The sequence below is a fragment of the Streptomyces sp. NEAU-YJ-81 genome, from assembly GCF_017592595.1.
GTDB lineage: Bacteria > Actinomycetota > Actinomycetes > Streptomycetales > Streptomycetaceae > Streptomyces > Streptomyces hygroscopicus_B.
Genome location: NZ_JAGFNO010000006.1, coordinates 1 through 230,686, shown reverse-complemented (window position 1 = coordinate 230,686; position 230,686 = coordinate 1). Strand labels below are relative to the sequence as shown.

Annotated in this window: 194 protein-coding genes, 1 tRNA gene, 2 pseudogenes and 1 riboswitch; of the genes and pseudogenes, 80 read left to right on the top strand and 117 right to left on the bottom strand. The window is 70.7% G+C overall.

Translation table 11 applies throughout. The features are described 5' to 3' along the window. Positions 1 to 262: 262 nt before the first annotated feature. The 5 genes from ilvC to J5X86_RS17125 all read right to left on the bottom strand — a co-directional run bounded on the left by ilvC (position 263) and on the right by J5X86_RS17125 (position 8,221). Entirely contained in the window at positions 263 to 1,261 is a 999-nt protein-coding gene (gene ilvC / locus J5X86_RS17145) for a ketol-acid reductoisomerase (RefSeq protein ID WP_059144139.1), read from the bottom strand. A 131-nt stretch (positions 1,262 to 1,392) separates the two neighbouring features. Beyond that, complete coding sequence (gene ilvN / locus J5X86_RS17140; protein WP_208517668.1) at positions 1,393 to 1,917, bottom strand: acetolactate synthase small subunit; 525 nt, start codon at positions 1,915 to 1,917, stop codon at positions 1,393 to 1,395. 34 nt (positions 1,918 to 1,951) lie between these two features. After that, positions 1,952 to 3,802: an acetolactate synthase large subunit gene (locus J5X86_RS17135; protein WP_208517667.1), complete on the bottom strand. Its 1,851-nt coding sequence runs from the start codon at positions 3,800 to 3,802 to the stop codon at positions 1,952 to 1,954. A gap of 224 nt (positions 3,803 to 4,026) precedes the next feature. Continuing rightward, positions 4,027 to 6,948, bottom strand: coding sequence for a bifunctional diguanylate cyclase/phosphodiesterase (locus J5X86_RS17130; RefSeq protein WP_208517666.1), 2,922 nt, complete (start codon positions 6,946 to 6,948; stop codon positions 4,027 to 4,029). A gap of 346 nt (positions 6,949 to 7,294) precedes the next feature. After that, complete coding sequence (locus J5X86_RS17125; RefSeq protein ID WP_208517788.1) at positions 7,295 to 8,221, bottom strand: 2-hydroxyacid dehydrogenase; 927 nt, start codon at positions 8,219 to 8,221, stop codon at positions 7,295 to 7,297. A gap of 148 nt (positions 8,222 to 8,369) precedes the next feature. On the opposite strand from J5X86_RS17125, the gene J5X86_RS17120 reads away from it, so the two are divergent. The 3 genes from J5X86_RS17120 (at position 8,370) to J5X86_RS17110 (ending at position 10,983) form a co-directional block, all read left to right on the top strand. Next, positions 8,370 to 9,368 carry an aldo/keto reductase gene (locus J5X86_RS17120; protein ID WP_208517665.1) on the top strand — a complete coding sequence of 333 codons (999 nt, stop codon included), beginning with the start codon at positions 8,370 to 8,372 and terminating at the stop codon, positions 9,366 to 9,368. Between the two features lie 119 nt (positions 9,369 to 9,487). Beyond that, positions 9,488 to 10,681, top strand: coding sequence for a sorbosone dehydrogenase family protein (locus tag J5X86_RS17115; RefSeq protein ID WP_208517664.1), 1,194 nt, complete (start codon positions 9,488 to 9,490; stop codon positions 10,679 to 10,681). Positions 10,682 to 10,815: 134 nt separating this feature from the next. Next, on the top strand, positions 10,816 to 10,983 hold the full coding sequence (locus J5X86_RS17110; RefSeq protein WP_165449194.1) for a DUF6191 domain-containing protein: 168 nt from the start codon (positions 10,816 to 10,818) through the stop codon (positions 10,981 to 10,983). Between the two features lie 196 nt (positions 10,984 to 11,179). Here J5X86_RS17110 and J5X86_RS17105 read toward each other — a convergent pair whose 3' ends face one another. From J5X86_RS17105 to J5X86_RS17095, 3 genes are all read right to left on the bottom strand, one after another. Further along, positions 11,180 to 14,371, bottom strand: a complete 3,192-nt coding sequence (locus J5X86_RS17105; RefSeq protein ID WP_208517787.1) for an AAA family ATPase — start codon at positions 14,369 to 14,371, stop codon at positions 11,180 to 11,182. Between the two features lie 111 nt (positions 14,372 to 14,482). After that, positions 14,483 to 14,716 carry a hypothetical protein gene (locus J5X86_RS17100; protein WP_208517663.1) on the bottom strand — a complete coding sequence of 78 codons (234 nt, stop codon included), beginning with the start codon at positions 14,714 to 14,716 and terminating at the stop codon, positions 14,483 to 14,485. A gap of 164 nt (positions 14,717 to 14,880) precedes the next feature. Beyond that, complete coding sequence (locus tag J5X86_RS17095) at positions 14,881 to 17,163, bottom strand: MMPL family transporter (protein ID WP_208517662.1); 2,283 nt, start codon at positions 17,161 to 17,163, stop codon at positions 14,881 to 14,883. Positions 17,164 to 17,291: 128 nt separating this feature from the next. On the opposite strand from J5X86_RS17095, the gene J5X86_RS17090 reads away from it, so the two are divergent. Beyond that, complete coding sequence (locus J5X86_RS17090; protein WP_208517661.1) at positions 17,292 to 18,782, top strand: M81 family metallopeptidase; 1,491 nt, start codon at positions 17,292 to 17,294, stop codon at positions 18,780 to 18,782. A 234-nt stretch (positions 18,783 to 19,016) separates the two neighbouring features. Here J5X86_RS17090 and gatB read toward each other — a convergent pair whose 3' ends face one another. From gatB to J5X86_RS17040, 10 genes are all read right to left on the bottom strand, one after another. Continuing rightward, the gene (gene gatB / locus J5X86_RS17085) at positions 19,017 to 20,522 is read right to left on the bottom strand and encodes an Asp-tRNA(Asn)/Glu-tRNA(Gln) amidotransferase subunit GatB (protein WP_208517660.1); all 1,506 of its coding nucleotides are present in this window, start codon (positions 20,520 to 20,522) and stop codon (positions 19,017 to 19,019) included. A gap of 15 nt (positions 20,523 to 20,537) precedes the next feature. Beyond that, a complete protein-coding gene (locus tag J5X86_RS17080; RefSeq protein ID WP_014055101.1) occupies positions 20,538 to 20,777 on the bottom strand; it encodes a hypothetical protein in 240 nt (79 codons plus the stop codon). Then, positions 20,774 to 22,267: an Asp-tRNA(Asn)/Glu-tRNA(Gln) amidotransferase subunit GatA gene (gatA, locus tag J5X86_RS17075; protein ID WP_208517659.1), complete on the bottom strand. Its 1,494-nt coding sequence runs from the start codon at positions 22,265 to 22,267 to the stop codon at positions 20,774 to 20,776. The genes J5X86_RS17080 and gatA overlap by 4 nt, the downstream gene beginning before the upstream one ends. Positions 22,268 to 22,272: 5 nt before the next feature. Further along, positions 22,273 to 22,569 (bottom strand): Asp-tRNA(Asn)/Glu-tRNA(Gln) amidotransferase subunit GatC, encoded by a 297-nt coding sequence (gene gatC, locus J5X86_RS17070; RefSeq protein ID WP_014055099.1) that lies wholly within the window; start codon positions 22,567 to 22,569, stop codon positions 22,273 to 22,275. 203 nt (positions 22,570 to 22,772) lie between these two features. Then, positions 22,773 to 24,881 (bottom strand): bifunctional diguanylate cyclase/phosphodiesterase, encoded by a 2,109-nt coding sequence (locus J5X86_RS17065; protein WP_208517658.1) that lies wholly within the window; start codon positions 24,879 to 24,881, stop codon positions 22,773 to 22,775. A 291-nt stretch (positions 24,882 to 25,172) separates the two neighbouring features. After that, a complete protein-coding gene (gene ligA / locus J5X86_RS17060) occupies positions 25,173 to 27,371 on the bottom strand; it encodes an NAD-dependent DNA ligase LigA (protein WP_208517657.1) in 2,199 nt (732 codons plus the stop codon). Positions 27,372 to 27,386: 15 nt separating this feature from the next. Further along, complete coding sequence (locus J5X86_RS17055; protein ID WP_107439411.1) at positions 27,387 to 28,340, bottom strand: methionine synthase; 954 nt, start codon at positions 28,338 to 28,340, stop codon at positions 27,387 to 27,389. 330 nt (positions 28,341 to 28,670) lie between these two features. Continuing rightward, positions 28,671 to 29,360: an SDR family oxidoreductase gene (locus tag J5X86_RS17050; protein ID WP_208517656.1), complete on the bottom strand. Its 690-nt coding sequence runs from the start codon at positions 29,358 to 29,360 to the stop codon at positions 28,671 to 28,673. Between the two features lie 133 nt (positions 29,361 to 29,493). Continuing rightward, on the bottom strand, positions 29,494 to 30,021 hold the full coding sequence (locus J5X86_RS17045) for a TIGR00730 family Rossman fold protein (protein WP_208517655.1): 528 nt from the start codon (positions 30,019 to 30,021) through the stop codon (positions 29,494 to 29,496). A gap of 431 nt (positions 30,022 to 30,452) precedes the next feature. After that, a complete protein-coding gene (locus J5X86_RS17040) occupies positions 30,453 to 31,667 on the bottom strand; it encodes a glycosyltransferase (protein ID WP_208517654.1) in 1,215 nt (404 codons plus the stop codon). A 98-nt stretch (positions 31,668 to 31,765) separates the two neighbouring features. Here J5X86_RS17040 and J5X86_RS17035 point away from each other — a divergent pair, with 98 nt between their 5' ends. Beyond that, the gene (locus J5X86_RS17035; RefSeq protein WP_208517653.1) at positions 31,766 to 32,743 is read left to right on the top strand and encodes a MerR family transcriptional regulator; all 978 of its coding nucleotides are present in this window, start codon (positions 31,766 to 31,768) and stop codon (positions 32,741 to 32,743) included. A 57-nt stretch (positions 32,744 to 32,800) separates the two neighbouring features. On the opposite strand, the gene J5X86_RS17030 is transcribed toward J5X86_RS17035, so the two are convergent. The 3 genes from J5X86_RS17030 to J5X86_RS17020 all read right to left on the bottom strand — a co-directional run bounded on the left by J5X86_RS17030 (position 32,801) and on the right by J5X86_RS17020 (position 36,820). Continuing rightward, entirely contained in the window at positions 32,801 to 34,534 is a 1,734-nt protein-coding gene (locus J5X86_RS17030; protein WP_243980572.1) for a class I SAM-dependent methyltransferase, read from the bottom strand. Between the two features lie 152 nt (positions 34,535 to 34,686). Further along, positions 34,687 to 35,838, bottom strand: coding sequence for a tRNA 2-thiouridine(34) synthase MnmA (gene mnmA / locus J5X86_RS17025; RefSeq protein WP_208517652.1), 1,152 nt, complete (start codon positions 35,836 to 35,838; stop codon positions 34,687 to 34,689). A 70-nt stretch (positions 35,839 to 35,908) separates the two neighbouring features. Continuing rightward, positions 35,909 to 36,820: a TIGR03619 family F420-dependent LLM class oxidoreductase gene (locus J5X86_RS17020; RefSeq protein ID WP_208517651.1), complete on the bottom strand. Its 912-nt coding sequence runs from the start codon at positions 36,818 to 36,820 to the stop codon at positions 35,909 to 35,911. Between the two features lie 216 nt (positions 36,821 to 37,036). Here J5X86_RS17020 and J5X86_RS17015 point away from each other — a divergent pair, with 216 nt between their 5' ends. Beyond that, complete coding sequence (locus J5X86_RS17015; RefSeq protein WP_208517650.1) at positions 37,037 to 37,705, top strand: N-acetylmuramoyl-L-alanine amidase; 669 nt, start codon at positions 37,037 to 37,039, stop codon at positions 37,703 to 37,705. Between the two features lie 22 nt (positions 37,706 to 37,727). Here the strand turns inward: J5X86_RS17015 and J5X86_RS17010 are convergent, their stop codons facing one another. Then, on the bottom strand, positions 37,728 to 39,080 hold the full coding sequence (locus J5X86_RS17010; protein ID WP_208517649.1) for a PQQ-binding-like beta-propeller repeat protein: 1,353 nt from the start codon (positions 39,078 to 39,080) through the stop codon (positions 37,728 to 37,730). A gap of 192 nt (positions 39,081 to 39,272) precedes the next feature. After that, complete coding sequence (locus J5X86_RS17005) at positions 39,273 to 40,442, bottom strand: cysteine desulfurase family protein (RefSeq protein WP_208517648.1); 1,170 nt, start codon at positions 40,440 to 40,442, stop codon at positions 39,273 to 39,275. Positions 40,443 to 40,575: 133 nt separating this feature from the next. Here J5X86_RS17005 and J5X86_RS17000 point away from each other — a divergent pair, with 133 nt between their 5' ends. Then, positions 40,576 to 41,436 (top strand): alpha/beta fold hydrolase, encoded by an 861-nt coding sequence (locus tag J5X86_RS17000; protein WP_208517647.1) that lies wholly within the window; start codon positions 40,576 to 40,578, stop codon positions 41,434 to 41,436. A 33-nt stretch (positions 41,437 to 41,469) separates the two neighbouring features. Here the strand turns inward: J5X86_RS17000 and J5X86_RS16995 are convergent, their stop codons facing one another. The 11 genes from J5X86_RS16995 to J5X86_RS16945 all read right to left on the bottom strand — a co-directional run bounded on the left by J5X86_RS16995 (position 41,470) and on the right by J5X86_RS16945 (position 52,899). After that, positions 41,470 to 42,348 carry an SRPBCC family protein gene (locus J5X86_RS16995; RefSeq protein WP_208517646.1) on the bottom strand — a complete coding sequence of 293 codons (879 nt, stop codon included), beginning with the start codon at positions 42,346 to 42,348 and terminating at the stop codon, positions 41,470 to 41,472. After that, positions 42,345 to 42,719 (bottom strand): helix-turn-helix transcriptional regulator, encoded by a 375-nt coding sequence (locus J5X86_RS16990; RefSeq protein WP_208517645.1) that lies wholly within the window; start codon positions 42,717 to 42,719, stop codon positions 42,345 to 42,347. The genes J5X86_RS16995 and J5X86_RS16990 overlap by 4 nt, the downstream gene beginning before the upstream one ends. A gap of 73 nt (positions 42,720 to 42,792) precedes the next feature. Further along, the gene (locus tag J5X86_RS16985; protein WP_208517644.1) at positions 42,793 to 43,452 is read right to left on the bottom strand and encodes a trimeric intracellular cation channel family protein; all 660 of its coding nucleotides are present in this window, start codon (positions 43,450 to 43,452) and stop codon (positions 42,793 to 42,795) included. A 52-nt stretch (positions 43,453 to 43,504) separates the two neighbouring features. Then, positions 43,505 to 44,581 carry an ABC transporter ATP-binding protein gene (locus J5X86_RS16980; protein WP_208517643.1) on the bottom strand — a complete coding sequence of 359 codons (1,077 nt, stop codon included), beginning with the start codon at positions 44,579 to 44,581 and terminating at the stop codon, positions 43,505 to 43,507. A 20-nt stretch (positions 44,582 to 44,601) separates the two neighbouring features. Then, positions 44,602 to 45,744 (bottom strand): ABC transporter ATP-binding protein, encoded by a 1,143-nt coding sequence (locus tag J5X86_RS16975; RefSeq protein ID WP_243980568.1) that lies wholly within the window; start codon positions 45,742 to 45,744, stop codon positions 44,602 to 44,604. After that, positions 45,741 to 46,715, bottom strand: a complete 975-nt coding sequence (locus J5X86_RS16970) for an ABC transporter permease (RefSeq protein WP_078647687.1) — start codon at positions 46,713 to 46,715, stop codon at positions 45,741 to 45,743. Before J5X86_RS16970 ends, J5X86_RS16975 begins: the two co-directional genes overlap by 4 nt. A 160-nt stretch (positions 46,716 to 46,875) precedes the next feature. Beyond that, positions 46,876 to 48,636, bottom strand: coding sequence for an ABC transporter substrate-binding protein (locus tag J5X86_RS16965; RefSeq protein WP_208517642.1), 1,761 nt, complete (start codon positions 48,634 to 48,636; stop codon positions 46,876 to 46,878). Positions 48,637 to 48,770: 134 nt separating this feature from the next. After that, positions 48,771 to 49,775, bottom strand: coding sequence for an ABC transporter permease (locus tag J5X86_RS16960; protein WP_208517641.1), 1,005 nt, complete (start codon positions 49,773 to 49,775; stop codon positions 48,771 to 48,773). A gap of 443 nt (positions 49,776 to 50,218) precedes the next feature. Then, positions 50,219 to 51,013, bottom strand: a complete 795-nt coding sequence (locus J5X86_RS16955; protein WP_208517640.1) for an enhanced serine sensitivity protein SseB C-terminal domain-containing protein — start codon at positions 51,011 to 51,013, stop codon at positions 50,219 to 50,221. A gap of 112 nt (positions 51,014 to 51,125) precedes the next feature. Next, on the bottom strand, positions 51,126 to 51,932 hold the full coding sequence (locus J5X86_RS16950; protein WP_374229260.1) for an enhanced serine sensitivity protein SseB: 807 nt from the start codon (positions 51,930 to 51,932) through the stop codon (positions 51,126 to 51,128). Positions 51,933 to 52,200: 268 nt separating this feature from the next. After that, complete coding sequence (locus J5X86_RS16945) at positions 52,201 to 52,899, bottom strand: AAA family ATPase (RefSeq protein WP_208517639.1); 699 nt, start codon at positions 52,897 to 52,899, stop codon at positions 52,201 to 52,203. A 169-nt stretch (positions 52,900 to 53,068) separates the two neighbouring features. Then, a riboswitch (glycine riboswitch) is annotated at positions 53,069 to 53,179 on the top strand. A gap of 169 nt (positions 53,180 to 53,348) precedes the next feature. On the opposite strand from J5X86_RS16945, the gene gcvT reads away from it, so the two are divergent. The 6 genes from gcvT to J5X86_RS16915 all read left to right on the top strand — a co-directional run bounded on the left by gcvT (position 53,349) and on the right by J5X86_RS16915 (position 59,470). Next, complete coding sequence (gcvT, locus tag J5X86_RS16940) at positions 53,349 to 54,476, top strand: glycine cleavage system aminomethyltransferase GcvT (RefSeq protein ID WP_208517638.1); 1,128 nt, start codon at positions 53,349 to 53,351, stop codon at positions 54,474 to 54,476. Positions 54,477 to 54,759: 283 nt separating this feature from the next. Further along, positions 54,760 to 55,140, top strand: a complete 381-nt coding sequence (gcvH, locus tag J5X86_RS16935; RefSeq protein WP_014055066.1) for a glycine cleavage system protein GcvH — start codon at positions 54,760 to 54,762, stop codon at positions 55,138 to 55,140. A gap of 25 nt (positions 55,141 to 55,165) precedes the next feature. Continuing rightward, on the top strand, positions 55,166 to 56,431 hold the full coding sequence (gene glyA / locus J5X86_RS16930; RefSeq protein ID WP_208517637.1) for a serine hydroxymethyltransferase: 1,266 nt from the start codon (positions 55,166 to 55,168) through the stop codon (positions 56,429 to 56,431). A 99-nt stretch (positions 56,432 to 56,530) separates the two neighbouring features. Continuing rightward, on the top strand, positions 56,531 to 57,913 hold the full coding sequence (locus tag J5X86_RS16925) for an L-serine ammonia-lyase (protein ID WP_208517636.1): 1,383 nt from the start codon (positions 56,531 to 56,533) through the stop codon (positions 57,911 to 57,913). Positions 57,914 to 57,977: 64 nt separating this feature from the next. Continuing rightward, on the top strand, positions 57,978 to 58,616 hold the full coding sequence (locus J5X86_RS16920) for a carboxymuconolactone decarboxylase family protein (protein ID WP_308124589.1): 639 nt from the start codon (positions 57,978 to 57,980) through the stop codon (positions 58,614 to 58,616). Continuing rightward, positions 58,613 to 59,470: an RNA polymerase sigma-70 factor gene (locus J5X86_RS16915; RefSeq protein ID WP_208517635.1), complete on the top strand. Its 858-nt coding sequence runs from the start codon at positions 58,613 to 58,615 to the stop codon at positions 59,468 to 59,470. Before J5X86_RS16920 ends, J5X86_RS16915 begins: the two co-directional genes overlap by 4 nt. Here the strand turns inward: J5X86_RS16915 and mca are convergent. Continuing rightward, positions 59,427 to 60,320, bottom strand: coding sequence for a mycothiol conjugate amidase Mca (gene mca, locus J5X86_RS16910; protein ID WP_243980636.1), 894 nt, complete (start codon positions 60,318 to 60,320; stop codon positions 59,427 to 59,429). The genes J5X86_RS16915 and mca overlap by 44 nt on opposite strands. Positions 60,321 to 60,440: 120 nt before the next feature. On the opposite strand from mca, the gene J5X86_RS16905 reads away from it, so the two are divergent. Beyond that, on the top strand, positions 60,441 to 61,067 hold the full coding sequence (locus J5X86_RS16905; protein WP_208517633.1) for a TetR/AcrR family transcriptional regulator: 627 nt from the start codon (positions 60,441 to 60,443) through the stop codon (positions 61,065 to 61,067). Between the two features lie 4 nt (positions 61,068 to 61,071). Here J5X86_RS16905 and J5X86_RS16900 read toward each other — a convergent pair whose 3' ends face one another. The 3 genes from J5X86_RS16900 to J5X86_RS16890 all read right to left on the bottom strand — a co-directional run bounded on the left by J5X86_RS16900 (position 61,072) and on the right by J5X86_RS16890 (position 64,154). Next, entirely contained in the window at positions 61,072 to 61,638 is a 567-nt protein-coding gene (locus J5X86_RS16900; RefSeq protein WP_208517632.1) for a Uma2 family endonuclease, read from the bottom strand. Between the two features lie 126 nt (positions 61,639 to 61,764). Beyond that, complete coding sequence (locus J5X86_RS16895; RefSeq protein WP_208517631.1) at positions 61,765 to 62,100, bottom strand: hypothetical protein; 336 nt, start codon at positions 62,098 to 62,100, stop codon at positions 61,765 to 61,767. 26 nt (positions 62,101 to 62,126) lie between these two features. Further along, a complete protein-coding gene (locus tag J5X86_RS16890) occupies positions 62,127 to 64,154 on the bottom strand; it encodes a PrsW family glutamic-type intramembrane protease (protein ID WP_208517630.1) in 2,028 nt (675 codons plus the stop codon). 125 nt (positions 64,155 to 64,279) lie between these two features. Here J5X86_RS16890 and J5X86_RS16885 point away from each other — a divergent pair. From J5X86_RS16885 to J5X86_RS16875, 3 genes and pseudogenes are all read left to right on the top strand, one after another. Further along, positions 64,280 to 66,639: pseudogene (locus tag J5X86_RS16885) on the top strand (RHS repeat-associated core domain-containing protein); the annotation flags it as partial. A gap of 2 nt (positions 66,640 to 66,641) precedes the next feature. Next, positions 66,642 to 67,070, top strand: a complete 429-nt coding sequence (locus J5X86_RS16880) for a hypothetical protein (RefSeq protein ID WP_208517629.1) — start codon at positions 66,642 to 66,644, stop codon at positions 67,068 to 67,070. A gap of 92 nt (positions 67,071 to 67,162) precedes the next feature. Next, positions 67,163 to 67,489, top strand: coding sequence for a hypothetical protein (locus J5X86_RS16875; RefSeq protein WP_208517628.1), 327 nt, complete (start codon positions 67,163 to 67,165; stop codon positions 67,487 to 67,489). Between the two features lie 35 nt (positions 67,490 to 67,524). Here J5X86_RS16875 and J5X86_RS16870 read toward each other — a convergent pair whose 3' ends face one another. Both J5X86_RS16870 and J5X86_RS16865 read right to left on the bottom strand, forming a co-directional pair. Further along, positions 67,525 to 67,749: a DUF397 domain-containing protein gene (locus J5X86_RS16870; RefSeq protein WP_208517627.1), complete on the bottom strand. Its 225-nt coding sequence runs from the start codon at positions 67,747 to 67,749 to the stop codon at positions 67,525 to 67,527. Further along, complete coding sequence (locus tag J5X86_RS16865) at positions 67,746 to 68,570, bottom strand: helix-turn-helix transcriptional regulator (protein ID WP_308124587.1); 825 nt, start codon at positions 68,568 to 68,570, stop codon at positions 67,746 to 67,748. Before J5X86_RS16865 ends, J5X86_RS16870 begins: the two co-directional genes overlap by 4 nt. A 405-nt stretch (positions 68,571 to 68,975) precedes the next feature. On the opposite strand from J5X86_RS16865, the gene J5X86_RS16860 reads away from it, so the two are divergent. Next, complete coding sequence (locus J5X86_RS16860; protein ID WP_208517625.1) at positions 68,976 to 69,137, top strand: hypothetical protein; 162 nt, start codon at positions 68,976 to 68,978, stop codon at positions 69,135 to 69,137. Next, positions 69,134 to 69,448: a hypothetical protein gene (locus tag J5X86_RS16855; RefSeq protein ID WP_208517624.1), complete on the top strand. Its 315-nt coding sequence runs from the start codon at positions 69,134 to 69,136 to the stop codon at positions 69,446 to 69,448. Before J5X86_RS16860 ends, J5X86_RS16855 begins: the two co-directional genes overlap by 4 nt. On the opposite strand, the gene J5X86_RS16850 is transcribed toward J5X86_RS16855, so the two are convergent. Then, a complete protein-coding gene (locus J5X86_RS16850; protein ID WP_208517623.1) occupies positions 69,436 to 69,954 on the bottom strand; it encodes a hypothetical protein in 519 nt (172 codons plus the stop codon). The two genes, J5X86_RS16855 and J5X86_RS16850, sit on opposite strands and share 13 nt — an antisense overlap. Before the next feature lie 168 nt (positions 69,955 to 70,122). Here J5X86_RS16850 and J5X86_RS16845 point away from each other — a divergent pair, with 168 nt between their 5' ends. The 3 genes from J5X86_RS16845 (at position 70,123) to J5X86_RS16835 (ending at position 72,517) form a co-directional block, all read left to right on the top strand. Beyond that, on the top strand, positions 70,123 to 70,854 hold the full coding sequence (locus J5X86_RS16845; RefSeq protein ID WP_208517622.1) for a hypothetical protein: 732 nt from the start codon (positions 70,123 to 70,125) through the stop codon (positions 70,852 to 70,854). Between the two features lie 639 nt (positions 70,855 to 71,493). Beyond that, positions 71,494 to 72,162: a glycoside hydrolase family 25 protein gene (locus J5X86_RS16840; RefSeq protein ID WP_208517621.1), complete on the top strand. Its 669-nt coding sequence runs from the start codon at positions 71,494 to 71,496 to the stop codon at positions 72,160 to 72,162. 46 nt (positions 72,163 to 72,208) lie between these two features. Next, positions 72,209 to 72,517, top strand: coding sequence for a hypothetical protein (locus J5X86_RS16835; RefSeq protein ID WP_078643828.1), 309 nt, complete (start codon positions 72,209 to 72,211; stop codon positions 72,515 to 72,517). A gap of 67 nt (positions 72,518 to 72,584) precedes the next feature. Here J5X86_RS16835 and J5X86_RS16830 read toward each other — a convergent pair whose 3' ends face one another. From J5X86_RS16830 to J5X86_RS16810, 5 genes are all read right to left on the bottom strand, one after another. Continuing rightward, positions 72,585 to 72,815: an EF-hand domain-containing protein gene (locus J5X86_RS16830; protein WP_014055044.1), complete on the bottom strand. Its 231-nt coding sequence runs from the start codon at positions 72,813 to 72,815 to the stop codon at positions 72,585 to 72,587. A gap of 122 nt (positions 72,816 to 72,937) precedes the next feature. Continuing rightward, positions 72,938 to 73,588 (bottom strand): N-acetylmuramoyl-L-alanine amidase, encoded by a 651-nt coding sequence (locus tag J5X86_RS16825; protein ID WP_208517620.1) that lies wholly within the window; start codon positions 73,586 to 73,588, stop codon positions 72,938 to 72,940. 443 nt (positions 73,589 to 74,031) lie between these two features. Continuing rightward, the gene (locus tag J5X86_RS16820) at positions 74,032 to 74,535 is read right to left on the bottom strand and encodes an ATP-binding protein (protein WP_203348534.1); all 504 of its coding nucleotides are present in this window, start codon (positions 74,533 to 74,535) and stop codon (positions 74,032 to 74,034) included. Positions 74,536 to 74,812: 277 nt separating this feature from the next. Beyond that, on the bottom strand, positions 74,813 to 75,580 hold the full coding sequence (locus J5X86_RS16815; protein ID WP_078643825.1) for an enoyl-CoA hydratase/isomerase family protein: 768 nt from the start codon (positions 75,578 to 75,580) through the stop codon (positions 74,813 to 74,815). Between the two features lie 154 nt (positions 75,581 to 75,734). Further along, a complete protein-coding gene (locus tag J5X86_RS16810; protein ID WP_208517782.1) occupies positions 75,735 to 76,955 on the bottom strand; it encodes an Ig-like domain-containing protein in 1,221 nt (406 codons plus the stop codon). 350 nt (positions 76,956 to 77,305) lie between these two features. On the opposite strand from J5X86_RS16810, the gene glgX reads away from it, so the two are divergent. From glgX to J5X86_RS16795, 3 genes are read left to right on the top strand one after another with little or no spacing between them, the layout of a single operon-like run. Continuing rightward, positions 77,306 to 79,633, top strand: coding sequence for a glycogen debranching protein GlgX (gene glgX, locus J5X86_RS16805; protein WP_208517619.1), 2,328 nt, complete (start codon positions 77,306 to 77,308; stop codon positions 79,631 to 79,633). A 34-nt stretch (positions 79,634 to 79,667) separates the two neighbouring features. After that, positions 79,668 to 81,530 carry an ABC transporter ATP-binding protein gene (locus J5X86_RS16800; protein ID WP_208517618.1) on the top strand — a complete coding sequence of 621 codons (1,863 nt, stop codon included), beginning with the start codon at positions 79,668 to 79,670 and terminating at the stop codon, positions 81,528 to 81,530. After that, positions 81,527 to 83,398, top strand: a complete 1,872-nt coding sequence (locus tag J5X86_RS16795; protein WP_208517617.1) for an ABC transporter ATP-binding protein — start codon at positions 81,527 to 81,529, stop codon at positions 83,396 to 83,398. Before J5X86_RS16800 ends, J5X86_RS16795 begins: the two co-directional genes overlap by 4 nt. A 308-nt stretch (positions 83,399 to 83,706) precedes the next feature. Here the strand turns inward: J5X86_RS16795 and J5X86_RS16790 are convergent, their stop codons facing one another. The 4 genes from J5X86_RS16790 to J5X86_RS16775 form a co-directional block, all read right to left on the bottom strand. Beyond that, positions 83,707 to 84,405 (bottom strand): aspartate/glutamate racemase family protein, encoded by a 699-nt coding sequence (locus J5X86_RS16790; RefSeq protein WP_308124585.1) that lies wholly within the window; start codon positions 84,403 to 84,405, stop codon positions 83,707 to 83,709. Positions 84,406 to 84,856: 451 nt separating this feature from the next. Then, positions 84,857 to 85,636, bottom strand: a complete 780-nt coding sequence (locus J5X86_RS16785) for an AroM family protein (protein WP_308124584.1) — start codon at positions 85,634 to 85,636, stop codon at positions 84,857 to 84,859. A gap of 25 nt (positions 85,637 to 85,661) precedes the next feature. Then, a complete protein-coding gene (locus J5X86_RS16780) occupies positions 85,662 to 87,359 on the bottom strand; it encodes an OPT family oligopeptide transporter (RefSeq protein ID WP_208517616.1) in 1,698 nt (565 codons plus the stop codon). 61 nt (positions 87,360 to 87,420) lie between these two features. Continuing rightward, entirely contained in the window at positions 87,421 to 88,383 is a 963-nt protein-coding gene (locus J5X86_RS16775; protein WP_078643814.1) for a DUF1177 domain-containing protein, read from the bottom strand. A 302-nt stretch (positions 88,384 to 88,685) separates the two neighbouring features. Between J5X86_RS16775 and J5X86_RS16770 the strand changes: the two genes are divergently transcribed. Together J5X86_RS16770 and pepE are read left to right on the top strand one after the other, a co-directional pair. Beyond that, a complete protein-coding gene (locus tag J5X86_RS16770; protein ID WP_078643812.1) occupies positions 88,686 to 89,489 on the top strand; it encodes an IclR family transcriptional regulator in 804 nt (267 codons plus the stop codon). 120 nt (positions 89,490 to 89,609) lie between these two features. Continuing rightward, entirely contained in the window at positions 89,610 to 90,347 is a 738-nt protein-coding gene (gene pepE / locus J5X86_RS16765; protein WP_208517615.1) for a dipeptidase PepE, read from the top strand. A 17-nt stretch (positions 90,348 to 90,364) separates the two neighbouring features. On the opposite strand, the gene J5X86_RS16760 is transcribed toward pepE, so the two are convergent. Then, positions 90,365 to 90,889: a DinB family protein gene (locus tag J5X86_RS16760; protein ID WP_243980564.1), complete on the bottom strand. Its 525-nt coding sequence runs from the start codon at positions 90,887 to 90,889 to the stop codon at positions 90,365 to 90,367. A gap of 420 nt (positions 90,890 to 91,309) precedes the next feature. On the opposite strand from J5X86_RS16760, the gene J5X86_RS16755 reads away from it, so the two are divergent. The 3 genes from J5X86_RS16755 (at position 91,310) to J5X86_RS16745 (ending at position 97,400) form a co-directional block, all read left to right on the top strand. Further along, complete coding sequence (locus J5X86_RS16755; protein WP_208517779.1) at positions 91,310 to 93,538, top strand: M4 family metallopeptidase; 2,229 nt, start codon at positions 91,310 to 91,312, stop codon at positions 93,536 to 93,538. A 366-nt stretch (positions 93,539 to 93,904) separates the two neighbouring features. Continuing rightward, on the top strand, positions 93,905 to 95,554 hold the full coding sequence (locus J5X86_RS16750; protein ID WP_374229259.1) for a M4 family metallopeptidase: 1,650 nt from the start codon (positions 93,905 to 93,907) through the stop codon (positions 95,552 to 95,554). Positions 95,555 to 95,699: 145 nt separating this feature from the next. Then, positions 95,700 to 97,400 (top strand): M4 family metallopeptidase, encoded by a 1,701-nt coding sequence (locus J5X86_RS16745; RefSeq protein WP_208517613.1) that lies wholly within the window; start codon positions 95,700 to 95,702, stop codon positions 97,398 to 97,400. A gap of 86 nt (positions 97,401 to 97,486) precedes the next feature. On the opposite strand, the gene J5X86_RS16740 is transcribed toward J5X86_RS16745, so the two are convergent. The 4 genes from J5X86_RS16740 to J5X86_RS50690 all read right to left on the bottom strand — a co-directional run bounded on the left by J5X86_RS16740 (position 97,487) and on the right by J5X86_RS50690 (position 100,645). Then, the gene (locus J5X86_RS16740) at positions 97,487 to 99,040 is read right to left on the bottom strand and encodes a phosphate ABC transporter substrate-binding protein (protein WP_208517612.1); all 1,554 of its coding nucleotides are present in this window, start codon (positions 99,038 to 99,040) and stop codon (positions 97,487 to 97,489) included. Positions 99,041 to 99,145: 105 nt separating this feature from the next. Continuing rightward, complete coding sequence (locus J5X86_RS16735; RefSeq protein ID WP_243980562.1) at positions 99,146 to 100,030, bottom strand: hypothetical protein; 885 nt, start codon at positions 100,028 to 100,030, stop codon at positions 99,146 to 99,148. 84 nt (positions 100,031 to 100,114) lie between these two features. Then, on the bottom strand, positions 100,115 to 100,312 hold the full coding sequence (locus tag J5X86_RS16730) for a hypothetical protein (RefSeq protein ID WP_243980618.1): 198 nt from the start codon (positions 100,310 to 100,312) through the stop codon (positions 100,115 to 100,117). Between the two features lie 114 nt (positions 100,313 to 100,426). Then, complete coding sequence (locus tag J5X86_RS50690) at positions 100,427 to 100,645, bottom strand: hypothetical protein (protein WP_243980560.1); 219 nt, start codon at positions 100,643 to 100,645, stop codon at positions 100,427 to 100,429. Positions 100,646 to 101,556: 911 nt separating this feature from the next. On the opposite strand from J5X86_RS50690, the gene J5X86_RS16720 reads away from it, so the two are divergent. Next, positions 101,557 to 101,739, top strand: a complete 183-nt coding sequence (locus tag J5X86_RS16720) for a hypothetical protein (RefSeq protein WP_208517609.1) — start codon at positions 101,557 to 101,559, stop codon at positions 101,737 to 101,739. 50 nt (positions 101,740 to 101,789) lie between these two features. Next, positions 101,790 to 102,299, top strand: a pseudogene (locus J5X86_RS16715) (DUF5753 domain-containing protein); the annotation flags it as partial. Between the two features lie 81 nt (positions 102,300 to 102,380). Here J5X86_RS16715 and J5X86_RS16710 read toward each other — a convergent pair. Together J5X86_RS16710 and glgP are read right to left on the bottom strand one after the other, a co-directional pair. After that, the gene (locus J5X86_RS16710; RefSeq protein ID WP_203348531.1) at positions 102,381 to 102,536 is read right to left on the bottom strand and encodes a hypothetical protein; all 156 of its coding nucleotides are present in this window, start codon (positions 102,534 to 102,536) and stop codon (positions 102,381 to 102,383) included. Positions 102,537 to 102,803: 267 nt separating this feature from the next. Then, complete coding sequence (glgP, locus tag J5X86_RS16705; protein WP_208517608.1) at positions 102,804 to 105,512, bottom strand: alpha-glucan family phosphorylase; 2,709 nt, start codon at positions 105,510 to 105,512, stop codon at positions 102,804 to 102,806. A gap of 196 nt (positions 105,513 to 105,708) precedes the next feature. Between glgP and J5X86_RS16700 the strand changes: the two genes are divergently transcribed. The 8 genes from J5X86_RS16700 (at position 105,709) to glgB (ending at position 119,713) form a co-directional block, all read left to right on the top strand. Then, a complete protein-coding gene (locus J5X86_RS16700; RefSeq protein ID WP_243980556.1) occupies positions 105,709 to 107,574 on the top strand; it encodes a rhamnogalacturonan lyase in 1,866 nt (621 codons plus the stop codon). A 46-nt stretch (positions 107,575 to 107,620) separates the two neighbouring features. Next, positions 107,621 to 108,415 (top strand): pectate lyase, encoded by a 795-nt coding sequence (locus J5X86_RS16695; RefSeq protein ID WP_078643789.1) that lies wholly within the window; start codon positions 107,621 to 107,623, stop codon positions 108,413 to 108,415. Between the two features lie 95 nt (positions 108,416 to 108,510). Beyond that, positions 108,511 to 109,374 (top strand): helix-turn-helix domain-containing protein, encoded by an 864-nt coding sequence (locus tag J5X86_RS16690; protein WP_208517607.1) that lies wholly within the window; start codon positions 108,511 to 108,513, stop codon positions 109,372 to 109,374. A gap of 233 nt (positions 109,375 to 109,607) precedes the next feature. After that, complete coding sequence (locus J5X86_RS16685; protein WP_208517606.1) at positions 109,608 to 110,840, top strand: S8 family peptidase; 1,233 nt, start codon at positions 109,608 to 109,610, stop codon at positions 110,838 to 110,840. A 279-nt stretch (positions 110,841 to 111,119) separates the two neighbouring features. Next, the gene (locus tag J5X86_RS16680; RefSeq protein ID WP_208517605.1) at positions 111,120 to 113,114 is read left to right on the top strand and encodes an alpha-1,4-glucan--maltose-1-phosphate maltosyltransferase; all 1,995 of its coding nucleotides are present in this window, start codon (positions 111,120 to 111,122) and stop codon (positions 113,112 to 113,114) included. After that, positions 113,111 to 114,847, top strand: coding sequence for a maltose alpha-D-glucosyltransferase (treS, locus tag J5X86_RS16675; protein WP_208517604.1), 1,737 nt, complete (start codon positions 113,111 to 113,113; stop codon positions 114,845 to 114,847). Before J5X86_RS16680 ends, treS begins: the two co-directional genes overlap by 4 nt. A gap of 319 nt (positions 114,848 to 115,166) precedes the next feature. Next, complete coding sequence (locus J5X86_RS16670) at positions 115,167 to 116,708, top strand: phosphotransferase (protein WP_208517603.1); 1,542 nt, start codon at positions 115,167 to 115,169, stop codon at positions 116,706 to 116,708. Positions 116,709 to 116,842: 134 nt separating this feature from the next. Further along, positions 116,843 to 119,713: a 1,4-alpha-glucan branching enzyme gene (glgB, locus tag J5X86_RS16665; RefSeq protein WP_374229258.1), complete on the top strand. Its 2,871-nt coding sequence runs from the start codon at positions 116,843 to 116,845 to the stop codon at positions 119,711 to 119,713. 27 nt (positions 119,714 to 119,740) lie between these two features. Here glgB and J5X86_RS16660 read toward each other — a convergent pair whose 3' ends face one another. Next, positions 119,741 to 122,911 carry a BTAD domain-containing putative transcriptional regulator gene (locus J5X86_RS16660; RefSeq protein ID WP_208517602.1) on the bottom strand — a complete coding sequence of 1,057 codons (3,171 nt, stop codon included), beginning with the start codon at positions 122,909 to 122,911 and terminating at the stop codon, positions 119,741 to 119,743. A gap of 250 nt (positions 122,912 to 123,161) precedes the next feature. On the opposite strand from J5X86_RS16660, the gene J5X86_RS16655 reads away from it, so the two are divergent. After that, on the top strand, positions 123,162 to 123,356 hold the full coding sequence (locus tag J5X86_RS16655) for a hypothetical protein (RefSeq protein ID WP_059148544.1): 195 nt from the start codon (positions 123,162 to 123,164) through the stop codon (positions 123,354 to 123,356). Positions 123,357 to 123,542: 186 nt separating this feature from the next. Here J5X86_RS16655 and J5X86_RS16650 read toward each other — a convergent pair whose 3' ends face one another. Next, positions 123,543 to 124,982, bottom strand: a complete 1,440-nt coding sequence (locus J5X86_RS16650; protein WP_208517601.1) for a cation:dicarboxylate symporter family transporter — start codon at positions 124,980 to 124,982, stop codon at positions 123,543 to 123,545. 164 nt (positions 124,983 to 125,146) lie between these two features. On the opposite strand from J5X86_RS16650, the gene J5X86_RS16645 reads away from it, so the two are divergent. Next, on the top strand, positions 125,147 to 126,769 hold the full coding sequence (locus J5X86_RS16645; RefSeq protein WP_208517600.1) for a sensor histidine kinase: 1,623 nt from the start codon (positions 125,147 to 125,149) through the stop codon (positions 126,767 to 126,769). Positions 126,770 to 127,392: 623 nt separating this feature from the next. Further along, positions 127,393 to 128,100: a response regulator gene (locus J5X86_RS16640; RefSeq protein WP_208517599.1), complete on the top strand. Its 708-nt coding sequence runs from the start codon at positions 127,393 to 127,395 to the stop codon at positions 128,098 to 128,100. On the opposite strand, the gene J5X86_RS16635 is transcribed toward J5X86_RS16640, so the two are convergent. Continuing rightward, positions 128,087 to 128,602 (bottom strand): helix-turn-helix domain-containing protein, encoded by a 516-nt coding sequence (locus J5X86_RS16635; RefSeq protein ID WP_208517598.1) that lies wholly within the window; start codon positions 128,600 to 128,602, stop codon positions 128,087 to 128,089. The genes J5X86_RS16640 and J5X86_RS16635 overlap by 14 nt on opposite strands. 120 nt (positions 128,603 to 128,722) lie before the next feature. On the opposite strand from J5X86_RS16635, the gene J5X86_RS16630 reads away from it, so the two are divergent. Continuing rightward, positions 128,723 to 129,367 carry a dihydrofolate reductase family protein gene (locus J5X86_RS16630; protein ID WP_208517597.1) on the top strand — a complete coding sequence of 215 codons (645 nt, stop codon included), beginning with the start codon at positions 128,723 to 128,725 and terminating at the stop codon, positions 129,365 to 129,367. 17 nt (positions 129,368 to 129,384) lie between these two features. Here the strand turns inward: J5X86_RS16630 and J5X86_RS16625 are convergent, their stop codons facing one another. Then, complete coding sequence (locus tag J5X86_RS16625; RefSeq protein WP_208517596.1) at positions 129,385 to 130,224, bottom strand: class I SAM-dependent methyltransferase; 840 nt, start codon at positions 130,222 to 130,224, stop codon at positions 129,385 to 129,387. A 191-nt stretch (positions 130,225 to 130,415) separates the two neighbouring features. On the opposite strand from J5X86_RS16625, the gene J5X86_RS16620 reads away from it, so the two are divergent. The 4 genes from J5X86_RS16620 to J5X86_RS16605 all read left to right on the top strand — a co-directional run bounded on the left by J5X86_RS16620 (position 130,416) and on the right by J5X86_RS16605 (position 135,023). Then, positions 130,416 to 131,000, top strand: coding sequence for a TetR/AcrR family transcriptional regulator (locus J5X86_RS16620; protein WP_208517595.1), 585 nt, complete (start codon positions 130,416 to 130,418; stop codon positions 130,998 to 131,000). Between the two features lie 552 nt (positions 131,001 to 131,552). After that, the gene (locus J5X86_RS16615) at positions 131,553 to 132,554 is read left to right on the top strand and encodes a chitinase (RefSeq protein WP_208517594.1); all 1,002 of its coding nucleotides are present in this window, start codon (positions 131,553 to 131,555) and stop codon (positions 132,552 to 132,554) included. Between the two features lie 162 nt (positions 132,555 to 132,716). Continuing rightward, on the top strand, positions 132,717 to 134,093 hold the full coding sequence (locus tag J5X86_RS16610) for an ABC transporter substrate-binding protein (protein WP_119991531.1): 1,377 nt from the start codon (positions 132,717 to 132,719) through the stop codon (positions 134,091 to 134,093). 12 nt (positions 134,094 to 134,105) lie between these two features. After that, on the top strand, positions 134,106 to 135,023 hold the full coding sequence (locus J5X86_RS16605; protein ID WP_208517593.1) for a carbohydrate ABC transporter permease: 918 nt from the start codon (positions 134,106 to 134,108) through the stop codon (positions 135,021 to 135,023). A 284-nt stretch (positions 135,024 to 135,307) separates the two neighbouring features. Here the strand turns inward: J5X86_RS16605 and J5X86_RS16600 are convergent, their stop codons facing one another. The 4 genes from J5X86_RS16600 to J5X86_RS16585 are packed head-to-tail and all read right to left on the bottom strand — an operon-like array spanning position 135,308 to position 138,151. Beyond that, complete coding sequence (locus J5X86_RS16600) at positions 135,308 to 136,381, bottom strand: CU044_5270 family protein (RefSeq protein WP_208517592.1); 1,074 nt, start codon at positions 136,379 to 136,381, stop codon at positions 135,308 to 135,310. Beyond that, a complete protein-coding gene (locus tag J5X86_RS16595; protein WP_308124583.1) occupies positions 136,378 to 137,022 on the bottom strand; it encodes an RNA polymerase sigma factor in 645 nt (214 codons plus the stop codon). Before J5X86_RS16595 ends, J5X86_RS16600 begins: the two co-directional genes overlap by 4 nt. A gap of 45 nt (positions 137,023 to 137,067) precedes the next feature. Next, positions 137,068 to 137,265, bottom strand: coding sequence for a DUF397 domain-containing protein (locus tag J5X86_RS16590; RefSeq protein WP_208517591.1), 198 nt, complete (start codon positions 137,263 to 137,265; stop codon positions 137,068 to 137,070). Positions 137,266 to 137,269: 4 nt separating this feature from the next. Continuing rightward, complete coding sequence (locus J5X86_RS16585) at positions 137,270 to 138,151, bottom strand: helix-turn-helix transcriptional regulator (RefSeq protein WP_308124582.1); 882 nt, start codon at positions 138,149 to 138,151, stop codon at positions 137,270 to 137,272. Positions 138,152 to 138,322: 171 nt separating this feature from the next. On the opposite strand from J5X86_RS16585, the gene J5X86_RS16580 reads away from it, so the two are divergent. From J5X86_RS16580 to J5X86_RS16570, 3 genes are read left to right on the top strand one after another with little or no spacing between them, the layout of a single operon-like run. Further along, entirely contained in the window at positions 138,323 to 138,781 is a 459-nt protein-coding gene (locus J5X86_RS16580; protein ID WP_208517590.1) for an ATP-binding protein, read from the top strand. A gap of 57 nt (positions 138,782 to 138,838) precedes the next feature. Further along, positions 138,839 to 139,447 (top strand): TetR family transcriptional regulator, encoded by a 609-nt coding sequence (locus J5X86_RS16575; RefSeq protein WP_208517589.1) that lies wholly within the window; start codon positions 138,839 to 138,841, stop codon positions 139,445 to 139,447. A 34-nt stretch (positions 139,448 to 139,481) separates the two neighbouring features. Beyond that, a complete protein-coding gene (locus J5X86_RS16570) occupies positions 139,482 to 140,936 on the top strand; it encodes an FAD-dependent monooxygenase (RefSeq protein WP_208517588.1) in 1,455 nt (484 codons plus the stop codon). A 30-nt stretch (positions 140,937 to 140,966) separates the two neighbouring features. Here the strand turns inward: J5X86_RS16570 and J5X86_RS16565 are convergent, their stop codons facing one another. Together J5X86_RS16565 and J5X86_RS16560 are read right to left on the bottom strand one after the other, a co-directional pair. Beyond that, on the bottom strand, positions 140,967 to 141,860 hold the full coding sequence (locus J5X86_RS16565) for an LLM class F420-dependent oxidoreductase (protein ID WP_243980553.1): 894 nt from the start codon (positions 141,858 to 141,860) through the stop codon (positions 140,967 to 140,969). A gap of 279 nt (positions 141,861 to 142,139) precedes the next feature. Continuing rightward, a complete protein-coding gene (locus tag J5X86_RS16560; protein WP_208517587.1) occupies positions 142,140 to 142,925 on the bottom strand; it encodes a methyltransferase domain-containing protein in 786 nt (261 codons plus the stop codon). A 157-nt stretch (positions 142,926 to 143,082) separates the two neighbouring features. Between J5X86_RS16560 and J5X86_RS16555 the strand changes: the two genes are divergently transcribed. The 3 genes from J5X86_RS16555 to J5X86_RS16545 all read left to right on the top strand — a co-directional run bounded on the left by J5X86_RS16555 (position 143,083) and on the right by J5X86_RS16545 (position 147,730). Further along, positions 143,083 to 145,215, top strand: coding sequence for a bifunctional polysaccharide deacetylase/glycosyltransferase family 2 protein (locus J5X86_RS16555; RefSeq protein WP_208517586.1), 2,133 nt, complete (start codon positions 143,083 to 143,085; stop codon positions 145,213 to 145,215). 170 nt (positions 145,216 to 145,385) lie between these two features. Beyond that, on the top strand, positions 145,386 to 146,681 hold the full coding sequence (locus J5X86_RS16550; RefSeq protein WP_208517585.1) for an LCP family protein: 1,296 nt from the start codon (positions 145,386 to 145,388) through the stop codon (positions 146,679 to 146,681). A gap of 155 nt (positions 146,682 to 146,836) precedes the next feature. After that, the gene (locus J5X86_RS16545) at positions 146,837 to 147,730 is read left to right on the top strand and encodes a carbohydrate ABC transporter permease (RefSeq protein ID WP_374229257.1); all 894 of its coding nucleotides are present in this window, start codon (positions 146,837 to 146,839) and stop codon (positions 147,728 to 147,730) included. Positions 147,731 to 147,776: 46 nt separating this feature from the next. Here J5X86_RS16545 and J5X86_RS16540 read toward each other — a convergent pair whose 3' ends face one another. From J5X86_RS16540 to J5X86_RS16525, 4 genes are all read right to left on the bottom strand, one after another. Then, positions 147,777 to 148,928: a hypothetical protein gene (locus J5X86_RS16540; RefSeq protein ID WP_208517584.1), complete on the bottom strand. Its 1,152-nt coding sequence runs from the start codon at positions 148,926 to 148,928 to the stop codon at positions 147,777 to 147,779. Further along, complete coding sequence (locus J5X86_RS16535) at positions 148,919 to 150,295, bottom strand: hypothetical protein (RefSeq protein ID WP_208517583.1); 1,377 nt, start codon at positions 150,293 to 150,295, stop codon at positions 148,919 to 148,921. Before J5X86_RS16535 ends, J5X86_RS16540 begins: the two co-directional genes overlap by 10 nt. Positions 150,296 to 150,385: 90 nt before the next feature. Continuing rightward, the gene (locus J5X86_RS16530; RefSeq protein WP_208517582.1) at positions 150,386 to 151,501 is read right to left on the bottom strand and encodes an XRE family transcriptional regulator; all 1,116 of its coding nucleotides are present in this window, start codon (positions 151,499 to 151,501) and stop codon (positions 150,386 to 150,388) included. 320 nt (positions 151,502 to 151,821) lie between these two features. Then, positions 151,822 to 152,847 (bottom strand): ATP-dependent 6-phosphofructokinase, encoded by a 1,026-nt coding sequence (locus J5X86_RS16525; RefSeq protein ID WP_208517581.1) that lies wholly within the window; start codon positions 152,845 to 152,847, stop codon positions 151,822 to 151,824. 209 nt (positions 152,848 to 153,056) lie between these two features. Between J5X86_RS16525 and pta the strand changes: the two genes are divergently transcribed. The 3 genes from pta (at position 153,057) to pyk (ending at position 157,834) form a co-directional block, all read left to right on the top strand. Further along, on the top strand, positions 153,057 to 155,192 hold the full coding sequence (gene pta, locus J5X86_RS16520) for a phosphate acetyltransferase (protein WP_208517580.1): 2,136 nt from the start codon (positions 153,057 to 153,059) through the stop codon (positions 155,190 to 155,192). Then, positions 155,189 to 156,334: an acetate kinase gene (locus J5X86_RS16515; RefSeq protein WP_093464744.1), complete on the top strand. Its 1,146-nt coding sequence runs from the start codon at positions 155,189 to 155,191 to the stop codon at positions 156,332 to 156,334. The genes pta and J5X86_RS16515 overlap by 4 nt, the downstream gene beginning before the upstream one ends. A 72-nt stretch (positions 156,335 to 156,406) precedes the next feature. Continuing rightward, a complete protein-coding gene (gene pyk / locus J5X86_RS16510) occupies positions 156,407 to 157,834 on the top strand; it encodes a pyruvate kinase (RefSeq protein ID WP_078643731.1) in 1,428 nt (475 codons plus the stop codon). 111 nt (positions 157,835 to 157,945) lie between these two features. On the opposite strand, the gene J5X86_RS16505 is transcribed toward pyk, so the two are convergent. From J5X86_RS16505 to J5X86_RS16490, 4 genes are all read right to left on the bottom strand, one after another. Further along, a complete protein-coding gene (locus tag J5X86_RS16505) occupies positions 157,946 to 159,301 on the bottom strand; it encodes a hydrogenase expression protein HypF (protein ID WP_208517579.1) in 1,356 nt (451 codons plus the stop codon). Further along, complete coding sequence (locus tag J5X86_RS16500) at positions 159,279 to 159,809, bottom strand: DUF6114 domain-containing protein (RefSeq protein ID WP_208517578.1); 531 nt, start codon at positions 159,807 to 159,809, stop codon at positions 159,279 to 159,281. Before J5X86_RS16500 ends, J5X86_RS16505 begins: the two co-directional genes overlap by 23 nt. Before the next feature lie 136 nt (positions 159,810 to 159,945). After that, the gene (locus tag J5X86_RS16495; protein ID WP_078643726.1) at positions 159,946 to 160,563 is read right to left on the bottom strand and encodes a DUF6230 family protein; all 618 of its coding nucleotides are present in this window, start codon (positions 160,561 to 160,563) and stop codon (positions 159,946 to 159,948) included. Positions 160,564 to 161,125: 562 nt separating this feature from the next. Beyond that, a complete protein-coding gene (locus J5X86_RS16490) occupies positions 161,126 to 162,097 on the bottom strand; it encodes a tetratricopeptide repeat protein (RefSeq protein ID WP_208517577.1) in 972 nt (323 codons plus the stop codon). 138 nt (positions 162,098 to 162,235) lie between these two features. Here J5X86_RS16490 and J5X86_RS16485 point away from each other — a divergent pair, with 138 nt between their 5' ends. Continuing rightward, positions 162,236 to 162,910 (top strand): TetR/AcrR family transcriptional regulator, encoded by a 675-nt coding sequence (locus J5X86_RS16485; RefSeq protein WP_208517576.1) that lies wholly within the window; start codon positions 162,236 to 162,238, stop codon positions 162,908 to 162,910. On the opposite strand, the gene J5X86_RS16480 is transcribed toward J5X86_RS16485, so the two are convergent. The 4 genes from J5X86_RS16480 to J5X86_RS16465 form a co-directional block, all read right to left on the bottom strand. Then, on the bottom strand, positions 162,886 to 164,622 hold the full coding sequence (locus J5X86_RS16480) for a methylmalonyl-CoA mutase (RefSeq protein WP_208517575.1): 1,737 nt from the start codon (positions 164,620 to 164,622) through the stop codon (positions 162,886 to 162,888). The two genes, J5X86_RS16485 and J5X86_RS16480, sit on opposite strands and share 25 nt — an antisense overlap. A gap of 138 nt (positions 164,623 to 164,760) precedes the next feature. Then, positions 164,761 to 165,093, bottom strand: coding sequence for a DUF3817 domain-containing protein (locus J5X86_RS16475; RefSeq protein ID WP_208517574.1), 333 nt, complete (start codon positions 165,091 to 165,093; stop codon positions 164,761 to 164,763). A 54-nt stretch (positions 165,094 to 165,147) separates the two neighbouring features. After that, positions 165,148 to 165,657 (bottom strand): MarR family winged helix-turn-helix transcriptional regulator, encoded by a 510-nt coding sequence (locus tag J5X86_RS16470; protein ID WP_208517573.1) that lies wholly within the window; start codon positions 165,655 to 165,657, stop codon positions 165,148 to 165,150. A 43-nt stretch (positions 165,658 to 165,700) separates the two neighbouring features. Further along, a complete protein-coding gene (locus J5X86_RS16465) occupies positions 165,701 to 167,056 on the bottom strand; it encodes an MFS transporter (RefSeq protein ID WP_208517572.1) in 1,356 nt (451 codons plus the stop codon). Between the two features lie 80 nt (positions 167,057 to 167,136). On the opposite strand from J5X86_RS16465, the gene J5X86_RS16460 reads away from it, so the two are divergent. Then, positions 167,137 to 168,126 carry a DUF5937 family protein gene (locus J5X86_RS16460; protein ID WP_208517571.1) on the top strand — a complete coding sequence of 330 codons (990 nt, stop codon included), beginning with the start codon at positions 167,137 to 167,139 and terminating at the stop codon, positions 168,124 to 168,126. Between the two features lie 15 nt (positions 168,127 to 168,141). Here the strand turns inward: J5X86_RS16460 and J5X86_RS16455 are convergent, their stop codons facing one another. Then, positions 168,142 to 168,435 (bottom strand): MTH1187 family thiamine-binding protein, encoded by a 294-nt coding sequence (locus J5X86_RS16455; protein WP_020868372.1) that lies wholly within the window; start codon positions 168,433 to 168,435, stop codon positions 168,142 to 168,144. Beyond that, complete coding sequence (locus J5X86_RS16450; RefSeq protein WP_208517570.1) at positions 168,432 to 168,776, bottom strand: DUF3817 domain-containing protein; 345 nt, start codon at positions 168,774 to 168,776, stop codon at positions 168,432 to 168,434. Before J5X86_RS16450 ends, J5X86_RS16455 begins: the two co-directional genes overlap by 4 nt. Positions 168,777 to 168,945: 169 nt before the next feature. Between J5X86_RS16450 and J5X86_RS16445 the strand changes: the two genes are divergently transcribed. The 4 genes from J5X86_RS16445 (at position 168,946) to J5X86_RS16430 (ending at position 171,482) form a co-directional block, all read left to right on the top strand. Beyond that, positions 168,946 to 169,584: an AIM24 family protein gene (locus J5X86_RS16445; RefSeq protein ID WP_308124580.1), complete on the top strand. Its 639-nt coding sequence runs from the start codon at positions 168,946 to 168,948 to the stop codon at positions 169,582 to 169,584. Then, complete coding sequence (locus J5X86_RS16440) at positions 169,584 to 170,234, top strand: AIM24 family protein (RefSeq protein WP_208517568.1); 651 nt, start codon at positions 169,584 to 169,586, stop codon at positions 170,232 to 170,234. Before J5X86_RS16445 ends, J5X86_RS16440 begins: the two co-directional genes overlap by 1 nt. Beyond that, on the top strand, positions 170,231 to 170,911 hold the full coding sequence (locus J5X86_RS16435; protein ID WP_208517567.1) for an AIM24 family protein: 681 nt from the start codon (positions 170,231 to 170,233) through the stop codon (positions 170,909 to 170,911). Before J5X86_RS16440 ends, J5X86_RS16435 begins: the two co-directional genes overlap by 4 nt. Positions 170,912 to 171,005: 94 nt before the next feature. Beyond that, entirely contained in the window at positions 171,006 to 171,482 is a 477-nt protein-coding gene (locus J5X86_RS16430) for a MarR family winged helix-turn-helix transcriptional regulator (RefSeq protein ID WP_014054954.1), read from the top strand. Here the strand turns inward: J5X86_RS16430 and J5X86_RS16425 are convergent. Continuing rightward, a complete protein-coding gene (locus tag J5X86_RS16425; protein ID WP_208517566.1) occupies positions 171,479 to 172,867 on the bottom strand; it encodes a cell wall metabolism sensor histidine kinase WalK in 1,389 nt (462 codons plus the stop codon). The genes J5X86_RS16430 and J5X86_RS16425 overlap by 4 nt on opposite strands. Next, positions 172,860 to 173,516 (bottom strand): response regulator transcription factor, encoded by a 657-nt coding sequence (locus J5X86_RS16420; RefSeq protein WP_208517565.1) that lies wholly within the window; start codon positions 173,514 to 173,516, stop codon positions 172,860 to 172,862. Before J5X86_RS16420 ends, J5X86_RS16425 begins: the two co-directional genes overlap by 8 nt. Positions 173,517 to 173,629: 113 nt before the next feature. On the opposite strand from J5X86_RS16420, the gene J5X86_RS16415 reads away from it, so the two are divergent. Further along, on the top strand, positions 173,630 to 174,244 hold the full coding sequence (locus tag J5X86_RS16415) for a PepSY domain-containing protein (protein ID WP_208517564.1): 615 nt from the start codon (positions 173,630 to 173,632) through the stop codon (positions 174,242 to 174,244). Positions 174,245 to 175,040: 796 nt separating this feature from the next. Here the strand turns inward: J5X86_RS16415 and meaB are convergent. Continuing rightward, positions 175,041 to 176,000: a methylmalonyl Co-A mutase-associated GTPase MeaB gene (meaB, locus tag J5X86_RS16410; protein ID WP_208517563.1), complete on the bottom strand. Its 960-nt coding sequence runs from the start codon at positions 175,998 to 176,000 to the stop codon at positions 175,041 to 175,043. A 127-nt stretch (positions 176,001 to 176,127) separates the two neighbouring features. Continuing rightward, positions 176,128 to 177,306, bottom strand: a complete 1,179-nt coding sequence (locus J5X86_RS16405) for an acetyl-CoA C-acetyltransferase (RefSeq protein ID WP_078643692.1) — start codon at positions 177,304 to 177,306, stop codon at positions 176,128 to 176,130. Between the two features lie 157 nt (positions 177,307 to 177,463). Here J5X86_RS16405 and mce point away from each other — a divergent pair, with 157 nt between their 5' ends. The 6 genes from mce to J5X86_RS16375 all read left to right on the top strand — a co-directional run bounded on the left by mce (position 177,464) and on the right by J5X86_RS16375 (position 187,151). Next, positions 177,464 to 177,916, top strand: coding sequence for a methylmalonyl-CoA epimerase (gene mce, locus J5X86_RS16400; RefSeq protein WP_208517562.1), 453 nt, complete (start codon positions 177,464 to 177,466; stop codon positions 177,914 to 177,916). A gap of 277 nt (positions 177,917 to 178,193) precedes the next feature. After that, the gene (scy, locus tag J5X86_RS16395) at positions 178,194 to 182,192 is read left to right on the top strand and encodes a polarized growth protein Scy (protein ID WP_208517561.1); all 3,999 of its coding nucleotides are present in this window, start codon (positions 178,194 to 178,196) and stop codon (positions 182,190 to 182,192) included. 240 nt (positions 182,193 to 182,432) lie between these two features. Beyond that, positions 182,433 to 183,371 carry a cellulose-binding protein gene (locus J5X86_RS16390; protein WP_078643689.1) on the top strand — a complete coding sequence of 313 codons (939 nt, stop codon included), beginning with the start codon at positions 182,433 to 182,435 and terminating at the stop codon, positions 183,369 to 183,371. 441 nt (positions 183,372 to 183,812) lie between these two features. Beyond that, positions 183,813 to 184,757: a hypothetical protein gene (locus J5X86_RS16385; protein WP_208517560.1), complete on the top strand. Its 945-nt coding sequence runs from the start codon at positions 183,813 to 183,815 to the stop codon at positions 184,755 to 184,757. An 82-nt stretch (positions 184,758 to 184,839) separates the two neighbouring features. Beyond that, positions 184,840 to 186,090 (top strand): ATP-binding cassette domain-containing protein, encoded by a 1,251-nt coding sequence (locus tag J5X86_RS16380; RefSeq protein ID WP_208517559.1) that lies wholly within the window; start codon positions 184,840 to 184,842, stop codon positions 186,088 to 186,090. Continuing rightward, on the top strand, positions 186,087 to 187,151 hold the full coding sequence (locus J5X86_RS16375; RefSeq protein ID WP_208517558.1) for an ABC transporter permease subunit: 1,065 nt from the start codon (positions 186,087 to 186,089) through the stop codon (positions 187,149 to 187,151). The genes J5X86_RS16380 and J5X86_RS16375 overlap by 4 nt, the downstream gene beginning before the upstream one ends. 48 nt (positions 187,152 to 187,199) lie before the next feature. Here the strand turns inward: J5X86_RS16375 and J5X86_RS16370 are convergent, their stop codons facing one another. After that, entirely contained in the window at positions 187,200 to 187,517 is a 318-nt protein-coding gene (locus J5X86_RS16370; RefSeq protein WP_208517557.1) for an ATP/GTP-binding protein, read from the bottom strand. Positions 187,518 to 187,725: 208 nt separating this feature from the next. Between J5X86_RS16370 and J5X86_RS16365 the strand changes: the two genes are divergently transcribed. After that, positions 187,726 to 188,766: an LLM class flavin-dependent oxidoreductase gene (locus J5X86_RS16365; RefSeq protein ID WP_208517556.1), complete on the top strand. Its 1,041-nt coding sequence runs from the start codon at positions 187,726 to 187,728 to the stop codon at positions 188,764 to 188,766. Positions 188,767 to 188,803: 37 nt separating this feature from the next. On the opposite strand, the gene J5X86_RS16360 is transcribed toward J5X86_RS16365, so the two are convergent. Further along, complete coding sequence (locus J5X86_RS16360; protein ID WP_208517555.1) at positions 188,804 to 189,196, bottom strand: SCO5389 family protein; 393 nt, start codon at positions 189,194 to 189,196, stop codon at positions 188,804 to 188,806. Between the two features lie 211 nt (positions 189,197 to 189,407). Between J5X86_RS16360 and nucS the strand changes: the two genes are divergently transcribed. After that, a complete protein-coding gene (gene nucS, locus J5X86_RS16355) occupies positions 189,408 to 190,070 on the top strand; it encodes an endonuclease NucS (RefSeq protein WP_203348529.1) in 663 nt (220 codons plus the stop codon). A 165-nt stretch (positions 190,071 to 190,235) separates the two neighbouring features. Here the strand turns inward: nucS and J5X86_RS16350 are convergent, their stop codons facing one another. The 4 genes from J5X86_RS16350 to J5X86_RS16335 form a co-directional block, all read right to left on the bottom strand. Then, the gene (locus J5X86_RS16350; protein WP_208517554.1) at positions 190,236 to 192,869 is read right to left on the bottom strand and encodes an ATP-binding protein; all 2,634 of its coding nucleotides are present in this window, start codon (positions 192,867 to 192,869) and stop codon (positions 190,236 to 190,238) included. Positions 192,870 to 193,079: 210 nt separating this feature from the next. Beyond that, on the bottom strand, positions 193,080 to 193,403 hold the full coding sequence (locus tag J5X86_RS16345) for an STAS domain-containing protein (protein WP_014054940.1): 324 nt from the start codon (positions 193,401 to 193,403) through the stop codon (positions 193,080 to 193,082). A gap of 155 nt (positions 193,404 to 193,558) precedes the next feature. Next, positions 193,559 to 194,407, bottom strand: a complete 849-nt coding sequence (locus tag J5X86_RS16340; RefSeq protein WP_208517553.1) for a 3-hydroxyacyl-CoA dehydrogenase family protein — start codon at positions 194,405 to 194,407, stop codon at positions 193,559 to 193,561. Between the two features lie 97 nt (positions 194,408 to 194,504). Beyond that, complete coding sequence (locus tag J5X86_RS16335; protein WP_208517552.1) at positions 194,505 to 195,146, bottom strand: TetR/AcrR family transcriptional regulator; 642 nt, start codon at positions 195,144 to 195,146, stop codon at positions 194,505 to 194,507. An 80-nt stretch (positions 195,147 to 195,226) separates the two neighbouring features. On the opposite strand from J5X86_RS16335, the gene J5X86_RS16330 reads away from it, so the two are divergent. The 3 genes from J5X86_RS16330 to J5X86_RS16320 are packed head-to-tail and all read left to right on the top strand — an operon-like array spanning position 195,227 to position 197,416. Continuing rightward, the gene (locus J5X86_RS16330; RefSeq protein ID WP_208517551.1) at positions 195,227 to 196,009 is read left to right on the top strand and encodes an ABC transporter ATP-binding protein; all 783 of its coding nucleotides are present in this window, start codon (positions 195,227 to 195,229) and stop codon (positions 196,007 to 196,009) included. Positions 196,010 to 196,064: 55 nt separating this feature from the next. Continuing rightward, complete coding sequence (locus tag J5X86_RS16325; protein ID WP_208517550.1) at positions 196,065 to 196,820, top strand: ABC transporter permease; 756 nt, start codon at positions 196,065 to 196,067, stop codon at positions 196,818 to 196,820. 23 nt (positions 196,821 to 196,843) lie between these two features. Continuing rightward, positions 196,844 to 197,416 carry a cob(I)yrinic acid a,c-diamide adenosyltransferase gene (locus J5X86_RS16320; protein ID WP_208517549.1) on the top strand — a complete coding sequence of 191 codons (573 nt, stop codon included), beginning with the start codon at positions 196,844 to 196,846 and terminating at the stop codon, positions 197,414 to 197,416. A gap of 93 nt (positions 197,417 to 197,509) precedes the next feature. Here the strand turns inward: J5X86_RS16320 and J5X86_RS16315 are convergent, their stop codons facing one another. Beyond that, the gene (locus J5X86_RS16315; RefSeq protein WP_208517548.1) at positions 197,510 to 198,061 is read right to left on the bottom strand and encodes a hypothetical protein; all 552 of its coding nucleotides are present in this window, start codon (positions 198,059 to 198,061) and stop codon (positions 197,510 to 197,512) included. A 171-nt stretch (positions 198,062 to 198,232) separates the two neighbouring features. Between J5X86_RS16315 and J5X86_RS16310 the strand changes: the two genes are divergently transcribed. Beyond that, complete coding sequence (locus J5X86_RS16310) at positions 198,233 to 199,447, top strand: sensor histidine kinase (protein WP_208517547.1); 1,215 nt, start codon at positions 198,233 to 198,235, stop codon at positions 199,445 to 199,447. A gap of 23 nt (positions 199,448 to 199,470) precedes the next feature. Further along, positions 199,471 to 200,160: a response regulator transcription factor gene (locus J5X86_RS16305; RefSeq protein ID WP_208517546.1), complete on the top strand. Its 690-nt coding sequence runs from the start codon at positions 199,471 to 199,473 to the stop codon at positions 200,158 to 200,160. Between the two features lie 38 nt (positions 200,161 to 200,198). On the opposite strand, the gene J5X86_RS16300 is transcribed toward J5X86_RS16305, so the two are convergent. From J5X86_RS16300 to J5X86_RS16180, 25 genes are all read right to left on the bottom strand, one after another. Next, complete coding sequence (locus tag J5X86_RS16300) at positions 200,199 to 200,648, bottom strand: DUF2550 domain-containing protein (RefSeq protein ID WP_078643668.1); 450 nt, start codon at positions 200,646 to 200,648, stop codon at positions 200,199 to 200,201. Between the two features lie 118 nt (positions 200,649 to 200,766). Beyond that, positions 200,767 to 201,144 (bottom strand): F0F1 ATP synthase subunit epsilon, encoded by a 378-nt coding sequence (locus J5X86_RS16295; protein WP_014054930.1) that lies wholly within the window; start codon positions 201,142 to 201,144, stop codon positions 200,767 to 200,769. 111 nt (positions 201,145 to 201,255) lie between these two features. Beyond that, positions 201,256 to 202,701, bottom strand: coding sequence for a F0F1 ATP synthase subunit beta (gene atpD, locus J5X86_RS16290; protein ID WP_208517545.1), 1,446 nt, complete (start codon positions 202,699 to 202,701; stop codon positions 201,256 to 201,258). Positions 202,702 to 202,705: 4 nt separating this feature from the next. Then, positions 202,706 to 203,620, bottom strand: a complete 915-nt coding sequence (locus tag J5X86_RS16285) for a F0F1 ATP synthase subunit gamma (RefSeq protein ID WP_208517544.1) — start codon at positions 203,618 to 203,620, stop codon at positions 202,706 to 202,708. Between the two features lie 2 nt (positions 203,621 to 203,622). Further along, positions 203,623 to 205,194, bottom strand: coding sequence for a F0F1 ATP synthase subunit alpha (gene atpA, locus J5X86_RS16280; RefSeq protein ID WP_208517543.1), 1,572 nt, complete (start codon positions 205,192 to 205,194; stop codon positions 203,623 to 203,625). An 89-nt stretch (positions 205,195 to 205,283) separates the two neighbouring features. Then, a complete protein-coding gene (locus J5X86_RS16275; protein ID WP_208517542.1) occupies positions 205,284 to 206,099 on the bottom strand; it encodes a F0F1 ATP synthase subunit delta in 816 nt (271 codons plus the stop codon). Further along, positions 206,096 to 206,659 carry a F0F1 ATP synthase subunit B gene (locus J5X86_RS16270; RefSeq protein WP_014054925.1) on the bottom strand — a complete coding sequence of 188 codons (564 nt, stop codon included), beginning with the start codon at positions 206,657 to 206,659 and terminating at the stop codon, positions 206,096 to 206,098. Before J5X86_RS16270 ends, J5X86_RS16275 begins: the two co-directional genes overlap by 4 nt. A gap of 38 nt (positions 206,660 to 206,697) precedes the next feature. Beyond that, complete coding sequence (gene atpE / locus J5X86_RS16265; RefSeq protein ID WP_020868408.1) at positions 206,698 to 206,940, bottom strand: ATP synthase F0 subunit C; 243 nt, start codon at positions 206,938 to 206,940, stop codon at positions 206,698 to 206,700. Between the two features lie 77 nt (positions 206,941 to 207,017). After that, positions 207,018 to 207,827, bottom strand: coding sequence for a F0F1 ATP synthase subunit A (gene atpB / locus J5X86_RS16260; RefSeq protein WP_078643659.1), 810 nt, complete (start codon positions 207,825 to 207,827; stop codon positions 207,018 to 207,020). A 265-nt stretch (positions 207,828 to 208,092) separates the two neighbouring features. Next, positions 208,093 to 208,548 carry a hypothetical protein gene (locus J5X86_RS16255; RefSeq protein WP_208517541.1) on the bottom strand — a complete coding sequence of 152 codons (456 nt, stop codon included), beginning with the start codon at positions 208,546 to 208,548 and terminating at the stop codon, positions 208,093 to 208,095. A 292-nt stretch (positions 208,549 to 208,840) separates the two neighbouring features. Then, complete coding sequence (locus J5X86_RS16250; protein ID WP_208517770.1) at positions 208,841 to 210,274, bottom strand: MraY family glycosyltransferase; 1,434 nt, start codon at positions 210,272 to 210,274, stop codon at positions 208,841 to 208,843. Between the two features lie 63 nt (positions 210,275 to 210,337). Further along, positions 210,338 to 211,627, bottom strand: a complete 1,290-nt coding sequence (gene glyA / locus J5X86_RS16245; RefSeq protein WP_208517540.1) for a serine hydroxymethyltransferase — start codon at positions 211,625 to 211,627, stop codon at positions 210,338 to 210,340. Positions 211,628 to 211,763: 136 nt separating this feature from the next. Beyond that, positions 211,764 to 212,423 carry a protein-tyrosine-phosphatase gene (locus J5X86_RS16240; RefSeq protein WP_078643655.1) on the bottom strand — a complete coding sequence of 220 codons (660 nt, stop codon included), beginning with the start codon at positions 212,421 to 212,423 and terminating at the stop codon, positions 211,764 to 211,766. Next, entirely contained in the window at positions 212,420 to 213,067 is a 648-nt protein-coding gene (locus J5X86_RS16235) for an L-threonylcarbamoyladenylate synthase (protein ID WP_014054918.1), read from the bottom strand. Before J5X86_RS16235 ends, J5X86_RS16240 begins: the two co-directional genes overlap by 4 nt. Positions 213,068 to 213,116: 49 nt before the next feature. Beyond that, positions 213,117 to 213,962 carry a peptide chain release factor N(5)-glutamine methyltransferase gene (prmC, locus tag J5X86_RS16230; protein ID WP_059147679.1) on the bottom strand — a complete coding sequence of 282 codons (846 nt, stop codon included), beginning with the start codon at positions 213,960 to 213,962 and terminating at the stop codon, positions 213,117 to 213,119. A 54-nt stretch (positions 213,963 to 214,016) separates the two neighbouring features. Further along, a complete protein-coding gene (prfA, locus tag J5X86_RS16225; protein ID WP_208517539.1) occupies positions 214,017 to 215,096 on the bottom strand; it encodes a peptide chain release factor 1 in 1,080 nt (359 codons plus the stop codon). 129 nt (positions 215,097 to 215,225) lie between these two features. Continuing rightward, positions 215,226 to 215,450: a 50S ribosomal protein L31 gene (gene rpmE / locus J5X86_RS16220; RefSeq protein WP_030823398.1), complete on the bottom strand. Its 225-nt coding sequence runs from the start codon at positions 215,448 to 215,450 to the stop codon at positions 215,226 to 215,228. 146 nt (positions 215,451 to 215,596) lie between these two features. Beyond that, positions 215,597 to 216,721 carry an LCP family protein gene (locus J5X86_RS16215; protein ID WP_208517538.1) on the bottom strand — a complete coding sequence of 375 codons (1,125 nt, stop codon included), beginning with the start codon at positions 216,719 to 216,721 and terminating at the stop codon, positions 215,597 to 215,599. A 357-nt stretch (positions 216,722 to 217,078) separates the two neighbouring features. Beyond that, positions 217,079 to 219,226 carry a transcription termination factor Rho gene (rho, locus tag J5X86_RS16210; protein WP_208517537.1) on the bottom strand — a complete coding sequence of 716 codons (2,148 nt, stop codon included), beginning with the start codon at positions 219,224 to 219,226 and terminating at the stop codon, positions 217,079 to 217,081. Between the two features lie 402 nt (positions 219,227 to 219,628). After that, positions 219,629 to 220,543, bottom strand: a complete 915-nt coding sequence (gene thrB / locus J5X86_RS16205) for a homoserine kinase (RefSeq protein ID WP_014054912.1) — start codon at positions 220,541 to 220,543, stop codon at positions 219,629 to 219,631. 401 nt (positions 220,544 to 220,944) lie between these two features. After that, positions 220,945 to 222,033 (bottom strand): threonine synthase, encoded by a 1,089-nt coding sequence (gene thrC / locus J5X86_RS16200; protein ID WP_208517769.1) that lies wholly within the window; start codon positions 222,031 to 222,033, stop codon positions 220,945 to 220,947. A gap of 89 nt (positions 222,034 to 222,122) precedes the next feature. After that, entirely contained in the window at positions 222,123 to 223,415 is a 1,293-nt protein-coding gene (locus tag J5X86_RS16195; RefSeq protein ID WP_078643647.1) for a homoserine dehydrogenase, read from the bottom strand. Between the two features lie 111 nt (positions 223,416 to 223,526). After that, positions 223,527 to 224,918: a diaminopimelate decarboxylase gene (gene lysA, locus J5X86_RS16190; protein WP_208517536.1), complete on the bottom strand. Its 1,392-nt coding sequence runs from the start codon at positions 224,916 to 224,918 to the stop codon at positions 223,527 to 223,529. Between the two features lie 27 nt (positions 224,919 to 224,945). After that, on the bottom strand, positions 224,946 to 226,037 hold the full coding sequence (gene nrtL / locus J5X86_RS16185) for an ArgS-related anticodon-binding protein NrtL (RefSeq protein ID WP_208517535.1): 1,092 nt from the start codon (positions 226,035 to 226,037) through the stop codon (positions 224,946 to 224,948). Between the two features lie 331 nt (positions 226,038 to 226,368). Beyond that, complete coding sequence (locus tag J5X86_RS16180; protein ID WP_374229256.1) at positions 226,369 to 226,800, bottom strand: response regulator; 432 nt, start codon at positions 226,798 to 226,800, stop codon at positions 226,369 to 226,371. Positions 226,801 to 227,014: 214 nt separating this feature from the next. Here J5X86_RS16180 and J5X86_RS16175 point away from each other — a divergent pair. From J5X86_RS16175 to J5X86_RS52870, 3 genes are all read left to right on the top strand, one after another. Beyond that, positions 227,015 to 227,086 (top strand) — tRNA-Arg (locus J5X86_RS16175). Positions 227,087 to 228,217: 1,131 nt separating this feature from the next. Further along, positions 228,218 to 230,407: a tetratricopeptide repeat protein gene (locus J5X86_RS16170; protein ID WP_208517534.1), complete on the top strand. Its 2,190-nt coding sequence runs from the start codon at positions 228,218 to 228,220 to the stop codon at positions 230,405 to 230,407. Between the two features lie 27 nt (positions 230,408 to 230,434). Beyond that, positions 230,435 to 230,686: transposase (locus J5X86_RS52870; protein WP_208517767.1), on the top strand; the 252-nt coding region annotated here is incomplete at its 3' end.

Here is a 230,686-nt window from a genome sequence, read left to right as displayed (position 1 = left end):
GTCCTCACTAGTCCTCAGCGGACGGCCGTCCCGACGGCCGCTGGCGGTGAAGGGGTCAGCCGCGTGGAAGACGCACGACGCTGTGAGCCTGACGCGCTTGCTGTTGTTGAGTGTAGTGGCGGTCGGGCCTACGTCATGTGCCGTTGCGGCAGGATCACCCGCACGTGGTGGTGCGCGGTGGACAAAGCGCGAACCGGGTGCGGCGGGGGTTCGCTGAACCCCCGCCGCACCCGGGGCACGGCCGCCGCGCCACCAGGCGCGGTTACGCCTCCTCGTCCACCCAGCTCATGAGCTTGCGCAGCTCCTTGCCGGTGGTCTCCAGCAGGTGGTTCTCGTCGGCCTTCTTCAGCTCGTTGTACTTCGGCAGACCGGCGTTGTACTCCGCCATCCAGTTCTTGGCGAAGGTGCCGTCCTGGATCTCACCGAGGAGCTTCTTCATCTCGGCCTTGGTGGAGTCGTTGATGATCCGCGGACCGGAGACGTAGTCACCCCACTCGGCGGTCTCGGAGATCGACCAGCGCATCTTCTCCAGGCCGCCCTCGTACATGAGGTCCACGATCAGCTTGAGCTCGTGGAGGCACTCGAAGTACGCGATCTCCGGCTGGTAGCCGGCCTCGACCAGGGTCTCGAACCCGGCCTTGACCAGCGCCGAGGTGCCACCGCACAGGACCGCCTGCTCACCGAAGAGGTCGGTCTCGGTCTCCTCGGTGAAGGTGGTCTTGATGACGCCGGCGCGGGTGCCGCCGATGCCCTTGGCGTACGACAGGGCCAGCTCGAAGCCGTTTCCGGTGGCGTCCTGCTCGACGGCCGCGATACACGGCACGCCGCGGCCCTCCTCGTACTGGCGGCGGACCAGGTGCCCCGGGCCCTTGGGGGCGACCATGCAGACGTCCACATTGGCCGGGGGCTTGATGAAGTCGAAGCGGATGTTGAGACCGTGCCCGAAGAACAGCGCGTCGCCGTCCTTCAGGTTGTCCTTCACGGACTCCTCGTAGACCTTCGCCTGGATCGGGTCCGGGACCAGGATCATGATCACGTCGGCCTCGGCGGACGCCTCGGCGGGGGTGACCACGCGCAGGCCCTGCTCCTCGGCCTTCGCCTTGGACTTGGAGCCCTCGTGCAGACCGACCCGGACATCGACGCCCGAGTCGCGCAGCGACAGCGCGTGGGCGTGCCCCTGGCTGCCGTAGCCGAGGATTGCGACCTTACGGCCCTGGATGATGGACAGGTCGGCGTCGTCGTCGTAGAACAGCTCGGCCACTTCGGGAATCTCCTAGCGTGTGGGTTGTGCTTCCCACCGTATGACGGGCGGGCGGGTGAAGGTTTCGGGGTCTCGCCATACGGTCCGGCGCGCGGTGGGCGCCGGACCATCGTCCCCGCTGGTGGGGCGGGTCAGGCGGACCGGTCGAGCGCGCGCAGGCTCCGGTCGGTGATGGAGCGGGCGCCACGCCCTATGGCGATGGTGCCGGACTGGACCAGCTCCTTGATGCCGTACGGTTCCAGCATCCTGAGCATGGCCTCGAGCTTGTCGCTGCTGCCGGTGGCCTCGATGGTGACGGCCTCCGGGGAGACGTCCACGGTCTTGGCGCGGAACAGCTGGACGATCTCGACGATCTGGGAGCGGGTCTCGTTGTCGGCGCGGACCTTCACCAGGACGAGCTCCCGCTGAATCGCGTGGCCGTCCTCCAGCTCGACGATCTTCAGCACATTGACCAGCTTGTTGAGCTGCTTGGTGACCTGCTCCAGCGGCAGCTCCTCGACATTGACCACGATGGTGATCCGGGAGATGTCGGGGTGCTCGGTGACGCCGACGGCCAGCGAGTCGATGTTGAAGCCGCGGCGGGAGAACAGGGCGGCGATCCGGGCGAGGATGCCGGGGGTGTTCTCCACCAGGACGGAGAGCGTGTGCTTGGACATGGGCTCGGTCTCTCTTCTTCTCTCGGTCCTGGTCTCAGTCGTCTGCGCCGTCGCCGAAGTCCGGGCGGGTGTCGCGCGCCGCCAGGATCTCGTCGTTGGAGGTGCCGGCCGCGACCATCGGCCAGACCATGGCGTCCTCGTGGACGATGAAGTCCACGACCACCGGGCGGTCGTTGATCGCGTTGGCCTTCTCGATCACGGCGTCGAGGTCGGCCGGGTCCTCGCAGCGCAGCCCGACGCAGCCCATGGCCTCGGAGAGCTTCACGAAGTCGGGGACGCGGGTGCCCGCGTTCTGCTGGGCGGGGCTGTCGGGGCCCGAATGCAGGACCGTGTTGGAGTAGCGCTGGTTGTAGAAGAGGGTCTGCCACTGGCGGACCATGCCCAGCGCGCCGTTGTTGATGATCGCGACCTTGATCGGGATGTTGTTCAGCGCGCAGGTGACCAGCTCCTGGTTGGTCATCTGGAAGCAGCCGTCACCGTCGATCGCCCAGACCGTACGGCCCTCGGCACCGGCCTTGGCGCCCATGGCGGCCGGGACGGCGTAGCCCATGGTGCCGGCGCCGCCCGAGTTCAGCCAGGTGGCGGGGGTGTCGTAGTCGATGAAGTGGGCGGCCCACATCTGGTGCTGGCCGACGCCCGCGGCGAAGATCGTGCCCTCCGGAGCGAGCTGCCCGATCCGCTGGATGACCTGCTGCGGGGAGAGGCTGCCGTCGGCGGGCTGGTCGTAGCCGAGCGGGTAGGTCTCCCGCCACCGGTTCAGGTCCTCCCACCAGCCGGTGTAGTCACCGGCGCGGCCCGCGTCGTGCTCGGCCTGGACGGCGACGACCAGGTCCGCGATGACCTCGCGGGCGTCTCCGACGATGGGCACGTCGGCGACGCGGTTCTTACCGATCTCGGCCGGGTCGATGTCCGCGTGGACGATCTTGGCGTAGGGGGCGAAGGAGTCCAGCTTGCCCGTGACGCGGTCGTCGAAGCGGGCGCCGAGCGCCACGATCAGATCGGCCTTCTGGAGGGCGGTCACGGCGGCGACGGTGCCGTGCATGCCCGGCATGCCCAGGTGGAGGTGGTGGCTGTCGGGGAAGGAGCCCAGCGCCATCAGGGTGGTGGTGACCGGCGCGCCGGTCAGCTCGGCCAGCACCTTCAGCTCGGCGGTGGCCCCGGCCTTGATCACGCCGCCGCCGACGTACAGCACCGGGCGCTCGGCCTGGGTGATCAGGCGGGCGGCCTCGCGGATCTGCTTGGCGTGCGGCTTGGTGACCGGGCGGTAACCGGGCAGATCGGTCTGCGCCGGCCAGGAGAAGGTGGTCTGCGCCTGCAGCGCGTCCTTGGCGATGTCGACCAGGACCGGGCCGGGGCGGCCGGTGGAGGCGATGTGGAACGCCTCGGCGATCGTGCGCGGGATGTCCTCGGCCTTGGTGACCAGGAAGTTGTGCTTGGTGATCGGCATGGTGATGCCGCAGATGTCCGCCTCCTGGAAGGCGTCCGTGCCGATGGCCTTGGAGGCCACCTGGCCGGTGATCGCGACGATCGGGACCGAGTCCATGTGCGCGTCGGCGATGGGGGTGACCAGGTTGGTGGCGCCGGGGCCCGAGGTCGCCATGCAGACGCCGACCTTGCCGGTGGCCTGGGCGTAGCCGGTGGCGGCGTGGCCCGCGCCCTGCTCGTGGCGGACGAGCACGTGCCGCACCTTCGAGGAGTCCATCATCGGGTCGTAGGCGGGGAGGATCGCGCCACCGGGAATGCCGAAGACGGTGTCGGCACCCACTTCCTCGAGGGAACGGATGAGGGACTGCGCGCCCGTGACGTGCTCGACGGGGGCGGACTGCGGTCCGCCGCTACGGGGCCGAGGCTGGGGGTGATGGGACCCGGGGGCCTGCTCGGTCATCGGCATTCTCTTCTCGAAGATGAGGTTCGGTGCGGGAGGGTGAAGGCGGGCGGTGCACCGGGTGCCGGTGCAACAAAAAACCCCTCGTGCCGTAAGGCAAGCGAGGGGAGCGCGCCGGTGAGGGTCCGCAGGGCTTCAACCAGCCCTGCTCAGCCGACGCGCTGTCCAAGTACGAGAATTCGGGTGCGCATGGCTCCGACCCTCCCCCCGGCGCACATCGAGTGTCAAGTGGGTGGGACGGGCGTCTCAGCATTTGAGCGGGTCGGCGGGTGGGTGTGCGGCTCCGTACGGCGCGGCCCATGGGAGCCGCCATGCCCGGTGTGACCGCCGTGCCGGATCGGCAGGGCGCCGCCGACGAGCAGCGGCGGCTCCGAGCGCGGGACGGGATAGCCGCCGCGCAGCAGGGCCCGGCGCAGCCGGTGCTCGTCCAGCGGTCCGCTGAAGGCCGCCCCTTGGGCGTGGGTGCATCCCATACCGCGCAGGGTGACGATCTGCTCGGGCAACTCCACCCCCTCTGCGATGGACTGCATTCCGAGGTCTCCGGCGATCCTCAGCAGCCCAGCGGTGATCTTGTGGAGCCGTGAGGACTCGACCACTCCCTCGACCAGCCCGGGGTCCAGTTTCAGCACATCGATGGGGAGCCTGCGCAGCGCCCTGATCGCGGCATAGCCGCTGCCGAAGCCGTCGAGGGCGATCCGCACCCCCAGGCGGCGCAGCGCGCCGAGGCGGTGCTCGAGCTCGTCGAGCGGCACCCGTGGATCGCTGTCGGTCAGCTCCAGGATCAGCGCGCCGGACGGCAGCCCATGGCGGGCCAGCAGGGTCTCCACGGCCTTGGGTGGCAACGACTTGTCCACCAGCCGGCTCGCGGGGAGCCGTACGCAGACCGGGACCGGATGGCCGTCCCGGCGCCGCTGGGCGGCCTGCTCGACGGCCGCCTCCAGCATCCAGCGGGACAGCTCGGCGGTGCGGGCCGTGTCCTCACCGCCCCCACGGCCGTTGTCGGCCACCCGGAGGAACTCGGCGGGGGTGAACAGGATTCCCTGCGCCGAGCGCCAGCGGGCCTGCGCCGCGACCGCGGTGATCCGGCCGCTGGTCAGCTCGACGACGGGCTGGTGCAGCAGCACGAACTCCCCGTCGTGCAGGGCGGCGCGGAGTCTGGTGGCGACCTCGGCGCGACGCGCCACCTCGGCCTGCATCTGCGGTGCGTACAGCTCGACGCGGTTCTTGCCCGCGGCCTTGGCGCGGTACATCGCCAGGTCGGCGTTGCGCATCAGGGCGCCGGGGCTGGTACCGGGCTCGGCGAAGGCGACGCCGATGCTGGCGGCCACGCGGACCTCGGTGCCGCCCTCGACCCGGTAGGGCTGGGAGAGCCGGACCCGCAGCCGGTCGGCGATCTCCATGATGCGCTGCTCGCGGGCGCCCGCGTCCCCAGCGCCGTCGCCGTCGCCGATGATGAGGGCGGCGAACTCGTCGCCCCCGAGCCGGGCCGCGCAGTCGCCGGACCCGGACCGCACGGACTCCTGGAGCCGGCGGGCGGCCTGGACCAGCAGCTCGTCACCGGCGTGGTGGCCGACGGTGTCGTTGACCGCCTTGAAGCCGTCGAGGTCGATGAAGAACACGGCGGTGCCGGCGTCCGTACGGCGGCGGCCGCCGACGGCGTGCCGGACCCGGCGGGTGAAGAGGGCGCGGTTGGGCAGATCGGTGAGCGGGTCGTGCTCGGCGTTGTGCTGCAGCTGGGCCTGGAGCCGGACCCGCTCGGTGACATCGCGGCTGTTGAAGATCAGCCCGCCGTGGTGGCGGTTGATCGTGGACTCCACGTTGAGCCAGTCGCCGGAGCCGGAGCGGAAGCGGCACTCGATGCGCGTCGTGGGCTCCTCGCCCGGTGCGGCGGCCAGGAACCGGCGGACCTCGTGGACCACCGATCCGAGGTCCTCGGGGTGGATCAGGGAGGCCAGCTCGGAGCCGACCATCTCGTCCGCGTCGCGGCCGTAGACCCCGGTGGCGGCCGGGCTGACATAGCGCAGGATTCCGGTGGGTGCGGCGATCATGATCACATCGCTGGAGCTCTGCACCAGGGAGCGGAAGTGGTTCTCCTTCTCGGCGAGCTCCTGAGTGAGCCTGATGTTGTCCATCAGCATGATCGCTTGTCGGACGACGAGCGCGAGCACGACCGCGCAGGCGGTGGAGAGCACCACCCCGTCGATCGGCCGGCCGTCCATCACGTTGAACAGGACCCCCAGGGTGCAGACGGCGGCGGCGAGATACGGCGCGAGTGCGGCGAGCGAGCCCGCGATGGGGGCGCTCTGCTGCGGGGTGCGGCGCGCCGACGGCGGGTCCTGGGCGGCTTCGCGGCGGGCCACCCACGGGGCGTAGGCCAGCAGCGCGGAGCCGGCGAACCACCCGGCGTCGAGTATCTGCCCGGAGCGGTAGTGCTCGCGCAGCAGCGGTGAGGTGAACAGCGCGTCGCACAGCACGGTGAGTGCGAAGGCGGCGATCGCGGTGTTGACCGCGGAGCGGTTGCCCGTCGAGCGCCGGAAGTGGAGCACGATCACCATGCTGACGAGCACGATGTCCAGCAGCGGATAGGCGAGCGCCAGGGCCCCGCGGGCCACGGAGGCGCCGTCCCCGCCGAACTGCCCGGTGTGGGCGAGCGCGAGGCTCCAGGAGAGGGTCACCAGCGATCCGGCGATCAGCCAGGCGTCCAGCCCCAGGCAGATCCACCGGGCCCGGCTCGTGGGGCGCTTGGCGAGCACCAGCATCCCGACGATGGCGGGCGGGGCGAAGAGCAGGAAGCAGAAGTCGGCGGCCGAGGGGGTCGGCACGGGATGGCCGAGCACCACCTCGTACCAGCCCCATACGCCGTTACCCAGCGCGGCCATGGCCGAGGAGGCGGCGAACAGCAGCCAGGCCGGGCGCAGCCGCCCGGCGTGCCGGCGGCCGTGCCACAGACAGGACACCGCGGCGGCGAGCGCTGCCGCGCTCAGTCCGAAGTCACCCATGACGAGGGCGAGTTGGGACGATCCCCAGCCGAGGACCGCACCCGCCGCGTAACTGCCGCAGACCAGGGCGAGGACCACTTGCGGTAACAGCCCGGCACCGCCGCCGGAGACCGACGGCCGGGCGAGCACCGCTCCCGGGGCGCTCACTGGACTGCCATCCACTGCGTGGCGGACCACTGGCGCCGCGGGGACCCCGGCAGCGGTATCCCCGCGGGCCTCGCCGAGTTGGAGATCCGCGCGGCTGCGCGGAAGTGTCGCGGTCGACGCCTGAGCTGCGTCGGGTTGTCGGTCCATCGGCCATACATCGCCCGTCGCCCCCCTCGAGTTCCGGTCCATCGCTGACGCCGTCAGGTCAGTGGCGCAGCCCCCGCTCGGGACGATACACCAGACTGGTCACTCAGGGACATAGGCCATCTACGGTCCGTAACCGACTACGGCGTTGTATATACGCAGTGGAGTCAATCGGTGCCTGTATGTGGTGCCAGAGGCATGTCTACCCCGTCGTGGCGACGAGATGTGCCAGCGACTCGCCGTGTGCGAAGCGGTTCAGCTGATCCCTCAACAGCCGCTTGGCGCGCGGGAGAAAGGCCGACGTGGGGCCGCCCACATGCGGGGAGATGAGCACCCCTGGAGCGTGCCACAGCGGATGCCCGGCGGGCAGTGGTTCGGGGTCGGTCACATCGAGCGCGGCCCGCAGCCGGCCCGACTCCACCTCGGTGAGCAGGGCCTTGGTGTCCACGACCCCACCACGGGAGACGTTCACCAGCAGCGCCCCGTCCTTCATCCGCGAGAGGAACTCCGCCCCGGCCAGGCCGCGGGTGGCCTCGGTGAGCGGGGTCACCAGCACCACCACATCGGCTTCCGGAAGCAATTGGGGCAGTTCGTCGATCGGATGCACCGGGCCGCGCTCGGTCGTGCGCGGGGAGCGCGCGACGCGCGCCACCCGCTCGCACTCAAAGGGCACAAGCCGGTCCTCGATCGCGCTGCCGATGGCCCCGTAGCCGACGATCAGTACGGACTTGTCGGCGAGCGCGGGGCGGAAGCCGGAGCGCCACTCCTCGGCGTCCTGGCCCCGGACGAAGTCGGGGATACCGCGCAGCGAGGCCAGGATGAGTGTGAGGGCGAGCTCGGCGGTGCTCGCGTCGTGCACCCCGCGTGCGTTGCACAGCCGTACCCCGGGGGCGAGGTCCGCCAGCGCGGGCTTGATGTGGTCTATTCCGGCGGTGAGGGTCTGCACCACCCGCAGGTTGGTCATGGCGGACAGCGGGCGGGTGCACACCTGCGGCGGCTTCATGTACGGGACGCAGTAGAACGCGCAGCGCGCCGGGTCGGTGGGGAAGTCGGGGCCGCCGTCCCAGTGGGCGTATTCGAGGGTGTCGGGCAGGCCGTCGATCTCCTCGGGCGGGATGGGCAGCCACACCAGGTCGCGCGCTTCGGATGAACCCTGAGTCGCATCGTGCTGGCGGAACGTATCGCTGTGATCTGCACTCATGCCAGGAGGCTATGCGATCACCGGCAGCCTGCAGAGGTTAGTTTGGGGTCCGAGGGAACGGGAGGGGTCAGGCGAGGTGAAGCGCAGGAGAATCGGAGCGGCGGCGCTCGAAGTGGGTGCGATCGGCCTGGGGTGCATGCCGATGAGCTGGGCATACACCGCTTCGCAGCGCAGTGGCGAGACTTCGGTGCGCGCCGTGCACACCGCGCTCGACTCGGGCACGAGCCTGCTGGACACCGCCGACATGTACGGCCCCTTCACCAATGAGCTGCTGGTGGGGCGGGTACTCAAGGAGCGGCGGGCGGACGCCTTCGTGTCCACCAAATGCGGACTGCTGGTGGGCGAGCAGCACATCGTGGCCAACGGGCGGCCCGGCTATGTGAAACGGGCCTGCGACGCCTCGCTGCGCCGGCTGCAGACCGATGTGATCGACCTCTACCAGCTGCACCGGGCCGACCCGGAGGTGCCCATAGAGGAGACCTGGGGCGCGATGGCGGAGCTGGTCGCGGCCGGGAAGGTGCGGGCGCTGGGGCTGTGCGCCGTGGGTGCGCGGGCGCAGCGGAGGGCGGGCGCGCGGATGCACGACGCCACGGTGCGCCAGCTGGAGCGGGTCCAGCAGGTCTTTCCGGTCAGCTGTGTACAGGCGGAGCTGTCGGTGTGGTCGCCCGATGCCCTGGAGGCGCTGGTGCCCTGGTGCGCCTCGCGCGGGGTGGGCTTCCTGGCGGCGATGCCGCTCGGCAACGGCTTCCTGAGCGGGACGCTGACTCCGGGGCAGGGCTTCGAGCCGGACGACATGCGGGCCCGGCATCCGCGGTTCACGGCGGAGATGATGGCCGCGAACCAGCCGATAGTGGCCGGTCTGCGACGGGTCGCCCAGCGGCACGGGGACGAGGTGACCCCGGCGCAGGTGGCCCTGGCCTGGCTGCTGGCGCAGGGGCCGCAGGTGGTGCCGGTGCCGGGGACGAAGCGGGAACGGTGGGCGGCGGAGAACTGCGCGGCGGCCGATGTGCCGCTCTCGCGCGAGGACCTCGCGGAGATCGCGGAGCTGCCGCCGGCGCGCGGGTCGTGGGACTGAGGCGCCGCGTGCGGGCTCTGGTCCGGGCCTGGCTCTGGTCCGGGCCTGGTTCGGGGATGGGAACCCGGCGCGGGGCAGCGGTGTATAAGAATCAGTGCCGTGCCGCGGCACACGTGCCCATGGAGAGGAATCCGACCGTGCGACGCCCTCGCGTGACCTCTGTACTCGCCGCCGCTGCCGCCGTGTTGCTCGTGGCGGGCTGCTCGTCCGACGGCGACAGCATCACCAGACCGGGCGGCCGCTCGTCCGCGCCCTCGAAGCCGGGCGGCGGGGGCTCCTCCTCTGGCGCGCCCTCGCCGACGGAGTCCGCGGCGCCCGCGAAGGGCTCGGTGAAGGTGGTGCGCACGCTCACCACGAAGCTGGACTCCCCCTGGGGGCTCGCGCCGCTGCCCGGCGGGGATCTGCTGGTCTCCTCGCGGGACACCGGGAAGATCTTCAAGGTCTCGGCGGACACCGGGAAGAAGACCGAGGTGGGGTCCGTCCCGGGCGTCTCCGCCGCCGGTGAGGGCGGGCTGCTGGGGCTGGCGGTCTCCTCCGACTTCGGCGCGGACCACATGGTCTACGCGTACTTCACCACCGACTCGGACAACCGCATCGTCCGCATGGTGTACGACGACAAGCGCCCCGCGGGCGATCAGCTGGGCGCCCCGGACACGATCTTCAAGGGCATCCCCAAGGGCGCGATCCACAACGGCGGCCGTATCGCCTTCGGCCCGGACAAGATGCTCTACGCGGGCACGGGAGAGAGCGGTGACCGCGGGCTCGCCCAGGATATGGACTCCTTCGGCGGCAAGATCCTGCGGATGACCCCGGACGGCGAGCCGGCGCCCCGCAATCCGGACGCCCAGTCGGTCGTCTACACCTGGGGTCACCGCAATGTGCAGGGCCTGGCCTGGGATGCGGACAAGCGGCTGTGGGCCTCCGAGTTCGGCCAGGACACCTGGGACGAGCTCAATCCGGTCGAGCCGGGCAAGAACTACGGCTGGCCGGAGGTCGAGGGCAAGGCCGGCAAGAAGGGCTTTGTCGATCCGATCGAGCAGTGGAAGCCCAAGGACGCCTCGCCGAGCGGGATCGCCTTCGCCAAGGGCTCGATCTGGATGGCGGGGCTGCGCGGTGAGCGGCTGTGGCGCATTCCGCTGAAGGGCGACAAGCCGGTGGCGAAGCCGCAGTCGTTCCTGGACGGGAAGTACGGACGGCTGCGCAGCGTGGTGGCGGCGGACGACGGGGGGCTGTGGCTGACGACGAGCAATACCGATGGGCGTGGCAAGCCGGGTGAGCAGGACGACCGGATCCTGCGGCTGGAGGTCCGCTGAGCGGAGAGGGAGTCCGCTGAGGGGAGGGTGAACCGGCCGATCATGGCACCGAGTTCGGCGGACATGTCGCGGCGTGCCCGTTCTGTGAGCGGTCTGCCTACACTGGCAGCAGCCGCACGCCTACGGGGGTCGTCATGTTCAACCTCATCGAGGAGCTCTTCGCACCCGGCCGCAAGCACACCGAGGAAGAGCGCAACCGGCTGGAGTACACGCTCGACGAGACGGGCAGCAGTGACCCGGGGAAGGGCCCTGTGGACCTTGACTCCGGCCGGGTGGTGATCCGGCCCCGCGAAGAGGGCTGACCCGGCGGACGGTCAGCGCACAGCGCGGGTTGTGAGCGCCGCGCGTCCGGTCAGCACCCAGTGCGTCCCGTCAGCGCGCGCATCCCGTCAGCGCCTCCGTGCATCCGGTCAGCGCCCCGCGAACCCCGTCAGGGCGCGCCCGCGTCCCCCCGGCCCGCGCGTCGGGTCACAGCACCCCGCGCGTCCCGTCACGTGCTCAGCGCGCCGCCGCGCCGTCGGTCAGGCCGTCCACCAGCCGCAGCCGATGGGCCACGGCGGCCGCCTCGCCCCGGCCCGAGACGCCCAGCTTGGCCAGGATGTTGGAGACATGAACGCTCGCCGTCTTGGGCGAGATGAAGAGCTCCTCGGCGATCTGGCGATTGCTGCGCCCCGCGGCGACCAGCCGCAGCACATCCCGCTCCCGGGGTGTCAGCCCCAGTTCCCCGGCCGGATCGGCGGGCTCGGCGGCAGGGACCGGAGAGCCCGGGGCCTGGGAGCCGGGGGCCTGGGAGCCGGGGGCCTGGGAGCCCGGCCCCGGGGAACCCGGAGTCCGGGAGCCCGGGGCCGGGGGCAGCGCGGGGGTGCGGGGCAGGGACGCGTCGAGCGCGGGGCGGGTCGCGGCGGACGCCAGGGGCAGCCGGGCGCGCCGGGCCAGCAGCTCGATCTCCTCGCGCAGCGGGCGGGCGCCCAGCCACTCGGCCACGGCATGTGCCTGGACGAGCAGTTCGGCGGCGTGCTCGCGATCGGCCTGGGCCGGGGCACCCTGGCCGGGGGTGAGCAGCGCCTCCGCCCAACGGTGGCGGGCGCGGGCCAGCGGATACGGGCGGTCCAGCGCGGCGAAGGCGTCCGTGGCCTCGGCCCAGAGGTCGGGCCGGTCCCGGCCCTCGGCGCGCTCCCGTTCGGCCTGGAGCATCGCCGCGTAGGCCCGCCATACCGGCACGGGCTGGGCCACCCGCTTCGCGGCGGCCCGGAGGCGGGCCAGCGCCTCGCCCCGGCCCGGCTCGGCCGTGGGCAGTCCGCGTGCGGCCGACTCGGCCGCGGCGGCCGTGTACAGCAGCGGCCAGGCGTAGCGCTGATTCCCGGGCGGGAAACCGGCCTCCACGACCTGGTCCAGCGCGGCCCGGACCTCCAGGATCCGGCCGCGCGCCGCCGCGAGTTCGATGACCCGGCCCGCGACCTGGAGGGTGTACTGCGGTTCGGTGTTGTGAGCGCCGTAGTGCTCCCGGGCGGCGGCCAGCTCGCGCTCCGCCGTGTCCCACTCGCCGCGCGCCAGCGCCAGTTGGGCGAGCCGGTTGGCGGCGGTGCCGCGCGGCTTGGTGCCGAGGGCGAGCCGCCGGGTCTTCAGGGCCGCCGCCTCCGCCTCGTCCCAGCGGCCCAGGGAGAACAGCGACTCGGCCAGATTCCCGTACAGCCAGGCCCGGGAGTCCACCAGGCCGACGCGGTCCAGGATCCGGGCGCCCTCCTCGGCGGTCTCGACCGCCTCGGCCGACCGGCCGACCCCCTCCAGCGCCGAGGCGAGATTGACATAGCACCGCCCCAGGACGCTGATGTCGCCGAGGGCCACGGCCCGCCTGCAGACCTCGCGCATCTCGGCCAGCCCGCGCTCGGTGTCGCCGGAGTCACCGGTGAAGTAGCCCAGCGTCAGCCGGGCGTTCAGCTCCGTGCTCTCGGCGCCGACCATCCGGGCCAGCTCCACCGCCCGTTCGGCGGCCGCCAGGCCCTCCGGCCCGGGCCGGTGGGTCATCGTCCAGCCCGCCACCTGCGCCATGACGTCGGCGTGCACAGGGGACGGCGGCAGCCCGCGCACCAGCTCCTGGGCACGGCTCAGCTCCGCCCAGCCGTCCCCGCGTGCCAGGCCCTCCATCAGCTTGGACTGCTGGGTCCAGAACCAGGCGGCCCGCAAAGGGTCATGACCGCTTCCGTCCAGCGCCCGCAGTGCCCGCTTGGCGACGGCCAGCGCCCGCTCCCGCTGCCCGGACATATGCGCGGCCACCACCACCTCGGCGAGCAGATCGAGCTGGCGCAGCGCCTGGTCCTCGCAGCCGCAGGCGGGGTACACCTCGGCGTAGTCCACGGGCCGCTGCGCCTCCCGTATCTCCTCGGGGGCGTCCTCCCACAGCTCCATGGCCCGCTCCAGCAGCCGCAGCTGCTCCGCGTGGGCGTACCGCCGCCGGGCCTCGACGGACGCCTGGAGCACGGCGGGCAGGGCCTTGGCGGGGTCGTGTGCGTGGTACCAGTAGCTGGCCAGCCGGGCGGCCCGCTCATCGGCCCGCACCAGCGCGGGCTCGGCCTCCAGGGCCTGTGCGAAGCGCCGGTTGAGCCGGGAGCGCTCCCCGGGCAGCAGATCGTCGACGACGGCCTCGCGCACCAGCGCATGCCGGAAGCGGTAGCCGCTGTCGTCGGCCGTGGGGCGCAGGATGTGCGCCCCGACCGCGGCCCGTAGCGCGTCGATCAGCTCGTCCTCGCCCAGCCGGGCGACCGCGCGCAGCAGTTCGTACTCCACGGAGGAGCCGCCCTCGGCGAGGATCCGCACCACCCCCTGGGCCTCCTCGGGCAGCGCCTCGACCCGCACCAGCAGCAGATCGCGCAGGGATTCGCTGAGCCCGGTGCTGCAGCCCTCGTTGAGGGAGCGGGCGATCTCTTCCACGAAGAAGGCGTTGCCGTCGCTGCGCTTGAAGATCCGGTCGACCAGGTCGCGCTCCGGCTCGGCCCCGTTGATCCCGGTGAGCTGGGCGTGCACCTCGCCCCGGGTGAAGCGGGACACCTCGATGCGCCGCACCTCGCGCATCCGGTCCACCTCGGCGAGGAAGGGACGCAGCGGATGGCGACGGTGGATGTCGTCGGAGCGGTAGGTGGCCACGACCAGCAGCCGGGCGCTGAGCAGCGAGCGGAAGAGATAGCCGAGCAGTTCGCGGGTGGAGCGGTCGGCCCAGTGCAGATCCTCGATGGCGACGACGAGGGTGCGCTCCGCGGCCAGCCGCTCCAGCAGCCGGACGGTGAGCTCGAAGAGCCGGGCCCGGCCGTCCCCGTCGTGGGACGCGCGGGCGGTCTCGCCCAACTCGGGCAGCAGCCGGGCCAGTTCGCCCTCCTGTCCGGCGGCGGCCCCGTCCAGCTCGGTGCCCAGTTTGCGGCGCAGTGAGCGCAGCACGGTGGACACGGGGGCGAACGGCAGCCCGTCGGCGCCGATTTCCACACAGCCGCCGACCGCCGCGACGGCCCCCGCGGCCACGGCCGAGGCCAGGAACTCGTCGATGAGCCGGGTCTTGCCGACCCCCGCCTCCCCACCGACCAGCAGCACCTGCGGCTCGCCCGCGGTGGCGCGGGCGAGCGCGTCCTCGAGGGTGGCCAGCTCCTGGGCGCGGCCCACGAACACCGGGCTGACAGACGTGGTGTGCACGTCGTCGAGCATCGCATAGGGCTCTGACACCGCGGCACCGGCTTTTCCGGCCCCCGCCGCCCCGGCGCCCGCTGCCTCAGCCCCCGCCCCGTCCCCATGACGAGCCGCACGGCCCGGCCTCCCTCAGGCCGCCGTGCCGTACGACCGTGGTGAGCGATGGCCGCGCCACCGCCGGACCGGCCTCACCCGCCCTCCGGACTCACGCTCCGCCGACCGGCCACCGGACTCCTCCACCGCCTCCCGGACCAACCGGTGAGCGGCGGCCTCCCGCAGCAGCTCGGCCTCGCGGATCCGGTGCAACTCGTGGTGCAGCATGGTGTTCTCCCTGGTGACGAGCGTTTCGTGGAATGCGTCCACTCTCGTCGCCAGGAGGGTCCGGCACATCGGGAAGCTGCCTGATCTTCGCTCGGCCCAGGGCCTTAGGCCCCCTGCCCGCACGGCTGAGGAAACCTGAGGAAGGTCCTTAGGGCAGAGGAAGGTCCTTAGGGCAGAGAAGGGTCCTCAGGGGCAGAGGACGCTTCTCAGGGAACCGGCGACCGCGCCGTACCGGCCCGCGCCGCGCCGCTCCCCGACTGTCCCGGCAGCGACACCGGCACCGGCCGGGACGCCCGGCCCTCGCCGCCACCTTCCGTATCCCCCGCCGCGTCGCCCTCCGCCTCGATGCTGATCTTCGGCAGCAGCCGCTCCAGCCAGCCCGGCAGCCACCAGTTGGCGCCCCCGAGCAGATGCATCAGCGCGGGCACCAGGAGCGTACGGAGGACGAAGGCGTCCAGGGCGACCGCGGCCGCCAGCCCGATGCCGAACATGGCGATGATCCGGTCGCCGCTGAGCACGAACGCCGAGAAGACCGCGATCATGATGACGGCCGCGGAGTTGATGACCCGGCTGGTCTCGGCGAGCCCCACCCGGACCGCCGTGCGGTTGTCGCGGGTGCGCCGCCACTCCTCGTACATCCGGCTGACCAGGAAGACCTGGTAGTCCATGGAGAGCCCGAAGAGCACCGACACCATGATCACCGGCAGGAAGGGCTCGATCGGGCCCGCCCTGCCCAGCCCCAGCAGTTCGCTCCCCCAGCCCCATTGGAAGATCGCGACCACCACGCCGAAGGACGACGCGACGGCGGCCACATTCATGACCGCCGCCTTGATCGGGATGCCGATGCTGCGGAACGCGAGCAGCAGCAGCACACATCCCAGCGCCACCACCACCCCCACGAACAGCGGCAGCTTGCTGATGATCACCGCGGCGAAGTCGTCGTAGCCGGCGGTCAGCCCGCCGACGTACACCCGCAGCGAGCTGCCCTCCTCGGCCCGGGGCAGCACCTCGGCGCGCAGCCGTCCGACGAGGTCGGAGGTGGCCCGCGACTGGGGTGCCGTCTTGGGAACGACCGTGATGACGCCGGTGTCGCCGCCCCCGTCCAGGTCCGCGGCGCTCACCGAGGCGACCCCGTCGATGGTGCGCAGGACCTTGGGCAGTTGGGTGAAGGCCATACGGTCGTCGGCCCCGTCGATGCTGCCCATCAGCGTCAACGGCCCGTTGAAACCTGGCCCGAACCCATCGGCCAGCAGGTCGTACGCCCGTCTGGTGGTCGAGGCCGAGGGGCCGTTGCCCTGATCCGAGGTGCCCAGGTGGAGGGAGAAGGTGGGGAGTGCGAGCAGCGCGATGAGGACGGCCGCGGCCGCGCCCAGCAGCTTGGGGCGGCGTTCGACGCAGACCGCCCAGCGGGCGCACAGCCCCTTGGTCGCCGTGGCTTCCGGCCCCCGCTCGGCCAGCCGTCTGCGCTCCCGCCGGCTCAGGGCCCGTACGCCGATCAGCCCGAGCAGGGCGGGCAGCAGGGTGAGCGAGGCGGCGACCGTAAGGGCGACGGTGAGCGCCGCCGCGACCGCCACCCCGTTGAGGAAGGACAGCCGTAGGACCAGCATGCCGAGGAGCGCGAGACAGACGGTCGCCCCCGCGAAGACCACCGCGCGCCCCGAGGTGACCACGGCGCGCTGTGCGGCCTGTTCGACCGACAGCCCGCGCCGCAGCCCCCTGCGGTGCCGGGTGACGATGAACAGCGCGTAGTCGATCCCCACGCCGAGGCCGATCAGCATGCCGAGCATGGGCGCGAAATCGGCGATGGTCATGGCGTGGCCGAGCAGCCCGATGGCCGCGTACGCGGTGCCGACGCCGATGAGCGCGGTGGCGATCGGCAGCAGCGTCGCCGCGAGCGAGCCGAAGGCGAGGAAGAGGACCACGGCGGCCACGCCGACCCCGATGGCCTCGCTCAGATGGGCGGGTCCGGTCCGCTCGGTGAGCCCGGCGCCCGCACCGCCCATCTCGACCTCCAGGCCCCGAACCCCGGAGGCGGCGGAGCGCACCGTGTCCAGCACCCGGCGCACCTCCGCCTCGCCCAGGTCGGCGGCGGGTTTGCGGAAGGCCACGGTGGCGTAGGCGGTGTGCTGGTCGGCGCTGATCCGGCTGGTGTCATCGGTGCCGTAGGGGCCGGTCACGGAAGCGACGCCCGGCAGGTCCCCGACCTGCCGCAGCGCCGCCGACATCCGCCGCTCGACCCCCGGCGCGCGTACCGTGCCCGCACCGTCCTTGGTGTGCCAGACGACGGTGTCGCTGTCCCCCGCCCGGTCGGGCAGCCGCCGCTCCAGCAGGGCGGTGACCTTGGAGGAGTCGGTGCCGGGGATGTCGTAGTCGTTCGAGTACGCGGACCCGGTCACGGCCGCCGCCGCGGCGACCCCCGCGAAGGCGGCCAGCCACAGCGCGATGACGATGGCGCGGCGCCTGAGACACCAGCGGGCGAGTGCGGCCATGGCTGCCTTCCGGTTCCGGCGCCAGGGGCGGCGTGATGTGGTTGTGACCTGAGCACTCTGTCAGGCGGATAAGATCCTTTGCCCCCTTTGTGGGCTTCACCACATGAATGAGCGGGAAGTCGGAGAGCATGAGTCCTGCCGCTTCCCGAGGCCGCCGCCCGCGTATCGGCATCGGCGGTATGCACATCGAGTCCAGCACCTTCAGCCCGCACCGCGCCGCCTACGACGACTTCCGCGTCACCCGCGACGCGGAGCTGCTGGACCGCTACGCCTGGACCCGGCCGGACGGCGATCTGGCCGGGCGCGCCGAGTGGGTGCCTCTCCTCCACGCCGTCGCGCTCCCCGGCGGCCCGGTCGAGCGCGAGACCTACGACCGGATCAAGGGCGAGCTGATCGAGCGGCTGCGCCGGGCCGGTCCGCTCGACGGGCTGGTGTACGACATCCACGGCGCGATGAGCGTGGTGGGCCTGGAGGACGCCGAGGGCGATCTCACCGAGGCCGTACGGGAAGCGATCGGGCCCGACGCGCTGATCTCCGCCGCCATGGACCCGCACGGCAATGTCTCCCGCCGCTTCGCCGGCCGCCTCGATCTGGTCACCGCCCACCGTCTCGCCCCGCACGAGGACGCCTGGGAGACCCGCGAGCGCGCCGCCCGCAAGCTGGTGGAGCGCCTCGACTCCGGCCGGGGCCGCCCGCATCTCGCCTGGGTGCAGATCCCGGTGCTGCTGCCCGGTGAGCGCACCAGCACCCGTCTGGAGCCCGCCAAATCGCTGTACGGACGGCTGGCCGCCGTGGAGTCGATGGACGGCGTCGTGGACGCGGCGATCTGGGTGGGCTACGCCTGGGCGGACGAGCCGCGCTGCCGGGCGGCCGTGGTGGTGACCGGCGACGACCCCGTGCTCGCGGTCGAGCAGACCCGCTCCCTGGCCCGCGAGTACTGGGATATGCGCCGCGACTTCGCCTTCGTCGGCCCCACCGGAGGCGCCGACGCGTGCATCGCCGAGGCCGTCGCCTCCTCCGCCCGCCCCTTCCTGATCAGCGACTCCGGCGACAATCCCACGGCCGGAGGCGCCGGGGACCTCGCCTATATGCTCGGCCGACTGCTGGCCAACGAGGATCTGGCCGCCGGCCGCGCCACCGCCCTGCACCCCGGGATCACCGATCCGGCGGCGGTCGCGGAGTGCTTCGCCGCCGGGCCGGGCACGACGGTCCGGCTCCGCGTCGGCGGCGGGATCAGCCGGGGGACGGCGGACCACGCCGAGCCCTGCGAGCTGACCGGCGAGGTGGTCGCCCTGCGCCGGGACGACCCCGTCGGCGGGGATCTCGCGGCGGTGCGGCACGGGGGCGTCACGGTGATCCTGGTCAGCCGCCGCAAACCGTTCCACACCCTGGCCGACTTCGGCGAGCTGGACCCGCGCGACCACGACCTCGTCGTCGTCAAGATCGGCTGTCTGGAGCCCGAGCTGTACGACCTGGCGGCGGACTGGCGGCTCGCGCTCACCCCCGGCGGGGTCGACCAGGATCTGGCGCGCCTGGGCCACCGGCGTCTCGCGCGGCCGCTGTATCCGTTCGACGACGAGGGGTTCGAGGTCCCGCATCTGGAGCCGCTGCTGCTCTGAGCTCCGCCGGACGTGCGACGAGATGCCGTCGATCGTCCGCGGCACCGTCGTGGTCGGCCACGCCCACGCGGCCACGCCCACGCTGCGGAGCCGCACATCGACACAGCCCCGCGCCCCTTCAGGGCGCCTTCCGAACCGCGGCCGACTTCCGCGTATCCGGTGGGGGGCAATTTGTCGGGGGGGGGGGGGGGCCCGCGCGCACCCCGCCGCCGCCATGGACACAACGGACGAACGTCAGCCCTCGACGCCCAGCCTCTCCAGGATCAGCTCACGCACCCGCGCCGCGTCCGCCTGGCCGCGCGTGGCCTTCATGACCGCGCCGACCAGCGCACCCGCCGCCGCGACCTTGCCGCCGCGGATCTTGTCGGCGATGGCCGCGTTGGCCGCGATCGCCTCGTCCACGGCGGTGCCGAGCGCACCCTCGTCCGAGACGACCTTCAGCCCGCGCTTGGTGACGACCTCGTCCGGGCCGCCCTCGCCCGCGAGGACGCCCTCGATCGTCTGGCGGGCCAGCTTGTCGTTGAGCGAACCCTCCTTGACCAGCGCGCACACCCGGGCGACCTGCGACGGAGTGATCGGCAGGGCCGCGAGCTCCACCCCGTCCTCGTTGGCGCGGCGGGCCAGCTCGCCCATCCACCACTTACGAGCCTGATCGGCCGGGGCGCCCTCGTCGATGGTGGCGGTGATCAGGTCGATCGCGCCCGCGTTGAGCACCGACTGCATCTCGTGCCGGGACAGGCCCCACTCCTCGCGCAGCCGGTTGCGGTACACCCGCGGCAGCTCGGGAAGCCCGCCGCGCAGCTCCTGCACCCACGCACGGGACGGGGCGACCGGCACCAGGTCGGGCTCGGGGAAGTAGCGGTAGTCCTCGGCCTCCTCCTTGACCCGGCCGGAGGTCGTGGAGCCGTCCTCCTCGTGGAAGTGACGGGTCTCCTGGATGATCGTGCCACCGTCGCCCAGCACCGCGGCATGGCGCTGTACCTCGAAGCGCACGGCCCGCTCGACCGACCGCAGCGAGTTGACGTTCTTGGTCTCGGAGCGGGTGCCGAACTTCTCGACACCGTGCGGGCGCAGCGACAGGTTCACATCGCAGCGCATCTGGCCCATTTCCATCCGCGCCTCGGAGACCCCGAGCGACTTGATGAGCTCGCGCAGCTCGGTCACATACGCCTTGGCGACCTCCGGGGCCTTCTCCCCGGCGCCGACGATCGGCTTGGTGACGATCTCGATCAGCGGGATACCGGCCCGGTTGTAGTCGAGCAGGGAGTGCTGGGCGCCGTGGATACGGCCGGTCGCGCCACCCACATGGGTGGACTTGCCGGTGTCCTCCTCCATATGGGCGCGCTCGATCTCGACGCGGAAGACCTCCCCGTCGACGTCGACGTCCAGATAGCCGTTGAAGGCGATCGGCTCGTCGTACTGCGAGGTCTGGAAGTTCTTCGGCATGTCCGGATAGAAGTAGTTCTTCCGGGCGAAGCGGCACCATTCGGCGATCTCGCAGTTGAGCGCGAGCCCGATCTTGATGGCGGACTCGACACCGGTCGCGTTGACCACCGGGAGCGAGCCGGGCATGCCGAGGCAGGTGGGGCAGGTCTGCGTGTTGGGCTCGGCGCCCAGCGCCGTGGAGCACCCGCAGAACATCTTGGTCTTGGTGCCGAGCTCGACATGCACCTCGAGCCCCATCACGGGGTCGTAGGCGGCCAGGGCGTCCTCGTACGACACCAGTTCAGTGACGGTCACGGAAAAACTAACCTCTCAGTCCGCGAGGACGTCGTCGTCGCCCATGCGCTTGAGCTCGCGGACGAGCAGGGCGACGCCGGTGACGATGGCGGCGGCCGAGACCACCGCGTCGGCCAGCTGCAGCTTGTCGTTCTCGAAGCGGGCCTTCTTGACCTGCTTCGCCACGCTGACCGCGCCGAACAGCGAGCCCGCGATGGACAGGTAGGTGCCGGGCCGGGACTTCTTGAAGCCCTTGGCCTTCTTGATCGCACTCATAGTGACGGTGCCTCCTCGAGCAGCGGGTGGCCCCACTTGTCGGCGAGCGCGGCCTCGACCGCTGCGCCGACCTTGTAGAGCCGGTCGTCGGCCATGGCGGGGGCGATGATCTGCAGTCCGACCGGCAGACCGTCCTCCGGCGCCAGACCGCAGGGCAGTGACATGGCCGCGTTCCCCGCGAGGTTGGTGGGAATCGTGCAGAGGTCGGCCAGATACATCGCCATCGGGTCGTCGGCGCGCTCGCCGATCGGGAAGGCGGTGGTCGGGGTGGTCGGCGAGATCAGCACGTCGACCCGCTCGAACGCCTTCTCGAAGTCACGCTTGATCAGCGTACGGACCTTTTGCGCGGAGCCGTAGTACGCGTCGTAGTAGCCGGAGCTGAGCGCGTAGGTGCCGAGCATGATCCGGCGCTTGACCTCCGCGCCGAAGCCCTCCGCGCGGGTGAGCGCGGTGACCTCCTCCGCGGAGTTCGTACCGTCGTCGCCCACCCGCAGGCCGTAGCGCATGGCGTCGAAGCGGGCCAGGTTGGACGAGCACTCGGACGGCGCGATCAGGTAGTACGCGGCCAGCGCCTTGTCGAAGGACGGGCAGGAGATCTCCTCGATCTCGGCGCCCAGCTCGCGCAGCAGCTCCACCGACTCGTTGAAGCGCTGCATGACGCCGGCCTGGTAGCCCTCGCCCGCGAACTCCTTGACGACGCCGATGCGCATGCCCCGCACGCTTCCGTTGCGCGCGGCCTCGACGAGGGCCGGGACCGGCTCGTCGATGGAGGTCGAGTCCATCGGGTCGTGCCCGGCGATGACCTCGTGCAGCAGCGCCGCGTCCAGCACGGTGCGGGCGCAGGGGCCGCCCTGGTCGAGCGAGGACGAGAAGGCCACCATGCCGTAGCGGGAGACCCCGCCGTACGTCGGCTTGACCCCGACCGTGCCGGTGACGGCGGCCGGCTGGCGGATCGAGCCGCCGGTGTCGGTGCCGATGGCGAGCGGGGCCTGGAAGGAGGCCAGCGAGGCGGAGGAGCCGCCGCCGGAGCCGCCGGGGATACGGGTGAGGTCCCAGGGGTTGCCGGTGGGGCCGAAGGCGCTGTTCTCGGTCGAGGACCCCATGGCGAACTCGTCCATGTTGGTCTTGCCGAGGATGATCACGTCCGCGTCCCGCAGCCGCTGGGTCACCGTCGCGTCGTACGGCGGGATCCACCCTTCGAGGATCTTGGAACCGACCGTGGTCGGGATCCCCTTGGTGGTGAAGATGTCCTTGAGCGCGAGCGGAACACCGGCCAGCGGGCCCAGCTCCTCACCGCGCTCCCGCTTCTCGTCGACGGCGCGCGCCTGGGCGAGCGCCCCCTCACGGTCCACGTGCAGGAAGGCGTGCACCTTCTCGTCTACGGCCTCGATACGGGCCAGATGCGCCTCGGTCACCTCGACGGCGGTGACCTCGCCGGAGGCGATCCTGGCGGCGAGCTCGGCCGCGGTGAGCCTGGTCAGGTCGGTCACGGTGGTCACTCCTCCCCCAGGATCTGCGGCACCTTGAAACGCTGCTGCTCCTGGGCCGGGGCGCAGGCCAGTGCCTGCTGCGGGGTCAGGGACGGACGGACCTCGTCCGCGCGCATGACGTTGGTCAGCGGCAGCGGGTGAGAGGTCGGCGGTACGTCTTGGTCGGCGACCTCGGAGACGCGGGCGACCGCGCCGATGATGTCGTCCAGCTGTCCGGCGAAGTGGTCGAGCTCTTCGGCCTTCAGCTCCAGACGCGCCAGCCGGGCGAGGTGGGCGACCTCCTCGCGCGTGATGCCAGGCATGCAGCGATCCTCAAAGTGAGTGTGGAGTGTTTCGGCCCCAATCCTATGGCTCTCCACACACGGCGCGCGAAAGGCTTTGGTGCACCCGCGTCATGGCTCCCTCCGCGAGGGGGCACCTCCCAGCGGTAGCTGGGGGAGGAACGGGTGGGCACAACGCACCCACCGGCCCGCGGCCGACGACGAAACGCCAGGGGGCGGCACCCTCACGTCACGGGCTGATCCGCGTCTTCCTCGGCGGAAGCCTGCGCCTGGTCCGACGGCTCCGCCGTCTCGCGGTGCCAGCCGCCCTCGCCCCGCGCCCGCAGCCACGCCGTCGTCTCCTCCGGCGGCATCGCGGCGGCCACCAGCCAGCCCTGCACCGCGTCGCAGCCCAGATCCCGCAGCCGCTCCCAGGTCTCGTCGTCCTCGACGCCCTCGGCCACCACGAGCAGGCCCAGCGAGTGGGCGAGGTCGACCGTACAGCGGACGATCTCGGCGTCCTCGTTGTCCACGGCCAGCCGGGCCACGAAGGAACGGTCGATCTTGAGCTCGCTCACCGGCAGCCGCCGCAGATGGACCAGCGAGGAATAGCCCGTCCCGAAGTCGTCGAGCGACATCTTCACGCCATGGCCGGTGAGCCCGGCCAGTGTGTCGGCGGCCCGCTGCGGGTCCTCCAGCAGCACATGCTCGGTTATCTCCAGCTGCAGGGCGCCCGCCGGGACGCCGTGCCGGGCCAGCCGCCCGGCGACCGCACCGGCGAAACCGGGGGTATGGACATCGCGCGGGGAGACGTTGACCGCGACCGGCACCTCGAGGCCGTCGGCGCGCCAGCGCGCGACCTGGCCCAGCGCGGTCTCCAGGACGTACTCGGTCAGCCGGGGCATCAGCCCGGAGCTCTCGGCCATGGAGATGAACTCGTCCGGCGGCACCCTGCCCCGGTCCGGGTGGACCCAGCGCACCAGCGCCTCCAGGCCCGCCACATGCCCGTCGAAGCCGACCTTGGGCTGGTAGTGCAGGTCGACTTCGCCCGCGTCCAGGGCGCGCCGCAGATCGCCGAGCAGACCGAGCCGGTCGGGGGTATTGCCGTCCCGCCGGGCCTCGTACAGCTCGACTCCGCTGCGGTCCCGCTTGGCCTGGTACATCGCGACGTCGGCGCGGCGCAGCAGCCCCTCGGCGTCCAGTGCGTGGTCGGGGTAGACGGCGACCCCGGCGCTGGCCTCCAGCACCAGGGTCAGTCCGTCCAGGTCGAGGGGGGAGCCGAGGTCGCCGACGAGGACGCGGGCGCTGCGCTGGGCGCTGGTGAGCGAGTCGGTGGTGGGCAGCAGCACCGCGAACTCGTCGCCGCCGAGCCTGGCCACCTCCGCCCCGCGGGGCAGGGCGAGCCGCAGCCGCTCGGCGATCTGCAGCAGCAGCCGGTCACCGGCCAGATGGCCCAGGGTGTCGTTGACCGAACGGAAGCGGTCGAGGTCCAGCAGGACCAGCGCGGTGCGGGTGCCGGCCCGCTCGGACTCGTCCAGCGCGGTCCAGGTGCGCTCCAGCAGCCACTGGCGGTTGGGCAGCCCGGTGAGCGGGTCGCGCAACTGCTCCTCGGCACGGACCCGGGCGATCCACAGCGTGGAGTCCAGGGCGACCAGCGGCACCGCGAACAGCGGGAGCAGCAGCGGGGTGTCCCCGGCGACGACCACGATGAGGGGGGCGATGCCGAGCAGCGCGATGCCGACGAGGGCCTGCCGGAAGAGGGCGGTGCGGGCGACGGTGGGCAGTCCGGCGCCGGGCGGGGCGAGGGAGCACCACAGCAGGGCGCGGGTCACCGCGAGATAGACGAAGGCGGCCAGGGCCGTCTGGGGGATGGCCGAGACGTCCCAGGTGTCGGTGCGCCAGGGATGTTCGACCGAGGGGGTGGTGCCGAAGGCGGCGAGGGTGAGGGCGGCCGCGCCGACCCCGAGAATGTCGACCGCGCCGTGCAGGGCGGCCTGCCGCCATCGGTGCCGGCGGGCGGCGCCGACCAGGACGACCACGGCGAGGCTGACCAGTACGGCCGGAATCCAGCCGTAGAGCAGCAGCGCGGCCAGGGTTAACGCGGCCCCGGAGCCGGTGCCGCCCCACCAGCGGTCGCGCCCGAGGGCGACCAGATGGCCGACGATGATTCCGGTGAGCACGGCGAGCGACCAGCCCACGGTGCCGTCGGGAAAGAGCGCATTACCCGCGTCGAGCACTCGGAATACCCCGATGCCGAGTGCGAAAGCCGCCATGGCGACCGCCGCGGCCGGCAGCGCGGGCAGCACGGCCCGGCGCAGCCGCGACGCCGGGGCGGCGCTTTCGGTCGGTTTCATACCCGTCCCTCTCACAGCCGGCGGTGCCAGCGCCACGGCGGGCGCACACCTCAACAGTAGGCGGCAGAAGGGGAAGACGGGCGGCGATCGGCGACGGTTCCCCGAATGCCGCCCGACGATCCATGACCTTCTGCTATGCGCTGTAAGGGTGATGCCCGCCGGCTGTACCCGGGAAGTGCTCCCAGTCGTAATCCGGCCAGCTTTGCACCCATCGGGCGGACAAGATGGCCGGACCACTGCGCCGGATGGGTGGAGCGGCTACTCCAACCGCCGCTCCACGGGCCGTCCGTGCTACTCCGCGGACTCTTCCGGAGGCGTCATCGCGACCTCTCTCGCCGCGTCCGGTCCCTGTTCGAGGAGGACGCCAAATCCGTCCTCATCGAGCACGGGAACCTTCACCTGCATGGCTTTGTCGTACTTCGAGCCCGGATTGTCGCCGACTACCACGAAATCAGTCTTTTTCGAAACCGATCCGGTGACTTTGGCACCACGGCTCTGCAGCGCCTCTTTGGCCCCATCTCGCGTGTACGACTGGAGCGTTCCGGTGACGACGACGGTGAGGCTCTCCAGCGGACGGGGGCCCTCGTCCTCGCCGCCCTCCTCCTCCAGCCGGACCCCGGCCCGCCGCCATTTCTCGAGGATCTCGCGGTGCCAGTCGACCGCGAACCACTCCTTGACCGAGGCGGCGATGGTCGGCCCGACCCCCTCCACGGCCGCCAGCTCCTCCTCGTCCGCCTCGGCGATCCGGTCCAGCGAGCGGAATTCACGGGCCAGTGCGGTGGCGGCGACGGGGCCGACATGACGGATCGAAAGGCCGGTGATGATCCGGGCCAGCGGGCGCTCCTTGGCCGCCTCGATATTGGCCAGCATCGCCAGGGCGTTCTTCTTCGCCTCGCCCTTCTGGGTGGCGAAGAAGGTGACGACCTTCTCCTCACCGGTCTCCGGATCGCGCTTGGGCAGTCCGCTGTCCGGGTCCAGTACATACGACCGAATGGGCAGCAATTGTTCGATCTTCAAGTCGAACAGATCACCCTCGTCTTTCACCGGCGGCTCGGTCGGTTCCAGCGGCTGAGTGAGGGCGGCGGCGGCGACATAGCCGAGGTTCTCGATGTCCAGGGATTTCCGCCCGGCGAGATAGAAAATCCGCTCGCGCAGCTGCGCCGGGCAGGACCGGCTGTTGGGACACCGCAGATCGACATCGCCCTCCTTGGCGGGCTGCAGCGGCGTATCGCACTCGGGGCAGGTGGCCGGCATCACGAATTCCCGCTCGCTGCCGTCCCGCAGATCGACGACCGGGCCCAGGATTTCCGGAATGACGTCGCCCGCTTTGCGCAGCACCACGGTGTCACCGATCAGCACACCTTTGGCCTTGACGACATCCTGGTTGTGCAGCGTCGCGAATTCGACCTCCGAACCCGCGACCGTAATCGGCTCGACCACCGCATAAGGCGTCACCCGCCCCGTGCGCCCCACGCCCACCCGGATGTCGACCAGCTTGGTGTTGACCTCCTCGGGCGGGAACTTCCAGGCGATCGCCCAGCGCGGCGCCCGCGAGGTGGAGCCCAGCCGCCCCTGCAGCGGGATCTCGTCCAGCTTGACGACCGCGCCGTCGATCTCGTGCTCCACCGAGTGCCGGTGCTCGCTGTCCCCGTAGTACGCGATGTACTCGCGCACGGCCTCGATCGTGTCCACCACTTTGAAGTGGGCGGCGGTGGGCAGCCCCCACTCGTGCAGCAGCTCGTACGCCTGCGACAGCCGGTCGATGTCGAAGCCGTCGCGCGCGCCGATGCCGTGCACCACCATGTCCAGCGGCCGGGACGCGGTGACCTTCGGGTCCTTCTGGCGCAGCGAACCCGCCGCCGCGTTCCGGGGGTTGGCGAACGGCGGCTTGCCGGCCTCCACCAGCCCGGCGTTCAGCTCCTCGAACCGCTCGCGGGCCAGGAAGACCTCGCCGCGCACCTCCACCAGCGCCGGGACGCGGTCGCCCGTCAGCCGGTTGGGGATCTTGGCGATCGTGCGCACATTGGGGGTGATGTCCTCGCCGGTGCGGCCGTCGCCACGGGTCGCGGCGCGGGTCAGCCGCCCGTGCTCATAGGTGAGGTTGACCGCGAGGCCGTCCACCTTCAGCTCGCACAGGAAGTGGTACGAGCCGCTGCCCAGCTCCTTGGCGATGCGGTCCGCCCAGGTGGCCAGCTCCTCGTCGTCGAACGCGTTGTCCAGGCTGAGCATCCGCTCGCGGTGCGCGACCTCGGTGAACTCCGTTTCGTACGCCCTCGCGACCTTCTGGGTCGGCGAGTCGGGCGTACGGAGCGCGGGGGTCTCCGCCTCCAGTGCCTCCAGCTCGCGCATGAGCTTGTCGAACTCCGCGTCGCTGACGACGGGCGCGTCCTTCACGTAGTACCGGAAGCGGTGCTCCTCGATCTGCTCAGCGAGCCTGGCGTGCCTCTCCCGCACCTCGGCGGGGACCTTCGACTGCTGTTCGCCGGCCACCGTGTCGTCCTCCCGTTACTCAGGGTTGTCCGCGAGCGATCTCGCCGCCTGGACGCAGTGGGCCAGCGCGGCGCGGGCGTACCCGGGCGAGGCGCCCGCGAGCCCGCACGACGGGGTGATCACCACGGATTCCGCGAGAGTCTCCGGTGACAGCCCCAGCCTGCGCCACAACGTCCTGACACCACTGACGCTACCGGCAGGGTCCGACAATGGGCTGTCGGTGCCGGGTACCGCGCCGATGAGCAGCGCCGTACCGCCTTCCACGGCCTCCCCGATCGCCTCCTCCTCACTCTCCGTGAGCAGCGACAGAGGAAAGGAGATCCCCTCGACGCCCGCGCGCCGCAGCAGCCCGAACGGCACGGCGGGCGCGCACGAGTGCACCACCACCGGCCCGCCTGCCGCCTCCACCAGAGTCCGCAGCGCGCCCTCGACCACGCCCCGGTCCACGGCGGCGTGGGTGCGGTAGCCGCTGGCGCTGCGGACGCTCCCGCGCAGCACCGACGTCAGCGACGGCTCGTCGAGCTGCAGCACCACCTCGGCGCCCGGCACCCGGCGGCGCACCTCCGCGAGATGGGCGCGGCACCCTTCGGCGAGCGAGGCCGTCAGATCGCGGCAGGCGCCCGGGTCGCTCAGCGCGACCTCACCGCCGCGCAGTTCGAGGGAGGCGGCCAGGGTCCAGGGCCCCACGGCCGACACCTTGAGCGCCCCCTGGTACCCCTGGGTGAACTCCTCCAGCGCGTCGAGGTCCTCGCCCATCCAGGCGCGGGCCCGCCTGGTGTCCCGGCCCGGCCGGTCGCTGATCCGCCAGCCGCTCGGCTCCACATGCGCGTACATCTCGACCAGCATCCCGGCGGTGCGCCCGATCATGTCCGCGCCGGGCCCCCGCGCGGGCAGCTCCGGAAGATACGGCAGGGCCTCCAGCGACCCGGTGACGGTCTTCACTGCCTCCCGCGCGTCGCCGCCCGGCATCGACCCGACGCCGCTCGCGGCCCCCGGGCCCCAGTGGTGCGTATTGGTGCTCTTCTCGCTCACCCGGGAAGCCTAAGCGCTCCGCTGGGAGTGCCCCGAAGTGGCGTCGTTCGTCTGCGGCGCCGTGATGGCTGGGCGCGCCCACGCGGCGGAGCCGCATATCGACACAGCCCCGCGCCCCTCTGGCTCACCCGGGAAGCCTAAGCGCTCCGCTGGACGTGCCGAGGCGCCGTCGTTCGTCTGCGGCGCCGTGGCGGCTGGGCGCGCCCACGCGGCGGAGCCGCATATCGACACAGCCCCGCGCCCCTTCAGGGCGCCGCCGGGAAGGGCTCAGCCGCGCGGGCGCACCTGGAGGTCGGTGATCTCGGCGTCGCGCGGCAGATCGAGCGCGGTCAGGATGGTCGTCGCCACGGTCCCGGGCTCCATCCAGCGCTCCGCGTCGTACTCCTTGCCCTCCTGCTGGTGCACCTTCACCTGCATCGGAGTGGCCGTGCGCCCCGGGTAGACCGTGGTCACCCGGAGGCCGTTGCCGCTCTCCTCCCAGCGCAGCGCGTCGGCCAGCGCCTTGAGCCCGTGCTTGCTGGCGGCGTACGCGGCCCACTGGGCGTTGGCGCGCAGCCCGGCCCCGGAGTTGACGAAGATGACATGCCCCTGGGCCAGCCGCAGTTGTGGCAGCAGCAGGCGGGTCAGCTCGGCGGGCGCGACCAGGTTGGCGGCGAGCTGGCGGGTCCACGCCTTCGGGGTCAGCTCCGCGACCTCGCCCAGGTCGACCACCCCGGCGATGTGCAGCAGCGAGTCGAGCCGGTCGGGCAGCGTCTGGTGGCCCAGCGCCCAGGAGAGCCGGTCCGGATCCGTCAGGTCGCCGACGACCGTCCGCACCCCCGGGAACCGCTCCGTCAGCTCCTTCGCCCGCCCGGCGTCCCGCGCGAGCAGCCACAGGTCCTCGCCGCGCTCGGCCAGCCGCTCGGTGACCGCCGCGCCGATGCCCGAACCTGCCCCAGTGATCAGATGCGTTCCCATGCTCCCCAGCTTGCCTCACCGATGGACGCGCCCCGCCGACGGTCCCGGCTTGGCGCGATCCCATGCCCGAAACCCGGGCGGACTTCCCGCCGAGCGCTCCCATCCTGTAACGGGTCCGGTAACGGACCACGGCTCAGACGGACTCCAGATACGTCATGACCTCGGCCCCGCTCTCCGCGAAGAAGACGAGCTCGCTGAGCGGAATCGGCAGGAACCGCTCCTCCTCCATCCGCTGGAACTGCTGCTTCAGCCCGTCGTAGAACCCCGCCGCGTTGAGCAGCACCACCGGCTTGATGTGCAGCCCGTGCTTCTTCAGCTCCAGGATCTCGGTCGCCTCGTCCAGCGTCCCGGTGCCACCGACCATGACCACGACCGCGTCGGCGCGGGCGAGCAACTGCGCCTTGCGCTCGGCGAGGTCCTTGGCGATCACCATCTCGTCGGCGCCCTCCCGGGCCTGGGCGGCGAGGAACTCGACCGAGATCCCGACCAGCCGTCCCCCGTGCTCCTGCACTCCGTCCGCCATCACCTTCATCAGCCCGACATCGGACCCACCCCAGACCAGCGTGTGCCCGCCCTTGCCGATCAGCTCGGCGAATTCGCGGGCGGGGGCGGTATAGCGGTCGTCGAGGTCGGCGGCGGAGCAGAAGACACAGATATTCATGCCCGTCACTCTACGAGCCGGGTCGGACACCCCCACCGCCCCGCGCGGAGCGCGCTGAGCGCGCCGTGCGGCGCCTTGGTTTCGGCCGCCGTCAGACGGGGGCAGCGGGCGGCGAGGCGACCGCGTTCTACGGGGTGTCCCGCGGACCACGCGGCGGCGCCGCATATCGATGCTTTCCCCTCCCCGCCCCTTCCCGTAACCAGGGGCTCCGCCCCTGGACCCCGGTCCGGGGGCGGAGCCACGCCACGCGGCGGCGCCGCATATCGATGCCGTGGGAAGGGGAGGGAGGGGAGCAGCCCGCCGCAGGCGGCACGATCCGTCGGACGCCCCTGGTGCGGTGGCGGCCGCGCAGGCGACAGCGCAGCCGCCACCGGCCATGGGTACGGGCCCAGGAGGAGCCGGGGCCGCCGAGGAAGAGTGCGCTGTCGGTCTCACCCCTCGCGCACGGCGCCGACGTGGGCGAGTACCGTCGCGGCGCCGTCCTCCGCGGCGAGGTCGTGTGCGAGTTCGGCCGCCCGGCGCCGGAGGGCGGGTTCGGTCAGGCAGGTCGTGATCGCCGCGCCGAGGGATTCGGCGGTCAGCGCGTCGAGTGGCAGCGGCCGGGGGGCGACTCCGAGCCGGTGCAGCCGCGCTGCCCAGAACGGCTGGTCGGCCATGGCGGGCACCGGCACCGCGGGTACCCCGGCGCGCAGTCCGGCCGCGGTGGTGCCCGCTCCGGCGTGGTGGACGACGGCGGCCGTGCGCGGGAACAGCCAGTCGTGCGGAAGGTCGTCAACCGTAAGGACGTCATCGCCGGCCGCGCTCAGCCCGGCCCACCCCGCCTGCACCACCGCGCGCACTCCCGCCCGGGCCACCGCCGCCGTCACCAGCTCGCCGAGCCGCTCCCCCTCGCCCGGCGCCATGCTGCCGAACCCGATGAACACCGGCGGCGGACCGGCCCGCAGGAAGTCGACCAGCTCGGCCGGGGGCCGCCAGTCGCGCGGCCGGGCGGGCCACCAGTAGCCGGCCACCTCGACCTGGGGCGGCCAGTCCGCCGGGCGCGGTACGACCAGCGGGCTGAAGCCGTGGAAGACCGGCCGGATGTCCGCTCCCGTCGGCTGCGAGGTGGCGGTCGGCAGCCCGAGCCGGGTGCGCAGCCCCGCCATGGCCCCCGCCTGGAGCGCTCCGGCATCGGCCAGCAGCCTCCGGCCCGCCGCCAGGTTGCCGTCCGGGCCCAGGTCGTCGCCGCCCGGCGCGCCGGCCAGCGGGAACTCCCGCGTGGCACAGGCCGGTGCGAGATAGGTGCCGATGACGGGGATGCCGTACGCCTCACCGGCCGCCCGGCTGAGCGCCGCCGGGCCGAACGCGGTGAGCACCAGGTCGGCCCCGCCCGCCGCCGCCACCACCCCGTCGGCGAGCCGGTCCAGGAACGCCGCCATCGCCGCCCGCGTCTCCTCCCACGACGCGGCCCGGGCCCTGGTGCGGATCAGCTCCCGCGGATCGCCCGGCAGCGGCCGGTGGTCCAGGCCGCATCCGCCGATGAGCCCGGCGAAGGGCGGATGGGCGGCCACGGCCACCTCGTGACCGGCCGCCAGCAGACGCCGCCCCAGGCCCGTGTACGGGGCGACGTCCCCTCGCGAACCGGCGGTCACGATCAGAATCCGCATGGATGATCCTCCTCGGCGAGTGCCGCCCGGCGCATACTCGGACGACGGCGTTCGCGACGGACGCTAAGGGCTCCTGCGCGGGGGAGGTTCAAGCGGCGGTGACGCGCGGCACGCAGGGCGGGAACACGGGCGGCACGCAGGGCGGGAACACGGTGGGCATCGGCGAGTTGGCCGCGCGCACCGGACTGCCGGTGAAGACCATCCGCTACTACTCGGACATCGGGCTGCTGCCCGAGAGCGGACGCACCCCGGGCGGCCACCGCAGATACGCCGCGGACGCGCTGCCCAGGCTCCGGTTGATCCAGCGCCTCCGTGCACTCGGCACGCCCATCGCCGCGATCTCCGCGGTCATGGCGGGGGAACGCTCGCTGGGCGAACTCGTCAGCCGCGAACTGGACGCGGTCCAGGAACAGTTGCGTGAGGCGACATGGCGCCGGGAGGTGCTCCGCGCGCTGGACGACTGCCCCGCGCCGGAACGGCTGCGCCGCCTCACCCTGCTCGCCGGGGTGGGCAGCCGGGACGACGCCCACGATCGGCTGGTGCGGTACTGGCACTGGGCGCTCCCGGCCGGTCTGCCGCGCAGCCTGGCCCAGGCCGTGATCGAGGGCGCGGTGCCCGCGCCACCGGTCGCCCCGACCGCCGCGACCGTCCTCGCCTACGCCGAACTCCACGCCGTGGCCACCGCGGACGACCGGGGCCGGCAACCGCAGCCCCACCAGGTGGGCGACGTCGCGTCGTTCTACGCCGGTCTCCTGGACGCCTGCGCACTGGCCGGCGAGGCCCTGGTCTCCGGCTGTCCGGAGCGGCGCGCCGAGGCGCTCGGCCACTTCGTGCGCACCTACGCCCGCGTCGGCGGCCACGACGACACACCGGCGTTCCGCGCGCATCTGCGCACCCTGTTCCGCCGCGGCAGGCGCGCCGGTTCGTTCTCGCTGCGCTACTGGCGACAGGCCCTCGCCGTCACCGGCGAGACCCCGTCACCGTCCGCGGCCTCCGGCCAGGGACACCTCGCGGCACCGCTCGCCGCCCTGCACGAGCAGGTCGCGGGCCTCCCGCTGACCGCGAACACCCGGTGAGCGCCCGGGGGTGGCCGGTGGCGGGACGGGCCCGCCACACCGGCCACCCGGCGGGGATCAGCGGGTGAAGTGGAAGATGCCCCAGGTCACATGGCGGTTTGTGCCGCCGTCGACCCAATTGCTGAGGCCGTTCTTCATATGGGTGAGGTAGTCGGCGCTGACGTGTTCCGTCAGGCCGTCGGCCTCCTGGCGGCGGGTTTCTTCCAGCACCCGGGCGTAGTGGGTGATCAGTTGCTCGCGGTGCTCCTGGAAGCCGCCGCCGACCGCGGTGAAGCCGAGCCGCGCCAGTTCATGGCGGTAGAACTCGGGCGACCCCATGGTCTCCAGATGGATGCGGTCCAGGATGGGGCGGAGGGTTTCGGCGGGGCAGCCGTCGGCCGCCATGGGGTCGGTGAAGATGAGGTGACCGCCGGGGCGCAGGACGCGGGCCGCCTCCTCCAGGGGGCGGGCGCGGTTGCCGCTGTGCAGGAACGCGTCCTGGGACCAGACGACGTCGACGCTGTTGTCCGGCAGCGGGATCCGCTCGAAGGAGCCGTCCAGCACCTCGATGGCCTCGGTCAGCCCCCGCTCGGCGTTGAGCGCGCGATGGCGCTCGTTCTCCACCTCGCTGAGGTTGAGCGCGACGACACGGCAGCCGTACGTCTCCGCCAGATAGCGTGCGGAGCCGCCGAAGCCCGCCCCGAGGTCGAGGACGACGGATGACTCGGTGAGATCGAGCTTCCCGGCCATCCGGGCCACGGTGCGCCTGCTGGCCTCGGCGATCGGCTCGTCGGGCCGGTCGTAGATGCCGATGTGGATGTCCTCGCCGCCCCAGACATGCCAGTAGAAGGCGTCGGCGTCCGAGGAGTTGTAGTAGTCGCGGGCGGTGCCGACGGCTCCCGCGTACTCCCCGTCGCCGGTGGCCGGAGCGGCCGGTCCGGCCGGCTCGTCCGCCGCGATGTATTCCTTCTCCGCGACGTGGATGAAGAAGTCTGGGCGCTCCGTCCGGTAGGTGTGCTGGAAGTCGCCGTACGTCTCGATCCGCTGGAAGCCGACCTCCTGCATCAGCCTGCGCGTGTAGTCCTTGCGCAGCGGAAACATGTTGAGGTGGTAGACGGATTCGTCGGGGAAGCTGTAGCGCATGCGCACCAGCCCCTCGTCCACGTACTCCGGTTCGACGGCGACGTCTTCTCCGCAGTAGTAGTACACGTGCTTGCTGCTGTACCCGCGATCGAGGATCGCGTCGTAGTTGCGCTGGTCCAGGACCAGGATTCCGTCGTGCTTGAGCATGGCGTAGAACTCCGCGAGCGCCTTGCGCCGGTCACGCTCGGAGAACAGATGCGTGAAGGAGTTCCCGAGGCAGACGATGGCGTCGTACTCGCCGTGGGCGTCGCGGTTGAGCCAGCGCCAGTCGGCCTGGACGACGCGGAGAATGTGGTCACCGTGCTTGAGCCCGTTGGCGAACGCCTGGGCGAGCATCTCGCCGCTGCCGTCGGCGCTCACGGTCTCGAATCCGGCCTCGAGCAGCCGGACGGAATGGAAGCCGGTCCCCGTGGCCACGTCGAGGACCTTCTTGACGCCGCGCTCGCGCAGCAGGTCGATGAAGAACGTACCCTCGCTCTCCGACCTTCGGTCCCAGTCGATCAGCGAGTCCCACTTTTCTACGAAGCTGGGTACGTACTCCTCTGTGTAGTGATCAGTGTCCCTGACATCAACTGGATTGTTGCCAAATTTCTGTACAGGTTGCGCAGAAATAACGGAACCTCCGGTGCTGAGACAGCGGACCACGGCACCCGTGTCCGCGTGGCGCATTCCCAGATTCAACGGACGCATGCCACCGGAATGGCCGGACGCACGTTAATTTCAGAGAAACTGATCGCGCCAAACGGAGATAATCCACCCCATCCTGACTTTCGGCTTCTTTCTGGCCAAAAGCGGATATCCCCCGGGGCCCGGCGGCCCGTCTACGAGGCGACCACCTGGGCGCGCTCGGTCGTGGCGATGGTGGCGGAGCCCACGACCCGGGTGCCGTCGTAGAGCACGATCGCCTGCCCCGGGGCCACGCCCCGCACCGGCTCGGCGAAGGTCACCCGCAACCCGGATACCCCGATCGGCTCGGCCGTCACCTCGGTCTCGCCGCCATGGGCGCGAAGCTGGGCGGTGTAGCTGCCGGGGCCCACCGGAGGGGCTCCGCACCAGCGCGGCTTGATGGCGGTCAGGGCGGCGACGTCCAGGGCCTCGACCGGGCCGACCGTGACCGTGTTGTCCACCGGGGAGATGTCCAGGACATAGCGCGGCTTGCCGTCGGGCGCCGGGTGACCGATGCGCAGCCCCCGGCGCTGGCCGATGGTGAAGCCGTACGCGCCCTCGTGGGTGCCCAGCTTGTGCCCGCCCTCGTCGACGATGTCGCCCTCGGCCGTACCGAGATGACCGGCCAGGAAGCCCTGGGTGTCGCCGTCGGCGATGAAGCAGATGTCATGGCTGTCGGGCTTCTTGGCGACGGCCAGACCCCGCCGCTCGGCCTCCGCGCGGATCTCGTCCTTGGTCGTCAGGGTGTCGCCGAGGGGGAACATCGCGTGGGCGAGCTGGCGCTCGTCGAGCACGCCGAGCACATAGGACTGGTCCTTGGCCATGTCGCTGGCGCGGTGCAGCTCACGCGCGCCGTCCGCGTGCTCCACGATCGTGGCGTAGTGCCCGGTGCAGACGGCGTCGAAGCCGAGGGCGAGCGCCTTGTCCAGCAGCGCGGCGAACTTGATCTTCTCGTTGCAGCGCAGACACGGATTGGGGGTGCGGCCCGCCTCGTACTCGGCGATGAAGTCCTCGACCACGTCCTCACGGAAGCGCTCGGCGAGGTCCCACACGTAGAAGGGGATGCCGATCACATCGGCGGCGCGCCGGGCGTCCCGCGAGTCCTCGATGGTGCAACAGCCGCGGGCGCCGGTGCGGAACGACTGCGGGTTGGCGGAGAGCGCGAGATGGACGCCGGTCACATCGTGGCCCGCCTCGGCCGCCCGCGCGGCGGCGACCGCGGAGTCCACACCGCCGGACATGGCGGCGAGGACGCGCAGCCGACGGCCGTCGCGGGGACCTGTGGGCGCACCGGGGAAGTCAGTCATAACCCGACCAGCATAGGTCGCTCCATATGCAACGACTAAATGGGTAAGTGGCGACCGGCCACCGCCCGGCTCAGCTCGCGCGGGCCCCCTCCAGCACCCGCTGGACGAGGTCCAGGGTCTGGTCGGCGTCCTTCCCGAGATAGATCAGATCGACGAAGGCGTGCTGGATGCCCGCCTCCCGCTCGGCCCGGACGAGGGCCGTCGCGATGTCGTCCACGGAGGCGCCGGCGCTGGGGTTGACGCGCAGGATCGCGTCGAACGCCGCCGGGTCCCGGCCCTCCCGCTCGACCGCTTCCCGCACCCCGCCCAGCCCCTCGGCCAGGGTGGCGATGGGGTCGGGGGCGCCGGGCGCGGCCGGGACGACCGCGATGGGCAGCCAGCCGTCGGCGCGCCGGGCCACCCGGCGCATGGCCGCGGGCGCGAAGGCGGCGAGGTAGACGGGCGGATGGGGGCGGGAGGCCGGTTTGAGGTCGACGTGGGAGGCGGGCACGGTCCAGTGGTCCCCGTGGTACTCCACCGGGTTCCGGGTCCACCAGGCGTCCAGGGCGTCGAGGCATTCGTCGAGGCGCCGGCCGCGCTCGGCCATGGGGATGTCGACCGCCTCGTACTCCTCGGGGGACCAGCCGGTGCCGAGGCCGACCAGCAGCCGGCCCGCGCTCAGCAGATCGACGGTGGTCAGGGTGCGGGCGAGCACCGCGGGCGGGTACCAGGGGGCGTTGATGACATCGGTGCCGAGCTGGACCCGCTCGGTGACCGCGGCGGCGGTGGCCAGCACGGTGAAGGGATCCAGCGCGGCGCGGAATTCCGGCGGGATCACATCGGTGCCCGCGTAGCCGACGATCGGGTCCACCGGGGCGAGCAGGCGGTCCCCGACCCACAGGCTGTCCGCGCCGAGCTCCTCGGCCCGGCGCGCGAACCGCGCGATGTCCTCGGGGTGGTGGGCCAGCGGGCCGAACTGGGGAAGGGCGAATCCGATGCGCATACCGTCAGCTCCTCGTCGAGCGGATGGACACATTCCGGGTGAATACATTCCGCTGGATACATTCCGAGGTACGGAGCCCCGGACACAGCGGTAGCTCAGAGACAGTTCAACGTTCATCTACCCGGACGGCCAGAGGGCCGTCGCCCGGAACGAAGGCTTCTGGCCATGATCCCATCGGCTGGAACCGGATGCCCGCCCTCGCGCGTTGAGCGTTCCGTGAGCGAGACCACGACCGGCGGTGGACGCCGCGTCAGCAGGCGCACCCTCCTGATCGGAGGCTCGGCGGCCGGGCTCGGCGCGGCCGGGGTCGCGGGCTATGCCGCGCGGGACGAGCTGTCCCGGATGTGGTGGCGGCTGCCCGGGATCGAGAAGCCGCGCAAGGCGGGCGCGGTCGACCAGCCGGGCGTGGAGTGGATCGCGGCCTCGGGGGCGAACTGGCGGTGGGCCGACCGGCCGGACGACTACACCATCGACCGGGTGGTGATCCATGTGGTCCAGGGCAGCTACGACGACGCGGTGCGGGTCTTCCGGGACCCCGGACACCGCGCCGCGGCGCACTATGTGGTGCGCCGCGACGGGCATATCGCCCAGATGGTGCGGGAGTTGGATGTGGCCTTCCACGCGGGCAACCGTTCGTACAACGAGCGCAGCATCGGCATCGAGCACGAGGGGTTCGTGAGCCGTCCCGGCGACTTCACGGACGCCATGTACCGGTCCTCGGCCCGGCTGACCGCCGCGATCTGCGAGCGCTACGGGATGGAGCGGGACCGCGATCACATCGTGGCCCACTCGGAGGTGCCGGGCACCGACCACACCGACCCCGGCCGCCACTGGGACTGGGACCGCTATCTGGAGCTGGTGCGGGCGGTGCGGATCGCGAAGTGAGCCGCCGCTCAGGCGGTGCGGCTTACGCGGTACCGAAGACGACCGCGAGCGGACGGCCCTTGCTGTCGCTGGAGGGCCTCGCGGCCGTGTCGTCACCGATGTAAAGCTTCCCGTCGGTGAAGAACATCCTGGCGTCGCCGTAGGTTTCCAGGTCCGACTCCACGTCCTTCATGGAGTCGGGGTTCCGCTGGATCTCCTTGATCTCGAAGGACTTGGGGTCGATGCGCACGACCCCGCCCGCCTCGCTGTACATGCTGCCCTGGTAGGCGAGCAGCGAGCCGTCCTTCTCGGTGCTGATGGGGGTGAGCGACCTGCTCTCGGCCATCTTCGTCCGGCCGGTCTGCTTGCCGGTCCTGAAGTTCACGCCGGTGATCTTCTCTCCGGGGCCGCCGTCGTCCACGTCCACCTCGGAGGAGAGGTAGACCGTGCTGCTCTTCTTGTCGAGGGCCAGGTCCTTGCAGCCCTCCACATTGACCGCGGGGCAGTCGGGCTGGAAGCCCTTGGCCAGGACGTCGATCGAGTTGATCAGCTTGCCCTGCTTGCCGCTGTCGTCGATGGTCAGGATGTCGGTGACCCCCGAGCCGCCGTCGGAGTCGCCGGTATCGACGGCCACGACGAGGGGTGCGGTGGACAGGACGTGGGCGCGCTCGAACTCTCCGTCGAGCTTGTAGGACGACAGCACCTTCCGCGTGGCCGGATCCACGGTCTGGAGCTCCAGCTTGTCGGTGCTGGAGTCCGCGCTGCTGCAGCCGTGCAGCGCGATGAGCTTGCCGTCGCCGCCCGCGTAGCCGTCGTCGTCGCACTCCGCGATGTACTCCGGCTTCCACAACGGCTTGCCGTCGAGCGACCAGGCGCCGCCGCCGCTGGTGCCTCCGGCGGCGACGGTGTTCCCGCTGATCGTGACCTCGTCGAAGTCGACGCCGTCGTTGCCCTCGGTGTCCGTCCCCTCCTTCTGCCAGACCAGTTCACCCTTGTTCAGATCGACCAGGCCGACCTGGGTGCATTGCGCGTCGCTGCCCTTGCCGTCCTTGAACAGCACCGCGGTGAGTCCGTCCTTGGTGGTGTGCGGCGAGGCCCAGCAGATTTCCCCGTCGAGGTCTATCGTCCACTGGGCCTTGGCACCGTCCGGGGAATAGCCGACGAGCTTGTTGATGTCACCCTTCACGAAATTCTTACCGGTCACCCACATGCCCATGGCATTGGTGTCCTTGGTGACTTTCGGCATGCTGACCTTGCCCAGGGTCTTCGCCTCGGCGGCCTGAGAGGACGACCCCCCGTCCTTCCCGCCGTCCTCGCTGTCCCCGCATCCGGAAAGGAATACCAAACCGCCCGCCACCAGGGACGCCATGGCCAGTCGGCCCGAACGCTGCGACATCAATATCTCCGTTTTCCCCGCAAAAGCGGCCCGCGCGCTTTTACGCGCATGCCGGGCCTGCTGACGGGGTAGATCCTTGCCGAACGCTCTTCGCGATTTCAAGCGGAGATTGATGTTCCGTGGGTTATCTGAAATGGCCGGGAGAACACCGGGAATTCTTCGGTTACTATTCGGTCAGCCCAGTCCCGTCAGTCAGCTCAGCCCCGCCCCGCGCGCCCGCTCCACCGCCGGGCCGATCGCCTCCGCGACGGCCTCGACATCGGCCTTGGTCGAGGTGTGGCCGAGCGAGAAGCGCAGGGTGCCGCGGGCCAGGTCGGAGTCGCTGCCGGTGGCCAGGACCACATGGCTGGGCTGGGCGACACCGGCCGTGCAGGCCGAGCCCGTCGAGCATTCGATGCCCTGCGCGTCCAGCAGCAGAAGCAGCGAATCGCCCTCGCAGCCGGGAAAGGAGAAGTGGGCATTGGCGGGGAGCCGGCCCGCCGGATCGGGGTCGCCGCCGAGAACCACGTCGGGCACGGCCGTACGGACGGCGGTGATCAGCGCGTCGCGCAGCGCGCCGATCTCGCGGCCGAATTCCTCGCGGTGCTCGGTGGCATACGCACCCGCGACGGCGAAGGCGGCGATGGCCGGGGTGTCGAGGGTCCCGGAGCGCACCTGGCGCTCCTGGCCGCCGCCGTGCAGCACCGGCACGGGCGTGTGCTCACGGCCGAGCAGCAGCGCGCCGATGCCGTAGGGGCCGCCTATCTTGTGGCCGCTGACGGTCATCGCGGCCAGCCCCGAGGCGGCGAAGTCGACCTCGATCTGGCCGAACGCCTGGACCGCGTCGGCATGCAGCGGGATGCCGAATTCGGCGGCGACGTCGGCGAGTTCGCGGACCGGCTGGATGGTGCCGATCTCGTTGTTGGCCCACATGACGGTGGCCAGGGCGACGTCCGAGGGGTCGCGGGCGATCGCCTCGCGCAGCGCGTCGGGGTGGACCCGCCCGAGGGAGTCGACCGGCAGCCATTCGACCCGGGCGCCCTCGTGGTCCGCGAGCCAGTCGACCGCGTCGAGCACGGCGTGGTGCTCCACGGGGCTGGCGAGCACCCGGACGCGGGCCGGATCGGCGTCCCTGCGGGACCAGTAGAGCCCCTTGACCGCGAGGTTGTCGGCCTCGGTGCCTCCGGCGGTGAAGACGACCTCGCTCGGGCGGGCGCCCAGCGAGGCGGCCAGGGATTCACGCGACTCCTCGACGGTACGGCGGGCACGCCGGCCGGCGGCGTGCAGCGAGGAGGCGTTGCCCGTGACGGCGAGCTGGGCGGTCATCGCCTGCACCGCCTCCGGGAGCATCGGGGTGGTGGCGGCGTGGTCGAGATAAACCATGGTGGCCTCGATTCTACGAGGCGTTGTGGGGTGCGTAGCGGGTGCGCGTACGCACAGTCTTCCCGCCGCCCCTTTCGCACCCCCTCGCGAGGGCCCTCGACAGCGGCCGTAAGGAGCGTCTAGGTTTTTACTCATGACAGACGCTGAGTGGAAGACCGAGTGGACGCTGGACCGCACCTACCGCAGCTCCTCCGGCGAGGTCCGCTGGGCCGCGTTCGGCGCACCGGACGCGCCGCCGGTCGTGCTGCTGCACGGCACGCCGTTCTCGTCGTACGTATGGCGGGGCGTCGCCCATGCCCTGGCCGACCGGCACCGGGTGTTCGTCTGGGACATGCCGGGCTACGGGGCCTCCGAGAAGCGGGCGGACCAGGACGTCTCGCTGGCCGCCCAGGGCCGGGTCTTCGGCGAGCTGCTCGACGCGTGGGGGCTGACCGGGGCCGGGGCGGAACCGGCCGTCGTCGCCCATGACTTCGGCGGGTGTGTCGCGCTACGTGCGCATCTGCTGCACGGTGCGCGGTATCGCAGGCTGGCGCTGGTGGACGTGGTCGCGTTGGCGCCCTGGGGTTCCCCCACGTACCGGCTGCTCGGCGCGCACGACAAGGTTTTCGAGCAGTTGCCGACGGCGCTGCATCGGGCGCTGGTGCGGGAGTACGTCGGCTCCGCGAGCGCGGTGGGGTTGCGGGACGGGGTGCTGGAGCGGCTGCTGGAGCCGTGGTGCGGGGAGGTGGGGCAGCCCGCGTTCTATCGGCAGATCGCGCAGAACGATCAGCGGTTCACGGATGAGGTCGAGGGGTTGTACGGGGGAATGTCGCTCCCCGTGCTGGTGTGCTGGGGGTCGGGTGACACGTGGATTCCGGTGGAGCGGGGGCGGGAGCTTGCCTCTCGCATTCCGGGCGCCCGGTTCCGGCTGATCGAGGGTGCGGGACACCTGGTGCAGGAGGATGCGCCTGCCGAGCTGGCGGTTGCACTGAGCGGTTTCCTCGGCGACGGCTGAGGTTGCTCCTCAAACGCCGGACGGGCTGGGTTTTCAGCCGCTCACCCGGAGAAGTTTGGCGGCCAGGAGGCCGATGTGGTGGCGCCATGCCTGCTGGGCTTGGGTGCGTTCCGTTTCCGCGTCCGCCGGGCCCGTCTGGGTCAGGATGAGGCGGGCGCCGTGGCCGGTGCCCTGGGTCAGCTCCCAGCGGACCGTCCCGGCGGGGCGGCCGTCGCGCTCCCAGGCGTAGGCGAGCACCCGGGGCGGATGCGCCTCGGCGATCGGGCCCGCCGGGACCGCGTCCGTACGGAAGCCGAAGGGGACCGGCGCCCCGGCGGCCGGCTCGGGGGTGTCGGCGGCCGGGCCGGTCAGCGCCCGCCAGGCCGTCTCGGCGGGGCGGACCAGCTGGCGCTCGAAGCGCAGCCGCCAGCCGCCGTCCTCGGTGGTCTCCACCGCTCCCTCGGCCAAGCCGAACGCCTCGACGTACTTCTCGTGCAGCTCGGCCATGTCGCCGTGGGCGATCTCCTCGCCGCCGAGCAGGGCCGCCAGCCCGGTGATGCACGCGTGCCAGCCGGAGGCGAAGCTGGCCGCGCCGAAGCGGTCGCCGAAGGTGTGGGTGAGGGTCAGCACACAGCCGTCGTCCTCGGGGCGCAGCTCCCAGCGGAGCTCGTCCTCGCCCCAGGTGAAGGCGAAGACATGGGGCGGGTCGAGCTCGGTGACGACGCCGTCCATGTCCGGGGCCTCGCGCCCGGGGAAGACGAAGCCCATCCGGCCGCCGATCTTGAGCTCGACCTGGACCTCGGAGGGGAACCAGTGGACGAGCTGGGCGGGGTCGGTCAGCGCTCGCCAGACCTTCTCCGGGGGATGGGCGAGCCGGCGTTCGAGGCGCAGGGCCGAGCGGCCGCCGCCGGTCTGGGCAAGGGTGTCTTTCATGGCGCTTCTCCGTCGGGTACGTCGAGTACTTCGGGTACGTCGGGTTCGCCGGTCGCGTCGAGGGACTCCGGCATCGTGTCCAGGTGTCGTTCGAGCGCGCCGAGACGGTCGGTCCACAGCCGACGGTACGGCGCGAGCCAGGCGTCCACCTCGGCGAGCGGCTCCGGGCAGAGCTCGTACCAGCGGCGCTGGGCGTCCCGGCGGACCCGCACCAGACCGGCCTCGCGCAGCACCCGGAGGTGCTTGGAGGTGCCCGGCTGGGTGAGCCCCAGATGCTCGGTCAGCTCACCGACCAGGCGGGGCCGCTCCAGCAGGAGGTCCAGGATCTGCCGACGACTCGGCTCCGCGAGCACATCGAACGGTATGACCATGCCCCCAACATAACGACGCGGCTATATAACCGCAAGGGCATTCACGCCGCGTGCAGCCCACGCCCCGAGCGCCTCAGGTCTCCTCCGTCGCCGTACTGCGCCGGTTCCACGCCCGCGGCGCCCGCCAGCCGTACCGCATCGCCAGCAGCCGCACCACAAAGGCCACGGCGGCCGCGAGCACGCTCGTGGCCGCCGTAAGGGCGTGGAAGTGGAGCAGCAGCGCCGCTATCGAGGAGCCGAGGATGGCCGGGACGGCGTACAGGTCCCGGTCCCAGCGCAGCAGCGAGGGCACCTCATGGGCGAGCAGGTCGCGGATCACACCGCCGCCGACCGCCGTGGCCATGCCCAGGGTGACCGACGCGGTGACGCCGAGCCCGAAGTCATGCGCCTTCATCGTGCCCTCGACGCAGAACAGCCCGAGGCCCGCCGCGTCGAAGACCCCCACCGCCGCCGTGATCCGCTCGACCTCGGGGTGGAGGAAGAAGACGATGCCGGTGGCCACGAGCGGGGTGAGGAAATAGCCGAGGTCGGTGAAGGCGATGGGCGGCACCGCGCCGATCACCAGATCGCGGAAGATACCGCCGCCCAGCGCGGTGGCCTCGGCGAGCACCGCCATGCCGAAGACATCGAAGTTCTTCCGCACGGCGAGCAGCGCGCCGGACATCGCGAAGACGAAGATCCCGGCGACTTCGAGCGCGTGCTGGACGGACGGGGTGAACAGTTCGATGAGCACCCGACATTGTTATCCGCGGATGCCCCCGGTCCCGTCCGGACCCCGTCCCGTCTCAGCTTTCGGTCTTCTTCGTCACCTTCTGTGCCGCCTCGGCCCCGGGCTTCTCCTGCGGCGCCTGGTCCGTAGCGTTCTCCGGGTGGTGGCAGGCCACCTGGTGGCCGGTGGCCAGCGTCACCAGCGGCGGCTCCTGGCTCTTGCACACCTCGGTCGCCTTCCAGCACCGGGTGTGGAAGCGGCAGCCGGACGGCGGGGAGATCGGCGAGGGCACGTCGCCCTTGAGCAGGATCCGCTCCCGCTTGGCGCGCCGCTTGGGGTCCGGCACCGGCACCGCGGACAGCAGGGCCTTGGTGTACGGGTGCATGGGACGCTCGTAGAGGTCCTTGCGGTCCGCCAGCTCGACGATCTTCCCGAGGTACATCACCGCGATCCGGTCCGAGACATGGCGGATGACCGACAGATCGTGCGCGATGATCACATACGTCAGGCCCAGCTCGTCCTGGAGGTCGTCCAGCAGGTTGACTACCTGCGCCTGGATCGACACGTCCAGCGCCGAGACCGGTTCGTCGGCGACGACCAGCTTGGGTTTGAGGGCCAGCGCCCGGGCGATGCCGATGCGCTGCCGCTGACCGCCGGAGAACTCGTGCGGATAGCGGTTGTAGTGCTCGGGGTTGAGCCCGACCAGCGCCAGCAGCCGCTGGACCTCCGCCTTGACACCGCCCTCCGGGGTGACGCCCTGGAGCCGGAAGGGCGCGCTGACGATCGCGCCGACGGTGTGCCGGGGGTTCAGCGAGGAGTACGGGTCCTGGAAGATCATCTGGACGTCACGGCGCATCGGCCGCATCTGAGCGGTGTTCAGATGCGTGATGTCCTTGCCCTCGAACTCGATCTTGCCTGAGGTGGGTTCGAGCAGCCGGGTGACCAGCCGCCCCATGGTGGACTTGCCGCAGCCCGACTCGCCCACCACACCCAGGGTCTCCCCCGGCCGGACGTCGAAGTCGAGCCCGTCGACCGCCTGCACCGCACCGGCCTGCCGCTGCAGCAGCCCCTTCTTGATGGGGAAGTGCTTGACCAGACCCGACACCTTGAGCAGGGGCTCGGGCGACGTCGTCGCCTTCTCCGGGACCGTCATCTTCGGATCCTTCGTGTCGGTCACAGCTTCGGCGCAATCTCTTCGGTCCAGATCCGGGTGCGCTCCTCCTGCGCCATATGGCACGCGGAGAAGTGCCCGCCGCCCCCGGCCTCGCTGAGCTCCGGCCGCTCGGTGCGCGTGAGGTTGTCCTTCGGCACATCGGCGTACGGGCAGCGCGGGTGGAAGGCGCAGCCGGACGGCACATTGATGAGGCTGGGCGGGGAGCCCTTGACCGGGATGAGCCGCTCGGTCTGGTCGCGGTCGATACGGGGCATCGAGCCCAGCAGCCCCCAGGTGTACGGGTGCTGGGGCTCGTAGAAGACCTTCTCGGCCGGACCGCGCTCGACACAGCGGCCGCCGTACATCACCAGCAGATCATCCGCGAGCTCGGCGACCACGCCCAGGTCATGGGTGATGACGATGACCGCGGAGCCGAACTCCTTCTGCAGATCCCGGATGAGGTCGAGGATCTGCGCCTGGACGGTCACGTCCAGGGCGGTGGTCGGCTCGTCGGCGATCAAGAGCTCGGGGTTGTTGACCAGCGCCATCGCGATCATGGCGCGCTGGCGCATGCCGCCGGAGAACTCATGCGGATAGCTGTCCGCGCGCTTGTCGGGCTGCGGGATGCCGACGCGGTCCAGCAGCTCGATCGCGCGCTTGCGGGCCACGTCCTTGGTGACGTCGTGGTGCACCCGGTACGCCTCGATGATCTGGCGGCCGATGGTGTAGTACGGGTGCAGCGCGGACAGCGGATCCTGGAAGATCATCGACATCTCGCGGCCGCGCAGCTTGCGCACCTCGTCGGGGTCGGCGCCCAGCAGCTCCTGGCCGTTGAGCCAGATCTCACCGGAGATCCGCGCCTTGCGGCGGCCGTACTGCCCGGCGGTGTGCAGCCCCATGATGCCGAGCGAGGTGACGGACTTGCCGGAGCCGGACTCGCCGACGATGCCGAGGGTCTTGCCCTTCTCCAGCCGGAAGCTGAGCCCGTCCACGGACTTCACCAGACCGTCGTCGGTCGGGAAGTGGACGTGCAGATCGCGCACCTCGAGGAAGGCGCTGGGGGCGGGCGAGCCCGCCGCGGCCACCTCGCCCACGGCGGCGGTGCCGGTGGCCGGCAGCTCGCCGTTCCCGGGCTGTCCGGAGGACTTGGTCAGGTCGGTCATCCGAGCCTCACTCGCGGGTCGATGACGGCGTACAGGAGGTCCACGACGAGGTTGGCGACCACGATGAAGATGGCCGCGATCAGGGTGACGCCGAGGATGACCGGCAGGTCCTTCTCAGTGATCGCGTTCACCGCGAGCCGCCCGAGGCCGGGCAGGTTGTAGGTGGTCTCGGTGAGGACCGCGCCGCCCAGCAGCGCGCCCAGGTCGAGGCCGAGCAGGGTGAGCACCGGCGTCCAGGTCGAGCGCATCGCGTGCCGGCCGATGACCACCCGTTCTCGCAGGCCCTTGGCGCGGGCGGTGCGGATGTAGTCCTCGCCCATGATCTCCAGCATGGTGGCCCGGGTGAGCCGGGCGTACATCGCCGCGTAGAGGAAGGCGAGCGTGATCCACGGGAGGATCAGGCTCTCGAACCACATCGCCGGATCGTCACCGAGCGCCTTGTAGTCCACGTTGACCCACTTCAGCGAGTAGCTGAAGATCGCCAGCGAGAGCAGACCGGTGAAGTAGATCGGCAGTGAGACACCGGCCAGCGCGACCGTCATCGCCGAGCGGTCCCACAGGGTGCCCCGGCGCAGCGCGGAGACGACACCGGTGGTGATGCCGCCGACCAGCCACAGCAGACAGGCGCCCGCGGCGAGCGAGAGGGTGACCGGCATGGCGTCGGTGAGCTGCGGCCACACCGCCTGCTCGGTGCGGAAGGAGTAGCCGAAGCAGGGCGCCGGACAGTGGGTGACGTCCGTGCCGTTGGCGTAGTCCCGGCCGGCGAAGAGGCCCTGGACGAAGTGCCAGAACTGGACCAGAACCGGATCACCGAGGCTGAGCTTCTGCCGGATGCCCTCGATGGCCGCGGGGTCGGCCTGCTTGCCGACGAACAGCAGCGCGGGATCGGCACCGGCCCACTTCGGGATCACGAAGAAGATGGCGAAGGTCGTAAGGGTGACGACCAACAGCATCACGACGACGGCGAACAAGCGCCGGATGAGATAAGCAAGCACTGTGCGCGGCCCGGGCGGTGGCCCGTGATACCCCGGTTGAGAGGGATCACGGGCCACCACCCGCGGCCATCACCTGCCCTTCGGGCCTATCGGGTGCGGCGATGGGGGGTTGTGCGGCGGGTCAGGTGACCTGCCGTCACTTGACGACGCCCAGCTGGGAGTAGTCGTAGCGGCCGTTGTAGGCCGCCGACGAGAAGGCGTTCGTCAGCCGCGAGCTGCGCCAGGTGATGTTCTTCTCGTAGATGAACGGCATCTGCACGGCCAGGTCGCTGACCTTGTGGTTCATCTTCTGGTAGATGCCGCCGGCCTTGTTGGGGTCGGTCTCCTTGAGCGCGTCGTCGAAGTACTGGTTGATCGCCGGGTCGTTGGTCTCGGAGACGTTGTAGTTACCCGTCTGCTCGATGAAACGGCCGTCGATCAGCGGCTGGGAGAAGCCCTGGCCGGTGGGGAAGTCCGGGCCCCAGCCGGTCATGGACAGGCCGTAGCCGCGCTTCTTCATCACCGACGGCGAACCGGTGATGCTGGCGGAGGTGCTGCCCTGGATCGGCTCCACGTTGAGGCTGATGCCGACCTTCTTCAGCGACGCCTGCAGCGCCTCGGCGGCGTCGACCTCGGCGGGCTGGTCGTTGCGGGCCACGATGGTGGTGGAGAAGCCACCCGGCTTGCCGCACTGCTTGAGCTCGTCCTTGGCCTTGGCCGGGTCGGCCTTGCCGCCGCGCTTCAGGACGCCGTACGGGTCGTAATCGTCCGCGCCCTTGACGCTCTTGGGGAGCATGTTGGTGGCGAGGTCACCACCGGCCTGCGGGCCACCGCGGGTGGTCTGAAGCGACTTGTAGTCGGTGCCGTAGACGACCGCCTTGCGGCAGTGGATGTTGTCGAACGGCTTGACCTTGGTGGTGAAGTCGACGTACCGGACGAAGCTGGTGGTGATGTTGTCGACGTTGCCCTTGTGCTGCTTGAGGGCGTCATTACGGCCCGAGGGGGTCATACCGGTGGCGCTGAGGAAGACGTCGTAGTCGCCCTTGATCAGCAGCCGGTCTATCGCCTCGAGGTTGGAGTTGAAGGTGACCGAGATCTTGTCCGGCAGGGCCGGGCGGATCGGGTCGGACGCCTTCTTCCAGCTCGTGTTGCGCACCAGGGACAGGCTCTTGCCCGGGCTGTACGACTGGACCTTGTACGGACCGGAGGAGAACGGCCGGTTGGTGTACTTGGCGCCGGTGTCCTTGTCCGCCTTCACCGGGGAGCCGGTCGGCATCGCGAGCATCTGCTCGAAGTCACCGTTGGGCTTGGCGAGGTTGAAGACGACGGTCTTGTCGTCCGGCGTCTGGATCCCCTTCAGGCCCAGCTTGTCCTTGGCCTTGTCCTTGTACGGGCCCTTGTACTCGCCCTTGGGGTCCAGGACCTGGCGCAGATAGCCGGGGCCGCCGGAGACGACGTCCTTGGCCCAGATGCGCTCGATGCCGTACTTCACGTCCTTGGACGTGATCGGGGAGCCGTCCTCCCAGGTGATCCCGTCGCGCAGGGTGTAGGTGTAGGTCTTGCCGCCGTTGGTGATCTTGGCGGTGGAGGTGGCGAGGTCCGGGACCAGCTCGTTCGCGGCGTTGCCCGGCTTCGGCGCGTAGGAGATCAGTTGGCGCGCGTAGAAGCGGGAGAAGTCCCAGGCGAACCCGTAGTACTGGCGCTGCGGGTCGAGGGAGTCGAACTCCTGCTTGTTGATGAACTTGAGCGTGCCGCCCTTCTTGGCGGACTTGGCGGCGACGCCCTTCACCGCGGCGTTGAACCCGGCGCCCGAGCCCTCGTCGTCGGAACCGCCGCCACCGCAGCCGGCGGTGGCCAGGAGGGCGCCGACGACAGCCGCCGCTCCGGCGATCCGCCTGCTTCTCGAGAGCTGTTTCATAGCTGTTGCAACCTCCGGGGTAGCGGTCCTAGGCATGGCGCCGCGGAATTCTTCGGGGAGCCGACTGCCGGATACGGCAGCGGCTGATGCGTTCGGGTACGACCGGTCCGCAGGGCGTGTCGTGCGCCGCGCCGTCATCGGGTGCCCTTCGGATCGAGCGCGTCGCGGACGCCGTCGCCGAAGAGGTTGAAGGCCAGCACCGTGATGAAGATCGCCACACCCGGGATGATCATGAACATCGGGTCGTCCTCGTAGGTGCCGACCGCCTTGGAGAGCATCTGCCCCCAGGAGGCGGTGGGCGGCTTCACGCCCGCGCCGAGGAAGCTGAGCGCGGCCTCGGTGAGGATGTTGGTGGGGATCATCAGCGTCGCGTAGACGGTGATCGGCGCCACCAGGTTGGGCAGCAGCTCACGGAAGAGGATGTAGCGCCGGCCGGCGCCCAGGCTCCGCGCGGCCTCGATGTACTCCTTCTCGCGCAGCGACAGCGTCTGACCGCGCACGATGCGGCCGACGTACGGCCAGCCGAAGAAGCCGATGACCGAGACCAGGATGGCGATGCGCACCCCGCTGCCGGTCAGTCCCAGCAGGTCGTTGGGGAGCACCGAGACCAGGGAGATGATGAAGAGCAGCTGCGGGAAGGCCAGCAGCATGTCCATCACCCGGCTGATCACCGAGTCGACCCAGCCGCCGAAGTACCCGGCGATGATGCCGAAGATGGTGCCGAGGACCACCGCGACCACCGCCGCGAGGAAGGCCACCAGCAGCGAGATCCGGGCGCCGTAGACGACGCGGCTGAAGACGTCGCGGCCGTTGGACGGCTCCACGCCGAAGAGGAAGTCCGAGCTGATACCGCCCATGGACCCCTTCGGGGTGCCGAACAGCGGGTCGATCTCCTCCTGGTGGAACTCATTGGGCGGATGCCCGAGCAGGCTCACGATCAGTGGAGCGAAGATCGCCACCAGGACCAGGAAGACGACAACGATGCCACCCGCCAGCGCGAGCTTGTCCCGCTTCAGGCGTGTCCAGGCGATCTGCCGCAGCGATCTGCCTTCGACGGACGCTTTGACCACATCCGCCGCTACATCGGCAGTCGCGACCGGATCGCTGTCCGTGCTCGTGCCGTGCAATGGTGCCGTCATCGTGGTGGAGACCCCTCTCGGCCGGTGGTGACCGGCCCACGACTCGCCGCTGTAGCGGCTTTGTTCACAACCCGGGTGAAAGTCGCGTTCTGGTACGGAACCTTTCAGGAAGGGGTCGTACGCAGGAACCGCACCCCTTGGAGCGGGAGTCTTCAACGCGTTTGTGATCACCCGCCAGTACTCCCGGACAATGGATGCCTAACCGTGATGTGGGGAGTACCGCTCCGCTATACGGACGGTCGCGACACGAGAACGCAGCAGTAACCTCGCGCCCGCTATGCGATGTTCGGCCCCAAAGGCCCGGAACGCCGGGTGGGCAATCCCGTCAATCGGTGCGCGGACCAGCGGGCCAGTGGCGGATCGGCGGATCGGCGGGTTGACGGATGGCCGGGTCGGCGGGGCAGCGAGTCGGCGGATCGGTACCGGCTCGGCGAGGCGGCGGATCAGTAGGCGGGACGCGGCGGCGGGTAGCCGTAGCCGTGGGACGGCGCGGCGGGGGCGGCGCCATAGGCGTCGCGGTCGAAGAAGGGCCGGGCGTTGGCCCGCATCCACAGGGCGACGGGGTCGTACTCGTCGGAGAGCGCGACCGTGGAGACCGGCAGCCCGTCCGGCACGGCGGTGATCGACTGCTCCATCATCACCCGCACCGACTGCACCGCCGGTGGGCCGCTGTCGTAGAGATCCAGCCCGATGGCCAGATACGGGGCGCCCAGCGCGGGCTGCACCCAGGCGCGGCGCAGCGACCGCACCGCAGTCGTGCGATGCGCGTTCTGCCCCAACAGGGCGTAGAACTGCGGGATGTCGATGGCGGGTTCGCTCAGCCGCAGCGGCCCGGCGGGCAGCCGGTCCAGACCGCCCGCGATCCGGCGCAGATCCGGCCATGGGATGCCCACTCCGCCGCCGCGGGCGTGGGGGTTGAGCCAGAGGCCGTAGCGGTCGCGGTAGAGCGAGTCGGCGATGAGGCGTCCGTCGACCACCTCATGCGCACGGTTCCAGCCACTTGCGGCCAGTTCCTGTGCGGAGGTCACGCACGGGGCGTAACCGAGGCCCTCCACATCCATGTTCCCGTACTGGGCCTCGGGCGTGCCGGGCGCACCGTGCCACAGCAGCATCCAGACCTGGCCCTCGCCGATGGCCTGCAGCAGCGCCTCATAGGCGTCGTACCGGCCGGGAGCGACCTGCTGCAACGCTCGCTCAACCTGGCCGGCCGCCGCCCCCCAATCCGCGCCCGCGCTCACCTGGGTCCGCCCCTTCTCTCGCCCTTGTCCCGCACCTCACCGGGGAGCGTGCTCGCACCCCTCCTGGTCATCAAACCAGCTTACGGGCCCCCGTAGCGGACCCTGGGGTGAGTCAGAGGTCACGGTCGTAGAACGGCCGTACGCGCCCCATCATCCAGTCGACCACCGGATCCCCCTGCGCCACATCCAGCAGCACGAGCTGGACTTTCCACCGCACGGGCACCACGCCGAGGGCGCGGCCCAGCGCGTCCACCGCGCGCGCCTGGCCCTCGGGGCCGGGGGCATCGAGCTGCACACCGACGAAGAGCGCCGGCTCGTCGCCCTCGACGCTGGCCAGCGCGCGCCGGGCGGTCCGCACCCCGCTGTCCTTGGCGAACTCGATCCCGGCGGCGGCCAGGAAGTCCACCGGCTCGTCCTGCCAGTCCGGTTCGAAGAGCCGCACCCTGCCCCCGGTGGCCGGGCCGTCGAGCTCACTACGCCCGGCACGGCACAGCTCCCGGACGGCGGGCGGAGGCAGCGGTACGACCACCGCACCACCGGGGTTCACCGCGATGCCGAGCTGGGGCGGCAGCCCGCGGGCGAACTCCACGGCCGGGGCGATGGCGAAGGACATATGGGAGCCGACGAGTTGCAGGAACTGCTGCTCGGAGCTGAACACCGGGACATACGCGGCGCCCTCGATCTCCATCGTGGGCAGATCGAGGCTCGGGCTGCCCGGGCCCCCGCCGCCCGGCAGCGGAACCCAGACATGGCTGCGGGAGAGCGTCTCGACGATGCGCGCTCCGGCCCCGGGAACGTCGATCGAGGCGGCCATCACCTCTTCGAGCTCATTGCCGGGAAACGCCGGATACGCGGTCTGCGCGCCGTCGGGGAATCCTCCGTGAGCCGGGGCCATGCCGTACTGCTCCGGGAAGCTCATCTTCGTCCAACCGCCATCTCGTCCTACCTGCCCAAAGCACCCTAGCGGCTGGGCGGCCCAGGGCCAGCGGGGGCGGCGTCATCTCCACAGCACTTCCCCACCTCGCCCCGCCCCACGCCACCGTCACACTGGGTGATGCCCCGGTGGCCGATTTTCGGCCAAGGTCACCCGGCGTCTTCCTTCCTCCCCGGGGAACGGGGACCGCTCATCCGCCCTGGAGCGGGATCCCCCGTCCCCTCCCATGCGGGGCTCACTTCTGGTGCGGGGCTCACTCGAAGGAGATGCAGCGCAGCTCGCTCGCGGTCGAGCGGTCCAGCAGCACCGCCGAGGCGCACCCCTCCGGCGGCCGTCCCTCCTCCATCTCCGCGATCAGCCGCCGCATCGCGCGCCGATGCCGGCCGAAGGCATAGCCGGAGACCCCGCGGCCACGGGCGGCCTGGCCCTCCAGCGCCATCGTGGCGTCCACGTCCAGCAGCACCATGTGGAGACTGCGGCCCCGGCGCCGCGCGTCCCGGGCCAGCCAGCGGCGGACCCACGGCAGCGCGCCGCAGTCGTGCACCACGACGCTCACATCCGAGCGCAGCGCCCGGCGCAGCCCGGCGTAGTGGGCGTACCGCACCAGTGGGCGGTAGAGCGCGTACGGCAGCCAGCCGGGCATTCGGCGCTCCCACGCCTCCCGGGTGTTCTGCGAGTCCACCCGGATGACGACCGTGCCCGTCCCGTCCAGGAGGGGCACCGTCCGGTTGATCAGCGTGCTCTTGCCGGCGCCCGGCAGCCCGGAGGCGACCAGCACGTCCCCCACCGGAAAGCGCAGCTCACGCGGGTCCGCGCCGCCGCCTGGCGGCTGGCCGCGCAGGTCGTGCACCGCGATGCGCCTGCCGGGGATGGCCGTCGACCCGGAGGGGATGCGGCCACGCCGTGCCGGCAGGAGCCTTTGCGCGGTCTCGTATGTTCCCTGCCCATGCACCGTGATCGTCCTCCCAGGTCGGTCAACGCTGCTCGTACCCGCAGAGTGTCAAGAAAAGGTAATGTCCATCAAGGCTGCCTCTGCCCGATCCGGCCGGAGCCGCCCCGATCGGGGCTTCCTTTCTCGGCCACACATGCGATGATGTGCGCGCAACTCCATACCGGCCGCTTGAATCCGCGCGGGAGAGTCCTTGGTCACCGGCAGTCGTGCCGGGTGCCCAGGGCGCCGAAGGAGCAAGTCCTCCCTTGAATCTCTCAGGCCCCGATACCGCGTGGACGAGGCAGATCTGAAAAGCGAGCCGCGGGCGCGGCTCCACCCAAGGTGCAAGCCGGGCCCCTTACGGGCGTCGCGGCGAACCTCTCAGGTTCCGATGACAGATGGGGAGGACGCACGCGTCCTTGTCGTACGTCCTCGCCGTCGCGCGACCCCGATCTCCTGGAGCCTGAATCGTGACCGACGCCCCGCCCACCCCACGCCGCACCGCGCTGGACGCACGGCACCGTGCGCTCGGCGCCACCATGACCGACTTCGCCGGCTGGGACATGCCGCTGCGCTACGGCAGCGAGCGCGACGAGCACACCGCGGTGCGCACCCGCGCCGGGCTTTTCGATCTCTCCCATATGGGTGAGATCTCTCTCATCGGTTCGCAGGCCGGAGCGGCCCTGGATCACGCACTGGTCGGCCGGCTGTCGGCGCTCGCCGTGGGCCGCGCCCGCTACACCATGATCTGCGACGCCGAGGGCGGCATCCTGGACGACCTGATCGTCTACCGCCTCGGGGACGAGGAGTTCCTGGTCGTGGCCAACGCCTCCAACGCCCAGGTGGTGCTGGACGCGCTGACCGAGCGGGCCGCCGGTTTCGAGACGACCGTAAGGGACGACCGCGACGCCTATGCGCTGATCGCCGTCCAGGGACCCGAGTCCCCCGGGATCCTGGGGAGCCTGACCGACGCCGACCTGGAGGGGCTCAAGTACTACGCCGGGCTGCCGGGCACCGTCGCGGGCGTCCCCGCCATGATCGCCCGCACCGGCTACACGGGCGAGGACGGCTTCGAGCTGTTCCTGGCGCCGGACGACGCCGAGCGGGTCTGGGAGGCGCTGACCGAGGCGGGGGCCCCGGTGGGCCTGGTGCCCTGCGGTCTGTCCTGCCGGGACACCCTGCGTCTCGAGGCGGGCATGCCGCTGTACGGGAATGAGCTGACCACCGACACCACCCCCTTCGACGCGGGGCTCGGCCGGGTGGTGAAGCTCGACAAGCCGGGCGACTTCATCGGCCGCCAGGCCCTGGAGGCCGCGTCCCGCGAGGCGGACACCGTCAGCCCCCGCACCCTGGTCGGCCTGGTCGCCGAGGGCCGCCGGGTCCCGCGCGCCGGATACGCCGTGGTGACCGCCGACGGCTCACAGATCGGCCAGGTCACCTCGGGAGCGCCCTCGCCGACGCTGGGCAAGCCGATCGCGATGGCGTACGTGGACCCGGAGTACGCGAAGCCCGGCACCGAGGGAGTCTCGGTGGACATCCGGGGCACCCGGGAGCCGTACGAGGTCGTGGCGCTCCCCTTCTACCGGCGCGAGCGCTGAGCGGTCCCGCCGCAACGCGTCGCGCCCCACCGGCGTCATCACATGGACCGGCACGGCGTCCACCGTCGCCGCATCCACCGGCGTCACATGGCGCCGGCACCGCATCCACCGGCGTCACATGGCGCCGGCACCGCATCCACCGGCGTCACACCCCGCTGGCGCCGCACCCACCGGCGTCACACCCCGCTGGCAACGCACCCACGGCACCGCACCCACCGGTGTCGCGTCCCACCAGCTAAGACCCGTTTCCCAAGCACTCCCCCGTATCCAGGAGAATCGGACCATGAGCAACCCCCAGCAGCTGCGCTACAGCAAGGAGCACGAGTGGCTGTCGGCCGCCGACGAGGACGGCGTGTCGACGATCGGCATCACCGAATTCGCGGCCAACGCGCTCGGCGATGTCGTCTATGTCCAGCTCCCGGACGTCGGCTCCGCCGTCACCGCCGGTGAAACCTGCGGTGAGCTGGAGTCCACCAAGTCGGTCAGCGACCTGTACTCGCCGGTCTCCGGTGAGGTCACCGAGATCAACGAGGACGTGGTGAACGATCCGGCGCTGGTGAATTCCGCCCCCTTCGAGGGCGGCTGGCTGTTCAAGGTGCGGGTGACCGGCGAGCCGGAGGAGCTGCTCTCCGCCGACGCGTACACCGCCTTCGCCGAAAACTGACCCTCCTCTTCCGATCGGGACCCTGATGTCGCTTCTCAACAGCTCCCTGCACGAGCTCGACCCGGATGTCGCCGCCGCCGTCGACGCCGAACTCCACCGCCAGCAGTCCACCCTGGAGATGATCGCCTCGGAGAACTTCGCTCCGGCGGCGGTCATGGAGGCCCAGGGCTCGGTCCTGACCAACAAGTACGCCGAGGGCTACCCCGGCCGCCGCTACTACGGCGGCTGTGAGCACGTCGATGTGGTCGAGCAGATCGCCATCGACCGGGTGAAGGAGCTCTTCGGCGCCGAGGCGGCGAACGTCCAGCCGCATTCGGGCGCCCAGGCCAACGCGGCCGCGATGTTCGCCCTGCTCTCCCCCGGCGACACCATCCTGGGGCTGAACCTGGCGCACGGCGGCCATCTGACCCACGGCATGAAGATCAACTTCTCCGGCAAGCTCTACAACGTGGTGCCCTACCACGTGGATGCCGAGACCGGTCTGGTCGACATGGACGAGGTCGAGCGGCTGGCCAAGGAGCACCGCCCCAAGCTGGTGATCGCGGGCTGGTCGGCCTACCCCCGCCAGCTGGACTTCGCGGCCTTCCGCCGGATCGCGGACGAGGTCGGCGCGTACCTGATGGTCGACATGGCCCACTTCGCGGGTCTGGTGGCGGCCGGGCTGCACCCCTCGCCCGTACCGCACGCCCATGTGGTGACCACCACCACCCACAAGACCCTGGGCGGTCCGCGCGGTGGCGTGATCCTCTCCACCGCCGATCTGGCCAAGAAGATCAACTCGGCGGTCTTCCCGGGTCAGCAGGGCGGCCCGCTGGAGCACGTCATCGCGGCCAAGGCGGTCTCCTTCAAGGTCGCCGCGGGTTCGGCGTTCAAGGAGCGCCAGGAGCGCACGCTGGAGGGCGCCAGGATCCTCGCCGAGCGCCTGACCCAGCCCGATGTGCGGGAAGCGGGCGTCGCCGTCCTGTCCGGCGGCACCGACGTCCATCTGGTCCTGGTCGACCTGCGCGACTCGGAGCTGGACGGACGGCAGGCCGAGGACCGGCTCCACGAGGTCGGCATCACGGTCAACCGCAACGCGATCCCGAACGACCCGCGGCCCCCGATGGTCACCTCGGGTCTGCGGATCGGCACCCCGGCGCTGGCCACGCGCGGCTTCACCGCGGAGGACTTCCACGAGGTCGCCGACGTCATCGCGCAGACGCTCAAGCCGTCCTACGACGCGGAGGCGCTGAAGGCCCGGGTCACCGCCCTGGCCGACAAGCACCCGCTGTACGCCCATCTGTCCGAGTAACCCTGGACACGGGGGCGCGCCCGCCCTGGCGCGCCCCCGCCGCACCACCCCCGCACGGCCCGCACGCCTCCCCCCGCGTGCAGACGAAGGAGTCCCCCGGTGGCCATCTCCGTATTCGACCTCTTCTCGATCGGCATCGGCCCGTCCAGCTCGCACACTGTCGGCCCGATGCGGGCCGCGCGGATGTTCGTCCGCCGGCTGAAGAACGAGGGCCTGCTGGCCCACACCGCCTCCGTGCGCGCCGAGCTCTTCGGCTCGCTGGGCGCCACCGGTCATGGCCATGGCACCCCGAAGGCCGTGCTGCTGGGCCTGGAGGGCCACTCCCCGCGCACCGTCGACGTAGAGGCCGCCGACGGCGAGGTGGAGCGCATCCGCACCACCAAGCGGCTGCGGCTGCTCGGCACCGAGATCGGCCCCGGCCAGGAGATCGACTTCGACGCGTCGACCCAGCTCATCCTGCACCGCCGCCGCTCCCTGCCGTACCACGCCAACGGCATGACGCTGCTCGCGTACGACGCCGAGGGCCATCCGCTGCTGGAGAAGACGTACTACTCGGTCGGCGGCGGCTTCGTGGTGGACGAGGACGCGGTCGGCGAGGAGCGCATCAAGCTCGACGACACCGTCCTCACCCACCCCTTCCGCACCGGCGACGAACTGCTGCGGCTCTCCCACGAGACCGGCCTGTCCATCTCGGCGCTGATGCTGGAGAACGAGAAGGCGTGGCGCACGGAGAAGGAGATCCGGGACGGCCTCCTGGAGATCTGGCACGTCATGGAGGCGTGCGTGGCCCGCGGCATGTCCCAGGAGGGCATCCTCCCCGGCGGCCTCAAGGTCCGCCGCCGCGCCGCCACCGCCGCCCGCGCGCTGCGCTCCGAGGGCGACGCGGCCGCCCGCGCCATGGAGTGGATCACCCTCTACGCCATGGCGGTCAACGAGGAGAACGCGGCGGGCGGACGCGTGGTCACCGCCCCCACCAACGGCGCGGCGGGCATCATCCCCGCCGTCCTGCACTACTACACGCGCTTCGTCCCGGGCGCCGACGAGGACGGCGTCATCCGCTTCCTCCTCGCCGCGGGCGCCATCGGCATGCTCTTCAAGGAGAACGCCTCGATCTCCGGCGCCGAGGTCGGCTGCCAGGGCGAGGTCGGCTCCGCCTGCTCCATGGCCGCCGGCGGCCTCGCCGAGGTCCTCGGCGGCTCCCCCGAACAGGTGGAGAACGCCGCCGAGATCGGCATGGAACACAACCTCGGCCTCACCTGCGACCCCGTGGGCGGCCTGGTCCAGATCCCCTGCATCGAGCGCAACGGCATGGCCTCGGTCAAGGCGGTCACCGCCGCGCGGATGGCCCTGCGCGGCGACGGCCGCCACCATGTCTCGCTCGACAAGGTCATCAAGACGATGAAGGAGACGGGCGCCGATATGAAGGTCAAGTACAAGGAGACGGCGCGGGGCGGGCTCGCGGTGAACGTCATCGAGTGCTGAGGGTGCTGAGGGTGCTGAGGGCGGCCGGGTCCGGCCGGATCCGTCGGGGAGGAGTGGTGGCCGCATGTCACACTCCGGCGGCCTGCTCTGTCGCACCTGCGGAAGGTCTTACGACCCCAGCCGCGACACGATGGAGAAACCCGCCATGGCCCGTATCTCGCTCACTCCGCCCAGCACGCTGCTCAACCGCATAGGCGCCTGGTACTCCCGGCGCACCTACGGCAAGGTGCTCGACCCCGGCCTGGCCATCGGCCACAACGGGCGGGTGCTCCTCACCTACGTCCGGCAGGAGCGCGGTGCCGCCAAGTGGAACCGCCTCGACCGGGGCCTCAAGCACCTCGCCGTCATGGCCGCGGCGGCCAGGATCAACTGCTCGTGGTGCATGGACTTCGGCCACTGGGAGGCCGACGCCCTCGGCCTCCCGATGGACAAGATCTCCAAGGTCCCGCGGTGGCGCGACCACCAGGACGCCTTCACTGGGCTGGAACTGCTCGTCCTGGACTACGCCGAAGCGATGACCGAAACCGAACCCCGCGTCACCGACGAGCTCGCGGCCACCCTGATCGAGCGGCTGGGTGAAGCCGCCTTCGTCGAACTCACCGCCATGGTCGCCCTGGAGAACTACCGCTCGCGCATCAACAGCGCCTTCGGCCTGACCAGCCAGGGCTTCTCGGACACCTGCGCGGTACCGTCACGGACGTGATCGACGCGACCACCTTCGAGCGCCACCGGCGCATGCTGTTCGGCATCGCCTACCGCATGCTCGGCAGCGTCGCCGATGCCGAGGACATGGTGCAGGACACCTGGCTGCGCTGCAGTCAGGTGACCACCCCGGTGGACAACCCGGCGGGCTATCTGGCCCGTACGGTCACCAACCTCTCGCTCAACCGGCTCACTTCCGCCGCCGCCACCCGCGAGCAGTACGTCGGCCCCTGGCTGCCCGAGCCGCTGGTCACTCAGCCCGACGCGGGCGAGGAGGTGGAGCTGGCCGAGTCGGTCTCGCTCGCCCTGCTCGTCGTACTCGAAACTCTCTCGCCGCTGGAGCGAGCGGTCTTCGTGCTCAAGGAGGTCTTCGGCTTCTCGTTCAGGGAGATCGCCGGAATGCTGGACCGCGGCGAGGCGTCCGTACGGCAGGTGGGCCACCGGGCCAGATCACACGTCCAGGCCCGCCGACCGCGCTACGACACACCGGCCGAGGTGCGGCGCCAGGTCACCGATGAGTTCCTGGCCGCCTGCCTCGGCGGCGACCTCAACCGGATGATGGAGCTGCTCGCCCCCGACGTCACGGCGTGGAGCGACGGCGGCGGCAAGGTCAAAGCCGCCCTCCGCCCCCAGCACGGCGCCGAAAAGGTCGCCCGCTTCCTCGCCGCCGTCCTCACCCAGCCGATGGACGACCCCCGGGTCCACACGGTCGACGTCAACGGCCGCCCAGGCTTGCTCCTCACCGTCGCGGGCCGCCCGGACACGGTCGCCTGCGCGGAGGTCGAGGACGCGCGGATCACCGAGATCCGCATCATCCGCAACCCGGAGAAGCTGCGGCACCTGCCGCCGCCGTAGGCCGCTGGGGGCACCGCACACCGGCGAACAGATCGTCCTCGGGAGTCGCGACGTCGACGTGGGACCGGGCCAGGAGATAGTCCTCAGTGGGCCAGACCTCGCGCTCAACGTCACGATCATGAAGCATGAATCCGGCGTTCGGGTCGATCTGCGTGGCATGGGCGAGCAGCGCCCGGTCCCTGGTCGCGAAGTACTCCGCGCACGGCACCCGCGTGGTGATCTCCAACCCGGACCCGAACCCGGCCGCGGGTAGTTCGGCCAGCACCTCCCGCATGCCCGAGTCCATGCCGCGCGCGGTCATCGCGTCGTGCATGGCCTGGAACCACGGCCGCGACAAACCGCCCTGGTAGTACAGCTTCAACGGCCGCCAGGGCGCGCCCGCCTCGGGATGCCGGCCCGCCTCCCCCGCCGCATCGAAGGCGGCGACCGTCACCTGATGGGTCCTGATGTGGTCCGGGTGCGGATAGCCGCCGGTCTCGTCGTATGTGACGACCACATGCGGGCGGAAGCTCCGGGTCAGCTTCACCAGGCGCCCGGCCGCCTCCTCCAGCGGCGCCAACGCGAAGCAGCCCTCCGGCAGCGGCTCGCCCGGCCCCGGGAGCCCCGAGTCGACGAACCCCAGGAAGTGCTGCCGCACCCCCAGGATCCGACGGGCCTCGGCCATCTCGTCCCGCCGGATCGCGGCGAGGTTCTCCCGCACACCGGCCCGGTCCATGGCGGGGTTGAGCACCTCGCCACGCTCCCCTCCGGTGCAGGTGACCACCAGCACCTCCACCCCCTCGGCCGCGTACTTGGCCAGCGTGGCCGCGCCTTTGCTGGACTCGTCGTCGGGGTGGGCGTGCACGCTCATCAGACGCAGGTTCAAGCGCACTCCTCGGGATGGTTCGTGGTGACGGACAAACAGAAAATTAGTCCGAACACAAATTTAGGTCAACCACAATCTTAGGACCACCCATGCGAGGATGGGGCCATGACAGCAGGACTGCGTGAGCTGAAGAAGCGGCAGACGCGCCAGATGATCTCCGACACCGCGACCCGGCTCTTCATGGAGCGCGGCTTCGAGGCAGTGACGATCGCCGAGATCGCGACGGCCGCCCAGGTGGCCAAGATGACGGTCACGAACTACTTCCCGCGCAAGGAAGACCTGGCCCTCGACTACCACGAGACCATCACCACCGCCCTGGCCCGGACGGTCGCGGGCCGCCCGACCGGCGAATCGGCCCTGACGGCACTACGCCGCGCATACCTGGCCGCGGTCGAACGTCACGACCCCGTCGTGGGCTTCTCCAGCCCGGAGTTCGCCCGCATGCTCGCCGACAGCCCCACCCTGACCGCGAGACTCCGCGAGCTCCACGACCAACGCGAAGAAGCCCTCGCGGACGTACTCACCACCGACACCGCGGCCACCCCCGAAGACCTCACCCCCCGAGCCGTGGCCTCCCTCCTCACCAGCGCCCACCGCACCCTGTTCCACCACGTCCAGGTCCTCACCCGCGCGGGCCGCCCCAACGACGAAATCGCCACGGCGGCAACCCGCTCAGCCGAGAAGGTCTTCGACCTGCTGGAGCCATCCTTGGGCGACTACGCCGTGCGCTGATCCGTCAGAGCTGACCGAGATCGACCCGCACCGGAAACGGAGCCGCGACCTTCACCACACCGGTGAACACCTCGCCCTCCCGGTAGGTCTTGGTCGCGGGGTCGAGGACGTAGGTGTAGACGAGCGGGACACCGGTGGCCGCCTGCTCGATCCGCCAGTAGAAGGCGATCCCGGCCTTGGCGTACTGGTCCACCTTCACAATGCGGTCGGTGGTCTCCGAACCGGGCGACACGACCTCGGCGACCAGCAGCACATGCTCGGGCCGGGTGGGCGTGACGTCGATCGTTTCCGCTCGATACACGACCACGTCCGGACGACGATTGGTGAGCGGCACATCCTGGAGCCGGACGTCGAAGTCCGTATCGGCGTTCCAGTCAGGGCCTGCGGCATCTTCCAGGGCATTGGCAAGGATCCGAGCCAGGCGATTGTGCCGCTTCGACGCGCTGGGGCTCACCACGACCATCCCGTCCACGATCTCAATGCCCGCGCACTGCTCCTCGGACCAGGAGTCGTACTGCTCAGCCGTGATCTGCTCGTGCATCCACTCGGGAGCGACCATCTCGGCGGTCATGACTCACCTCCCTGAACCTGTGCGATGGGGCTGGTGCTGCTGGCCTCAGCGTACCGGGGCAGGCGCCCCCTGCTCCGGACTCACGGCCCCAGCGCAGGGATCCGCTGGCCTGCGTCCTCTGTCTCGTCACGGTTCACGGGTGAAGATCTCCACGTCTTCGAGTGCGTCGGCGGCAGCGCCCGCGAGGGACTCGTCGCCCCGAAGCCTCCCCACCGCCTCGACAGCATCGGGTGACACCTGCCGGTGAAGCCGGGCAAGGTGGCCCAGCGCAAGCGCGGCGGCCCTGCGTACGTCGGAATCGGGGTGCGAGGTGAAGTGGATCAGCCATCGCTCCACCCACTCTCGGTCCTGAAGGTTCAGAGAGGCTGCGATCAGCGTCTCGGAGATTTCTCGCGGCTGCCCGGAACCGAAGATTTCCGCAGCTTTCTCTGCGGTAACCTGCTCAGGCTTTTGGTACTCCATAGGAAAAGAAACTCCTAGCCAGGCGACTACTTGATCTTACCCTTGGCCGTCACTAGGCCCACTTTCCGTAGTGCACTCTGCATCTGCTGACTCAGCTCATTCCACTTCCGGACGTGACCGTGATAGATGCCGGTACCGTTGTGCGTTTCGTCGAATACGGCGAACTCTCCGGCCTCTTTGTCCACTCCCACCCGTCGCGTCGTATTGGGGTTGCGGTTAATCGAACTCTCCAAGGTGCTCTGAGGGTTTGATGGCTCGGGGGCAGCGTTTCCCCTCTGGGTCTGTCCGTGCTTGGGCGAGGGCTGGAAGGTCAGGTTCTGCTGGTCTTCATCAGCGGACTTCGATGCCTCCTCATTCTGCCGGTCGGGCGAACCGTCAGCCCCAGTGCCACCGCTCGCGGCCATCAAGACGACGCCCAACGCCCCGTACGCAGCCGCGTGGATCGCGGCCTCCCGGGTGAGGACCGTCACGCCCACTCGGGCGCCGGCCAGGGCGAGCCCGACGCCGCCGCCAGGTGAGATGAGGGCCAGGAGGGACAGCAGGAGGAGGGCGAAGCCGAGGTAGGTCAGGAAGTTGTTCAGCGCCTCCAGGAGGTGGAGGTTGCGGATGACGGGGGCGTCCGGGGCCGCGCCGTCCGCGAGTCTGAGGAGCAACAGCGTGCCGACGAGGCAGCCGCCGAGTGCGATCCAGATCCGGAATCGGATGGTGGCCAGCGCCTCGCCGTGCGGCAGGGCGAGCGTCGCCCGCCAGGTGCGCAGCAGGCGCACGAGCAGCCAGCCCGTCCACAGCAGGCCCGCGATCCCGAAGCCGACCAGCACATACAGGCCGGTGCCCGACGCGAAGCGCTGTTGAAGATCGGCCGCGGACGGGAAAGAGCCGACCGCCAGGAGGAGCAGCGCCGGGATGGTCAGGGCGACGGATATGAGTACGTACCACTTCCGGCGCCGGTCCCGCAGCCTACCGGCCGCCCTTGCCACCGCCCGTACGTCGACGCCCCGCCAGGCGTGTTCGCGGTCGGAAGCGTCGATCTGGGCGGCGGACCAGGCGACCGTACCGTGCAGGGCCTCGGCGCCGGGGTACAGTCCCGGGCCGGCCGCCCCGTAGAGCAGGGACCGCCGCAGCCGGGCGAAGCGCAACGCGATCAACGTGGACCAGGGCACGCACCAGGCCCCATAGGACGCCAGCGCGCTCAGGCCGGTCCTGCCCGCACGCTCCGCCTGCAGCAGGACACCCGGCATGGTCGCCTTCCCCCGCCACAACTGCCGCAGGTCGGCGGCCATGGCGACCGCCAGGCACACCAGCGGCACCGCCCACAGCGTCCCCTCAAACGTGTCGACCCAGTCCGCCGCGTCGCGATCCATCGGGTGCGCGGCAGCGTAGTTGGTGAGCATGTGGAGCGCGGAGGTGGCGGCGAGCGGCAGGACGCCGAGCGCACGCGCCCAGCCCCGACCGCGCAGCAGGACACCGACCCCGAACGCCGCCAGAGCCGTGTACACCAGATGGGGGCTGGTGACAGCAGCCGGGGTGCGGTCGCCGAGTTCCAAAACCCCCTGTGGGGCGGGGAACCAGGCCGAGAAGACCTGCTCGACACCCGGGATGTACGGCGCGCGGAGGCTGTCGGGAATGGCCCAGCCGCCGGCCGGGTGCGGAATCGCCCGGTCCGCGTCCAGCCCGTACCCTGCCACGGCCTCCAAGAGCCCGAACCCGGCCCCCAGCGCAGCGCCGAGCACCACGTAATCCGTCAGCCCCCACTGCCGCCGGACCCTGACGTTCCACGCCACGAGCAGCAGAGGCGCCAGTTTCATCAGCTCTTCGATGACCGGGTCGACCGCATAGCTCGCGGTCTTCACGACGTCGGCCAGCGACTCCCCGGTGGCCTCGGCGACCCCACGCGTATAGGCCAACTCCAACAGCGCCGCCGCGACCCCGGCCCCATAGACGCCGACCGCGGTGATCAGCAACGTCGTGGAAATGCGTACCGACCGGGTCGGCCAGGACAACACCAGAAGCTGCGCCACGCCGTACACGCTCGCGGCCACCATGAGTAACGCCACGCCCAGTCCCCCCGACTGTTCGGCTCAGGTGGCGAGGCTATTGCCCAGATCGTGGTCGCGACAACGGGACTTCCGCCTGCCGTGGACGGGGCGGTGCCGGCGTCCGCGCCGCCGGCGGGCGTCGGACACGCGGACACGCACAGAGCGCGGGTCCGCTCGGCGGGCTGGACGGCAGCGAGATCAGTGCCGCGCTCGACGCACAGGGCAACCCTCCGCGGATCACCGACCCGGGCGGCGCGGAGTGGCGGCAGACCTTCGACGCGGCGGGCAACCACACCACCCTCACCGACCCGCTCTCCGCCACCACCCGCTACCTCTACGACGCGCGCGGAGGTCTGCTCGCCGTCACCGACCCGCTGGGCGCGACGACCCGGGTGCGCTGCGACGGGGCCGGGCTCCCGACCGAAATCACCGACCCGCTGGGAGCCACCACCCACTACCAACGGGACGCGTTCGGCCGCGTCGTGGCCGAGACCGACCCCCTGGGCGCGGTGACCCGCTACACATGGAGCCCGGAGGGCAAACTCCTGCGCCGCACCGGGCCGGATGGCTCGGCGGAGTCCTGGACGTACGACGGCGAGGGCAACCGCACCACCCACACCGACCCCGTCGGCGGCACGACCGTGTACGAGTACACCCACTTCGACCTGCTGTCCGCCCGTACCGGCCCGGACGGCGTCCGCTACGAGTTCGAGCACGACGCGGCGCTGCGGCTGACGAAGGTCACCAATCCGCAGGGTCTGACATGGAGTTATGAACACGACCTGACGGGCCGCCTGATAGCGGAGACGGATTTCGACGACCGTCATGTGCGATACGCGTACGACGCGGCGGGCCAGCTCACCGCCCGGACCACTCCGCTGGGCCGGACCGTCGCCTACGAGCACGACGTACTCGGCCGACTGATCCGCAAAGCGTCCGACGACCGCACCACAACCTTCACCTACGCCCCCGCCGGGCTCCTGACCTCAGCTGCCGGTCCGGACGCGGAGGTCGTCTACCAACGCGACCGCCTGGGCCGGGTGACGTCCGAGATGGTGAACGGCCGCGTCCTGACGCACACCTACGACCCCCTGGGCCACCGCACCCGCCGCACCACACCCACGGGTGCGATCACGACCTACGCCTATGACGTGGCGGGCAACCGCACCACCCTGACCACCGGGGACCGCGTCCTCGCCTCGGCACACGACGCGGCGGGCCGCGAAACCACGCGCCGCATCGGCGACACCCTCACCCTCACCAGCACCTGGGACCCGCTCGGCCGCCTGACCGCGCAATCGCTGACCGGCGCACCCGGCGACATCCATCACCGGGCGTACAACTATCGAGCCGACGGCCACCTCATCTCGGTGGACGACCACCTGTCGGGCCGACACACCTTCGATCTGGACGCAACCGGCCGGGTGACGACCGTCCACGCCGACGGCTGGACCGAGACCTACGCCTACGACGAGGCGGGCAACCAAACACACGCGGCCTGGCCGAGCACGCAACGCGCCCAGGAGTCGACGGGCCCCCGCACCTACACCGGCACGCGCATCACCGGTGCGGGCTCGGTCCGGTACGAACACGACGAGGCTGGCCGCCCCACTCTCCGTCAGAAGACCCGCCTGTCCCGCAAGCCGGATACCTGGCGCTACACCTGGGACGCCGAAGACCGCCTGGTATCGGTCACCACCCCCGACGGCACGGTCTGGCGCTACCTCTACGACCCCTTCGGCCGCCGCACCGCCAAACAACGCCTCGCGGCCGACGGCGAAAGCGTCCTGGAGCAAACGGATTTCACCTGGGACGGCCCCCCGAACTCGTCGACGAATCAGGCACCATCGCGTGGCACACCCGCTCCACCCTCTGGGGCACCACCACCTGGGCCGCCGACAGCACGGCCTATACACCCCTCCGCTTCCCCGGCCAATACTTCGACCCCGAGACCGGCCTCCACTACAACCACCACCGCTACTACGACCCCCATACCGCCCGCTACCTCACCCCCGACCCCCTGGGCCTCACCCCAGCCCCCAACCCGGCGACTTATGTCCACAACCCCCACACCTGGACCGACCCCCTCGGCCTCGCCCCCTGCCGTGAGTTCCACACAGTGCAAGGTCCTGAAGACGCCACGCGGCTACGAAGTGACGGCACCCCGTGGCCTGCAGAAGAGAACCGGGGGCAATACGGAGAAGGTGTCTACTCGTGGGGGAGCAGGGCGGATGCCGAGCGCTATCTGGAACGTCGACAGAGCCGAGGGTATGACGTAGAGATACTGACCTTCAGAGTCTCCGGAGACGACTTTGCAACCCTACGCAAGGCCGATATGATCGAAATGAGCCCTAGCGAAGCGGAATTTTTCATGGATCGCCATAGTCGACTGTACGGAGATGGAATGCCACACGGCTACGACTACATACGAGGTAGAACCGGAATGGGTGAAGAGCACTTCTTCAGCAAATCCGTATTCCACCTGTTGAAATTCCTGGAATAGAAATGACAGTCGTTCGAACCTTCAAATTCCGCAAGCGCTTCCCCAGTGGGGGCCTTGCCGCCGACCTGTCCGCCTCGAGCATCGCGAACGGCAGACCACACAAACAGCATATCCAAATCCACCGAAAGATTTATCTATCCCCTCCACCGGGCATTAACTGGAAAGATCTGGCGTGGCTCTGCGTCGGCGTATCACTTCACTCGGAGAACCTCTCCTCACTCCATCCTGAGGGCATAGAAATCGCAGTCCATCGACTCACGTTTCCACTCAGCGACTACCGTTCGGAAGTCGCCGCCCTCGCCATCGACGGATGGCTGCGAGAAGAATTCCATCTTCCCGACACGGGAGCGCGAGTAGATTATTCTCCCGAAACAGGCTCGCATGCATTCTATTGGGGAGATGCACAAGATCCGTTCGCGGATAACTTCTAGGCATCGACCCAGCTGGCGCACCAGTCACACACCATCAATGGCGAGATAATCGATATGTTCTCCACTGCCGCAGGCATCGGAATGGCGGGCTCTTGAGCGCCCGCCGACCGATCATCGCCGCCTGGGCGGGGCTGTGCCTGGCCGGCATCGCCGCCACCTCCGCCCTCAACGCCGAGCCGTACACGGACAAGCCGGGGTCCCCCGCCGAGGAGCCGACGCCGACGGGCACGTACGCCGTCGACTGCCAGGAGATCGCCGACGACATCGAACAAGCCCGTGCCGAGGCCAAGCGCGAGCAGCCGGAAGCACTCAACCCGTCCGCGACCCCCCTGCACCAGGGCACAGTCACCTTCGAGGCCGTGGCGGTGCCGGAGGAGTGCGCTGACGAACTCGAAGACCGCGGTCTGAAGACACGCTGAGGATGGCGCTTCCCGCGCCCGTGTGTCCTGTCGCCTCAGACGGTGGGGAACCGTCCGCTCCGCACGGCGGCCGTGAACGAGTCCCACGCCTCCACGGGGAAGACGAGGGCGGGGCCTGCCGGGTGCTTGCTGTCCCGGACCGGGACGACACCGGCAGTGGCGGCTATGCCGGGGGCAAACTCCACGCACTCACCTTCATTGCCGTTGCTGTAGCTGGACTTGACCCATTCAGCACCGGACAGGTCGAGGGCGGTCTTCATCGGGCGTATTCCTCCATCACACTGCAGATCATGGACAGGGACTGTTCGGGATGCAGAGCGGCAGCCCGCAGTCGGTCGTAGGTGGCTGTCGCATTTGCCACCGCTTCCGGTGAATCGACGAGTTGGCCTGCCATCGCCGTGTCCGCGTAGGCGACATTGTGCCCTTCATCGAACGTCAGAAGCGTGAAGCTCTCTGCCGCCGGGGATGCCCCCACCTCGAACGGTAGTACCTGAAGAGTGATGTGCGGAGACTCCGCCTCCTTCAGAAGGTGGGCGAGCTGTGCGGCCATGACCTCCAGGCCACCCACCGCAGTCCGTAGGCAAGCCTCGTTCAGGACGCACCAGAGCAGTGGAGGGGTGTCCTTCTCCACCACCTCGTGCCTCCGCAGTCGTCGCTCGATCTTCGCGTCGATTTCGTTGACGCTCGCCCGGGGATGCACGGCCTGGAAGACTTCCCGCGCATACTCGGGCGTCTGCAGCATGCCCATGACGAGCGCTGCCGAGTAGTTCGAGATACCCGTCGCCTGCCGCTCCAACTGCACGTACGGCACGAACCAGTCCGGATAGCCATGCTGACTGGCCCGCTTCCGCAGGCGCGCGAACATGCCTGGCGTCCCGAAGACCCGATCGCACGCGTCGGCGAACTCGGGGCTGGCCAAGCGCTCGCCTGCTTCCACCTTGGCGACATATTGCTGCCCGTAGTTGGCCTGCAAGCCCAACTCCCGCTGGCTCAGCTCCCGATGTGTCCGCCAGGTCCGTACCTCGGCTCCGAGGAACGCCGCCCCGCTGGACGGCTCCTGGCCTTGCTTGGCCTCACTCACCTGTGGTTCTCCCCTCACCCCAAGCCTCTTGGTGTGCCCCGATCCCTGTTGCGCGAGGCCCCGCAGGGCAACGCTGGGAGTACACAGAGTGATTAAAGCTCGCAAGACACATCCAGGTCAGGAAGAACCCCCCATGGTGTTTCCCCCCGAACACATCACCGAATCCACACGGCCTCTCGTCGCGGACCGGGTCACCCGCGAGATGCGGGAAGTGGCACGCCGACGTGGCTGGGTTTCGGTGAACCCGGCCGAGCCATCGGCGGGAGGGACTCCGTACGCCCTCTTCTGCGGGGCGCTCCCCGAAGACCTGGCACGGCGCCAACAGCCGCCCTGCCTCCACCCACACCTGCACCCGCACCCGCACCCGCACCCGCACCCGCACCCGCACCCACCGGAGAGTGACCGTTGAACGACACCTGCCCCACCTGCCGCCACTACGCGGCACTGCGCGAACAGGCCAAACAAGCCGGGGACTACAGCAAGGCCACCGACTACGAGGTACTGCGCCGACGCCACCCCGCCCACACCGTCCGCATCCCCCGGCAGCCCGAAGGACGAGCCGTATGAACCACCAGCTCCATCAGTCACAGCCCAACCGTCCAGTGCCAGCCCCCGGCCAGATGGCGTACGACCCGGTCAGTGACCGCACCGGCGTGGTACAGGCGGTCCACAGCGCCGCCGAATTGCGCTTCGATCACCGGATGACCGGCGACCGGGTCGCCTTCCTCCGTCCGGAGCGCGGCGGGATCGAGTGGACGGCCGACGCCGCAGCCCTGCGTTTCCCGGCAGATGGAGAGCGGATGGAGAAGGGACCGTGTGATGCCGTCGAGTCCGCCGAGGCGCTCGCGGAGCGCCTTGGCGTTCCTCAGGAGCAGTAGTCCTGGCGCAGCAGCGCGTTGATGCGTTTGCCGTTGGCCACGGTCACCTTGTGCTGTGCGGTGCTGAAGCGTCGTGCCGCTTTCTCGTCCGGGTTCGCGGCGTTCCGTCGGAGGTCGTAACACTGCTCTCCGGCCTTGTCGACGTCTTCGGCGGCCCCGAGAGCCGGGTCGATATTACGCAGGGCGCTTTGGAGTTCAAGGCTCTTGAAGGCCAGGAAGTCCTCCTTGGCCTGGTCGCCGGCGTCCGACGGCACTTGCGCGGGGAGTCTGTGGTCGGTGGGCGGAGTCGAAGGGGTGCCGGGGCTCGGATGACTCTCGGCGCTGGGGGTCGGATGAGTCTCGGCGCTGGGGGTCGCCGACGTCCTGGCCGTGCTCGGTTTGTCCGAGGACGCCGTGTGCCGCGTGTCATCGGTGCCGCATCCCGCGAGCAGCAGCACGGCGGCCGCGCCGAAGGCGGCGGAGGCGGCGAGCGCGCCGCGTCGTCGGGTGGAGGGTTTCCCGCACATGGCTTGGCTCCCGTGGGTGGACCTGAGGGCCTTCCTCAGCGGGATCAAGCTGGCACACCGTGTCCGGGACCGGTCCCGGATCGCCCGGCCGGTGGCGGGGGGCGCCGGGGCCCGGGCGCCTCGAATATCGTTCGAGAGCGGCGCTCGCGCCCTGCTAGCGTCCTTCGCGTGGCGAAACTCAATCAGATCATCGCAGTGGAGAAGGGCGTCAAGTCCAAGACGCAAGCCGACCTGACGGCGTCCCAGCGCCGTTTGGACAAGCCGGCGCTGCTGGCGGGGATTTCGCGTACGTATCAGCCGAAGGACGAGGAGGGCGAGCAGTTGCCGCCCGAGTCGACGCGGGTGCAGGTGAAGGCGGAGGACGTCCTTCGGGATACCGCGACGACGCTGACCCGGCTGTTCGATGTGACCGCCACCAAGGACTGGACGAACTGCGAGGCCCGCGCGGATATCGAGGTCGAGGGGCGCACGCTGCTGCGTGATGTGCCGGTCTCGTATCTGCTGTTCCTGGAGAAGCAGTTGACGGATCTCGCCACCTTCATCCGCAGGCTGCCGACCCTGGACGCCGCCGAGTCGTGGTCGCTCGACCCGTCGACGGACAGCTGGAAGACCGAGGCCGTGCGGACCGTCCGTACGAAGAAGGTGCCCAGGAACCACGTGAAGGCGGAGGCCACGGAGAAGCACCCGGCGCAGGTCGAGGTGTATTACGAGGACATCCCCGTCGGCTACTGGACGACGGTGAAGTTCTCCGGGGCCCTCCCGGCGCGGCGGGTCAATGAGCTGCTCGACCGGGTGGAGAAGCTCCAGCAGGCGGTCAAGTACGCCCGCGAGGAGGCCAATGGCGTGGACGTCGCCGATCAGCGCATGGGCGACGTGGTCTTCGGCTACCTGTTCGGGTAGCGTCATGGACTCCCCGGCCGCCGGGTCAAGCGGTGGTGCGGGGTGCGCGAGGAGCGCAAGCTGAAACTGAAGCTCGTCGTGATGCACGTGGTTGCGCTGGGAGGTATTGACAACCTCTCCGAGCACTTGGTCACGAGAGGGGACGGTCCGCCTCAGGAGGTAGCCGGGATTAGCCCCCGGTCTTCGAGCGGGCCGTGCGCCCGTGGCACGCGTTCAATCTCAGATTCTTGCTCCAGCCTCAGCATTCGCCGCCGATCGCCTTACCGACCGGGCACGGGCTTGGTCGTCGGATGCCGGTTCGAATCCGGCCCGCCCCGCTTCGTGGAGCGGTAGTTCAACGGAAGAACACGACGACATCAGATTGACCCGTTCTCATCCGGGGGGCGTGCGCAGTTGGGCGGCATCACAGGGCCCGGGGGATGGCCAAACCCTCGGGTCCGCTTCTCTTTGTGGCCGTTCGGTCGGCCTGCCCCGTTGCTCCGGCGTGCCCGTTCCCTCGGCGTGCCGCTCCCCGGCGTCCCGCTCCCCCGGCGTGGGCCCGAACGCCTGCGGACCGCGATCTCGTCCCAGTAGGGTCCTCCGTACGAGAGGGGGAATAACACCCGTGTGTTCACTCGTTCTTGACCCGAGGTAGGCGCCATGCTGCACGGCATCGACGTGAGTTCGTACCAGTCCACCTTCGACCCGGACGGGCTGGCCTTCGTCTTCATCAAGGCCACCGAAGGACGGTCGTACATCAACCCGAAGCAGACCTCGCAGGCGTCCCGGGCGCGGAAGGCGGGATGCGTCGTCGGTTTCTACCACTTCCTGTGGCCGGGCAACATCACGGCGCAGGCGCAGTACTTCGTCGAGAAGTGCGCGTCCCAGAAGCACGATCTGCTCGCCGTGGACTGGGAGACCACCGGTTCCGGCACCCGCGCGAGCAACGCCGAGAAGGACCGGTTCATCCGCGAGGTCAAGAAGCTGCGTCCCACCCACCGCGTGATGCTCTACTGCAACCGGAGCTTCTGGCTCAACTACGACACCACGTCCTACGCCGGGGACGGCCTGTGGATAGCGGACTATGTGACGGCGGGCAAGCCGCGCATCAAGGCGAAGTGGCGGATCCACCAGTACACCGACCGCCCACTGGACAAGGACGTGGCGAACTTCTCCAGTAAGGCCGCGCTGCAGGCGTGGGCCGATCCCAGCCGGGCGGCGCTCACCACGGAGGAGACGGAGGACGCCGAGGACGTCCACCTGGCGGAGGGTGCGGACGACGCGGGCGCGGGAGAGAGTGGCGAGGAGGCGCGGGAGGGCGGGGCCTGACCGGGCCCTCGGGGCGTTGTCGGTGGGTGCGCCTACGCTGCCCGGTATGAGTTACGCAGACCTGCGCGAACTCCGCAGCGCGCTCACCACCGCGTCGGACATCGCCTTCTCGCTGGACGCCGCGCCCTCCGGGCCGGAGACCGAGCTGCTCACCGACGCCCTGCGCCGGGCGCTCGCCGCCGCGGGGTCGCTGACCGCCGAGCGCGGTGCCACGGGCTGTCCCGAGCATCCGCGCGGGGCCGTCGATCCGCTGTACGGGGATCCGGAGGATCCGCTGCCGCCCGGCTACGGCCGCTGTCTGCTGTGCAACGACCGCAGACGGCGGGCGAGCGCACAGCGGCGCGGCTGGCGCTGACGCGCCGGCCGTGCCGCCATGTTCGGCTCGTTGCCGCCGTGCGGCCCGTTGCCGCCGTGCGGCCCGTTCAGCCGGTCTTGCTGCCGTCCTTGTTCTGGGCCGCCCAGAACTCGTCGAAGGTGAGCAGCCCGTCACCGTTGGCGTCGTGGGCGTTGATGACGGCCTGGGCGACGGGCTCCGTGACATACGGGTCCCCCAGCTGCGCCATCACGCTCTTGTACTCGGCCGCGGTGATCTGGCCGTCACCGTTGAGGTCATACCGCTCGAACGCCTTGCGCGCCGCCTCGATATCCGCCACCTGTTCCGCCCCTTCCGTGCGTGTGCTTGACCCGCACAGATTAGCGGTCGGTGGCGGTCAGGCCGTCGGCCGCGTCGCGATGTACACGACATAAGCGGCGCACGCGGCGTTCGCTACTTTCGCTACGTTCGCCAGGTTCGCGGCGCGTAGCCTTTGTTGACCAGGGACATGTAGCGGTCCCAGTCCCACAGCGGGCCGGGGTCGGTGTGATCGGCTCCGGGGACCTCCACATGGCCGATGATGTGGTCGCGGGTCTTGGGGATGCCGAAGCGGTCGCAGACGGCCGCGGTCAGGGCGGCGGACGAGGCGTACATCTCGTCCGTGAACCACTTGGGGTCGTCCACCCAGCCCTCGTGCTCGATGCCGATGCTGCGGTTGTTGTAGTCCTTGTTGCCGGCGTGCCAGGCGACGTCCTTTTCCCGGACGAACTGCCCGATATAGCCGTCGGCCGAGGCGACCATGTAGTGGGTGGAGACCTGCTTGGCCGGGTCCTGGAAGATCTTCATCGCGTCCGGGAAGGTCTCCTGCGTCACATGGATGACGATGAAGTCGATCGGATACGAGGTCGGGCGGCTGGATACGCGGTAGTTGGAGGTGGAGGCGGGGATCCAGTGGGTGGGGGGATAGGCGGCCGCGCGGCGGCGGCGTCTGTCGTCGGCGTGGGCGGTGGTGGCGGTAGCCGCGGCGGCGGTGAGTCCGGTGGCGGCGGTGGCGAGATAGGCGCCCGAGCGGAGCAGGGCGCGCCGGGTGGAGGTGCGGCCGTGCGCTTCCATGGGGGGTCTCCCGAATGGCGTAGCCGGGACAAAGGGGGGTGATACGTGGGGGGTGTGACGCGCGTAGCGCAGTTCCATGGTGAGTGCTGGGCAGGGCCATGCCAAGAACCGACGGGCAAAGAAAGATTTCGTGTCACGGTCTGGACCACTGGAGATTCATCAGAAAGAAGTCGACAACAAAGGAAAATCGCCCCCCTACCCGCCATTAGCAAGGCAAGTGTTACAGCTCACCTTGGATTGGCTTGGAAGTGATCTACCGTCTCTGCGATAGTCGGGGCCGCGACCCCATTGACCCGAGCGAGGTCGCTTCCCCCGAATGCCATGACGAACACCCCTTTCGTGCCATGGCCGGGGACGAAGAGAGGTCCCCGTGTCGTCGCCGCACGACGACGCGGGGACCCTTTTCACGCTCCGCGCCGATGCCCGCACCGGCGCTCGCGCGGTCAGTTTTCGGCCACGCGCATCTCGAACCAGGTCGTCTTGCCGCACGGCAGCAGATCGACCCCCCACCGCTGGGAGAGCTGGTCGACCAGCGTCAGCCCGCGCCCGCTGGTGTCGAGCTCCCCCACCGGCAGCAGGCACGGCAGCCCTCGGGAGGGGTCACGGACCTCGACCCGGATCCAGCCACGCCGCCGCAGCATCCGCAGCCCGAAGGTGCGGGCGCCGGTGTGCCGTACGGCGTTGCCCACCAGCTCGGAGACGAGCAGCACGGTGTGCTCGGCGAGCTGAAGGCCCAGCCCCCAGTCGCGCGCCACCACGAATTCGGCCAGCCGGCGGGCGGTCGCCGCGGACTCGGGACGGGAGGGCAGCCGCACCTCCTCGGCCGCGGGGTTTCCAAAGAGGTCAAGCGCCCTGCGGGCCCGCTCGTCCTCGACGGACGGCACCCCCCGCACCGCAGCCGTACCAGTGCGCTGCTGCGGCTGCTCCATTCCCTCCAAGCCCGCCATGCCCCCCATCATGGCCGCCCAAAAGGCCATCCGGGGCGGAACCATGGGATCCCGAACACCGGAGCCCCAGGCTCCACAAACCCGATCCGACATATGCCAAAGGCAGTTGGGGCACCACAACACCCCGGCTGACCAGCGATGTCACCGCGCATACGCGTGATCACCCAGCGTACCGGACCGGGTCATCCACGGGTCGACCGTTGGCGAAGAAAATTCGCTCGCACGGGGCATACCCGGCTCCGTGACCCGGGTCGAGTCGATCGGAACCGATCAGGTATCAGCGGAACGTGGCCTTACCCGGCCCGTCCTCGACAAAGCTGCGCATCCCGATCTCCCGGTCCTCGGTGGCGAACAGCCCGGCGAACCAGGTCCGTTCGATGGCGAGGCCGCTGTCGAGGTCCGTCTCCAGCCCCCGGTCCACCGACTCCTTGGCCGCACGCAGCGCGATCGCCGGGCCCCGGGCCAGCCTCGCCGCCCAGGCGTGGGCCTGCTCGTAGACCTCCTCGGCCGGTACGACCCGGTCCACCAGGCCGATGGTGAGCGCCTCGTCGGCCTTGACCTGACGGCCCGTGAAGATGAGGTCCTTGGCCTTGGCCGGGCCGACCAGCCGGGCCAGCCGCTGGGTGCCGCCCGCGCCCGGGATCAGGCCGAGCAGGATCTCGGGCTGGCCCAGCTTGGCGTTCTCCGCGGCGATCCGGAAGTCCGCGCACAGCGCCAGCTCGCAGCCGCCGCCGAGGGCGTAGCCGGTGACGGCGGCGACCACGGGCTTGGGGATCCGGGCCACGGCGGTGAAGGAATCCTGCAGATCACCGGAGCGGGCCACCATCGCGGCGTGGTCCATCTCCCGCATCTCCTTGATGTCCGCGCCGGCCGCGAACACCTTCTCGCCGCCCCAGATGACCACGGCGCGCACATCGTCGCGGCGGGTCACCTCGGCGGCGAGCTCCCGCAGCCGGTCCTGGGTGGCGGTGTCGAGCGCGTTCATCGGGGGGCGGTCAAGGCGGAAGGTGGCAACGCCGTCGGCAACCTCGAGATTCACAGTCATGAGCGCAGGTTAGCGCCCGCTAACACGGGAGCGGTGGGCCGGGGCGGTGCCATAACGCGGGGACGCGAAGACGCGGGGACGCGAAGACGCGGGGCCGCCGGGGACGCCGAGGGCCGGAGCCGGGGCACCAGGGCGCCCCGCCTCCGGCGCGGGGTCATGCCTTCCACTTCTCCCAGGACATGTTCCAGCCGTTGAGCCCGTTGTCCGGCTGGACGGTCTCGTCATGCGAGTTCTTCACGATGACCACATCGCCGATGATCGATTTGCGGAAGAACCAGGACGCCGGGGTGGCGGAGTCCCCGCCGCCGCGCTGGTCGAACAGGCCCACACAGCCGTGGCTGACATTGGACGAGCCGAACGTGGCCTGGCCCGCCCAGTAGTTGCCATGGATAAAGGTGCCGGAGGTCGACAGGCGCATCGCATGCGGCACGTCCTTGATGTCGTACTCCCCGTCGAAGCCGACCGTGGCGCCGTCCATCCGCGTCACCGGATGCTTCTCGCTGATCACCATTTTGCCGTTGTAGGTCTCGTGGCCGGGCGCGCCCGAGGTGATGGGGATGGTCTTGATGGTCTTGCCGTCCCGCTTGACCGTCATCTTCTTGGACTTGGCGTCGACGACCGAGATCTGGCTGCGGCCGATGGTGAACGTCACGGACTTCCGCTGCTCGCCGTACACCCCCGGCCTGCCCTCGATCCCGTCCAGATCCAGACTGAGCGTCACCTTGGTGCCGGGCTTCCAGTACTTCTCCGGACGGAAGTCCAGCCGGTCGTTGCCGAACCAGTGGCTCGCGAGCGGCACCGACGGCGAGGCGCTGACCTTTATCCCCTTCTCCACGGCCGCCGGGTGGGTGATACCGCGGTTGAAGTGGAGCGAGACGGGCATGCCGACGCCGACCGTCGAGCCGTCCTCCGGGGTGTAGATGCCCACGAAGGTCTTCTTGGGACGCAGGGTGGTGAAGGTCGCGTGCCGGGTCGTGGTCAGGCCGTCGGTGTCCTTGGCGACCGCGTCCACGGTGTAGGTGGTGTCCGAGCGGAGATGGGCGGCGGGCAGCCAGCTCTTCCCGTCCTCGCCGACCTTCCCCTCGACCGCGGCGCCCTTGGCGTCCTTGACCTTGACCGAGGACAGGGTGCCCTTCGCCGAGGTGACCTTCAGCGCACCGCTGGTGTCCACGCCCTTCGCGCCGTCCTTGGGCGCGATCGTCACCACGGCCCGCGAGGTCTTCGGCCGGCCGTCGCCCTCGCCGTCCTTGCCCTTCTTACCTTCGCCGGAGCCACCGCCCCCGCCGCACGCGGCCACTGCCATCAGCAACGCCCCGAGCAGCAGCGCGAGAAGCCCCTTGCGGCCGGCGCCCGCCGCCCTCGGTATCCACCGCATCGTCACAACAGCTCTCCCTCCCCCGGAGCCGCGCCCCCGCGGCAAGCCCGATCACGCGCAGGCGCGCCTGGCGATAGGTAATCACACGCCACCGACAGTGGACTTCCCCTCGTTGGTCACGGTTCAGTCGCAGGCGGGAGCGGGTCACGGGACGATCGGCCCATGCCGGGCGGCGGTGGGGCACCGGGAAACGTGCGAGTCGGCGGGATTGCGGGCAGAACAGGTGGGAGAGCGTGGGCCAGGGTCCGTGCGGTACGGGACACCGCGGGGCCCGCCGGCCCGCCATGAGGTGCTGCCCGCCTTCCCTCCGTCGGGGCGGAGGCGGTTGGCCGCGAGCCGCGGAGGCCGATGTGTCCAGTGCAGCCGGGCAGGAGACACGCGACGGCGTCCCCGGACGCCCCTCGGCGGCGGCGATGGGCCGACTCGTCGGCCATCGCCCCACAGCGCTCGCCCCGCGGCGCGACCGGAGCACCGCCCCGGCGGCGGGCCCCGCCGTGCGGCCGGGCAGCCCGGAGCCGCTCGGCGCCCGCCCCTGCCGGGGGCCGGACGGAGTGTGGGGCACCAACTTCGCGCTGTGGGCGGGCGGTGCGGAGGCCGTCGACCTGTGCCTGTTCGACGACGACGGCCACGAACTGCGCTGCCCGCTCACCGAGCTCACCCACGAGGTCTGGCACGGCTTCGTCCCCGGTGTGCTGCCCGGCCGGCGGTACGGCTACCGCGTGCACGGCCGCTGGGACCCCTGGATCGGCGCCCGCTGGAATCCGGCGAAGCTGCTGCTGGATCCGTATGCCCGCGCCGTGGACGGGGACTTCGCGCTGCCCGCCGAGGTCTACGGACATATGCGGGACTGGCCGCAGCAGCATGTGGCGGACACCGTCCGGGATGACCGCGACTCCGCCCCGTACGTCCCCAAGGGCGTGGTCGTCGGCGACGACACGGCGGACGGCGCGCCCGACGAGTGGACGGCGGACCGGCGGCCCAAGACGCCCTGGGCCGAGTCGGTGATCTACGAACTCCATGTGCGCGGCTTCACCATGCGCCACCCCGGGGTGCCGCCCGAACTGCGCGGCACCTACGCGGGGCTGGCGCATCCGGCGGCGATCGAGCATCTGACCCGGCTCGGGGTCACGGCGGTGGAGCTGCTGCCGGTGCATCAGTTCGCCCATGAGGACCATCTGCTGCGGCGGGGCTTACGCAACTACTGGGGCTACAACTCCATCGGCTACTTCGCGCCGCACGCCGGATACGCGGCCGGCGGCACGCGGGGCCAGCAGGTCGGGGAGTTCCGGCGGATGGTGCGCGCCCTGCACGCCGCCGGGATCGAGGTGATCCTCGACGTCGTCTACAACCACACCGCCGAGGCCAATGAGCTGGGCCCCACCCTCTCGCTGCGCGGTATCGACAACCGCGGCTACTACCGCCTCCAGCAGGACCCGCGCCGCTACGCCGACTTCACCGGCTGCGGCAACACCCTGCACGTCCTGCAGCCGCAGGTGCTGCGGCTGGTCACCGACTCGCTGCGCTACTGGGTCACCGAGATGGGGGTGGACGGCTTCCGCTTCGACCTGGCCAGTGCGCTCGCCCGCGCCGCGCACGGCGTGGACATGCTCTCGCCCTTCCTCGCCGTGATCGCGCAGGATCCCGTACTGCGCCGGGTCAAGCTGATCGCGGAGCCGTGGGACGTGGGCTCCGGCGGCTATCAGGTGGGCGCCTTCCCGCCGCTGTGGGCGGAGTGGAACGACCGCTACCGCGATGCGGTGCGGGACTTCTGGCGCGGGGCGCTGCCCGACGTCCGCGATCTGGGCTACCGGCTCTCGGGCTCCAGCGATCTGTACGCGTGGAGCGGCCGCCGCCCGTACGCCTCGGTCAACTTCATCACCGCGCACGACGGTTTCACCCTGCGCGACCTGGTCTCCTACGAGCGCAAGCACAACGAGGCCAACGGGGAGGGCAATCGCGACGGCACCCCCGACAACCGCGCCTGGAACTGCGGCGCCGAGGGCGAGACCGACGACCCGGAGATCCGCGCGCTGCGCCGCCGCCAGCTCCGCAATCTGCTGGCCACCCTGCTGCTGTCCACCGGGGTGCCGATGCTGGTCGCGGGCGATGAGCTGGGCCGCACCCAGGGCGGCAACAACAACGCGTACTGTCAGGACAACGAGACCGGCTGGCTCGACTGGTCGCTGCTCGACGACCCCGGCTGGCGCGGCCTTACCGAGCTCACCGCCCGGCTGATACGGCTGCGCCGGGCCCATCCGGTGCTGCGCCGCCCGGCCTTCTTCTCCGGCCTGGCCCGGCCCCCGGAGGGGCTGCGCGATCTGGCGTGGTTCACTCCGCGTGGCACCGAGATGACCGAATCCGACTGGTACGCGCCGACGACCGCCCTCGGGGCCTATCTGTCGGGCCGCGATCTGCCCCAGCGCGATCCGCACGGCGCCCCGGTCACGGACGACAGTTTCCTGGCGCTGCTGCACGCGGGCCCGCTGCCGCTCTCCTTCACCCTGCCCGGACCGCCCTGGGCCCGGGGGTACGAGCTCCTCCTGGACACGGCCCGTGAGGACCAGGAGGCGCCCCCGGGCACACGGCTCGCGGCGGGCGCCCCCATCGAGCTTCCAGCGCGCTCGGTCCTGCTGCTGCGCGCCCTCGACGCCACGGACCTACGCCAAAAAACCGAGTGAGCGCTGTCAGCGGCGGACCGTAGTCTCCCCACTAATGGCTGTGACGAGTGAACCCCGCGCCCAGGAAGGCGGTGCCGCCCCGCGGCACCGCTCCGCCACGCGTTCGCTCCTGCGGCTGCGGCCATATGTGCGCCCGGTGCGGGTGCGGCTGTTCGGCGCGGCCGGGGTGGCGGTCGTGGCCTCCTGTATGGGGCTGGTCATCCCGCTGGTCCTCAAGTGGATGGTGGACGGGCCGGTGGCCCACCGGGACCCGGGCGGGGTCTGGCTGGGCGGTGCGCTGCTGCTCGCCCTCGGCACGGCCGAGGCCGCGCTCTTCGGGCTGCGGCGCTGGCTGGTGGGGCGGCCCCTGGCCTCCGTCGAGGCCGCGATGCGCGCCGATCTCTACCGCCATCTGCAGCGGCTGCCGGTCTCCTTCCACGACCGCTGGGCGTCGGGCCAGCTGCTGTCGCGGGCCACGACCGATCTGATGCTGCTGCGGATGTTCCTGGCCTTCCCGCTCACCTTCCTGGTGGTCAACGGGGTCACCATCCTGGCCGGATTCGCCATTTTGCTGTCGCAGGAGTGGACGCTGGGCCTGGTCCTGGTGGTCCCGGCGGTGCCGCTGGTGATCCTCTGCTCGCTGTTCGAGAAGCGGTACGCGACGGTGGCCCGCGCCGTGCAGGACCAGACCGGCGATCTGACGACGGTCGTCGAGGAGGGCGTGCTGGGCGTCCGCATCGTCAAGGGCTTCGGCCGCCACCGCAGCCAGGCCCGCGCCTTCCGCACGCTGTCCCAGCAGGTCCGCTCCACCGAGCTGCACAAGGCACGGCTGCTGGCCACGCTCTGGGCGCTGATCATGACCCTGCCGGAGCTGGCGATCGGCGCGGCGCTGGTGCTCGGCACGATGCGGGTCGCCGACGGGGATCTGTCGGCGGGCACGCTGGTCGCCTTCCTCTCCACCGCCCTGACGCTGCGCTGGCCCGTGGAGTCCCTGGGCTTCCTCCTCGCGATGAGCCAGGACGCGGCGACGGCCACCGACCGCTATTTCGACGTCATGGACGCGGAGCCGGCCACCGCGGCCGACCGGCCCCGGCCCGCGCGGCCGCTGCGGCGCGGCGAGAACGGCGAGGAGGGCGAAGGCGGCGAGGACAGCGGGGGCGGCGAGGGCGGGCTCCGGTTCGAGGGGGTGGAGTTCGCCTACGCGGACTCGCCGCCGGAGGAGCCGCCCGTGCTGCGCGGGGTCGATCTCCACATCCGGCCCGGCGAGACCATGGCGCTGGTCGGGGCGACCGGATCCGGAAAAACCACCCTTACCGCTCTCGTCCCCCGGCTCCAGGAGATCACACGCGGGCGGATCACCCTCGACGGCCGGGACATCACCGCCCTCCCCCGGGAGGAGCTGCGCGCCCTGGTGGCCGTCGCGTTCGAGGAGCCCACGCTGTTCTCCGCCACCGCCGGGGAGAACGTCCTCATGGGCGCCACCGATGCGGGCCGGGAGGAGCTGCTGCGAGCCCTGAAGGTGGCGCAGGCCGATTTCGTGCACGCCCTGCCGGAGGGCACCGGCACCGAGGTCGGCGAGCAGGGGCTCAGCCTGTCCGGCGGTCAGCGGCAGCGGCTCGCGCTGGCGCGGGCCGTCGTGGGCGGCCCCCGGTTCCTGGTGCTCGACGATCCGCTGTCCGCCCTCGATGTGCACACCGAGGCGCTGGTGGAGGCGGCACTGCGGCAGGTGCTGGCGGCCACGACCGCGCTGGTCGTCGCGCACCGGCCGTCCACCGTGCTGCTCGCCGACCGGGTCGCGCTGCTGTCGGAGGGCCGGATCACCGCCGTCGGCACCCATCAGCGGCTGCTGCGCGAGAGCGCGGAGTACCGGTCGCTGATGTCCGGGCAGGAACGCGAGGAGGGGGAGAGCAGCCCATGACGACGGTCGAGGAGGAGCGGGAGAGCACGGACGACGGGGGCAGGGGCGAGGACAGGGACGAGGGCCGGGCGCCGTCGTCCGACCCGTTCGACCGCGATGTCCTGCCGGTGCCCAAGGGCGCGTCGCCGGCCCTGCTGCGTTCGCTGCTCTCGCCGCGCCGGCGGCGGGTCTGGCTGGCGGCCGTCCTGCTGCTGCTCCAGCAGGCCGCCGTCCAGGCCGGTCCGCTGCTCGTCGCGTACGCCATCGACCAAGCCGTGCCCGCCCTCCGCGACGGCGCCCACGGCCCGTTGATCGCCGTCGGCGCGATCTATCTGGGCTGTGCGCTCGCCTCCGGGGCGCTGCAGTACGCGTTCATCCGCGTCTCCGCCCTGATCAGCCAGGACGTGCTGCTGGATCTGCGCGGCCGGATCTTCCGCCATGCCCAGGCGCTGAGCGTGGACTTCCACGAGCGCTACACCTCCGGCCGGCTGATCTCCCGGGCCACGACGGACGTCGAGTCGCTCCGCGAGCTGCTCAGCGAGGGGCTGGAGGAGCTGCTCGGGGTCGCGCTGTCGGTGGTCTACATCTCCATCACGCTGCTGTATCTCGACTGGGGGCTGGGCGGGGCGGCGGTGCTCTCCTTCTGGCCGCTGTATCTGCTGATCCGCTCCTTCCAGCGGCGCTCCATGCGGGTGTACCGCAAGCGGTCGACGGCCATCGCGGCGGTGATCGTGACGTTCACCGAGACCATGAACGGCATCCGCCCCGTGCAGGCGTTCCGCCGCGAGCGCGCCAACGACGCGCGCTTCCGCGAGCTGAACCACCGCCATGAGCGCGCCAACGGGGACGCGATCCTGGAGATGGCCCGCTATGTGGTCAGCTCCCGGCTGGTCGCCAACGCGGTGGTGGCCGCCATCGTGCTCTGGGGTGCCTACCGGGTGGCCTCCGGGTCGCTCGCGCTCGGGGTGCTCGCCGCGGCCGCGCTGTATCTGCGCAGGCTGTACGACCCGATCGACCGCCTGGGGATGTTCCTCAACTCCTACCAGTCGGCGGCCGCCTCACTGGAGAAGATCGCGGGCCTGCTCGCCCAGCGCCCCTCCGTCCCCGAGCCCGCCGACCCCAAGCCGCTGCCGCCGCGCCCGACGAAGGCACCCGGCCGAGAGGTGGTCTTCGACGGGGTGCGCTTCGCCTATCGCACCGGCGGCGAGGTGCTGCCCCGCTTCGACCTCACGCTGCCCGCCGGGCAGACGCTCGCGGTGGTCGGGGCGACCGGCGCGGGCAAGTCCACCCTCGCCAAGCTGCTGGCCCGCTTCTACGACCCCAGCGACGGCCGGGTGCTGCTCGACGGGGTGGATCTACGCGATCTGGCCATGCCCGAACTGCGGCGCGGTGTGGTCATGGTGACGCAGGAGGCGTTCCTGTTCTCCGGCACGATCGCCGAGAACATCGCCATCGGCCGCCCCGACGCCACTCGCGCCGAGATCGAGCAGGCGGCCAAGGCGATCGGCGCACACGACTTCGTCGCCGCCCTGCCCGACGGCTACGACACGGATGTACGCAAGCGCGGCGGCCGGATCTCTGCAGGTCAGCGCCAACTGGTCGCGTTCGCCCGGGCGTTGCTCGCCGATCCGTCGGTCCTCATCCTCGACGAGGCCACCTCCTCCCTCGACATCCCGGGCGAGCGGGCGGTGCAGCGCGCCATGGACACGGTGCTGCGCGGCCGTACAGCGGTCGTCATCGCCCACCGGCTGTCGACCGTCGAGACGGCCGACCGGGTGCTGGTCATGGCCGACGGCCGGATCGTCGAGGACGGCCCGCCGGACCGACTGATCGCGGGCGAGGGCCGCTTCGCGGCGCTGCATCAGGCGTGGCGGGACAGCCTGGTGTGACGCGCCGGGCTCGGCCCGGCCCGGCAAAGCCCGGCCCGGCGAGGGGTCCCTTACGGGCGCTCGGCCGCCGGGCGAATGCCTTACGGTCGCCCGGTTGGCACGCGGGCCCTTACGGCCCGATCGGCGACCGCGCCGGATCCCTTACGGCCGCTCAGTTGGCGTACGGATGCCTTACGGCCGCTCGGTCGCCACGAGGATCCCTTACGGCCCGATCAGCGACCGCGCGGAGTCCTTACGGCCGATCAGTTGGCGCACGGATGCCTTACGGGCCGCTCGGTCGCCATCGCCACGCGGCTCCTTACGGCTGCTCAGTCGCCGTACGCGTAGGAGGCCAGCAGTCCGGCGGCGAGCACCGGGTCCACGACCGGGACGCCCAGCCGCTCCTCCAGCAGGGGGCGGATTCCGATGGTGTTGAGGCCGGTGCAGGCGAGGAGCAGGGTGTCCGCACCCGACGCGACGAGCCCGGCCGCGGCCTCCAGCACCGCCGCGGGCCCTTCCGGGGCGAGCAGGTCGGTGGTGCGGTGGACGCCATCGGGGCGGGCAGAGGCGGCGAAGTGGTCGCCGAGCACGGCGCGCACGGCGGGCGGTGCCTCGTCCCGGATGCCCAGCACGCCGATCCGGCTGCCGAGGCCCAGCGCGACGGCGGCAGCCGCCGAGCCCGCGCCGATGACCGGGATGCCGACGGCCTGGCGGGTCTTCTGGAGCGCCGGATCGGCGGCACAGCTGATGATCAGCGTCCGCGCCCCGGCATCGGCCAGTTCCCTGGCGAGGTCCACGATCTTGGGTTCGGCGCGGGCCTCGGAGTCGTCGTCATGGATGCCGTGGGGCTGGCCGGGGATGCACCGCGAGACGGTCGGCAGTCCGTAGCGCTCCTCGATGGCCTTGCCGTGGGTGGCGACGGCGGCGGGGTCCTCGCTGGTGAGGACGCGGATCACCCCGATGGGCCGGGCGGGGGCGTCCGACGAGGACACGGGTACGGGTACGGACACGGACGAGGGCACGGACACGGTGGACCTCCGGTGGATGGGGCGCTGCGGGGCGGGCGGAGGGTGCGGGTGGGTGTGGGAAGCCTTACGGGGTGGGCGGATGCGCGGAAGCCTTACGGGGGGGGCGGGTACGCGGAGGCGATACGGGGCAGGTGGGTGCGCCGAGGCGTTACGGGACGGCAGGGTCTGGGGGGGACGCGCGGAGGCGTTACGGGGCGGGCGGGTGCACGGAAGCCTTACGGGGCCGGTGGATACGCGGAGGCGATACGGAGTCGGCAGGGTGCGAGCGAGTGCGCGGAGCCGTTACGGGGTGGCAAAGTGCGGGCGGGTACGCCGAGGCGTTACGGGGCGAGCGGGTACGCCGAGGCATTACAGGGCGGCTGGGTACGCGGAAGCCTTACGGGCCGCGGATGGCCGGAGGCGTTAGGGGGCGACAGCGTGTGGCCGGGTGCGCCGCGGCGCCGCGCGGGCGTCACGCCGAGGCCGCCACCACCTCTGCCGCCATCCGGACGGCGATGGCGCGGGCCAGTAGCACGGGGCGGCCCGCGGCCCGCAGGGCGGCGGTGCGCATCTGCTCCGTGTAGCCGATGCAGTCCAGGACGAGCCAGGAACTGCCGCGATCGACGAGGGTGCGCGCGGCGGCGGCGATGTCGTCCAGGACGCGCTCGGCGGGGCCGTACGGGTCGGCTGTCGCGGCCTGGACCCGGCCGGGCAGCAGCTCCGCCCAGCGCTGGGAGACGTCCTCGGCCTGGTCGGGGTGCGGGCAGACGATGCCCACGGGGTCGGTGCCCACGGTCGCGGCGACGGCCTGCTGCACCAGCGGTTCGGCGAACAGCAGGGGCCGCCGGGCCCGCACCGCCGGGAAGCGGCCGGTGCACAGCAGCAGGGTCGCGGCGGCGCCGTCGCGCTCCGCGCGGGCGACCGCGTCCGTGATGCGCGGGACGATCGCCCCGTGCCCGAGGAGTACCGAACGGCCGTCGCGCAGCCGGGAGACCAGCGGTGCCTCACCGTCCTCGGGGGCCAGCAGCCGACGGGTCGCGGCCTCGGCGGCGCCGTCGAACCGTTCGGCGTCGAGCGCGCCGTGCTCGACCAGGCGCACCCCGGGCAGCAGCGGTTCGGCATCCGGGCGGAGGTCGGCGCGCGGGGCCTGGCCGATGGTGACGAGGCCGAGGGCCGGGGCGCCCGCCGGGTGTTCGGGGTCCACGGTCTCCGTGGTGTCCATGTCGTCCACAGCGTGCACGTCCTTTCTCACGGGGCCTTCCCTCACAGAACCTTCCTCACAGGGTCTTGGTGAGCTGGCCTACATCGTTGAGGGAGCTTCCGGCGACGAGCCCTGCGCCGACCAGCGACAGGTCGTTCTCGGCCTGCTCGTCGGACTCCTTGCGCGCCTCCGCGTCGGTGATCCCGCGCCGCCGCCACAGGGTGTAGAGCTGGCGGACGACCAGGGCGCCGAGGACCATCCATCCGGCCTGGGGCGTGGCCACCAGAAGTCCGGTGGCCAGCAGGACGCCCATCTGCCGGGAGGGTCCGCCGAGGAGCTGGACCAGCGCGCCGGGGATCGCCCACAGCAGCATGGTGGTCATGGTGCCCGGTTCGAGGCCGGTCTTGATGGTGGTGACGTAGACCTCGGCGACCGGCGGCACCTTGCCCTCGGAGAAGAAGGTCTTCCAGGCGACGGCGACGACGACCAGCGCGACACCGAAGCCGACGAGCTGGGCGAGGTACTGCTGGCGCCGCCCCTCGATCTCGAAGGGCCGCCAGGGCGCGGCGTCCCGGCGCAGCAGCCAGCCCGCCTTGAAGTCGTAGCCGAGGTCGGCGAAGGCGGGGCCGGTGGAGGCCGTGTAGCCGACCAGCAGGGCGAGCGGCACGGTCGGGATGTGCAGCACCAGACCGATGATCAGGAAGATCAGGGTGACGGCGAAGGCCGGGAACCAGCCGGAGTGCATCGCCGCCAGCCCCACGATGAGCTGGTGGACGATGGCGGCGACACCGGCCAGCAGCACCCAGCCGACCAGGGCGGGCAGGGAGAGCTTGCCGACCACACCGCCCGCGATGGCGACCACGATCGCGCCGCAGACGAAGAGGCCCATGCCCTCCAGCAGTCCCCTGCGCAGCTGGGGGGCCTGGACCGTAAGACCGCCGTCGACATCCGGACCGTGGGCCGCCGGACCCTCGGCGGCCGGACCGTCGGCGGCCCCCTTCGCCCCGCCCTTCCGCGTCCGCATCAGCAGCAGCGCTTGGGTCAGGGCGACGAGCCCCGCGCCGATCATCAGCCCGTGCGGCACATGGCGCGCGCCCAGGTCGAACCCGAACTCGGGGGCGTACTGCCCCACGGTCAGCCCGACGCCGAACATGGCGAGCGCCCAGACGTTGCCCAGGAACCCCACACCCGCGGCGCTGGTCGGCAGCTTGAACAGCGCGCCGACGAAGCCGATCACCGCACCCGCGCCCAGGATCGCGGCCTTGCGCCCGCCGGTGTCCCCGGCCTTGATCGTCTCGGCCGCCGCGATCCCGGCCGGCCAGGAGCCGGTGGCGGGCAGCAGCTTGGAGTCGAACACCCGGTACAGCACCCAGCTGTCGACGGCCAGGCCGATGACGGCCCCGCCGAGCATGGGCCACACCAGGTCGTTACGCCCCAGGGCGAACGGCACCGCGATCGGGGTGAGCAGCGAGTTGGCCGCGGCGAAGGTGGAACCGGAGATCGCCGACTGCACCAGGTTCTGCCGGTGCTTGGAGCGCATCCGGGTCAGCACGCCGACCGGGATCCGGCCGATGAGCATCGCCACCAGGGCGCCGATCACGGCAGTGTTGGGCGACACCCCGAGCGAGGTGATCAGCACGATGCCGATCAGGGCGCCGAGGACCGACAGCACGATGGTGAGGACGAGGGTGACCGGCTCGAAGGCTCTGGGGTGCGACCGCGGTGGGGCGTCCGCGGCCGCGGCGTCGGCGCCGGCCTGGGGGTTCGGGTTCATGGGGACTCCTGCGGGGTCCGGTGGGGACGGGTCGGTCACCCGTCCGGTGGGGACGGGTCGGTCACCCCGCCGGGGTGAGGGCCTGGAGGTGGGTCATGGGTCCGTACAGCTCGACCAAGCGCGCGAACTCCTCGGGGTCCAGGAAGCGGGCGACGCCGCGTCCGAACTCCTTCGCGGTCTCGACCGCGAACCGGGCCGCGACCGCGATGTCGGTCTCGTGGCTGGCGCCGGTGGCGCATCCGGCCACCGCCGAGCTCGCCGTGATCGCGAGGCCGACGACGGGGGCGGTGGTGGCGACGGCGGGCTGGAGGATGGAGTTGAGGTGGTGCACTCCGTTGCCGTACGGGGTGATGTCCTGCGTGGTGATCGGCAGGATGCGCGCCGACTCGCCGGTCACGCTCTCCAGGACGGCCACCAGGTCCTCGCTGACCCGCAGGATCCAGCCCTGGCAGACGGTCGGCGACAGGGCGACGCCGCGGTGGTTGAGCAGCCGGTTGCCCTTGGTGGTGTCGATGGAGACGACCGCGTCCATCGCGGGCGAGATCTCCTCGCGGTTGCACACCAGGGTGTCCACCGGGGAGTCCATGAAGGGCACGGGGTCGTGCGGCTGGGTGGGGGCCCAGCCGGAGACGTGGGTGGAGAGCGTGACATCGCCGTCCAGGACGTCGCCGCGGGCGTGCATGTCCAGCAGCTTGGCCGCGGCGGACAGCGCCGCCACCGCCCCGTCGGCGTCCGAGACCAGCCCGATCCGCTCCGGGCGGGCCCCGACTCCGCCGAGCCGGCCGAGGATGCCCAGGGTCGGGGCGTCGCCGCCGCCCAGCTTGCCGCGGCGGCCGGGGACGGTGACGGAGACGAAGTCCGTGCTGCCCTTGTCGCCCTCGACGGTGCGTACCTCGACCTCGGGCGCCGTCTGCGGGTCGGCTCCGGCCGCGGCCTGGACCGCGCGCAGATGGTCGGCGAGAAGGGCGCCGCTGGTCTGCGGACGGTCGAGGAGTTCGATGATGTCAAGGACGTGTTTGAGCACGGCTGGCCTCTCACGGCGGGGTGATGCGGTTGGTGATGTGGTCGGTAAGGCGGTCAGGGACGCCGTCGGCGATGTGATCGGCAGATGCGATCGGTAAGGCCGTCGGCGATGGCGTCGGTGAGGCGATCGGTGACGTCGATGGCCCGACCGGAGGAGCGGGGGAAGCGGCGCGCGGGGCGGGCACTGCCACCGGGCGTCGGCCTGGCCGGGGGTCCACCCGGCCGTCGGCTCCGCCAGGGTCCGCCCGGCGTCGCGCTGTGCGCAATGTTTTCTCGATATCCGAGAATGTTTACTCTTTCGTCATGCCTGAACAGAAGCCCGTAACCGGCGCCCCGCCCCTCCAGACCGCGGACCGCGTGCTGAACGTGCTGCTCGCCTTCGACCGCGAGCGCCCCGAGTGGGGCGTCACCGAGATCGCCGAGGAGTTCGGGCTGGACAAGTCGGTGGCCCAGCGGCTGCTGGCCGCGCTGGCCTACCGGGGCTTCCTGGTGTCCGACAAGCGCTCACGCCGCTACCGGCTCGGCCCGGCGGTGTGGCATCTGTCCTGGGTGTGGGAGCGTGGCGGCGGCATGGCCAGCCTGGCCCGGCCGATCCTGGAGACGCTGGCCGGGACGGTCGGGGTGAACACGCTGTTCGCGGTCCCGGACGGGGTGCACATGCGCTGCGTCGCGGCGGTGGACGGGGCCACCGGCCCGCTGCGCTACTACGTGCTGGCGGGCGAGCTGTACCCGGCGCACGCCGGCGCCACCTCCCGCGCCTACTTCGGTATGCTCCCGCCCGGTGACCGGGCCGTGCTGCTGTACGGCCGCCCGATGGCGCGCTTCAGCGAGCACACGCCGACCGATCCGGTGCGGCTCGAGGAGCGCTTCTCCGAGGTGCGGCGCGACGGCTACGCCTACTCCGAGGGCGAGTACGATCCGGACAGCGCGGCGCTCGCGGCGCCGGTTCTGGTGGGCAGACGTCCGGTGGGCACCCTGACTCTGGCCGCCACCCCCGAGGTGCTGCGCCCCCGCCGGGAGCAGCTGATCGCGCCGCTGCTGCAGGGCGCCGCCGATCTGGGCAGGCTGCTGACGCCGACCCGGCCGCGGCGCGCCCCGCGCCGCTGAGTGGCGCGGCCTACCACCGCTCCCGCCAATTCCCCCCAAATCCCCCCACTTCTCATTCGCCGCCCCAGCCCTTCGTTCCGCCGTTCCACCGTTCCGCCGTTCCGCCAGAAAGGCCCCCTCATGCAGTTGCTGCTGCTGTCGAACTCCGCCGCGCCCGGCCGCGGCTATCTGGACCACGCACGCGAGGAGATCGCCTCGGTGCTGGACGGCGCGCGCCGGCTCGTCTTCGTGCCGTACGCGCTGGCCGACCACGACGGCTACACCGCCAAGGTGGCCACGGCCCTGGAGCCGCTGGGCGTGGAGGTCACCGGCGCGCACACCGCCGACGACCCGGCCGAGCTGGTACGCGGCGCGCAGGCGGTGTTCGTCGGCGGCGGCAACAGCTTCCGGCTGCTCAAGGCGTTGCACGAGCGCGATCTGATCCGGGCGATATGGGAACGGGTGGCCGCGGGCGCGGTCTACATGGGCTCCAGCGCGGGCACCAACATGGCCTGCCCGACTCTGCGCACCTCCAACGACATGCCCATCGTCCAGCCGCCCACGTTCGAGGCGCTGGGGCTGCTGCCGTTCCAGATCAACCCGCACTACCTCGACGCCGAGCCGGACACCGCCCATATGGGCGAGAGCCGGGCCCTGCGGCTCGAGCAGTTCCTGGAGGAGAACGACGTCCCCGTGGTCGGGCTGCGCGAGGGCACCTGGCTGCGCCGGGACGCGGACCGGCTGACGCTGGGCGGCATCGACGCCGGGGCGATCCTCTTCCGCAGGGGCGAGGACCCGGCGGAGCTGCGTCCCGGCGCCGATCTGAGCGCGCTGCTGCGGGAGGAGCCGCGCTTCGACTCCGCCGCGCACTCGTCCTGACCGCGGGGCCGGGCGTCTCACTCACCGACCGAGCCGTCGGCCAACTCCCGTACGACATCGAGCTGTCCGGCGTGGCGGGCGTACTCCTGGAGCAGGTGGAAGAGGATCCAGCCGAGCGTCGGGGCCTCGGCCTCGGTGGCGAACCGCCCGCCGATGGCCGCCCGACGCTCCAGCGGTACGCCCGCGACGGTCGCCCGCGACCAGGCGCACTGCTCCTCGTACCGCGCCCGCACCTCGGCGGACGACATGCCCTCGGGGACCCGCCATCGGCCGTCGGGACCGCGGTCGCCCCAGGGCTCGTCCACCTCCTCACCCAGGAATCCCCAGCGCAGCCAGCGCCGTTCGACATGGGTCAGATGGTGGAGCAGCTCCAACGGGGTCCAGCCGGACGGCAGTCGGCTGGTGCGCAGCTCGTGCTCCGAGAGGCCGTCGAGCTTGCTGGGCACGACGGAGCGGAAGTAGTCGAGATAGGCGCCGAGCATGTGGTGAGGCTCGGTCAGCGAATGCGGAGGCTCGTCTATCGGATTCACGAGGTCGGACATGGGGGTGATGCTACGGAACGCCACCGACATCGGGCATTGCCGAATTTGACCGTAAATCACCGTCATACGAACACGGCATAGCTGTCAACGGACGCTTTCCGGACAAGTTCTTGTCGCGATCCTGACAGGTCGAGTCCAGTGGTGCCACTCTTCCCTCGGCCGGGGGCGCAGCACATTCCCACAGCGTGACGCCGCTCTCCCCGCCGTACCCCACACCTGCACCCGCTCTGCCCTGCCCTGCCCTGCCCGGACGGCGACCCAGCCGCCCGGTCGTCCCGGCCGTGCCACCGTGCGGCCAGCGCAGAAGGAGTCAGCGTGAGATCCCTCCCCCAACGGCACCTCAGACCCAGCACCCGCGGATCCGGTCGCACCCCAGGCCATCGAGCCGTCGCGACCGGCGCGCTGGTCGTCGCGGCGGCGATGATCGGCGTCGGCTTCCAGAGCGGCACCGCCGCCGCCCGCCAGGACGGCGCCGCGGACCGCCCCGCCGCCCGCACGATATCCGGCGCCCCCGACCCCGGCGCCCTCCCCGCCAAGCTGTCCCCCGCCCAGCGCGCCGAGCTGATCCGGAAGGCCGACGCCGCCAAGGGCGAGGCCGCCAAGGGCCTCAAGCTCGGCGCCAAGGAGAAGCTGGTCGTCAAGGACGTCATCAAGGACGCCGACGGCACCACCCACACCCGTTATGAGCGCACCTACGCCGGACTTCCCGTCCTCGGCGGCGATCTGGTCGTCGACCGGGCGAAGAGCGGTGCGCAACTCACCGTCGCCAAGGCGACCAAGGCCCGGCTGACCGTGCCGACCACCGCCGCCGCCGTCGCGCCCGCCACCGCCGAGAAGGCGGCCGTGAAGGCGGCGAACGCGCAGGGTTCGCGGAAGACCGAGGCCGAGCGGGCGCCCCGCAAGGTGATCTGGGCCGCGAAGGGCACCCCGACCCTCGCCTATGAGACGGTCGTCGGCGGCCTCCAGGAGGACGGCGCCCCGAACGAGCTGCACGTCATCACCGACGCGGCCACCGGCGCGAAGCTGTTCGAGTTCCAGGGTGTCAAGGAGGCGACCGGGAACAGCCAGTACAGCGGCCAGGTGACCCTCGGCACCTCGGGCAGCGCGGGCTCGTACAACCTCACCGACTCCGGCCGCGGCAACCACAAGACGTACAACCTCAACCGCGGCACCTCGGGCACCGGCACACTCTTCACCGACGCTGACGACGTCTGGGGCAGCGGCAACACCTCCGACGCCGCGACCGCCGGTGTGGACGCGCACTACGGCGCCGCCGAGACCTGGGACTACTACAAGAACGTCCACGGCCGCACCGGCATCAGGGGCGACGGCGTCGGGGCGTACTCCCGGGTCCACTACAGCAGCGGCTATGTCAACGCCTTCTGGCAGGACTCCTGCTTCTGCATGACCTACGGCGACGGCTCGGGCAATGCCAAGCCGCTGACCTCCATCGATGTCGCCGCGCACGAGATGAGCCACGGGGTCACCGCGGCCACCGCCAACCTCACCTACAGCGGTGAGTCCGGCGGGCTCAACGAGGGCACCTCCGACATCTTCGCCGCCGCCGTCGAGTTCTACGCGAACAACGCGAGCGACCCCGGGGACTACCTCGTCGGCGAGAAGATCGACATCAATGGCAACGGCACCCCGCTGCGCTACATGGACAAGCCCAGCAAGGACGGGGCCTCCAAGGACAGCTGGTACTCCGGTGTCGGCAATGTGGACGTCCACTACTCGTCCGGCATCGCCAACCACTTCTTCTACCTGCTCTCCGAGGGCAGCGGCACCAAGGTCATCAACGGCGTCAGCTACGACAGCCCGACCTACGACAACCTCCCGGTCACCGGCATCGGACGGGACAACGCGGAGAAGATCTGGTTCAAGGCGCTGAGCCAGCGGATGACCTCCAACACCAACTACGCGGGCGCCCGTGACGCCACGCTGTGGGCGGCGGGCGAGCTCTTCGGCCAGGGCAGCGCGCAGTACAACGCGGTGGCGAACGCCTGGGCCGGGGTCAACGTCGGCACCCGGATCGCCGACGGGGTCACCGTCACCCCGCCCGGCGCCCAGACCAGCATCGTCAACCAGGCCACCAGCCTGCAGATCGCCGCGACCAGCTCCAACCCGGGCGCGCTCGGCTACGCGGCCGACGGGCTGCCCGCGAGCCTGTCGATCAACTCCTCGACCGGCCTGATCTCCGGGACCCCGACCACCGTCGGGTCGAGCCAGGTGACGGTCACGGTGACCGACTCGGCCGGCAAGACCGGCACGGCCTCCTTCGCCTGGACCGTGAACACCAGTGGCGGCAATGTCTTCGAGAACACCGCGGACATCGCCATCCCGGACGCGGGTGAGCCGATCACCTCGCCGATCGCGGTGAGCCGGGCCGGGAACGCGCCGGCCAGCCTCCAGGTGGGCGTGGACATCGTGCACAGCTACCGCGGTGACCTGGTGATCGACCTGATCGCCCCGGACGGTACGGCCTACCCGCTCAAGAGCGCCAGCCTCTTCGACTCGGCGGACGACGTGCGGACCACGTACACCGTGAACGCGTCCTCCGAGACCGCGGTCGGCACCTGGAAGCTGCGGGTCCAGGACATGTACGCGCAGGACACCGGCTACATCAACAGCTGGAAGCTGACCTTCTGACGGAGCCGTGAGGCTCACTCAGGACAGGCGCCGCCAGGGGTCGACCCGACTCCCCCTGGCGGCGCCTCTTCATGCCCTGCCCTGGTCCCGGCTTCATGCCCTGACCTGGCCCCGGCTTCATGCCCCTGACCTGGTCCTGGCCCTGCGCTGCGGTAGCCGCCGACGCTTACGCCGAGCTGTCCGGAATCCGAAGGTTGATCAGCATTCAACGAACATTTTCCCTTCGACCTGTCGTGAAACCCGTGACATGTCCGGGACTTGTATGACAGTCTGCCGAACGCATTACGCATCAGTACCTCTTGTTCAGTACCGGGCCGCACTTCCCCGCAGCCCGGCGCTGACCCCCCACAGCAACGAGGAGATCGCGTGCGCAAGACCTTCAGCATGCCCATATCCGGTGCCGGCAAGCGGCGTTCGGTGATCGCGGCCGGTACCGTGGTCGCCGCGGCGGCCCTGCTCGCCTCGGGAATGACCACCGGCACCGCGGGTGCCGCCCCGGCCAAGTCCGGAGGCCAGCCCACGGCGCTCACCGCCTCGGCTCGCGCCGAGCTGCTCCGCGAGGCCAACGCGACCAAGGCGGACACCGCCTCGTCGCTCGGCCTCGGCGCCAAGGAGAAGCTGGTCGTCAAGGACGTCATCAAGGACGCCGACGGCACCACCCACACCCGCTACGACCGCACCTACGACGGTCTGCCCGTCCTGGGCGGCGACCTGATCGTCCACCAGGCCAAGGGCGGTGACGTCAAGAGCGTCACCAAGGCCACCAAGGCCACCGTCAAGGTCGCCTCCACCACGGCCGGGATCGCTGCGACCACCGCGGCCAAGGCCGCCGTCAAGCTGGCCAAGGCCGACGACACCACCAAGGCGGCGGCCGACCAGGCTCCGCGCAAGGTGATCTGGGCCGCCACCGGCAAGCCCGTGCTCGCCTACGAGACCGTCGTCGGCGGGGTGCAGAAGGACGGCACCCCGAACCAGCTCCACGTCATCACCGACGCCGCCACCGGCAAGAAGCTCTACGAGTACCAGGGCATCGAGACCGGCAAGGGCGAGAGCGAGTACAGCGGCTCGGTCGAGCTCGGCACCAGCAAGGAAGGCAGCGGTTTCACCCTGACCGACGCCGACCGCGGCGGCCACAAGACCACCAACCTGGAGAACGGCGAGGAGGGCGAGGGCAAGGCGTTCACCGACGACGACGACAGCTGGGGCACCGGCAAGCCGGACGACCCCCAGACCGCCGCCGTCGACGCCCACTACGGCGCCGCCGCCACCTGGGACTACTACAAGAACGTGCACGGCCGCGACGGCATCGCCGGCGACGGCAAGGGCGCCTACTCCCGCGTGCACTACGGCGACAGCTACGTCAACGCCTTCTGGGACGACAGCTGCTTCTGCATGACCTACGGCGACGGCCAGGACAACAAGGCCCCGCTGACCGCGCTCGACGTCGCGGGCCACGAGATGAGCCACGGCGTCACCTCCAAGACCGCGGGTCTGGAGTACAGCGGCGAGTCGGGCGGCCTCAACGAGGCCACCTCCGACATCTTCGGCACCTCGGTGGAGTTCAACGTCAAGAACACCACCGACGTCGGTGACTACCTCATCGGCGAGGCCATCGACATCAACGGCGACGGCACCCCGCTGCGCTACATGGACAAGCCCAGCAAGGACGGGCAGTCCGCGGACGAGTGGTCCGACGGCGTGGGTGACACGGATGTGCACTACTCCTCCGGTGTCGCCAACCACTTCTTCTACTTGCTGTCCGAGGGCAGCGGCGCGAAGGAGATCAACGGTGTGAAGTACGACAGCCCCACCTCCGACGGCTCCAAGGTCGAGGGCATCGGGCGGGACAAGGCCGAGAAGGTCTGGTACAAGGCCCTGACCACGTACATGACCTCCAACACCGACTACCACGCCGCCCGTGAGGCCACGCTGAAGGCCGCCACGGACCTCTTCGGCGCCGACAGCGCCGAGTACAAGGGCGTGGACGCCGCCTGGGCCGGGGTCAACGTCAAGTAAAACCAGCTCAGTTACCGCACGACACTCTGCCGGTGCCCGGGGCCTGAGGCCCCGGGCACCGGTATGTTTTATCCACGGCAAAGCGGCATCTTTGTCGCGTTGGGCGGAACATTCGTCCAACTCCCCATCACAACTGGAGATACGCGTGGATTCACGTTCGACGTCAGCGATATCCGGCATATCACGTCTCAGACGTTCGCGTACCGCCCTCGCCGCCGGAGCGGCGACCCTGGCCGCCTCCCTGCTCGCCGCCGGCGCCACCGCCGGCTCCGCGAACGCGGCCGCCCCCTCGGCCTCTTCGGCCTCTTCGGCCTCTTCCGACTCCCGGGCCGACGCCTCCACCGTCTCGCTCTCCCCCTCGGTCCGCGCCGAGCTGCTGCGCGAGGCGGGGTCGACCGCGGTCTCCACCGCGAGGTCGCTGGGGCTCGGGGCCAAGGAGAAGCTGGTCGTCAAGGACGTCATCAAGGACGCCGACGGCACCACCCACACCCGCTACGAGCGCACCTACGCCGGACTGCCCGTCCTCGGCGGCGATCTGATCGCCCATGAGTCCGCGAGCGGCGCCTCCCAGGGTGTCGACAAGGCGACCGACGCCGACATCAAGGTCGCCGACACCAGCGCCGCCGTCGCCCCCTCCGGCGCCGAGCGGTCCGCCCTGAGCGCCGCGCAGGCCGCGGGCGACAAGGAGACCGGCGCCAAGGCCGCCCCGCGCAAGGTGATCTGGGCCGCCACCGGCAAGCCCACGCTCGCCTACGAGACGGTCGTCAGCGGGGTCCAGAAGGACGGTACGCCCAGCAAGCTGCACGTCATCACCGACGCCGACACCGGAAAGAAGCTGTACGAGTTCCAGGCCGTCGAGAACGGCACCGGCACCGGTCAGCACAACGGCAAGGTCACCGTCGGCAGCGTCAAGAGCGGCAGCCAGTGGCTGCTGAAGGACACCGCGCGCGGCGGCCATATGACGTACAACCTCAAGCACGCGTGGGAAGACACCAAGAAGGGGTCGGCGTTCTACGACGCCGACAACATCTGGGGCAACGGCAAGCCCACCATCGCGCAGACCGCCGCCGTGGACGTCCACTACGGCGCCGCCATGACCTGGGACTACTACAAGAAGGTCCTCGGCCGTAACGGCATCAAGGGCAACGGCAAGGCCGCGTACTCCCGCGTCCACTACGGCGACGCGTACGAGAACGCCTTCTGGGACGACGACTGCTTCTGCATGACCTACGGCGACGGCGCGGGCAACAAGAAGCCCCTCACCGCGCTCGACGTCGCGGGCCACGAGATGAGCCACGGGCTCACCTCGGCCACCGCCAACCTGGAGTACAGCGGCGAGTCCGGCGGGCTCAACGAGGCCACCTCCGACATCTTCGGCACCGCCGTGGAGTTCTACGCCAAGAACGCCAAGGACCCCGGTGACTACCTCATCGGCGAGAAGATCGACATCAACGGCGACGGCACCCCGCTGCGCTACATGGACAAGCCCAGCAAGGACGGTCTGTCCTACGACTACTGGAAGAGCGGTGTGGGCAACGACGACCCGCACTTCACCTCCGGTATCGCCAACCACTTCTTCTACCTGCTGGCCGAGGGCAGCGGCCGTAAGGTCATCGGCGGGGTGACCTACAACAGCCCGACCAAGGACGGCCGCACCGTCAAGGGCATCGGCCGGGCCAAGGCCGAGAAGATCTGGTACAAGGCCCTGTCCTCGTACATGACCTCGACCACCAACTACGCCAAGGCCCGCACCGCGACCCTCAAGGCCGCGAAGGCCCTGTACGGCGCGAGCAGCGCCGAGTACAAGGCGGTCGACAACGCCTGGGGCGGCGTCAACGTGAAGTAACGCTCTCCGGTCGGCCGGGCGGGCGGCTCCGTGTCCGCCCGGCCGACCGGTGGCACCCGCGGGCGGGACCCCGCCGGTGGCACCCCCTACCGCCCGCCGACCGCCAGCTGACAGGCCCGCTGGTTCTCCGCCGCCGAGCAGGGCAGATGGCCGTGCTTCTCGACGAGGTTCCGCCCGGTGTCGCCCGCAAGATAGTCGAGGAACTTCGAGGTCAGGGAGTTCGGGGGCGGCGCGGTGTAGGTGTAGGCGTACTCCGGCTCCCAGAAGGAGTACGTCCGCTCCCGCACCGCGTCGATGGACGGCTCGCGTCCCTCCAGGGCCACCAGATGGAGTGCCCCCTTGCGGGCGCTCTCCTCGGCGGAATGCAGCTCGGCGTATCCGATCGCGCCGGGTGTGCCGGCCACCGCCTTCAACACCTCACCCGTGCTGTCGAGTTCACAGCGGATGACGTGGTCCCTGGCGAATTTCGGGGTCCGGCAGTTGTCCGACGTCCGGGAGATCTCGTTGCCGCCCAGCACCCGGTTCTCGAACACGCCACGCGTTCCGGATTTCGCGTCCCGGCTCACCAGCCGCACCGGCAGATCGGGGCCGTCGGGCAGTTGATTCCAGTTGGTGATCCGGCCGGAGTAGAGCCCGCGGACATCCTCGAGGGAGAGATCCGATACCCGGATGTCCTTGTTCACCACCACGCTGAAGACGGACAGCGCCACCAGATGCTCCTTGAGCTGGGGGTTCCCGTCTCCGTCCGGGCCATCAGAGAAGGCCAGATACGCCGGGAAGCCGCCCTTCGCCGCCTCCCCGGCATCGATCAGCGTCTTCGTACCGCGCCCGCTGCCCTGCGCCTCCACGGTGACCTCGGCACCACGGCAGTCCCCCTGATACGCCGCGCCCACATCCTGGGTCACCGGCTTGAACGCGGTCGAGCCGACGATCGTCAGATTCCCCTCGGCACATCCGCGCGGCAGCGGATCGTCCCGCAACAACTGCGTGCCGAACGGCTGGAGGATCAGCAGCGCCAGCAGACTGCCGATCAGCCCGAGCACCCGGTTGCTGGGCCGCCGGAACTTCTCGTTGTTGCGGATCCTGCCTTCCTTGATCCGCCCGCCCACATGCGGCGGCTTATCCGTCCCCGCGCCCGTCAGCAGCACCAGCAGCTTGAAGTGATCCCCCTTGTTCAGCGGCACTCGCGGCAGGGAGATCTCATTGCCCGCACAGACCAGCCCGGGGTTCTCAGGGGTCCCGTGCTGCGGAAGGTGGCGCAGCAGATCCGGATGGCTGGGCTCGGTGACCGCCACATCCCGCACGATCCGATTGGGAAAGGTCGCGGTGAGCCCGCGGTGGTTCGTCGCCGGTGCGGTGATGTAGTCGTCGACGTCAAGGCTGCGGAATCCGTCGTTCTCGATCCGCAGCAGGACGAGTGAGGCGCCGGCCAGATCCGGGGTGTTCTCCAGCATCCGCAGCCGCTGATGAACCGGCCCGTCCTGAGTGCTGTCGTCTATCAACGTGTCCATCTGCACGCGATAGCCGATACGCTTCCGCCCGGGAATCAGCCGCTCGTACGAGAGCCCCCCGAGCGTGACGATCACACCGAGAAGCGCCAGCAGATTCTCGGGCGCCGTCAACTGTTCCAGCCACTTCACGATGTCCCCCCGTGCATGCCATGGCTTCAGGGGGGGCGAATGTACGCGCCAAGAACGCTTACGGGGCCGATGTGGCCCACCTCTCATGCAATGTTCGTCCCGCGTTCAACGACCGCCGTCGTGGCCCTGGGCGGAGGCTCCAACCCGGGTGAGGGCGGCGACCGTTTCACGCGGGTCGTCCGCGTGAAACCGCAGCGTACGGGCGAAGCCCGGCCCGCCGAGCGGTCGCACGAACTCCACCGGTTCCGTCAGCTCCACCGTCACGGTGGTCTGGCTGCCCACCGCGAGGTCGAGCACCCCGTCCGCGCTCACCCGCACCAGCCGCCCGTCGGGGTAGCGCCGGTCGACCCGGGCGGTGGCGATGGTGGCGGCCGGAACCCGCAGGTCGAACAGCGCGCCGTACCGTACGCGCAGCGAGCCGTCGGGCCCCACCACATGCGGCCGGACCACGCACGACGCGTGCAGGGCGAGGATCAGCACCACCCCGTACACATCGACGACGAGCAGGACCGCGTGCACGACCGGCCAGGGGATCACCAGCGCCAGCCCGACCGTTTCGACGACCGAGACGAAGAACAGCCCGTACATCATGGCCGTCTGGGGCCCGGTGTACGCGGCGGCCAGCGCACCCTCGGGGACCTGGTGGCGGCGGCGCAACACCCACAGCCCGAGGCTGTACAGGGCCCGGATCTCATGCGCGATGAGCCTGCGCGCGACCACCGGGACCAGAGTGCGCAGCGCGCCTCGCACGGCGTCCCGCCGCCCGGCCCCGGCCCGTCGCCGGAGCGCATACAGCCGCCACAGAACGACGGCCTCCAGCGCGAGCACGGTCACCACCAGCGCCTCGGCCGCTACGAGAATCGCTCCGGGTATCCGTACGCCTGCCACCACACACACCGCGACGGCCACCTCGGCGGGCAGCACCGCCCCCACCGCCACCCGCGCGGCCCGCAGGCCCATGACGGCCTCGCCGCCCTCTCCGATACGCATGACGCCAGTAGAAACCCTGCCGCTACGACAAGGTCAACCACGGCCGGAACGGCCGACCGGCGGCGTCGGCCGCCTCATGAAGGGTCAGTCAGGCAAGGGCAGGCGGATGACGGGGTCGAAGGGGCGCTTTTGGAATCCGGTCCGCAGATTGCGGCAGTCCGGCGCCTTGCACATGAAGAACTCCTCGACCGTCTTTCGGCCGGTCCGGTTCTTCAGCCAGGCTTTCTCCTCGGCAGTGAGACGACGGTGCTGCTCGTCAGAGCCGCAGGTGTAGCAGTACATCTTCTGGTCTCGCACGACACCTCCCGAAACGGGCGGACAGCCAAACCGCAAGCCTATAAGGCGCATTGGGCGACGGACAGCACCCAATCAGACAACTCGGACGATGACCTGGGCTCAGGTGGCGGCACCGGCAGGACAGGGAATCTCCGGGCGCAGACGGTGCGGACTGCAGGCGATCAGGCACACGGACAGGAATCTCTGCCCGGTGAGATACCAGCCGCCGACCACGTCCTCGCCACTCGCCACCCGTTCGACCAGGCGACCGATCACGTCGCCGAGCCGGGTGGTGTCCCGGTCGCGCTCCGAGGCGAACGCCGCTGCGGAAACCCGCACTTGCCGACCGAACCATTCGGCTGCCTGCCGCGGATCACTCCACGTCCCCTGGATGAAGGTGGCCGGCTTGAGCAGCCAGTGGGCACATTCCAAGGGAACGACCTTGCTGGATCTGAACTCCGGATGCAGGGGACGCCGCGGGCCATCCCTGACTAATTCGTGAGCGGACCCCAGCCAGGAGTAGCCGTGATGGTGCATGTGCTCGCTCTCTCGGTGAGAGCGGCCCCCACGCGGGGTGAGGGCCGCCCGCCTACATCACGCGATTACTCCCGGCCGCAGCCGTCACCGTCACCACATCCGCCCTGCTGACCGCCCTCCGTCGGCCCGTCGTCCTCGGGGTCTTGGCGGACAACGGCCTTGAATCCGCATAAGCGCATCGAGATGATTCCCTCCGGTGCTGTCGGCGCGGGGCCTTCCTCGCGCCGTCGTGCACATGCACCCGTTCCGCGCTGGGCTCGACCTGCCAGGGCTCCGGTCCAGCGGGAACGGGGGTCTCAAAGACGGCTCACCGAGTGGTGGCCTTCCTGCTCTGCTCCTCCAGCGCGGCGCGCATGAGGATTTCCGCGAGCCGATTCGCACTGTCGAGCGGAACACGTGAGTGACGGAGACGCTACGGAGCGCTCTCATCACTGCTCAACGTGATTGCTCGAAGTTGCTCAACGCTCTCGGGCGAGGTGGTGGAGCGACGGGATGGGCGAGGCCAGAAGCTGTGCCCTGGTGGTGCGTCAGCCCGCCGTCCCATACCGCAAGTTCAGACACGCCTGAGGACAGTCGGCTTCCGCGCCTCGAAGGAGCACAGAGCAACACCCATGGGTGAATGACCGTCGCAATCCCGCGCAATCGCACAGCTCCATGACGTTATCCACGACATTCTGATGACCCGATCGACTCCCGACACGAAGGGGAACTCCATGGCGTTGAGGTTCCTCGGCACGACGTCCGAGCACGGCAACTGTCCAACGCTGTACGAGATCGAAGAAACCGGCGATCTTGTCGTTCAGGGCGATCTGCTCACCGACCCCAAGCACCTTGCCCAGCTCCGAGACATCAAGGAGTCCGAGGCATTCGTCGTCGTCCCGGCGTCACGGATCTGACACGCGCGGACCACTGATTCCGTGTCGAGTACCGCCGGACGTCGACCGTTCAGGGCTATGAGGCCACCGTTATCCCGGGCTTGTTCCAGACTCCGGAGTACGCACGATGCCTGTTGCTGCAGAACGCCGAGCTGATGCGAACGCCGCGGGACACCGAAGAGGCGGTACGCGCGCGGATCAAGCGTCAGGAGGTTCTCCATGAGCCGGGCAAACGCTTCGACATCCTCATCTGGGAGGGCGTACTGCACGCCTTGGTCTGCCCCAACGACGTGATGGCGGCACAGCTTGACCGACTCGTCGGCCTCATCGGGATGAGCAGCGTCTCATTCGGCGTCATCCCCCTCGGTGCACCTCTCAAGCTCACGCCCAAGCACGGTTTCTGGATCTTCGACGACGAGCGTGTGATCGTCGAGACGATCAACACTGAGCTGCATCTCGAATCGGCAGACGATGTCGCCCTGTACAAGCGCGTTTGGGAGCGGCTGAGTGAGACCGCCGCTTACGGCGCCCAAGCGCACCGTCTCATCGCCCGTGCGAGGGCCTGTCTGACTCGCCCGTAGATCACCATCCGCACTGACGCCATCAGAAACGGTGATCGCGGGTGCATGGCCCATGGCCTCATTCGATTCCGGCCCGGCCGCCTAGCCATCGTCGCCTCCGCGCCATGTGGCCCGGACCCGGCGCCATGCCTCGATGACGGCCGGGATCTTGGACAGGAGCTCTGCTGACAGGGTCAGTATCAGTCCGGCGAGGCCGAAGGCCGCGAGGACGAGCAGGGTGACGGTGTCCCAGTCCACCAGTTCTCAACCCTTCGATCGGGTGGTCGAACCGATGGCCCGGCAGGCAGCTCAGCCCGACCACCTCTTGCGGTGGTCAGCTGAGGTCCTGCCGACGTCCAAGATCTCAATACGAACAGACGGAGAGCATCGCCCTCCGGGACCGTCGGCAATTCCGGCCACCGCATAGGCGGCGGCCGGCATTTTTCGTGCACCCCGAGACGTCGGGCATGGGATGGCACTTTCCCCCGTGCCGGACGGTCCACGGTCAGTTTAGCCGCCGAAGGCTCAACGCATCAGGACTCCCGCCGCCTCGGTCATGGAATCGCCGGGCAGCGCGGTGAGGCCCAACTCGGCTGCGGAGGCCAGGAGGTGGTGGGTGGGGAGGATGCGAACCGTGTAGCCGAAGGGGCCGGTGCGGTCGAGGGCCAGGGGGCCTTCGTAGAGGCGGCGGCCTTCGGTGTCGGGGCCCGTGGTGGGTTTGAGGGGGACGTGGGTGGCGTCGGTGATGCGGTCGGTGTCGTCGACCCGGCCCGCCACCGCCTGGACCTCCACGTCCGCCGGGGCCAGTCCGGCGAGGCGCACCCGGACCCGCAGGGAGAGCGTCGAGCCGAGTTCGGCGGCGCCGCCGGGGGCGGGTGGGGTGAGCTGGGCCTCGACGTGGTCGACGGCGACGCCCGGCCAGGCGTCGCGGACCCGGGACTTCCAGGTGGCCAGTTCGGCTGCTGCCACGGGGTCCAGTGCGCGGTGGGAGCGGGCGGCCGGGGCGTAGAGCCGCTCGACGTATTCGCGCACCATGCGGCCCGCGAGGACCTTGGGGCCGAGGGTGGTGAGGGTGCGGCGGACCATGTCGATCCAGCGGCCGGGGAGGCCGGCCGGGCCGTGGTCGTAGAAGCGCGGGGCGATCCGCCGTTCCAGCAGGTCGTAGAGGGCGGTGGCCTCCAGGTCGTCGCGGCGGGTCTCGTCGATGGCGTCGCCGTCGGCGGTGGGGATGGCCCAGCCGAAGTCCGGCTCGTACCACTCGTCCCACCAGCCGTCGAGGACGGAGAGGTTGAGACAGCCGTTCAGGGCGGCCTTCATGCCGCTGGTGCCGCATGCCTCCAGCGGGCGCAGCGGGTTGTTGAGCCAGACGTCGCAGCCGGGGTAGAGCTGCTGGGCCATGCCCATGCCGTAGTCGGGCAGGAAGACCAGGCGGTGGCGCACCCGGGGGTCGTCGGCGAAGCGGACGAGTTCCTGGACCAGGCGCTTGCCGCCGTCGTCGGCCGGGTGGGCCTTGCCCGCGACGACGATCTGGATCGGCCGCTCGGGGTGGAGCAGCAGCTCCATCAGCCGGTCCGGGTCGCGCAGCATCAGGGTGAGCCGCTTGTAGGAGGGGACACGGCGGGCGAAGCCGATGGTGAGGACGCCGGGATCGAGCACCCCGTCGATCCAGCCGAGCTCGGCGGTGCCCGCGCCGCGCTGCCGCCAGGAGTCGTACAGCCGCTGCCGGACCTCGGTGACCAGCCGCTTGCGCAGGGTGCGGCGCAGCTCCCACAGCTCGGCGTCGGGCAGGTGGCCGAACTGGCGGGCGCCGAGCCGGGTGACCTCGGGGGCCGTCCAGGTGGGTGCGTGCACCCCGTTGGTGATGGAGGTGATGGGCACCTCCTCGGGATCGAAACCGGGCCAGAGCCCGGCGAACATCTCCCGGCTGACGCGGCCGTGCAGCGTGGACACCCCATTGGCGCGCTGGGCCAGACGCAGCCCCATCACCGCCATGTTGAAGAGGTTGGGCTCACCGCCGGGGTAGGTCTCCATGCCGAGCGCGAGGACCCGCTCGACCTCGATTCCCGGCAGCTCGGCGTCGTCACCGAAGTGGCGGGCGACCAGCTCGCGGTCGAAGCGGTCGATACCGGCGGGCACGGGGGTGTGGGTGGTGAAGACGGTCCCGGCCCGCACCGCCTCATGGGCGGTGCCGAAGTCGGCCCCGTCGGCGATCAGTTCGCGGATGCGCTCCAGGCCCTGGAATCCGGCGTGGCCCTCGTTGGTGTGGAACACCTCGGGATCGGGATGGCCGGTGAGCCTGCAGTACGCGCGCACGGCGCGGACGCCGCCGATGCCCAGCAGCATCTCCTGCAACAGCCGGTGCTCGCTGCCGCCGCCGTAGAGCCGGTCGGTCACCTCGCGCTCACCGTGGCCGTTCTCCTCCACGTCGGAGTCGAGCAGCAGCAGCGGCACCCTGCCCACCTGGGCGTGCCAGACGCGGGCGTGGAGGGGACGGCCGCCGGGCAGGGTGAGCGGGATCCGGACGGGCCGGCCGTCCGCCTCGCCGAGCTGGGTGAGCGGCAGCTCGTTGGGGTCCAGGACCGGATAGTGCTCCTGCTGCCAGCCCTCGCGGGAGAGCGACTGCCGGAAGTAGCCGTGGCGGTAGAGCAGTCCGACGCCCATCAGGGGCACGCCGAGGTCGCTGGCGGCCTTGAGGTGGTCACCGGCGAGGATGCCCAGGCCGCCCGAGTACTGGGGCAGGGCGGCGGTGATCCCGAACTCCGGCGAGAAGTAGGCGATCGCGGCGGGCAGTCCGGAGGGTACGGATGCGCCTGGGGACACGGAGGGTACGGATGCGCCTGGGGGTACGGACGGTGCGGACCCGCCGGAAGGTACGCCGGATGCGCCAGACGCCGCGGACGCGCCGGACCCCGGCCCCGCGCGGTCCTCGGCGGCGGTCCGCCCCTGGTACCAGCGCGGACCGGTCAGATAGTCGTGCAGATCGTCCGCGGCCGCCGTAAGACGCCGCAGGAAGGAGCGGTCCTCGGCGAGGTCCGCGAGCCGGGAGACGGGCACGGCGCCCAGCAGCCGTACCGGGTCCCCGCCCGATTCCCGCCATCCCTCGGGGTCCACGGACTCGAAGAGGTCGCGGGTCTCGGGATGCCAGGACCAGCGCAGATTGCGCGCCAGCCGGTTGAGCGGTCGCAGGGGCTCCGGAAGGACGGGACGCACGCTGAATCGACGAATGGCCTTCACCCTCCGACGGTAGCGGCCGAGGAGTCCCCGTTTCGGCTGTTTCGCCCCGCTCCCGAGAAGTCGGCCCGAAGGCGGCAACCTTTCCGGCCAAGGGGGCGACTAGGGGGCACACCTTCCCCCCCATGCCTTGGAGGACCGCGTGCGCTCTCGGGACAGTTCGCACACTCCACCCCCCGCCCATCCGCCCAGATCCCCGATGCGAAGGGCGCTGACCCGCGGCCGGATGCTCGCCGCCGTCGGCGTGGCGGGCGCGCTGACCGTCACCACCCTGACGGGCGTCTCGGGGGCCGCCGAGACCAAAGGGGCGCCAGCGGCCGGAACCAAGGCCGCGGCCCAACTGGAGAAGCTGGACCGGGGGCTGGTGAGCGTGCACACCGGCAATGACAACCTGGTGAGCTGGCGCTGGCTGGCCACCGATCCGAACGATGTGACGTTCAACCTCTACCGGGGCGCCGTCAAGGTCAACTCCTCCCCCATCACTACGGCCAACTACCTCCACAAGGACGCCCCCAACAGCGCGGACTACACCGTGCGGGCCATCGTGGGCGGGGTCGAGCAGCCCGCCTCGCCGAGCGCGATCCAGTTCCGCCCGGGGTACTACGATGTGCCGATCTCACCGCCGGCGGGCGGTTCGGACTACACCTACGAGGCCAATGACGCCTCGGTGGGCGACCTCGACGGCGACGGCGATCTGGACTTCGTCCTCAAGTGGCAGCCGACCAACGCCAAGGACAACTCCCAGTCGGGCGTCACCGGCAACACCATCGTGGACGGCTACACCCTCCAGGGGCAGCGGCTGTGGCGGATCGACCTGGGCCGCAACATCCGCTCCGGCGCCCACTACACCCAGTTCCAGGTGTACGACTACGACGGCGACGGCCAGGCCGAGGTCGCGATGAAGACCGCGGACGGCACGGTCGACGGCGCCGGGAAGACCATCGGCAGCGCGTCCGCCGACTACCGCAACTCCGGCGGCTATGTGCTCAGCGGGCCCGAATATCTGACGATGTTCAACGGGCGCACGGGCGCCGCGATGAGCTCGGTGGATTACGTCCCGCCGCGCGGCACCGTCTCCTCGTGGGGCGATGACTACGGCAACCGCGTGGACCGCTTCCTGGCCGGGACGGCGTATCTCAACGGCTCCACCCCCTCGCTGATCGAGGCGCGCGGCTACTACACCCGCACGGTGATCTCCGCCTGGAGGTTCAGCGGAGGGCAGCTCACCCGTCAGTGGACGTTCGACACCAACAGCTCCACCAACACCGGCAAGGGCTACGACGGCCAGGGCAATCACGCGCTGGCGACCGGGGACGTGGACGGCGACGGCAGGGACGAGATCGTCTACGGCTCGATGGCCGTGGACGACAACGGCTCGGCGCTGTGGACCAACAAGAACGGCCACGGCGACGCCGCCCACCTCGGCGACCTCGACCCCGCGCGGCCGGGCCTGGAGTACTTCAAGGTGGACGAGGACTCGTCCAAGCCGGGCTCGTACTTCGCCGACGCCCGCACCGGCCAGGTGCTGTGGTCGACCGCGTCGGGCGGTGACAACGGGCGCGGCGCGGCCGGCGACATCTGGGCGGGCAACGACGGCGCCGAGATGTGGTCCGCGCGGGACGACCAGATCCGCGACGAGGGCGGCGGCGCCAAGGGCCGCAAGCCGTCCTCGATCAACTTCCTGGCCTGGTGGGACGGCGATCCGGTGCGTGAGCTGCTGGACGGCACGCATATCGACAAGTACGGCACCTCCGGTGACACCCGGCAGCTCACCGGCTCCGGGGTGCACTCCAACAACGGCACCAAGGCCACCCCGTCGCTGTCCGGCGACATCCTCGGCGACTGGCGCGAGGAGGTGGTCTGGCCGACCAGCGACAACAAGGCGCTGCGGATCTACTCCACGCCGTACGAGACCGACCGGAAGATCACCACGCTGCTCCACGACCGGCAGTACCGCGAGGCGCTGGCCTGGCAGAACACGGCCTACAACCAGCCCCCGCACCCGAGCTTCTTCCTCGGCAACAAGATGGCGACCCCGCCGCGGCCGACCATCACCACCCCCTGAAACACCTCCATCACCTCAGCCGCACACCCCGACAAGGAGATCCGACATGGCTGAACAACGCACCAGGCACCGCGCGATAGCCGGCGTCCTCGGCGCCGTCGCCCTCACCGCGGGCGCGATCACCACCGGTCTGACCCTGCCCGCGGCCTCCGCCGCCACCTGGCCCACGCCCAGCGGCACCCCGCAGGCGGTCTCCAAGACCATCAGCGTCAGCGGGACCACCGACGGCGGCATGAAGCGCTACTACGGCTCCGGCGACCTCGGCGGGGACGGCCAGGAGGAGGACCAGGGCCCGCTGTTCGAGCTGAAGGACGGCGCGACCCTGAAGAACGTCATCCTCGGCGCCCCGGCCGCCGACGGCGTCCACTGCGAGGGGAGCTGCACCCTGCAGAACGTCTGGTGGGAGGACGTCGGCGAGGACGCCGCCACCTTCCGCGGCACCGGCAAGACGTTCAACGTGATCGGTGGCGGCGCCCGCAAGGCCGCGGACAAGATCTTCCAGTTCAACGGCGGCGGCACGCTCAACATCTCGAACTTCGCCGGCCAGGACTTCTCCACCTTCGTCCGCTCCTGTGGCAACTGCTCGTCGCAGTACAAGCGCACCATCAATGTGAGCAACTCCGAGATCACCGCCCCGGGCAAGGTCATCGGCGGGATCAACACCAACTACGGCGACTCGCTGACCCTGCGCGGCATCACCATCGTCGGGGACAGCAGCAAGAAGATCGTCCCGTGCCAGAAGTACATCGGGAACAACACCGGCGCCGAGCCGAGCAAGAACGGCAGCGGCCCCGACGGCACCTACTGCAAATACAGCACCTCCGACATCACCTACAGGTGATCGCCGGATAGGACGGACAGCACGGACCGCCGCGCGCCGTGCCTGACCCTCACAGGGACAGGCACGGCGCGTGCCCGTGCCGGACACTGGTGGGTATGGACGCACCTGCCGAGCTGGGAAGTTTTCTGCGCACCCGCCGCGCCGGGCTGCGCCCCGAGGACGTCGGCCTGGTCGCGTACGGGACCCGGCGCCGCGTCCCGGGGCTGCGCCGCGAGGAGCTGGCGCAGCTTGCCGGGGTGAGCGTGGCGTACTACACCCGGCTGGAACAGGGCCAGTCCACCGGCGCCTCGGACGGGGTGCTGGACGCCATCGCCCGCGCGCTGCGGCTGAGCCAGGACGAGCGGGCGCACTTGAGCAATCTGGCCCGTCCGCCGCGCACCGGGCGCCGTCCCGCGCCACGCGCCGGCTCCGCGCGCCCGGCGACCCGGCGGCTGATCGCCGCGATGGACGGCGTACCGGCCGTGGTCCTCGACCTGCGCTTCGACGTCCTGGCGTGGAATCCGCTGGGGCACGCCCTGATCGCCGGGCATCTGCCCGCCGACGCACCCGAGCACCCCGGCGCCCGGCCCAACACCCAGCGGATGCTGTTCCTCGATCCGCACACCCGTGAGCTGTATCCGGACTGGCAGGGCGAGGCGCGGCGGGCGGTCTCCTCCCTGCGGGTGGCGGCGGGCGCGCACCCCGACGACCGGCGGCTCGCCGAGCTGATCGGCGAACTGACCATGAAGAGTGGGGAGTTCGCGGCGCTGTGGTCGCGCCATCCGGTGCGCCGGTGCGCGTTCGGCACCAAGTCCTTCCACCACCCCCTGGTGGGGCCGCTGGAGCTGGACTTCGAGATGACCCGGCTGCCGGACTCGGGGGGCCAGGGCCTGCTGATGTACGGGGCGGAGCCGGGTTCGCCGTCGGAGGCGGCGCTGCGGCTGCTGGCACGGGAGGCCGTCATGTTTTACGCCCCCTGATGCGCCCTTGTCGGGATCTTTCCTCTCACGCGAGGCTAGGGTCCTTCTGACGGATCTCCGCGGCGTCGCGACGCCCGGCACGCCCTCTCGCCGCACCGCGCGAAAACCCAAGTAGCTCCGCTACGAGGGCTTCCGCGCGGCACGCCGAGAGCACGCACCGGACGCCGCTCCTTCTCCCACGGAGACCCGCCAGAAGGACCCTAGCGCCGTCAAGTTGGGGAGGGGATCGCTCCATGGCATGCGCATCTGCGGGCCGCCGGCGCAGGGTGGGGGCGCCGGCCGCCGTCGTCGCGGTGGTCCTGGTGGCTCTGTCGCCCACCCAGACCGTTCCCGCGCAGGGGGTCCAGGCCACGGGCGGGGCGGGGACCCACGGCTATATCGTCGCCCTGAAGCGGGGCGCGGGAGCGCCCGCGGCGGCGTCCGGGGCGGGCCGGGCGCTGGTCGAGCGGTACGGGGCGCGGGTGCGCCGGGTCTACGGCTCCGCGCTCAACGGCTATGCGGTACGGGCGAGCGCGGCGCAGGCCGGGCGGCTGGCGGCCGATCGGCGCATCGCCTCGGTGGCCCGGGACGAGCGGGTGTCCCTGCGGTGGACCCGGGTGCGGCGGATGGCCCCGCCCCGCGCCCAGGCGCGGCCGCCGTGGGGCCTGGACCGGATCGACCAGCCGGACCGGCCGCCGGACGGGGCGTACACCGCGCCCGGCGGCGGCGGGCGCGGGACCACGATCTATGTCATCGACTCCGGGGTCCGCGCCTCCCATGAGGACTTCGGCGGCCGGGCCCGTTCCGGCTGGGACTTCGTGGACGACGATCCGGTGGCCGAGGACGGCAACGGCCATGGCACCCATGTGGCCGCCACGGCGGCGGGCACCCGCTATGGCGTGGCGAAGAAGGCCGCGATCGTGGCGGTCCGGGTGCTGGACGACCGGGGCGAGGGCACCATCGCCCAGGTGCTGGCCGGAATGGACTGGGTGCTGCGACACGCCAGGCGGCCCGCGGTGGTCAATCTGAGCCTGGGTTCGGCGGCGGCCACCCCGCTGCCCGAATGGGACGCGGCGGTGCGGACGGGGATCGCCGCCGGTCTGGTCTTCACCGTGGCGGCGGGCAATCAGGACCGGCCCGCCGCCTCCTTCTCACCGGGCCGGGTGGCGCGGGCGCTCACGGTCGGCTCGACCGACCGCGCCGACCGGCGCTCGGGCTTCTCCAACTGGGGCCCCGGAATTGACCTGTTCGCGCCCGGCGACCGGATCGTCTCGGCCTCGAACGCGAGCGATACGGCGACCAGGACGCTGTCGGGCACCTCGATGGCGGCCCCGCATGTCGCGGGCGCCGCCGCGCTGTACCTGTCCGACCACCCCTTCGCCACTCCGGCCCAGGTCGGCGCGGCGCTGATAGCCGAGGCGAGCAGGGGCCGGGTGCGCGGCGCGGGTGCGGGCTCACCGAACCGTCTGCTGCGGGTGGCCAACTGACGTAGCGACAGAACGCATCGCGTGGACGGCCCCGCCTACGGGCGGGGTCGATTCATGCACCCGGCGTTACGGACCGGTAGTTCACGGGAACCCGGATTGTCTCCCCGTTCCACAGGGGAAGGCTTTCCACGCGCTCCCCCCATGGCCGACCTCATCCGCCCACCAGAGTGAACGCGGACAGGAGCTGTCATGCCCGCAACCCATCGCCCGGCGGCAAAACCGATACAAAGGACAAAAGCCGCCCTAGCGTCTCCATCCGCAACGCCGTCAGGTGATCCTATGATCGGTCGCATTCCCATTCTGGATATCCGCCCGCTGATCGACTGCGGCCGCCGCCCCGCCAAGGCGGTGGTGGACGAGACCTTCGAGGTCAGCGCCACCGTGTTCCGGGAGGGCCATGACGCGGTCAACGCCAATGTGGTCCTCCGCGATCCGTCCGGGCGCTCGGGCCCCTGGACCCCGATGCGCGAACTCGCCCCCGGCACCGACCGCTGGGGCGCCGAGGTCACCCCCGGCGCGCCCGGCCGCTGGACGTACACGGTCGAGGCATGGAGCGATCCGATCGCCACCTGGCGCCACCACGCCCGGATCAAGATCCCGGCCGGGATCGACACCGATCTGGTCCTGGAGGAGGGGGCCCGGCTGCATGAGCGGGCCGCCACCGGAGTGCCCAAGAACGACGGCCGGGAGGCGGTCCTGGCGGCCGTCGACGGGCTGCGCGACGAGCGCCGCCCGGTGGCCGACCGGCTCGCCGCCGCGCTCGCGCCCGATGTGACCGAGGCCCTCGACCGCCACCCGCTGCGGGAGTTGGTCACCTCCTCGCGCCCCATGCCGCTCCAGGTGGACCGGGAGCGTGCGCTGTTCGGGTCCTGGTACGAGCTCTTCCCGCGCTCGGAGGGGGCCAGGGTGGCCGAGGGGCGGCGGCCGCTCAGCGGCACCCTGCGCACCGCCGCCGAGCGGCTGCCCGCCCTCGCCGCCGCGGGCTTCGACGTCGTCTATCTGCCGCCGATCCACCCCATCGGCACCGCCTACCGCAAGGGCCCCAACAACACGCTCTCCGCCGGCCCCTTCGACGTGGGCTCCCCCTGGGCCATCGGCTCGGCCGACGGCGGCCATGACGCCATCCACCCGGACCTCGGCACCCTGGAGGACTTCGACCACTTCGTGGCGCGCGCCCGTGAACTGCGGATGGAGGTCGCGCTGGACTTCGCGCTCCAGTGCTCCCCGGACCACCCCTGGGTCACCGAGCACCCCGAGTGGTTCCACCAGCGCGCCGACGGCACCGTCGCGTACGCCGAGAACCCGCCCAAGAAGTACCAGGACATCTATCCGATCGCCTTCGACCGGGACTTCCACGGCCTGGTCCGGGAGACCGAGCGGGTGCTGCGCTTCTGGATGGAGCACGGGGTGCGGATCTTCCGCGTGGACAATCCGCACACCAAACCGGTGGTCTTCTGGGAGAAGGTGCTCGGCGACATCCACCGCACCCACCCCGATGTCCTCTTCCTCGCCGAGGCGTTCACCCGCCCGGCGATGATGAACACCCTCGGCGCGGTCGGCTTCCACCAGTCGTACACCTACTTCACCTGGCGGAACACCAAACAGGAGCTCACCGACTACCTCACCGAGCTGGCCGGGGACGCGGCCGCCTGGATGCGGCCCAACTTCTTCGTCAACACCCCCGACATCCTCCAGGCCCACCTCCAGGAGGGCGGCCGCCCCGCCTTCGAGGCGCGGGCCGTGCTCGCCGCCACCCTCTCCCCCACCTGGGGCGTCTACGCGGGCTACGAACTGTGCGAGAACACCCCGGTGCGCGCGGGCAGCGAGGAGTACCTGGACTCGGAGAAGTACCAGTTGCGGCCGCGCGACTGGGCGGCGGCCGAGCGCGAGGGCAGAACGATCACCCCGCTGCTCACCCGGCTGAACCGGCTGCGCCGCCGCCATCCCGCCCTGCGGCGGCTGCGCAACCTCAGATTCCACCACGCCGACAACGATTCCGTCATCGTCTACTCCAAGCGCGCGGGCGACTCGTGTGTGATCACGGTCGTCAACCTGGACCCTCACCACACCCAGGAGGCGACGGTCTCGTTGAACATGCCGGAACTCGGCCTCGAGTGGCATGAGTCCGTCCCGGTGCGCGACGAGCTCACCGGCGAGACCTATCACTGGGGCAGGGACAACTACGTGCGCCTGGAGCCGGGGCGTGAGGTGGCTCCGGCACATGTGCTGTCCCTGCGACCGTCCTCACCGATCGGAGGGTCACCCACAACATGATCGTCAACGAGCCCGTACCGGACACATTCGAGGACACGCCCGCGAAGGACCGTGATCCCGACTGGTTCAAGCGCGCCGTCTTCTACGAGGTCCTGGTCCGCTCCTTCCAGGACAGCAACGGGGACGGCGTCGGCGACCTCAAGGGCCTGACGGCCAAGCTGGACTATCTGCAGTGGCTGGGCGTGGACTGCCTGTGGCTGCCGCCGTTCTTCGCCTCACCACTGCGCGACGGCGGCTATGACGTCTCGGACTACACCGCCGTACTGCCGGAGTTCGGGGACCTCGCGGACTTCGTGGAGTTCGTCGACGCCGCGCATCAGCGCGGGATGCGCGTGATCATCGACTTTGTCATCAACCACACGAGCGACCAGCATCCGTGGTTCCAGGAGTCCCGCAGCGACCCGGACGGACCGTACGGCGAGTACTACGTATGGGCCGACGACGACAAGCAGTACCAGGACGCGCGGATCATCTTCGTCGACACCGAGGCGTCCAACTGGACCTTTGATCCGGTACGCAAGCAGTACTACTGGCACCGCTTCTTCTCGCACCAGCCGGACCTCAACTTCGAGAACCCGGCCGTCCAGGAGGAGGTACTGGCCGCTCTGCGCTTCTGGCTGGACCTGGGCATCGACGGATTCCGGCTCGACGCCGTCCCGTATCTGTATGCCGAGGAGGGCACCAACTGCGAGAACCTCCCGCGCACCCATGAGCTGCTCAAGCGCGTCCGGGCCGAGATCGACGCCCACTACCCCGACACCGTGCTGCTGGCCGAGGCCAATCAGTGGCCGGAGGACGTCGTCGACTACTTCGGCGACTTCGCGGCGGGCGGCGACGAATGCCATATGGCCTTCCACTTCCCGGTGATGCCGCGCATCTTCATGGCGGTGCGGCGCGAGTCCCGCTATCCGGTCTCGGAGATCCTCGCCAAGACCCCGGCCATCCCCTCCGGCTGCCAGTGGGGCATCTTCCTGCGCAACCACGACGAGCTGACGCTGGAGATGGTCACCGACGAAGAGCGCGACTACATGTACGCGGAGTACGCCAAGGACCCCAGAATGCGGGCCAACATCGGCATCCGCAGACGACTGGCCCCCCTGCTGGACAACGACCGCAACCAGATCGAGCTGTTCACCGCGCTGCTGCTGTCCCTGCCCGGCTCCCCGATCCTCTACTACGGCGACGAGATCGGCATGGGTGACAACATCTGGCTCGGCGACCGCGACGCCGTGCGCACCCCCATGCAGTGGACCCCCGACCGCAACGCGGGCTTCTCCTCCTGCGATCCGGGGCGGCTGTTCCTGCCGACCATCATGGACCCGGTCTACGGCTATCAGGTCACCAATGTCGAGGCGGCCATGAGCAGCCCGTCCTCGCTGCTGCACTGGACCCGCCGGATGATCGAGATCCGTAAGCAGAACCCCGCCTTCGGGCTCGGCTCCTTCACCGAGCTGCCGTCCTCCAACCCGGCCGTCCTCGCCTTCCTGCGCGAGGCCCCCTCCACCCGGGACGGCGAGGACGACCTGGTGCTGTGCGTGAACAACTTCTCGCGCTTCGCCCAGCCCACCGAGCTGGATCTGCAGTCCTTCGCCGGCCGCCATCCGGTCGAGCTGATCGGCGGGGTCCGCTTCCCGGCCATCGGGGAGCTGCCGTATCTACTGACCATGGCCGGCCATGGCTTCTACTGGTTCCGGCTGCGGCGCAACGAAGCGATGGGGCACTGGACCGACTGAGCCGACGCCGGGCCGGATGTCTGATGCCGGGCCACCCGGTTTCGGCCGGGGCGCGGCCCTCGCTCCGGCCCTCGCTCCGGCCCTCGCTCCGGCTCTCGCTCGTCCGTACGCGTCCATCTCGGGCGCGTACGGGCGTTTTCGACCCCCCGTCATGGGCACTCTGTACTCACATGCGCCACCGGCGGACCCGATCGCGTACACCGAGCTCGCCGTACGGACGATCCTCGCCCGACACGTCCCGCACCGTCGCACAGTCAATGCCGCAATCCGGGACACTTTGCCCTGATCTGTCGTGTGCCCGGGGAAAGGACGCGACGCCATGCCGGAAGCTCCGCTCTCCCGGGGGGCACAACACCCGCCGACCGCCGTACCACGGGATCAGCCCCCGACGTCCGCCACTCGCACCACCACGGCCGCGGGCCCGTCCGGGCTGCTCGCCTCGCTCGCGCCGCTGCTCGCCGAGTGGCTGCCCCGCCAGCGCTGGTTCGCGGGCAAGGGCCGTCCCGTCACCGGCTTCGCGCTGGTCTCCGCGACCGAGCTGCTGCCGTGGCGGGCGGGCGGCGGCATGCCCGGGCTGCTCCATCTGCTGATCCGCGCCCAGCAGCCGGAGCCGCCCGGCCACCGGCACGGCTTCGGCTGCGGCCACCGGCGCGGGGCGGCGGCCAGCGACTGCTACCAGCTCCTGCTCGGGGCGCGCCCCGCCCTTCCGCCGCCGCTCGCCCCCGCGCTCATCGGCCGGCCCAGCGGCGGGCCGCTGGACGGGCAGACGGTGTACGAGGCGCTGTTCGACCCCCGGCTCACCACGCTGCTGCTGGAGCGGCTGCGGATGCCCGGGCGGCTCGGCCCGCTGCGCTTCGTACGGGAGCCGTCCAGCGTGATCCCCTCCGCGCTGCCGCCCCGGGTGATGACCGCCGAGCAGTCCAACTCCTCGGTGATCTATGGCGATACGTTTATTCTCAAACTTTTCCGCCGGGTCAGCCCCGGCACCAACCCCGACCTCGAACTCCCCCTCGCGCTCGCCCACACCGGCTGCACCCGGGTACCCGCACCCGTCGCCTGGTTCGAGGCCGAGCCGCCGGCCGAGGGCGCCGGGCCACCGGCGGAGCCCTTCACCCTGGGGGTGCTGCAGCCCTTCCTGACCGGTTCCCGGGACGGCTGGCAGCTCGCGCTCGACGCCCTGGCCGCCGGGCGCGACTTCACCGACGCCGCCCGCGCGCTGGGGCATGCGACCGCCGAGGCCCATCTGGCGATGGCCCGCGCCCTGCCCACCTCCGTGCTGCGCCGCCCGCAGATCGAGCATCTCGCCGCCGCCATGAGCGAGCGCCTCGACTCGGCCGCCGCCGCGGTGCCCGCCCTCCAGCCGTACCGCGCGGAGCTGCACGGCGCGTACGAGGACCTGGCCGCGCTGGGGCGCGCGGGCCGCACCTGGGCGGCCCAGCGCATCCACGGCGATCTGCACCTGGGGCAGGCGCTGCTGACCGAGGACGGCGACGGAGGCGGAGGCGGAGGCGGGCGGTGGTCGCTGATCGACTTCGAGGGCGAGCCGTCCCGTCCGCTGGCCGAGCGCCGCCGCCCGCAGCCGCCGGTGCGCGATATCGCGGGCATGCTGCGGTCCTTCGATTACGCGGCGGCCGTGGGACGCCATGAGCGCCCGCAGGAGTGGGCGGGCCGCACCCGCGCCGCGTACTGCGCGGGCTATGCGGAGGCGTCCGGCACCGATCCGCGCGACGAGCCGGAGTTGCTGCGCGCCCATGAGACCGACAAGGCCGTCTACGAGGTGCTCTACGAGGCGCGGCACCGCCCCGACTGGCTCTCGGTCCCGATGACCGCGATCCGCCGCCTCGCCACCGCCCGCGCCTGACCCATGGGGCCACGGGCGGCAGCGGCCCCGGCCCGGCCCCGGGCTCCGGCTCCCACGGACCGCCGCCCCACAGTCCCCGTCCGTTTCCCCGCTTCCGACCGTCCGACGCCCGACACCTCCGGGAGGACCACCCCGTGACCGCACGACCGCCGTCCGGCCAGCACCCGTCCGACGAGGGACCGGGCCACCCACCCGCCGCCACCGGCGCCACGACCGGTCCGGCGGCCCCGGCGGTCCCGGCAGTCCCACCGACTTTTCTCCCGGGCCGCCCTCACCCGCAGCCCGAGCCCCGCGCCGAGCGCCCGGCCCCCGAGACCCCGGCGCGCCACGACCCGGAGTCGCGCGGGAGCGCGGAGCGCCCGGCGCCGACCGCGTCCCCCGGCCCGGACGGCTCCGAGACGGCTCCCGCCCCGGCACAGGAGACCGCCCCTGCGGCCGGGCCCCGCGAGGCGGCCTCAGCGGCCGGGCGTCCACGCCCCGACCAGCGCCCCGCCCCCGAGGACGCCCCGGGGCGGGCTCCGTCCCCCCGGGAGGACCCCGCGTCCGCCGAGTCGGCGGGCATCAAGCCCGCGCCCCACCGGGAATCTCCCGACTCGGCCGCCACGACGGCGAACCGGCAGGAGGCCGCCGACCGCGGCCACCCCGGCCACGAGGCGCGGGTGTCCTACGGTGCCCCGCCCGTGCCCCGCGCGGCGCGTGCGGACCAGGCGCGGCACGAGGAGACCGACGGTGCGGCCGAGCCGTCGCGTGTCGCCGGGCGGCCCGTGGCCGGGGGCGGCGGGCAGGCTGACGTGGCGTACGACGAGCACGGTGTGCGGCCCGCGCCCGCGCTCGGGGACGAGGAGCGGCGGCGGCTGCTGTCCGGGGCACATCACGCACCGCACGACCTGCTCGGCGCCCACCCCGTGCGTGGCGGTGTGCTCTTCCGCTGCCTGCGCCCGTACGCCCGCTCGGTGACCGTCGCCGCCGCCGGGCTGCGCGCCCGGCTGCGGGCCGAGGGGGACGGGCTGTTCTCCGGGGTGCTGCCGCTGCGGGAGATCCCGGACTACCGGCTGCTGGTGACGTACGAGGACGCCGAGCTGGAGCTGCACGACCCGTACCGCTTCCTGCCCACCCTCGGCGAACTCGATCTGCACCTCATCGGCGAGGGCCGCCACGAGGAGCTGTGGCGGGCGCTCGGCGCGCATCCGATGACCCACCAGGACGTGTCCGGCACCCGCTTCACCGTATGGGCTCCCAATGCCCTCGGGGTGCGGCTGACCGGCGACTTCACCTACTGGGACGGCACCGCGCTGCCGATGCGCTCGCTCGGTGGCAGCGGCGTGTGGGAGCTGTTCCTGCCCGGTGTCGGCGAGGGCGCGCTGTACAAGTTCGAGATCACCCGGCACGACGGCGGCCACTCCCTGCGCGCCGACCCGATGGCGCGGCGCACCGAGTGCCCGCCCGCCACCGCCTCCGTCGTCCATGCCTCGCACCACCGCTGGGGGGACGAGGCGTGGATGGCGCGCCGGGAGGGCGGGCGCGTCCATGAGCTGCCGTTCTCCGTCTACGAGGTGCATCTGCCGTCGTGGCGGCCGGGGCTGACCTACCGGCAGCTCGCGCAGCAGCTCCCGGCGTACGTCAAGGACCTCGGCTTCACCCATGTCGAGCTGATGCCGGTGGCCGAGCACCCCTTCGGCGGCTCCTGGGGCTATCAAGTCACCGGGTTCTACGCGCCCACGGCCCGGCTGGGCACCCCCGACGACTTCAAGCACCTGGTGGACGCGCTGCACCGGGCGGGCATCGGGGTGCTCGTGGACTGGGTGCCCGCACATTTCCCCAAGGACGCCTGGGCGCTGGCCGAGTTCGACGGCCGTCCGCTGTACGAGCCCGCGGATCCGCTGCGGGCCGCGCATCCCGACTGGGGCACGCTGGAGTTCGACTACGGGCGCACGGAGGTGCGCAACTTCCTGGTGGCGAACGCCGTCTACTGGTGCGAGGAGTTCCATATCGACGGTCTGCGGGTGGACGCCGTCGCCTCCATGCTCTACCTCGACTATTCCCGCGAGCCCGGCCAGTGGACGCCCAACGCGCACGGCGGCCGGGAGAACCTGGACGCGGTCGCCTTCCTCCAGGAGATGAACGCGACCGTCTACCGCCGCTGCCCGGGTGTGATCACCATCGCCGAGGAGTCGACCGCGTGGGACGGGGTCACCCGCGCCACCCACCATGTGGGCCCCAGCGGCTTCGGCGGCCTCGGCTTCGGGCTGAAGTGGAACATGGGGTGGATGCACGACTCGCTGGGCTATCTCGCACATGAGCCGGTGCACCGCGCCTACCACCACCATGAGATGACCTTCTCGATGGTGTACGCGTACAGCGAGAACTATGTGCTGCCGATCTCGCACGACGAGGTGGTGCACGGCAAACGGGCCCTGGTGTCGAAGATGCCCGGCGACTGGTGGCAGCAGCGCGCCAACCACCGCGCCTACCTCGGCTTCATGTGGGCCCACCCGGGCAAGCAACTGCTCTTCATGGGCCAGGAGTTCGCCCAGGGCGCCGAGTGGTCGGAGGCGCACGGGCCCGACTGGTGGCTGCTGGACCCGTCGTACTCCGCCGAGCCCGACCACCGGGGCGTCCGCGATCTGGTCCGCGACCTCAACCAGGTGTACGCGGCCACGCCCGCGCTGTGGCAGCGGGACACCGACCCCGAGGGCTTCTCCTGGATCGAGGGCGACGCCCGCGAGGACAATGTCTTCGCCTTCCTCCGCCTCGACGCCGACGGCTCCCCGCTGCTCGCCATCAGCAACTTCTCCCCGGTGGTCCGCCAGGAGTACCGCATCGGGGCGCCAGAGGCGGTGCCGGTGTGGCGCGAGGTACTGAACACCGACGACGGGCGCTACGGCGGCAGCGGCGTGGCCAACGCCGAGCCGCTGAAGGCCGAGCCCACGGGGTGGCACGGGCGACCCGCGAGCATCCTGCCGGTGCTGCCGCCGCTGGCCACGATCTGGCTGCGGCCCGCCTGAGCCGCCCCGCCTGATCCCTACGTCCCGTCAGCCGTCGGGCCCGCCCAGCCGGGTGAGCCCGTCCCGAAGCCGCTGGGCGTCGGGGTGGCCGAGGGCGTCGAAACGGGTCAGGGCCCGCTGCCAACTGTGGCGGGCCCCGGCCCGGTCCCCGGCGGCGAGCTGCGCGCTGCCGAGCCGGTGCAGGGACTCGGCCTCCCGGACCTGCTCGCCCCGCCCGTGCCGCAGCTCCACGGCGTGCCGGTAGCAACTGATGGCCTGCTGGTGGTCGCCGACGTGCTGATACGCGTAGCCGAGGCTGTCCCAGGCCGCGGACTCCCCGCGCCTGTCCCCCGCCTCCCGCATCATGTTCAGCGCCTTCTCGCAGTGGACGAGGGTCTGCCGGAAGTCGCCCAGCATGGCGTAGGCCCAGCCGACGTTGTTCATCGCGTACGCCTCGCCGCTGCGGTGGCCCGCCGCCCGGTACAGCTTCAGGGCGCGCAGCGCGTGGTACAGCCCCTCGTCATGGCGGCCCTCCCGCTCACCGGCGAAGTTGAGCGCGCCATGGGCCAGGGCCTGGCCGACGGCGTTGCCGGTCTCGCGGTGCAGGTTCAGGGCGCGCACCAGATGGCCACGGGCCCGGTCGTAGCGGCCCATCCGCAGATCGGCGAGGCCCAGGCCGTAGCAGGCGTGGGCCTGGCCGGTGAGATCGCGGATGCGGTGGGCCGAGCCCAGGGCGGTCCGGTGGACGGTGCGCTGATCGTGCCAGTGGCCGCGCTGGTCCAGGAACTCCATCAGCGACCAGGCCAGTTGCCAGGCGTGGGTGTCGAATCCGGTCTCGGCGGCCTGCTGCAGCGCCGCGATCAGCGCCGGATAGGTGAGGCCGAACCAGAGCAGTGCCTGTGCGTGCCCCGTGAACTCCCCGACGCTGACCCCGGGCCGGACCGGCTCGACCGCGATCGGCTCCCGGTGCGGGGTGAAGGCCGCCCCGGCGGCCACGGCGGTGTGCAGATAGTGGTCGAGCAGCCGGTGCAGCGCGGTGTGGCGCTCGTCCTGCCCGTCGTACGCCCGGGTGAGCTCCACGGCGTAGGCGCGCAGCAGATCGTGGAAGCCGTACTGGCCCGGGGCGCGTTCGGTGATCAGATGCGCCCGGGTGAGCTGGATCAGCAGCCGACGGGCCTGCGGGACCGGGACCCCCACCAGGCTGGCGGCGGCCGGGGCCGCGATGTCGGGGCCCGGGTGGACGCCCAGCAGCCGGAACAGCCGGGCGGCGTCGGGGCCCAGGGTGTGGTACGACCAGGAGAAGACGGCCCGGACATCGGTGGTGGCGTCCCCGCCCTCGAACGCGTCGAGGCTGCCGCGGGCGTCGCGCAGCTCCCCGGCGAGCGCCTCCAGGCCGAAGCGGGGGTGGGCGGCGGCGCGGGCGGCGACGATGGCGAGCGCGAGCGGCAGCCCGGCGCACACCGTGATCACCTCGGCCACGGCATCGGGTTCGGCGGCCACCCGCTCGGCGCCCACCCTGCTGATCAGCAGCTCGCGCGCCTCCGCGCGGTCGAGCAGATCCAGCGGCAGCGGCTGGGCCTGCTCGGCGACGACCAGGCTGGTGAGCTCGTTACGGCTGGTCAGCACTACCAGACAGCCGGGGGAACCGGGCAGCAGGGGCCGCACCTGCTCGGCGTCACGGGCGTTGTCGAGCAGGATCAGCATCCGGCGGTCGGCCACCAGGCTCCGGTACAGGGCGGTCTGCGCCTCGACGGTCGCGGGGATCCGGTGGGCGGGCACCTGGAAGGCGTCCAGGAGGCTCCGTACGGCCTCGGCGACGGCCATGGCCGAGTCGGTGGGGCCGAAACCGCGCAGGTTCAGATAGAGCTGACCGTCGGGGAACCGGTCGCGGACGCGGTGGGCCCAGTGCACCGCGAGGGTCGTCTTGCCGAGGCCGCCGCTGCCCGCGATCACGGTGATCATCGCGGCCGTGGGCGCCCGTCCGCCGCCCTCACCCGAACCCGCGTGCAGCAGGGCGTCCAGCCCGGCCAGTTCGCGTTCGCGGCCGGTGAAGTGGGCGACGTCGGAGGGGAGTTGCTGCGGTACGGCGGTGATGACGGAGATCGGCTCGGGGACGGTGGCGAGTGGACTGGCGGTGGGCGAACCGGCGGCGGAGGTGGGTACGACGATGGGCTCGTCGCCGGCCCCGGTGACGGACCCGGTGCTGGGCTCGGGCGCCTCGTCGGCGGCCGGGACGCCCTCCGGGGCGGGGGCCGGGACCGGCATCGCGTCGGAGGGTGCCGCCGCCGCGGGAGCGCTCCCGTACGATCCGGGCGGCCCCGACGGATCCCCGGACCGGCCGCCCCGAATGTCCCGGCCGTCTCGACTCTCACGGCCGTCTCGACTCTCACGGCCGTCCCGGCCATCCCGGCTGTCCTCGAGTGCCTCCCGGTGGAGCCTCTGCAACTCGTCGCCGGGCTCGATGCCCAGCTCCTCCACATACCTCCGTCGGGTGGAGCGGAAGAGCGCCAGGGCGTCGGCCCGCCGGCCGCCGCGCCGTAGCGCCTCCATCAGCAGCGCCACCGAGCGCTCCCGCAAGGGGTGTTCGGCCACCAGGGCGGACAGCTCCGTGGCGGCCTCGTGGTGCCGTCCGGAGTGCAGATCGATCGCGGCGAGCTCCTCGACCGCCGTACGCCGCTCCTCCTCCAGCCCGGCGCCCAGGGTGTCGGGGAGCCAGCCGCCCGCGACATCCGCCAGCGCGGGCCCGCGCCACAACTGCAGCGCGGCGCGCAGCAGCTCCCCGGCCCGGTCCTCGGCGCCCTCGGCGGACCCGGCAGTCGACCCGGCGGCTCCGGTGGCCGACCCTGCGGCCCCGGCAGCCCCGCTGCCCTTGGGAGCCTCCCGCGCCGCCCGCACCAGATCGCGGAACCGGTGCAGATCGACCTGCTCACGCGCGACGGTCAGGGAATAGCCCTTCGCCGATGTCGTCAACTCGGCCCCGGGCAAGGCGGAAAGGATCCGCCGCAGCTTGGAAATCTGCACCTGCACGGCGTTTCGCGCGGACCCCGGCGGGTCCTCGCCCCATACTGCCAACACCAGCCTGTCGACGGACACCACGCGGCCGGTGGCCATCAGCAGCATCGCCAGAACAGACCGCTGCTGCGCGGCGGTCGGCCCCAGGAGACGCTCGCTCTGCCATATTCCGACCGGTCCCAACAGGCGAAACTCGGTCCCATCCACACACTGCCCCCGTTGGTACCAGAGATTTCACTGTGACCATGTGGAAGCCTACCCACGGGTTCGGGTCAGCGAGGCATCAGCGGGATATCAGCGGCTCGTAGCACCCTACGGTCATCGAGGGCCCCATGGGCACCAGAAGGTCACCCGGTCACCGCGGCGGCGGCGACCGAACCGGAAGTGTCCGGTCCGGGGCCCTCATCCACCAATGAACGGGGGACAGCATGGCAGTGAGGTGCCGAGGAGGCGGCTCATGACCACGGCTGAAGGAACACGAAGCACACCTCGGATCGGCGAGCTCGTCTACGACCTCGAACGCGAGGCCATGGGCCGCGTCGCCTACGTCGACACCGGCGGCAACATCGCCTGGGTCAAACCCCTGCACGAGGGCCCCGAATGGACGGCCCTCCCGGAACAGCTGCGCCGCGCGCCGGACGGCGAGCGCTGAGGCGCCTTCGGCGCCGAAAGGACCGCCAAAGGGCAGTGGCGGCGTAGCCAATGGCGGCGTCTCGCGTCTTCCAACGGGGGGAAGACGCGGGGCGCCATTCGCCGTGTGCGCGCAACGTATGTGCCTGTGAAACGCCCGCGGCCCTGCCCCGATTCAGGAGGGCAGGGCCGCGGCGCGCACAAGGTGTCAGGCGGGCACGTGCTCCTTCGCCGTGTCACCGTCACGCCGCTCGGGGAGGGACTTGCCCTCGGCCCCGTCGGAGTCGTCGGCGGCCGGGCCGTGGCCGCCGCCGTGGCGGGCGAAGCCCTCGGCGTCGAACGGCAGCCGCCCGCCCAGGACTTCGTTCATCCGCTCCTTGTCGATCTCCTTGGTCCAGGTGCCGACCAGGACGGTCGCGACCGCGTTGCCCGCGAAGTTGGTGAGGGCCCGGGCCTCGCTCATGAAGCGGTCGATGCCGACGATGAGGCCGACGCCGTCGACCAGTTCGGGCCGGTGCGACTGCAGACCGCCCGCCAGCGTCGCCATGCCCGCGCCGGTCACACCGGCGGCACCCTTCGACGCGACGATCATGAAGACGAGGAGGGATATCTGCTGGCCTATGGAGAGCGGCTCGCCCATGGCCTCGGCGATGAACAGCGAGGACATGGTGAGATAGATGGCGGTGCCATCCAGGTTGAACGAGTAGCCGGTGGGGACGGTGATGCCGACGACCGGCCTGCTGACCCCCGCGTGCTCCATCTTCGCGATGAGCAGCGGCAGCGCCGACTCGGAGGACGAGGTCGACAGGATCAGCAGGAACTCTCGCGCCAGGTACTTCAGCAGCAGGAAGATGTTCACTCCCGCGACCAGCCGCAGGATCGTCCCGAGGACGAGGAACACGAACAGCACACAGGTGACGTAGAAGCCGACCATGATGACCGCGAGCGCCTTGAGCGCGTCAAGGCCGGTCTCGCCGACCACGGCGGCGATCGCGCCGAAGGCGCCCACCGGAGCGGCCCACATGACCATCGACAGCAGCTTGAAGACGAGCTGCTGTATGTGGCCTATGCCGCGCAGCACCGGCTGGCCGGCCTTGCCCATCGCCTGCAGGGCGAAGCCCGCGAGGAGGGCCACGAACAGGGTCTGCAGCACCTCGCCCTCGGTGAAGGCGGAGACCAGCGTCTTCGGGATGATCCCGAGCAGGAAGTCCGCCGTCGACTCGGAGGCACCCTCGGCCTGGCTCTGCCCGGCTTCGGCCGCGTCATGGCTCATGTGCAGGCCGCTGCCCGGCTCCAGGAAGTTGCCGACGACCAGGCCGATGGCGAGGGCCACGGTCGACATCAGCATGAAGTAGCCGAGCGCGAGACCGCCGACCGCGCCGACCTTCGCGGCCTTGCGCACCGAGCCGACCCCGAGCACGATCGTGCAGAAGATGATCGGCGAGATCAGCATCTTGATCAGGTTGACGAAGCCTTCGCCGATCGGCTTGAGCTCCACCGCCGTATCGGGGGCCACAAAGCCCACCAGGATGCCGAGCGCCACCGCGCCGATGACGGCGAGGTAAAGGTAGTGAATCCTTTCTTTCTTCGGCTTCGTCCCATCCGGCTCCGTACGCCCGGATGCGGGCGGCGTGGTGTCCGCAGCCACGGTGCTGCCTCCTTCTGATCAGCCGTCCAACTGTCCCGGCGCTGTACTGTGTGCGGCTCGCACACCGCCTTGAACGGTCCCGGCGACTATGCCCCACCCCTGTGACGGGGGTCACCCTTCCGTTCATTTCGTTCATACAAAGATGCGTGTGCAGACTGATGTCCATGCGCATCCCCCACCCCCGGAGCCTGGCCGGCCAGCTCTTCGCGATGCAGGTCGTGCTGGTCGCCGCCCTGGTGGCCGGATGCGCCGTCTTCGCCTACGTCACCGACCGCGAGCAGGCGGTGGTGGCCGCGCGGCAGCGGGCGACGGCCGCCGCGGTGGCCGTCGCCGACTCCCCGTCGGTCGCCGAGGCCGCACGGTCCAAGGACCCCACCGCCCGGCTCCAGCCGTATGCGGAGAAGGTGCGCCGGGACACCGACGTCACCTTCGTCACGATCATGGATACCCACGGTGTGCGCTGGGCGCACCCCGATCCGCGCCAGATCGGCGCCACCTACCTCGGCCACATCAAGCCCGCGCTGCGTGGCCGGATCTTCGCCGAGACCTATACGGGCACGCTCGGCTCCTCCGTGCGCGTGGTCGCCCCGGTGCGCGACGACCGCGCCGGCGGCCGGATCACCGCGCTGGTCAGCGCGGGCATCACCGTGGACACCATCAGCGCCCAGGTGCGCCGGCAGCTACTCGCGCTGCTCGGTGTGGCGGCCGCCGCGCTCGCGCTCGGCGGCCTGTGCGCGTATGTCATCAACGCCCGGCTGCGCCGCCATACGCACGGGATGAACGCGGACGAGCTGAGCCGGATGCACGACTACCACCAGGCCGCGCTGCACGCCGTGCGCGAGGGGCTGCTGATGCTCGACGGCGGGCGGCGGATCGCGCTGATCAACGACGGCGGGCGGGAGCTGCTCGGCCTGCCCGAGGACTCCGTCGGCCGCTACGTCTCCGACCTGGGCCTGCCGCCCGCGCTGACCGGCGCCCTGCTGGCCACCGAGCCGCGGGTGGACGAACTGCATCTGACCGCGGAACGGGTGGTGGTCGTCAATACCTCCCCGGTGAGCAGCGGCGAACAGCGCGGCACGGTCGTCACCCTGCGCGACCACACCGAGCTCCAGGCGCTCTCCGGCGAGCTGGACTCGGTGCGCGGCTTCGCGGAGGCGCTGCGCTCCCAGGCCCATGAGGCCGCGAATCGGCTGCATGCCGTCGTCTCGCTGATCGAACTGGGCCGGGAGGACGAGGCCGTCGACTTCGCCACCGCCGAGCTGGAGCTGGCCCAGGCGCTGACCGACCAGGTGGTGGGGGCGGTCGCCGAACCGGTGCTGGCCGCGCTGCTGCTGGGCAAGGCGGCACAGGCCAACGAACGCGGCGTCGAACTCGTCCTCGCCCCCGACAGCCGCATCGACGACGGCGTCCTCCCGCCCGGTCTGCCCGCCCGCGACCTGGTGACCATCCTCGGCAACCTCATCGACAACGCCACGGACGCGGCCGCCGAGGGCGTCGGCCACGGCGGGGCACCCCGCAGCGCCCGCGTCACGGTCACCGCCCGCACGGACGCCGGCGAGCTGACGCTGAGCGTCGCGGACACCGGGGCCGGGCTCGACCCGGCGGCGGCCGAGGAGGTCTTCCGGCGCGGCTGGAGCACGAAGTCGCAGGGGCGCGGCCTGGGCCTGGCCCTGGTCCGCCAGGCCGCCCGCCGCAACGCGGGCACGGTGGAGGTATCGGCCGCCCCGGACGGCGGCGCCGAATTCACGGTCCGCCTGCCTCTGGCAACCCCGGCCGCCACACCGTGAGCCCCTTCACTGCCCCGGGCACCCCACCGGCCGACCGGCCCGCGCCCGGGGCCGAGGCGCCCCCGGGCGGGCCCGGCCGGACGGCCGCCCGGCCGAGCACCGCGTATCAGCACGGCGCGCCGCACCCGCCGAGGCCCCGCCCGGCATCGGCGCGCCACCGATGCGGGGCACGGCTCCCCGGAGGCGGCGCCGCCCGCCACCCCCGGCCGCCGGGCGGCCCTATCCAGCCGCGCACGGACGGGCCGCGGGGCGGCCAAAGCCCCGGCGGGACCGGCCCGCCCGGCCCGAGCGCCGACCGCCGCACGGCGTACCACCCAGCCCGGTACCGGGAGCGGCCACCCGGCCTCCTCGCGCGAACCGCCGCCACATCCCGCCACGGCCAGTCGACACCCACCGGACGACCGCGAACCCGGCGCCGCCCGGCACCCCGCCCGCGGCCGGGGCCATATTCGGCCGCGCATGGGCGGGGACCCGGTGGGCAAATGCCCCAGCACGAGCGGTAGGGGAATCATCACCGTAGGGATCTGGCCACCTGCGGTTACCCTCCGTAAATTGGAGCCCTGAGCTTCCGCGCGCATCGCGTTCCGCACCTCGTCCGAGAGTCATCCGAGAGGAATCCGTCCATGAGCCCGCCGCAGGCGAAACCGGGGGATCCGGCGCCGATCCGGGTTCTCGTCGTCGAAGACGACCCCGTCGCGGCGGACGCGCACCGGATGTACGTCGACCGCGTCCCCGGCTTCGCCGTCGTCGGGACTGCGCGGAGCGGCGGGGACGCCCAGCGGCTGCTGGAGCGGACGCCCGCCGATCTGCTGCTGCTGGACCTCTACCTCCCCGACGGGCACGGCCTGCAGCTCGTACGGGCGCTGCGCGCGGCCGGGAACGGGGCGGATGTGATCGCGGTCACCTCGGCCCGGGACCTGGCGATGGTCCGCGACGGGGTCTCCCTCGGGGTCGTGCAGTACGTGCTGAAACCGTTCACCTTCTCCACCCTCCGGGACCGCCTCCTCCGGTACGCCGAGTTCCGGGCGACCGCGGGCGAGGCCAGCGGGCAGGACGAGGTGGACCGGGCGCTGGCCGCGCTGCGGGCGCCGCAGCCCGCCGCGATGCCCAAGGGGCTGACCCAGGCGACCCTGCACGCGGTCACCGAGGCGCTGCGCGGCGCGGGGGAAGGGATCTCGGCCGCGGCCACCGCCGAGACCGTGGGAATCTCCCGGATCACCGCCCGCCGCTATCTGGAACACCTGGTGGAGGCCGGACGCGCCGCCCGCGCCCCGCACTACGGACAGATCGGCCGTCCCGAGCTGCTGTACCGCTGGCTCAGCGAGCACTAGGGCGGCCGTCTCCGGCTGCGATCGCGGCTTCGTACGCTTGCTGCAACCGCTCCGAAGCGGTGGGGCTCTTCGGGTTTTCGCGAGTGACGCCGAGGTGGAGCTCGCGCAGTTCGTCCATGAGCTCATTGACGAGGTGCGGGGAGCCCTCCGCGAGGAGTCGGGCTCGCACCGCGAGCTCGGGGGTTGTGGGCCGGTGCCGCAACCCCCACGCGCCGAGGGCGACCATCACCGGGAGAGTCTGGATGCCGGCTTCGGTGAGGGTGTAGGTCGCTTTCTGGCCACGCGTGGCATCGTCGCGGCTGAGCAGCCCTCCCTCGACGAGCTTGCGCAGGCGGCTGGCGAGGATGTTGGACGCGATGCCCTCATCGTTCCGGGTCAGCAGATCGCGGAAGTGACGACGTCCACCGAAGATCACGTCGCGCAGCACGATCAGCGTCCACGGGTCCCCCAGGACCTCCACCGCGGCGTTGATCGCACAACCCGAACGCGGCTCCTCACGCATCGCGCACGCACCTCGCTGACTGATGACAACCGACTGCCACTGATTGCAACTCGCAACCCCTCCATCGTAGAGTTCCCTCAACCAGTTGCAGTTCGCAATCACTTACGGGAGGTGGGCCGCATGGCCAGGGTCCGAGTGCACAACTTCTCCGTCTCCCTCGACGGCTACAGCGCAGGCGAGACGATCACGCTCGACAAACCCATCGGGGGCGCCGAGAGACTGTTCGCGGGCTTCGACGGGCGGTTCATCCACGGCGTGGACGTCGCGGATGAACCGATCACCCTCGATCGCGCCCTGACGAGCACCTGGGGTCAGGGCATCGGGGCCGAGATCATGGGCCGGGGCAAGTTCGGTCCGCAGACCGGCGAGTGGACCGACGACGGCTGGCGAGGCTGGTGGGGCGACGCACCCCCCTTCCGCACGCCCGTGGTAGTGCTCACCCACCATCGACGTGACGCCATCCACTTCGACAACGGGACGAGCTTCCACTTCCTCGACGCCACGCCCGAGGACGCACTCGCCTACGCCCAGGACCTCGCCGACGGCCAGGACGTTCGCATCGGCGGTGGCCCCTCCACCGTCCGGCAGTTTCTGACGGCCGACCTCATCGACTTCATGCACCTGGTCACCGTGCCCATCACCCTCGGCACCGGGGTCTCGCTGTGGGACGGGCAGGCCGAAGTCCAGGACCGTTTCACCGTCGAGTCGGCGACCTCGGCAAGCGGCCTCACCCACCACTTCTGGAATCGGACCATCGCCGGCTAGGCCCGACCCGGCATCGCTCAGGCCGCCGTGACGAGCCACGAGGTGCTGCGCAGCCGGACCGTGCCGTCCGGCCCCTCGTGGGCCCGAAGGTGGTCGATCAGAGTGCGGCGGGCTCGCTTCCGCGCCGGCGTGTCAACCGGTTCCATGATGCGGCGGCCGGGGCCGGTGTTGAGCAGAAAGTCGGCCGCGTCCTCGGCCCCCTGCCCCCACTCCCCGTCCGCCTGGGCGTGGTTGACGGCGATGGCGGTGAAACCGGCCGTGGTGAGGACGTCGCGGATGCGCTCCGGATCGGCCAGGGAGAACATGCCGGGCAGCCCCGGCCGCCCGAACTCGCCGACCGGCAGGATGTCGCACAGCGAGTCCATCGCCACTGCCCAGCCGTTGAGTTCGGCCTCGGCCGGGCAGACGAAGGCCAGCCGGCCGCCGGGCGCAAGCGCCCGCCCGACATTGGCGAACGCGGCCACCGGGTCGTCGAAGAACATCACCCCGTAGCGGCTGATCGCCGCGTCGAAGGCGCCCGCCTCGAAGGGGTGGACCTGCGCGTCGCCTTCGGAGAAGGAGGCGTTGACAATGCCCTCCCGCCGGGTGCGGGCACGCGCCTCGGCCAGCATGGGGCCGGACAGGTCGAGGCCCAGCGCGTGCCCCTGGGGCGCCCTGAGCGCCGCGAGGCGCGTGGTCTGTCCGGAACCGCAGCCGAGGTCCAGGACGCGATGGGCCGCGGTAATCGCAGCGGCGTCGAGCAGCGGTTCGTCGAAGCCTCCGTTCACGGCGTTCCAGCGGTCCTGGTGGCGGGCCCAGTGGCTGCCTTCGGGGCCGTTCCATGCGCGCGTCTGCTCCGTGTTGACGACCTCGGGCACGGGACCTCCTGTGGTGGATGACGGAGAACGCGCACACCCACAGGGAACGGGCGTGCATCCGAGATGAATGGGCATCCGCCCAAACCCCGTACACCCCAAGGTATGGGCATCCGCCCAAACCCGCAATCTCCGCTAGCATCACGGGAGTCGCCCGCCGTGCGAGCGGCGGAAGCGGAACGGAAGAGAGGCCCATGTCACCGCGCGGAGTGGCGACGCCGGACGTGTGCGAGCAACTGTTCGCGGCCGCCGAGCGCGTCGTGGAGAAGCACGGACCCGGCGCCCTCACCAGCCGGGCCGTCACCACCGAGGCGGGGTGCGCCAAAGGGCTGCTCCACGCGCACTTCGCGGGGATGGACGAGTTCGTGGCCGAGCTCTGCCTGAACCGGTTCGCACGGACCACCGCCAAGGCGCGGTCGCTGTCGGAGCTCGCGGGGCGGCACACGGTGGCGCGGAACCTCAACACCGTCGCCCTCGCCCTGTTCGACTCCGGCGGCCCGGCGATCTCGGGGCTGGCCATGACCCGCCCCGGCGCCACACTCCGCATCCGCGAGGCGCTGGAGGGTGGGGCGCCCGGATTCGACGCGATCCAGCAGGCCATCACCGGCTATCTGCGGGACGAACAGAAGCTCGGCCGGGTTGCGGAGACCGTCGACCCGAGCACGGCGGCCCTCGCCATCGTCGGCGCCGCCCACCATCTGCTGATGACCAACTGGCCGGGCACGCCCGATCCAAGGCCCGCCATGACGCGCCTGGTGACCACACTGGTCGAGGGCTAGGGGCACCCCGGCACAGCTCAGGCAGCGGCACGGCACGGCGAGGCGACACCCCGACACGGCTTGACCAGGGAGTGTCCGGCGGGCCGTGACGCCTGCGGCTGACCGCTCCCCTCCCCGCCCCTTCCCGCAGCATCGATTGCGGCTCCGCCTCAGCCCCCGGGGTCCAGGGGCGGAGCCCCTGGTAACGGGGAGAGGCGGGGAGGGGAAAGATCCGCCGGACACCCCCGTAACCCTGTCGGGCGGATCTCGCCGGGCGGCCCACGACGCACCCCGCGCCCGGACTCGGTGCCACCGCCGGGAGGCGCCCTCCGCCCCAGACGCCGGGGGCCCAGCGGGGCCCAGACGCCGCGCGCCCAGCGACGCCGGCCGCTGCTGCCACAGACACGGAGGCGCGCCGGACACGGCCTGGCGGCCACCACGAGCAACAAGGTCGATAGGAAAGTTTCCTATCCGACATCTTGTCGCGGCCATGCCGCCTCGCTAGGTTCAGCCTCGCCAGATTGCGCCTCGCTCGACTTCCCTCCCACCCCCCACCAGGAGGCTCCGTCAGCCATGCCTCGTTCCCGGCATCACCGCAGACTCGCTCTCGCCGCCGCTGTCGGCATGCTCGCCGCGGGCGTCACCACGGCGGCCACCGCCCAGGCGGCGCCGCAGCACACCGCCGCCGCGCCCAGCGGGCTCAACGGCCCCTACCTCTACCTGGGTTGGGGTTCCCCGCCCAAGGCCACGGACGTCATGTCGGCGACCGGCACCCAGCAGTTCACGATGGCGTTCATGCTCTCCGACGGCGGCTGCAACCCCAAGTGGGACGGCTCCCGCGCGCTCACCGGCGGCAACGACCAGTCGACGATCAACTCCATCCGCTCGGCGGGCGGCGATGTCACCGTCTCCTTCGGCGGCTGGAGCGGTAACAAGCTGGGCGAGAAGTGCTCCTCCGCCTCCGCCCTCGCCGGCGCGTACCAGAAGGTCATCGACGCCTACCAGCTCAAGTCGATCGACATCGACATCGAAGCGAGCGAGTTCGAGAACGCGACGGTCCGCCAGCGCGTGGTCGACGCGCTCAAGACGGTCAAGCAGAAGAACAGCGGCATCAAGGTGTACGTCACCTTCGGCACCACCACGTCCGGCCCCGACGCCAATGGAACGGACCTGGTCAAGCGCGGTGCCACGGCCGGGCTCGACGTGGACGGCTGGGCGGTCATGCCGTTCGACTTCGGGCAGGGCTCCATCGACATGGCGGGGGCCACCAAATCGGCGGTGGACGGTCTGAAGAACACCGTGGCGAGCGCGTACGGCCTCTCCTCCGACGCCGCCTACCGCAAGGTCGGCTTCTCCTCGATGAACGGCAAGACCGACGTCGCGGGCGAGACCATATCCCTGAACAACTTCAAGGACATGGTGTCCTACGCCAAGAGCCACCACCTGGCCCGCGTCAGCTTCTGGTCGCTCAACCGCGACCGCAAGTGCGGCTCCGGCACGGACGGCGACGCCTGCAGCGGGATCGACCAGGGCACGTACGACTTCACCAAGGTGCTCGCGGGGTACAGCGGCTGACACCGGCTGCCACCGGCTGGGCCACGCCCCCGTACGCCCGGGGCGTACACCCGCGGCGGCGTTCGATCAAGTGACGATCCAGGTCACGGGGATTGACCTTCCGTTGAAGCCGACCTTACGGTCAGCGCGCAGCCCACAGAGGCCAGCAAGGAGGTCGTGCCCGTGCGCCCCACCGCCCCACTGATCCTCGCCGCCACCCTCGCCGCCACCGCAGGACTCACATCCTGCGGTGGCGGTTCGGGCAGCGACCCGGACACCGTCAAGGTCGTCTACAACCGCTCCACGGACAACAAGATCCGCTTCAAGGACAACCATCTGGCCGAGGTGAAGAAGCAGTTCGAGAAGGCCAACCCCGGCAAGAAGGTCAAGCTGGTCCCGATCCAGGCGCAGGACAACGACTACGCCACCAAGGTCCAGCAGATGATGCGGTCCCCCAAGACCGCCCCCGACCTGGTCTACGAGGACACCTTCCGGATCAACTCGGACATCAAGGCGGGCTATCTGCGCCCCCTCGACGACTATCTGGCCAAGTGGAAGACCTGGGACCAGTTCGTCGACACCGCGAAGGCGGCGGCCAAGGCCGAGGACGGCAAGACGTACGGCGTCCCGGACGGCACCGACACCCGTGGCCTCTGGTTCAACAAGAAGATCTTCGCCAAGGCCGGGCTGCCGGCCGACTGGTCGCCCAAGAACTGGGACGACATCCTCAAGGCGGCGCGCACGATCAAGCAGAAGGTCCCCGGAGTCACCCCGCTCAACACCTACACCGGCAAGGCCCCGGGCGAGACCTCCGTGATGCAGAGCTTCGAGATGCTGCTGTACGGCACGGGCGAGGCGGGCGGAAACCCGCTCTACGACCCCGACGCCAAGAAGTGGGTCACCGGCGGCAAGGGCTTCCAGGACGCCCTGGGCTTCCTCCGGACCGTCTACTCCGAGAAGCTCGGCCCGGACATCTCCGACGCCCTCGATCCCAACGTCGGCACGACCGTCTTCAGCGAATGGCTCCCCGAGGGCAAGCTGGCCATCGCCCTGGACGGCTCCTGGCTGGGCCAGAACTGGCTGAAGACCGGCGGCAAGCCGTGGCCCGAATGGTCCAAGACCCTCGGCCAGGCCCCGATGCCCACCCAGAACGGGCAGGCGCCCGGCCAGGTCAGCATGTCCGGCGGCTGGACGTGGGCGATCACCGCGAAGTCCAAGAACCCCGATCTGGCCTGGAAGTTCATCCAGCAGCTCCAGACCAAGGACAACGCGGTCACCTGGGACATCGTCGACGCCCAGATCGCGGTCCGCAAGGACGTCGCGCAGGACCCGAAGTACACCTCCTCCATGCCCGGGATCACCTTCTTCACGGGCCTGGTGAAGTACACCCACTACCGCCCCACCACCCCCGTCTATCCCCAGGTGTCCACGGCGATCGGCGAGGCCATGGAGGCGGCGACGGCCGGCGGCTCCTCACCGGAGAAGGCCGCGAAGTCCTACGACGACCAGCTCAAATCCATCGCCGACGGCGCCACGGTGGCGGCGAGCGGCCAGGGCTGAGGGCCGCCCCCGATGGCAACCGCGACCAAAGTGGCGGCGGCCCCGACGGACACCCCGGCCCGGCCGGGCCCCCGTCGCGGCCGCCCCCTGCGCTGGCTTCCGCTCGCCCCCGCCACCGTCATGCTGCTGCTCTTCCTCGGTGGCCCCATCGCGTACTGCGTCTATATCGCCTTCACCAATATGCAGCTCACGGGCGCGTCCTCCACGGACTTCGTGGGGCTGGACAACTTCCAGCGCGCCTTCGGGGACGACGACTTCCGCAACGCCGTCGTCCTCACCCTCGTCTTCACCCTGCTCTCCTCCCTCGTCGGCCAGAACACCCTGGGCCTCGCCCTCGCCGCCCTGATGCAGCGCGCCTCCCGGCCGGTGCGGACACTGACCGGCGCGATCGTCATCGCGGCCTGGGTCGTCCCCGAGATCGTGGCGGGCTTCCTGCTGTACGCGTTCTTCCGCCGCGAGGGCACGCTCAACGCGCTGCTGGACTGGCTGGGCCTGCCGTCCCAGAACTGGCTCTACACCCTGCCCATCCTCGCCGTGTCCTTCGCCAACGTCTGGCGCGGCACGGCCTTCTCGATGCTCGTCTACTCCGCCGCCCTGTCCGAGATCCCCAAGGAGATCACCGAGGCGGCGGAGGTCGACGGCGCCGGCGGCCTCCGCCGCTTCTGGCACATCACCCTGCCCATGATCCGCCGCTCCATCGGCACCAATCTGATGCTGAACACCCTGCAGACGCTGTCGGTGTTCGGCCTCATCTGGGCCATGACCCGAGGCGGCCCGGGAAACCGCAGCCAGACGCTCCCGGTCTTCATGTACGACCAGGCGTTCAACAAATCCCTCATCGGCTACGGCACGGCGGTGGCGCTGCTGTTGCTGCTGGTGGGGGCCCTGTTCTCGATGGTGTACCTGAGGCTGATGCGCGAGGAGGTCTGAGCCCCACCCTGAGCTCCGCCCCGCACTCCGCCCCGAACCCCGCCGGGGTGATGGACCCGGCCGGGTCCCCGGTGGCGGCTCCTACGCCGGTGACGGTTTCCACGCCGGTGGGGGCTCCCACCTCAGGGGCGGCTCCCACGCCGGTGGCTACGCCTTCCGTCCGCACGCCGAGGCCGGACCCGGGGGCCGCGAGCGCGGCCCCCGTCATCACTCCCGCGGCCAGCAGGGCGGTTATCGCCGCGATGGAGGCCGTCGACGTCCTATGCCTCCATGTCACACGCATGTCAGCCCGCCTGGGAGGGCGGCTGCTTGTTGCCGTCGACGACCGCGCGCTCGGTGATCGCGCTGGTGAAGAGGACGGTGCCGCGCTTGATCGGGCCGTCCTTGGGGGGCTGGACCTGGACCGTGCGCTCACCGAGGAAGGCCAGGGTCTTCTTGTCGAAGATCCACTCTTCGCGCTGGCCATCGGCCTCGTTCAGCCTCGCCACCGCGACCCCATGACGGCCCGTGGCGTCGACCGCGTCGTCCACCGCGACCACGCCGGGGATCTTCGCGGCGGCCTTGTAGAGGGCGGGTGCGAGCTTGGCGGGCGGGTAGCTCTCGGTCAGCAGATCGCCGATGGCGACGAAGGCCGCCTGGTCGCGGGGAACCTCCTTGTCCCGGTTCTGGTCGACGTCCTGGTAGATGTTCTGCAGCAGCGCGTCGGGGTCCGTGGGCAGCTTCACCAGGGCGTTGTACGCCGCGCTGATCGGGTGCTCACCAGCCAGGGTCATGCCCTTGTCGCTGGTCTGACCCGGCTCGATCAGCCAGCCGTCCTTCCCCTCCGGAGACTGCCAGACCTGGCGGGAGTGCAACTCCTCGCTGACCACCGTGGTCTTGTCGTCCACGGTCTTGGGGTAGGTGTTGGCCACCTTCGAGGCGATGTAGATGAACTGGCCATCGCCCACCGTGGGCCCGGAGGTGTCGGCCGAGGCCAGGGAGATGCGGTTGAGCAGCTCGGGGGCGGCCTTGGCGTCGGCGGTGCCGACCTGAGTGGTCAGCGCGGGGCCGGTGGCCAGGGGGGTCTTACCGTCGCCGCCATCGCCCCCGGCGAGGGCGAAGCCGCCCACGACCGCCGCGGCCACGGCGCAGGCCATGGCGGGCAACAGCATGTTCCGGCGCAGGAACGGGTTGCGCTGCCGCGCGGGGGCGGCCGGGGTGCCGTTGGTGGTGCGGAGGTCGTCGTGGATCTGGGCCATCAGTTGCTCCTTGTGGAACTCGTGGCGGCCCGCCGGCAGACCCCGCTCCTCGGCGCCCAGGAGCTCCTGGGTCTCCGGCCACTCAGCCGGGTGCGGCTGGGAGGGGCTGGCGTGGTTCATCGGATTCCTTCCTCTGCGGACCGGATCGCGTGAGTGCGATCGCCCTTTACCTGCCGGGTTCGCGGAGTGAGTTCCCGCTTTTTGCGACCCAGTTCGGCGTCGGCGAGTTTGCGCAGCTTGGTACGGGCTCGGGACAGCCTGGAGCGGACGGTTCCGATCGGGATGCCGAGGGTTTCGGCGGCCTCGGCGTACTCCATGCCCTCCCAGAGGCAGAGGACGAGGACCTCGCGTTCGGCGCGCTTGAGCGAACTCAGCGCGGTGAGCGTGGCGTTGATCCGGCGCCGGTCGTCCACGCGTCCGGCCGTCTCCTCGGCGTGGTCGGGGATCCGCAACGAGGCGGGCCCCGCCTCAGCGGCAGCGGCGGCTGCGGCCCGGTAACGCCGGTTGCTGCGGCAGTGGGTACGGGCCACGTTGGTGGCGATACCCAGGAGCCAGGGCCGCAGGGATCCCCCTTCGGGGTCGACCGCCGTACGGCGCCGCCACGCCTCCATGAACGTGGCCGACATGACGTCCTCGGCCACGGACCAGTCGGCGGTCAGGCGGAAGGCGTGGTGGTAGACGGCCTGTGCGTAGGCGTCGAACAGCTCCGCGAAGGCGTCTGGCTCCCCGGCCCGCACCCGGGTTCGCATATCTGTGGTCACATGTGTTGGCTGACCGGGAGAAGGGGCGAGTTCCGGTGATGCGCGTCACATCGCGTTCTGCCTGGGCTCCTGGGTGAGGGCAACCCGGAAGTCCGCCCAGGCGGCGGGGGTGAACCGGAGTATGGGGCCGCCGGGGTTATTGGAGTCACGTATCGCCACAGTGCCCGGCACGTTCGTGGCCACCTCCACGCACTCCTGCGTTCCGTTGCTGTAGCTCGACTTGCGGAAATCGAAGGTCGTCATGAGCTCACAGTTTCTTGATCAGCGCCCTGATGAAGGTGCGGGACTCGGCTTCGGGGAGAGCAATCCTCGCAGTCTCATCGAACAGTTTTGCGTGTTGCGCGGCTCCATCGCCACCCTCCACCCACATTTCGGAGAGCGGCAGCTCCATGTAGACCACGTCCATGGCCCCCGGCTCGGCGAAAGAGAGGACGTTGAAGGATCCTGTGAGGCTCGCGGCAAGTCCGGCGCTGAACGGGAGCACCTGGATGGTGACGTTCGGCCGCTCTCCCCAGTCGAGGAGGCTCGACAACTGCTCACTGGCCACCTCTGGTTCGGCCCCGGGAATGCGCAGCGCAGCCTCCGGGATGATGGCCCAGAGGGAGAGTGGCGAGTCTTCTGAAAGTCTGCGCTGCCGCGCGGCTCTGGAGGCGGCGAACTCCTCGGTCCGGTCCGGATGCTCCTCCGGCACCGTCACTCGGCGCAGCGATCGTGCGTAGCCAACGGTCTGGAGCAAGCCCGGGATGAAAGAAACCTGCCATGCCTTGATCGCGGTGGCGGCGCTCTCCAGCGGCACGTACTCCTTCATGGTGCCGGTGAACGCGGCCTCGTTCCACCAGCCCTTCGCCTTACGACGTTCTCGGTCGATGCGCGCCAGCTCCAGCAGCCCGCCCACCGCCGCAGGGTCGCTCAGGCCGTACAGCTCGCAGAGCGCGCGGATGTCCGGGTCCCGCATCGGGACCCAGCCGCCCTCCATCTTGGCGACCTTGGTTGTGGACCCGGTGAGCACCTTGGCGGCATGCGTCTGCGTCAAGCCCGCCGCAGTGCGGAGCTTGGTCAGCTCACCACCGAGCCTGCGTCCCAGAACGGTCGAGGTGCTATTGCCCTGCATCGGCTGACTTGTCGTCACGCGCACAGTCTGGCCGCCCGGCGCGGCCGCCGCAAACCAGATCGGGGGAAATCCTCCAAGAGGAACTTGTGCGGGGGAAGTCAACGGGGCTACGGTCCGTGATGAACCGCTCGCACAGGGACGTCAGTTGGCGGACGCGCTCCGCCCTGCCCTGCCCACTGGAGGTACGCGATGGCATTCGCGCCCCAAGACCCCCGGATCCCGGACCCCAGCGACCCCGTCATCGATGAGGGCCGCGTCGACTACGTCCCGACACCGATAAGCGTGACCAGGGCCCGCCAGTACGCGACGCGACTCGTGGCCGAGTGGGGGCATCCCGCACTCGCTGACGACGCCGCGCTCATCGTGTCCGAGCTGGCCACCAACGCCGTACGGCACGCCCGCATCCCCGGGCGACTCTTCCGGGTGCAGCTCACCCTCACCAAAACCCGCTTACGCATTGCCGTATCCGATCCCCGGGGCGAGCGGCTCCCCCGGCCCCGCCATCCGTCGCCCCGCGACAGGCACGGCCGTGGCCTGCTCATCGTCCGCGCCCTCGCCGCACGTTGGGGCGTGCGCGAGCGGACCGTAGGCAAGGAGATCTGGGCCGAGCTGGACCTGACCAGCTCACCGACCCAGGCCGAGCCCTAACAGAAACTGCGTGCCCCGCAGATTTGCGGGGCACGCAAAAATTGCTACTCTCGTCGCATGGGACTGCGAGAGCGCAAGAAGGCCCAGACGCACGCGGCACTGAGCTGGGCCGCGATCCGGCTGACCGTGGAGCGCGGGTTCGACAAGGTCAAGGTGGAGGACATCGCCGAGGCGGCCGGTGTCTCGCCGCGTACGTTCAACAACTACTTCTCGAGCAAGGCCGAGGCGATCGCGTTCCGCCACCTCGACCGCTTCCAGCGCATCGCGGAGGTGCTGCGCGAACGGCCGGACGAGCCGCTGTGGGACGCGATCACCGACTCCGTACTGCTGCAGTTCGCGGCGGACGCGGAGTCGATGACCCATCCCCCCGCCACCGACCCGGCGCAGTGGACGGCGGGCGTGCGCGTGATGGTTGCCGAACCGGCCCTGCGCGGCGAGATGCTGCGGGCCGGGGCCGTCGCCGAGGCCGAGATCGCGGCGGCGATCGCCGATCGCACCGGCGGCGATCTCGATCAGGACCTGTACCCGCACCTCGTGGCGTCAGCGGTGGTGGCCGCCGTACACACCGCCATCGCCCACCATCTCCGCACCGATCCCCCCGTGCCTGTGCGCCGCCTGCTCACGGACGCCCTCGCCCGGCTCGCGGCGGGGCTGTCCACCCCGTAAAGCCCCTCAACTCCCCTCCCCCGAAAGGGAATTCATGATCGAGGTCGTCATCGCAGGCGCGGGGCCCAACGGCCTGATGCTCGCCTGCGAACTCGCCCTGGCCGGTGTGCGCCCGGTCGTCCTGGAACGCCTCACCGAGCCAACCGACACGCAGCGTGCGAACGGCCTCGTGGGCCAGGTCATCCGCATGCTCGACCGGCGCGGGCTGTACGAGCGGCTGGCCACGCCCGGCACCACGCCCAGTCCGGCGCCCCGTTTCACGTTCGGCGCGTTCCCGCTCGATCTGAGCGATCTGCCGGACAACCCGCTGTACACACTGTTGGTGCCGCAGCTCCGGATCGAGCGGATGCTCACCGAGCGCGCGGCGGAGCTTGGTGTCGACATCCGGCGCGGGCACGAGGTCGTCGGCCTGACGCAGGGCGAGAAGTCGGTGACCATCGAGCTGCGCGAACAGGGCTCGATCGAGGCGGAGTTCCTGGTCGGCGCCGACGGCGGGCGCAGCACGGTCCGCAAGCTCACCGGAATCGACTTCCCCGGCGTGACCAGCGACGACTCGGTGTCGCGCACCGGACATGTGAGCGTGCCCGCACACCTGATCGGCCCGGATGGCAGCCTGACCGTGCCCGGTTTCGGCGTCATACCGCCGTTCCAGCATCTGCGGACCGAACACGGACTGATCGCCTGGGCGCCCTCCCCGGACGGTGACCCGAAGCTGACCACCGTGGAATGGGGGCAGCCGGAAGAGGGCGAGGCGTCACTCGACGAACTGCGGGCCAGCGCCCGCCGGGTGCTCGGCACGGACATCACCCTCGGCCCGCCGACCGGGGCGGGGCCGCATCTGATGCGGCGGCTGTTCGGCGGCAACACCCGGATCGCCGAGCGGTACCGCGATCGCCGTGTCCTGCTGCTCGGCGACGCCGCGCATGTGCACTCGGCGATCGGCGGCCCGGGACTCAACCTGGGCCTCCAGGACGCGGTCAACCTCGGCTGGAAGCTGGCGGCGGAGGTGCGCGGCCACGCGGCGGAGGGGCTGCTGGACACGTACGAGTCGGAACGGCATCCCGCGGCGCGGCGGGTCGCCATGCACACGCAGGCGCAGTCGCTGCTGATCCGGCCGGGCGGCGATGTAACGGCGCTGCGCGAGCTGTTCGGCGAATTGCTCGACCAGCCCACGACCCGGCGCCACATCGCGGGGCTGCTCGCCGGCGCGGACATCACCTACGACATGGGCCCGGCGACCGGCCCGCTCGTCGGCCACTGGGCCCCGGACCTCCCGGGCCTGCGCGACCTGACCCGCACCGCCCGCCCCCTCCTCCTGGACCCCACGGCCACCCTCGACCCGGGCCCCTGGGCGGCGCACGTCGACACCGTGCCCGCCCCCGACCTCGACACCGCCCTACTCCTCCGGCCCGACTGCTACATCGCCTGGCAGGGCACCACGAACGACTGTCTGCACAAGGCGCTGGCCACCTGGTTCAGGCCCGCCTGAGAGACACCCCCGGCCCCACCGGCCCCAGCGTCACGTCCCGTTTCGGTCGCCGAGTGCGGCTCCCAGACGGCGCCACTGCCGCATCGGGAGCTCCTGCAAGTCGCCGGTCAGCACCTGGAGAGCAACGTGGTCGGCGCCGGCGGCCAGATGTTCGTCGACGCGCCGGAGGATGGCATCTTCGTCACCCCATGCGACCAGCGCGTCCACGAGCCGGTCGCTGACGGTGTCCACGTCGTCGGCGGAGAACCCCGACTGCAGCATCTTGTTGGCGTAGGTGGCGAAGGCCAGGTAGCCGCTCAGGAATTCCCGGCCGATGGTGCGTGCTTCGTCGGCGTCGTCGCTGAGGATGACCGTCTGTTCCGGTGCCAGCAGCGGTCCGGTGCCGAGGATCTCGCGGGCTTCGCGGGTGTTCTCGGGGGTGATCAGGTAGGGATGCGCGCCGACCGCCCGTTCGGCCGACAGTTGCAGCATCTTCGGGCCGATCGCGGCGAGTACCCGGTGGTCGCTCGGCACCGGGACCGGTGCGGCGTCCAGGTCGTCAAGGTACGTGCGCATCGCGGCCAGCGGTTTCCGGTACCGGCCGGGTTCCGCCGCGTCGACCACCGCCGCCTGACTGACGCCGATGCCGAGCAGGAACCGGTCGGAGTGCGCTGCGCGCAGCTCGGCGTAGGTCGCGGCGACGTCTGCGGGGTCATGCATCCAGAGGTTGAGGACGCCGGTGGCGATCAGCGTGTGCTCAGTGGCCTTCAGCAGGTTTTCCACCGATTCGAGCACTGGTCCGCCGGTATCGGGGATCCATAGGGCGGTGAAACCGAGTTCGTCGAGTTCTGCGGCGGCTTCGGCAGCCCTGCCCGGATCGCCGTAGCGCAAGTGGTGACTCCACACGCCGACGCCGGTCGGCCTCAGGGGGCGGTGCGCGGTCATGCGGTCACCCCGCCATCGCGGCCATGCCGCTCCATGGCCGACGTTCGTGTCCGGGCCTGTTCAGCCCTGAAGGGGGGACTGAGCCGCATGCCGAAGCTCCTCACATCGCAACCGGAGATTGTCTCCGATTACGATATGGAGGCAGCCTCCGCTTGTCCACCGGCCACCGGATCGCGGCGCGTCCACCGGCCACCGGATCGCGCCGCGTCCGCCGCGCGCCGATGTGAGTCGGCGGGCGCCCCGCGCACCCGGATGCGGACGCCGCCAGGGCGCGACCGGCTACGCCTCCGCCACCACCACGTACAGCGTCGCCGAGGCGAAGAACGGGCGGTGGGCGAGGTGGTGCAGCCAGACGGCCGCCTGGTACTCGCTGAGGTAACCGGCCTCGACGGCGCGGCGGGTGGTGCGCTCGAATCCGAAGACCCGGTCCGCCGCGCGGACATCGCGGAAGACCTGGGTGACCGGAATGACCTCCGGCACGCGGAACCCGGCGTCGGCGGCGAGACGGGCGAGCTGGCGGCCGATGGCGGCGTTGCGGATCACCTGCTCAGTGATGTGGCGGGTGTAGGCGCGGGAGAGCGCCGGGTGGGGGTGGTCGACGGCGAAGGTGTCCCAGTCGGGCTCGCCCATCACCAGCCGCCCGCCCGGCCGCAGGACCCGGTGGAACTCGGCGAGGGCGCGGGCCGGGTCGTCCACCCACTGCAGCACCCGGTCGGTGCGGGCGCGGTCCACCGAGGCGTCGTCCAGGGGGAGGGCGTGGACATCGCCGCGCCGCAGCTCGACGCACGGATGCGCGGCGGTGCGCGCCGCCGCCCCGTCCAGCATCTCCTGGTCGCGGTCGATCCCGATGACCGTACCGCCGGGGGCGACCGCCTCCGCGAGGGCGGGGAGATCGGCGCCGGGGCCGCAGCCCGCGTCGAGGACGGTCAGCCCGGCCCGGAGGTCGAGCGCGTCCAGCATCCGCCCCTTGTAGTCGCGCCCGGCGTCGCTCGCGGCGAACCGGGTGAGGTAGTCGGCGGACGCGGGCCTGGTGGTCTCGAAGACAGACGCATCGGCAGAGGTCATGGGCGTCAGTCAAGCAGAGCCGCCTCGTGGAGGTGGCCGCTTCCGCGTGTGCACTACGTGATCCGGCCGCGCGGCGGGTGGCGACCCGGGAATTCTTATCCATTCGCGCTGCATCACCGGACCCGCTCCGCACCCCGCAACTAGCGTGCGACCAACCATGTTTGAGGGCAACCGGTCGAAAAAACGCCAGGAATCCAGCCACGTGGCCCGAGGAGGGCGGCACAAGCGGTCCCGCGACCCGCGCGCGCACTGGCTGCTTCTGCTCCTCGTCCTTCCCGTCATGTTCGGCCTGCTGATGTTCCAGGGCTGGACCACCCACGAGGTCGACGCGGCGAAGGCGCGGCGGCCCTGCACCAGCCCGGTGCCCCGGGCCCTGGCCGACGGTGGGCCGGTGGTGCAGATCAACGGCGATCAGGTGCGGACCGTGGGCATGCCCGCCGGAACGGTCGCGCTCACCTACGACGGCGGGCCCGACCCCGTCCAGACCCCGCGCCTGCTGGACCTGCTGCGCCGGTACGACGCGCGGGCCACGTTCTTCGTCTCCGGCGCCAAGGCGGCCCAGTACCCGGATCTCGTACGCCGGATCCGCGCCGAGGGCCATGAGATCGGGTCGAACACCTACACCGGCGCCGACATGGGCACCGCCTCCCCCACCCGCTCCCGGATGGAGCTGTCCCTCACCGAGTCGGCGCTGGCGGGCTCGGTGGGGGTCCAGCCGAGGCTGCTGCGGCTGCCGCTGACCACCGATGTGGACACGCTGTGCGGCGACGAGTGGCAGGCCGCGCGGCGGGTCGCCGAGGAGGGCTACGCGCTGGTGGCCGCCGACCGGTCGGCCAGGAAGCCCGCGCAGGGCGTGGTCCGGCAGTTCAGCCAGACCGACACCGCGTACCAGGAGACCGAGAAGCTGCTGAAGGACCCGCGGGCGAAGAAGTTCACCACCGTGACCGGCGGGCTCGGCGTGCCCCCGGTCGACGTGCCGGTCTCCGACCTCGAACGCTGGGAGGGCAAGGCGCTGATCTGGGTCGCGGCCATCGGCCGCGGCTTCGTGTCCACCATGACCTGGGTGCTGGGGATCGCGGGGGCGCTCGGGGTGCTGCGGCTGCTGATGCTCGTGCTGTTCGCCCGTACCCATGTCCGGCGGCTCACCCGCTTCCGGCCCGGCGCGCCCTGGCTGCGGGAGGTCAACGAGCCGGTGACGGTGCTCATCCCCGCGTACAACGAGGAGGCGGGCATCGAGGCCACCATCCGGTCGCTGCTCGCCTCCACCCATCAGCGCCTGCAGATCGTCGTGATCGACGACGGATCGGCGGACCGTACGGCCGATATCGCCGCGAGCGTCAACGACCCCCGGGTGCTGGTGGTCCGCCAGCCCAACGCGGGCAAGGCCGCCGCCCTCAACACCGGACTCGCGCACACCCGGCACGACATCGTGGTGATGGTCGACGCCGACACCGTCTTCGAACCGGACGCCGTCCACCAGCTCATCCAGCCCCTCGCCCACCCGGCCATCGGCGCCGTCAGCGGCAACACCAAGGTCGGCAACCGGCGCAGCCTGCTGGGCCGGTGGCAGCACCTGGAGTACGTCTTCGGCTTCAACCTCGACCGCCGGATGTTCGAGGTGCTGGAGTGCATGCCGACCGTGCCCGGCGCCATCGGCGCCTTCCGGCGGGACGCGCTCATGGGCGTCGGCGGAGTCAGCGAGGACACCCTCGCCGAGGACACCGACCTCACCATGGCGCTGTGGCGGGCCGGTTGGCGGGTCGTGTACGAGGAGACCGCCGTCGCCTGGACCGAGGTGCCCACCTCCCTGCGCCAGCTTTGGCGCCAGCGCTACCGCTGGGGATACGGCACCCTCCAGGCCATGTGGAAGCACCGCCGCGCCGTGGTCTCCCTGGGCTCGGTGGGGCGGTTCGGCCGCCGGGGGCTCAGCTATCTCACGCTCTTCCAGGTGCTGCTGCCGCTGCTGGCGCCCGTGATCGACCTCTTCGCCCTGTACGGTGCGCTCTTCCTCGACCCGGGGCAGGCGGCCGGGGTGTGGCTCGGCTATCTCGCGATCCAGATGGTCTGCGCCGGATACGCGCTGCGGCTGGACGGTGAGCGGATGCGAGCGCTGTGGTCCCTGCCCTTCCAGCTCTTCGTCTACCGGCAACTGATGTATCTGGTGGTCATCCAGTCCGTGGTCGCCCTCCTGCTCGGGACGCGGCTGCGGTGGCACCGCATCCAGCGCTCGGGGACGGCCGCCCAGGCGCTGGGCGAGGCGCCCGCGTACCGGAGCCTGACATCGAAGTGAGGGTATGGGAGTGACGGCATCGACGTGATGGCACCGACGTGACGGCACCGACGTGACGGCACCGACGACCTGACGGATGGAGACCACCCCCGCGTTCAACGCAGCACCGAAGTTGTCATAGCTCTATGAAGCGACGGCGGGCCCCTCCGGCCGCTCGGCAGACTGCGCCCATGAGCGATCCGTTGGACGGGTGGGCCGCCGCGAACCGGCCGTCGGGGCGGGCCTGGGACATCTCCACGGCGGAGACGCAGAGCATCCCCGTGCAGGGGACCACCCAGAGCATGCCCGCGCAGGGAACCCCAGGCGTCCCGACGAAACCCGCGCCGTACCGCAGGGGCGAGGAGACCGTCAGCACTCCCACACTCACCCCCACACCCGAACCCGAACCCGAACCCGAACCCACCCCAACACCCACACCCACACCCACACCCACACCCACACCAACCGTCCGGCGCCGCGCCCCCAAGGAGCCCCTCAGCCGGCGCCGCCGGATCATCCGGCTCGCCATCGTGACCGTCTCCGCGCTGCTCCTGGCCTCCGGCAGCGCCTACGTCTGGGCCGACACCCAGCTCAACCGCGAGGTCGACCTCGGCAAGTCACCGGACCGCCCACCGCCCGGCAAGGGCACCAACTACCTCATCGTGGGCTCCGACAGCCGGGAGGGCCTCTCCGAGCAGGCCAGGAAGAACCTGCGCACCGGCTCGGCCGAGGGCCGCCGCACCGACTCGATGATGGTGCTGCACACCGGCTCCAACGGCACCACGATGATGAGCCTGCCGCGCGACTCCTGGGTGACCATCCCGGGGTTCCTCCGCCCCGACACCGGCAAGACCTTCGCCCCGTCCCAGAACAAGCTGAACGCGGCGTACTCGATGGGCGGCCCCGATCTCCTCGTCTCGACCATCGAGCGCAACACGGGGCTGCGCATCGACCACTACGCGGAGATCGGCTTCTCCGGGTTCGTGGACGTCGTGGACGCGGTCGGCGGGGTACGGATGTGCGTGGACCGCGACATCAAGGACCCCAAATCCGGGCTGGACCTGCAAAAGGGCTGCCACACCCTCGACGGCGCCAAGGCGCTCGCCTTCGTCCGCCAGCGCAAGCAGGAGGCCAAGGGCGACCTGGGCCGCACCCAGAACCAGCAGAAGTTCCTGGCCGCCCTCGCCGACAAGGCCGCCACACCGGGCGTCCTGGCCAACCCGTTCGCGGCCTTCCCGACCGTACGCGCGGGCCTGGACACGCTCATCGTGGACAAGGACATGGGTCTGCGGAACCTGATGTCCCTGTTCGAGGCGATGAAGGGCGTCACCTCGGGCGACGGCAGGCAGCTCAACGTCCCGGTGGCCAACCCCAACCTCCGGACCTCCAAGGGCAGCGCCGTGCAGTGGAACGTGACGCAGGCGAGGCGCCTCTTCGACCAACTGCGGAACGACCAGCCGGTGGACATCGCCCCGCCGACACCGTAAGCCCACGCCGTAAGCCCACGCCGTAAGCCGACGCCGTAAGCCGACGCCGTAAGGAGAGCGAACCGCGCACGCGTCTTCCCCAACGCGACTGGCAACCGGTTTCATGGACGGCACGCTGATCGACTGCGCTCGCAAGCGCGCGAGGAGGTCCGAGGTTGTCCACGCTCTCCGCCCGCCCCGCCCGCCCATGGCCCGGCTCCGCCACGTCCCGCCCGCGCCCCCGCTGGTCCCCGAGCCGACGCCGCCGACTGGCCGCCGACGCCGCGCTGCTGCTCATCGCGGCCGCGTTTCTGCTCCCGCTCGCCTGGCTGGTCCTGGCCTCCATCGACAGCGACGCCACCCTGCGGGTCTCGGCGCCCGGCTCGCCCACGCTGGACAACTTCTCGGCGGTGTGGACGGACGAGATCACCTTCACGCCGATGCTCAACAGCCTGCTCCTGTGCGGCGGCGCCACCATCCTGACCGTCGCCTGCGCCGCGCTGGCCGCCTATCCCCTCTCCCGCTTCCGCTCCCGCGTCGTACGCCCGTATCTGCTGACGGTGCTCTTCACCACCTGTCTGCCAATCACCGCGATCATGGTTCCGGTCTACGGACTCTTCGTCCAGGTGGACCTCATCGACACCATGTCCGGCACGGCGCTCTTCCTCGCCGCCTCCCAACTCCCCTTCGCCGTCTGGCTGATGAAGAACTTCATGGACGGCGTGCCGGTGATCCTGGAAGAGGCCGCCTGGACCGACGGCGCGTCCTGGCTGCAGAGCCTGACCCGGGTCATCCTGCCGCTGATGGGCCCGGGCATCACGGTGGTGATGATCTACAGCTTCATCATGATGTGGGGAAACTTCTTCGTCCCCTTCATGCTGCTGCTCTCCCCCGAACAACTCCCCGCGTCCGTCTCGATCTTCACCTTCTTCGGCAACTACGGCCAGGTCGTCTACGGCCAGCTAGCCGCCTTCTCGATCCTCTACTCGACGCCCGTGCTGCTGCTCTACATCCTGATCTCCCGCCGCCTGGGCGGCGGCTTCGCCCTGGGCGGCGCCGTCAAGGGATGACGGCGCCGCCGCCGGGTCGGGCACTTCGGCCGGTCAGGCCCGTGGTTCAGCCCTCGGGCAGGCTCGGCGCCGCGCAGCCGTGGTGTTCGGCCGAGGCGGCGGCGAAAGCCGCCAGGGCGGCGCGTTCGTAGGCGAGGTCGGGGCGGCGGCGGGTTTCGCCGTCGGCATCGGCGGCGCGGATGAGGTAGAGGGCGGACTCGGCGCCGCGCGGACAGGTGGCACCGGCCCAGTAGGCGCTCTGGCCGAGCCGCCCGGCGGGCTTCTCGGCGGGGGTCACGTTCTCGTAGTCGTAATCCCGGGTGTACTGGGAGCGGGCGTCCTCCGCGTACGGGCCGTAGTACGCCTCAAGTCGGTAGAGCGGGGAGCCGTCCCGCATGCCGAGGACGCAGCTCTCGCGCGGTGCGCGGTCGCGGGCGGTCTCGCGGGCCGTGGAGACGGCGGAGCGCGAGGCGGTGGGGACGGCCGCGCAGGTGCCCTTGGCGCCGAGCAGCGGTTCGTACTCGTCCTCGTTCACCGGCAGGCCGACCGTACGGACGGGTGTGCCCAGGCGGGCGCCGCAGCCCCAGTGGTCGTTGGCCGCCTCGGCGGTGGCGGTGGCGGTGCGGACGAAGTCGGGGCGGACGGCGGGGTCGTCGAGGGTGGTGGCGCCGCGCAGCGCGGTCTCGACGGTGATCAGCAGGCTGTCGCCGCGCCGGGCGCAGTCGAGCAGCACGGCGGTGGTGGCCGTGCCGTCCTCGGCGTCGTCCAGCCGTGCGGTCTCGGTGGCGAACAGGCCGGACCAGCCGTTGCCCAGGGGGACGGGAAGCGTGTGGCTCGCGGGTACGGCGTCGTAGAGCTCGCCGTATCCGTACTCGGCGCGGGGGCGGGGCGAGCCCGCGATGGTGACGGCGATGTGGCCGGTGCCCTCGGCGGCGATCCGGCAGCGGACGGACAGGCTGTTGGCCCGCCTGCCGCCGCTTTTGACGGCCTTGTCTCCGAAGGCGCCCTCGGTGCGGTTGGTCACGTCCAGTTCGGCGTCCTCGCCGAGCACCGAGCGGACGTCGCCGACCGGAAGCACCCCGTCGCAGGCCCCGTCCAGCGCCCGGTCCTCGCTGCCCGCGAACCAGACGATCGCTCCGGTGAGGGCGGCCAGCGCCACCGCGACGGCCGCCAGGGCCCGGACCCCGCGCCGGGTGAGTGTGGGTCGGGTCAGTGCCACTGCTCCACCTCCCCGAGCACCTTGGTGTCGCGGCAGTCCGCCGACGTGGGCCAGCCGTCCTCGGCGTCGAGATAGCGGTCGAGGACGGTACGAGCGGTGGTGGAGAGCCTGGTGCGGTCCTTGCCGCTGATGAGGGCGGTCTCGCCGTCCTCGAGCCGGATCTCGGGGAGGACGGCGACCCGGTGGTAGGTGGTGCGGCCGGCGCACACCGACTGGGCCCACAGGGCGAGTTGGGGCCGTCCGCCGTAGGAGGAGACGCGGTCCTCCTGCCGCACACCACGATCGGCGTCCGCCTCGGAGTCCGCCTCGGAACCGGCCTCGGAACCGGCTTCTGAGGGGCTCTCGCCCTCCTGCGCTCCCCACCCGGGCACATGGCCCTCGCGTTCATAGGAGTCGTAGGCGGACCGGCCGAGGACCCCCGACCAACTGGCCGCCTCGACCTCGGTGACCTGCCACTCTTTCGGGCGCGGGCGCTTACCGGCGTTCTTCTGCGCGTCCCACTCCCCGGAGCAGGCGCTCAGGCCGGTGGACTCCTGCAGATCGCCGAGGGTGGTCCAGGAGCCGGAGGCGATGCCGGGGAGCGAGGAGCCGTCGATCCACTCGCATTTGCGCAGGGCCCGGCCGGGCGCGCCATGGGTCTCGTCCGTGTCCACCACGGTTTTCGGCATCGCGAGCGGACCGGAGCCGCAGTGCTGGGCCTTGGTGAGGACGTTGGCGACCTGTACGGCGGTACGGAAGCCGAGGCGCGCGGTGGCGCGGTCCGGCTTGCCGTTCCCCGCCGTCGCCTCGCCGGCGTTGTCTGCCTCGTCGGTCTCGTCGGCCTCTTCTGCCCCGTCAGTCCCGTCAGTCCCGTCAGTCACCCGGGCCGTCACATACAGATCCGTCGTGGGCCGGACCCGGCCGCCGAGCCCGCCCAGGCAGTCGGTGACCAGCCAGGCACCCCGCTTGCCGTACTGGCCGGTGGTGCCCGGTGCCACGAAGGTGCCGTGGCCACCGGCCGGTTCCAGCAGGTCCCGGGTCTCGACTGCCTGGGGCACGTCGGACACCAGCGCCTCGGCATGGACCGTGACCCCGTATCCGTCTCCCCAGGACAGCGAGCAGTCCAGCAACGAACGGCTCTCCTGGCCGGGGGCGAGCATCGTGCCGTGCTGTCTGAGCTTGCCCGGCCGCTCGTCACGCACCAGCCGTTCGAGGTCCCCGTACGGCAGGGTGCCGTCGCACGCCTTCCTCAACTGCGCCTGGTTGGCGGCGAGATGGCCGCCGCCGCTGTCCCTGGTGGCGAGGACGGCTCCCGCGATCCCCACCACCGCCATCAGTACGACGAGGGGCTTGCGGCGCTGCCGCGCACGGCCCCATAAACCACGCATCCCGCCCTTAACTCCTCACATCTCCTGACCAGTTCCCCCTTGATCAGGCGGGGACAGTACCAGAGGGGCGGGAGCACGGCGGCGGCGCGGCTATCCCTTCGCGCCGGAGGGCTCCCCGCTCGCCTCGGAGGATCCCCCCTTCGCCCCCGAGGGCTCCTCCTTCGCCCCGGAGCCCGCCGGGTCGAAGCGGAAGACCTGCCCCGGGGCGCCGGACCGGCACGGCAGTTGGACCACATGGGCCCAGCGCCGGGTCGTGCCGTCGGGCAGCCCCAGACACTGGCCGGTGTGCGCGGGCCGCAGGCGGAACCCCTCGGCGGGCCGGTCGACGGCCTCCAGCCGGAACTCCTCGCCCGCTCCCCGGGTCTCGCAGTAGTCGTCGCCCAGCCAGGCGCCCTCGGCCTTGCTCTGGCCCATGATTCCGGAGCAGCCCAGTCCGTGCTCGGGGTGGAGGGTGGCGATCCGCCACAGCCCGTCGTCCAGGTGCTTGAGCGAGAACGAGGGGAAGACGTCCTCGCACGGCGCCTGATAGACCCAGGCGATCTTGTCCTGGGGGCGTTCGGACAGACACAGCGACGAGTGGACGGCCCGGATCCGGTACTTCCCGGGCGCGGGCGCCGGGTCGTCCGAGGAGACCGCCGCGGACCCGCCCTTCTTGCCCGGTCCGTCGCCCCCGCCGCCCCCGCCGCCCCCGCCGCCCCCGTCGTCGTGCGCCCGCCAGGCGAGCACGGCCGCCGTGGCGGCCACGACGACCGTCAGCGCGAGCGCGGCGCTCAGCATCGGCTTACGGGAGCGCCGGGCGTCCGCCTCGGGCGTACGGGAGGAGGGGGCGGTCGGAGGTGCGGGCGAAGCCTGCTCAAGCGGCTCGACCGGGGTGGCGTCCGCCGCGGCCTCCGCGAGGGGCACCGCCCCCGGTTCGGCGGCGCGGGTCGCGAGGTCCTTGCGGACGGCCAGCCAGGCGGTGAGCTCCGCGGGCCCCACCCCACAGGCCCGTACGAAGGCCGCGACCAGTTCCTCGCGGGGCAGCGTGGCGCGCCCGAGCATATTGGCGATGGTGCTGCGCGGCAGTACGTCCCCGACCGCGTCGGCCCGCGCCGCCAACTCCCGGTAGGTCAGCCGGGACCCGTCCTTGAGCGCCTGCAGCGCGGCGATGAACTCGCGGGCGCTCTGTGCCCGCCGTGGATCCGGAGCCCTGTCGGCATCGGCCATCTGTGGTTTTCTCCCCCGCCCCTGTGTCCCGGCCCTGTGTCCCGGCCCTGTCCGGGACTGCTCCGGGGCATGTCCCGGACAAGGGACAGCCTTGTTCACTCCGGCGGTTCGTTCAAGAGTGAACCTCGCCAACGGCGCACGGCCGCAGCGGCGTTGATCTTCCACGGGGGGATGATCAAGACCGCTGCGGCCGATGAGAGAGCCAACCAGAGGCGAGAAAGGCCCGACGAGCGGGACTGAGCGCCCAAACGACCGGGAGTGACCGCCCACCGATCGGGAGAGCACCCCCAACCAGCGGGAGAGCGCAAGCGCGTGACGGATCAGAAGACCGACTCGGCCTCGTCCATCCGCTCGACCGGAACGGTCTTGAGCTCGGTGACCGCCTCGGCGATCGGCACCATCGTGATGTCCGTGCCGCGCAGCGCGGTCATCATGCCGAAGTCGCCGCGGTGCGCCGCCTCGACGGCGTGCCAGCCGAAGCGGGTGGCCAGCACGCGGTCGTACGCCGTGGGCGTGCCGCCGCGCTGCACATGACCCAGGATGACCGGGCGGGCCTCCTTGCCCAGGCGCCGCTCGAGCTCGGCCGCGAGGCGGTTGCCGATACCGGTGAACCGCTCATGGCCGTACTGGTCGATCGCGCCCTTCTGGTACTCCATGGAGCCCTCGGCCGGGTGCGCGCCCTCGGCGACGCAGATGACCGCGAACTTCTTGCCGCGGGCGAACCGCTCCTCGACCATCTTCACCAGCCCGTCGACCTCGAAGGGCCGCTCGGGCAGACAGATGCCGTGGGCGCCGCCGGCCATGCCGGACTCCAGCGCGATCCAGCCCGCGTGGCGCCCCATGACCTCGACGACCATGACCCGCTGATGCGATTCGGCGGTGGTCTTCAGCCGGTCCATCGCCTCGGTGGCGACGCCGACGGCGGTGTCGAAGCCGAAGGTGCGGTCGGTGGAGGAGATGTCGTTGTCGATCGTCTTCGGGACGCCGACGATCGGCAGCCCGGCGTCGGAGAGCATCCGCGCGGCGGTGAGGGTGCCCTCGCCGCCGATCGGGATCAGCACATCTATCCCGTAGTCACGCGCGTGGTCCTTCGAGGTCTGGCACGCCTCGCGCAGCCGGGCGCGCTCCAGCCGGGAGGAACCGAGGATGGTGCCGCCGCGGGCGAGGATGCCGCTGACGGCGTCGAGGTCCAGCTTGTGGTGACGGCCGTCGAGGAGGCCCTTGAAGCCGTCCTCGAACCCGATCACCTCGTCTCCATGGCCGGCGACCGCGCGGTGCACCACCGACCGGATCACAGCGTTGAGGCCGGGGCAGTCGCCGCCTGCGGTGAGAACTCCGATGCGCATCGTGCTGTGTCTCCTGCTCCCTACGGGTAGATGTGAGCCAGTCCGATTGTTTCATGAGCGGGGTAGTGCTGTATCCCCTAAGCGGCCAGCCACATAATCACGGTCGCAGGTATTGTCAAGAGGACCGGGCCGTTCAATGTGGCCAATTTGTGTCCCATGGGCGCACAAACGGAAAACACCCAAGAACGCCAGAGGAACGGAGAGTGCGCGTGACACGCAGCGTGTACGTGACCGGAGTCGAGCGTGGCGACGGACGCCAGGTCGTGGAGCTGGGGGTGATGGAACTCCTGACCCGTCATGTCGACCGGGTCGGCGTCTTCCGCCCCCTGGTGCACGACGACCCCGATCGCCTCTTCGACCTGCTGCGGGCGCGCTACCGGCTCGGCCAGTCGCCGGAGTCGGTCTTCGGCATGACGTATCACGAGGCGGCCACGCTCCAGGCCGAGCGGGGCGCCGACGAGCTGGTCTCGCAGCTCGTCGGCCGCTTCCACGAGGTCGCCGACGCGTATGACTACGTCCTGGTGCTGGGCAGCGATTACGCGGCCACCAGCCTCCCCGACGAGCTGGGGCTGAACGCACGGCTCGCCAATGAGTTCGGCGCCTCGGTGATCACGGTCGTCGGCGGGCAGCAGCAGACCGCCGAATCGGCCGGTGCCGAGGCCCACAACGCCTACCGCGCCTACGAGGCGCAGGGCTGCGATGTGGTCGCGGTGGTCGTCAACCGGGTGGTGCCCGGGGACCGCGAGGCCATCGCCGAGCGGCTGGCCGCCAAGCTGCCGGTCCCCAGCTATGTGCTGCCCGAGGACCAGTCGCTGTCGGCGCCCACCGTCTCCCAGATCGTCCGCACCCTGGGCGCGGAGGTGCTGCTCGGCGATGAGACCGGGCTCTCCCGGGACGTGCGGGACTTCGTCTTCGGCGGCGCGATGCTGCCGAGCTTCCTGCCCGCGCTGACCGAGGGCTGTCTGGTGGTGACGCCCGGGGACCGCGCGGACCTGATCGTGGGCGCGCTGGCCGCGCACAGCGCCGGCGCCCCGCCGATCGCCGGGGTGGTGCTCACCCTGGACGAGCGGCCGGGCCCGGACATCCTGGCGCTGGCCTCGCGGCTGGCCCCGGGGACCCCGGTGGTGTCGGTGGCGGGCGGGTCCTTCCCGACGGCGGCCGAGCTGTTCGCCATCGAGGGCAAGCTCACGGCGAGCGCGCCGCGCAAGGCGGAGACGGCGCTCGGCCTCTTCGAGCGGCATGTGGACACCGCCGCGCTGACCGAGCGCATCTCGGTGGGCCGCTCCGCCCGGGTCACCCCGATGATGTTCGAGCGCGAGCTGATCGAGCGGTCCCGGTCCCGTCGCCGCCGGGTGGTGCTGCCCGAGGGCGCGGAGGAGCGGGTGCTGCGCGCCGCCGACGTACTGCTCCGCCGCGATGTGTGCGATCTCACACTGCTGGGCGAGGAGGACGCGATCCGCAAGCGCGCGGCCGAGCTCGGCATCCAGCTCGCCGAGGCGCAGATCGTCGATCCGCAGACCTCCCCGCTACGGGAGCGCTTCGCCGAGGGGTACGCGAAGCTGCGCGCCCACAAGGGCGTCTCCTACGAGCTGGCGTACGACGTGGTGGCGGACGTCTCCTACTTCGGCACCCTGATGGTCCAGGAGGGCCTGGCCGACGGCATGGTCTCGGGCGCGGTGCACTCCACCGCCGCCACCATCCGGCCCGCCTTCGAGATCATCAAGACCGCCCCAGGCGCCGAGATCGTCTCCTCGGTCTTCTTCATGTGCCTGGCCGACCGGGTGCTGGTGTACGGCGACTGCGCGGTCAACCCCGACCCGGACGCCGAGCAGCTCGCGGACATCGCCATCCAGTCGGCGACGACGGCCGCCCGGTTCGGGGTGGAGCCGAGGATCGCGATGCTGTCGTACTCCACCGGCACCTCGGGCTCCGGCGCGGATGTGGACAAGGTCCGCAAGGCGACCGAGCTGGTCCGCGAGCGCCGCCCCGATCTGCTGGTCGAGGGTCCGATCCAGTACGACGCGGCGGTGGACGCCGCGGTCGCGGCGACCAAGCTGCCCGACTCCGAGGTGGCGGGCAACGCCACCGTGCTGATCTTCCCGGACCTGAACACCGGCAACAACACCTACAAGGCCGTGCAGCGCTCGGCGGGCGCCGTCGCGGTCGGCCCGGTGCTGCAGGGTCTGCGCAAGCCGGTGAACGACCTGTCCCGCGGGGCGCTGGTCCAGGACATCGTCAACACCGTCTCGATCACCGCCATCCAGGCCCAGTCCCCGGCGTCCCCGGCGTCCCCGGCGTCGGCGACCTCCCCGGCATCCCCCACACAGAAGGCGCAGTCCGCGTGAACGGCTCCCGAGTCCTCGTCCTCAACTCCGGCTCCTCGTCCGTGAAGTACCAGCTTCTGGACATGGCCGACGGCTCCCGGCCCGCCTCCGGCATCGTCGAGCGGATCGGTGAGGGCCCCGTCGCCGACCACGCGGCGGCCCTCAAGCAGGTCGCCGACGAACTGGCCGCCCAGGGCCTGGGCCTCGACTCGCCCGAGCTGGCGGCGGTCGGCCACCGGGTGGTGCACGGCGGCACCCGGTTCACCGAGCCGACCCTGATCACCGACGAGGTGGTCGAGGAGATCGAGAAGCTGATCCCGCTGGCCCCCCTGCACAACCCGGCCAACGTCACCGGGATCAAGGTGGCCCGCGCGCTGCGCCCGGACCTGCCGCAGGTCGCGGTCTTCGACACGGCGTTCCACTCGACCATCCCGGAGGCGGCGGCGCGCTACGCGATCGACGTGGCGACCGCCGACCGCTGGGGGGTGCGGCGCTACGGCTTCCACGGCACCTCGCACGCGTATGTCTCCCGGGCCACCGCCGCCCTGCTGGGCAAGGACCCCGCGGAGGTCAACACGATCGTGCTGCACCTGGGCAACGGGGCCAGCGCCTCGGCGGTGCGCGGCGGCGTCTGCGTGGAGACCTCGATGGGGCTGACCCCGTTGGAGGGCCTGGTGATGGGTACCCGCTCGGGGGACATCGACCCGGCGGCGATCTTCCATCTGTCCCGGGTGGGCGGTATGTCGACCGATGAGATCGACACGCTGCTCAACAAGCGCAGCGGACTGGCCGGTCTGTGCGGGGACAACGACATGCGCGAGATCGGCCGCCGGATGGGCGAGGGCGATCAGGCCGCCCAGCTCGCCTTCGACATCTACATCCACCGACTGCGGAAATATGTGGGCGCGTACACCGCGGTACTCGGGCGGGTGGACGCCATCGCGTTCACCGCCGGTGTGGGGGAGAACTCCGCGGCGGTACGGGAGGCGGCGATGCGCGACCTCACCGCGTTCGGCATCGAGGTGGACGGCGTCCGCAACGCGCTGCGCTCCGCCACGGCGCGGCTGATCTCCACGGAGTCCAGCCGGGTCGCGGTGGCCGTGGTGCCCACCGATGAGGAGCTGGAGATCGCCAGCCAGACGTTCGACCTGGTCAGCGCCTAGCCTCCGGTTCCGGCTCCGCCAGCCCCAAGACTGAAAAATTCCGCTCCGAAACAAACCGATAGGATCAGCCTCATGCGCCGTTCCAAAATCGTCTGCACTCTGGGCCCCGCTGTCGACTCCTACGACCAGCTCAAGTCCCTCATCGAGGCCGGGATGAACGTGGCCCGGTTCAACATGAGCCACGGAACCCACCCGGAGCATGAGGAGCGGTACCACCGCGTCCGCAAGGCATCCGAGGAGACCGGGCACGCGGTCGGCGTCCTCGCCGACCTCCAGGGCCCCAAGATCCGTCTGGAGACCTTCAAGGACGGCCCGGTGGAGCTGGTCCGCGGGGATGAGTTCATCATCACCACCGAGGACGTGGAGGGTGACCGCACCATCTGCGGCACCACCTACAAGGGGCTGCCGGGCGATGTGTCCAAGGGCGACCAGGTCCTGATCAACGACGGCAATGTCGAGCTGCGGGTCACCGCGGTCGAGGGTTCCCGGGTCCGGACCATCGTCATCGAGGGCGGGGTGATCTCCGACCACAAGGGGATCAACCTGCCGGGTGCGGCGGTCAATGTGCCCGCGCTGTCCGAGAAGGACATCGAGGACCTGAAGTTCGCCCTGCGGATGGGCTGCGACATGGTCGCCCTGTCCTTCGTCCGGGACGCGTCCGACGTCCGGGACGTCCACCGCGTCATGGACGAGGTGGGCCGCCGGGTGCCGGTGATCGCCAAGGTGGAGAAGCCGCAGGCGGTCGCCAATATGACCGAGGTCGTCGCGGCCTTCGACGGGGTGATGGTGGCCCGTGGTGACCTCGCGGTGGAGTATCCGCTGGAGAAGGTCCCGATGGTGCAGAAGCGGCTGATCGAGCTCTGCCGCCGCAACGCCAAGCCGGTGATCGTCGCGACCCAGATGATGGAGTCGATGATCACCAACTCCCGGCCGACCCGCGCCGAGGCGTCCGACGTCGCCAACGCGATCCTGGACGGCACCGACGCGGTGATGCTCTCCGCCGAGTCCTCGGTCGGCTCGTACCCGATCGAGACGGTCAAGACGATGTCCCGGATCGTCCAGGCCGCCGAGCAGGAGCTGCTCTCGCGCGGTCTGCAGCCGCTGGTGCCCGGCAAGAAGCCGCGCACCCAGGGCGGTTCGGTGGCCCGCGCGGCCGCCGAGATCGCCGACTTCCTGGGCGCCAAGTCGCTGGTGGCCTTCACCCAGTCCGGCGACACCGCCCGCCGGCTCTCCCGTTACCGCGCCCAGCAGCCGATCCTGGCCTTCACCACGGATGCGGCCACCCGCAACCAGCTCACCCTGAGCTGGGGCGTGGAGTCCTTCGTGGCGCCCTATGTCGAGCACACCGACGCGATGGTCGACCTGGTGGACGCCGAGCTGCTGAAGCTGGGCCGTTACAACGAGGGCGACACCATGATCATCACCGCCGGCTCGCCTCCCGGCGTCCCCGGCACCACCAACATGGTCCGGGTGCACCACCTGGGCGGCGCGAGCCAGTAACGCGCCCGACGCGCCCGTGGGCACCGTCTCCGAGTGGAGGCGGTGCCCACGGTCGTTTCCCTCCCGGAGGAGGGGGGTGCGGCTCCCGAACGGGTCCTTGATGTCGCGGGGTCACTCCCCGGTCTTGGACAGATGCATACCCGGGATGGTCAGGTCGCCACCGAACTGGCCGGCCTGCGTGACGGTGACATCGGTGAAGAACACCTCGGGGATGTTGACCGGCGGCGGGCTCTTGGGGCTGAAGGTGATCGGGATGAGCCCCAGCAGGTTCCCCTTCAGCTCCTCGGTGTACATGGTCACCGTGCCGTTGCGAATGGTCGAGGTGGACCCTTCGCGCCCCTGCACATGGGTCGTGGTCCCGGCCGGGCCCACCACGAGCTGGTGCAGATCCTTGATGTCCACGCCCGAGGCGGTGAACTTCAGGACCTTCTTGATCTGGCCGCCCTGCGTCTTGACCTCCACGATGCCCTTGTAGTCCAGGCCGTGCAGGGTCAGCAGGGTGCTCTTGAGGGTCCAGGGGTCCTCGGGCAGCAGGCTCGAAGTCGGCTCGGTCTCGGCGTTCTCGTACGCGTCGGCGTCGAACTTCGGGCAGGGGAACGCCTCCTTGCCGTTCGCGTCCTTCGAGGCGGACGAGGAGGGCTTCGGAAGCGCCTTGTCCGCCTTGTCCTTGGCGTCCTCGACGGTCTTCCCCACCCCGTCCACGGTGTCCTTGAGGCCCTTGCCCACCTTGTCCACCGTGTCCTTGACCGGATCGGCGGGCTTGTCGGAGCTCTTGGACTTCGACGCGGACGGAGACGGCGACGAGCTGGGCCCGGCGCTCGACGAGGGGCTCGGCGAAGCGCTCGGCTCGGCCGACTCCTTGGCCTTCTCCTCCGGCGTCAGGATGTCGTGGAGCGCGTCCCCGAGACCCAGCGGGTCCAGGGGGTTCTTGGACTTCGACGGGCTCGGCGAGGCCGACGGCTCCTCGTCCCCGGCACCGGACGACGGCGCGGAGGAGGAACGGGACGGAGACGGCGTGGAGGTGGCCTTGTCGTCGTCCGAGCCCGCCTTGCCGTCCGAGGACTTCTCAGAACCCTTGGAGCCGTCCTGGGAGCCCTTCTCGGGCGAACCCTTCGAGTCCTCGGCGCCCTTGTCGTCCTTGTCCTTGGCGTCGCTCTGCGAGTCCGAGGCGTCCTTGCCGCCCTTGGAGTCGTCCTTGTCCGCCTCGTCCGGCTGGGACACACACGGCCCGGGCTTGTAGCGGTCCTCGGGCCGGGGGTTGGCCGAGGCGAGCTGCGGAGTGAGCCCCATGCCCATCAGCACGGCCGTCGGCATCGCGGCCAGCGCTATGGCCTTGCCGGCGGGCACCTGAAGGCGGGTGAGTACCGACTTCTTCGGTGCCGCGTGCCGCGGGCCCGTTCTGACCCGGCGCGGGCTCACTCCCTCCGGCTGCTCGGGTCGGTCTTCACCCCGCACGGTGCCTCCCATTCCTGGCTTCCTGATCCGGTGCGGAACCGGCCCCGGCCGGTTCCGGCACGCTCTCACCGTTCCCGTCGTCCTTTGACGCTGCTCCCGGCCCCTCGGCCGGCTGCGCGGAGGGAGCCTCACCGGGTGCCCAGGAGATGCTCATGCCGCCGCCGAACAGCGCGAGCAGGAATCCCATCAGGAAGCCGCCGAAGTTCGAAACGGGGATCGACACCAGGCCGAGCAGGATCGTGGCGACTCCGGCGAACACCCGCACCATGGGCTGGAACCACATGGTCAGGCCCAGGACCACCAACAGCACGCCGATGATCAGCGAGGCCGATCCGGCGGTGGTGGACATGTTGATGGTGAATCCGCCCGCGTTGACGTCGTTGTACGGGAAGTACATGATCGGCAGCCCTGCCAGCAGGCTCAACAGCCCTGCCCAGAACGGGCGCTGCCAGCGCCATGCCCTGAAGGACCCCCGCCAACGGCTGATACGGTCACTCGCCCCCGGCGACTCGGCACTCATCGAAAACAGCTCCCTGGGGCCGGCGATCGGTGTGATCGCGGTTGTTCTACAGCAGTACTAGCGTGGCGCATACGCGCTGCTGGTCGATGCCCGGGTGAGGGGCAGCGCCGCGGCCCCTCACCCTCAGCTCACCGGATCAGAAGCACTCGTTCTTGCCCTTGCTGACCTTCATCGAAAGGCCAGAGAGCTTGAACGTGCCCGCACTGGTCGCCCAGGCGGTCTGCTTCACACCGGTCAGCGTCGCGGAATCGGCCTGCTGGCCGAACGAACCGGGATCGGCCGCATCGCCCTTGTTGATGCCGGGACCCTTATGAGCGTCACCCGCCGCCACACCGATGTCGATCCCGCGGAACGTGGCGTCCGCGTCGAGCTGATCGAGATCGATGAAGAGGTTTTTGGCCTCGACCTGCTTGCTGCCGTTGCCTGCCGTCAGCTTCAGCGTCACATCGCCGAAGACGGGAACCGGGACCACGACGGACTGGCACAGGCCCTTGAGCTTCGCGCTCTTGAACGCCGACACCGCGACGGGGATCTTCTTGCCCCCGTGCTGGGTGTCAAGCGCGCCGTACTGCGCGAACCCGGTGCCGTCGAGCCGGTCGACCGAGACCTTGAACTGCTGACCGGACACGTTGAACGAGGCCGCGAGCGCACCCTGGGACAGGGCGACGCCGATCGCGGCCGTGGCAGCAACGCTCGGCACCATGACAACGGCGAACCGCTTCCATCTGGTGCCGCCACGAGCCACGGACTCCATGACTTTCCTCCTTCTCGGACGTACATCTCCGGCCGGGGCGAAGCCCCGGACCTGGGATGGGAGAAGTGCTACGTCCTCGGGAAGGAGAGCGCCCACGTCTCACAGGCGCACACCGCACCCGCAACACCGGCGATCACCCCCGAGCGACAACCACTGGCCACGCAATCTCGCGCAACCTCCTGGACAGGCCCTGCCTTTTGGGCAGAGACCCCCCTGTCCACGGCCGACGCCACTGCCGCCGGCCTGCCCGGTGGGGACCCAACCACACCGACGCGCCGACCGGATGCCGAGCTACGGGGGGATGGACCGAGCTTGGCCGATCGTGGTCCATTCCCGGCTCAGGCACAAGGGGCTCGTTACTAGCGAGTAACGGACGGATAACCGAACTGCGGCAGGACGGTCGAGATCGGGCACACAGGGTTGCCGGACAGTGACCGGAAAGAGAGGGAGATTTACTCCAAGACCGGACAAAGCCCGGGCCCGCATTTACTGGCAGTAACAGCGACCGCGTTTACCAAGTTTTGGTAAAGAGCGGCCGCTGTGCTGTTTGAGGAGCCCGAGGTCAGAACAGCACGCGCGCCAACGCGCTGCGCGCCGCCACCACTCGGGGGTCCTCACCGCCGATCACCTCGAACAGGCTCAGGAGATGAACGCGGGCCGCGTCCCGATCGTCCCCCGCCGTACGACGCACCGTCTCCACCAACCGCCCGAAGGCGTCTTCCACATGACCGCCCACCAAGTCCAGGTCGGCCGCCGTGATCTGGGCCTTGGCATCCGCGGGGCTCTCCGCGGCCGCCTTGCGCGCCTGCGTGGCGTCCACTCCCTGAACGCGCTCCAGCAACTGGGCCTGGGCCAGGCCCAGCTTCGCCTCGTCGTTGGCGGGGTCGTCGGCGAGCACGCTCTGGTACGCCCGCACCGCACCGCCCAGGTCCCCGGCGTCCAGCGCCTGATGGGCCGCGCCGAGCGCGGTCTCCTGCGGCGACTCGGGGACCTCCGGGAGGGCCTCCTCGGCGCCCTCGTCCTGGGCGCCGGGTTCAACAGGCGTACCCACGATGCCGAACTGCTGCTCGGCCGCCTGGACGAGCTGGTCCAGCACCTGGCGGATCTGCGCCTCGGGCGCGGCACCCTGGAAGAGCGGCACCGGCTGGCCCGCGATCACCGCGAAGACCGCGGGGATGCCCTGGACGCCGAACTGCTGGAAGAGCATCTGGTTGGCGTCGACGTCGATCTTCGCGAGGACGAACTGCCCGGCGTACTCCGTGGCCAGCCGCTCCAGGATGGGACCGAGCTGCTTGCACGGCTCGCACCACTCGGCCCAGAAGTCGATAACGACCGGCACTTCGGTGGAGCGCTGCAGGACGTCCTGCTGAAAACCCGCTTCGTCGACATTGAAGATCAGACGGGCGGGCGCGACAGCGCCCCCGGAGCTGGCCGCCTGGGCCCGCGCCTTCTCCGCCTTCTGCTTCGCTTCTCCGGCCGCCTTCACCGCGGCGAGGTCGACCACTCCACTCATGGACATGTTCCGTGGCTGCATGGTCCCATCCTCCCCTCTTCCCGCGGTGAAGGGAAAAGCGCATCGGCCGATGGCCCGGCCGTGGCACACCCTTACGCTACGAGCCGTAGCGTAACTCACCCGGGACGGTGTGCGGTACTGGCGGGTAGGGTGCCGCGCATGAGCCCGTCCGCACGCCGCACCGGGCGCCCGCGCAGCGCCGAGGCCGACCGAGCCATCCTGGGCGCCACGCGTGCCGCCCTGGTGGAACTGGGCTGGGCGAAGCTGACGCTGGGCGATGTGGCGGCCCGCGCCGGGGTCGCCAAGACGACCCTCTACCGCCGCTGGGCGAGCAAGTGCGAGCTGGTGGTGGACGCCATCGCGGCGGTCTTCGACGAGCACCTGGACGCGACCGACCGCGGCAGTCTGCACGCCGATGTGGAGGCCGTGGTGATCCGGCTGGGGTCACTGCTGGAGCGCCCCGAGACGGGCACCGCGCTGATGGCCGTCATCGCGGAGGCCATGCACGACAAGGCGCTGCGGTGCCGGGTGCGCTCGGCGATCGTGGACCGGCAGAAGCGGCTGGTCACGGTCGGCCGGGAGCGCGCCCGGCTCCGCGGTGAGCTGCCGCGCGAGGAGGACCCGGAGGCGGCGGCCCGCAACGCGGATCTGATCTTCGACACGGTCGCCGGGGCGGTGCTCCACCGGCTGATGATCAGCGCGGAACCGGTGGACCCGCGGTGGGCCCGGGACTTCACGGACCTGCTGCTGTACGGACTGACCGGGGCGGATTCCGGCGGCGCCGCGGCCGGACCCGCCCCGGAGGGGGCTCAGAAGCCGGCCGGCTCCGTGTAGATTCCCCACTCGTCGCGGAGGGCGTCGCAGATCTCGCCGAGGCTCGCCTCGGCGCGCACCGCCTTCAGCATCGGCTCGATCATGTTGGAGCCCTCGCGGGCGGCGGCGACCAGCGCCCCCAGCCCCTCGGCGATCTCGGCCTCGTCCCGGCCGGCCTTACGGGCCCCCAGCGCCCGCACCTGCTCGCGCTCGACCTCGTGGCTGACCCGCAGGATCTCCAGATCGCCGGTGACCGAGCCCTCGTGGCAGTTGACGCCGACGACCTTCTTGTCCCCCTTCTCCAGGGACCGCTGGTACCGGAAGGCCGATTCGGCGATCTCGCCGGTGAACCAGCCGTCCTCGATGCCCTGGAGGATGCCGGCGGTGATCGGCCACTCGGGCTGCTGTCCGTCCGGCACCGTACGGCGGCCGCGCTCCTTGATCTGCTCGAAGATCTTCTCGGCGTCGGCCTCGATCCGGTCGGTCAGCGCCTCGATGTACCAGGAACCGCCCAGCGGATCGGCCACATTGAGGACCCCGGTCTCCTCCATCAGCACCTGCTGGGTGCGCAGGGCGATCTCGGCGGCCTGCTCGCTGGGCAGCGCCAGGGTCTCGTCCAGGGCGTTGGTGTGCAGCGAGTTGGTGCCGCCGAGGACCGCGGCGAGGGCCTCCACCGCCGTCCGCACCACGTTGTTGTACGGCTGCTGGGCGGTGAGCGAGACCCCGGCGGTCTGGGTGTGGAACCGCAGCCACTGCGCCTTCTCGGTTCTCGCCCCGTAGACATCGCGCATCCAGCGGGCCCAGATCCGGCGGGCGGCGCGGAACTTGGCGATCTCCTCGAAGAAGTCGACATGCGCGTCGAAGAAGAAGGACAGCCCGGGCGCGAAGGTGTCGACGTCCAGCCCGCGGGAGAGGCCGAGCTCCACATAGCCGAAGCCGTCGGCGAGGGTGTACGCGAGCTCCTGGGCGGCCGTCGCCCCGGCCTCGCGGATGTGGTAGCCGGAGACCGACAGCGGCTTGTACGCCGGGATGCCCTCGGAGCAGTACTCCATCAGGTCGCCGATCAGCTTCAGATGCGGCTCGGGCGGGAAGAGCCACTCCTTCTGCGCGATGTACTCCTTGAAGATGTCCGTCTGGAGCGTGCCGTTGAGCCGCGAGACGTCCACGCCCTGGCGCTCGGCGGCGACCAGGTACATACAGAAGACGGGGACGGCCGGACCGCTGATGGTCATCGAGGTGGTGACATCGCCGAGCGGGATGTCCTTGAAGAGGATCTCCATGTCGGCGGCGGAGTCGATGGCGACACCGCAGTGGCCGACCTCGCCGAGCGCATGCGGATCGTCGGAGTCGCGGCCCATCAGGGTCGGCATGTCGAAGGCGACCGACAGCCCGCCGCCGCCCGCCTTGAGGATCATCTTGTAGCGCTCATTGGTCTGCTCGGCGTTGCCGAACCCCGCGAACTGGCGGATGGTCCACGCCCGGCCCCGGTAGCCGGTGGCGTAGAGGCCACGGGTGTACGGGAACTCGCCGGGCCAGCCGATCCGCTCGAACCCCTCGACGGTGTCGCCCGGGGCGGGTCCGTAGACCGGCTCGACGGGGTCCCCCGACAGCGTGGAGCGCGTCCAATCCCTTGGGGGCTTCGCCCCCAAACCCCCGGCGGCGTCGCGCTTGTGTGCCGCGTCGTACCGGGCCTGCCACCGTCGGCGGCCCGCCTCAATGCCTTCGGTGTCCATGCTTCAAAAGTACTAGGGCGTCCTACTAATTGTCGACGCGAGACTCACCACATTGGGCTGAACGAGGACATTCCACTCCCCGGCCGCGCGCCTCGTCCAGCCCCGGACGGGACGCGCGGAAGGGCAGGAAAACGCTGGTCAGACCTGCGCGGGCGCGGGCTCGGCGCCGCTGACCAGCGGCTCGACCTCGCGGGTGACCTTGCGCTCGACGAAGAACGCGGCCGTCGGGATGGTGCCCGCGACCAGGACCCACAGCAGCTTGCCGAACGGCCATTTGGCCTTGGAGCCGAGATCGAAGGCGAAGACCAGGTAGATGATGTAAAGCACACCGTGGATCTGGGAGACCACGAGCGTGAGGTCCTCGCCCGTGTCGAAGCCGTACTTGAACACCATGCAGGTGCAGAGCACGAGCAGCATCACTGCGGTGAGGTAAGCCATGACCCGGTAGCGGGTCAGCACGCTGCGTTTCATGCCCTGAGCGTAACCGCCCGTTCCGGGGCGATCTTCGCCGCCCCCGGGTCTTCGTCAGCCGTCCTCGAAGTCCTCCGCGGCGACCCGCAGCGGGCGCAGCAGCTCGAAGATCTTGCCGCAGTCCTCGGCGTCGTAGACCCCGAGCCCGAATTCCATCGCCATCAGATCGCGGGTGGCCGATTCGACCACCTCACGGCCCCGGTCGGTGATCGAGGCCAGGGTGCCGCGGCCGTCGTTGGGGTTCGGCCGCTTGTCGACCAGACCCGATTTGACCAGGCGGTCCACCGTATTGGTGACCGAGGTCGGGTGGACCATCAGCCGCTCGCCGATCTTGGACATCGGGAGCTCACCGGACTTGGAGAAGGTGAGCAGCACCAGCGCCTCATAGCGGGCGAAGGTCAGTCCGTAGGGTCTGACGACCGCGTCGACCTGGCCGAGCAGAATCTGGTGGGCCCGCATGATCGAGGTGATCGCGCCCATGGAGGGCACGGACCCCCACCGCTGCTTCCAGAGCTCATCGGCACGGGCGATGGGGTCGAACGACAGGCTGAGCGGCTTCGGCACACCACCGACCCTACCGGCCGGTCATATCGTGGTCAGCTCTATCTCACACTTCGGGCCGGGCGGGCCCGGAGACGGTGCGCCGCACCTCCAGCGCCACCAGCAGCGAGCACAGCGCCCCGCAGCCACCCGCCGTCGCGGCGACGACATGGACCGGTACGAACTCGGCGACCGCGCCGGAGACCGCCATGCCAAGGCCCTGCGCGGTCATCAGCCCGGCCGTCAGCACCGTCATCGCCCGGCCGCGCAGTTCGTCCGGTACGGCGGCGAGGAACCACTGGTCGAGGCCGAGGCTGTAGGCGATGCCGCAGCCGGTCAGCATCTGCAGGGCCAGCGCCCAGCCGAACGAGGGACGGACGGCGTACCCCAGGGCGGGCAGCATCGCGAGGACGCCGACCGGCAGCGTCAGCCGGGCCCGGGCCCGCGGTCCCAGCAGCGAGCCCACCAGCGCCTCACTGGCGATCGCGCCGACCGGCATCCCGCACATCAGCAGCCCGAGCCCCACCGAGCCGAGCCCCAGCCCATCGGAGTACGGCGTCAGCAGCGCCTCCGGCATCACCACGAACATCGGCGGCACCCACGACAGCAGCATCAGCGCCCGGATCCTGCGGTCCGCGAACAGCCGCCGCATCCCGCTCAGCGAGTCCCCGAGCAGGGGGCACCTCCCAGCGGTAGCTGGGGGAGCCCCGCCCCCGGCCACCTGCCGCGCCGGGCGGCGGCGGGTGCCGAAGCGGAGCACCAGCGCCGAGCCGACGAGCGCCGCGGCCGTGAGCGCCAGCGCGGCCCGCGGCGAGACGGCGACGAGCAGCAACCCCCCGACCCCGAACCCGGCGAGCTGCGCGGTCTGGGCGGTGATCCGGATGACCGAGCGGCCCAGGACGAAGGCGTCGCCCTCGCCGAGGATGTCGCCGAGCGTCGCCGACCGGGTCCCGCTGAACACCGGCGAGATCGCGGCGGGCACACAGCGCAGCGCGAGCAGCGCTGCCACCGGCATCCCCGGCACCACCATGGCGGCCACGCATCCGGCGTGCACCAGATCGCAGATCACCAACACCCGGCGGGCCGGGAAGCGGTCGGCGACGGAGGACAGCAGGGCGCCGCCGATCACATACGGCAGCATCGAGGTGGCGAACGTCAGGGCGCTGAGCAGCGGCGATCCGGTGAGCCGATAGACCAGCACGGACAGCGCGAGCTGGCCGACCACCTCGCCGAGCATGGAGACCAGGTGCGCGGCGAAGACGGCCCGGAACTCCCGGACCGCGAACACCGCGCCGTAGCCAACGCCCCCCGGACCCCGCGACGGCCCCTGGTCGTCACCGGGCGCGAGCTCGGGTCGGGAGGCGTGCGCGTCGGGGCGCGACTCGAGAGGGCCCGTCGTACCGGGCCCGGAGGGCGTTGCCATGCCGGAAGCGTGCCCGTACGGGCGGGGCGGGCTCTAGTGTTTCGGCCTGAGCCGAATCTTCGTGATCGGGGGGCGACGCCATGCCACTGCATATGAACTTCGGCGCCGGCGATCTGCTGCGCTGCCGGTTCGCCATCTCGCCCCTGTGCCAGACGCACGAGGCGGTGCGCACGCTGCGCCGGACCGAGCGGCACGGGTACCACCTGCCCTGGCTGCGGCGGGTGCGGGAGGCGGTGGCCGGGCTCGATCTGTCGGAGCTGTGGCTGCTGATGCCGGGCCGGGGCGGCTACACCCCGGACTTCCTGGGTCCGCCGCCGGAGGTGCCGTACGCACCGTTCGAGGACGAGCTGGCGCGGATGCGGGCCACGGACCCGGCCGCCGCCCACCGTGAGCTGGTCCTGTCCCTGGCGTGCACGCCGGGGGCCGCCGAGTCCCCGCGGGGCCGGGCGATGCTGGCCGATCCGGCGCGGGCCGTGCAGCGGCTGGCCGAGGTGACCGAACGGGCCTGGCGGGCCCTGGTCGCACCGGACTGGCCCCGGCTGCGGGCCCTGCTGGAGGCCGATATCGGCTATCGCTCACGGCAGTTGGCCGACGGCGGCCTGGAGCGGCTGTTCGCGGATCTGCGGCCCGCGCTGCACTGGACCGACGGCACGCTCACCATCCGTACCTCCGCGAGCCCCGCCCGGACGCAGGACCTCAACGGCCGGGGGGTGCTGCTGATGCCCAGCGTCTTCGTCTGGCCGGATGTGGTGAGCGGCTTCGCCCCGCCGTGGCAGCCCACGGTGATCTATCCGGCGCGCGGGGTCGGCGGGCTGTGGCGGGAGCCGGACGCGGAGGGGAGGGACGCGCTCGTACGCCTCCTGGGCGCGGGCCGCGCGGCGGTCCTCGCCGCTCTGGAGGAACCCGCCTCCACCTCGGCCCTGGCCGCCCGCCTCGGCCTCGCGCCCTCGTCGGTCTCGGCCCATCTCGCGGTGCTGCGCGGAGCCGGACTGCTCAGCTCACGGCGCCAGGGCCATCAGGTGCTGTACGAGCGCACACCGCTCGGCATGGCCCTGGTGGGCGGAGGCTGAGGGGCCCCGAGGCGGTCAGTCGGACAGATGACGCTCGACCGTCTCGACCTTGGAGGTCAGACCGTCCGTGACGCCCGGGCGGATATCGGCCTTGAGGACCACCGAGACCCGGGGCGCCCGCGCCTCCACCACGGCGACGGCGCGCTTGACGACGTCCATGACCTCGTCCCACTCGCCCTCGATCGAGGTGAACATCGCGTCCGTACGGTTCGGCAGCCCCGACTCACGGACCACCCGCACCGCGTCGGCAACGTACTCCCCCACGTCCTCGCCGACGCCCAGCGGCGTCACCGAAAAGGCGACGATCATGCGTTGACCACGCCCTCCTTACGGGCGCGGGCCGCGATCACACCGGCCTCGGTCTCCCGCTTGAGCTTGCGCTCGGCGAAGAAGCCGCCGGTGGGCAGGACGGAGAGGACGAAGTACAGGACCGCGGTCTGCCACTTCCACTTGGTGCGGTTCCAGGCGTCCGCCCAGAAGACCACGTAGAGGATGAAGAGCACGCCGTGCACCATGCCCATCACCGGCACCGCGTTGAAGTCCGAGGTGCGCTTGAGCACCGAGCAGATGAGCAGCAGCAGGAACGACACGGCCTCGGGCGCGGAGACCAGGCGGAGCCGGCGCAGCGCGGTGGCGGTCTTGAAGTCCACGAGAGCACCTTCGTGTGAAGAGGGGTACGGCAGAACACAGACCGGCTTGTGAATCAATGCACAAGCCTGCGCCCATTGTCGCAGCTTCGCGGGCGATCATGGCCCGGGGGGCACCCCACGCCCCGGCGCTCCCTGTCCGCCGATGTCAGAGCCCGCTACCGTCGGCTCCGTGGCTCAGTTTCGGCTCCAGGGAAGCAGGGTGCTCGCGGTCGACCTGACCGGCGACTCCGTGAAGGCCAAGAACGGCGCGATGGTCGCCTACGAGGGGGATATGACCTTCAAGAAGAAGACCGGCGGCGGCGAGGGGCTGCGCGGGATGGTGACCCGGCGGCTCACCGGGGAGCAGATGGCGGTCATGGAGGTGAAGGGGCACGGCACGTGCTACTTCGCCGACCGGGCGAGCGAGATCAACCTGGTGTCGCTGCACGGCGAGAAGCTCTATGTGGAGTCCAGCAATCTGCTGTGCACGGACGCCGCGCTGCGCACCGGCGCCTCCTTCACCGGGCTGCGCGGCTCCTCCCAGGGCAACGGCCTGTTCACCACGACTGTGGAGGGCACCGGCCAGGCCGCGCTCGTCTCGGCCGGCACGGCGATCGTGCTGCGCGTCACCCCGCAGACCCCGCTGCAGGTCGACCCGGGCGCGTACCTCGCCCACACCGGCGGTCTCAAGCAGCACTTCCAGGCGGGGGTGAACTTCCGGGCGCTGATAGGCGAAAGCGGCGGGGAGTCCTTCCAGATCCGCTTCGAGGGCGACGGGCTGGTCTATGTCCAGCCCAGCGAGCGGAACACCATCGGAGGTGAGATCTGATGCCGTTCAGGTTGCTCACCTCTCGCATGGTCGAGGCCCAGGTGCTGCCGGGGCAGACCCTGTTCAGCCAGCGCGGCGCGATGCTCGCGTACCGCGGGGACGTACGGTTCACCCCCAGCATCACCGGCGGGCAGCGCGGGGTGCGGGGGATGATCGGGCGGCGGATAGCCGACGAGGACACCCCGCTGATGACCGTCGAGGGCCAGGGCACGGTGATGTTCGGGCACGGCGGCCATCACGTCCAGGTGATCGACCTGGTCGGCGACACCCTCTATGTGGAGTCGGACCGGCTGCTGGCCTTCGACGGCTCGCTGCGCCAGGGCACGATGTTCCTGGGCTCCCAGGGCGGGGTGATGGGCATGGTGCGCGGCCAGGTCACCGGACAGGGCCTGTTCACCACCACCCTGGAGGGGCACGGCTCCGCGGCGGTCATGGCGCACGGCGGGGTGCTGGAACTGCCGATCGGCCCGGGACGTCCGGTGCATGTCGATCCGCAAGCCTATGTCGCCCACCGGGGTGATGTTCGCAATAAGCTCTCGACGGCGATCGGCTGGCGCGAAATGGTGGGCCGCGGCTCGGGCGAGGCGTTCCAACTGGAGCTGTCCGGCACCGGCATGGTCTATGTCCAGGCATCGGAGGAGAAGCTGTGAACGGCCCCGTCATCCACGACGCCTGGACGCTGCCCGTCGACGACAACATCAATCCGTACGCCTTCAGCGTGGACCTGAACGGCCAGTGGTTCCTGCAGAAGGGGAAGATGGTCGCCTACTACGGGCAGATCGACTTCCATGGCGTCGGGCTCGGCCACCTCGACCACCTCATCGCGTACAGCTTCCACTCCCCGCTGCACGCGGCGGACTGGGTGGTGGCCGAGGGCAAGGGAAAGATGGTGCTCGCGGACCGCGCCTTCGACGTCAACTCCTATGACCTGGACGACGGCAACCTGTCCATCCGGTCCGGCAATCTGCTGGCCTTCCAGCCGTCGCTGTCGCTGAAGCAGTCCATCGTCCCGGGCTTCCTCACCCTCATCGGCACCGGGAAGTTCGTGGCCGCCTCCAATGGGCCCGTGGTCTTCATGGAGCCGCCGATCCGGGTGGATCCGCAGGCGCTGGTGGGCTGGGCGGACTGCCCGACACCGTGCCACCACTATGACCACCAGTATCTGCGCGGCTTTCTCGGGGCCATCAGGTCGCGCACGGGGATCGGAGGCGCCTCGGGCGAGGAGCACCAGTTCGAGTTCGTGGGCGCGGGGACCGTACTACTGCAGTCCACCGAGCAAGTCGTCGCCGAGATATCGGTTGGCGAGACAGGGGGTACCGGTTCGTGAGCGCGAGCGTGCGGAGTGTAACGTCGAACAGGTGACCTCTAGCCCGATACATCCATTGGTTCGGAATTCAACTTCTATAGGTAGAATACATCCCATGGAGACCGAGAACGGCACGCGCTGGCTCAGCGATGAGGAACAGCGCGCGTGGCGCACCCACCTGGATGTCAGCCGACTGCTGACCTACCAGCTCGAAAAAGACCTGCAGCCGTTCGGCCTGACCATGAACGACTACGAGATCCTGGTCAACCTCTCGGAGTCGGAGGACCGCCGGATGCGGATGAGCGACCTCGCCTCCGCGACCCTGCAGTCCAAGAGTCGGCTGTCCCATCAGATCACCCGGATGGAGAACGCCGGCCTGGTCCGCCGCGAGAACTGCGAATCCGACCGACGGGGGCTGTACGCCGTGCTGACCGAGCACGGCTGGGAAACCATGCGCAAGGTCGCACCCCACCATGTGGCGTCCGTGCGCAACCACTTCATCGATCTGCTCGCGCCGGAGGACCTCAAGGCGCTGTACGGATCGCTGGTGCCCGTCGCCGAGCATCTGCGCGCCCAGCGGGGCCGGGTCTAGGGGCCCGCAGGCAGCCGCAGCTCGAACAGGGCACCGCCCTCGGGTGCCGCCCGGACGGCCAGGGTGCCGCCGTGGCGCACCGCCACGTCCCGCGCGATGGCGAGGCCGAGCCCGGCCCCGCCATCGTCGCGGCTGCGGGCGTCGTCGAGCCGTACGAACCGCTCGAAGATCCGCTCCCGCTCGCCCTCGGGCACCCCCGCGCCGTCGTCCGCGACCTCCAGCACGGCCCACCGGCCCTCCTCGCGCACCGCCACCCGCACCCCGCCCCGGGCATGCCGCTGCGCGTTGTCGACCAGATTGCCCAGCACCCGGGCGAGCTGCCCGCGCGAGCCCGGCACCGCCACCGGAGCCACCTCCGCACGCACCGGCACCCGGTCCCCCAGCCGCTGGGCCAGCTCCTCGCGCACCAGGGCGTCCAGCGCCACCGACGCGTGGGCGGGCCGCTCCCCCGCGTCCAGCCGGGCCAGCAGCAGCAGATCGGCCGCCAGCCGCTGCAGCCGCACCACGTCCTCCACCGCGCCGTCCAGGTCCAGCAGCTCCGGATGGGCGGCGCCCACCTCCAACTGGGTGCGGAGCGAGGCCACCGGGGAGCGCAGCTCATGGGAGGCGTCCGCCACGAAGGCCCGCTGCCGCTCGACCGACGCCTCCAGCGCCGTGAGCGTCTCGTTGGTGGTCCGGGCCAGCCGCGCCACCTCGTCGTGCGACCCCGGCACGGGCACCCGCCGGGACAGATCCGTACTCGCCGTGATGGCGGCCATCTCCCGCCGGATGCCCTCCACGGGCCGCAGCGCGCGCCGGGTCACCAGCCAGGTCACCCCGGCCACGACCACCAGCAGCAGCGGCAGCCCGATCAGCATCGCCTGCCGCACGGTGCCCACCGCGCCCTGCTCGGTGGCCAGCGGGGCGCCCGCGTAGACCGTGACGTCCTCACCGCGGGCATCGGTGACCTCCAGGGCCGCCCAGCGGTACTCCGCTCTCTCGCCGTCGATCCGGGCCGTACCGGCGCTGTACTCCGGGGTCGAGGAGACCTCCCCCGCGCCGTCGTCGTCATCGTCCTCGCCGGGCGCCGGAACAGGCCGCACCGAGGAACTGCCGGTGCCCGTCACGGCCTGGAGATCGTCACTGACCGCGCGCACCCGGTGGTCCTCGTCCACGATCTGCACCGGGGTGTCGTCCCCGAGGTCCAGCTCCCGGTACGCCACCCCACCGGCGACCTTCGAGGCGACGGCCCGGGCGGTCGCCCCGGCATCCACCTCGGCCCGGTCCGCCAGATTGCTCCGCAACACCCCGAGCACCGCGAGCCCCGCGGCCACCAGCGCCACCGCGACCACCACGGTCGCACCCAGCGCCGCCCGCGCCCGTACGGAACCGAAGACCTTACCCACGGAGCCGGTACCCCGCTCCCCGCACGGTCTCGATCAACCCGGCGCCCAGCTTGCGGCGCAGCGCGCTGATGTACACCTCGACGATATTGGGGTCGCCGTCGTACGCGAAGTCCCAGACGTGCTCCAGGATCTCGGCCTTGGAGACCACGTCCCCCGGCCGCAGCGCCAACTGCTCCAGTACGGAGAACTCCTTCGCGGTCAGCGCGATCTCATCGCCACCCCGCTCCACCCTGCGCGCACCCCGGTCCACCGACAGCTCCCCGACCCGCACCACCGGTGAGGCCCCGGCCCCCCGCCGCCGCAACAGCGCCCGCACCCGGGCCACCAGCACCACGTACGAGAACGGCTTGGTCAGATAGTCGTCGGCGCCGGTATCGAGCCCCTCGGCCTCGTCGTACTCGCCGTCCTTGGCCGTGAGCATCAGGATCGGCACATCGCTCCCGGCCGCCCGGAGCGCCCCGCACACGTGGTAGCCGTTCATCCCCGGCAGCATGATGTCGAGAACGATCAGGTCGTAGTCGCCCTCCCGCGCACGGTGCAGCCCCTCGCGCCCGTCGTGGACGACATCCACGGCGAACCCCTCGGCCTGCAGCCCCTTGGCCAGCGACAGGGCCAGCCGCCGCTCGTCCTCCACGATCAGCAAACGCATACGACCAGCTTCCCAAAGCGAACCTGAAGATCTCTTCAGGCGGCTTCAGCTCAGCTTCAGCATCGCTCCCCGATGGTGGTTGACGTCCGAACACGACCCGGGGAGGAACCCTCATGAAGCGCAACATCGTCATCGCATCCGTCGCCGCGGCCGCCCTGCTCACCGGCGGCACGGCGGTCGCCGTGGCGGGCACCCAGTCCTCGTCCACCGGGGCGCCGACCACCCACGCGGCCGACGCGGCCGGGACCACCGCCGGCGAGTCCTTCTCCGACGCCGCCCACGCGTCCGGGACCACCGCCCGCGCATCCTTCTCCGACGCCGCGCACGCCGCGCTCAAGGCCGTCCCGGGCACGCTGGACTCCCTCGACCTGGACCACGGCGCCCGGACCACCTGGGACGCGGAAATCCTCGGCAAGGACGGCAAGTGGCACGAGGTCACGCTGGACGCGTCGAACGCCAAGGTCCTGAACCAGCACATCGACAGGGACACCGACGCCGAGGACGCCGCCGAGGCCAAGGCCCTGCGGAACGCCGACGTCTCGGCCACCGAGGCGGCCCGGAAGGCCGCGTCCAGCGGCACCGTGACCTCTGTGGAGTTCGACGGCGACCGCACCCCGGTGTGGGAGGTCGAGACCGTCAAGAACCACAAGGAGCGTGACCTGAACGTGAACGCCCAGTCCGGCAAGGTCACCCAGGCCCCGTCCGACGACGACGGCGACGACGACTAGGGAGAGCCGCCGACGAGACGGGAGACGAGACGGGAGGGGACGGGGCCGCACCCAACACCCGGCCCCGGGACCGAACACCGAGTGCGGACCGTGGACGCCTCCGGCGGATAACCCCCACCCCGCCCCTTCCCGAAGGAGGGGGCTCCGCCCCCTCACCCCCGCCGGGGCTCCGCCCCGGACCCCGCTCCTCAAACGCCGGAGGGGCTGAATCTTCCGCCCCGGACGATCCGGAACCCACACCACCCGTGCCACCGGCGGGTAGCCGTGGGACGGCGAGAGGGGGCAGGGTCGCACCCACCCCCACCCAACACCCGGCCCCCGAGCTGAACGCAGGACGTACAGGCACCCCGGTGCCACCGGGGCGCGGTCGCCAGCGAGACGGGAGGGGACAGGGCCGCACCCACCCAACACCCGGCCCCTGGGGTGAACGCAGGACGGACAGGTGCCCCGTGCCACCGGCGGGCAGCCGCGAGACGGCGGGAGGGGACGGGGTCGCACCCACCCCCCACCCAACACCCGACCCCCGAGCTGAACGCAGGACGTACAGGCACCCCGGTGCCACCGGGGCGCGGTCGCCAGCGAGACGGGAGGGGGCGGGGTCGCAGGGGTGGGGTCCTGGACGCTTACGTGTATTTGTGGCGCCAATCTCCGACCAACTCCACGCCTCCGGTCAATGGCGCCGTAAATATACGGTCCAGGGCCCCGCCCCGGAGGCCCCGGCCCCGCACCCACAACGCACCCCGGGCGCACCCGAAGCGCACCCCGGGCACCACGCCCACGCACCCAGGCGCACCCGTCATCCCCGCTCCGTCACCCCGGCCACCAGCTCATCCGCCGCCGTATACGGATCCAGCTCACCGGCCACGACCCGCTCCGCGAGCGCCCCCAGCCGCCGATCCCCGTGCAGATCGCCGATCCGCTCCCGCAGCGCCGTCACCGCGATCGTCTCGACCTCGCCCGCCGCCCGCCGCATCCGGCGCTCCGCGAGCACCCCGCGCTCCTCCATCCACGCACGGTGCTTCTCCAGCGCCTCGACAACCTCATCGATCCCCTCGCCGCGCGCCGCCACGGTCTTCACGATCGGCGGCCGCCAGTCCCCCGGCGCCCGCCCCTCGCCCAGGCCCAGCATGTGGTTGAGCTCGCGGGCCGTGGCATCGGCCCCTTCCCGGTCGGCCTTGTTGACCACGTACACATCGCCGATCTCCAGGATCCCGGCCTTGGCCGCCTGGATCCCGTCCCCCATCCCCGGCGCGAGCAGCAGCACACTCGTATCGGCCTGGGCGGCGATCTCGACCTCGGACTGACCGACGCCCACCGTCTCCACCAGCACCACATCGCACCCGGCCGCGTCCAGCACCCGGATGGCCTGCGGGGCCGACCAGGCGAGCCCGCCGAGATGGCCGCGCGTGGCCATGGAGCGGATGTAGACGCCGGGGTCGGAGGCGTGCTCCGACATCCGTACGCGGTCGCCCAGGAGCGCCCCGCCGGAGAACGGCGAGGAGGGGTCGACGGCGAGGACGCCCACCCGCTTGCCCATCCGCCGGTAGGCGGAGACGAGCGCGGAGGTGGACGTGGACTTGCCGACGCCCGGCGAGCCGGTCACCCCGACCACATACGCGCCCCCGGCCAGCGGAGCGAGCGCGGCCATCACCTCGCGGAGCTGCGGCGAGGCACCCTCGACCAGCGAGATGAGCCGGGCGACCGCACGCGGCCGCCCCTGCCGCGCCTGCTCCACCAGCGTGGGCACATCAGCCATGGGTGCCGTACTCCTTACCGCTCCATCATCGCTACATCACAACGGAAACCGAGGCCCTACAGGGAAACCCAAGCCCCGCAAGCGGAACCGCAACCGCAACCGAACCCAGGCCCCCAGGGGCAACCGCCTACTCCCCCGCCGGCACCCGCAGGATCAGCGCATCCCCCTGCCCACCCCCACCGCACAACGCCGCCGCCCCGGTCCCGCCCCCACGCCGCCGCAGCTCCAGCGCAAGATGCAGCGCGATCCGCGCACCGGACATCCCGATGGGGTGGCCGAGGGCAATCGCGCCCCCATTCACATTCACCCTTTCGGGGGAAACACCTAGATCCTTCATCGACTGCACGGCGACCGCGGCGAACGCCTCGTTGATCTCGATGAGGTCGAGATCGTCCACCGTCAGCCCCTCCTTGCCCAGGGCGTGCGCGATCGCGTTGGACGGCTGGGACTGGAGGGAGTTGTCGGGTCCCGCCACATTCCCGTGGGCGCCGATCTCGGCGATCCACTCCAGCCCCAGCTCCTCGGCCTTGGCCTTGCTCATCACGACGACCGCGGCGGCCCCGTCCGAGATCTGCGACGACGTGCCCGCCGTGATCGTCCCGTCCTTGGCGAACGCGGGCCGCAGCCTGCCCAGCAGCTCGGCCGTGGTCTCGCCGCGGATGCCCTCGTCCTTGTCGAAGACCACCGGCTCGCCCTTGCGCTGCGGGATCTCCACGGGGGTGATCTCGGCGTCGAAGAGGCCGTTCTTCTGGGCGGCGGCGGCCCGCTGGTGGGACTGGGCGGCGAACTCGTCCTGCTCGGGGCGCTGGATGCCCAGCCGGGTGTTGTGCTTCTCGGTGGACTCGCCCATGGCGATGGACTCGAAGGCGTCGGTCAGCCCGTCGTGCGCCATCGCGTCGAGCATCTCGACCGCGCCGTACTTGTAGCCCTCGCGGGACTTGGGCAGCAGATGGGGGGCGTTGGTCATGGACTCCTGCCCGCCCGCGACCACGATGTCGAACTCGCCCGCGCGAATGAGCTGGTCGGCCAGGGCGATCGCGTCCAGCCCGGAGAGGCAGACCTTGTTGATCGTGAGGGCGGGCACGCTCATCGGGATGCCGGCCTTGACCGCCGCCTGCCGGGCCGGAATCTGCCCGGCGCCCGCCTGGAGCACCTGCCCCATGATCACGTACTGCACCTGCTCGGCGCCGACTCCGGCCCGCTCCAGCGCGGCCTTGATCGCGATTCCGCCCAGGTCCGCGCCGGAGAACGAGCGCAGGCCGCCGAGCAGCCGTCCCATGGGCGTCCGGGCGCCCGCCACCATCACAGAGGTCGTACGAGTCATTGGTGCGTCCCCTTCACGAGGAGAAGGAAGTTAACGAGGGTTATCGTCAATGTACTGACGAGTACCCGCGCGGTCACCGGCGCATCGGTGTGATCGCGCGCACGTTGCGTAACCGGCTGTGCGGCGGTGCACTGTTCCCATGCTGACGAGAATTGACCACATCGGGATCGCCTGCTTCGACCTCGACAAGACCGTTGAGTTCTACCGTGCCACGTACGGCTTCGAGGTGTTCCACTCCGAGATCAACGAGGAGCAGGGCGTCCGCGAGGCCATGCTCAAGATCAATGAGACCTCCGACGGCGGGGCCTCGTACCTGCAGCTTCTCGAGCCGATCCGGGAGGACTCCGCGGTCGGCAAGTGGATGGCCAAGAACGGTGAGGGCGTCCACCACATCGCCTTCGGCACCGCCGATGTCGACACCGACTCCGAGGCCATCCGCGACAAGGGCGTCCGGGTCCTCTACGAACAGCCCCGCCGTGGCTCGATGGACTCCCGGATCACCTTCCTCCACCCCAAGGACTGTCACGGTGTGCTGACCGAGCTCGTCACCGCCGCGGGACCCGCCGCCCACAAGGGCGAAGAGGATCACTGAAGCGGACCACTGACCTACCCCTTCCCCGGCCGGTAGAGTGCAGCATCGGCCGGGGTACGGAATCGGAAAGGGATCGGGGTCCGGCCCGGGCTTCGCCGATGATCTGACACCATTTCTTCGGAAGGGCCAGCTCCGGTCCGACCCGGCACGCACCTCGCCTGGTCGGTACCGCAAGGGAACCGTCGGGGAACCCCTGGGCACCGCAAGGGACCACGGGGGACCACGAGGGTGACGGAGCCGGCCGCCAACGCGACCAGGGGACGGATGGGACCGCGCAGTGCGGGGCTACGACCGCTACGAGCCTGACGATCAGCTCTCCAAGTTCGAGGCCGAGATGGAGCGGCTGAAGACCGAGCGTGAGAAGGCCGTCCAGCACGCCGACGACCTCGGCTACCAAGTCGAGGTGCTGCGCGCCAAGCTGCATGAGGCGCGCCGTAACCTGGCGGCCCGTCCCGCCTACGACAGCGCCAACGTCGGCTACCAGGCAGAGCAGTTGCTGCGGGACGCCCAGCTCCAGGCGGACCAGTTGCGCGCCAACGCCGAGCGTGAGCTGCGCGAAACCCGGGCGCAGACCCAGCGGCTGCTCCAGGAGCAGGCCGAGCGGCAGTCCCGGCTGGAGGCCGAGCTGCACGCCGAGGCCGTGGCCCGGCGTCAGCGGCTGGACCAGGAGCTGGCCGAGCGCCGCGCCACCGTCGAGTCGCATGTCAACGAGAACGTGGCCTGGGCCGAGCAGTTGCGGGCCCGTACCGAGGCGCAGGCCCGCCGGCTCATGGACGAGTCCCGGACGGAGGCCGAGCAGGCCCTGGCCGAGGCGCGCGCCGAAGCGCAGCGCATGACCGAACAGGCCCGTCAGAGGCTGGGCTCCGAGGCGGAGGCCAGCCGGGCCGAGGCCGAGGCGATTCTGCGCCGGGCCCGCACCGACGCCGAGCGGCTGCTGACCAACGCGGGCACCCAGGCCCAGGAGGCCACCGACCACGCGGAGCAGCTACGCACCACCACCGCCACCGAGGCGGACCAGGCCCGTCGTCACGCGGCCGAGCAGACCCGCGCCGCCGAGCAGCGGATGCACGAGGCCGAGCAGGCGCTGCGCGAGGCGCGCAGCGAGGCCGAGAAGGTCGTCACCGAGGCCAAGGACGCGGCGGCCAAGCGGCTCACGGCCGCGGAGTCGGACAACGAGCAGCGCACCCGTACCGCCAAAGCGGAGGTCGCCCGGCTGGTCGGCGAGGCCACCAAGGAGGCCGAGCGGCTGCGGGCCGAGGCCGAGCAGCTACGGGACGACGCCCGCGCCGAGGCCGAGCGGATGGTCTCCGAGGCGGGCGACGACGCCCGGGCCAGGGCCGCCGAGGACTCGGCGGCCCAGCTCGCCAAGGCGGCCCGGAGCGCCGAGGAGGTGCTGACCCGCGCCTCGGAGCAGGCTCAGGCCACCACCAAGGCGGCCATCGACGAGGCCGAGCGGATCCGGGGCGAGGCCGAGGAAGAGGCGGACCGGCTGCGGGCCGAGGCGCACGACACGGCCGAGCAGCTCAGGGGCACGGCGAAGGACGACACCAAGGAGTACCGCGCCAAGACCGTCGAGCTGCAGGAGGAGGCCCGCCGGCTGCGCGGCGAGGCCGAGCAGCTCCGGTCGGAGGCGGTCGCCGAGGGCGAGCGGGTCCGCACCGAGGCGCGCCGGGAAGCGGTCCAGCAGATCGAGGAGGCGGCCAGCACCGCCGAGGACCTGCTGACCAAGGCGAAGGCCGACGCGGAGGAGACCCGCTCGGGTGCCACCGCCGAGAGCGAGCGGGTGCGCACCGAGGCCATCGAGCGGGCCAACGCGCTGCGCCGGCAGGCCGATGAGCTGCTGAAGCGGGCCCGCGGCGAGGCCGAGGAGCTGGTGACCTCGGCCGAGGAGCAGGCCGAGCGGGTCAAGTCGGAGGCGTCCACCGCGGCCGAGGAGATGCGCGAGGAGGCCGAGCGGGCCGCCGAGGACCGCCGCTCCGAGGCCGAGGGCGAGCTGAACCGGCTGCACCAGGAGGCCGAGCAGCGGCTCTCCTCCGCCGACGAGGCGCTGGGGGACGCCCGCACCGAGGCGGAGCGGCTGCGCAAGGAGACCGCCGAGGAGATCGAGCGGCAGCGCACGGAGTCCGCCGAACGGCTGAACGCGCTGCGCCAGCAGGCGGAGGACGAGGCCGTACGGCTGCGCGACGAGGCCGCCGCGGACGCGTCGAACGCGCGCGCCGAGGGCGAGTCGGTGGCCGTACGGCTGCGCGGCGAGGCCGCCGCGGAGGCCGAGCGGCTGCGCTCCGAGGCCCAGGAGACGGCCGACCGGGTGCGGGCGGAGGCGGCGAGCGCCGCCGAGCGCATCGGCGCCGAGGCCGCGGAGGCCCTGGCCGCCGCGCAGGAGGAGGCGGCCCGCCGCCGCCGCGAGGCCGAGGAGCTGCTCGCCGACGCCCGCGAGGAGGCGCAGGCCGAGCGGACGGCGGCGCGGGAGCAGAGCGAGGAGCTGCTGGCCGCCGCCCGGAATCGGGTCTCCGAGGCGCAGACCGAGGCGCAGCGGCTGGTCGAGGAGGCCGAGCGGCGCTCGGCCGATCTGGTGGCCGCCGCCGAGCAGACGGCGCAGCAGGTGCGGGACTCGGTCGCGGGGCTGCACGAGCAGGCCGAGCAGGACATCACGGCGCTGCGTACGGCCGCGGAGCACGCCGCGGAGCGGATGCGCGGCGAGGCGCAGGGCGAGGCCGACCGGGTCCGCGCGGACGCCCAGGACGAGCGGGAGCGCGCCTCGCAGGACGCCACGCGGGTGCGGCAGGAGGCCCGGGAGGAGTCCGAGGCCGCCAAGTCGCTCGCGGAGCGCACGGTCGCCGAGGCGATCGCCGAGTCGGAGCGGCTGACCGAGCAGGCCCGCGAGGAGGCGGGCAGGCGCCGCGCCGACGCCGGCGAGCAGGCGGACCGGCTGGTCACCGAGGCCACCCACGAGGCCGAGCGGCTGCGCGCGGAGGCCAACGAAACGCTCGACGAGGCGCGCCGTTCGGCCCACAAGAGCCGTGCCGAGGCGGCCGAGCAGGCCGATACGCTGGTCGGCGGCGCGACCGAGGAGGCGCAGCGGCTGGTCTCGGAGGCCACCACCCGGGCGCAGACGCTGCGTACGGAGGCGTCCGACGCACGCGCGACGGCGGAGCAGGACGCGGCCCGGACCCGCGCCCAGGCCCGCGGCGATGCCAACAACATCCGCTCGGAGGCGGCCGAGCAGGCCGACCGGCTGGTCGGCGAGGCCCGGAACGAGGCCGCGCGGCTGCACGCGGAGGCCAGCGGCGAGGCGGAGCGGCTGCGCAGCGAGGCCGCGGAGACCGTGGGTTCGGCGCAGCAGCACGCGGCGCGCACCCGCGCCGAGGCCGAGCGCATCGAGACCGAGGCGGCGGCCGAGGCGGAGCGGATCCGCAACGAGGCGCAGGCCGAGGCCGACCGGCTGGTCGACAGGGCGCGCGAGGACGCCAACAAGCGGCGTTCCGACGCCGCCGAGCAGGCCGACCGGCTGGTCACCGAGTCCTCGGCGGAGGCCGAGCGGCTCACCTCCGAGGCGCAGGAGGCCGCGCTGCGCACGGCGACCGCGGCCGAGGAGCAGGCGGACACCATGGTGGGCGTGGCCCGCCAGGAGGCGGACCGGGTGATCTCCGAGTCCACGGCCGAGGCCAACGGCATGGTGGAGAAGGCCCGTACGGACTCCGACACCATGCTCAGCGAGGCCCGGGGCGACGCCACGGCCATCCGGGAGCGCGCCGAGGAGCTGCGCACCCGTACCGAGGCCGAGGTCGAGGAGTTGCACGAGCGGGCCCGCCGGGAGTCCGCGGAGCAGATGAAGGCCACCGGCGAGCGGGTCGACAAGCTGGTCGCGGCCGCCACCGCGCAGCTGATGAAGGCGGAGGAGAAGGCCAAGTCGCTGGTCGCGGAGGCGGAGAGCGAAGCGAGCCGGGTGCGGATCGCGGCGGTGAAGAAGGCCGAGGGTCTGCTCAAGGAGGCCGAGCAGAGGAAGAGCGAGGCCGAGCGGGAGGCGGAGCGGCTCCGGAACCAGGCCACGGACGAGGCGCAGCAGATCGTGGACGAGGGCAAGCGCGAACTCGAGTTGCTCAAGCGACGCCGCGAGGACATCAACGCGGAGATCTCCCGTGTCCAGGACGTGCTAGAAGCGTTGGAATCCTTCGAGACCCCCGCGTCAGGTGGCGCGGGCGGCAAGGAGAACAACGGAGTCAAGACAGCGGCGGGCGCGGGTGCGACGAGGAGTGGAAAGCGGTCGGAGGGGTAACCGTATGCGGGGGACGAGGGTCGGCTGTGCCCGTCCGCGTCAATTTCGCGTAACTCTCGCGTCGGTCTGCGTCCATCACGGCATGTCCGTATCATCCCGACGAGTGACGAGGTCTCCGTCTTACTGCCACTCAAAAGGCTGGACATTCTGCAGATCAAACAGACGTTGACTCGATGACACGCCGCTCGGACCCCTAGGATTCCCTCTATCACCTCACCGGTCTCTTTCGACAGGAACCCCATGAGCGACACTTCCTCCCCCTTCGGCTTCGAGCTCGTGCGGCGTGGGTACGACCGCGGTCAGGTGGACGACCGCATTTCCAAGCTCGTCGCCGACCGTGACAGTGCACTGGCCCGTATCACCTCTCTGGAAAAGCGCATCGAGGAGCTGCACCTCGAAACGCAGAACGCTCAGGCCCAGATCAACGATTCGGAGCCGTCCTACGCGGGGCTCGGCGCCCGGGTCGAGAAGATCCTTCGTCTCGCCGAGGAAGAGGCGAAGGATCTGCGCGAAGAGGCTCGGCGCGCCGCCGAACAGCACCGTGAGCTGGCCGAGTCGGCCGCCCAGCAGGTCCGCAACGACGCCGAGTCGTTCGCCGCCGAGCGCAAGGCGAAGGCCGAGGACGAGGGCGCGCGGATCGTCGAGAAGGCGAAGGGCGAGGCGACCACGCTGCGCCAGGAGGCGCAGAAGGACGCCCAGTCCAAGCGCGAGGAGGCGGACTCCCTCTTCGAGGAGACCCGCGCCAAGGCCGCGCAGGCCGCCGCCGACTTCGAGACCAACCTCGCCAAGCGCCGCGAGCAGTCCGAGCGCGACCTGGCGTCGCGTCAGGCCAAGGCCGAGAAGCGGCTCGCGGAGATCGAGCACCGCGCCGAGCAGCTCCGCCTCGAGGCCGAGAAGCTGCGCACCGACGCCGAGCGCCGCGCCCGCCAGACGGTGGAGACCGCGCAGCGCCAGGCCGAGGACATCGTGGCCGACGCCAACGCCAAGGCCGACCGGATCCGCAGCGAATCCGAGCGCGAGCTGGCGGCCCTCACCAACCGCCGCGACAGCATCAACGCCCAGCTGACCAACGTCCGCGAGATGCTGGCCACGCTGACCGGCGCGGCCGTGGCCGCGGCCGGTGCCCCGGGCGAGGACGAGGCGGCCACCCGCGGCGTCCCGGCCCAGCAGTCCCGGTGACCCTCGGTCCCAACGGAGCGTACGATGCCCCGCGCCGCCACGAGCGGCGCGGGGCACGCGCATGTCCGGGGCAGACGGCCCGAGTTCCGGCCGCGCCGCACCCGACACCGCCCACAGCAAGTGAACGCCGCCCCACGGGCACCTGAACAACCGTGCGCCGCACCCGAGCCGGAGCCCCAAGGCCCCAACTCCCGGGCACGACACCCCAGCCCCGCCAGTGCCTGAGACAACCCAGCCCCTCCGGCACATGAGGAAATCCAGCCCCTCCGGCGTTTGAGGAGCGGGGGTCCGGGGGCAGAGCCCCCGCGCAAGGCCGGGGCCGAGCCCGGGACAACCCAGCCCCTCCGGCGATTGAGGAGCGGGGTCCAGGGGCGGAGCCCCGGCCGGGGCCGGGCGGGGGCCCGGTTTCGGGAAGGGGCGGGGTGGGGGAGACACCCCTCCGTGACCGACCGCACCCTCCCCACCCTCGGCTTCGCCGACATCCCCGCCAAGCACCCCCTCACCTACCCCGGCCGCCCCATCACCCGCCCCACCCTCCTCACCGCGGGCGAACTGTGGGAGCTCACCCCCACACCAGGCGGCCGCCTCGGCACCTGGACAGTCGACACAAGCCCCGGCGAAGGGCCGAAAGAGAACCCGGAGCCACTCGACACCCTCCTCACCACCCTCGGCCACCCCCCAACCCCCAACCGCCACCCCATCATCGCGGTCGGCTCCAACGCCTCCCCCGCCCAGCTCCACCACAAGCTGTCCCGCCCCGGCCACCCGGCCACCGTCCCCATGGTCCCGGTCGACGTGCACGGCATCGCGGTCGGCTGCTCGGCCCACATCGGCCGGTACGGCTACGTGGCCTCCGCCCCGTACACCGCGCCGGGAGCCCGTACCCCCCTGGTCATCAGCTGGCTGGACGCCGAGCAGCTCGCGGCCGTGGACGCGACCGAGTACCCCAACTACCGCCGCGTCCTGCTGCCCGGCACGGAGTACCCGATGGTGATGCCGTCCGGCGAGCGGCTCGGCGGCGCGTATCTCTACGTCGGCGAGCGTGGAGTGCTGATGTCCCCGGACGCCACCGAACGTCCCCTCCCCGGCGGCGGCGACCAGAGCGCCCTGCTCACCCGGCTGCTCGCCGGTTCGCCGCGGCTGCGCGAACTCCTCGGGCCCGACCCCGGCGCCTGGGTCGCCCGCGCGGGCGCCGACCCCGCCGTACGGAAGTCCGGCACCCGGATCTTCCAGGAGGAGGGCTGGGCACTCCCACAGCCCGACCTCCTCCGCTGCCCGGAGGACGACCACGACGGCCCTGGCGGGCCCGCAGACCCCGACGGTCCCGGAGGCCCCCGAAACCCCCGAGGCCCCAAGAGTTACGGTGCGCTCACATCTCCCGAATAGCGGGAACCGTCAACACCCCGGCTATCCTCCTAACCCTCACCGGGGGCGAGCACGCCCGACCCATGCTCATGAGGGGCGGAGAATGATCGAGGCAGTCGGTCTGACGAAGCGCTACGGCGCCAAGACGGCCGTGTACAACCTGTCCTTCCAGGTGCGGCCCGGCGCCGTCACCGGCTTCCTCGGGCCCAACGGGTCGGGCAAGTCCACCACGATGCGGATGATCCTGGGCCTCGACGAGCCCACCGCCGGCCATGTCACGGTCGGCGGCTACCCGTTCCGCAAGCTGCCCAACGCCCCCCGCCAGGTGGGCGCGCTCCTGGACGCCAAGGCGGTGCACGGCGGCCGCAGCGCACGTCACCATCTGCTCTGCCTGGCCCAGCTTTCCGGGATCCCGGCCCGCCGGGTCGACGAAGTGCTGGGCGTGGTGGGCCTGCAGAACGTGGCGCGCAAGCGCTCCAAGGGCTTCTCGCTCGGCATGGGGCAGCGTCTGGGCATCGCGGCCGCCCTCCTCGGCGACCCGCAGGTGCTGCTCTTCGACGAGCCGGTCAACGGCCTGGACCCCGAAGGCATCCTCTGGGTCCGCAACTTCATGAAGCAGTTGGCCTCCGAGGGCCGCACCGTCTTCGTCTCCAGCCATCTGATGAGCGAGATGGCGCTCACCGCCGACCATCTGATCGTGATCGGGCGCGGTCAGTTGCTCGCGGATATGAACGTCAAGGACTTCATCTCCTACAACTCGGCGGACTTCGCACGCGTCCGCACCCCCGAGGGCGACCCGGGGCAGCGCGAGAAGCTGACCGCCGCGCTGAGCGAGGCGGGCGGCCAGGTGCTCCCCGAGCAGGACGGCGCGCTGCGGGTGACCGGGCTGCCGCTGCCGCGCATCAGCGATCTGGCGCATGGGGCGGACGTCCGGCTGTGGGAGCTCTCACCGCACCAGGCGTCGCTGGAAGAGGCGTACATGCGGATGACGCAGGGCGCGGTGGACTACCGCTCGACCGTCGACGAGCGCGCCGCCCTGCAGCAGCAGGTCCCCGCCGCGGTGCCGCAGGGCGCGCCGTACGGCTATGCCCCGGGAGCGCCGGGAGCCCCGGGAGCGCCGATGGGCTTTCCGCCGGGGACGGTACTGCCGGGGTACGCCGAACCGCCGGCCCCGCCGCAGCCACAGCCGCACGCTCCGGGCATGGCCATGCCCGGAGCCCCTGCCGCACCTCCCGCTCCGGCCGCCCCCGCGACGCCACCCCCGGCTCCCCCCGCTCCCCCCGCTCAGCCGCCCGCGGCGCCCCCCGCCCCCGCCGATCTGACCAAGAGCGACAACGAGGACGACGCCCGATGACGACCCCGTACCAGCACCAGTCCCAGGCGCCCGTCCCCCCGCAGGCCCCCCAGGGCCCTCCGCAGGGTCCTCCCCAGACCGCACCGCAGATGCCGCCACAGGCCCCGCACCAGGCAACCCCGCACCAAACACCCCCGCACCAAGCGGCCCCGCACCAGGCAGCCCCGCACCAAGCGGCCCCGCACCAGGCAGCCCCCCACCACCCCGCGCCCCAGGCGTACCAGCAGCCGGTGCCGTCCGGGCCACCGTCGCAGCCGTACGCCGGTATGGGCCCGTACACCTCGCCGATCCCGGTCCGGCGTACCCACCTCGGCAACGCCCTCGCCTCCGAGTGGACCAAGATCAAGTCGGTGCGCTCCACGATCTGGACGCTCGGCGTCATGGTCGCGCTGGTGATCGGAATCGGACTCCTGGTGGCGGCGACCACGAACGACGCCGACTACGGCAGCGTGCCCACCACCCTCCCCGGGTTCTTCGGCACCCTGCTCGGCCAGTTGTGCGTCGTCACCCTCGGGGTGCTCGTGATCACCTCCGAGTACGGCACCGGAATGATCCGGACCACCCTCACCGCCTCCCCGCAGCGCTCACGCGTGCTCACCGCCAAGGCGCTGGTCTTCTTCACCCTCTCGTTCACCACCACGACCGTCTCGCTCGCGCTGGTGGCCTACGCGAGTATGGGGATGCACGGCGGGCCGGACGTCCCGGAGCCGACGGGTGACGAGATCCTCGGCGCGACGGTCGGCGCGGGGCTCTATGTGTCGCTGCTGGGGCTGCTCTCGCTGGCCGTCGGAGCCATCCTGCGGCACTCCGCGGGGGCGATCACCACGATGCTCGGTGTGGTGCTGCTGCCGGCCATCCTCCCCGCTTTCCTGATGATGTCGGACAGCCTGCGCGACCTGGGAGAGAAGATGCTGGAGTACTCCTCGCCCCAGTCGCTGGCCTCCCTCTTCCGCCTCGACGAGAGCCTGAACAGCGGCTGGCCCCAGCTATCGGCGCTGGCCGTGGTCACGGCGGGGGCGATGATCGCCGCGTATGCGCTGCTGGAGAAGCGGGATGTGTAGCGCTCCGTAGCCCCTGCGGAGGCCAGGGCCCGGGTGCCAGGGCCCGGGTCAATATCGCGGTGCGTTACGGGACCGCTGGAGCTTGGCGCTCCGGCGGTCCCGTGCGCTCCAGCACGCCTTGTGCCAGTGGCGCCGGTCGTCCGCGCCCATATGCTGCTGCCAGGCGACCACATGCGCCACCCCCGGCGAAATCTCCTGGTCACAGCCCGGACAGCGGTAGTGCTTGGCAGCGGCCCCGCCGCCGACCTGCCGGACCACCCACTCCTCGCCCTGCCAGGTCTCCATGCGATCGAGACCGTAGCGATTCGCACTCTCGTGGCCGACGGGCTGCTCGCCGCCTCGCGGGCGGTTTCGGCGTGGAGACACAGGGCACCTCGACAGAACTGTGACTAACGGGCTGTGACCAGCGTACGCGCTACGGTCACCGTCCTGGAAAGTCGTTGTCCACACCCACCCTCTGATCATCATGAAAGATTCATGCACGGCCGTGCCCTTGGCACGTGTCAGGCGTTAATGCCTACAAGGGGGGATGCCCGCGCCGGCACATCAGCCGCGACAAGGAGGCAGGATCACGATGGATGTGGGGGCTTTCATCCTGGCCGCTCAATTCCCAGGCCAGGGGCAGGAGGAGGCGCTGCACCGGGCGGTGCGGTCGGCCGAGATCTCCGAGGAGGCGGGGCTGGACGCGGTCTGGGTCGCCGAGCACCACTTCGTTCCGTACGGCGTCTGCCCGTCCGCGGTCACCCTCGCCGCGCTGCTGCTGGGACGTACCCGCCGGATCGGCGTCGGTACAGCGGTGAGCGTACTGCCGACCGCGCATCCCGTCGCGCTGGGTGAGCAGGCGGCACTGCTCCATCTCCTCTCCGGTGGCCGGTTCACGCTGGGCGTCGGCCGTGGCGGCCCCTGGGTCGACCTCGAGGTCTTCGGCTCGGGACTGCGGGCGTACGAGCGGGGCTTCCCCGAATCACTCGATCTGCTGCTGCGCTGGCTGCGCGAGCCACGGGTGGGGGCGGACGGTGAGCGGTTCGCCTTCCGCGAGGTGGCGGTGGTGCCGCGCTCCGACGACGCGCTCGCCGGGCAGGCGGTGGACGCCCCGCCGGTGGTCGTCGCCTGCACCTCGCCCGCGAGCGTGCGGCTGGCCGCCGAGCGCGGGCTGCCCATGCTGCTCGGCATGCACTGCGGGGACGAGGAGAAGGCCGAGGTGATCGGCCTGTGGCGGAAGTCCGCGCTGGAGGCGGGCCGTTCACCGGAGGACGTCGAGGCGGTGGCGGCGCGCCATGTCTCGGCCGGGGTGGTGCAGATCGCGGACGACCGTCCCGCGGCGGCCGAGATCCTCACCAAGGCGATGCCCGGCTGGTTACGGCAGGGGCTTGAGGCGCATGTGACGGTCGACGGCCGGGAGCGCCGGATGCGCGACCCCGTGGCCTATGCGGAGCTGCTGTGCGAGCTGCATCCGGTGGGATCGCCGCGGCTGTGCGCCGACCGGCTGGCGGCGACCGCGGAGCGCACCGGGATCCACCGGTTCGCGCTGCTGGTCGAGGGGTCGGGCGACCTGGTCGCCACGGAGGAGAACGTACGACGGCTCGGTGGTGAGGTGCTGCCGCTCCTGCGCTGATACACCTCCCCCTGGTGGAGCGGCAGCGGACATCCCGTCAGCAGTCGCGGAGTGTGGGTGACTGGTTGAGCAGCTGCCCCCGGACCGAGGTGAAGCGGGCGAGGCGTTCGTCGGCGGATGTGTCCATCGGGAAGACGGCCACCCGGTGACAGTTCTGGAAGGCCAGCCGCACCCCGAAGTGGCGCTGCAACGCGCCGCGTATCGCGTCACTGGCGAGTGCGCGCAGCAGTTGACCGCGTGCCTGCTCATTGGGCGGCGGCGTCTGGTTGTCGGCGAACTCCCCGCCGTCCACCTTGAGCTGAGCCACCAGCGAGCTGATCATCTCCCATGCGTAGGGTAGGGAGTTCCGGACGCAGTCGACGAAGGCTGCTTCGTCGACCTCGCCTCGCTCGGCCTGTTCGAGCAGGGCCGGTGAGACGTCGAGCGACATGGGTTCTCCTCTCGCGACCCCGCGAGCGGGGTCTCAGGGATGGGAAGGGCGGACGGCGACGGAGCGTACCCGTCCGGCGACCGCCCGCTTCAACGGTAATTCGGCCACTCCACCCGCACCAGGAGAATGGGCACACAACCAGCCATCCCCGAAGGGGTCCATCGACGGACGAATCGCGTCGGGCGGCGGTGGTCGAGTAGCGTTGCCGACCATGCGTCTCGTCATCGCCCGGTGCTCCGTGGACTACGCCGGCCGCCTCACCGCCCACCTCCCCTCGGCACCCCGCCTGATCCTCGTCAAGGCCGACGGAAGTGTGTCCATCCACGCGGACGACAGGGCCTACAAACCCCTCAACTGGATGTCTCCGCCGTGCACGCTGAAGGAAGGCGACGACGATGTGTGGACGGTCGTGAACAAAGCGGGCGAGAAGCTCATCATCACCATGGAGGAGGTCCTCCATGACTCCTCGCATGAGCTCGGCGTCGACCCCGGCCTGATCAAGGACGGTGTGGAGGCCCATCTGCAGGAGCTGCTCGCCGATCGTATCGAGACACTCGGCGATGGCTGGACGCTTATTCGGCGTGAATACCCCACTGCCATCGGTCCCGTGGACATTCTCTGCCGCGACGCGGACGGGACGACGGTCGCCGTGGAGATCAAACGCCGTGGTGAGATCGACGGTGTCGAGCAGCTCACCCGCTATCTCGAACTCCTCAACCGGGACCCGCATCTCGCCCCGGTGAAGGGCATCTTCGCCGCCCAGGAGATCAAGCCCCAGGCCCGCGTCCTCGCCACGGACCGGAGCATCGGCTGCGTGGTGCTGGACTACGACGCGCTCCGGGGCATCGAGGACGACAAGCTCCGCCTGTTCTGACACGGGGCTGACGCCGGGCCGACACGGGGGCGCCGGGGCCGTCGGGCCCCGGCGCCCTTCCGTCGTACGGGCGCCATGGGGGCGACGAGATCACGCCACGGAGGCCGGGCGCCGTCTGGCGTGTTCCTGTGCCCATGGCCCGCGCCCCCGTGCGGCGTTCCCCGGCTACGCGACCGGAGAGGCCGTGCCCGATGCCGCGTGGGTCGTGGGCGCGCTCGCCGTATTGGACGTATCGCCCGTGGAGGTCGGCGTCGGGGCGGAGGTCGTGGGCGTCGGCTTGGTGGGCTCGCCGGTCGGGGTCGGCGGCTTGGTCGTCGGCGGCTTGGTCGTAGGCGGCTTGGTCGTCGGATCCGACGACGGCGGCGAGGGCGGCTGCTCGGTGTCGGAGGGCGAGCCACTGGTGGACGACGGGTCACTCGACGCCGTGGTGCCGCTGGGCGAGCCGCTGCTGCTCGGGGCGGTCGGGGAGGTGGACGCCTTGGGTGTTCCGCTGAGGCCGGGCTGGGGGGCCTGGCTGGTGCCGCGCGTGGGCTCGTCGGCGGTCAGACCCTTGTCGTCGTCCTGCTGAGAGGCCGACCGGTCCGGCTTGACCTTGTCGGAGGGGCTGTCGGAGTCGTCGCCCGAGGTGGCGCCCAGGGTCACGACGGTGCCGAGCACGGCCACCAGCAGCACGCCCGCGGACGCCGCGACCACATTGCGCCGGGCACCCTGCACCGCCAGCCGGCGCAGACCGCGCGGCTCGCCGTCCGAGGGCCCGGCGGGGGCGGAAGGAGAAGCGGAGGCGAGGGCCGAGGGAGTGGCGGAGGCGGCCACCGTGGTCCGGGAGACGGCCGGGACCACCGCCGTCACCGCCTTTGTCGGGGCCGGGGTGCCCATGGCGGCCATCGGCGTCGTCGTGGCCGCCTTCGGGGTGACGATCGTGGTCTCGGTGTCGTCCGGCGCGGCGCCCGCCGCCGGGGGCGTCACGTCCTCGCCCTTACGGCTTCCGCCGCTCGCCCCGAACGCCCCGGCCATCGCCGAACCGGGCGAGCGGTCGGCGACCAGCGCCAGCGCGCGCCGGCCCGCGACCGTGCCCCGCTTGTCCGCGAGGACGCCCCGCAGCCCGATGGACGCCTCCAGCTCCGCGCGGGCCCGGTCCAGATGGCCCGTGCACAGTGCGAGGACGCCCAGCTCGTGGTGGAAGTACGCCTCGTCCGCGACCTGTCCGGCCAGCCGCGCGGCCTCCTGGCCGTGCCGCACCGCGCGCTCCCAGGCGCCCCAGTGCAGCGCCGCGGCGAAGGCGGGCGCGGCGGCGCGGGCGAGGAGCACGGCGGCGTCCGCGTGGCCCGCCTCGCGGCTGCCGATGAGCGCCGTCATCGCGGCGAGGATCGCGTCGGCCTCGGCGGCGACGCGCTCGGGGGCCACCGAGGGGTGCCCGGCCCACCAGGCGTAGTGCCCGGCGACGGCGTGGGCGCGCCCGGCGTCCGCGTCGGCGTAGCCCTCCTCCGCGAGCTGGGCGGTGACGCGCGCCGCCAGCCGGTGGTGCGCCCCGGCCGCGGTGACGAGGCCGCAGCCGAGCAGCTCGCCGAGGGCCGCGTCCGCGTGGGTGTCGGCGGACAGCGCGCGCAGATGCACCTGGTGCGGGCATTCGCCGCCGAGCGCGACCGCGAACCGCAGGGCGTCGTGGGCCGCCTCGCTCAGCCGTCCGGCGAGCAGCGCGGCGGGGGACGCCGCCTCGGCGATCGAGGGCAGCGGGACGTCATGGCCCCCGCCCGCCTCCCGCGCGGAGGGGTCGTCGCGCAGGGCGTCGCGCTGCCGCAGCAGCGCGCCCGCCTGGACAAAGCGCAGCGGCAGCCCCTCGGACTCGAACCACAGGTCCGCCGCCCAGCTCGCCTCGTCCTCCTCCAGGGGCCGTCGTGCGGCCCGCGCCAGCAGTTCGAGACCGGCCGTACGGCTGAGCCCGGAGAGGAAGACCTCTTCGAGGTGGGAATCGGGGGACGGCGCCGGGACATCGGGGGTGGCGGAGATCAGGAACGCGCATTCGGGGGTCGCGTCGAGGAACTCGTCCAGCGCGGCGCCGCCGAAGTCGATGTCGTCGAGGACGACGACCGCACCGACCCCCTGGACCGACTCCAGCAGCTCCGCGCGCTCGGGCCGGTACAGCGGGGCGCTGAAGACGGCGGCGTAGAGGTCGTGGAGAAGGTCGGCGGGGGTGCGGTGGTAGCCGGAGAGGCGTACGACACCGTCGGGCGCGAGCCGCTCGCAGTCGGCGGCGACGGCCTCCAGCAGGGTGCTGCGGCCCGCGCCGGAGGGCCCGGTGACCCGCACCGAGCGGCCGCGGGCGAGCAGCCGGGCGAGCCGCTCCCGCTCCTCGTCGCGCTCCAGCATCGGCAGGTCGGGCAGGACGGCGCCGGAGGGACGCGGCGCGGCGGCGGCGTGGCGCAGCTCGGCCCGCTCGTCGGGGCCGTGGCGCTCGGGCCGGGCGGGGCGCTCTCCGGGCGGGCAGGGTTCTATCTCGCTGCCGTCGACGGGGTTGACGGTGAGCAGGTAGTCACCGGTGACGATGCGCGCGGTGCGGGCGGGGGGCCCAGAAGGATCAGAAGAAACGGAAGATGCGGAGGAGGCCGAGGAGGCGGAGGAGCCGGGCACCGGGCTGCCCAGAGGCGGCGTCGGTACGTCCCCCGGCAGCCCCGGCGGCGCGGGCGGGCGCGACGGCGAGCCGGCGCCGGGAGTGTCCGCGGCAGGCGGCCCACTGGACGCCGCGCCCGGCCCGGACTCGTCCCAGCCGTGCTCCTGCGATCCGCGGTTCTTCGGGTCCATGGTCCTTGCCCCCCAGATGCGTGGCGTGCTGTAAGGCTCCCCGGCCTGCCTTCGCTTCTGGTCCGGTGCCGCCGTAGGGAATGTGTCCGGCATCCACCGAACCCCGGGCCGTATCACACGGCCTGGACCTGCTCACAGTATCCACCGCGCGGGAGGGGGCCCACGCCACCCCGGGTAACCCACCACCCCCGGATATCCGGCCCGCGCGGCTCACACTCGCGGCAGTGACTCCGCCTCCAGCCCGCCTTCGATCGCCAGGATGCGGTGCAGCCGGGTGGCCACCAGCAGCCGCTGCATCTGGGGCGGCACCCCGCGCAGCACCAGCCGTCTGCCCACCCGGCCCGCGCGGCGGTGCGCGCCCATGATCACCCCGAGCCCGGTGGCGTCCCAGGAGTCCAGTTCGGTCAGGTCGAGAACGAGATCCCCGCCGCCGGCGTCGACGGCGGTGTGCAGGGCCGTACGGGCGTCCGCCGCGCTCCGGACGTCCAGTCGGCCCCCGACGACCAGCTCGGCGTGGTCGCCCCTGATGTGCATATGCGCTCCCCTATACGGTGCGTCGTGTCGTCAATGCGCCATTTCTGTCTACAGAACTGACTGCCTCTCACACCCGGAAGTTGCCGTCTGTAAGCGAACCGATACCGAATTCACCCGGGAGGGTGAGTTCCGGGCCTGGCGCCGCACCAGGGCCCTCAGTAGCGGTAGAAGCCCTCGCCGCTCTTACGGCCGATGTCCCCCGCGTCGACCATCCGGCGCATGATCTCCGGCGGTGCGAACTTCTCGTCCTGCGACTCGGTGTAGATGTTGTCGGTGGCGTGCAGCAGAATGTCCACGCCGGTCAGGTCGGCCGTCGCGAGGGGTCCCATCGCATGGCCGAAGCCCAGCTTGCAGGCCGTGTCGATGTCCTCGGCCGTGGCGACCCCCGACTCGTACAGCTTCGCCGCTTCCACGACGAGTGCGGAGATCAGCCGGGTGGTGACGAAGCCCGCGACATCGCGGTTGACGACGATACAGGTCTTGCCGACGCCCTCCGCGAACTCCCGTGCGGCGGCCAGGGTTTCGTCACTCGTCTTGTGACCGCGGACCAGCTCGCACAGCCCCATCATCGGGACGGGCGAGAAGAAGTGGGTGCCGACGACCCGCTCCGGGTTCCGGGTGGCCGCGGCGATCTTGGTGATCGGGATGGCGGAGGTGTTCGAGGCCAGGATCGTGTCGTCCTTGACCAGTTCATCGAGGGTACGGAAGATCTCCCGCTTGACCTCGACCTTCTCGAAGACCGCCTCCACCACGACATCCGCGTCGGCGGCGGCGTCGAGGTCGGTCGTGGTGGTGATCCTGCCCAGCGCCCGCTCGGCCTCCTCCGCCGCCAGCTTGCCCTTGGAGACGAACTTCTCGTACGAGGCCCTGATGCCGTCGGTGCCGCGGCGCAGCGCCTCATCGGTCACATCGCGCAGCACCACGTCCCAGCCGGCCTGGGCCGAGACCTGCGCGATACCGGACCCCATGAGTCCGGCTCCGATGACCGCGAGCTTCTTGGCCACGACACACACCCCTCTGTTCCATCTGATCTGGTCAACAGTCCGATGTGCCGGACCTTAACGTCCGTTCACCCTCGTCGGCAGCCCCTCGTAACGCGCGTCACGGTGTGTTCTTCACCGCATAGTTGAGCACCGTGTCGCTCAGGAGCGACTCCATGACGTCGACATTGCGGAGGGCGTCCTCGGCGACCTCGTCCACGCCGCCGCCCTCCGCGAGCCCGCGGATGATGGAGCGCAGGACGGCGTTCTGCAACCCGATGAGCTGGTGCGCGATGAACTCGGGCGTCGGGTCCCGCGGATCGGCGGCGGCCTCCTCGCGCAGGGTGGCGCCGAGCTGGTGGACCGTCCTGCCCTGGATGGCGAAGAGTCTGGCCATCAGCGTCGGGGACTCCACGATGACCTGACGGAACCGCTCATAGCCCTCGGTCAGCCCGACGTAGGGGTGCCGTTCGCGGATGTCCTGGCGCAGTTGCTCCATCAGCGCCTGCGCCGCCGACCGTCCGGCCGCGCGCTCGCGTACGAGCCGGGAGGGGCGGTCGACGACCTCCTCCTCGCGGTCGACGAAGAGGTCCTCCTTGGCCGGGAAGTAGTTGTAGACCGTGTTGACGGAGACCTCGGCCGCCTCGGCGATCTCCGCGATCGTGACCGCGTCGAAGCCGCGCTCCATGAACAGCCCGGTCGCGACGTCCGAGATGTGCTGCCTGGTCTGCCGCTTCTTCCGCTCCCTGAGTCCTTCCGCCATGGCCTCATCCTAGCTTCGCTGGGGCTGCTTGATTTTTGGGGTCGTTGCAAAATTATTGAGACTCTGTTTTTCTGAGTCGCATGGCAGTCATCACGACGAACGGCCTCACCCACACCTTCCGGACCAAGCGCGGCCCCGTGACCGCCGTGCGCGGTATCGACCTGACCGTCGAGCGCGGTGAGATCCTGGGCTTCCTCGGGCCCAACGGAGCGGGCAAGACCACCACGCTGCGCATGCTCACCACGCTGCTCCCGCCCACCGGCGGCAGCGCCACCGTCGCCGGGCGCGACCTGGCCCGCGATCCGGCCGGGGTGCGCCGGCGGATCGGATACGTGGCGCAGTCCGGCGGGGTCGATCCGACCGTCTCCGTACGGGAGGAACTGGTCACCCAGGGGCGGCTCTACCGGATGGCCAAGGCCGAGGCGACCGCCCGCGCCGGGGAGCTGGCCCGGGACCTGGGCCTGACCGAACTGCTGGACCGCCCCTGTGCCGCGCTCTCCGGCGGACAGCGGCGGCGGCTGGACATCGCCCTCGGCCTGGTCCACCGGCCCGAGATCCTCTTCCTGGACGAGCCGACCACCGGCCTCGACCCCGGCAGCCGCGCCGATCTGTGGGAGCTGATCCGCGGGCTGCGCTCCGAGCACGGCATGACGGTCTTCCTGACCACCCACTACCTGGACGAGGCGGAGGCGCTGGCCGACCGTCTGGTCATCGTCGACCAGGGCCTGGTGGCCGCCGAGGGGACTGCGGAGCGACTCAAGGCCGGGCACGGCGGCTCACCGGACGCCACCCTCCAGGACGCCTTCATCGCCATCACCGGGCGCGGCGCCGCCCCGCAGAAGCCCGCCCCGCTCGCCGTCTGACGCGCAGTCACCGAGGCACCCCGGCACCGCAAGCAGTCCTCCCAAGGAAGGCCCCATGCCCCCACTCATCGCCGACACGGCCCTGATATTCGGCCGCTACGCCCGCCAGACGCTGCGCTCCAAGCCCGCCCTGATCTTCGGGATGGTCCAGCCGCTGCTCTTCCTCGTCTTCTTCGGCCCGCTGCTCACCGATCTGTCGCTGGGCGGCCAGGCCGGCTCCTGGCAGACCATCGTCCCCGGAATCCTCGTCCAACTCGGGCTGTTCAGCGCCTCGTTCACCGGGATCGGGCTGATCCTCGAGCGGCGTACGGGCGTCATCGAGCGGATGCGGGTCACCCCGGTCAGCCGGCTGGCACTGCTCATGGGCCGGGTGCTCAAGGACGTCGCCCTGCTGCTGGTGCAGTCCCTGCTGCTGGTGTGCGTCGCCGTGGTGCTCGGGCTGCGTGCCCCGGTGCTGGGCGTGGCGATCGGCTTCGTCTTCGTCGGGGTGCTGACCGTCTCGCTCGCCTCGCTCTCCTACGCGCTGGCGATGCGGGTGGCGTCCCCGCAGGGGTTCGCGCCGGTCATCAACTCCATCACCATGCCCGCGATGCTGCTGTCCGGGATTCTGCTGCCGATGTCGCTCGGGCCCCGCTGGCTCGACATCGCCTCGCACTTCGTGCCGTTCCGCTATCTCGTGGACGGGGTGCGGGCCGCCTTCGCCGGCGAGTACGGGGACGGGAAGATCGCGCTGGCCGCGCTGGTGGCCTCCGCGCTCGCGGTCGTGGCCGTCACCCTCGGGGCGCGGCTCTTCCGGCAGGCCGGGGCGTAGGGCCGCCGCGTAGGCTCGGGCCCATGGTCAATCTCACCCGCATCTATACGCGTACCGGGGACACGGGCACCACCGCCCTCGGCGATATGAGCCGCACCGCCAAGACCGATACGCGGATCGCCGCGTACGCCGACGCGAACGAGGCGAACGCCGCGATCGGAGTGGCCATCGCCATGGGCCAGTTGCCCGCCGAGATCGTCAAGGTGCTGGTCCGCGTCCAGAACGACCTGTTCGACGTGGGCGCGGATCTGTGCACCCCCGTGGTGGAGAACCCGGAACACCCTCCGCTCCGCGTCGAGCAGAGCTATATCGACAAGCTGGAGGCGGACTGCGACGGATTCCTGGAGGGTCTGGAGAAGCTGCGCAGCTTCATCCTCCCGGGCGGCACCCCGGGGGCCGCGCTGCTGCACCAGGCGTGCACGGTGGCGCGCCGCGCCGAGCGCTCCACCTGGGCGGCGCTCGCCGAGCACGGGGAGTCGATGAACGCGCTCACCGCCACCTATCTCAACCGGCTCTCGGACCTGCTGTTCATCCTGGCCCGCGCGGCCAACAAGGAGGTCGGCGACGTCCTGTGGGTCCCGGGCGAGAACCGCTGAAACCCCCGGTCCCGTCAGCCCCGGCGCTACGCGGATGCGCGGCCGGGGCCGACGGGGCGGGGGCGGGGCTCGGTGACCTGCCCGCTACGGGGGTTAGCGGGCAGAGGAAGCCGAGCGCTCCCGCTTGGGAAAGAGTGTGTAGCTGAGCGCGATGAGCACGTTGATGCCGATCAGGTACAGCATCTTGGTCTGCCAGTCGCGCAGCGAGCCGATCTCGCCGTCGTCGCCGACGTACCAGATCGCGCCCTGGAGCAGAGCGATGGCGATGACCGCCGCCAGCACCCAGCGGCCGGCCGTCTTCCACTCGTGAAGCGTCTTCGCCGCGCCGTACTTGGCCGGCTTGACCGGCGGCGGACCGCCGAAGAAGCGGTGGGCCACCCGGACGTCGACCCATTTGATCGTCGAATGGCCGAGTGCGGCCGAGTATCCGATGTAGACCGCGGCGAGGCCGTGCTTCCAGTCCGGTTCGGCGCCGTTCCGCAGGTCGATCACGGTCGTCACGAACAGCACCAGCTCCAGCAGCGGCTCGCACAGCAGCACCACGGTGCTGGCCTTCGGCATCTTCGCCACGTACCGCAGCAGGAGCCCGATGGCCAGCAGCACCCAGAAGCCGACCTCACAGGCGATGATCAACGCGACAACCACGATGTTTCCTCTCTCGCTCTGCCCTTGGCCCCACCCTCTCCCGGCGATCAGGGCGCCCGCGTCGTCGTCGGCGATGAAACCCGGCTGCATCCTTCGATGTACGCGGCCGGGCGTCGGGCCCGGACCCAGGGGGGAGGCCCGCGCGGCGCGCCACGTGGTGTGATGGGTGCCATGCCGTCCCGTCCCCACCTCCCACGCCCACATCGGCATGACGTCCTGATCGGTCTTGGCGGACTGCTCGGCGGGATCCTGATGTGGGCGCTGGGGATGCACAACACTCCGTCGTACTACGGCATGCCCCGATGGCTGGGGCTGGTCGCGCTGTTCGTGATGTCCGCGGCCGAACTGTTGCGGCGCTCCAGGCCCCTCATCGGCCTGGGCGTGGGGACCGCCGCGCTCGCCGTCGACGTCCTCAGCGGCGGGCTGGCCACGACCATGCTGATGTACACCGACCTGATCTACGCGGCCGTCTTGCACTCCGGGCCCGTCGCCGCCCGGCGCATCCCCCGGATCTGCTGGCTGCTCTCCGGGCTGGCGACCGTGGTGCCGCTGGCCATCTACAACGACCCCTTGGCGCTGCTGTCCGGAGCGTTCGTCGCACTCCTCACCGTCACCCCGGCGTGGACCGGGTCGGTGGTCCGCAACCACCGCGAAGAGGCCCAGGCCGCCCGTCTGGAGGCCGAACGCGTCGCCCTGCTGGCCGAGTTGGACCGGCGGGAGGCGGTCGCCTCCGAGCGCTCCCGGATGGCGCGCGAACTCCACGACATGGTGGCCAACCACCTCTCGGCCATCGCCATCCACTCCAGCGCCGCGCTCTCCCTGAAGGACCCCGCCGCGACCGACGAGGCGCTCGGCGTCATCAGGGAGAACAGCGTGCGGGGCCTGGCCGAGATGCGCCGGCTGATCGGGCTGTTGCGGGACCCGGGGGACACGGCGGAACCGGCCGCCATCTCCACGCTCGACGCGCTCGACACCCTGCTGGACCAGGCCCGCGCCAACGCCCGCCCCGGCGGGCAGGACATCGTCCTGTGCGATGAGCGGCCGGCCGGCGCCGACCCGCTGCCCGCCCCGGTCGAGCTCGCCGCGTACCGCATCGTCCAGGAGTCGCTCACCAACGCCCTCAAGCACGCCGCACCCGGCCGGGTGGACGTGACGCTGGCGCACCACGCGGACGGCCCGCTCGAAGTCAGCGTCATCAGCCCCTACGGCGACCGCTCGGGCCCCCGGGCGCCCGGCTCCGGCACCGGGCTGATCGGGATGCGCGAGCGGGTGAACCTGCTCGGCGGCAACCTTGACGCCGGACCCGTCGCCGGGCCCGAGGGCTCGGTGTGGCAGGTGCGGGCCACGCTGCCGCTGGGTGACGAGAGCGCTCAGAGTGTGCCATGACCCTTCGACGACCAGGAGCCGCCGTGACCCCGCCCGCCCCGCCCTCAGGTACCGCGTCCGAGCCGATCAGGGTTCTGGTCGCCGAGGACCAGAGCGCGGTGCGTTCCGGGCTGGTGCTGATCCTGCGGTCCGCCCCCGATGTCGAGGTGGTCGGCGAGGCGGTCGACGGCCTCCAGGCGGTGGAGATGGCCCGGGCGCTGCGCCCCGATGTGGTGCTGATGGACGTCCAGATGCCACGGCTGGACGGGGTGTCGGCCACCCGTCAGGTGGTCGCCGAACAGCTTGCCGATGTGCTGGTGCTCACCACGTTCGACCTCGACGAGTACGTGTTCGGGGCGCTGCGCGCGGGCGCCTCCGGATTCCTGCTCAAGGACAGCGAGGCGGCCGATCTGATCGAGGCGGTCCGTACGGTGGGGCGCGGTGAGGGGATGATCGCCACGGCGGTGACCCGACGCCTGATCGCGGAGTTCGCCCGGCCCCAGGCCGCCCCCTCCCCCACCACGCCCAGCCCCGCGGCGCTCGCCTCGCTCACCCCGCGGGAGCGGGAGGTGCTGGCCTGTCTCGGTCAGGGGCTGTCGAACGCGCAGATCGCGGTGCGGCTCAGCATGGCGGAGGCGACGGTGAAGACACATGTCAGCCGGCTGCTGAACAAGCTGGAGCTGCGCAGCCGGGTCCAGGCCGCGGTCCTGGCCCAGGAACTGGGCGTGCGATAGCGCAGGGGATGACGTGGGTGCCGCGGGTGACGAGGCGGCTAGGCCACGTTGACGCGCTGACCGGGGGGCGCGGCCTCCAGCCAGGCCAGGAAGCCGGTCAGGGCGTCCTCGCTCATGGCCAGCTCCAGCCGGGTGCCGCCGTGCCGGCAGGCGAGCACCACCGCGTCGGAGAGCAGCGCCAGCTCCTCCTCGCCCTTGGGGGTGCGCCGCTCCAGCACCTCGATCGAGGCGCGCTCCAGCACCCGCCGGGGCCTGGGCGCGTAGGAGAAGACCCGGAACCACTCGATGCGGTCACCGTTGTAGCGGGCGACTCCGTACACCCAGCCCTTGCCGCTGGTCTCGGATTCGCTTGCGGGTGGGTCCCAGCGCAGGGAACAGTCGAAGGTTCCGCCGGACCGCTGGATCAGCCGCCGCCGGAGACCGAAGACGAAGAGTCCCACCACCACCAGCGCGACGACCACGCCGCCCACAAGCAGAGCGAGGACCATCTTCACCGACCTCCTCGCGTCATCCGGAAAAACCGCACCTGCATCGCCTCAGCCGCGGACCGCTGAAAGGGCTCCAGCGAGGTCCGCGGCTGAGGTTTTCCGACCGTACGTGACAGGCTCAGTGCGCTCCCGCCACCGCACGCAGCCGGACGTCGGCGCGCCGCTCGGCGGCGGCGTCCGCCGCCGACTTGGCACGCTCCAGCGCCCGCTCCGCGCGCTTGACATCGATCTCGTCGGACAGCTCCGCGACCTCGGCCAGCAGCGAGAGCTTGTCGTCCGCGAATGAGATGAACCCACCGTGCACCGCGGTCACGACCGTCCCGCCGTCGACCGAACGGATGGTCACCGGGCCGGACTCCAGCACACCGAGCAGCGGCTGGTGGCCGGGCATGACGCCGATGTCACCCGATGTGGTGCGCGCGATGACCAAGGTGGCAGCGCCGGACCAGACACTACGGTCCGCTGCGACCAGCTCGACGTGCAGCTCAGCAGCCAACGTGGCTCCTCGGGTCTCTCCCTGCCGGGTCGGGCAGGGCTTTCGTCAAAGAATAACGGGCGTACGGAGAGGGGTGGGACCGGGCCCACCCCTCCCGCGGAGCTACGGGGCTCAGGAGACGCCCAGCTCCTTGGCCTTGGCCTTGAGGTCGTCCAGGCCACCGCACATGAAGAACGCCTGCTCGGGGAAGTGGTCGAACTCACCATCGGCGATCGCGTTGAACGCGGCGATGGACTCGTCCAGCGGCACATCCGATCCGTCGAGGCCGGTGAACTGCTTCGCCGCGTGGGTGTTCTGCGACAGGAAGCGCTCGATGCGGCGGGCGCGGAAGACGGTGAGCTTGTCCTCCTCGCCGAGCTCGTCGATGCCCAGGATGTTGATGATGTCCTGGAGGTCCTTGTACTTCTGCAGGATCGACTTCACGCGCGAGGCGCAGTCGTAGTGCTCCTGCGAGATGTAGCGCGGGTCCAGGATCCGGGACGTCGAGTCCAGCGGGTCCACCGCCGGGTAGATGCCCTTCTCCGAGATCGGCCGGGAGAGCACCGTGGTCGCGTCGAGGTGCGCGAAGGTGGTCGCCGGGGCCGGGTCGGTCAGGTCGTCCGCGGGGACGTAGATCGCCTGCATCGAGGTGATCGAGTGACCACGGGTCGAGGTGATGCGCTCCTGCAGGATGCCCATCTCGTCGGCCAGGTTCGGCTGGTAGCCCACCGCGGAGGGCATCCGGCCGAGCAGGGTCGAGACCTCGGAACCGGCCTGGGTGAAGCGGAAGATGTTGTCGATGAAGAACAGCACGTCCTGCTTCTGCACATCGCGGAAGTACTCCGCCATGGTCAGACCGGCCAGGGCGACGCGCAAACGGGTGCCCGGGGGCTCGTCCATCTGGCCGAAGACCAGCGCGGTCTGCGGGAGCACGCCGGACTCGGCCATCTCCTCGATCAGGTCGTTGCCCTCACGGGTACGCTCGCCGACACCGGCGAACACGGAAACGCCCTCGTGCAGCTTGGCCACACGCATGATCATTTCCTGGATGAGCACGGTCTTGCCGACGCCCGCGCCGCCGAACAGACCGATCTTGCCGCCCTTGACGTACGGGGTCAGCAGGTCGACGACCTTCAGGCCGGTCTCGAACATCTCGGTCTTGGACTCGAGCTGGTCGAAGGCCGGGGCCTTGCGGTGGATGGACCAGCGCTCGGTGACCTCGGACTCGGCCTCGGGCTCGTTGAGGATCTTGCCGAGGGTGTTGAACACCCGGCCCTTGGTGACATCGCCGACCGGCACGGTGATGCCGTCGCCGGTGTCGGTCACCGCGGCCTGGCGGACCAGACCGTCGGTGGGCTCCATGGAGATGGCGCGGACCAGGCCCTCGCCCAGGTGCTGGGCGACCTCGAGGGTCAGGGTCTTCTTCGCCCCCTCCTGGGAGGGGTCGGCGACCTCGACCTGCAGCGCGTTGTAGATCTCCGGCATCGAGTCGACGGGGAACTCCACGTCGACGACCGGGCCGATGACCCGCGCGACGCGGCCGGCGGCCACAGCGGTTGGCTCAACAGTGGTGGTCATAGTGTCAGTCACTCCCCGCAGAGGCGTCGGCCAGGGCACTCGCGCCACCGACGATCTCGCTGATTTCCTGGGTGATGTCGGCCTGGCGGGCCGCGTTGGCAAGTCGCGTGAGCGACTTGATGAGATCTTCGGCGTTGTCGGTCGCCGACTTCATCGCCCGCCGGGTGGCCGCGTGCTTGGAGGCGGCGGCCTGGAGCAGGGCGTTGTAGATACGGGACTCGACGTACCGCGGCAGCAGGGCGTCGAGGACGTCCTCCGCCGACGGCTCGAAGTCGAACAGCGGAAGGATCTCGCCCTTCGCCTTCTGCTCGTCCGCCTTCTCCTCAAGGCTGAGCGGCAGCAGCCGGTCCGTGACCGGCGTCTGCGTCAGCATCGAGACGAACTCCGTGAACACGATGTGCAGCTCGTCCACGCCGCCGTCGGCCGTGTCCTTGAGGACGGCCTCGATCAGCGGGCCGCCGACCTTCTTGGCGTCCGCGTAGGTCGGGTTGTCGGTGAAGCCGGTCCACGACTCCGTGACCTTGCGCTCACGGAAGCCGTAGTAGGCGACGCCCTTACGGCCGACGATGTAGGCGTCGACCTCCTTGCCCTCGCCGGTGAGCCGCTCGGTGAGCTGCTCGGCCGCCTTGATGACGTTGGACGAATAGCCGCCGGCGAGACCACGGTCGCTCGTGATGAGCAGCAGCGCGGCCCGCGTCGGGTTCTTCGCCTCGGTGGTGAGCGGGTGCTGGGTGGTGGAGCCGGTGGCAACCGCGCCCACCGCCCGGGTGAGCTCACTGGCGTACGGACTCGACGCGGACACCCGGCGCTGCGCCTTGACGACGCGCGAGGCGGCGATCATCTCCATCGCCTTGGTGATCTTCTTGGTCGCAGAGATGGATTTGATCCGCCTCTTGTAGACCCGGAGCTGGGCACCCATGCTCAGCCCTCGCCCAGCAGCTTGCCGTCCGAGGTCTCGAACTGCCGCTTGAAGCCGTCGACCGCCTCGGCGAGCGCCTGGATCGTGTCGTCGGACATCTTGCCGCCCTCGACAATGCTGGTCAGCAGGGACTTGTGCTCACGGTGCAGGTAGTCCAGCAGCTCACGCTCGAAGCGGCGGATGTCCTCGACCGGGACATCGTCCATCTTGCCCGTGGTGCCGGCCCAGATGGAGACGATCTCGTCCTCGGTGGAGAACGGGGCGTACTGCGACTGCTTCAGCAGCTCGACCATGCGCGCACCGCGCTCCAGCGACGCCTTGGAGGCCGCGTCCAGGTCGGAGCCGAAGGCGGCGAACGCCTCGAGCTCACGGTACTGGGCGAGGTCCACGCGGAGCCGGCCGGAGACCTGGCGCATGGCCCGGTGCTGGGCGGAGCCACCGACGCGGGAGACCGAGATACCGACGTTCAGAGCCGGGCGCTGACCGGCGTTGAACAGGTCCGACTCCAGGAAGCACTGGCCGTCGGTGATGGAGATGACGTTGGTCGGGATGAACGCCGACACGTCATTCGCCTTGGTCTCGACGATCGGCAGACCGGTCATCGAACCGGAGCCCATCTCGTCGGAGAGCTTGGCGCAGCGCTCCAGCAGCCGGGAGTGCAGGTAGAAGACGTCGCCCGGGTAGGCCTCACGGCCCGGCGGACGGCGCAGCAGCAGCGAGACGGCGCGGTAGGCGTCGGCCTGCTTGGACAGGTCGTCGAAGACGATCAGGACGTGCTTGCCCTGGTACATCCAGTGCTGGCCGATGGCCGAGCCGGTGTAGGGGGCGAGGTACTTGAAGCCCGCGGGGTCGGACGCCGGGGCGGCGACGATGGTGGTGTACTCCAGGGCACCGGCCTCCTCCAGCGCGCCGCGCACGGACGCGATGGTGGAGCCCTTCTGGCCGATGGCGACGTAGATGCAGCGGACCTGCTTCTTCGGGTCACCGGAGCGCCAGTTGTCGCGCTGGTTGATGATCGTGTCGACGCACAGCGCGGTCTTGCCGGTCTGCCGGTCGCCGATGATCAGCTGGCGCTGGCCGCGGCCGATCGGGGTCATCGCGTCGACGGCCTTGTAGCCGGTCTCCATCGGCTCGTGCACCGACTTGCGGTCCATGACCGTGGGGGCCTGCAGCTCGAGGGCTCGGCGGCCCTCGGTCTCGATCTCGCCGAGGCCGTCGATCGGGGCACCCAGCGGGTCGACGACGCGGCCGAGATAGCCCTCGCCGACGGCGACCGAAAGGACCTCGCCGGTGCGGTGCACCTGCTGGCCCTCCTCGATACCGCTGAACTCTCCGAGGACGACCGCACCGATCTCGCGCTCCTCGAGGTTGAGGGCGAGGCCGAGGGTGCCGTCCTCGAACTTCAGCAGCTCGTTCGCCATGGCCGAGGGAAGACCCTCGACCCTCGCGATGCCGTCGCCGGCAACGCTGACCGTACCGACCTCCTCGCGCGAGGCCGCGTCCGGCTGGTACGCCTGGACAAAGTTCTCCAGCGCGTCCCGGATCTCCTCCGGCCGGATCGTGAGCTCCGCCATCTGGGTTCCCTGCTCTCCTTGTTGGGCCCGAAGTATCTGACTACGGCCCAACTCGGGCCGCTTACATGCTTGTTGAGTTGGTGGCTGTGTCAGCCGGCCATCCGCCGGGTCGCCTCGTCGAGGCGGTCCGCGATGGTCCCGTTGATGACCTCGTCGCCAATGCGCACCGAGATCCCGCCGAGGACCTCCGGGTCCACGTCGAGATTGAGGTGCATCTTCCGTCCGTACAGCTTCCCCAGTGCCTCACCGAGCCGCTGCTTCTGCCGGTCACTGAGCGGCACCGCGGAGGTGACGACCGCGACCGTACGGTCCCGGCGCGCCGCCGCCAGCTTGGACAGCTCGTCGAGACCCGCCTCCAGGCTACGACCCCGCGGGTGGGTCACCAGACGGATCACCAGTCGCTCGGTCACCTGGTCGGCCCGGCCGCCGAGCAGCTCACGGACCAGCCCGGCCTTGGCCGAGACGCTCGCGCGCCGGTCGGTGAGCGCACCCCGGAGCTCGGACGAGGAGGAGACGATCCGGCCGAACCGGAACAGCTCGTCCTCGACGTTGTCGAGGGCACCCGTCCGCTCGGCCGCCACCAGGTCGGCGGCGCTGGCGAGCTGCTCCAGCGAGTCCACCAGGTCGCGCGAGCGCGACCAGCGGGACCGGACCAGGCCGGAGACCAGATCGATGGACTCGCCGCCGACCTGTCCGCCCAGCACCCGCGCGGCCAGCTCGGCCTTGGCCTCGCCGGGCTGCGCCGGGTCGGTGAGGACCCGGCGCAGCGAGACCTCGCGGTCGAGCAGCGCGGTGACGGCGGCCAGCTCCTCGGCGAGCTTCGACGCGTCGACGGCGGTGTTGTCCGTCAGGGCGTCGAAGCGCTCGCGCGCGGCTGCCAGTGCCTCCCGGCTCGCTCCGTTCATCGGCCGGCCTCGGCCTTCGAGCCGTCGTTCGTCTTGGCCTCGAGCTCGTCGAGGAAGCGGTCGATGGTGCGGCTCTGCCGGGCCACGTCCTCGAGCGACTCGCCGACGATCCGGCCGGCCAGGTCGGTGGCGAGCCTGCCCACGTCCTGGCGCAGGGTCTGAGCGGCCTGCTTCCGATCGGCCTCGATCTGGGCGTGACCGGCCGCGATGACCTCTTCACGCTGCCGCTGGCCCTCCGCGCGCATCTCGGCGATGAGCGCGGCGCCCTGCTCCTGCGCCTCCTGGCGCAGTCGCGCGGCCTCGTGACGGGCGTCGGCGAGCTGGGCTCGGTAGTCCTCGAGGACCTGCTGGGCTTCGGCCTGAGTGGCCTCGGCCTTCTCCATGCCGCCTTCGATCGCCTCACGGCGCTCCTCCAGAACCCGGTTGATGTTCGGGAGGAGCTTCTTGGCGAGGAAGAAGAAGACGATGGCAAAGGCGATCAGGCCGATGACCAGCTCCGGGATCGGCGGGATGAGGGGGTTCTCACTCTCCTCAGCCGCCACCTGTACCAGGGCGTTCACATCAGTGCCTTCCGTCTGTCGTGGTTAAAGCGGTCCGTTCAGGACTTGAAAAGGAAGCCCATGACGATACCGATCAGCGCGAGCGCCTCACAGAAGGCGAAGCCCATGATCTGGTTGGCGCGGATCAGGCCGGCGGCCTCGGGCTGACGGGCCAGGGCCTGGGTGCCGTTACCGAAGATGATGCCGACGCCGACGCCGGGGCCGATGGCGGCGAGACCGTAACCGATCGAGCCGAGGTTGCCGGTGACGCCGTCGGCGGCGAGGGTCTGGAGAGCGGACATGCCGGTTCTTCCTTTGCGTTTCATGGGCCGGTGGGGGTTGGCCACCGGACGTCTGATGGTCTGGGAGCCAGGTCCGCTCAGTGGTGCTCGGCGAGCGCGCCCTGGACGTAGTTGCAGGCCAAGAGCACGAAGACGTACGCCTGGACAGCCTGGATGAAGAGCTCGAAGGCGGTCAGCAGAATCGTCATCACGAACGACGCGCCCGCGTAGACGATGCCAATGCCGTTCAGCAGGTACCAGGTGCCGATGGTGAACATCAGCAGCAGCAGATGGCCCGCGAACATGTTGGCGAAGAGCCGGACCGCGTGGGTGAAGGGCCGGATGATGACGTTCGAGAAGAACTCGATCACGACGATCATCGGCAGGATCGCGCCGAGCTCCTTGTCGTAGCCGGTGATGTTCTTCCAGCCGCCGACGAAGCCGTGCTTCTTGAAAGTCAGGTACATCCAGAGGATGTAGACGATCGCGGCCAGACCGGCCGGGAAGGCGATGATCGACGTCACCGGGAACTGGGCGACCGGAATGATCGACCAGAGGTTCATGATCCAGACGAAGAAGAAGATCGAGACCATGAGAGGGACGTACTTCTCGCCCTCCTTCTTGCCGAGGGCCTCATAGACCAGGCCGCGGCGCACGAAGTCGTAGCCCGCCTCACCGATCATCTGCAGCTTGCCCGGCACGACCTTGGCCCGGGCGAAAGCGGCCCAGAAGAACCAGACGATGGCGACCGTACCCAGCAGGGCCAGCAGCATCGGCTTGTTGAAGTCAAAGCCGCCGATGGAGAAGAGCGGCTCGAACTTGAAGGAATGGAGTCCGGGTGCCGGGAAGCCGCACCCGTCGAAGATGTGGCAGTTCGTCTCGAAGGCGAGCGTCTGGTCAGAACTCACCGCGAGACTCCTTCAGCGTGGCGCATGGGTACGGCAACCTCGTTGTGTCGGCGCGGCACGCGGCCACGGAACGGCACTGGACTGGTCTTACGGATGTGGGGGCGGCTGATCGGCGCGTGGCCGAGTGGTATGTCGGGCATCAGCTGCATGGGCCGCCGATTCCGTCCCGTGGAATCCGGGGGTTCAGCTACCTGCGCCCGCTGTGCCTCAGATGGCACGGGACGATAGCAGGTGAGCGCACATGCTCTTATCCCGGCCCTACTTCTCACGACGTGGACCCGGCGGGAGCGGACTTCTTCGCCCCCTCGGGCTTACGTTCGTCCTCGGCTTCGGGCTCCACATAGAGGATCTTCGCCTTCATATGCGCACGGGTCTGTGCGCCGACCCACACCAGGGTCGCGGCGAGCAGCGCGAGGGCGAAAGCCTTGACGTTGAACAGCGTGGTGTCCTGGAACACCGCGAGCACGACCGCCACCAGCAGGAACTCGGTCATGAAAAGCACCATGCCCATGGCCTGGAACAGATGCGGGAGATGCTTCGCGGTGCGCTCCAGCACGATCAGCCCCGAAGCCATCACCACCATGGCGACGAATGTGCCGAAGCCCGCGCCGATCGCTCCCTTGCCACCTGCGAACGCGGCACCGACAGCGACGGCGACCACGCCGGCGACGGCGGTGGGCACGGCGCAACTCAGGAGCGTTCTGGCGTCGTTGGACTGCATGAAGGGTTTCTCCGGCAAGTGTCGGAAGCAACGATTCGTCGTGGACGAGCGTATCCCCGGGGACAGAGGAGACCTCACGACGAAGAGCCGTCGCCCTACGGCCCCTCGCGGTCTAAGCACCGGGTTTAGTGAACGGTATCACAAACTATTTGATGAGGTCTTTACCCTTCGGATGTGCTGCACGTCACACGGGAGAGTTATCGGCTGTGTACCGTGCTGACGCCGTCCTGTGATCTTCGACGCTCTCCCCCCCCGTTCCCTCCGGCACTTACTGGGGGAATTACCAGGGCGGTTACTGGGGTGTTCCGATCCTGCGGCGGTGAGTGAAGCGGGACCGGTCGCCGATCGCGGTGGCGCCGTTCACACCGCCGTTCGTCCCGCCGCTCGCGCCGCCGTTCATCCCGCTGTTCGTCCCGCCGTTCATCCCGGAGCCCACCGGCTCGGGCGCGGCCATCTCCGGATCCGACAGTGCGGACCCTCCGCCGGCCACGGCCGCCACCGGCTCCGCGAGCGCCTCGGCGCCCTGCTCGGCCCGCGCGATCCGGTTGGCGCGGCGGTAGCGCGGCGGAACGAATGCCTCGGCCCAGCGCGGAACGCGCGGGGTGAACCGCGGCAGCAGCAACAGCACCAGCCCGACCCCGCTCAGCGTGACGATCGCGAGGACGAACCACACACCGGCCGAGTTCACCGAGTACGCCACGGCGCCGAAGGCGATCAGCGCCGACCAGAAGTACATGATCAGGACGGCCCGGCTGTGCGAGTGGCCGATCTCCAGCAGCCGGTGGTGCAGATGGCCGCGGTCCGCGGCGAACGGCGACTGGCCCTTCCAGGTACGCCGGACGATGGCCAGCACCAGGTCCGCGAAGGGCACCGCGATGACGGTCAGCGGCAGCAGCAGCGGGATGTAGACCGGGACGGTGGCGTGCACCGCGGCCTGCTCGGACCCCTCGAACAGCTTCATCGCGTCCGGGTCGACCTGGCCGGTGATGGAGATGGCGCCCGCCGCCAGCACCAGCCCGATCAGCATCGAGCCCGAGTCGCCCATGAAGATCCGCGCGGGGTGCGCGTTGTGCGGCAGGAAGCCCAGGCACATCCCCATGAGGACGGCGGCGAACAGGGTGGCGGGCGCGGCCGCCTCCAGGCCGTAGCCGTACCAGATGCGGTAGGCGTACATGAAGAACGCGGCGGCGGCGATGCACACCATCCCCGACGCCAACCCATCAAGCCCGTCAACGAAGTTGACCGCGTTGATGGTGATGACGACCAGGGCGACGGTCAGCAGCGTGCCCTGCCAGGGCGTCAGCGAGACCGGCCCCACCCCGGGCACCGGAAGCCACAGGATGGTCAGACCCTGGAGCACCATCACACCGGCGGCGATCATCTGGCCGCCGAGCTTGATCAGCGCGTCCACGCCCCACTTGTCGTCCAGCACGCCCAGCAGCCAGATCAGCCCGGCACCGGACAGCAGCGCCCGTGGTTCGTTGGAGACCTCGAAGACGTCCTTGAGGTTGGTCAGATGGGCGGCGACCAGCAGCCCCGCGCACAGCCCGCCGAACATGGCGATGCCGCCGAGCCGCGGAGTGGGCTCGCGATGCACATCACGGGCGCGGATCTCTGGCATCGCACCGGCCGCGATGGCGAATTTCCGCACCGGCCCGGTCAGCAGATAGGTGACCGCGGCCGTGATGCACAGAGTCAGCAGGTATTCACGCACAGGCTGCCCCAGAGGTATCGCTGGCCATCACAGCCTCACACCTTATGCGTGTCGGACGCCTCGCGGTGAACGTACTTACAGACGTCCTACACCTTCGGATGGTTGCATGATTCGGCCCTCGTCCGGATAGGGCGGAAATCTCCCGGCCAGTTCCGCCACCTTTTCGCGTACCACGCCTTCGTCCCGCAAGACGGTTCCCATCAGGGCCGCTATCCGCTCCATTTCCGGCGCTCCCATTCCCTGGGTGGTCACCGCGGCGGTGCCCAGCCGCACCCCCTTAACGCATCCCCGGGGCTCCGTGGCGGACGCCAGCGCGCAGGTGTCCAGGACGATCCCGGCGGCCGCGCAGCGGGCCTTCGCGGCCCGTCCGTCCAGGCCCAGCGGGGCCGTATCGGCGGTGATCATATGGGTGTCGGTGCCGCCCGTGGCCACCGCGAGACCCTCCGCGACCAGGGCGTCCGCGAGCACCCGGGCATTGGCCACCACCCGCCGCGCATAGGCGGTGAAGGCGGGCGCCGCGGCCTCCCCAAACGCCACCGCCTTGGCCGCGACGGTGTGCATCTGGGCACCGCCCTGGGTGAACGGGAACACCGCCCGGTCGACCCGCTCGGCGAGCTCCGCGCCGCACAGCAGCATTCCGCCGCGCGGCCCGCGCAGCACTTTGTGTGTCGTTGCGCACACCACATCCGCGTACGGCACCGGGGACGGCGCCACCTTTCCCGCGACCAGACCGATCGCATGGGCGGCGTCGGCGATGAGATACGCGCCCACCTCGTCGGCGACGGCACGGAAGGCGGCGTAGTCCAGATGGCGCGGATAGGAGATCGAACCGCAGACGATCGCCTTCGGCCGGTGGGCGTGGGCGAGCGCGCGGAGCTGCTCGTAGTCGATCAGGCCGGTCGCCGGATCGACGCCGTAGCCGATGAAGTCGAACCAGCGGCCGGAGAAATTGGCGGGTGAGCCGTGGGTGAGATGGCCGCCGTGCGCCAGCGCCATCGCCAGCACCGTGTCCCCGGGCCGCAGCAGCGCGGCGTAGGCGGCCAGCACCGCCGAGGACCCCGAATGCGGCTGCACATTGGCGTGCTCGGCGCCGAACAGCGCCTTCGCCCGGTCCTGGGCGACCCGCTCGGCGATGTCCACGATCTCGCAGCCGCCGTGGTGGCGGGCGCCGGGATAGCCCTCGGCGTACTTGTTGGCCAGCGGTGAGGCGAGCGCCGCCAGCACGGCCGGCGAGGTGAAGTTCTCGGCCGCGATGAGCTGGAGGCCGCCGGAGACGCGGTCGATCTCGCTCAGGATGATCCCCGCCAGCTCCGGGTCCTGGCGGGCGAGCGCTCCGAAATCGGGGCCCCGGGGGGTGACGGCCATGGCGTGCTCACAGCCTTGGGAGGGGACGGCGGGTCGTCGAAGGTGGTCACCCCCAATGTAGGCCCCGCAGGCCCTCGTGGCGCGCCGTGAGCCGCGGGAAACCCCCGTTGGCGCGCCCCTGGGCCCCGCCAGGGGGCTACGCGGGGGCGGGAACCCCCGTCAGGGCCGTGACGACCGGGTCCAGGGCCTGGTTGATCTCGTCCCCGATGGAGCGGAAGAAGGTGATCGGCGCCCCGTACGGATCGTGCACCTCGTCCGCGTCCTCGGTGGGCGCCAGCAGCCAGCCGCGCAGCGCGGCCGCCGCCTGCACCAGGGCGCGGGCGCGCTCGACCACGCCGCCCGCCTCCGCCGGATCGGGCAGCGTCGCGGGGTCTATGGCCCGCACCAGCCGGGTGAACTCCTTGAGCGTGAAGGTGCGCAAGCCGGCCGAATGCCCCATCGAGATGACCTGCGCCCGGTGGTCGCGGGTGGCGGTCAGGACCAGGTCGGCACGGATGACGTGCTCGTCCAGCAGCTCACGGCCGAGGAAGCCCGCCGGGTCGGCGCCGAAGTCGGTCAGGACCGTCGCGGCGTGCGCCTCCATGGGCGCGCCCTCATGGCCCCAGGTGCCGGCGCTCTCCACGATCAGACCGCGGGTGCGGACGGTGCCGAGGCGGTGCGTGAGGGCATGCCGGGTCAGCCGCTCGGTGATCGGCGAGCGGCACACATTGCCGGTGCTGACGTGGAGGATGCGGAAGGTGGCCTCGGGCTTCTTCTCACGGTGTTCCGCTATGCCACGCCCCTCAGGGGCTGTCAATTCGCCACCTCGAGGTCGGGTACGACCTCGCGGAGCTGCTCGGCGGTGAGCGCGCCCGCCCGGAGCAGCACCGGCACCTTGCCGGTGACGTCGACGATCGAGGAGGGCACGGCGGCCGGGGTGGGCCCGCCGTCGAGGTACACCGAGACGGAGTCCCCCAGCATGTCCTGGGCGGCGTCGCAGTCCTGCGGAGAGGGGTGTCCGGTCAGATTGGCGCTGGAGACCGCCATCGGGCCGAAGTCCGTCAACAGCTCGATCGCGACCGGGTGCAGCGGCATCCGCACCGCGACGGTGCCCCGGGTCTCCCCCAGGTCCCAGGTGAGCGAGGGCTGGTGCCGGGCGACGAGGGTGAGCGCACCGGGCCAGAAGGCGTCGACCAGCTCCCAGGCCATCTCGGAGAAGTCGGTGACCAGTCCGTGCAGGGTGTTCGGGGAGCCGACCAGCACCGGGGTGGGCATATTGCGGCCGCGGCCCTTGGCCTCGAGCAGATCGCCGACCGCCTCGGCGTTGAAGGCGTCCGCGCCGATCCCGTAGACGGTGTCGGTGGGCAGCACGACCAGTTCGCCGCGGCGGACGGCGGAGGCGGCCTCGCGCAGGCCGGTCTTGCGATCGGTCGCGTCCCCGCAGTCGTATCGCCGTGCCATCTTTAACGGACCTCCTCGTACGTGGCCAATGTGTGGTGCGGTGCCGCCGTCACGGCATGGCCTTCCGCGCGGTGGCGAACCGGGGCCGGTTGTTCAGGTCGGGGTGGTCGGCGGCGTCCGCCCAGCCACGCTCCTCCGTGAAGATCCACGGCACCTGGCCGCCCTGGGTGTCTGCGTGTTCGATGACCACCACGCCCCCGGGGCGCAGCAGCCGGTGGGCGGTGCGCTCCAGGCCACGGATCACATCGAGGCCGTCCTCTCCGGAGAAGAGCGCGAGCTGGGGGTCGTGGTCGCGGGCCTCCGGCGCCACGTACTCCCACTCGGTCAGCGGGATGTACGGCGGGTTGCTGATGACGAGGTCCACCTGTCCGTCGAGCTCGGGCAGGGCCGTCAACGCGTCCGCGTGATGGAGAACGACGCGGGACCCCTCGACGTTCTTGCGGGCCCAGCGCAGGGCGCCCTCGTCCAGCTCCACGGCGTGCACCCGGGAGCGCGGCACCTCCTGGGCGAGCGCCAGGGCGATGGCGCCGGAACCGGCGCACAGATCGACGATGAGCGGTTCGACGACGTCCATCGCGCGGACCGCGTCTATCGCCCAGCCGACCACCGACTCGGTCTCCGGCCGGGGCACGAAGACCCCAGGTCCCACCTGGAGCTCGAGATAGCGGAAGAAGGCGCGGCCGGTGATGTGCTGAAGGGGCTCGCGGGCCTCGCGCCGGGCGACCGCCTCCCAGTAGCGGGCGTCGAAGTCGGCGTCGGGCACGCCGTGCAGCTCTCCCCGCTTGACGCTGTGCACAAAGGCGGCGAGCTCCTCCGCGTCGAAGCGCGGTGAGGGCACGCCCGCGTCGGCCAGCCGCTGAGTGGCCTGCGCCACCTCGGCGAGCAGCACGTTCACTGAATTCCTCCAGCCGGTCCGGACAAGAGCACGAAGCCTACGACGGTGGGTGGCTCAGCCCGCGGCCGCCAGCTTGGCGGCCGCGTCGGCGTCGACGCACGCCTGGATGACCGGTTCGAGTTCACCGTCGAGCACCTGGTCCAAGTTGTACGCCTTGAAACCGACTCGATGGTCCGAGATCCGGTTTTCCGGGAAGTTGTACGTACGGATGCGCTCGGAGCGGTCGACGGTGCGGACCTGGCTGCGGCGCGCGTCCGACGCCTCCCGCTCGGCCTCCTCCTGGGCCGCGGCCAGCAGCCGCGAGCGCAGGATGCGCAGCGCCTGCTCCTTGTTCTGGAGCTGGCTCTTCTCGTTCTGGCAGGAGACGACGATGCCGGTGGGCAGGTGGGTGATGCGCACCGCGGAGTCGGTGGTGTTGACCGACTGGCCGCCGGGTCCCGAGGAGCGGTAGACGTCGATCCGCAGGTCGTTGGGGCCGATCTCGACCTCGACCTCCTCGGCCTCGGGCGTGACCAGCACACCGGCCGCGGAGGTGTGGATACGGCCCTGGGACTCGGTGGCGGGCACCCGCTGCACCCGGTGCACCCCGCCCTCGTACTTCAGCCGGGCCCAGACGCCCTGGCCGGGCTCGGTGGCGCCGTTCCCGCCCTTGGTCTTCACCGCGACCTGGACGTCCTTGTAGCCGCCGAGGTCGGACTCGTTGGCGTCGAGGATCTCGGTTTTCCAGCCGACGCGCTCGGCGTACCGCAGATACATCCGCAGCAGGTCGCCGGCGAACAGCGCGGACTCCTCGCCGCCCTCTCCGGCCTTGACCTCCAGGATGACGTCCTTGTCGTCGCTCGGGTCGCGGGGGACGAGCAGCAGCCGCAGCCGGTCGGTCAGCCCCTCGCGGGACTGCTCCAGCTCCTTGACCTCGTCCACGAAGTCGGGGTCCTCCTGGGCCAGCTCCCGGGCGGTCTCGATGTCCTCCCCGGCCTGCTTCCAGGCCCGGTAGGCGGCGATCACCGGGGTCAGCTCGGCGTAGCGCTTGTTGAGCCGACGCGCCTCCCGCTGGTCTGCGTGGACCGCGGGGTCGGCGAGCCGCTTTTCGAGGTCGGCATGTTCGCCGATGAGTTCCTCGACCGCCTCGAACATCGGGGGGCTCCCTGGGTGGTCTGCGTGGGGGTGTTGCGGAGAAGAAGTGCCGGAAGGGCCGGTGACGACAAAACGCCGGTCCGGTCGCCCCAGGGAAGGGGCGACCGAAGACCGGCGCCGTGCGGGTCGCTACTTCTTGGCGGACCCGGCGTTCTTGCCGAAGCGGGCCTCGAACCGCGCCACGCGGCCACCGGTGTCGAGGATCTTCTGCTTGCCCGTGTAGAACGGGTGGCACTCGGAGCAGATGTCGGCACGGATGGTGCCGCCGCCCACGGTGCTACGGGTGGTGAAGGAGGCGCCACAGGTGCAGCTCACCTGCGTCTCGACGTACTCCGGGTGGATGTCGCGCTTCAAGGGAATCTCCTAGGTTCGGGAGGGCACCGGGTCGACGGGCGGAATGCCCTGTCGTGAACCGGGACCGACGATCCAGTTTGCCAGTACTGGCCGCATCTCCCAAAACCGGGGGTCGGGCCGGGATATTCCCGACCCCTCCCGGGACGCTATTCGACGACCTTGCCCGCGTCGGTGGCGTCGCCCGCGGAGCCCTTGGTGGCCGAGGCGGGGACCGGCTGGTCGTGGCGGAGCGCCGTCCATATGAGCTTGGACTTGCGCTCCATGGGCAGCACCCGGGCCGGGTTCTGCGGGTCGTACTCGACGGGCAGCGTGGTCATCTTCATGTCGCCCGAGCCGATGCCCTTCATGGATTCGGCGAAGCCCTTCAGCTTGCTCACCGAGGCCAGCTCGGAGTCGGTGGTGAGCGCCTTGGTGGAGGTGTCGGCGAGGTCGTAGAGCTTCTTCGGGTTGCCGAACACGTCGACGTGCTTGACCTGGTCCAGCAGCGCCTTGACGAACGCCTGCTGGAGCTTGATCCGGCCGAGGTCGCTGCCGTCGCCCACGCCGTGCCGGGTGCGCACCAGGCCCAGGGACTGCTCCCCGTCCAGCGTGTGCGGGCCGGGCTCCAGGTCGAGGTGGCTCTTCGGGTCGTGAATCGGGGCGGTGGTGGTGATGTTGACGCCGCCGAGGTCGTTTATGAGCTGCTTGAAGCCGGAGAAGTCGACCTCGAGGAAGTGGTCCATGCGTATGCCCGTCATGGACTCGATGGTCTTGATGGTGCAGGCCGGGCCGCCGGCCTCGTACGCGCTGTTGAACATCGCCGCCTGCACGGCAGGCGTCTCCTGCCCGCCCTTGGTGGTGCAGGACGGCCGCTGTATGAGGGTGTCGCGCGGGATGCTGACGACGCTGGCCTTCTTGTGGCCCTTGTAGACGTGGACGATCATCGCCGTGTCGGAGCGCGATGTGCCCTCGTCCTTGCCGTACTTCGCGTTCTTGCCGGCCCGGGAGTCGGAGCCGAGGACGAGGATGTCCATCGAGCCGTTGTCGACGTTCTTGGGGCGGTCGGCACCGAGGGCGGCGTTGACGTCGACGCCGGTGAGGTTCCCGTTCAGCTTGTAGTAGAGGTAGCCGAGTCCGGCACCGCCCAGCACCAGCACGGCGGCCAGCGTCCACACCGTGTAGACCACGGCCCTGCGGCGCGTGCTGGGCCGCTTGCGGCGGCGGCCCGGCGCTGCTCCGCGGGCGCGGTGGCGGCCCGGGTTTACCGGTGCGTTGCTGCTGTCCTCGGCCATGTGCTCCTCAGTCCTCTATGTGCTGCCCGAGTACCCCCTGCCGTCACGGTCAGGCGTGGCGTCGCGGTTTCGCGGTGGAGTCTGCCTGTGTTCCGGCCCCGTATTCCGACCTGACAGATGGAAGGCCGTGCGCCAGGGTTGCATACGTGCCATGGCCGGTTTTCGTGCGGGCCGCCGGGCGCTCCGTTCGTCCCGTTCGTCCGCCTTACCGCTCTGACCTGCACTTTCGCGGGCGATAACATGATCAGGACCGGTCCGTGGCCCGGCTTGCCGCTGTGGCTCACCTCTCATCGAACGCAGCGAGGCCCCCCGCGGTGCGGGGGGCCTCGTCTACGGAGCGTTCCGGCGGATATCCGCTCAGTCGCCGTTGTTGCCCGGAGTGGGCGTGGTCTTGGCGATCTGCATCAGGAACTCGGCATTGGACTTCGTCTGCTTCATCTTGTCCAGCAGCAGCTCGATCGCCTGCTGGGAGTCGAGCGCGTGCAGCACCCGGCGCAGCTTCCAGACGATGCTCAGCTCCTCCGGCGCCAGCAGGATCTCTTCCTTACGGGTGCTGGACGGGTCGACGTCCACCGCCGGGAAGATGCGCTTGTCGGCGAGCTTCCGGTCGAGCTTGAGCTCCATGTTGCCGGTGCCCTTGAACTCCTCGAAGATCACCTCGTCCATGCGCGAGCCGGTCTCGACCAGCGCGGTGGCCAGGATGGTCAGCGAGCCGCCGTCCTCGATGTTGCGCGCGGCGCCGAAGAACTTCTTCGGCGGGTAGAGCGCGGTCGAGTCGACACCACCGGACAGGATGCGGCCGGAGGCGGGCGCCGCCAGGTTGTAGGCACGGCCCAGGCGGGTGATCGAGTCCAGCAGGACGACCACGTCATGGCCCAGCTCGACCAGGCGCTTGGCCCGCTCGATCGCCAGCTCCGCGACGGTGGTGTGGTCCTCGGCCGGGCGGTCGAAGGTCGAGGAGATGACCTCGCCCTTGACCGACCGCTGCATGTCGGTGACCTCTTCCGGCCGCTCGTCGACGAGGACGACCATCAGATGGCACTCGGGGCTGTTGCGGGTGATCGCGTTGGCGATCGCCTGCATGATCATGGTCTTACCGGTCTTCGGCGGGGCCACGATCAGACCGCGCTGCCCCTTGCCGATCGGCGCGACCAGGTCGATGATCCGGGTCGTCAGCCCGCCGGCCTCGGTCTCCAGACGCAGCCGGTCCTGCGGGTAAAGCGGCGTCAGCTTGCCGAACTCCGGCCGCCCGCGCCCGGTTTCGGGCGCCATGCCGTTGACCGAGTCCAGCCGCACCAGCGCGTTGAACTTCTCGCGGCGCTCGCCCTCGCGCGGCTGACGGACCGCGCCGGTGACGTGGTCGCCCTTGCGCAGACCGTTCTTACGGACCTGGGCGAGCGAGACGTACACGTCGTTCGGACCCGGAAGGTAGCCGGAGGTCCGGATGAACGCGTAGTTGTCGAGGATGTCGAGGATGCCCGCGACCGGGATCAGCACGTCGTCCTCGGACACCTGCGGCTCGTTGCCGAAGTCGTCGCGGCCACGGCGGCCACGGCGGTCCCGGTAGCGCCCGCGGCGTCCGCGGCGGCCACCGTCGAAGTCGTCGTCGCTCTCGTCGGGGCGCTGCTGGGCCTGGCCGCGCCCGTCGCGCTGCTGACGGCCGCCGCTCTGCTGGCCGTCGTCGCCCTTGCCACGGCGGTCACCGCGCTCGCCGCCGCGCTCGCCGCGGTCCCCGCGGTCGCGCTGACGCTCCCGGCGGTCGCCCTTCTGGCCACGCTCCTGGCGGTCACCGCCCCTGGCGCCCTTGCCCTCGGCGGTGTCGACGGCGGCCTCGGCCTTCCCGTCGCCCTTGGGCTCGGTCCTGGTCTCGGTCTTGGCGGAGGCGTCCGTACGAGTCTCCGTCTTGGTCTCGACAGCGGTGGCCGTGCCCCCGGTCTCGGGGGTGGTGGCGGGCGCGGTGGCGCGGCGACGGCGGCGCTCACCGGCCGGCTGCTCATCGCCCGCGGGCTCACCGGGCTGGCCCGGGATCTCGATCTGCTGCTGGGCGACGGCCTTCTCCTCGGCTTCGGCCTTGTCGGCCTTCTCCGCCTTCCCGGCGGACTTCGAGGACTTGGCGCTGCCGGCCTTCTCCTCGGCTTCATCGCCCGTACGGGTCCGCGAGGTGGCACGGCGCTTCGGCTTGGTCGCGCCTTCCGCGGCGGACGGGCTGCTCTCGGAGCCCTCGGCGGAGCCGGAGCCCCCGGCCTGCTTCTCCTTGATGACCTCGATCAGCTGGCCTTTGCGCATCCGTGCGGTGCCCTTGATGCCAAGGCTCGAGGCGAGCTGCTGCAGCTCGGCCAGGACCATGGCGTCAAGGCCGGTGCCCGAGCGGCGTCGCCGCGGGGCAGCGCCAGTGGCAGCACCGTTGGCGGGCGCGGAAGCGTCCGTGGCGGGCGCGTTGTTGCCGACACCGCTGTCGGAGGTGCCGGAGGCGTTCACGCCCATCAGATCGGTGGTGTCGCTCACGAAGGGTCCTTCCCTGGAGCGGGCGTCGGCCTGTCTGGCTCGGCGACCGGTTGTGCTGTCCGGCTGTGGTCCTTCCGTAACGGACCGGGCCGGGGCGGTGGTCCGCCGGGGTACGGCGGAGAGATCAATTCATGGTTCCGACGCGGTGGAGGGTTCACTGAGATCCGCCACGCCGATTCCGGAGCGTGCTCGCTACTGCTCAGGCAGGCTGCTCAGGCAGTGGGGGAGGCTCCCGGAAGAAGGGTGGTCCCGGATGGGGACACTGAGCACCTCGCCTCCGAATAGATCCAAGAGGCATCAAGTGCTGACTTGAGGTTAACACTACCGGATCCAACAAACATTCCCCCTTTCCAAGACCGGCTATCGAGTTTTCCCGGGCCCGGGACGCCCCGGACCGCGGTGTCAGGTGAGCGGCAGGACGCTCGCCCCCCCGGCGTCGAGAGCCAGCCGGTTGGCCGCCCACCCCTCGCCCGCCAGTCGTGCGACCTTGTCGGCCGCACCGTCCTCGACCAGCGCGAGCACCGTGGGGCCCGCACCGGAGATGACCGCGGGGACGCCGTCCGTCCGCAGTCGGTTCACCAGGCTCACGCTCTCGGGCATCGCCGGAGCACGGTATTCCTGGTGCAGCCGGTCCTCCGTTGCCGCGAGCAGCAGCTCGGGACGCCTGGTCAGGGCCTCGACGAGCAGTGCGGCCCGGCCCGCGTTAACCGCCGCGTCCACATGCGGGACGGTGCGCGGCAGCAGCCCGCGGGCGGTTTCGGTGAGCACCGGCCGGCCAGGGACGAAGACCACCGGAACGATGGAATCCGCAGGGTCCATCCTGATCGCCCGGGCGGATCCCGCGTCCGTCCAGGCAAGGGTGAAGCCGCCGAGCAGACAGGCGGCGACATTGTCGGGGTGGCCCTCGATCTCGGTGGCCAGCTCCAGCACCGCCTCGTTGTCGAGCCGCTCGGCGCCGCCTATGGTCACCGCGCGCGCGGCGACGATCCCGGCGCAGATGGCGGCGGAGGAGGAGCCCAGGCCCCGGCCGTGCGGAATGCGGTTGGCGCAGACCACTTCGAGGCCGCGGGGCTGCCCGCCCAGCAGGTCGAAGGTGGTGCGCAAGGAGCGTACGAGCAGATGGCTCTCGTCGCGCGGCAACGTCTCCGCGCCCTCGCCGGCGATGTCGACGTGCAGACCGGAGTCGGCCACCCGGACCACCACGTCGTCGTAGAGGCCCAGGGCCAGGCCGAGGGCGTCGAAGCCGGGACCGAGGTTGGCGCTCGAGGCGGGGACGCGCACTCGGACGGCGGCGGCGCGGAACGCTGGACCGGCCATCGCTCGATGACTCTCCTTGTGGTTACGTGCGATTGCTCGAAGAGGTACGGAACACCGCGGGGGCCGCGACACGTACGGCGACGCCGCGCAGAGGCGAGCACTCTGCGTCGGGGCGGATTCAGTACAGCCTATCGAAGGAAGGTTCTGTGGCGACATAGGGCGCACGGGAGGCGCACGATGCGTGTCGCGCTCCCTGCAACCATCCGCGACCACTCTACTGGGTCGCTCCGCGCGCCCTCGCGCTACTCTGCCACCACTTGAGTGGATCTTTAGAATACGGTCTGGAGGGGGCCCGGCGAGCCACGGAGCTGCGGCCCGCCGAAACCCTCATCGCCCCAGGTCACGGCCCCGTTCCGGGCCGGGCCGGGGCACGCCGTGTCGAGACCCTCGCGGGGCCGGAATCAGGCCAGCCCGAGCCGTACGGCCGCGGCGTCCGCGTCCACCGGGACCACGACCGGCTGCGGCGCACCCGCCACCGCCCAGTCCGGGTCCTTGAGCCCGTTTCCGGTCACCGTGCAGACGATGCGCTGGCCGGGGTCGACCAGCCCCTGCTCGGCCGCCTTCAGCAGACCCGCCACGCTCGCCGCGGAGGCCGGCTCCACGAAGACGCCCTCCTGCGCGGCGAGCAGCCGGTAGGCGGCGAGGATCTGACGGTCGGTCACCTCGTCGATGAAGCCGCCCGACTCGTCGCGTGCCTGCTCGGCGTAGGCCCACGAGGCCGGGTTGCCGATGCGGATGGCGGTGGCGATGGTGCTCGGCTCCTTGACCGGCTCACCGCGCACGATCGGCGCCGAGCCGGACGCCTGGAACCCCCACATCCGGGGCGTACGGGAGGCGCGCGGGTCGCTGTCGGCGAACGGCGCCGCGTACTCCTTGTAGCCCTTCCAGTAGGCGGTGATGTTGCCCGCGTTGCCCACCGGCAGCACATGGATGTCGGGCGCGTCCCCGAGCATGTCCACGATCTCGAAGGCGGCGGTCTTCTGCCCCTGGATCCGGGCCGGGTTGACCGAATTGACCAGCGCCACCGGGTACTTCTCCGACAGCCCGCGCGCCAGCGTCAGGCAGTCGTCGAAGTTGCCGTCGACCTGGAGGATCTTCGCGCCGTGGACGAGCGCCTGGCCCATCTTGCCCAGCGCGATCTTGCCCTGCGGGACCAGCACCGCGCAGACCATCCCGGCCCGAACGGCATACGCCGCCGCGGAGGCCGAGGTGTTGCCGGTGGAGGCGCAGATGACGGCCTTGGCGCCGGCCTCCTTGGCCTCGCTGATGGCCATCGTCATCCCGCGGTCCTTGAACGACCCGGTGGGGTTGGCGCCCTCGACCTTGAGGTGCACCTCGCAGCCGGTGCGCTCGGAGAGCACCTGCGCGGGAACCAGCGGCGTACCGCCCTCGCGCAGGGTGACGACGGGCGTCGTCCCGCTCACCGGGAGACGGTCGCGGTACTCCTCGATGATGCCCCGCCAGCCGTGCCACTGGCGGGTGCCGGACATTCGAGGCCCGGCGTCGGCGATTGCGTTCATGATTTTCCTTACTCTCCGCTCACCCTCTGTTCGGCCTCAGCGCGGCCGCTACCCGGCCTCTACTCGCCCTCGACCCGCATGATGCTCGCGACATCGCGGACGGTGTCGAGCCGGCGGAGCGCCTCCACGGTCGACGACAGCGCGGCGTCGCTCGCGCGGTGGGTCACGACGACAAGGGACGCCTCGCCGTCCTTCCCCTGCTGGCGGACCGTATCGATGGATACGCCATGCTCGGCGAAGACTGTGGCGACCTGTGCGAGAACTCCCGGTTTGTCGGCGACGTCCAGGCTGATGTGGTAGCGAGTGATCACATCGCCCATCGGGCTCACCGGGAGCCTGCTGTACGCGGACTCCCCGGGTCCGGTGGCCTCCGCCAGCTTGTTGCGGCAGGCGGCGACGAGGTCGCCGAGGACGGCCGAGGCGGTCGGCGAACCGCCCGCGCCCGGTCCGTAGAACATGAGCTGCCCCGCGGCGTCGGCCTCCACGAAGACCGCGTTGTACGCCTCGCGGACGGAGGCGAGGGGGTGGCTCAGCGGAATCATCGCCGGATGCACCCGCGCGGTGACCGAGCGGCCGTCGGCGGCCCGCTCGCAGATCGCGAGCAGCTTGACGGTGCAGCCCATGCGCTTGGCGGAGGCGATGTCGGCGGCGGTCACCTCCGTGATGCCCTCACGGTGCACATCGTCCAGGGTGACCCGGGTGTGGAAGGCGATTCCGGCGAGGATCGCGGCCTTCGCGGCGGCGTCGAAGCCCTCGACATCCGCGGTCGGGTCGGCCTCGGCGTAGCCCAGGGCCGTGGCCTCGTCCAGCGCCTCGCTGTAGCCGGCGCCACTGCCGTCCATCCGGTCCAGGATGAAGTTGGTGGTGCCGTTGACGATGCCGAGGACCCGGTTGACCTTGTCGCCCGCGAGCGACTCGCGCAGCGGCCGGACCAGCGGGATCGCCCCCGCGACCGCGGCCTCGTAGTAGAGGTCCGCACGGCGCTGCTCGGCCGCGGCGTGCAGCGCCGCGCCGTCCTGCGCGACCAGCGCCTTGTTGGCGGACACCACGCTCGCGCCGTGGTCGAAGGCGGTGGTGATGAGGGTGCGGGCGGGCTCGATCCCGCCGATGACCTCGACCACCACATCGATGTCCCCGCGTTTGACCAGGGCCGTGGCATCGGTGGTCACCAGCTCCGCCGGCACCCCTTCCCGGACCCGGCCGGGGCGCCGCACGGCGATCCCGGCCAGCTCGACCGGGGCCCCGATGCGCGCCGCGAGATCGTCCGCCTGCGTCGTCATGATGCGCGCCACCTCTGAGCCGACCACTCCACAGCCCAGCAGCGCCACTTTCAGCGGACGCGTACGCATCATCCGACCTCGTTTCTCATCCATCGCGTTAATGCATCAGCGCGTTAGTGCACCAGTCTCAGGCACTGGACGGGATTTCCTGTCCCAGGTCCAGTATCCGAGATCCTTTTCTCGCTAGCCGACATCGAGCCGCAGGAGATCTTCCTCCGTCTCGCGCCGGACGATCTCGCGCGCCTGACCGTCCCGTACGGCGACGACGGGCGGACGGAGCGCGTGGTTGTAGTTGCTCGCCATCGAGCGGCAGTACGCGCCGGTGGCGGGGACGGCGATCAGGTCGCCGGGCGCCAGATCGGCGGGCAGGAAGGCATCCCGTACGACGATGTCGCCGGACTCGCAGTGCTTGCCGACGACGCGGGAGAGCATCGGCTCGGCGGTGGAGGAGCGGGAGACCAGCGCCACGGAGTACTCCGCATCGTAGAGCGCGGTACGGATGTTGTCGGACATCCCTCCGTCGACGCTGACGTACGTCCGCAGCCCCGGCAGCTCCTTGACCGTGCCCACCTCGTACAGCGTGAACGCGGTCGGCCCGACGATCGCCCGCCCCGGCTCGACCGACAGCCGCGGCACCGCGAGCCCGGCCGCATCGCACTCCCGGTGGACGATGTCGCGCAGCGCCTTGGCGATCTCCTGCGGCTCGCGGGGGTCGTCCTCCGAGGTGTACGCGATGCCGAGGCCGCCACCGAGGTCGATCTCGGGCAGCTCGACGCCGTGCTCGTCCCGGATCTCCTTCAGCAGCCCGACGACGCGGTGGGCGGCCACCTCGAAGCCCGAGGTGTCGAAGATCTGCGACCCGATGTGCGAGTGGATCCCGATGAGCTCCAGCCCGTCCAGCTTGAGCGCCCGCCGTACGGCCTCGGCGGCCAGCCCGCCCGCGAGCGGAATGCCGAACTTCTGGTCCTCGTGGGCGGTCGCGATGAACTCGTGCGTATGCGCCTCCACACCCACGGTGATCCGGATCTGCACCCGCTGGCGCTTGCCGAGCCGCTGGGCGATGTGCGCGACCCGCGCGATCTCCTGGAACGAGTCGAGCACGATCCGCCCGACACCCGCCTCGACGGCCCGCTCGATCTCACCGGTGGACTTGTTGTTCCCGTGCAGCGCGATCCGCTCGGCGGGCATCCCGGCGGCGAGCGCGGTGACCAGCTCCCCGGCGGAGCACACGTCTAGGTTTAGCCCCTCCTCGGTCAGCCAGCGCACGACGGCGCGGGAGAGGAACGCCTTCCCGGCGTAGAACACGTCCGCGTCCTCCCCGAACGCCTCCCGCCAGGCCCGGCAGCGGGCCCGGAAGTCGTCCTCGTCGAGGAAGTAGCCGGGGGTCCCGAACTCCTCCGCGAGCGTCTTGACGTCGATCCCGCCGACGGTGGCGACGCCGTCGGCGTTCCGGCCGACGGTATGGGACCACACGCGGGGGTCGAGCTGATTGAGATCGGCGGGCGGCGCGGCGTAGTGCCCCTCGGGAAGGACATCGGCGTGGCGGGGCCCGGCGGGGTGGGCGGAACGGCTCATGCTGTCTTCGCTGTCTCTCTCAAGGTCTTACAGATGTTCGGGTGCACTGATGCCGAGCAGGTGCAGGCCGCCGGCGAGCACCGCCCCGGCGGCGTCGGCAAGGACCAGCCGGGAACGGTGGACGGCCGAGGGTTTGCGCTCGCCGGAGGACTCCTCCCCGGAGGGGAGGACCGGGCAGGCGTCATGGAACCGGAAGAAGGCGTCGGCGGTGGCGACAAGGTGCCGCGCGAGCCGATCGGGCGCACGGTGCCGGGCGGCGGCCTCGATGGTGCGGGGATGATCGGCGAGGAGGGCGAGCAGGGCGGCCTCGGCGGGGTGGCCGTAGGCGCTGGTCGCGGGCTCGGGGTCGGACACGGGCTCGGCGGGGTCGTCGTACGCCCGGGACTGGGACTGGGACTGGGACTCGGACACGGACTCGGGCTCGGGCGTGATACCGAGCTGGCTCGCGTTCCGCATCAGGGCCCGGGTGCGGACATGGGTGTACTGAACCCGGAAGAGGGCGTTGTCCTCGCGCTGGGAGAGCAGATGGGCAGGGTCGAGATCGGGCAGATCGTGCCCGGCGGGCCGGAGCAGCGCCCAGCGGGCGGCGTCGGGCCCGAGACGGGTGAGCAGATCACGCCCGGAGACCGGAACGGCCCGCACGACGGGCCCGTCACCAGGAACAACGACTCCCCCGGTGGCGTCGACAAGCCCCCGCACCACATGAGCGACGAGCGCGGCCCGGACCTCATCACCGGCCCCGAGCGGAACCGACACCCCGGCGAGCGAATCCCCGTGCCCGTAGCGAAGCCCCTGGGACAGCACGTCCCGCACGAGCTGAGCATGGGAGGTGCTCTCGAGGGTGATGTTGAGGAAACCAGGGTCGGCGATATCAACGCGGGCGATCCCAGGAGCGCGAACAAGCCGCCGCCGCAAAACCTCGGCGATAACGAGCGCATCCCCCTGCCCCCCGGCCCCCCTGGCCAGCAGCAGGGCGACATTGGTGGCGTAATCCCCACACCCAGGCCGAGGAGGAGTCCGCACCTTCACCCGCTCCGGCACGGCAACGCACAGCTCGTCGTCCTCAACGGCACGACGCACGGTGTGCAGCACAGTGCGGGAGAGCTGGGCGGGAGTCACGGGACCAGCGTATGGGAGGAGGGGGGTACCGAAGCGAACCGGTTTCGCCCATCGGACGAGCAACGGGCCGCGCCATGCACCCACCCAAGGCGGATCACACCGGGAAGCCAAGGCCCGGGCCACCAAGAGCCCCGACAAGAACGGAACCAGACCCCGGAACGAACCCGGAAAACAGGACCGAGCGCCGGCACGAACCCAGAAAGCAAGTCCGGGGCCCGGACCCCGGACCCCGGACAAGACCAACACCCCGGAACCAACACCCCGGAACCGAGCCCTCGAACCCAGGCTCCAGGGCCCCGGACCGGAAGAGGGCCGGGCCGGGGCCCACCCACTACCCGGTGGGCCCCACAGCCGGCTCGGCATCGCCAGGGGCCGCCGCACCGGCCGCCCCCTGCCTCATCAGCCTCCCCACGAGCTCGACCAGATCGGCGGGCTCGAAGGGTTTCGCGAGGAAGGCATCGACGCCCAGCGCCTTCCCGCTGTCCATCTCGTACTGCGTACACGCACTGATGATCGCGACGGGCACATGACACGTTCGAGCATCAGCACGCAACCTCGACGCCGTATGCAGCCCATCGAGTCTGGGCATCACAACATCGAGAGTGATCACATCGGGCCGCACCTGGTGAACGATCTCCAGGCACTCGGCACCATCGGCCGCGGTCACGACCTCGAAGCCCTCCAGCTCGAGGTTGACCCTGATCAGCTGCCGGATGACCTTGTTGTCGTCGACGACAAGGACCCGGCCGGACAAGCCAGGCACACCCTGAAGAGTAGGCGCGCAGCCACGACCGCGTCCGGGTTTTCCCCACTTCCGCCCCGTGCGAGGGACCTTTCCCCAAGACCCCTGCACCCCCACCTCCACATGCGGTATACGCCCCTCCGCTCCCCCGCCCACCGGCCCCCCGATAAGCGTTCATGACCACCCTGATCGAACTGGTAAGGTTCTACCCGTCGCCGCAAAACAGCAGCGACCGGCCCCCGTAGCTCAGGGGATAGAGCAACGGCCTCCGGAGCCGTGTGCGCAGGTTCGAATCCTGCCGGGGGCACTCGCCAAAGGTCAGCAGGAATCATTCGCTGACCAGGGCGGATGCCGATACGAGAGGGCGGGAGTCAGTCTCACTGACTCCCGCCCTCTCTCGTTGTCTCTCAGTGGTCACGACACACCTCCGACACAGCTTCCTTTATCAGAAACGATCTCATCCCTCCGAACAGCATCGGCTGGGGATGCTGGCCAGCTCTGACTCACTCTGAGGTGTCCAGAAGGGGCTGGCCTACGCTGCCGCCCGCGGTTTGATCGCGCCAAAGCATTGCATCGGCCGGGCGCCTGTTCTAAAAGTCTGCGCCCCTCTGTTCGCACCGTGTATAACGCGGGTCTAGTACCTGAAGCTCATCTCTAGGGGGATCACGATGACGGATCTGACACGACGCGGCTTAGCAACAGCCGTCAGCGTGGTAGCCGCTGCGGGTGTCGGAGTAGTTACCAATATCGCGACAGACGAGGCTGCTTGGGGGTGGTGGGTCGGGCTGGGCGTCCTGGTGACCGTGGGAGTCGGGCTCCAGGTCTTCTTGAACGCCGCCCCGGCTCATCGCGCCCCCGGTCCCGTACTAGCCCACGGCGCAGGATCAGTTGCCGTCGGCGGATCGTCACGGGGGCCTATCTCCACGAAGGCCGTGGGACACTCGCCCCCTTCACGAAGTGATGATCGGCAAGCCGACCTTGAGGCATCAGGGCCCGGCGCAGTAGTAATCGGCGGTGACGCCGGCGATTCCATCACGACCGACGTGCGCGAATCCTAATGCGGGGTATAGAGCGTCGCCCCTCGGCAGAGGCACCTGGGGAAGCAGCGGTAGCTGTGGCGGGAGATAACTCTGCGCCCATTCTCACAAACCCAACGTTCATTCTGAGCGCTCAAAAGCACGATCCACCTGGGGAACCCCGCCTATTACCTCCTGCGGCGCCTGACTTCACGGGACGTGAACAGGAGATAGACATCCTGGAAACCGCCGAAGGCAAGGTCGCGCCACCAATCACAACGGTAATATCTGGAAAGCCCGGCGTGGGTAAAACTACGCTTGCAGTTCGAGTTGCGTACCGGCAACGCAGCAGCTACACCAGGGGCGCCTTGTACGCGGACCTCAGGGGTGCGGATAAGCACCCCGCATCTCCCGAAGAGATTATGGGACGCTTCCTCAAAGCACTGGGCGTACCAGAGACGGAAATTCCAGGAGATCAATACGCACGGCTGGACGCCTATCGTAATGCAGTCGCAGGCAGATCCCTCGTCATCATTCTAGACAACGCGGCCGACGAGTCACAGGTGCGCCCCCTAATCCCTCCCGGGGACTCGGCACTCACACTCATTACAAGCCGCAGCCAGTTGAGCGGTCTCGAATCAGCACATCGCATGGATCTAGAGACTTTCCCACCTTCAACGTCACTCGCCTTTTTACGCAAAGTGATTGGTGATGCTGCTGTCGACGGAGACGGAAAAAGCGCCATGGAGGTGGTTCAATCCTGTGGGCACCTACCTCTCGCCCTCCGTATTGCAGCAAGCAAGTACTCCTCCAGTGGCGGCATGTGCCTGTCTGACCTCGCCACCGAACTACGCGACCAACGTGAAGTTGTCGGCGCACTTGAAGCAGGGGATCTTGCTGTCAGAGCAGCGTTCAACCTCTCGTACAGGAGGCTAGGCAAAGGAGCGAAGAACACCTTCAAGCGGCTTTCCAGCGTACCCGGAGGCGACTTCGGTGCAGGCATATGTTCGGCTCTTATCGCTGTAGATGAGCGGCAAGCGCATAAGATGCTGTTGAAACTGCGCGAAGCCAACCTCATCGAGCCAGCCGCGAAGTACGGGCGATACAAGTTTCACGACCTATTGAAGGCGTACTCTCGGGAGCTGGCAGAGACAGACTCTCGACGCAAAGGAGCAGCCGCCACGGACCGTTTGCTCGATTGGCTGCAACACTCTGCACTGAAGGCTCATTTCACCCTGATAGGGCAGGCAGATAAGATCCGGGAATCGCAACGGATGGCGAACATCAATTCTGTTGAGTTGGCTGCTGCATGGATTGAAGATGAGCTACCCAACGCGATCGCATCCGTAGAGATGCATGCGGCTAGGTCCCCTGAAATCGCCGCCCTATTTGCGCTTTCCCTAACAGCATTGGCCGAACTTGCCGGTAACGGTCAACTTTGGGAAGACGCTCTCCAGAGCGGCCTGCAAATCCCAGGAAAAGATCAAGAAACTACGATTCTACTCCTGATCCAGCAGGTGAATCTTGGTCGCTACCGGAGAGACTTCCACAATGCGCTAAACCAGTCCCAAGAGGTATACAGACAGGCGAAAGAAGCCGGGAATAGCAGCCTCGTCGGGCAGGCAGCCAAGCTGCAGGGCGCGTTGAGAATGGACTGCGGGCAGCATGGTGAGGCGCGCCCGCTCATCCAGGAGAGTTTGGGGATTTTCAAGGCATTATGCATGACGGATGAAGTGGGTCAGGCGCTGTACAATCTCGGAACCATCCATAGGGCGGCAGGAAACATCAGCGAAGCATTGGCGTGCTTCGAAGAGGATTTGCGGATATGCACAGGGATCGGCGATGAACTAGGTTCTGCAGAGACTGCGAACACCCTCGCATTAGCCTATGCAGACCTGGGGGAGTTCGAGAAAGCAGAACGCCTCCAGCGGCAAGCTCTGGCAGGTTTTGAGAGGCTGAGGAATCCCTACAAAGTCAGCATGGTATGCAATGACTTGGGCGTCACGCTCAGACGTCAAGGGAAGTTGGAGGAAGCACTTAAATTCCATTTCAGAGATCGCGAAACCTCTACCTCTCAGGGGAATCAGTCAGGTGAAGCTCTAGCGCTAGCCAATATAGCGGAGACATATCATGTGCTTGGGCGCCTTGATGAGGCGGAGCCCTTTTTCTCAGAAGCCATATCCACCCTGCGGCTACTTGGCGACGAACTGCGGTTGGCCCGCACCTTGGTTGCCCAGATAGCACTTCTCTTTGATATTGAACAGATCGCTTCCGCCGAAGATTGCGCAGCGGAGGCCGCGGAGATCCTGACTCGGCACGGCCAGCTGCAGGAATTGACCGAACTACACAACGTCCTCGCCAATGAGTTATTTGAAGTGGAGAACTATAGCGCCTCTTTGGTAAGCGCCAAAGAGGCATTAAGGATTAGCGAAGAATTCGATAATCCTTATCTGCGCGCCGTCTCTTTGATGTTCGCTGCGCGGAGCAGCGCAAAATTGGACAGGCCAGATGTCGCGGATGAATATCTGCAGGAGCTTCAGGGTCTGTGCAGCGAGCACCCCAGTCTCACTCAGCGACTAGAACATGCCTTGCAGCGCCGAGGCGGAAAGTGAAAGTGGGAATCTCATGCACGCTGCCTCGTGCTTGTTAGGGGCGACGTCAGTTTTTGGTCGCCCCTAACAAGACGCGTAGGTGTACTAGGGTCCGTTTTCAAAGATCATCGGATAGTGGATCATGGCTGGGTGATACGCCGCCATGAACTCACCGATCAGGAGTGGGAGTTACTCGCTCCGCTCGTACCGCGGGCCGTGACGGGACGGCCACGTGTCTCGGACCGGCAGGTCATCAACGGGATGGTCTACAAGATCCGGACCGGGATCTCCTGGCGTGAC

What these genes read in the sequence shown, in the direction of transcription:
- ilvN (WP_208517668.1), bottom strand. Translation starts at nt 1,917, where the DNA reads ATGTCCAAGCACACGCTCTCCGTCCTGGTGGAGAACACCCCCGGCATC.
- J5X86_RS17135 (WP_208517667.1), bottom strand. Translation starts at nt 3,802, where the DNA reads ATGACCGAGCAGGCCCCCGGGTCCCATCACCCCCAGCCTCGGCCCCGT.
- J5X86_RS17115 (WP_208517664.1), top strand. Translation starts at nt 9,488, where the DNA reads ATGGAGAGGAATCCGACCGTGCGACGCCCTCGCGTGACCTCTGTACTC.
- J5X86_RS17110 (WP_165449194.1), top strand. Translation starts at nt 10,816, where the DNA reads ATGTTCAACCTCATCGAGGAGCTCTTCGCACCCGGCCGCAAGCACACC.
- J5X86_RS17105 (WP_208517787.1), bottom strand. Translation starts at nt 14,371, where the DNA reads ATGCTCGACGACGTGCACACCACGTCTGTCAGCCCGGTGTTCGTGGGC.
- J5X86_RS17095 (WP_208517662.1), bottom strand. Translation starts at nt 17,163, where the DNA reads ATGGCCGCACTCGCCCGCTGGTGTCTCAGGCGCCGCGCCATCGTCATC.
- J5X86_RS17090 (WP_208517661.1), top strand. Translation starts at nt 17,292, where the DNA reads ATGAGTCCTGCCGCTTCCCGAGGCCGCCGCCCGCGTATCGGCATCGGC.
- J5X86_RS17080 (WP_014055101.1), bottom strand. Translation starts at nt 20,777, where the DNA reads ATGAGTGCGATCAAGAAGGCCAAGGGCTTCAAGAAGTCCCGGCCCGGC.
- gatC (WP_014055099.1), bottom strand. Translation starts at nt 22,569, where the DNA reads ATGCCTGGCATCACGCGCGAGGAGGTCGCCCACCTCGCCCGGCTGGCG.
- J5X86_RS17065 (WP_208517658.1), bottom strand. Translation starts at nt 24,881, where the DNA reads ATGAAACCGACCGAAAGCGCCGCCCCGGCGTCGCGGCTGCGCCGGGCC.
- J5X86_RS17055 (WP_107439411.1), bottom strand. Translation starts at nt 28,340, where the DNA reads ATGCCGGGCGGCGACGCGCGGGAGGCAGTGAAGACCGTCACCGGGTCG.
- J5X86_RS17050 (WP_208517656.1), bottom strand. Translation starts at nt 29,360, where the DNA reads ATGGGAACGCATCTGATCACTGGGGCAGGTTCGGGCATCGGCGCGGCG.
- J5X86_RS17045 (WP_208517655.1), bottom strand. Translation starts at nt 30,021, where the DNA reads ATGAATATCTGTGTCTTCTGCTCCGCCGCCGACCTCGACGACCGCTAT.
- J5X86_RS17040 (WP_208517654.1), bottom strand. Translation starts at nt 31,667, where the DNA reads ATGCGGATTCTGATCGTGACCGCCGGTTCGCGAGGGGACGTCGCCCCG.
- J5X86_RS17030 (WP_243980572.1), bottom strand. Translation starts at nt 34,534, where the DNA reads ATGCGCCACGCGGACACGGGTGCCGTGGTCCGCTGTCTCAGCACCGGA.
- mnmA (WP_208517652.1), bottom strand. Translation starts at nt 35,838, where the DNA reads ATGACTGACTTCCCCGGTGCGCCCACAGGTCCCCGCGACGGCCGTCGG.
- J5X86_RS17020 (WP_208517651.1), bottom strand. Translation starts at nt 36,820, where the DNA reads ATGCGCATCGGATTCGCCCTTCCCCAGTTCGGCCCGCTGGCCCACCAC.
- J5X86_RS17010 (WP_208517649.1), bottom strand. Translation starts at nt 39,080, where the DNA reads ATGTCGCAGCGTTCGGGCCGACTGGCCATGGCGTCCCTGGTGGCGGGC.
- J5X86_RS17005 (WP_208517648.1), bottom strand. Translation starts at nt 40,442, where the DNA reads ATGGTTTATCTCGACCACGCCGCCACCACCCCGATGCTCCCGGAGGCG.
- J5X86_RS17000 (WP_208517647.1), top strand. Translation starts at nt 40,576, where the DNA reads ATGACAGACGCTGAGTGGAAGACCGAGTGGACGCTGGACCGCACCTAC.
- J5X86_RS16995 (WP_208517646.1), bottom strand. Translation starts at nt 42,348, where the DNA reads ATGAAAGACACCCTTGCCCAGACCGGCGGCGGCCGCTCGGCCCTGCGC.
- J5X86_RS16990 (WP_208517645.1), bottom strand. Translation starts at nt 42,719, where the DNA reads ATGGTCATACCGTTCGATGTGCTCGCGGAGCCGAGTCGTCGGCAGATC.
- J5X86_RS16980 (WP_208517643.1), bottom strand. Translation starts at nt 44,581, where the DNA reads ATGACGGTCCCGGAGAAGGCGACGACGTCGCCCGAGCCCCTGCTCAAG.
- J5X86_RS16975 (WP_243980568.1), bottom strand. Translation starts at nt 45,744, where the DNA reads ATGACCGACCTGACCAAGTCCTCCGGACAGCCCGGGAACGGCGAGCTG.
- J5X86_RS16965 (WP_208517642.1), bottom strand. Translation starts at nt 48,636, where the DNA reads ATGAAACAGCTCTCGAGAAGCAGGCGGATCGCCGGAGCGGCGGCTGTC.
- J5X86_RS16960 (WP_208517641.1), bottom strand. Translation starts at nt 49,775, where the DNA reads ATGACGGCACCATTGCACGGCACGAGCACGGACAGCGATCCGGTCGCG.
- J5X86_RS16950 (WP_374229260.1), bottom strand. Translation starts at nt 51,932, where the DNA reads ATGAGCTTCCCGGAGCAGTACGGCATGGCCCCGGCTCACGGAGGATTC.
- gcvH (WP_014055066.1), top strand. Translation starts at nt 54,760, where the DNA reads ATGAGCAACCCCCAGCAGCTGCGCTACAGCAAGGAGCACGAGTGGCTG.
- glyA (WP_208517637.1), top strand. Translation starts at nt 55,166, where the DNA reads ATGTCGCTTCTCAACAGCTCCCTGCACGAGCTCGACCCGGATGTCGCC.
- J5X86_RS16920 (WP_308124589.1), top strand. Translation starts at nt 57,978, where the DNA reads ATGTCACACTCCGGCGGCCTGCTCTGTCGCACCTGCGGAAGGTCTTAC.
- mca (WP_243980636.1), bottom strand. Translation starts at nt 60,320, where the DNA reads ATGAGCGTGCACGCCCACCCCGACGACGAGTCCAGCAAAGGCGCGGCC.
- J5X86_RS16905 (WP_208517633.1), top strand. Translation starts at nt 60,441, where the DNA reads ATGACAGCAGGACTGCGTGAGCTGAAGAAGCGGCAGACGCGCCAGATG.
- J5X86_RS16900 (WP_208517632.1), bottom strand. Translation starts at nt 61,638, where the DNA reads ATGACCGCCGAGATGGTCGCTCCCGAGTGGATGCACGAGCAGATCACG.
- J5X86_RS16895 (WP_208517631.1), bottom strand. Translation starts at nt 62,100, where the DNA reads ATGGAGTACCAAAAGCCTGAGCAGGTTACCGCAGAGAAAGCTGCGGAA.
- J5X86_RS16880 (WP_208517629.1), top strand. Translation starts at nt 66,642, where the DNA reads ATGACAGTCGTTCGAACCTTCAAATTCCGCAAGCGCTTCCCCAGTGGG.
- J5X86_RS16870 (WP_208517627.1), bottom strand. Translation starts at nt 67,749, where the DNA reads ATGAAGACCGCCCTCGACCTGTCCGGTGCTGAATGGGTCAAGTCCAGC.
- J5X86_RS16855 (WP_208517624.1), top strand. Translation starts at nt 69,134, where the DNA reads ATGAACCACCAGCTCCATCAGTCACAGCCCAACCGTCCAGTGCCAGCC.
- J5X86_RS16850 (WP_208517623.1), bottom strand. Translation starts at nt 69,954, where the DNA reads ATGTGCGGGAAACCCTCCACCCGACGACGCGGCGCGCTCGCCGCCTCC.
- J5X86_RS16840 (WP_208517621.1), top strand. Translation starts at nt 71,494, where the DNA reads ATGCTGCACGGCATCGACGTGAGTTCGTACCAGTCCACCTTCGACCCG.
- J5X86_RS16835 (WP_078643828.1), top strand. Translation starts at nt 72,209, where the DNA reads ATGAGTTACGCAGACCTGCGCGAACTCCGCAGCGCGCTCACCACCGCG.
- J5X86_RS16825 (WP_208517620.1), bottom strand. Translation starts at nt 73,588, where the DNA reads ATGGAAGCGCACGGCCGCACCTCCACCCGGCGCGCCCTGCTCCGCTCG.
- J5X86_RS16820 (WP_203348534.1), bottom strand. Translation starts at nt 74,535, where the DNA reads ATGGCGGGCTTGGAGGGAATGGAGCAGCCGCAGCAGCGCACTGGTACG.
- J5X86_RS16815 (WP_078643825.1), bottom strand. Translation starts at nt 75,580, where the DNA reads ATGACTGTGAATCTCGAGGTTGCCGACGGCGTTGCCACCTTCCGCCTT.
- J5X86_RS16810 (WP_208517782.1), bottom strand. Translation starts at nt 76,955, where the DNA reads ATGCGGTGGATACCGAGGGCGGCGGGCGCCGGCCGCAAGGGGCTTCTC.
- J5X86_RS16800 (WP_208517618.1), top strand. Translation starts at nt 79,668, where the DNA reads ATGGCTGTGACGAGTGAACCCCGCGCCCAGGAAGGCGGTGCCGCCCCG.
- J5X86_RS16795 (WP_208517617.1), top strand. Translation starts at nt 81,527, where the DNA reads ATGACGACGGTCGAGGAGGAGCGGGAGAGCACGGACGACGGGGGCAGG.
- J5X86_RS16780 (WP_208517616.1), bottom strand. Translation starts at nt 87,359, where the DNA reads ATGAACCCGAACCCCCAGGCCGGCGCCGACGCCGCGGCCGCGGACGCC.
- J5X86_RS16770 (WP_078643812.1), top strand. Translation starts at nt 88,686, where the DNA reads ATGCCTGAACAGAAGCCCGTAACCGGCGCCCCGCCCCTCCAGACCGCG.
- pepE (WP_208517615.1), top strand. Translation starts at nt 89,610, where the DNA reads ATGCAGTTGCTGCTGCTGTCGAACTCCGCCGCGCCCGGCCGCGGCTAT.
- J5X86_RS16760 (WP_243980564.1), bottom strand. Translation starts at nt 90,889, where the DNA reads ATGTCCGACCTCGTGAATCCGATAGACGAGCCTCCGCATTCGCTGACC.
- J5X86_RS16755 (WP_208517779.1), top strand. Translation starts at nt 91,310, where the DNA reads ATGATCGGCGTCGGCTTCCAGAGCGGCACCGCCGCCGCCCGCCAGGAC.
- J5X86_RS16735 (WP_243980562.1), bottom strand. Translation starts at nt 100,030, where the DNA reads ATGCGTATCGGAGAGGGCGGCGAGGCCGTCATGGGCCTGCGGGCCGCG.
- J5X86_RS16730 (WP_243980618.1), bottom strand. Translation starts at nt 100,312, where the DNA reads ATGTACTGCTACACCTGCGGCTCTGACGAGCAGCACCGTCGTCTCACT.
- J5X86_RS16720 (WP_208517609.1), top strand. Translation starts at nt 101,557, where the DNA reads ATGGCGTTGAGGTTCCTCGGCACGACGTCCGAGCACGGCAACTGTCCA.
- J5X86_RS16700 (WP_243980556.1), top strand. Translation starts at nt 105,709, where the DNA reads ATGCGAAGGGCGCTGACCCGCGGCCGGATGCTCGCCGCCGTCGGCGTG.
- J5X86_RS16695 (WP_078643789.1), top strand. Translation starts at nt 107,621, where the DNA reads ATGGCTGAACAACGCACCAGGCACCGCGCGATAGCCGGCGTCCTCGGC.
- J5X86_RS16690 (WP_208517607.1), top strand. Translation starts at nt 108,511, where the DNA reads ATGGACGCACCTGCCGAGCTGGGAAGTTTTCTGCGCACCCGCCGCGCC.
- J5X86_RS16685 (WP_208517606.1), top strand. Translation starts at nt 109,608, where the DNA reads ATGGCATGCGCATCTGCGGGCCGCCGGCGCAGGGTGGGGGCGCCGGCC.
- J5X86_RS16680 (WP_208517605.1), top strand. Translation starts at nt 111,120, where the DNA reads ATGATCGGTCGCATTCCCATTCTGGATATCCGCCCGCTGATCGACTGC.
- treS (WP_208517604.1), top strand. Translation starts at nt 113,111, where the DNA reads ATGATCGTCAACGAGCCCGTACCGGACACATTCGAGGACACGCCCGCG.
- J5X86_RS16670 (WP_208517603.1), top strand. Translation starts at nt 115,167, where the DNA reads ATGCCGGAAGCTCCGCTCTCCCGGGGGGCACAACACCCGCCGACCGCC.
- J5X86_RS16655 (WP_059148544.1), top strand. Translation starts at nt 123,162, where the DNA reads ATGACCACGGCTGAAGGAACACGAAGCACACCTCGGATCGGCGAGCTC.
- J5X86_RS16645 (WP_208517600.1), top strand. Translation starts at nt 125,147, where the DNA reads ATGCGCATCCCCCACCCCCGGAGCCTGGCCGGCCAGCTCTTCGCGATG.
- J5X86_RS16640 (WP_208517599.1), top strand. Translation starts at nt 127,393, where the DNA reads ATGAGCCCGCCGCAGGCGAAACCGGGGGATCCGGCGCCGATCCGGGTT.
- J5X86_RS16635 (WP_208517598.1), bottom strand. Translation starts at nt 128,602, where the DNA reads ATGCGTGAGGAGCCGCGTTCGGGTTGTGCGATCAACGCCGCGGTGGAG.
- J5X86_RS16630 (WP_208517597.1), top strand. Translation starts at nt 128,723, where the DNA reads ATGGCCAGGGTCCGAGTGCACAACTTCTCCGTCTCCCTCGACGGCTAC.
- J5X86_RS16620 (WP_208517595.1), top strand. Translation starts at nt 130,416, where the DNA reads ATGTCACCGCGCGGAGTGGCGACGCCGGACGTGTGCGAGCAACTGTTC.
- J5X86_RS16615 (WP_208517594.1), top strand. Translation starts at nt 131,553, where the DNA reads ATGCCTCGTTCCCGGCATCACCGCAGACTCGCTCTCGCCGCCGCTGTC.
- J5X86_RS16605 (WP_208517593.1), top strand. Translation starts at nt 134,106, where the DNA reads ATGGCAACCGCGACCAAAGTGGCGGCGGCCCCGACGGACACCCCGGCC.
- J5X86_RS16600 (WP_208517592.1), bottom strand. Translation starts at nt 136,381, where the DNA reads ATGAACCACGCCAGCCCCTCCCAGCCGCACCCGGCTGAGTGGCCGGAG.
- J5X86_RS16590 (WP_208517591.1), bottom strand. Translation starts at nt 137,265, where the DNA reads ATGACGACCTTCGATTTCCGCAAGTCGAGCTACAGCAACGGAACGCAG.
- J5X86_RS16580 (WP_208517590.1), top strand. Translation starts at nt 138,323, where the DNA reads ATGGCATTCGCGCCCCAAGACCCCCGGATCCCGGACCCCAGCGACCCC.
- J5X86_RS16575 (WP_208517589.1), top strand. Translation starts at nt 138,839, where the DNA reads ATGGGACTGCGAGAGCGCAAGAAGGCCCAGACGCACGCGGCACTGAGC.
- J5X86_RS16570 (WP_208517588.1), top strand. Translation starts at nt 139,482, where the DNA reads ATGATCGAGGTCGTCATCGCAGGCGCGGGGCCCAACGGCCTGATGCTC.
- J5X86_RS16565 (WP_243980553.1), bottom strand. Translation starts at nt 141,860, where the DNA reads ATGACCGCGCACCGCCCCCTGAGGCCGACCGGCGTCGGCGTGTGGAGT.
- J5X86_RS16560 (WP_208517587.1), bottom strand. Translation starts at nt 142,925, where the DNA reads ATGACCTCTGCCGATGCGTCTGTCTTCGAGACCACCAGGCCCGCGTCC.
- J5X86_RS16555 (WP_208517586.1), top strand. Translation starts at nt 143,083, where the DNA reads ATGTTTGAGGGCAACCGGTCGAAAAAACGCCAGGAATCCAGCCACGTG.
- J5X86_RS16550 (WP_208517585.1), top strand. Translation starts at nt 145,386, where the DNA reads ATGAGCGATCCGTTGGACGGGTGGGCCGCCGCGAACCGGCCGTCGGGG.
- J5X86_RS16535 (WP_208517583.1), bottom strand. Translation starts at nt 150,295, where the DNA reads ATGCGTGGTTTATGGGGCCGTGCGCGGCAGCGCCGCAAGCCCCTCGTC.
- J5X86_RS16530 (WP_208517582.1), bottom strand. Translation starts at nt 151,501, where the DNA reads ATGGCCGATGCCGACAGGGCTCCGGATCCACGGCGGGCACAGAGCGCC.
- J5X86_RS16525 (WP_208517581.1), bottom strand. Translation starts at nt 152,847, where the DNA reads ATGCGCATCGGAGTTCTCACCGCAGGCGGCGACTGCCCCGGCCTCAAC.
- pyk (WP_078643731.1), top strand. Translation starts at nt 156,407, where the DNA reads ATGCGCCGTTCCAAAATCGTCTGCACTCTGGGCCCCGCTGTCGACTCC.
- J5X86_RS16505 (WP_208517579.1), bottom strand. Translation starts at nt 159,301, where the DNA reads ATGGGAGGCACCGTGCGGGGTGAAGACCGACCCGAGCAGCCGGAGGGA.
- J5X86_RS16500 (WP_208517578.1), bottom strand. Translation starts at nt 159,809, where the DNA reads ATGAGTGCCGAGTCGCCGGGGGCGAGTGACCGTATCAGCCGTTGGCGG.
- J5X86_RS16495 (WP_078643726.1), bottom strand. Translation starts at nt 160,563, where the DNA reads ATGGAGTCCGTGGCTCGTGGCGGCACCAGATGGAAGCGGTTCGCCGTT.
- J5X86_RS16490 (WP_208517577.1), bottom strand. Translation starts at nt 162,097, where the DNA reads ATGCAGCCACGGAACATGTCCATGAGTGGAGTGGTCGACCTCGCCGCG.
- J5X86_RS16485 (WP_208517576.1), top strand. Translation starts at nt 162,236, where the DNA reads ATGAGCCCGTCCGCACGCCGCACCGGGCGCCCGCGCAGCGCCGAGGCC.
- J5X86_RS16480 (WP_208517575.1), bottom strand. Translation starts at nt 164,622, where the DNA reads ATGGACACCGAAGGCATTGAGGCGGGCCGCCGACGGTGGCAGGCCCGG.
- J5X86_RS16475 (WP_208517574.1), bottom strand. Translation starts at nt 165,093, where the DNA reads ATGAAACGCAGCGTGCTGACCCGCTACCGGGTCATGGCTTACCTCACC.
- J5X86_RS16465 (WP_208517572.1), bottom strand. Translation starts at nt 167,056, where the DNA reads ATGGCAACGCCCTCCGGGCCCGGTACGACGGGCCCTCTCGAGTCGCGC.
- J5X86_RS16460 (WP_208517571.1), top strand. Translation starts at nt 167,137, where the DNA reads ATGCCACTGCATATGAACTTCGGCGCCGGCGATCTGCTGCGCTGCCGG.
- J5X86_RS16455 (WP_020868372.1), bottom strand. Translation starts at nt 168,435, where the DNA reads ATGATCGTCGCCTTTTCGGTGACGCCGCTGGGCGTCGGCGAGGACGTG.
- J5X86_RS16440 (WP_208517568.1), top strand. Translation starts at nt 169,584, where the DNA reads ATGCCGTTCAGGTTGCTCACCTCTCGCATGGTCGAGGCCCAGGTGCTG.
- J5X86_RS16430 (WP_014054954.1), top strand. Translation starts at nt 171,006, where the DNA reads ATGGAGACCGAGAACGGCACGCGCTGGCTCAGCGATGAGGAACAGCGC.
- J5X86_RS16420 (WP_208517565.1), bottom strand. Translation starts at nt 173,516, where the DNA reads ATGCGTTTGCTGATCGTGGAGGACGAGCGGCGGCTGGCCCTGTCGCTG.
- J5X86_RS16415 (WP_208517564.1), top strand. Translation starts at nt 173,630, where the DNA reads ATGAAGCGCAACATCGTCATCGCATCCGTCGCCGCGGCCGCCCTGCTC.
- meaB (WP_208517563.1), bottom strand. Translation starts at nt 176,000, where the DNA reads ATGGCTGATGTGCCCACGCTGGTGGAGCAGGCGCGGCAGGGGCGGCCG.
- mce (WP_208517562.1), top strand. Translation starts at nt 177,464, where the DNA reads ATGCTGACGAGAATTGACCACATCGGGATCGCCTGCTTCGACCTCGAC.
- J5X86_RS16390 (WP_078643689.1), top strand. Translation starts at nt 182,433, where the DNA reads ATGAGCGACACTTCCTCCCCCTTCGGCTTCGAGCTCGTGCGGCGTGGG.
- J5X86_RS16380 (WP_208517559.1), top strand. Translation starts at nt 184,840, where the DNA reads ATGATCGAGGCAGTCGGTCTGACGAAGCGCTACGGCGCCAAGACGGCC.
- J5X86_RS16375 (WP_208517558.1), top strand. Translation starts at nt 186,087, where the DNA reads ATGACGACCCCGTACCAGCACCAGTCCCAGGCGCCCGTCCCCCCGCAG.
- J5X86_RS16365 (WP_208517556.1), top strand. Translation starts at nt 187,726, where the DNA reads ATGGATGTGGGGGCTTTCATCCTGGCCGCTCAATTCCCAGGCCAGGGG.
- J5X86_RS16360 (WP_208517555.1), bottom strand. Translation starts at nt 189,196, where the DNA reads ATGTCGCTCGACGTCTCACCGGCCCTGCTCGAACAGGCCGAGCGAGGC.
- nucS (WP_203348529.1), top strand. Translation starts at nt 189,408, where the DNA reads ATGCGTCTCGTCATCGCCCGGTGCTCCGTGGACTACGCCGGCCGCCTC.
- J5X86_RS16350 (WP_208517554.1), bottom strand. Translation starts at nt 192,869, where the DNA reads ATGGACCCGAAGAACCGCGGATCGCAGGAGCACGGCTGGGACGAGTCC.
- J5X86_RS16345 (WP_014054940.1), bottom strand. Translation starts at nt 193,403, where the DNA reads ATGCACATCAGGGGCGACCACGCCGAGCTGGTCGTCGGGGGCCGACTG.
- J5X86_RS16335 (WP_208517552.1), bottom strand. Translation starts at nt 195,146, where the DNA reads ATGGCGGAAGGACTCAGGGAGCGGAAGAAGCGGCAGACCAGGCAGCAC.
- J5X86_RS16330 (WP_208517551.1), top strand. Translation starts at nt 195,227, where the DNA reads ATGGCAGTCATCACGACGAACGGCCTCACCCACACCTTCCGGACCAAG.
- J5X86_RS16325 (WP_208517550.1), top strand. Translation starts at nt 196,065, where the DNA reads ATGCCCCCACTCATCGCCGACACGGCCCTGATATTCGGCCGCTACGCC.
- J5X86_RS16320 (WP_208517549.1), top strand. Translation starts at nt 196,844, where the DNA reads ATGGTCAATCTCACCCGCATCTATACGCGTACCGGGGACACGGGCACC.
- J5X86_RS16310 (WP_208517547.1), top strand. Translation starts at nt 198,233, where the DNA reads ATGCCGTCCCGTCCCCACCTCCCACGCCCACATCGGCATGACGTCCTG.
- J5X86_RS16300 (WP_078643668.1), bottom strand. Translation starts at nt 200,648, where the DNA reads ATGGTCCTCGCTCTGCTTGTGGGCGGCGTGGTCGTCGCGCTGGTGGTG.
- atpD (WP_208517545.1), bottom strand. Translation starts at nt 202,701, where the DNA reads ATGACCACCACTGTTGAGCCAACCGCTGTGGCCGCCGGCCGCGTCGCG.
- J5X86_RS16285 (WP_208517544.1), bottom strand. Translation starts at nt 203,620, where the DNA reads ATGGGTGCCCAGCTCCGGGTCTACAAGAGGCGGATCAAATCCATCTCT.
- atpA (WP_208517543.1), bottom strand. Translation starts at nt 205,194, where the DNA reads ATGGCGGAGCTCACGATCCGGCCGGAGGAGATCCGGGACGCGCTGGAG.
- J5X86_RS16275 (WP_208517542.1), bottom strand. Translation starts at nt 206,099, where the DNA reads ATGAACGGAGCGAGCCGGGAGGCACTGGCAGCCGCGCGCGAGCGCTTC.
- atpE (WP_020868408.1), bottom strand. Translation starts at nt 206,940, where the DNA reads ATGTCCGCTCTCCAGACCCTCGCCGCCGACGGCGTCACCGGCAACCTC.
- J5X86_RS16255 (WP_208517541.1), bottom strand. Translation starts at nt 208,548, where the DNA reads ATGCAGTCCAACGACGCCAGAACGCTCCTGAGTTGCGCCGTGCCCACC.
- glyA (WP_208517540.1), bottom strand. Translation starts at nt 211,627, where the DNA reads ATGGCCGTCACCCCCCGGGGCCCCGATTTCGGAGCGCTCGCCCGCCAG.
- J5X86_RS16235 (WP_014054918.1), bottom strand. Translation starts at nt 213,067, where the DNA reads ATGGCACGGCGATACGACTGCGGGGACGCGACCGATCGCAAGACCGGC.
- prfA (WP_208517539.1), bottom strand. Translation starts at nt 215,096, where the DNA reads ATGTTCGAGGCGGTCGAGGAACTCATCGGCGAACATGCCGACCTCGAA.
- J5X86_RS16215 (WP_208517538.1), bottom strand. Translation starts at nt 216,721, where the DNA reads ATGGCCGAGGACAGCAGCAACGCACCGGTAAACCCGGGCCGCCACCGC.
- thrB (WP_014054912.1), bottom strand. Translation starts at nt 220,543, where the DNA reads ATGGCCGGTCCAGCGTTCCGCGCCGCCGCCGTCCGAGTGCGCGTCCCC.
- thrC (WP_208517769.1), bottom strand. Translation starts at nt 222,033, where the DNA reads ATGTCCGGCACCCGCCAGTGGCACGGCTGGCGGGGCATCATCGAGGAG.
- J5X86_RS16195 (WP_078643647.1), bottom strand. Translation starts at nt 223,415, where the DNA reads ATGATGCGTACGCGTCCGCTGAAAGTGGCGCTGCTGGGCTGTGGAGTG.
- lysA (WP_208517536.1), bottom strand. Translation starts at nt 224,918, where the DNA reads ATGAGCCGTTCCGCCCACCCCGCCGGGCCCCGCCACGCCGATGTCCTT.
- J5X86_RS16170 (WP_208517534.1), top strand. Translation starts at nt 228,218, where the DNA reads ATGGGACGCTTCCTCAAAGCACTGGGCGTACCAGAGACGGAAATTCCA.